We start from the raw sequence: 230,686 nt of genomic DNA on the forward strand, positions 1-230,686 counted from the left end.
TCTGCGCTACTGTTATACTCTCGTTTTTCAGTGGGGCAAAGATAACAACTTATTGCAACGCAAAACAACTTTATTTAACATAAATATTACATTTCATTCATATTTAATCATAATCACCTGGAACGCAGTGAGAAAAATTTTAAACATTTGTTTGGAGTATTAATTCCTCTTAACCCAAACCCAGTAATAATCCTGTTATAATCTATTTCTTAAGGATTGCTTTCTTTATAGATAACGCTCAAAAATTCGGCATAGGACTTTTCCAGACCAATAATATCACCGGATTTAAGATTCAACCCTCCAACTCCTGAGTTGTCTGGTTTTACTTTTAAAGATGAAACCTGAAAGTATAAGTTATCATCATTCGCTTTTGGCTGAACTTTGACAGTAGATCCCAAAAGTTTCTTGGTTGAAATTGTATAAATTTCTCCTGGAACAACTTTTAATTTTAAAAATGATCTGGGAGAGATCATATAGTCTTTACGATTGATGCTTATTTTCTGATCTTTCTCAGAGGATGCAAATATATACATCTCGCCATGCTGGGCTGGCAGCTTTTCTTTTGGTGTATAATATAACGCAATCTTATAATTGGCTGCATTGAACGACTGAGCAGTTCCATCCACGTTTTCAAAAGGCCTTAATTCAAAAGTATTGGCACCTATCTCTTTTGCTTTTTTATAGACCAAGGAAAATATAAGTGCATCATCTTTTGAAAAGCCCTGAACTTCTACTTCTCCTAAATAAACGGCATCAGCAGCGGCAACTTCTTTTTTATAAAAGAATTTATCCGGGTTATCATTTGTTTTTTCAACTTTAGTGAGATAAACATTCTGTGCATTCCACAGCTGGATACACAATACGGAAAAGATGATTGCAATATTCTTCATATATATTATTGTTGTGAAAGTGTATCAACACATTCTTCAAGACTATTTTCCCAATGTTTGGGTTCTATTTTGTAAGTCTCTTCTATTTTATCCAGAGACATTGTACTTCTTACGGGTCTTTTGGCAGGCGTTGGGTACTGTTCAGTTGTTAATGGATTCAATTTAACTGAAGATTTTGAAAATTCAGCAATTTTTTTTGCAAATTCAAACCATGTTGTCTCCGGGTAGTTTGAAAAGTGGAAGACTCCATAGGTTTTATGGTGAGCTTCGATGATCTCCATTATAGCTTCTGCCAGATCATTTGCATTGGTTGGCTGCCCAAACTGATCCGCAACAATTCCCAATTCTTTTTTCTGAGAGAAAAGGTTCAGCATCGTTTTCACAAAGTTCTTATTGAACTCTGAATACAGCCATGAGGTTCTCAGTATAATTGTTTTAGGATTAATTTCCAGTGCAAGTTCTTCTCCTTTCCTTTTAGATTCTCCATATACTCCTATCGGATTTGTAAAATCGTCTTCAGAGTATGGAAGATTTGTGGTTCCATCAAAAACATAGTCTGTAGAAACATGAATCAGGGTAGTTTTATAATCTACACACGCCTGGGCAAGATGAGCTACCCCATCTGCATTTACTGCAAAAGCTTTTTCTTTTTCGGTTTCAGCCAAATCTACCGCTGTGTATGCTGAAGCATTAATGCAGTAATCAGGTTTGTTATCATAAAAGAAGTTATTCATCTGATCTTCATTAGTAACATCAAGGGTGGATGAGTCTGTAAATAAGAATTCATATTGATGTTCAAAATCTGGCGCTATTTTTCTAATGCAGTTACCCAATTGTCCGTTGCTTCCTATTACTGCTATTTTTTTCATTTATATATTATTAATTTTTAAATTGGAATCTTCAATAAGAGTTACTGATTAAGAATTTTTTGCATTTTGGCTTCTTAAAAACTTCACTCTGGACTGGAAGTCTTTCTGAATCAAATCTACATAAAACTTGTCGAAAATTTCTTTGACGTCTTCGGGATGAACTTCAGATTTTCTTGTTTTAACATTGAAATAAATAACAGTTACCCACAGTACAGCATGAATTGTCTTTTCATCTAAGCTTTTCATCAGGATTTCTACTTTTGCAGTTCTATCCTGCACATCGATGGTTTTGCTGCTGATTACAACCTGAGTGTTATATCTTACTTCTTTTAAATAGGCTATTTCATTTTGAATGGCAATCCAGGTACAGCCGGTTTTCTTGGTATATTCTTCATAGGTAAATCCGTAAAATGTTTCTACATGATCTTCTCTGGCATTGAACATATAATCAAGATATTTTACATTATTCAAATGTCCGATCGGATCGCAGTCACTAAACCTAACTTTTACCGTAGTTGATACTTCTTTTTCCATTCCGCAAAAATAAAAAAACCACCTCTAATAGAGATGGTTAGTTTTATAAATCTTTGTTAATTTGCTGAAATTATTGAACTCCAAGTTCTTTCTTTACAGCTGGAGTAGCATCTGGTCCTGCTTTATAAAGGAATGCAGTTGAGTTAGCATCCATAATATAATCATATCCGTTAGCTTTAGCTACTTTTTCTACTGCATCGTTCAGTTTTTTCTCAACTGGTCCGAAAGCCAAATCCTGCTTAGCTTGTAGATCTTTTTGAGCTTTGTCCTGCATTTGCTGGATTTCTTCAGCTAATTTTTTCATTTCAGCTTCTCTTGCTGCGTTTTCGTCAGCTGTTTTTTTCGGAGCTTCTGTTTGATATTGCTGATATTTAGTTTGAGCTGCGTCAGCTTTTTTCTTAATCTCAGCTTGTTTAGTATCTAAGAATGTTTTAAGATCAGCATCTGCTTTCTTTTTCTCCGGCATAGCGTTAAGAACTCCCATTACATCTAAAGTAGCAATTTTTTGAGCTTTTGCCATACCTACAGATACAACCATCATTACTGCTGCAAATAATACACTTAATTTTTTCATAACTGGTAAATAAATAATTTAATTTGTTTTTAGATTTTAAAATATAGCAAAAGTTAATTTTTAAAACTTATTTTTTGCCTTTGCTATTTGTTTTTTCCTTCTTGTCTGTTCCTTTCAGCAAAACAGACAATACTTTCTCGGTGTAATCATATTTTGACTGAAGGAAAATAACACTAATGTTATTGCTTTTATCAAGAACTATGCCCAATCCATTTTTTTCGGACATTGTTTTGATGGCTCCCCATATCTGATCCTGAAAAGGCAAAACAAGGTTTGTTCTCAGTTTTGTGATCTCACCGTTAGCTCCAAAACGTAAGCTAGTAGTAGTTTTAATATTTTTATCAAGGTCTACAACTTCTTTTTCTCTCAATTTAAGCTGATCTCCTATCAATAATACTTTTTCACTTTCAAAAGCAGCTTTTTTTCTTTCATATTCAGATTGAAGACTTTGAAGTTCTGACTCCCAGGTATCGATCTGAGAATTCAGTCTTGCTTCAGCTTCTTTATACTGAGGTAATTTATTTAAAATTTCATTAGTATCCACTACTCCTATTTTCTGGGCATTGCTGAATCCAAAAAGCAATAGTAATGCGAACGTGAAAGTTATTTTAAAGTGCTTCATATCTGTAATTATAATGTTTGGTTCATCAAGAAGTGGTTTCTCCATCCTGACTTATCACCTGATAATGTCTTATCAAGACCAAGTGCAAAGTCAAATCCGATCAATCCAAATGCTCCCATATAAACTCTTACTCCTATACCTACTGATCTTTTCAACTGGAATGGGCTGTAAGAACTCCATGAGTTCCATACGTTACCTCCTTCAGCAAATGTCAATGCATAGATTTTTGCAGTCTGGCTCATTGAGATCGGGTATCTTAATTCTAACGTAAATCTGTTATAGATTGTACCACCACCTGTCTGAGTAATATCATCTGCCTGACCTCCTTCTGTGCTGGCATTTTCATACCCTCTCAAAGGAATCAATTCTCTACCGTCATATCTACCTCCGAAAAGACCTGTACCTCCCATATAGAATCTTTCAAATGGCGGAGCTCCCAGTTTGCTGTTATATCCGTCCATGAATCCCATTTCTGCTGAAGATCTTAAGACAAGTTTTCCAATGATTTCATTGTATACGTCTGCCTTGAATTTAATCTTATAGAATTCCATCCACTTATATTTGTCGATAGCTGACATTGTGGAGTAATCTTTCTTTTTAAACAATGAGTATGGAGGTGTCAGTTTTGCTGAAAGCTCAATATTGGATCCCATTGTCGGGAAGATTGGATCGATACCTGCAGAGTTTCTGCTCAAACCTAAGTTGACACTGAAGTTATTAGCAGAACCATAACTCTCTGTAGTATTTCCAAACTGGAATGGATAGTTATTGAAGTCATACTTCTGGAACTGTAATCCTGTATAAAGCGAGAAATAATCATCCGGCCAGTTTAATAGTCTGTTTAAACCAGCTGAAGCGGAGAAAATGTTAAGCTTTTGAGCAGCTCCGTATTGATCCGTATATCTTACTCTGGAGTTGTTCAAACTTACAGAAAGAGCCGTTGCTCTTGTACCAAATAACCAAGGTTCTGTAAATGATACACCGTAGTTTTGGAAGTACTGTCCTGCCTGCACCTGAATAGAGAACGTTTGTCCGTCTCCTTGAGGTACCGGTTTGAAGTCCTTAAACTTAAGGAAGTTCTTTAATGAGAAGTTATTAAAAGTTAATCCTAAAGTACCGATGAAGCTGTTACCACCGTAACCCGCCTGCAGCTGCACCTGAGAAGATCCTTTTTCTACAAGCTTCCAGTTAATATCAACGGTATTATCTACCTGATTTGGCTGGATATCCTGACCGATCTGCTGAGGGTCAAAGAATGACATCCCTGCTAAATCGAAATATGTTCTTTTAATTTCCGTTTTCTTGAATAGCTCTCCCGGTTTTGTTCTCAGTGCTCTAAGGATAACGTGGTCATGGGTTGTAGTGTTCCCCTGCCATGTCACTTTATTCCATGTAGCCTGTTCTCCTTCATTAATTCTAACTTCAAGGTTTACAGCGTCTCCTGATACTGATTTTTCAACAGGTGTAACATTAGAGAAAAGGTAACCGTTGTTCATATAAACAGATTTGATATCTGAATCATCTTCTTTACCTCCGTCTTCTCCAACTTTTTTGTTGAATCCTACTGCATCGTAAATATCTCCTTTTTTATATCCTAATAATCTCTGTAAATATTCTGTAGCGTATACTGTATTCCCCGTGAACGTAACGTCCCCGATGTAATATTTTTTACCCTCATTAAGTTTTACATTGATTTCGTAGTTATTTCTTTTGTTTCTCCAAACTGAATCTGAAACGATTTTCGCATCTCTATATCCCAGGGAGTTATAATAACTGATAAGACCTTGCTTATCTTCCTGATATTTATCTTCAATGAATTTTGAGGATTTCAAAATACCACCAATACCGAAACGTTTTTGTTTTGTTTCTTTGAAAGCTTTGTTTCTAAGCTTTCTATCGGTTACATTTTCATTTCCTTCAAATTCAATATGATCAATCTTAATTCTTTTTCCCTTCTCTACATTAATAGTCCAGTCTACTAAAGCAGGGTCTCCTGCATTTACTTTATCCTGAATACTGATTTTGGCATCTGCAAAACCTTTTTTAATGTAATCTTTAGGAACATTTGTTTTAAGACTAGAAACTAAGTTTTGGGTAATCTTAGTTCCTGGTTTAAGGTTGTTATCCTTTGCCAGCTTTTCGCTCTTAGATTTACCAATTCCCTTTCCTGCGAATTTCACTTCTCCAAGTTCTTTCAGATCCTGCAGGTGAAATTTCAGAACGATTGTCTGTCCTTCAATGCTTTGAACATAAACTTCCACTTCAGAAAAAGATTGGGTATCCCAAAGTTTTTTAACAGCATTGCTGATTTTCTGCCCTGGAATGTCTACGCTTTCTCCTTTAGTAAGACCTGTAAATCTTAAGATCTGAGCTGGTGTATATTTTTTTACCCCATCTACAACGATGTCTTTCAGTGTATAAGTGCCTGCCTCATTTTCTGCGTGAACAGCATTATTTACTTTTGTGCTGTCTTGTGGAGTTACTTGTCCATAAAAATGCGCTGAAGCAGCAAACATAATGATGGGTAATAGTCTAAACTTCATTTTATCGAGTCTTTCTTTTCTTAAAATTTTATTGGCCTTTTACTTGTTCACCGGTTAAACCGTATCTTCTTTCTTTGTTTTGATAATCTACAATACATTGGAAGAAAATATCTTTGGTAAAATCCGGCCACAGAACATTTAAAAACTGTAGTTCTGCATAAGCGATCTGCCAAAGCAGGAAATTACTTATTCTTATTTCACCGCTGGTTCTGATCAGTAAATCTACAGGAGGAAAATCTTTTGTGTAAAGGTAGCTTTCAAATAAACTTTCGTTAATATTTTCTATCTCTACTTTTCCTTCTTTTACATCAGAACTTATATTTTTAACGGCTTCAAGTATTTCATTTTGTGAGCCATAGCTTATAGCCAATACAAGGTTTCCTTTTGTGTTTTCTTTTGTGAGTTCTACCACACGTTCTAACTGCTCTTTTACTAAAGGAGGCAGTTTTTCAAGGTTCCCTATCACATGCATTCTTAATCCTTTGCTGAAGATTTCCTCTGCCTCAAGCAGTAAGGTCTCTACCAACAGGTTCATAAGAGTATTCACTTCTTCAGTTGGACGGCTCCAATTTTCTGAAGAGAATGTATAAAGTGTTAGGTAAGGGATATTAATCTCATTACAGGCATTAATGGCATTTCTTACTGCATTAATGGCATTTTTGTGACCGAAAGTTCTTTCCTCGCCACGAGATTTTGCCCATCTTCCATTACCATCCATAATGATGGCTACGTGTTTTGGTAAATTCTCAGAATTTATTTTATCTTTAATCAACGACATATTATTCACAATAACATGGAGGTCTTCCGAACGAATACGTGAGTCCTAAACTGAAAGTATTCATCCAGTCGTTCGATCTTCCATCTCCAATATTTCTCTTTTTAATAAACTCTGCTTCTCTTTCCTTAGAAACTGCATAATAATTTCCTGACTGCAATAATGAACCTCCTGTTGCTGGGTCCAAAATATCTGAATTAAAAGAAGTTTTTACATCTTTGTCAAGGATCTTACTGTGATCCAACTGATCCGTCAATGTATATCTGAATGTAGCTTCTGCAAATATAGCCCAAGAATGGTTGAATTTATACTTCAAGCCCACCCCAAAAGGAATATGCATCGTTACTTTTTTCCCTAATGAATACTCTGTTTTGGTAGTGAAATCCAATTCATTGATTGGAGCCTGCGCCACACCATCCGCATCTCTTCTGAAATCATTCACAAGATTTGCTTTAGGAGCATCAAACATCAAAGCACCAACACCTCCGAAGATATAAGGGCTCAGCATGCTGATCTGCTCATTATTTACCGGGAAAAAGTTATATTCAAACATTAAACTCGCCTCATACACATTATTTTTTCCGTATGAGTTTCTATTTCTTCTATAATCTTCTTTCGCAGCTTTATCACTAAACTGAATCTGGTTGTATCCTAAATCCAATCTAACGGTCTGATGCGGGTTAAAATTAAATCTATATAACAAACCTCCATAAAATGGGATGCCCCAATCTGACACTCTGTTTAAATCCAACGGCTTCTGTAAAATATAATTTGTCCTTCCTACATCTCCCACTAGGTTACTCATACCTAGACGAACTCCCAATTCGTTTCTTTGTGCTTTAACACTTACCACTCCAAGGAAGGCAAGGAAGCTAAACAATAATTTTTTATTCATAAAAGAATATGGATTTATGGTTATTTTAAAATTTAATTTTTGCAAATATAAAACATTTTTATATTAATGATAATCTTAATGTTTAGTTAAAAATAAACAAAAAAACATAATTTGTTATAAAGTAAACGGCAAAGTGGCAAAAATATTCTTTTTTTCATAGAATGAAAATACATTAAATATGAAAAAACCCCCATTAAATGAGGGTTTAATGCTTTATTTTTTATTAAATAATACCTGTACTTTATTTCTGATCCTTATCAACAATGGCTCTTTATAATTTTTATCCTCATCAAAATATCCGTAACCATAGCCATATCCGTAGCCATAACCGTAACCGTAGCCTTGTTTTGTATTATAATCATTATAAACAAGCCCCAAGTTATCTATCTCATCATTATGATATTTATCCGTAATCATTTTCAGCATGTACTTTTCTGTGTATTCATGACGCACAACATAAATATTGGCATCAGAATGCTTCATCAGCTCATATGAATCTGCCACTAATCCTACCGGTGGTGAATCTATAATAATGAAATCATATTTTTCTTTCAGTTCTTCTATAAATTTGATATTTCTCTGGCTCATTAAAAGCTCAGAAGGGTTTGGCGGTATAGGACCAGAAGTGGCAACATCCAGATTTGGGATTTTTGTTTTGTTGACAATCTGATCAATTCCTACTTCCCCTGTCAGATAATTTGAAATACCATATTTATTATCAATCTTGAAGTCTCCGAAGATTTTTGGTTTTCTAAGGTCCATTCCCAATAAGATTGTTTTTTTATCACCCAATCCAATTACAGATGCCAGATTAATGGAAATATAGGTCTTCCCTTCTCCTCCGATGGATGATGTGATTAATATGACTTTACCTTTCTGATCTTCATTATCCATCAAAAATCTCATATTAGCCCTTATCCCTCTGAAAGCTTCTGATACGGATGATTTTGGCTGCTCCAGAACAGTAAGCATGTTTTCATTGTTGTTATTTCCGATAACTCCAAGAAGCGGAATTTTTGTAGCACTTAAAAGTTCTTTGATATTTCTGATCTTGTTGTCAAACACTTCACCAATCAGGATAAATAATAATGGAAGCAGCAACATTCCTGAAATAATAGCTGTTTTTGCCAGTTTAACATTAGGTCCAATTGGTCTTTGTCCTAAATTTTTAGCCGGGTCAATGACTGTTATATCGGATTGATTGGTAGCCATTCTCATCTTCGTATCACTCTGTCTTCCCAAAAGGCTGTTATAAGTAGCTTCAATCATATTATAACCTCTTTCTGCATCCAGATATCTTCTTTCTTTTTCAGGATAAGTTGCTAAATCAGAATTGGCGCCAGCCATTTCACGATCTATTTTATTGATTTCTTCATAATATCTGTTATAATAGTTTCTCAAACTATTGGATGACCCCATTCTTGCTTCATCAATAAGCCTGTTGATTTCTCTCATAGGCTCTGATGACGGTTTATAAATAGTAGCCATTTCTGCTTTTTTGGTATATAAAGCTCTAAGTTCAGAAACCGTTGCCGTGAAAACACCATCTTCAAAACCAGCTGCATTTGTTCCGATCATTTTATCAAAATTCTGAGACTGAAGGGTGTTCTTGATATTGTTCAGAGAACTGATTTTGCTTATGATATCGGCTTTTTTAGCTTCAAGTTCTTTTATTTTTTCAAGAGATTTTTCATCTCTGTCTTTAATGTTATAAAGTTTTTCAGAAGTCTTTAAATAATTAAGCACATTTGCGCTTGAATCAAGTTTTTTGCGGATGTTTGTAAGGTTGTCTTTTAAGAAAATATCTGTATTCTTATTAACGATATTTTTATCAGCAAGTCTCTTTTTCTGTAGTTCTGCAACGGATTTGTTCAGAAAGTTAACTGTACTATTAAGGTTGTAGCCTTTTTTAGTAATGATCATAATAGACCTGATTTCTTTATCAAAGTCTACGCCTGTGGTGGAAACAATTTCATCTACACTCTGGTTTACAGAGTTTAAATTAATAATAATATTGTCCAGCTTAATTTTGGTAGCAACAGGATTTTGAAGCAGTCTGAATCTCAGGTTAGGAGAAGTATACCACTCATTAATTTTGATGGTTTTATCTGCCGGTCTGCTATAATGGTTAATATCCTGGAACCCTTCTACTTCATAGTTATATAAATTTGTAGACTCTCCTTCTTCAGGCAAAATCACCTGATAAGTACCATTTCCTTTCGGTATCAGCGTAATAGGATAATTGATCTGCTGAAGATGACTTTTATCAATCTGAAGGAAAACGGGTGAATCATCTTTGTCCAGGTAAGTAGATTTTATAAGCCCTTTAGTAGAATAGTTCACAAAAAGATCTAATTCTTTCACCAAAAATTCATTGTGAGATCTGGATAGAAGCATTTTCTTCAAATAAAGCCCATCCTGATTTCCAGTATCTCCCCAAATGAAGTTGATAGATTGGTTAGACTGTGTTGGCAAAAATTCTGAACCTTTACTGGAGGTACTTAATGATAAGTCTGATGCATAAATATTTTGTGCATAATATTTACTGTATACCCACGCCATGGCATATCCAATGATAAACATCAATACAAACCAGTACCAGTTTTTAAGAATCCTTCTTAAAAAGTGTTCTAGATCAAATAACGCAAATGTCCCGGATTTATCTTTCTGAGAATTATTCTTCTCTGCAGTGTTTACTCTTTCTGGAATCATGGCTAAAGATTTTTAAGGAGTAAATAAATAGATAATGCAGTAGTAATTACAGAAACTCCTGTAGTTAAAGTCTGGATAGGGTCTTTTCCGAATCCATTTAAGCTTTTCGCTCTTGTATTCAGATAGATTTCATCTCCATTCTGCACATAATAATACGGAGAGTTCATAAGGTCTTCACGGGTAAGATCTATTTTGGCAATTTTGATTCCTTCCGGAAGTTTTCTGTGGATAACGACTTCTCTTTTATCAATAGTTCTGTTCAACCCACCATTAATAGCCAGTGCCTCAGTAATGGTAAGAGTATTTTTGTGGACTACTTTCTCGCCAGAAAGTCCTGTAGTTTCCACGTCACCAAGAATATAATAGGTAATACCGTCTGTATTCAGTCTTACTTCAGATTTACCTTCCTGGAAATTTTCATTTACTTTATCCTGAATTTCTTTTGTAATATCGTCTAAAGTTCTCCCTTCAGCTTTTACATATCCGATCCCGAACACATTGATATCACCATTGGAATCAACCTTCAGTCCGTTAAAATAAAAATTCATATTTCCGCCTCTGCCTCCTCCGGCATTAGCGCTAACCACACCTCCTATACTACCACCTCCTGATATTGCAGAACTAGTTACCCCTCCGCCGGCAACTCCGCCTGAAGTATTGTAAGAGGAATAAAACTGTGCTGCATCACCTTTGGGAGTGGTCACAATATTAAGATTGAGGATGTCATTTTTGGTAATCCTGTACACGGGAATATTGTATGGGATAAGACCTTCTTCGTTAATGACAAGGCTTTCGCTTGGCTGCAAGTACCTCACATCCTTTGTTGTGATACATGAGGTAACTAAAAAAGGGAATATTAAAAATAAATATTTAAAATTCTTCATCATATTTGAATATTGTTTACAAAAGTAATATTTAATTGTTAATTTTTGTTATTTCTTAATCGATATAGCAAATCTGGCAGATAAGCTCCGAAAAAGCCCAGTGAAATAATCACCAATAATAACAGATTGACATCAATATGTCTTAAATAATAAGCAACTCCCACAATCATCAAGTAGTAAAGAATGATATAAAAAGTGGATCTTCTGTGGGTAAGATTTAGCTTCAACAGCTTATGGTGAATGTGGTTTTTATCAGCGTCAAAGGGTGATTTCTTATTGTAAAGCCTTATAAATATTACATTTAAAGTATCTACAATCGGAAGAATCAGGATTGCTACAGCTACTACAGGAGCAGACTGAAGGTGATACCTTGGCACATCTACCAGGTTTTTATCAATAAAAATATCTATGAAACAAATGGAGGTAAAAGCCAGTAAAAAGCCAAGCAGCATGGATCCGGTATCTCCCATAAATATTTTATGGGTACGATAGTTGGACAGGTTATAATACAGGAAAGCCAATACAGTCCCAATAATAACAACAGACAATACTACCAGGGGATAATTATATTCTCCCAACCGGTAATAGCTTATTCCAAATAAAGCACTGCAGATTACAGAATAACCGCCCGCCAACCCGTCAATCCCATCGATCAGGTTGAAAGCATTGATCAGAATAATAAAGGTAATAATACTGAATATTACACTTACAAAATACTCCAGTTCATAGACTCCAAATATTCCAAATAGGCTTCTTATTCTAATATCTGAACCAATAACCACCAGTGAAGACACTACAATTTGTGCAACAAGTTTCTTATAAGCTCTCATCACAACAATATCATCCATTACCCCTACATAAAGCAGGATAATCAATGAAGCAAATAAAAATTTGTAGAGGTCAAACAGCTCATAGGCAAAAATAGAAGCACAGATTCCAATTGAATAGAAAATGGCAATCCCTCCAAGGTTAGGAATTTCTCTAAGATGCGAACTTCTTATCCCAGGCTCATCCATCAGGTTCTTCCTTCTTGAGATCTTGACGATAGTAGGAATAGAGAAAAAGGTAATTAAAAAAGCGAATACGAAACCAAGTCCTATTTTTACATAGAAAATAGGTATTCCCGATCCGCTTAAGAACAATTCAAAATTTTTCATTCTTTCTTATTCAGCACTTGCATCTCTCAATAAAAACTCATAATGTAGAACTTATAAAGAACTTCATCATCACTTTTCTATTGCTCGAAACAATAGCACGTACATTTGTGTTTATTAAATCAACTTTCTTATCAATCTTTTCTGTCCTCCAAAAAACAACAGATAAAAAATTTTTTTCTTCAAAGGCAAAGATAAAAGATAATTCTTACCAAAACGACTATACTTCAATATATCTTGAATTTTTATTTGTCTTTCCTTCATAAAAAGAACCAACTGATCAGACATACTATAAAATATTTCTTCTTTTTTCACAAAGGCCAGATAGGCCAGAAATGAGTAAACTCCTTCAAAAATCTGGAAGTTTTTTAACTCCTCTTTTTTATGAGAATATTGAGATTCATTAAATATGTTTTCCACATCAGCTACTGCTTTCAGCATATCAAGCCCTTTTTCCGTATGGGTTTTCGTAATAGAATCAGTACGTTCAAGATACTGATAATGGAATTTTTGGGTCTGAGCAATGGTATCACATTCCAGTAAAAGTTGTGGGATCAACTGAATATCTTCAAAATGAACTCCTTTTTTAAATCTTCTTTGATGAAAAAGTTCTTTTTTGAACAGTTTATTGCATGCAAAATAGCTGATATCCGAGAACACTGAAAAATTATTTTCAAGGACTATTTTCTCGGGCATATTGGGAAGCTGAGTCAGTTTTTGGGAAACCTTCCCGGTTTCGTCAACTTTCTGAATATTGCAGATCACCATTTTTGCCTGATGCTTTTCTGCTAAAAGAAGCATTTCTTCAAACATTGTTTCGGAAACATAGTCATCACTGTCTACAAAACCTATATAATCTCCGGCAGCTCTGTCAAGCCCAAAATTACGGGCATCACTTAAACCTCCGTTTTCTTTGGTAAAAGCTTTTATTTTTTCCGGATATCTTTGTGCATACCCTTCAATGATTTTTTCAGAATTATCTTTACTCCCATCATTTATTACGAGAATCTCAATATTAGAAAAACTCTGGTTTACAAGGGAATCAAGGCATTTTGTCAGATAATTTTCGACATTATAAACAGGAACAATAATGGATATTTTTGAGGGAACATTTGTCATACATTAAATTTTCGTCAGTCTTGCATTCAGCCATCCTTTTTTGGCTTCATCAAAATCCTTTCTAGAACACGGAATGCAATTGTCTATATTTTCATCATCACCAAAATACCACAAATTACTGAAAGTATCACGCTTGAATGCATATTGTCTGTCATCTATCAAAACATAGAACAGCTCATAATGTCTTTCCTTTGGGTGGGAATGCTGGATATTGATTCCTTCGATCAGATACCATAACATTTGTGCTAAAAGCTGGTGGTTCAACTGGTTTTCTGAATAAATATTATAATTAAAAATTCCTACAGATTTCAGATTTTCACTCAATCCGATTTCTTTCATGTAGGCACAAATCTCTCTTCTGTTTAATCCATTTACCTGTGGATTCATGGAAAAAGGTTCGCTGAAACTTTCCACAGCATCACAATTTACGGTCACCAGATCTGCTTTTCTGAAGAAAGGTTCTGTTTTTTCTGTAGAATTCATCATTTCAGCAAGGCGGATAATATCAAACTCAACTTCTTTGATTAATCTCACTGAATCCATTTCATTCAAATGCTTCTGGTAACCTAAATGATGGTAATTTTTAATAGAGAAATTCTTGGCTCCGAAAATTTTACCCAAGAAAGTATGTTCATTGATTGTTTCACCCTGTTGAAGTGAGATAATATTACTGATCTGCGTATAATTGATATTTTTCTGATGAAAATTCAAAGCAGAAAATAATGAGAAAGCAAAATCATTGGATCCGCCCACAATTACCGGAATTGCTCTTTTGTAATGACATGCCGACAGGACTTCCTGCAAAATATAATGGGTATCCTGAACAGACTTCCCAGACACAAGGTCTCCAAGATCCACAACCGGAATTTCAAAATCCATCTGAGAAAGTTTATAAAACTCGTTCCTCACCGCTGTAAAATCCTGTACTTCTGCATCTCCGCCCACTCCTCTGTAATCCGACACAAACAAAAGAACAATACTGTCTTCTTTGATATCTTTTGTAATCCGATTTCCTATCTGCCAGCTTTCTGTTTTGAAATTTCTTGGTGAAATGATAAAGTCTTCGAAATCCATATTTTAATTTGAAATGTAATAATTGATTAATTGCTTGATGTAACAAACATACAAAAAACATAGGAACTGAGTAAAGCGTGGATAATTTTGTTCATAAAAAAACCTTCAATAATCATAAACGGTTTTACCCAGCACCTTGTCAAAGTTTAAAACCTTGATAAGGGAGCTCAGGTTTTATTTCAATTTTTATATTTTTAGAAGCTTTATAAAACAAATCCGTCTCACATAGTATATGAGACGGATATTTTATTCTAATTTGTGCACTAGCTCATTAGCACTTTCCAAATGACTGACTGATAATTGTTATTCCAGCAATAATAATGTTAACTCTGATTCCTGTTGGAATTCCCCAGGTAGTACAGATAGATAAACAAGCCTGACCAGCCGTTCCATTAGGAATACTTAATGGGATACTGAAACAGTATTTCCCAAAACCTAAAGGTAAGTTGATACAAACTTTGTTGTTCTCAACAGTAATTGATATACACTCTGCTGTTACGAGAAGATAACCTGCGCTGGCGTTGGCAAGGCTTAAGTCTAAGTCTGCCCCTGATGAACGACGATTTGCCTGACTGTCTTCGTGTGATCTTTTTGCCGCTTCTAATGCGTGCGAGATAGCTTCTTTGCTAAAATTAAATTCTGACATGATTTTATAGTTTTGTTTTTTCTTACTCGTTTGGCTTTTCAGAATCCGCCTCGTTTTTAAAGTGGTTTCTGAACTCCACTGTCTGTAATATTACGATGTAAATCTATAGAATTAAAATACTGAATATCACAGTCTTAGTACTGAATTTTCCATTTGCGTATTTATACTTAGAGCTAAGTAACAAGCGTGTGTAAAGATTAATTCTCTACTTTGAGATATTTATTTAATAATTATCATTCTTTAATTTTTATATTTTTTGAAATGATTCTCAATGAAAAAGCACAAGTTAAAAACTCATGCTATCACTTAATACCAGACTTAATAAAAGCAAAAAAGCACAGAACAAAATCTGTGCTTTCTTATCTTATTAAATTAAAGACTATTTATTTCTTAGCTGCAGGTTTCTTAGCCGCAGGCTTTTTTGCTGTTGTAGTTGTCTTCTTAGCAGTGGCTGCTTTTTTAGCTGCTGGTTTTTTCTTTTCTGCAAAAGCTTTAGGATCCTGATCTGTGATCCATTTTTTAACCTCATCTAAAGAAAGCTCTTTCAACTCATCTGCTTCGTATTTTGTATCGTCAGCTTTCTTCGGGATTTTAAACATTGCTTTTCCGAATTTGATGAAAGGTCCCCATCTTCCGTTTTCAATGGAAATTTTTTCTTTTTCCCACTGCTGGATATATCGGTTGGCTTCTTTTTCAAGTTTCGCATCAATCAGTTCATTGATATCGCTTTGAGAAAGATTTTCAAAGTCATATTTCTTTGGGACATTTACGAAAATAGCTTTGTATTTAATAAATGGTCCGAATCTTCCTGTTCCTTTCGTTACCGGTTCCCCTTTATAAGTAGCAATTGGAGCATCCGCAATTTTCTTTTCATTGATAATTTCTTCTGCACGTTTCTGATCTACAGAAAGAGGGTCTTCTCCTTTCGGAATGCTGATATAGGTTTCTCCCCATTTCACATAAGGTCCAAATCTACCAACACCTACAGAAACTGGCTGTCCGTCAACTTCACTTAAATCGAAAGGCAGTTTGAATAGTTCTAATGCCTCTTCAAAAGTAATGGTTGCAATATTTTGTCCTGTCATTAATGAAGCAAAAACCGGTTTCTCTTCATCATCAGTTTCTCCAATCTGGATCATTGCCCCAAATCTTCCGATTCTTGCATGAACATTTTTACCCGTCTTCGGATCTACCCCTAATAGCCTGTCTCCGGTTGCACGGTCTGCATTTTCTTCTACGTCTTCAATTCTTGGGTGGAATTTTGAGTAGAAATTCGTCATCATTTCCTTCCATTTCTGGTCACCACTTGCAATTTCGTCAAAACTTTCTTCTACTCTTGCTGTGAAGCCATAATCAAGGATCTCTCTGAAGTTATCCGTCAGGAAATCATTTACCACTTCACCTATATCTGTAGGAATAAATTTATTTTTATCACCTCCGAATTTCTCTTCAAGAACTACTTTTTTGATCTTATCTTTGGCTAAAGACATTTTGATCACTTCACGCGTATGCGGCTCAATTTCTCTCTTATCCACATATTCTCTGTTCTGAATCGTCTGAATCGTTGGAGCATAAGTAGAAGGTCTACCAATCCCTAATTCTTCAAGTTTTCTCACCAATCCTGCTTCGGTATATCTTGCACTTGGTCTTGTGAATTTTTCAGTAGCGGTAATGGTTTTATAGTTCAATACCTCTCCTACACTTACTTTAGGCAGCAATTTATCATTGTTCTCCTCATCTTCATCTTCTGTCTTCACAATACCGTAAGCTTTCAGGAAACCGTCAAAAATGATCACCTCTCCCTGCGCTTCAAAATGGTGGGGTAATGATGCATTCCCGATTTCGATCACAGTCTTTTCAATTTTGGCATTGGCCATCTGAGAAGCCAGTGTTCTTCTGTATATGAGTTGGTATAACTTATTCAGTTGTGCATCTCCTATACTTTTCACTCCAAAATCCGTAGGACGGATCGCTTCGTGAGCTTCCTGTGCTGAAGCAGATTTTGTAGTATAATTTCTTGGAGAAGAATATTCTGCTCCGTATTCTGATGTAATTTGTTTTTTAGCTCCTTCAATTGCTTCCTGAGAAAGGTTTACGGAGTCTGTTCTCATATAGGTAATGTACCCTTCTTCATACAGTCTTTGTGCCAGACGCATGGTGTTGGTTACATTATATCCAAGTCTTGAGGAAGCTTCCTGCTGTAGTGTAGAAGTTGTAAATGGAGCTGAAGCGGAACGTGTACCCGGCTTGGTTTCAACATTCAGAACTTTAAATTCTGTAGTTTTTGCCTGCTCAAGGAATTTTTCTGCATCTTCTTCTTTTTCAAAGTCTTTTTTCAATTTAGCAGCTATTTCCTGCTCTGTTTTATTTAAAAAGATTCCGTCAAGTTTAAAACTTGCTTTTGGTGTAAACTCACGAATCTCTTTTTCTCTTTCAACAATTAATCGTACTGCTACAGACTGTACTCTTCCTGCAGATAATCCCGGCTTTACTTTCTTCCATAACACAGGTGACATTTCAAAACCTACAATTCTGTCCAGCACTCTTCTTGCCTGCTGGGCATTGACTAAGTTCTGATCTATATCTCTCGGATTGTCGATTGCTTTTAGAATGGCGTTTTTAGTAATCTCGTGGAAAACAATTCTTTTTCTGTTTTCAGGCTTCAATTTCAACTCATCCGCCAGGTGCCATGCAATAGCCTCCCCTTCGCGGTCCTCATCGGAAGCGAGCCATACCATATCTGCTTTCTTTACTGCAGCCTTTAATTCGGTTACCAATTTCTTCTTGTCTGCGGAAACTTCGTAATCGGGACTGAATGTAGTAAGGTCTATCCCCATTCCTTTTTTAGGTAGGTCCCGGATATGTCCAAAACTGGATTTCACTTCAAAATCCTTTCCTAAATATTTCTGAATAGTTTTTGCTTTTGCCGGGGACTCTACGATTACTAAATTTTTCGACATTCTAACTAAAAATTTTTGCAAAAGTAAAGCTTTTTTATTATATACTTTTTGTAAAACGGGTTTAATTTAACAATCCAGATGGTTTATACCCCTTTTCAGCACCCATTTTTTAAAGATTCAAGTCCTTTGTAGTGTAGGTTTTAGAGCGTTATATAGTTATCAACATTTCATGATATAGAATTTTTCATCAACCGTCATAGACGTAAAAGATATGTTTAGATGTAAAAAAGCAGAACAAGACACCTCATTCTGCTTTTTAAATCCTCATTTTCAGAATTTATCGTTTGATAATTTTCACAACCGCTTCCGAATTATTTATTCTTATCAAATACACTCCTGCACTCAAAGATGACAGGTCAGTCTGATTATTTATAAACTGGCCGGACTTCACCATTTGTCCCAAAGCATTAAAAATCTGAAAATGATATTCTTTATTCTCCGAAGCCCTGATATACAAAATATTGTAAACCGGACTTGGATATAAAGTAATCTTGTTCTCTGACATTTTAAATTCTGCATTCGCAGTACTCAATGTCGGACTATTGGCAATTATTGTTATTCCGGAAGCAGGTCCTTCTTCATTACCGTTTGTATCATATTCTATTTTTACACATCGACATCCCGCACCAAAATACGGATCGTTATTATCATGAAAAACCATAATTCTGTTGCTGGTAGAAGCAGCATCAAAAAGCACATTAATCGGTCTTCCCAAATAATTTGAATTCAAAGCTGCCGTCCACACAGCCGGATATTGAAAATTGAGAACATTGAAGGTTCCCTGTGCTGTCTGATTCGCAATCACGCTTCTGAAACCTCTTGATCCGGAATCAGGGTAATTTCCTAAAGAATATACAGAATTATTAAAGATATATCCTACTGTAGCATTGGTAGAATTTCTCACCCTGGTTCCTAAGTAATCAGTGGCAATATTATATGATGTAGCTACATTTTTATCTTTTTTATACCAGGGAGTCTGCCCGAAATCACTTCCTGAAACCAAAGCGACATTCATCAGATCTGGAATTCGCCATCCTTCCGGACAAGGATCGAAAGGAGATTTCTTGCCGCCTCGTCCCCATCTGTCTGGAGCCAGATTGGGTTCTGTTGCCAGCCAGTCAGTTCCGTTGGTATAGTTGGGTGTTGCACTATTATAAGGAGCAAACGTACTTGGAATCATATATACCAAAGGGTTTTTAACCGAATAAGACAGTATCTTGGAAACCCGATCTACCGGCTTATCTGTGCTCTGCACATTAGCTGCTGCAGCGTAGGTATTGTAAGGAACTATATAACTACCGGAAAGATTATTATAATCAGCCGAAGTAAGCACAGTATAGGAAACATTTCCATTGGCTGCAGCAGTTCCTAAAGAAATATTGTAGAAACTTCTGTTGTCTGCATTTTGGAATGCAGGAATAGGATCTTTTCTTCCCCATTGATAGTGCAATCCTGTAGAAGCGCGTATTTTCAGAAGCTCATCGGCAGTGGGCGCAAGAGGATTTGCAACATTAGGAAAAGCATCTGTTGCCCCAAGATTACGATCCATGAAAGTTGTCTGGAATATCACATCCGCTTTGTTTACATAATTCACATAATTTGTCACTGCCGCAGGAGGCTCTGTAGTATAGGTATAAGACTGTATAGGAGAATCTGTAACCCAGATGTGCCAACTCCAATATACCGGAGCTGATATACTGCCGTTATGCAAGGTTATTACAGCATTTCCACTCTGGTCAGGAGCTATTTCTACAGCTATCTTTGAATTAGCAATACCCTGTAATGAAGAAGGTGACGGATTTACTATTGAAATTTTACTGATAAGACCAGCATTCGTAGTCCAGAGAACATTTCCTTTTAAATTATTAAAATTGGAAGGATTTAATATCTCTGCATTATTCAACAATTGACTTTGTACTGAAAATGCCTTACTTACCGGAATTTCAATGACAGCAGCTGTTCCGCTTTTAACCATCTGGTAGGTATTCGGATTATCTATCCCTTCTTTATATTCTGTGGCTGCAGGCAGATATTCTGTAGGAAAATCATAATCATTGACAAGATATAAAGGATCTTTTATACATCGGCATCCATTGGCGTCTGAAGTATACATTACTGACATAGGAAAGTAATAATAACGTCCTTTGATATTGGGATAATTAGCATCCGGGATATCAGGCTGCGTCTTATCCGGAATCATAGAAAGTCCTCTAACGGTAACTGCCGGAGAAGCATCGAACTGCCGTGCCATAGTAGCCGTCCACAATGCAATATGGTGCTGATCACTATACTGTCCCAAATGAGCTGCCCTGATAAGCTGTCCGTTTCCCGGGAAGACTCCCATATTGTATCCTCCAACTGCAGAAAGATCAAAACCAAGATTAGGATACACTTTAAATCCTGCCATAAATACGGGAAGTCCTGCATTAGTAGGTTTTATAATATGATAATTATTGGTTTCAAAAACATTCTTCGCCATATTGGTTTTTACACCAAAAGGAGAAAAGTCTATTCTGATATCGTCCACATAGGATCCGGAGGCAAGATTCGCTACCAGCATAGAAGGTATACGCCATCCGTTGGGACAAGGGTCATAAGAAGATTTATCCCTGTAAGGTTTTGCTTTGTCATCGGTATTATAAACAGCTTCTATTTTCCCCTGTGCATTATCAGACCAAAGGTTAAGCTCTGAAAGCCTGTTAGTAGGTAAAGTTGTAGATTTTCCAAACCAATTAACAGGAAGATTGATATTATTGTTGTAATAAGCCTGACCGGAATTATCCTCTTTATTGACATAGATAAGACTCAAGGGATTTTTTACAGAAAGCCTTAAGTTATTGGTAACTTCTGCACCGGAGAGTAAAACGAATTTGCTAAGATCATCAATACTTACAGCATTGGTCATATTTTTCGCGGCTCTATGTCTGACTCTCCCTATGGATCCTGAAGCTTCATAGAAATCATTTCCTCTGGTAACCAATGGCGGAATTGGATCTTTTCGTCCCCACTGGTAAAGAAGCCCCATACTTTTGTTCCAGTCTGACGCGGTGATAGAGCTTGTAAGTGCTCCCAAATTCCTGTCCATCCATTTCCAGTCTGTATCCGGAATCACTTCAGTGGTACCATCAGACTTCATCCTTTTAACGTTATTGAAACTTCGATAAGCACTCCCATTTGTAGGGTCATCAGTAACCCAGATATGCCAGCTCCAATAGATTTCTCCATTCACCTTAAAAGCCACCACTGCATTACCTTTTTTTGTTTTGTTGATGGGGACTTTGATTTTAGCATCCTGCCCCGTCCCTATTATTTCGAGAGCATAATTTACCCCTGATTTTATCAGACCATGAACATCTTCCCACAGTACGTCTGCAGTCACTGTTCCTACCGGAATCCCATTTCCGTTGAGATAACCGCCTCCTTCCCACATCGCATATGCTTTCTTTACCGGGACCAGCAAACCTTCACTATTCTGACTGGGATCAAAGATGTAACTGTTTGGTGCTTTTTTCCAATCCGGGAGCAACAGTTTTGCCCATTCACCCACCGGCCTGGTGAGTGAGTCTATATGACGAGTAATCAATACATCATGCTCAACTGAGGGAAGATGTCCTCTGACATTACCTTTAGAACAAATTCCCAACGATATCAGGCAGATAGCTGCCGCTAATTTTCCAACTAACCTTTTCATATCTTATGGATTTGAGTGTCATTACCGAAATACAATTTTTAAGCCCTCATCAACAAAAATAGATTTATTTTATAAATAAAAATAAGATATTTATATTATGTTATTAATAATATAATCAAAACCCTTATCAGCAATACAAATCCAAACAACATTTTTGCATAAAAAAAGACAGCTAAAAAGCTGTCTTCATATTTTTTACCTCCAAAATACTATGGAAGAATATGGTTTTTGTAACGTTCTATTGAGAATCGTCCCGCCTTGATATTATTAAAGAGTGAGAAAACAACAAAGTTGAAGACGACAAGTGAAATGATAAACGCATAAATCATGTTCTTGGTTCTCGCAGAAACAACATACATGGCATTTGGAATAATAATATACGAGAACCCAATGAAAGCTCCTGCAAGTCTCGAGGAGAAAATAGGGTTATTTCTAAAGATAAAGTACAGGCAAATACCGATGACAGCATAGTTTCTATGGTATTCATAATAAGGATAAAGCTCTTTCATCTTAGTATCAAAAACAAAAAGAAAGAAGGTCAAAATCGCCATCATCACCTCCGGAATCCCGATACCACCATTCAATCGCTGTACCGTTTCATCCATATATCCGTTGAAACCTTCTACAAGCGTACTATTCGAGGCCATTCCATCCAGGAAGCCTCCAAAACTCCTGTATATTTCAAACGGAGAGAGAAAGACCGAGCCTATAATCATAATCAGCATTACCGTTTTGTTCAGGGGAACACGGGCCAGCCAGTACATTGGCAGGAATAAATAACAGACACTGTGTATACCTGATCCTATAAATATGAAAAATAAGTAATGCCAGAATTTCCGTTCTTTGATGTATCGTATTGCAAAGTAAACGATAAAGGTCCCGAGGTTTTGTCTGATCTGCCCACTTTCTCCGATAAAAAAGTTGGGAATAAACATAAAAAGAGTGAAGGTAAACGGATAAAATGTATTGTCTTCTGTATATTCTACTTTAAAGATCATCGCGAAAATAGCAATGACCAGCGTCAGCATATAAAAAGGGGCATTAAAAAAATTGAGAAGTATTTTATTAATCAATGTATACAGCCACTCTACATCCAGGTTTTCAGATCCTTCCATGTGGAGCATCTTCATAAAGATACTGTAATAGCTTTTGGTATCAGAATAAATATAAATTCCTTTGTAACTTCCGTAGTCAGGACCTACCTCATTTCTAAGCCCGGCAATAAGAATAAAATAAACAGCAAGAAACCAGAACCATTTTTTATCAACCTTTTTTCCATACACTTCCTGAATACTGAAGAACAGCATATAGACGATGGCAATAATATAATATGGATGTAGTAAACTCATGCTAAATCTCTGATGTTTTTTTAAACTGATGATATGCCGTAATAATTCCGGTCAGAATTAAGGGCAGAAAAAGTCTCACCTCCCAAAAAAGACCTACTAATGTGATCATGATAAGGTAAGGGATTGAAAAGAAAAAATATTTTCCAAAAACGTTTCTGTTTTCTTCGTCAGTACAAAGCCTGTATATAAAGTAAATCACAATAATGGCAAAAATCAATCCTGCAAGATTAAAAGGACTGGAAAAGTTCCTGTTGATATAAAAGCCTTCTACAAAAGTAGTTTCATCCTGAACAAGCACAGCTCTTAATCCCAGATAAGGAACAAGAAAGGCAATAACCAGAGGTATTATTTTCAAGATCATCTGATAATTTCCTTTTTTCAATTCAGCAATATTGAAAAATACCGCGGCAAAGAAAGCAATATTCAGACAGGCTGTTTCTCTTACCAATGTGGAGATTGCGATAAGCCCAATGAGGATAAAAAAGAAGATATTTTTCCTGGTATCCAGAAATTTCAGTGTTAAAAACACACCTGTCAGATAGCAGAAAAGGGCAATAGTATCACAGTTTGTTGGTGCATACTGAGTTATTACGATAAAAAAAACAGATAAAAGGTGGATAATTCTTCTTGCATTAAGGTTTAGCAGAAGTCCTGTGGATTTCAGTTTAAATACAGCATTTAAGATCAGGGAGCATCCAATGAAAAACACACTATTCATCAGGAAAAGCCCATGGTAGAACGGCGTTCCGTTTTTGGACAAAAAATCTTTAAAGAAAGAAAAGGGACCATTGATCAGATCATACATTAAATCTGTCATCTGCACACTCAGGTAATTGGGAATCACTCTGTAGGCGTATACCGAGGAAAATAAAAAGTCAGGCGTTGTTTCTGATGTTTTCAGTCTTGTATACGAAGATTCAAATCCATAATAAGACATGGCAAACAACAGAAGCGGAAGTACTATTACAAATAGAAATCCGTTTATTTTTTCATCATTTCTTTTCAACATATCTAAAACAGATTCTTATTTTTTAATAATAATTGTTATTTAAAATACATTTTTTTAAAGGGGAACTTTTGCAAAAGTAGAATATTTTTTCATTCTTCCTAGAATATTTTATTGATTTTCAGTCAAAACTTATCTCTAACTATTTTGAACTAATGCTTAAAAAATTAAATTTGCAGACTTGATTTACATGCAATGCATCGTTTTTTTATATTTTTATATTATCTGATTTCCAGAAATAAAATCCTATCTGTACTTACAGCCTTAGGAATTGCTGTTTTATGCCTGTTTTTTGCATCAAAGATCAATTTTGAGGAAGACATCAATCAGATCATTCCTAAAAATGAAAAATCTGATCTTACGGCAAAGGTTCTTAAGCAGCTTAATTTTTCGGATAAGATCATCGTTATTATTGAGAATAAATCCGGTGAAGACAGTTTTCAGCTTTCTGAAACGGCAGACACTTTTTTGCAGAAAATAGAGCCTCTACAAAAGTATATAGGTTCCGTTCAGGGTAAAGTGAATGATAATGAGATTTCGGAAACATTTGATTTCGTCAGCCAAAACTTACCTTTATTCCTTAATGAAAATGATTATAAGGAAATTGACCGCAAACTTCAGAAAGACAGTATTGCCAAACAGGTAGAGAATAATTATATTTCACTGGTTTCTCCAACTAGTCTTGTTACCAAGGAGTTTATCAAAAAAGATCCTCTGGGGCTTACTTTTTTGGGAATTAAAAAACTGAATGCATTAAACATCAGCAAAGATTTCAAGCTTGAAGACAGCTATATTGTAACCAAAGACGGAAAGAACCTGTTACTTTTTATTGATCCAAAGAATAAAAGTAATGACACGAAAGCCAATGAGGTTTTTGTAGATCAGCTCAACTTAATAAAAGACGGCATTAATAAACAGTTTAAGGGAAAAACAGAGATCAGCTATTTCGGTTCTCCGGTGATTGCTGTAGCCAATGCCAAACAGATCAAAAAAGATATTCAGAATACGGTAGTGATTTCTATGACAGTTCTTCTGATTCTTCTGATCTATTATTTCAGGAATTTCTTTACACCCATCATCGTCTTTTTACCAACAGTATTTTCTGTACTGCTTGCTCTACTCGTCCTTTATTTTATTAAAGATAAAATTTCAGCAATTTCATTAAGTGTAGGAGCCATTCTGATTGGAATTACAATAGATTACGCCCTGCATATTCTTACCCATTATAAGCATAACAATAATATTGAAGAGCTTTATAAAGAAATCACCCAGCCTATTATACTGAGCAGCGCAACAACAGCTGTTTCCTTCCTGTGTCTGGTTTTTGTACGTTCTGAAGCGTTGAAAGATCTGGGACTTTTTGCTGCTATCACCGTTATTCTTTCTTCAATTTCAGCATTGATTATTGTTCCTCAGCTCTATAAGCCTAAAGAAAAAGGAGAACACCTCAATACGAATTTCATCGACAGAATAGGGTCTTATCCTTACGAGAAAAACAAGCCTCTGATTATAGGATGTTCTATTATCATTCTTGCCTGTCTGTTCGGATTCAGGCATGTAGGTTTTAATGAGGACATTGGTGATCTTAATTATATTCCAAAAGACTTGAAAATCAGTGAAGCCAAACTGCAGAAGCTTTCTGATATAACTTCAAAATCTATTTACACCATCTCTTATGGAAATTCCGAAGAGCAGGCATTAACCAGAAATTCTGAACTGAGCAGCTTCCTTGAAAAAGAGAAAAAAGAAGGTAAAATATTAAGCTACAATTCTATTGGAAGCGTCGTCCTTTCAGAAAAGGATCAGCAAAAAAAGATTGAACAATGGAACAGCTTCTGGAATGATTCTAAGAAGAACCAGACTATTTCCGAGCTGATCAGTAATGGAAACAAATTTGGATTCAATGGTTCAGCTTTTGACAACTTCAATGAAGTTTTGCATAAAAATTACACTGCATTAAACCTGAAAGATTACGAAAAGATAAAGGCTCTACAGATCTCAGAATTCATGAGTAGCGAAAATGGTTTTTATACGGTTTCCAATGTGGTAAAAGTAGATGAAAATAAAAGAGATGCTTTCATCAAAGATATTGAGAAGAAGCATGATGCCATTGCTATTGACCGCCAGCAGATGAACGAAAATTTCCTCGGCTTGCTGAAGAGGGACTTCAATACGCTGATCAATTATTCTCTTTTAGCAATTGTCCTGACAATTATTGTGTTTTTCAGAAATCTTGAACTCACAATTCTTACCATGTTCCCGATTGTTTTAACGGGAATTGTAACAGCGGGGATACTTTATTTCTTAGGATTAGAGTTAAATATTTTCAGTACTGTAGTATGTACATTGGTATTTGGAGTGGGAGATGATTTCAGTATCTTTCTCACACAGGCTATGCAAAAAGAACACACAACAGGCAAAAATGAACTACCCACCTATAGAACATCCATTATTCTTGCGGTTTTCACTACTATTCTTTCCATTGGGTCTCTGATTTTCGCCAAGCATCCGGCCCTGCATTCTTTAGCATTAGTGGCCCTTATCGGAATGTTTTCTGTTATTATTATTACTTCTACCTTATATCCCTTTTGGTTCAGATTATTCATTACCAATCGTGCAAAAAAAGGTCTTTCTCCCATTACTTTCAGGCTGTTTTTACGGGCTGTATTTTCGTTTTTATATTACGGCTTGGGAGGATTGGTGTTCTCAGCTTTCGGAAGTTTGTTTATTAAAAATGCCAAAGGAAAAACCTTGGACATCATCAAACTGATTCTGGCTAAGTTCTTAACATCGGTACTTTATTTAACACCTTTTGTAAAGAAAAGGGTTATCAGAAATACCGCTGAAGATTTCAGCAAACCGGCTGTTATTATTGCCAATCACACTTCTTTCTTAGATACCCTGGCCATTGCCATGGCTACCCACAAAATCATCTATCTGGTGAATGACTGGGTATATGAATCTCCTGTTTTCGGAAAACTGGTAAAAGCACTGGGTTTCTATCCGGTTTCACAGGGAATTGAGAATGGAATGGATAAGCTGAAAGAAAAAATTGCACAGGGATATTCCCTAGTTGTTTTCCCTGAAGCAGAACGCTCGTATACCAATGATGTGAAAAGATTCCATAAAGGAGCGTTTTATCTTGCAGAGCAATTTGGGCTGGACGTCCTTCCGCTTTACATTCATGGCAATTCTGAGGTATTACCAAAGGGAGACTTTATTATTTATGATGGAAGCATTACTGTAAAAGTAGGCAGCAGGATCAGCAAAGACGATATGAGTTTTGGCAAGAACTATTCTGAAAGAACAAAGAAGATCAATGCGTATTTCAGAGAAGAGTTTGCTAAACTGAGAGAAGAGATCGAGGATGAAAATTATTTCAAAAAGAAACTGTTCCTGAGCTATCTTTATAAAGACAGCGAAGTGGTAAAAGAAGTAAAAGAAGACTTCAACACCAAAAAATCAGTATATTTCGAACTGAATAAGCATATTTCCAATGAAGCCAACATCCTTCATATGGCCGATGATTTCGGACAGAAAGATGCTTTATTGACTTTATATCAGGCTAGCCGAAGAATTTTTTCTCTGATAAAAGATGATGAAAAAAGAGCAATAGCAGCACATGGCTATCTGGTAAAAAGAAGAAAGATACAGTATATAAAAGACCTTTCAGAAGTGACTAAAAAGATTGATGTTCTTTTGATCTCACATGATCATTTTAGCTTCAAGGATATTCAGGTTCTTCCTGAGACCATCATTTTTGTCAATACAAAGAATGCTTCGTTTGAAAATGAGAATTATACGCTGAAATTTAGTTCTGAATCATTAAAAGTATTTAAAACTAAATAATAAATATGAAAAACATATTTTTGTAAACGCTAAAGAAAACTAATGAAGAAAAATATACTTGTCATATATTATTCACAAACCGGACAACTCGAAGATATCGTGAGAAATATAGCCCAACCTTTTGAAGCTAAAAAGGAGGCTTACGATATTACGTATTACAACATTCAGCTAAAGGAAGATTTTCCTTTTCCCTGGCCAGGTGATGTTTTTTTCAACACCTTTCCAGAGTCTTATTTACAGATTCCAAAAGAAATTCTGCCTCCTTCGGAAGAAATTCTGAGCAAAAAGTATGACCTTATCCTTTTCGGGTATCAGGTATGGTATCTCACACCATCCATTCCTATCATTTCATTTTTAAAGAGTGGTTACGCAGAACGCATCCTTAAAGATACACCTGTAGTCACCATCTCCGGAACCAGAAATATGTGGATGCTCTCCCAGGAAAAATTAAAGGTATACTTAAGAGATTTACATGCAAAACTTGTGGGGAATATTGCATTGGTAGACAGACACGACAATTATACCAGTGTATTAACCATTCTTCGATGGCTTACAACAGGCCAGAAAGAAAAATCAGGAATGCTTCCCGCTGCAGGGGTTTCCAATGAAGAAATCACAGGCTCAGTAAAGTATGGCGAGATTATTGAAAGACATTTTAATAATAACGACCTTAATAATTTGCAGCCGGAGCTTGTGAAAAACGGAGCCATTGAAATCCGCCCGTTTTTAGTACGGGTAGAAAAGGTAGGTAATAAAATTTTCACAGTATGGTCTAATCTGATTATAAAGAAAAAAGAGAAACGTCCATTGCTGATAAAATTCTTTAAGGTATATTTGATGGCAGCGATATGGATTATCTCACCTGTCGTTTTGGTTTTACACCTGCTTACAACCCCTATATTTTGGTTTAAAAGACAAAAACAAAAAAGATATTTACAAGGAATTAATTTAAAATAGAATGTACGACGTATTTATAACAAAAGCATCAAAATACTTACCCAATGAGCCGGTAGCGAATGATGAAATGGAGACTTATCTTGGGCTTATCAATGATGCGCCATCCAAAGCAAAATCACTTATCCTAAGAAATAATAAAATCACGACAAGATACTACGCTTTAGACAAAGAAGGAAACCCCACACACTCTAATGCGCAGCTTACAGCCAAAGCAATTGAAGGACTTTTTGACGAAAATTTCAAAAAGGAAGACATGAAATTATTATCTGTAGGAACTACTTCACCAGACCAGATACAGCCTTCTCACGCTTCTATGGTACATGGTGAGCTGAACATCGGAAAATCTATTGAAATTAATACTTCAACCGGTCTTTGCAACTCAGGAATGAATGCTCTTAATTACGGATTCCTTTCTGTAAAAGCCGGGGTACAGGAAAGTGCAGTATGTGCTGGTTCCGAAAGAATGTCTGCATGGATGACTGCTGATAAATTCAACCATGAAGCTGAAAATTTAAAATTACTGGAAGAAAGACCTATTATTGCTTTCAAAAGAGAATTCCTGAGATGGATGCTTTCTGACGGTGCAGGAGCTTTCCTTTTGCAAAACAAACCGAGAGAAACCGGTATTTCTTTAAAAGTAGAATTCATTGATTTCTATTCTTACGCACACGAAATCGAAGCTTGTATGTATGCCGGATGTGATAAGCTGGAAGACGGAAGCCTAAAATCATGGGCAGATTACCCATCTGATGACTGGTTGAAGCAATCTATTTTTGCCATCAAACAGGATACTAAAATCCTTGATAAATATATCCTTGTAAAAGGAGCAGAAAGTTTAAGATCTTCTTTTGATAAACATAATTTAGATCCGGAAAAAATTGATCACGTATTAGCTCACATTTCTTCAGGATACTTTAAAGACGGACTGAAGGAAGAGTTTGCAAAAAAAGGAATGGATTTCCCTGCAGAAAAATGGTTCTATAACCTTTCTGAGGTTGGAAACATCGGAGCAGGATCTATATTTATTGCCCTGGAAGAACTTATGAATTCCGGGACCTTAAAAAAAGGAGAAAAAGTACTTCTTTGTGTTCCTGAAAGTGGAAGATTCGCTTACTCTTGTGCTTTATTAACCGTTTGCTAATGGAAAACAAACTGCCTACATCCGATAAAGATTTTGTAGAAAGTCTTATTCCACAACGGTTTCCTTTTGTGATGGTACATGAGTTGTCAGAATATTCTGAAAGCCATCTTTTATCCGGTTTTGAGATCAAAGAAGATAATCTTTTCATCCAGGACGGATTATTTCAGGCTTCAGGGCTTATTGAGCACCAGGCACAGAGCGTTGCCCTGCATACAGGATATAAATACTATCTGCTGGGAAAAGATGCGCCTACCGGATATATCGGAGCCATCAAATCTTTTGAAGCTGAAATTCTGCCTAAAGTAGGAGATCATCTGAAATCTGAAGTAACAATCCTCAATGAAGTAATGGGAGTAACCCTTGTGGATATTGTTACAAAACTGAACGGTGAGGTGATTGCAAAATCTCAAATGAAAACCGCTGTAAAATAAACTGGAAATGGAAATAAAGGAAGAGAATATCATCAATATACACAACTTTTTACCGCATCGTGAACCGATGCTTATGGCAGACTACATTCTTGAGCTGACCAAAGAAAAAGTAGTGACTTCCTTTGAAATAAAAGAAGATAACATATTTGTTCACAACAATGAGTTTGCTGAAGCCGGATTAATTGAAAATCTGGCACAAACCTGCTCTTCTATCCTTGGACAAAGCTTCTTTGAAAATCCTGAAGCAGATACAAAAGTAATCGGGTTTATTACCAATATCAAGAAAATTGAAATTTTTGCCCTTCCAAAAGTAAATGACAAAATCATTTCTAAAGCATCACTTATTTCACAATTTGAGAACATCTGCCACATCTTCTGTGAAACATTTAATAATGATGAATTATTGATCAGAGCGGAAATCAACCTGTTTATTCAGGAAATAAAGTCGTAAAGATCAATTCAACATAAAATAGAAAAGCTGTACGTTTTGTACAGCTTTTCTATTTTAAATTACCTAATCCTTATTGTTTGTGAACATTTGTGCAATCCATTTGTGCTATTTGTGTTTAAAAAACAGGTTTTGACTAAAGCCATTTGATTTTTTGTTTTTGCAAGTAGGCTAAAGCCCACTCCTATTGAATTGATTACAATACTTTTACGGAAAAACGTTCATTTTTTGTTTATTCCCACATTTATCACACCCTCATAAAACAACTGATAAACAACATATTACAGACTCCAAAACATCATCATTAAATGAATTATTTCACGTGAAACATTTTATAAATCCGTGAAACTCTGATGATCAGGGAGAAACAGTTTTCAGCATCAAAAAAAGCGGAACATTTCTGTCCCGCTTTTATCATTATTTTTAACAAAAGGATTAATACCCGAAGATCTCTTCAAGAGATACTTCGTTGAATTCTCCCATTTTGTTGATAGATTCCATATTCAGGTTTTCTTTCTTCCCGATGATGGCTGTATTATATTTTACAGGTTTCACCTCAGTATTGTAGAATCCTGTAAGCTGCGGCAATGTCAGTCCCTGGATTTCAGCATAGACATCTTTTCTCAAATCATAATCAACCCCTAGTTTTTTCAACGCTAACTGATTGAAGAAGATATTCGTTCTGTTGATTCTGTTGGATGCAATCTGTTTTAATGCAGAACCTCTTGCATTTTCAAACTGAGCCGGAATTTGTGGTAAAGACACCATTAAATCATTCATGGCGTTTACTGCTAAAGGAAGCTTGTTTGCCTGTGTTCCGATATAATTCATCACATAGTTTGCTTTACCTTTTTCCGAAGCAGCTGCATAAGAAACGTAAGCTGTATAAGCCAATGATTTGCTTTCTCTGATTTCCTGGAAAACGATAGAAGATAGCCCTCTTCCGAAGTATTCATTGAAAACATTTGCTTTCCCAAAATTGCCAAGGTTTACGGTATTGGCCTTTGCCACTTTAGACATTTCCATTTGTACCATGTCATAGTTCGTGAAGTAAACTTTTCCTTCTGTAGCCGGTTCAGTATATTCTTTTGCCTGTGCTGGCTGAAGGCTTGTATTCGTGATAAAAGGCTTCACTGCTTTTTCCAAACCAGCCTGATCCTGTCCGTAAAGAAACACCTGATAAGGATATTGGTTCAGCGTTTTCACTTTCTTCATCAATTCTACAGCGTCAATGCTCTCAAGACGTTCTTTGGAAACGATATCTGTCATTCTTGAGTTTTTACCATATTTAGCATAGTTGGAAAGAGCAGCCATAATTCTCACTTTATCTTTCTTACCTGCAGCTCTTGATTCAAGAATTGTTTTTACCGTTTGAGCATAAATAGCTTTATCAGCTTTTACATTCGTCATCCAGTGGTTCATCAGCTCTACCCCTTTCTTCATATTACTTTCAAGACCGCTTAATGTAACGATCATCTGATCATTGGAAGTTCTCAGGCTGTAACTGATTCCCAACTTATAAAATTCTTCTTTCAGCTGCTCCGGAGTATATTTATCCGTTCCAAGATATTCAAAAAGAGTTCCTGCGATGGAAAGTTCTTTATCATTATCTGTTCCGAAAGGGAAAACATAACTTATCTGAGCAATCTCATTATATTTGTTCTTCACAAAGCTTACCGTCTTATCTTTGATTTTTGAAGTCTGAATAGCTGTTTTAAAATCAATAAATTCAGGTTTAATTTCCGGTACTTTTGTATTCAGAATATCTTTAAGGAAAGGAGACTGAGCTTCTCTGTTCAGTTTAATAGGCGTAATTCCCGGATTCTGTACACGGACAAGCTTATCATTCACTCCTTTTTCTTTATAAATAACAACATAATTGTCCTTATAGAAATCGTTGGCAAACTTCACAACATCAGCTTTCGTGATCTTGTCATACTGGTTGATCTCATCCAGCTCCTGTTCCCATGTTCTTACGTTGATATAAGAATCATAAAGCTCAGTAGCTAATCCGTCAGCAGTTTCCCAGCTTTTCATACGCTGAACTTTTTTATCATTTACGATAGCTTTCAGCATCCAGTCCGGAAACTGTCCTTTTTTCACAAGATCCAGCTGATCCATCAGAAGTTTTTTAGCTTCATCAAAGCTTTGTCCTTCTTTAGGAGTTACTACCAATCCAAATGTACCATACATTTTGTAAGGAGATTCATAAGCTCCTGCTCCAAGCGTTTTTTGCTTTTGGTTGATATTAAGGTCAATTAATCCCGCATCTCCTCTGTTGCTTAAAATTTCAGATACTACATCTGCCAGTCTTGCTTCCTGCGTTCCGTAAGAATCTGTTCTCCATGCAATCGTCATTCTTGGTGTTGTAGGGCTTTTTACAGTTCTTGTAACAATACTGGTCATCGACTCTTCCGTAACCATTTTTTTCATTGGAAGCTCTTTGTATTTGAATGCACCGAAATACTGATCAACTAATTTTATAGTTTTATCATAATCCAAATCTCCAACCAATACTACAGCCATATTATTAGGCACATAATAGGTATCAAAATACTTATGGATAGCTTCCATAGAAGGACTCTTCAAGTGCTCCGAAGTACCTATTGTCGTTTGCTGTCCGTTCGGGTGTTTTGGAAAAAGAGCCTGCATTAATGAATAGAATACAAGGCGGCTGTCATTATCCTGTGCTCTGTTGTACTCCTCATATACCGCTTCAAGTTCTGTATGGAAAAGACGTAATACCAGTTCTGAAAAACGCTCTTTCTCTACTCTTAACCATTTTTCCAATTCGTTGGAAGGGATATTGTTTTTATAAACCGTTTCATCCAAGGATGTATGGGCATTCGTTCCTGTAGCTCCCAGAGAAGAAATGGCTTTATCATATTCATTAGCAATGGCATATCTAGAGGCTTCCTGAGAAACTTCATCAATTTTTTTATAAAGTTCTTTCTTTTTTTCAGGATCTTTTTCCGCTTTATGCTGTTCATAAAGATCAGATATCTGCTTTAGTAAAATTTTTTCTTTTTCCCAGTCCTGAGTTCCCAGATGTGAAGTTCCTTTAAAAACCATGTGCTCAAGGTAGTGAGCCAATCCTGTATTATCACTTGGATCGTTATTTGATCCAGTTCTTACCGGAATATAAGTTTGAATTCTTGGGGCATCATCATTTTTTGCCAGATAAACCTTTAATCCGTTTTTCAGTGTATATACACGTACACCGGCCTGGTCGTTCTTTACAGTTTCATAAGTGTACCCTTGAGCATCTGTGAGCTTTTGGGTCTCAAATTTCTGTGCCATTGCGCTGATCATACAGAAAAGCGAAACAGAAATAAAAAACTTTTTCATAGTTGTTATTTAATAATTATTTTTCAATCCAAATTTCTAAACATTAGTCTTATTTATACAGACACTTGTTACAAGAGAACCGTTACAAGTGGGAATAATAAATCTTATGGGATTATTTTAAGATTATTTTACATTTGATTAGTTAAAGACTTCTGCCCAAATGGGGAAAAATAAAAATCTTGTTGTTATGATTTCGGAGATTTATTGATCATACAGCCCCTATTTCATTACAATAACTCCTCCAGATTTAATATGATTTACATATAATGTATTTTCACTATTTTAGCCACCTGATTAAAAGAATCAAAAAAACAGGTGAATAATTTTTCATCTGGAATCTAAAAAAATGAATATTATTTAGATGAAAAAACAAGACCTACCTCAAGACGAAAGTAACCTGAAATCCGCCAACATGACTGAAGTTCTGTATGTGACGGATGAGAACGACAATTACACGACAGCAAACAGTACAGGCTGGGATGCCAAGAAAGCTGCTCTGGATGAATCTATGGAACTTATTTATGAAAGAATTGAGGAAGCAAAACAAAATGTTGCCAATAATACAGCCAGCCCTATTGCTTACTTTATGGAATTGAACAAAATGGATCTGGGTGTCCTTGCTTCTTATGTAGGAATCTGGCAATGGAGGGTAAAAAGACATTTTAAACCCAAAATATTCAAAACACTAAGCGAAAATGCACTGAAAAAATATGCCGATGCATTCGGAATTTCAGTGGATGAATTAAAAAACTTCAACGGAAAATAAATGAAATGGGCCAGAAATAACGCCCGTTACATTTAACCAATGAAAAGATACGATCAGCAAATGAAATTAAACTTTGAACACCATCAGACTGCGCATTGCGAAAACGGTGTTGCTTCTAATCTACTGCTTAATAAAGGCCTGAAACTAAGCGAACCTATGATTTTCGGAATCGGTTCCGGACTGTTTTTTGTCTATCTTCCTTTTTTAAAGGTGAATTTTGCTCCGGGCTTCAGCTATCGTCCGATGCCGGGTGCTATTTTCAGCAAAGCAGCTAAAAGATTAGGAATTAAAATTAAAAGAGAAAAGTTCTCAAATCCTAAAGATGCCCAAAAAGCTCTTGAAAGAAATCTGGAACAAAATATACCTACCGGTCTTCAGGTGGGGGTTTTCAACCTTACTTATTTTCCCGAAGAATACAAATTCCACTTCAATGCCCATAACCTTGTGGTGTACGGAAAAGAAGACGGAAAATTTCTGATCAGTGATCCGGTAATGGATTATACGACTTCCCTTTCTGAAGCAGAACTGGAAAAAGTGAGATATGCCAAAGGAGCACTTCCTCCAAAAGGACATATGTATTATCCTATTTATGTTCCTGAAAATGTGAATCTTGAAGAAGCTATCAGAAAAGGAATCAAGGATACTTGCAAAAATATGCTGGCGCCCGTACCTCTTATTGGTGTAAAAGCTATGAGATGGGTAGCGAAAAGCATCCCGAAATGGGCAGAAAAAAAGGGAACAAAAGTGACCAACCATTATTTGGGACAACTGATCAGAATGCAGGAAGAAATTGGTACCGGAGGCGGAGGATTCAGATTTATTTATGGTGCATTTCTTCAGGAAGCGGCCGTCATCCTTAAAAAGGATGAGCTTAAGGAATTATCAAAAGAAATTACTTCTATTGGTGATCTTTGGAGAGATTTTGCTGTAGATATTGCCCGTGTTTATAAAAACAGAAACTCAAAAAGCAATATCTATAATGAACTTTCAAAAACGATGCTGCACATTGCAGATCTGGAAGAAGCTTTCTATAAAAAACTAAGAAAAGCGATCTGATATGGCTGAAAATATGATTGAGATCAAAAACTTATATAAGAAATACAAAAATTCTGATGAGTTTTCTGTGAATGATATTTCTTTGAGTATCAGTAAAAATGAAATCTATGGAATTCTCGGACCGAACGGAGCAGGGAAAACTACATTGATTTCAATGCTTTCAGGACTGATAAAGCCTACTTCAGGACAATTTACGATCAATGGTCTATCTCCACATTCAGATGGATTCAAAATAAGACAGATTATCGGAATTGTTCCACAGGAATATGCATTATACCCAACGCTTACCGCTAAAGAAAACCTAATGTTTTTCGGAAGCCTGTATGGTTTAAAACACAATCATCTCAAAAAAGCTATTGATGAATCCCTGGAAATCATGGGACTTTCAAAATTTGCCAACAAGCAGGTAGGACAATTTTCAGGAGGAATGAAACGCAGATGTAACCTCATCGCCGGAACCCTTCACAATCCTAAAGTTTTATTTCTGGATGAACCAACTGTAGGTGTGGATGTTCAGTCTAAAAAAGCAATTATTGATTATCTTTTAGATTTAAATAAACAGGGAACATGCATTATTTATACTTCCCATCACCTTTCGGAAGCTGAAGAATTCTGTACAAAAATTGCCATCATCGACCATGGAAAAATTCATGCTGTAGGAACACCTGAGGAACTGGTGAACAGAGTAGCAAGCGCTGAAAACCTTGAAGATGTTTTCATTTCATTAACCGGAAAAGAATTAAGAGATGTTGTTGTATAAACTGTGGAGAAGTTTTATTAAGGAGATTCTTCTGCTGAAAAGAGATATTGGGGGAATTGTCATCATCTTTGTGATGCCTTTGCTTTTGATTGTAACCATTACCCTTATTCAGGATTCTACCTTTAAAAATCTTGAAGGATCAAAGATTCCGATCATTTTTATTGATCAGGACAAATCTGAAGTTTCAAAAAATATAAAAGCGGAACTGGAAAACAGCAAAACATTCCAGCTGCTGACCAATTTCAGTGAAAAATCTGCTCAGGATGCTGTTTTTTCAGGAGATTATCAGATGGCAATTGTCATTCCGGAAAATTTAACGAAAGATTTAAATTCCAATATTGATTCTAAAGTTCAGACCATTGTAAGTTCATTCGGACTGGAAGGAGACTCCGCAAAAGTAAAAACAACAGCTCCTAAAGCGAAAGAAATTCATTTATACTTTGACCCTGCTACCAATGCAGGATTCAAGAATTCTGTGATGAATTCTGTGAATAAAATGGTTTTTGAAATAGAAAATAAAAAGATCTACAAAGCATTTCAGGATCAGCTGGGAACTACGGAAAATCTTGATGAAAATAAAAACCTGATCAGCTTTAAAGAAATCACTCCCAAGAAAGGAGAAATGGATGTTATGCCGAATTCTGTTCAGCACAACGTTCCTGCATGGACTCTTTTTGCGATCTTCTTTATTGTAGTCCCTTTATCCATCAATCTGGTAAAAGAAAAAAGCCAGGGAACGAGCGTAAGAGCCAGAATAAGCCCTACACCCTATTTTGTACATATTTTAGGAAAAACATTTACCTACCTTATCATCTGTATTATTCAGTTTTTACTGATGGTTGCTGTAGGAATTTATCTTTTCCCTTATATGGACCTTCCTGCATTTGATGTTTCCGGAAAAATGTTCCAGCTTGTAACGGTAACGCTGTTTGCGGGATTAGCGGCTATTGGATTTGGTGTCTTATTAGGAACTATTGCCGATACCCAGGAACAGTCTGCCCCATTCGGAGCAACCTCTGTAGTTGTTTTGGCAGCTATCGGCGGAATCTGGGTTCCTGTATTTTTAATGCCGGAATTCATGCAGACCGTAGCCAAATTCTCTCCTATGAACTGGGGATTGAATGCCTATTATGATATTATTTTAAGAAACAGCGGAATCGGCGGAATTGCCAAAGAATTGGTTTTCCTTTTCTTATTCTATATTGCCACCGTAGCCATTTCCATTTTTTACGAAAGAAAACAAAATGCAGTCTAAAGAAAATATATTAACCTGTACTGAAGAAGTAAGAGTACGATTCAATGAAACAGATCCGCTGGGAATTGTCTGGCATGGGCATTATATCGTATATTTTGAAGACGGAAGAGAAGCTTTCGGGCGTCTGCACGGTCTTACTTATCTTGATATTCAGAATGCGGGATTTGTAACACCTATCGTAAAAAGTACCTGTGAGCATTTTCTCCCTTTAAAATATGGGGAAACTTTCAGGATTGTTACGACTTATGTAAATTCAATATCTGCCAAGCTGATATATAAATATGAAATCTTCAACAATGAAGATCAATTGGTATGCAGCGGAGAAACGATTCAGGTTTTTCTGGACAGTAACGGAAGCTTATGCCTATACAATCCGGAGTTTTTTCAAAACTGGAAAGATAAAATGGGATTATCATGAGGAAGGAAATTTACATCACAGACTACAATTGTGTAACTCCGTTGGGCTTCAATGTTGATTCCAACTGGAATGCTCTTTTGGAAGGAAAATCGGGAGTTGCTTTACATACAATCATAGACAATCAGGCTGCTTTTTATGCTTCTATGATTGATTCTGACAAACTGAATGAAGAATTCAATAGATTCTTCACTCAAAATGATAACGATAATTTCACAAGACTGGAAAAAATGCTTCTTTTAAGCTTACAACCTCTTGTTGAAAAACATCCCCTATCAGAAGACACCGCTTTAATCCTTTCCACAACAAAAGGAAATATCAGTCTGCTAAAAAACCAGTCTGAATTACCAGAAGGCGTTTATTTATCAAAATTAGCAGAAAAAGTTGCAGTTTTTTTTGGATTTAAAACAAAACCAATCATCGTTTCCAATGCCTGTGTTTCGGGGGTAATGGCAATTTCTGTTGCCAAGAATATGATTCAGGCAGGAAGATATAAAGATGCCTTTGTGGTAGCAGGTGATGAACTTTCTGAATTTGTTATTTCAGGATTCAACTCATTTCAGGCTATAGGATCAGGCCCCTGCAAGCCTTATGATAAAAACAGAGACGGAATCAATATTGGTGAAGCAGCAGCAGCAGTTTATGTGACTGGTTGTCATTCTGACGAAGGAAAAATCTCACAAAACGAAAAATTCAAATTTAAAGTATTGGGAGACTCTGCGATAAATGATGCCAATCACATTTCCGGGCCTTCAAGAACAGGTGACGGTTTATATGCAAGTATCAGAAATGCAATGGCAGAAGCCCGTGTTTCTCCGGAACAAATCGATTTTATTTCTGCCCACGGAACAGCCACTTTATATAATGATGAAATGGAAGCCATTGCCTTCAACAGAATGGATCTTCAACATATTCCTCTCAACAGTATGAAAGGATATTACGGACATTGTTTGGGTGCATCCGGACTTCTGGAAAGTATTATTTCTATGGAAAGTGCTCTTCACAGCACTTTGATTCCTTCAAAGAATTTTGAAGAAACGGGAGTAACCCAGCCTTTGAACATCATCAGAGAAAACCAAACTACAGATATTACGTATATCCTGAAAACAGCTTCAGGCTTTGGAGGTTGTAATGCAGCTGTTGTGCTTGAAAAATGTTAAATTGAAAGTGATGAAGAAAACAAACACCTGTACCATAGAACATTCAAAGATAACCGTTGACGGAAATATAGTTTTTGAAAGTCAGAGCGAAACTTTCCAGGAATTTGCCAAAGAAGCTTATAAAAGTTTAGATCTCAGCTATCCTAAATTTCATAAAATGGATAATCTGAGCAAACTCGCTTTTCTTTCCGCTGAAACCATTTTGAAAGACGAAGATCACAGCAGAACAGCCATTGTTTTTGCCAACAGATCATCCAGCCTGGATACGGATTTCAAATATCAGGAAAGCATCAACGATCAGGATAATTTCTATCCAAGTCCCGCAATATTTGTCTATACTTTACCCAACATATGTGTAGGAGAAATCAGTATTAAGCACAAAATGCAGACAGAAAATGCTTTTTTTGTTTTGGATGAATTTGATGAAAATTTTTTAAATGGCTATTCTGAACAGATTCTCCACTCCGGAAAAGCCAACAAAGTACTATGCGGCTGGGTAGAATTGTATCAGGAAAATTATAAAGCTTTTGTATATTTGCTAACCTTATAGAAATGTAACAATATAACAGTGTAATGATGTAATGATCTTCATGATATACTGAAACACTGATAAACAACTTAATTATGGAAAACTTAAAAACAGAATTGAAACACAAAATTATCGAAGTTCTTAATCTTGAAGATGTATCTGTAGAAGAAATTAAAGATACTGATCCGTTGTTCGGAGGAGGATTAGGATTAGATTCTATCGACGCTTTGGAGCTGATCGTTCTTCTTGATAAAGACTACGGGATAAAATTAGCTGATCCTAAGAAAGGAAAGGAAATTTTCCAATCTATCGATACAATGGCAAAATTCATCGAAGACAACAGAACAAAATAAATTAATACAACAGTCTAACAGTATAACGATGTGGTAATTATTTGTGAATTATCAGATTGCTGCATTGTTATATTATTTAAAACCATGAGTCAAAAAATTGCCATAACAGGAATGGGCATCATTTCCTCCATTGGAAACAATGCGGAAGAAAATTTTATTTCATTACAATCCGGAAAACATGGAATTTCAGATATTGAAATGTTTGAAACCCGACATGCCGGAATCATTAAAACAGGTGAAATAAAATTATCCAATGAAGAATTTGTACAGAAACTTCAGTTAGATGAAGACAATAATGTTACAAGAACTTCTTTACTGGGAATGATGGCTGCGAAAGAAGCTGTAGAAAGTGCAGGAATTTCAGATATCAACAGCTGCAGAACCGGGCTGATCTCTTCTACCAGTGTAGGAGGAATGGATATTACTGAAAAATATTTCTACTCTTACGAAGACTTTCCTGAAAAGCAAAAATACATTGATGCTCATGATGCCGGAAATTCCTCATTGGTTATTGCTGATTATCTGGGATTAAAAGGTATGGTTTCTACCATCAGTACAGCATGTTCATCAGCTGCCAATGCTATTATGATGGGTGCCAAACTGATTAAAAACGGAGTTTTGGACCGTGTCATTGTCGGGGGAACAGATTCTCTTTCAAAATTTACTTTGAATGGCTTCAATACCCTGATGATTCTTACAGATTCTTACAATACTCCTTTTGACAACGACAGAAAAGGACTGAATCTTGGAGAAGCAGCAGCTTTCCTTGTCCTTGAATCTGAAGAGGTTGTCAAAAAAGAAAATAAAAAAGTTCTTGCTTATCTTTCCGGATACGGAAATGCCAATGATGCACACCATCAGACCGCTTCTTCAGAAAACGGACAAGGTGCATTTTTAGCCATGCATCAGGCTTTGAAAATCTCCGGATTGGAAAAAGAAAATATAGATTACATCAACGTTCACGGCACAGCGACTCCCAACAACGATTTATCTGAGGGAATTGCTATGATAAGAATCTTCGGAGAAAATAATGTTCCTGAATTCAGCTCTACAAAAGCATTTACAGGACATACTCTGGCCGCTGCGGCAGGAATTGAAGCTGTATTTTCAATTTTAGCTATGCAAAACAGCGTTATCTTCCCGAACCTGAATTTTAAAACAAAAATGGAAGAGTTTGACCTTACTCCTGTTACCGAATTGAAAGAGAAAAACATCAATCATGTGCTATCCAACTCTTTCGGATTTGGAGGAAACTGTTCGACCTTAATTTTCTCTAAATCATGAGTGCAGTATACATCAACAGTGCATCCTGTATCTCCGTTCAGGACACTTTAAACGAAAATATTCTTCAGAATCTTACCCTTGAGAATTCTTCCAACATCATTAAGGCCATAGAACCTAATTACAAAGAGTTCATTCCGCCTGCGATGATCAGAAGAATGTCTAAAACAGTAAAAATGAGTTCTGTAGCATCACATTATGCATTGAAGGAAGCTGGAATTGAAAAGCCGGATGCCATCATTGTAGGAACCGGAATGGGCTGTTCTCAGGATTCTGAAAAGTTTCTGAAAAACGTGATTGATAATCATGAAGAGTTCCTTACCCCTACCTTTTTTATCCAGTCTACCCACAACACGGTAGCAGGACAGATTGCTCTTGGATTACAATGCCATGCTTATAATTTTACCTATGTAAATACTTCTTCTTCACTGGAGTTTTCATTACTGGATGCTCAGCTTCAGATCAATGACGGAGAAGCAGAAAATGTTCTTGTAGGTTCTACAGACGAGCAGACTGGCAGAACAATGGAACTATATTGTTTAAATAATACTATCAAAAAGGAAACTGAACTTCCTGCCGATTATTTGAAATCTACCACCAACGGAGTAATCTGGGGTGAAGGCGCCAGCTTTTTTGTTGTTGGAAAAGATAAGACCGAAAACTCTTACGCTAGGCTTAAAAACATTAGTATAAGTAATAAAGTAGAGTTGGATGAAGTAAAGGATTTTATCCGGAATTTTTTAACTCAAAACAATCTCTCAGCTCATGATATTGATGCCGTCATTTTAGGATTCAGTGGAGATGCAGATTCTGATGTTTATTATACCAAAGCGATGGACCTGTTTTCGGACTCATCTTTGCTTTATTACAAGCATTTGAGTGGCGAATTTAATACAGCCAGTGGTTTTTCAACATTTATTGCCTGCCATATCCTTAAGGAACAGCAGATCCCGGAAATTATGATGACCAATGCAAAGAAAAAGGAAAGTGTGAAAAATGTGCTTCTTTATAATCATCTGATGGGTAATGATCACAGCCTGGTATTATTGGAAAAGGCATAATTGTTGAAATTGAAAATTATACGGCCTATTTTTCATTCAGAGCGAAACGCAGTGAAGCGTGGAATCTAAATTAGAAATTAGTCTGAACTCCTACGGAGTGAAAAAAGAACAACATAGATTCCAATTAATCAACAAAAAAAGTAATCAGCAATGAAACACTATCCCTTCATCCTGTTCTACCTTTTCTGTAACGTTTTTATTTATGCGTTCCATGGAGGCTTTTGGGTGTATCTGTTTTGTTTTTTTGCTTTTTCTGCAGTGGTAGTTTGGGGCTCATTTGATATCGAACTGGGATATTTTGTCAACAGTATTACTCATAAGCGGACCAAAGCTAAAGAAGTTGCCCTTACGTTTGATGACGGACCTACTGAATTTACACCTAAATTTTTAGACCTGCTTAAAGAGCATCAGGTAAAAGCCACCTTTTTCTGTATTGGAAAACAGATTGAAAAGTATCCTGAAACATTTCAGAGAATCATTGCAGAAGGCCATACGATTGGGAATCATACCTTATCACATTCCAATTCCACAGGGTTTTTATCTACTTCAAAAATGATTGAGGAAATTGAAAGATGTGATGAAGTCATTAAGAATATTGGAAATATTAAAACCAATCTCTACAGGCCGCCTTTCGGAGTGACTAACCCCAATATTGCGAAGGCAATCAAACAAACTCATAAAGCAAGCATCGGATGGAATGTACGGTCTTTAGACACCATCATTGATGATGAGAAGAAAATCTACGGCAGAGTGACCAAAGGCTTGAAAAAAGGGAGCATTATCCTTCTGCATGACACTTCGGAAAAGACTTTTCGCGTGCTGGCCAATTTATTAGTATTTTTGGAGGACAAAAAATATTCAACCTTTACTGTTGATACAGTGATAAATTCAAATAGAAATGATTAAAAACATTGCTTTCGGAGCATTCTTACTGGTTTCCGGTTTCTTTTTTGCACAAAACACTGCAATGTCGGGAGCTGAAGCCAAAGCATTTGTATCGAAGGTTTCTTCAGATACGAAAGAGATTAAAACCTTGCAGAGTGATTTTACCCAGACCAAAAAAATGGACTTCCTGGATAAAAGCATCGTTACCTATGGGAAGATGTCATTACAAACTCCTAATATGCTGAGCTGGAAATACACAAAACCTTATCAATACAACATTGTTTTTAAAAGCAATAAGATCTTCATCAATGACCAGGGGAAAAAATCATCTGTAGATGCCAAGAGCAAAACATTTGAAAAAATTAACAAACTGATTGTGGGAAGCTCAAACGGAACGATGTTTAATGATCCTGAATTTACAGTAACGTATTTTAAGAATGGAAATTACAATGTGGCGAAATTTATTCCCAAGACATCACAGCTCTTAAAATACATCAAACAGATCGAGCTGTTTTTCCCAAAGAACCAGTCAACGGTTTCTCAGGTGAATATGACTGAGGCTTCCGGAGATACTACGAATATTGTTTTCAAAAATACAAGAATCAATGCTTCAATTCCTGCGTCAGAGTTTACTTTATAGCCTGATTCTGATACTGGCTGTTTCCTGTAAAACATACAAGTTAACAGAAGCAAAACCAGTTTCCTCTTCTGAAAAAATGGTGGAAAACTTATACTTCTCTTCCGGTGAAGATTATGTATACAAATGCCAGATGGATATTTATAAAAACCATGTGAGCGGAATTCTGATCATTAAAAAACTGAATGAAACAACGCACCGTGTCGCTTTAACATCAGATTTCGGAAATAAACTGATTGATTTTGAGATTTCTGACAATAATTTTAAACTGAATTATGTACTTCCTGATCTGGATAAAAAAATAGTGATTAATTTTCTGAAGAATGACTTTCAGCAGCTTTTGAAAAGAGAGTATCCTGTAAGCGAGAGCTTTGAGAATGACAATAATAAAATTTATCTTTCAAAAATTGAGAATAAAAGCTATTATTTATTTTTCAACAAGGAAAATGGTTTACTGAAACAGATCATTTACACGAAAAATAATAAGGAAAAAATCGATTTTACTTTTGATGCAAAAAAAACTATCTTCGCGGACAGCTTAAATCTACAGCACAAAGATTTTAAGATCAATATAAAACTATTTCAAATAACCGAAACCGAATAACTTCCAACATGAAAAAAATATTTTTCTTACTTTTTGCACTTTTCACTTGTTTATCTTTTGCCCAGGTAACGTTCAATCCGGGAATCAGAGTGGGTGCAAATATTTCACATATATCTGACGGACCTGCCTATGAGTCCTTTTATTATAATGATAATCAGGGATATCACTATGGAGCCAATGCCTATGATATTAAATCAAAAGTAGATTTCTACATAGGTTTCCAGGCCAATATTCGGTTTGCAAAGTTCTACGCTCTTCAGCCGGAAATTTATTATACCCGTCAGGGAGCAAGATTTGAAAGCCAAAATCCTGCTGTTTCTTCAAAAACAGTAACTCTTTCTTATGTGGGAGGAGCAGTAGTGAATAAATTCTATTTTGAAAAATTTAATATTCATTTTGGTCCGACTTTGGAACTTCTGACAGATCATAAAAATATCGACTCTCCTATTGGTGGAGATTTGGGGTTGTTATTTGGAGCCGGTTATGACATTACAAAAAATATAGGCGTTGAGGCCCGAATTAAAAAAGGTTTTGTACATATTAATAATGACAATACCAACGTAACATTCCAGACGGGAGTGTATTATACATTTAATCTTAAAAAATAAGATCATGCAAACCATTCTTACAGATTTTTATACTTTAACATCGTATGAGAAGGCAGAAGACGGAAAGTTTATTGCTCATATTCATCTTAATAAAGACCACGATATTTTCAAAGGACACTTCCCTGGAAATCCGGTAACTCCCGGTGTTTGTATGATGCAGATCATTAAAGAACTGACTGAGGAATTTACAGGTTCAAAATTATTCTTAAAAACAGCATCCAATGTAAAATTCATGGCCATTATCAATCCTTTTGAGACCCCTGACTTACAACTTCAACTGGATATTAACGAAAGTGAAGATGAGGTGAAAGTAAAAAATACAACATCTTTTGGCGAGACTATTGCATTAAAACTGTCTGTAAGCTATAAAAAATTATCGTCATGAAATTAATCTTATCTTTCTTCACGGCATTTATTTTTTTCTTTCAGTCTGATCTTGAAACACTGAGAAACAGCTATGCTAAGGCCAATGAGTCTAACAGCAATACACAAAACTTCATTGAAACCGCTGAAAAACAATCCGGTTCTGATGCTGTGAGCGTTGGATATAAAGCTGCTGCAAAGATCATGGAAGCAAAAATTACCAAAAACAATAGAAAATCACTGGTAAAAACAGGAGCAACAAGTCTTGAAGCTGTTATCAAAAGTAACCCTAACAATGCAGAGCTTCGCCTGATCAGAATGAGTGTTCAGGAAAACATCCCGAAAATTGTTGGATACCGCGGAAGCCTGAAGGATGATAAAACATTTCTTCTGAACAATTACAGCAAACAGAATGCAGCATTAAAAGGCTATATCAAAAGGTTTGCAATGCAGTCTAAAACCATTACAGAGGCGGAAAGAGCCACTTTAAAATAAAAAAATGTTCCTTGCTGAAGTACAAAATGCAATTTCTGAAAAGAAGATATGCGTTTTAATACCTACCTACAATAATGAAAAGACCCTGAATAGGGTTATTGACGGTGTTCTCAACTACACCGGAAGTATTATTGTGATCAATGATGGCTCCACGGATTCCACTCTTCAGATACTTGCCCAATATCCTCAGATTACGGTAATCTCCTTACCGGAGAACAAGGGAAAAGGAAATGGACTAAAAACAGGTTTTAGAGCAGCAAAGAAATCAGGGTATGATTATGCCATTACTATTGATTCAGACGGACAGCATTATCCGGATGATATTCCTGTATTTGTAGAGGCCCTTCTTCAGGAAAAAGAAGAAGTTCTTCTGATCGGAAACAGAAATATGTCTCAGGATGGTATTCCTAAGAAAAGCAGTTTTGGAAACCGTTTTTCCAATTTCTGGTTCTGGTTTGAAACCGGTATAAAACTGGAAGATACGCAGTCCGGTTACAGGCTTTATCCTTTACATAAAATTCCAAAGAAATATTTTACCCCTAAGTTTGAATTTGAAATCGAAATCATTGTAAGAACTGCATGGAAAAATGTTCCGGTAAAAAATGTTCCGATCAAGGTTTTGTATGATCCGGCAGAACGGGTTTCACACTTCAGGCCTTTCAAAGATTTTACGAGAATCAGTATTTTGAATACAATTCTGGTAACCATTACGTTGTTTTATATTATTCCGAGAAATTTTCTGAATAATTTCAAAAAAAAAAGCTTTAAAAAATTCATACAGGAAGACGTCTTAGAAAGTGACGGAAGCAACCGTACAAAAGCATTTTCTATAGCACTGGGAGTCTTTATAGGACTTTCTCCTTTCTGGGGATTTCAGACACTTCTGGTCATCAGTTTATCTGTACTTTTCAAACTTAATAAAGTACTTGCATTTGTAGCTTCCAATGTGAGCCTTCCTCCTTTTATTCCTTTTATTATTGCAGCTTCTCTTTTTCTTGGAGCACCATTTGTAAGTGGTGACAGCGATATTTTAAGCCAGGATTTAAATTTTGAACTGATTAAAAACAACCTTCTTCAATATATCATTGGCAGTTTTATCTTAAGCACTACGCTTTCTGCTATTGCAGGGGCAACTGTTTTTTTCTTTCTGAATAAAGTAAGTCCGGAAAATAATTAAAAAAGCCCGGGACAAAGTTCCAGGCTCATTATAATTTAGTTATTGCTTTCTATTTTACACTGAATAAATTATTTCAGAATAAACTGTGTCAGATCTTTTAAAAACTGTTCATCCACTTTTCCTTTTGTTTCATAATCTTTTGGAGATGGTTTGCCGGTGCCGGAAATAAATAAGTGACTTAATGTAGGATAAAACTTAAAAACTGTTGTTTTATCATTTTTCAATGTTTCTTTCCAAAGGCTGAAATCTTTCTCCGTTACCTGATAATCTCTTCCCCCTTGTGCAAAAAACATGGGAGCTTTTACTTTTTTAACCTCATTAAGCTGATTATATTTTTTTAAATAGTTCCAATAGGCCGCAGACTGTCCTAAAGGAAGATCCGATGACGGAGAATCCAGAGTAAATTTGGACGAGTTTAAAAATGCTACCTGCTTTTTTACTTCCTGTACAGCCTCAGCTGGAACTTTAGCTGGATCTATAGCATGAAGATAATCATACTGTTCCACTAATAAATCCTGTAATGGTCTCGTATTCCCGGCCATAAAAACATATTTTGAAACCTGAGCTTTTTCTGCAATTTTTGGCATCATATACGCTCCCTGGCTATGCCCAAGAATGATAATCTGATATCCTTTATAATCAACATTATTTTTAAAATAAAGAGCTGCGTTTACGGCATCATTGACCGTCTCCTCTTCTACAGTAGATTTTTCATTAAATGTCTCAGGGTAGGAATAGGTTCTTTTATCATATCGGTAAGAAGCAATTCCGTTGTTGAGAAGATATTCCGCAATATCTTTAAACGGTTTGTTTTCTCCAATGGTTTCGTCTCTGTCATGAGCTCCTGAGCCATGAACAAAAATAACTAATCTCTTTTTATCATTGGAAGAAGGAATTAATAGTGTTCCATTCAGTTCAATTGCATCACTTTTTATTTTCAATGTGGTCTTCTCATCCGGCTTTTCAAATGGTTTATGAGGGACTAAAAAGAAGCCGAGTATTTTATTATTCTCTCCAAAGGTAAGCTGAACATCCAGTTTAGTCTTTTCAAATTCTGAATAATAATAGTAAATATTTCCCTCATTGTTCACTTCAAGAATTATTTTCAAACTCCCAATCTGCCCCTGAAGCTGTTCTGTAATAGCTTTAAGCTGATCCACCGGAATTTGTCCTGCTACGGAAGGGTCGAAATAAGAATGTGCTTTTTCTGCATTTTTATCTACAAGCAAAGCTTTAATGAAAGTATTTCCGATCTCTTTTCTATCCTGAGAAAAGAATAAAAGAGCAGATGCGGTAAAGAATAAGGTTAAAAGTTTTTTCATAATCAATTATTTAAAGACCACATCAGCAAATGATAGTGGCGTCATCATTATGGTAACAAATATCGAAATAATAACCAGAGCTAATTGGGTGATATGGTATATTTTTTCTCTTTCCTCCTCATTGACTTCAAAAGTAAATTTTATTTTATCAGGCCTTCTGATGATCAGCCAAATAAACACAAGAACAGCCAGATTCATCAATACGGGAAACACAAGAAAGATTTTACTTCCATAATTGTCTTTCATACTTCCGTACCCGTGAATAGTTATGGTGTCAGGTATTGAGCTGTAAACAGTGCACAAATACACAGAATAACAGATGATAATAACAAAAGGAATACAGAACAGCAGTTTTATATATTTGGGGATCATTTCAGTTTCTTTAAAGTTTTCTTCAGGTATTTTTCCACATTTTTTCTGTCCGGAACAGTCGTAATCTCTTTCGTCAAAGCTTTTTCAAATTCAGTTTTTGCCTTTGAATATTCTTTTTTGTTAAAATAATACTTTCCAGATTGATAATAGACCATCCAAAAATCCGGGTTCATAGATTGATAAGAAGGGATAACACCATCTGTCAACAGGGTATTTTTATCGTTAGCAGCCTCATTGATTTCTTTACCATACATTTTAGACAATTCATAGTTTTGGAATTCTTCAGAATCTGCGAAAGGATCACGTGGAATATTCAGATTTGATTTTGAAAAATTATCCGGCTGTAATCCTTTATCTGAAAAAATTTCGTTCAGGTCATAACAAACAAATTCTCCCAACTGATAAGGATTTGAAGAAACCCAGACCAGTTTTTTCTGAGGCGAAAATATGACCGCATGATGAGCCAGAAGCTGATTAAGCGCTTTTTCATTACCATAACCAATACTTTCATCTTTTAAGCCGGATCTGTTTCTTAAAATGGAAGCCATTTTTTTCGGGGTTATTTTCTTTTCTTCCTGCAAAAGCTCCTGAAGTTTTTCATAACGATATTCCGAATGGCTTTCTTCAATATGTTTATGATTTCTTTTGTCGTCTTTATAAGCTTCAGACTGGAAATGATTGGTGCAAAGAACTCTGCTGGTATTCTTTACGCTGTACACTCCGAAATTTTTAGGTGAAACTTCGATGATTACGGCACTCTTATCTGCTGCACTTCCCACAAGGATGGATTCTGAAACGAAAACTTTTCTTTTTTTAGCAATAGCAATTGCTTCCTCAATATTTTTAGCATACTGCAGAATTTCTCTTGTAACAAGAGAAATAGGTGTTTTTGCTGTCAAAGGAATTTTTGATTTCCCGGCATTAATTGTCACTGAGATTCCTTCTTTATTCATCCCGGAAACAACACCTATCATTCCCGGCCAGCTTACTGACATGTATGGAATTCCTTCTTCGGGCTGAACAAATTCTACCAGTTTATTTTTTGCAAAGTCATCTCCTACATAAAAATCAAAATTTCTTCCGATCAACAAGTCTTCGTCTTCCGTATTTTCGTTCCATACAGCGAGTGAAGTACAGCCTACCATGGCCAGATCCTGCATGGCATGTCCGATATCGTGGGCTCCGTGCAGGTAAAGATTTCTTAAATATTTGGGAGCAATAAAATCATACTGATCCGATGAATATTGTGACAAACCATATAATTCTGCCTGATAATCTTCTCTTACATTGAGATACATTTTTCTATTATACCATTTTAAAAAACCTCTTAGCAGCCTTTGTCGGAATTTTGAAGGCACAAATCCTTCCACTTTTGAAAAGAAAATGCTTTCCTGCTTCTGCATCAAACTTTGTGTCAATGCTCCGTTGTTATATCCCAGCTGCAAAGGATTTCCTTTAATATAAAGTTCCCAGAGCTGCTGCTTATTTTTGGTAAGATAATTCTGATTGTAGCTGAAAGTGCTGTCATTAATCTTGTTTACTTTTGGAACTTCCAGAGCATATTGTTTTACATTGGGAATGTGATGGATAGATTTTGATATTCCGCAGGAAATGAGGAAAAAACAAAAAGTAAGGTAAAGAAGAGTTCTTTTATAGGGTGAATAAATGGTTTTCGTTTTTTTCACTTTAGTTTTTATTAATCATTTGTCTCAACCGCGTGTCAATCGTTTTTTTTCCCAGAATTTCTGCACAGGTATTAAAAGCACCGATGGTCACTCCTAAAATCCCATGCATATTCACAGATTGCCCTGTCAAAAACAGATTGTCGATTTTCGTGCGGGGAGAAACCATTGTTTTAAGAGGATTCTCAGAGCTTTTCATGTATCCATACATATTTCCTTCAAAATTCCCGATATAGTCCCGGTAAGACAAGGGAGAAGAAGTATATATTGTTTTGATGGCACGCCTTAGATTGGGAATTTTCTTTTCCAGAGCGTCCAGCATTTTTTCTGTTTTTTCAAGCTTAAATATTTCATAAGCAGTTCCTCTTTCATGCTCATCCGCTACAGTATTGAATGTATTTTCCCATTCTTTAACCTCATCAAAATCCATATAGGAAATTGCGGTAAGACTTTCTGCAAATTCGGGATAATGCTTCGAAGGTGTGGAAGAAAGCATATAGGTTTCCGGCCATGATTCTTTTTGATAACGGAATGCGTTCCAGACTTGTTCTTCTGATGAATAGTGATACCTGTTGTAATTGAAATTCGGAAGACTTTGAGGTTTTAAAACCAGATAAATACTAAAACACGATGAAACCGGCTTCCAGCTTAAAACCCTGTTCAGAAAGGATTTTTTTAGTCTTTCTTCTCCTATCAGATTAATGGTGGAACGAATCTCTATATTTGAGATAAACTGTTTTGCAGAGTATTCTTTTCCTTCTTTCGTTTTTACGGATGCTAATACATTATTTTCATTAAAAACAAATTCGGAAACTTCCGAATGCTTGTGAACTTCTGCTCCATATTCCCGAAGTTTTCTGATCAGAAGTTTAGAGATCTGGCTTCCTCCTTTTACACACTTGTAAGCGCTTTGGATATAGGAATTTACCGTTAAAGCATGTACGTAGAAAGGTACATTTTCAGAGTCTCCGGCATATAAAAAATTGGAGCCCAGTAAAACAGCCTGAAGTCTTTTGTTCTGGGTAACGGATTCAATAAATCGTTTGGTATTAAGATGCAGAATTTCCTCGTTGTAATTATCTTTTCCTACCACATGATATCTTGGAAACTGGCTGCAGACATACTGAATCTCTTCGCAGTAGTTTTCAAGGTTTCCTCTTTCTTCAGGAAAATACTTGGAAAGCTGCTCAACGAAATTCTGATAGCCCTGTGCATGTGGATATTCTATTTCATCATCCCCAAAACTGATCCTGTCATATCCGTCCTCATCCATCAGGTGAAGTTCTAGATCATCCAGAATTTCCAGATAGGAAAAGAATTGATGCAGGTTTTGCCCTTTGGATAAACCTCCAAGATAATGAACTCCCGTGTCAAAAATCAGTTTGTCCCTTGAAAAAGTCTGCAGATTTCCCCCGTATTGGTTATTTTTCTCAAGCACACACACTTTCAGACCTTCTTTCGCCAAAATAAGAGCTGAAACAAGACCTCCCAATCCGCTGCCGATTACAAGTATGTCGTATGCTTTCTTCAAAAGAGAATGTGCTTTTAATAATTAAGAAACAGGGAATTTAAGATATTTAAAGTTTACTTTGGTACAGTAAGCAAAGAAATTCTATTTGGAAATACTATTTAATGATCTTAATTCTTAGTAAATCTTAATGGTTGTTAGTTTTTCGTTAGTTTTTACGGGATAAAAATAGAAAAATTAATCTATATCGTCCCAAAAATCAAAATAATTAAACCATTGAAGCGGATATTTTTTCACCATGGTTTCAAGATTATCAACATAAGACTGTAAAAGTCCTTGTGAATCACGATTTTTGATATTCTGGGCCACTCTTGCATACAGGTGGTAATGAAGATTGTTCTCTTTCATCACATAGACGTATACTACGGGAACGCCCAATCTTGAGGCAATCAAAAACGGACCAGCCGGAAATTTTGCGCTTTTCCCAAGCAGTTCTGCTTCCAGATATTTAGATCCTTCAAAATAACGGTCTCCTGTAAAGCAGATCAGTTCATTATTAGACAAAGCCTGATTGATCTCAAAGATATGAGACATATCTTCTTTTACATAGATGAACTTGATATTACTTTCTTTTACGGCAACGCTCTCCAGATATTCTTTAATCACGGTAACTTCCTGATCTGTAGTCACCAGATTGATCTGGCAATCAAAGTCGATATCTGCAAAAAAATGTTCAGCAATTTCAAAATTACCGATATGAGCACTGATGAGAACGCCTCCTTTTTTAGCGGCTAAAAGATTTCTAAGATTTTCAATGCCGTCAAACTCATAAGTATATTTTTCTCTGAGCCCGGCAGAAATAGCAGTTTTATCAATCAGAACTTTTCCGAAGGTAAAATAGCTTTTAAAGATAGAGGCTTTGGATTTCCAGTATCCGTAATTCAGTCTTTTTTGAAAATAATAAAGAATATACTGGTTACTTTTCTTCTGAAACAGTGAGTAATAAGCTGCTACAAAATACAGCACACCATATGAACTTCTGATCCCGATATTTCTAATACACCAGACGAATATTCTGTATCCGAGTACTGTTCCTTTAGATTTACCTTTCCACTTGTTCATATATAGAATTTAATATAACAGAGAACCAATGTAATAATACCCTTTTTAAAAGTAACCGTTACCGGATCACCCTGATATTATTACATTGGCACATTTTATAGAATAAAGATTTACTCAATAACTACGCGTTTTTTTCAGCAATCTTATTTTCAATCGTTGTATAGAAATCATCAAATGTTACCATTTTTTTGAAATCTGCTTCTCCTAATTTCACCCCGAAATTGGATTCGATCACGACTACCATGTCGATATAGTCCAGGCTGTCTAAGCCTAGTGTATTTTTAAGGTTGGCATCATTACTGATTTCGTCTCCGTCTACCTCGAATTCGTTTACCAGAAAATCATTAACGATAGCAACAATTTTTTCCCTTTCCATGTTTTTAATCAAATTTTTTAACTATTAATGCAGAATTGGTTCCCCCAAACCCAAAAGAATTCGACAAAAATACATCAATTTTTTGATTTTTTGTTTTTGCGACTAAATTTATCTTTTGTGCTTCATTATCAGGGTTTTCCAGATTAATATTCGGGGCTACAAAATCGTTCTGCATCATCAGAATAGAGTAGATCACTTCACTTGCACCTGCCATCCAGCACTCATGCCCGGTCATAGATTTGGTAGAACTTACCGGAACTTCACTTCCGAAAATTTCATAGATTGCTTTGGCCTCATTGGCATCACCAATTGGGGTAGAAGTTGCGTGAGCATTGATATAATCGATGTCTGAAGCTTTTAACCCTGATTGTTTTAATGCTCTGTCCATTGCCAAAGCTGGCCCATCCACATTGGGTGTTGAAATATGACCTCCGTTTGAAGAGAAACCATATCCGATAATTTCTGCAATGATAGGAGCACCTCTTCTTTGAGCAGATTCTAAGCTTTCAACAATCAGACTGGCTGCACCACCACTCGGAATCAATCCGTCTCTTTCTGCATCGAAAGGTCTTGATGCCTTCGTAGGCTCATCTTCTCTGGCTGAGAACACTCCCAGCCCATCAAAGCTCGCCATGGAATATTTGTTGGTTTCCTGAGCTCCGCCACAGATGATCATATCCTGAAAACCATTCTTGATCATCATATAAGCCAGTCCCAATGAGTGTGAACCGCTTGCACATGCCGCGCTTATGGTAAGATTGATTCCTTTCAGTTTAAAAATAGTTGAAAGGTTCATTGTCACTGTTGAGTTCATTGATTTGAAAATCGCTCCCGACCCCATCAATGTTGTATCTTTCTTTTCCCTTGCAATATCAATAGATTCTACGACTGCCTGGGAAACACTGTCATTTCCATATAAAATTCCCACTTCATGAGAATCTAAGAATTCTTCATCCAGATTTGCCTGTTTTAAAGCATCAATGGTAGCCAGATAAGCATATTCGCTTTCTTCTCCCATACTGATACGCTGGCGTCTGTTTAAGAGATTTTTCAGATCGGGTTTCGGAACAACTCCTGTAAGGCCAGACCTGAAACCAAATTCTTTTCTGTCCTGATCTAAAACAATACCGGATTTTCCTTGATATAGGGATTCCCTGACCTCTTCTAAAGACGTCCCGATGCAGGAATAAATTCCCATTCCGGTAATTACAACCCTATTTTCCATGTTATGAATAAATTCCTCCGTTAATATTAATCACTTCTCCTGTAATGTAAGAAGATTTTTTAGATGCTAAAAATGCTACCAGATCCGCCACTTCTTCTGCTTCTCCGAATCTGTTGGCAGGAATCATCGCTTTCAGTTCTTCTTCATTAAAATCCTGAGTCATATCTGTTTTGATGAAACCAGGAGCTACAGCATTTACGGTAACGTTTCTTTTGGCAACTTCCTGAGCCAGAGCTTTTGTAGCACCTACTACAGCGCCTTTTGCAGCAGAGTAATTTGTCTGGCCGGCTGTTCCTTTTACTCCGGATACCGAAACCATATTGATGATTCTTCCGTATTTGTTACGAAGCAGCTTTTGGATAAAGAAATTGGTTACATTGAAAAACCCGTCAAGACTTGTATTGATCACACTGTTCCAGTCTTCTTTCTGCATCCACATAAAAAGACCGTCTCTTGTGATTCCGGCATTATTGACGATAACTTCTACCACCGCGTCAGGATTTCTCTCCTGCCATTCTGTCAAAACAGTCTTTGTCTCTTCGGTGTTTCCTACATCAAATTTAAGGATTTCTCCGGTAGCACCTAATTCTTCCACTTTAGCCAACGTTTCGTTTGCTGCGGTTTCGTTTGAAGCGTAGTTGATCAGAATGTGATAGTTTTTTTCTTCAGCCAGTTTTATACAGATTGCTCTCCCGATGCCTCTGGAGCCTCCTGTTACAATTGCACATTTCATGCGTTAGTGTTTATATCGTTTTTAGTTTTTTTAAGTTGATGCAGGATGCCTTTATTGAATGGACAATACATGACAGCTAATAGTTACATTCCTTTCAGATATTTCTTCACTTCTTCCAGATACGGATACATGACCATATCGTCCGAAAAAGCAGGAATAATTTTTCTGATTTCGTCATACAGTTCTTTTGTAGACGATGAAACTTTATCCTGGAATCCAAGATATTCAACAGCCTGGATGATCGTAATAGCTTCGATCGCTAATACTTCAAAAGCATTTTCAATCACTTTTCTGCAGATTACCGCAGCATTGGTACCCATGCTAACGATGTCCTGATTATCATTATTGTTTGGAATACTGTGAACATACATAGAATTTGACAACATCTGACTTTCTGCCGTGGTAGAAGTTGCCGTAAACTGTACTCCCTGCATCCCAAAATTGAAACCTAATTTACCTAAATTTACAAAAGGAGGCAAAATTTCATTGATTTTAGCATTCAGAAGATAGTTTAATTGTCTTTCCGCAAGCATTGTTAGTTTGGTTACCACAATCTTAAGTTTGTCCATTTCCAGAGAAATGTAATCTCCATGGAAGTTTCCTCCGTGATAAACATGTTGGTCCTCAACGTTGATAATCGGGTTATCATTGGCTGAGTTGATCTCATTTTCAAGTACTTTCTCTGTATATCCCAACGTATCCAATACCGGACCTAAAATCTGAGGAACACATCGTAAAGAATAATATTCCTGAACTTTTTCCTTGAATACTTTTTCCTGTTCTTCAAAGTGGGTATAAAGGTGTTCTTCTCTTTTTCTGATCAGTTTACTGTCTGCCAGATGAGCACGCATTCTTTCTGCCACTTTCTGCTGACCGTAATGTTTTTTCGTTCCGTTCAGTGCTTCTGATAAGTGATCATCATAAGCCTGTACAATCTCATTGATCGCACAAGAAAGTCTAAGAGAAATATCTGTAAGCTGATTCGCTTTATAAGCATTCACAATACCTATTCCTGACATTACGGAAGTTCCGTTCATCAAAGCAAGACCTTCACGGATCTCTACTTTTATCGGTTCCAGTCCTTCTTTTTCAAAAACCTGTTTTGTAGATTTTCTTTCCCCTTTATAAAAGACTTCTCCTTCTCCTATCAATACCAAAGCCAGGTGAGCCAGCTGAACAAGATCACCGCTTGCTCCTACTCCTCCATGTTCAAATATCAATGGGGTAATATCTCTGTTAATAAGCTCCTGAAGAAGATGAATAACAGACTGATGTACTCCTGAATTCCCTAATGACAAAGTATTCAGTCTTGCCAGCATACATGCTTTCACCTCATCTGCAGGTAAAGGATTTCCGATTCCTGAAGAGTGACTTCTGATCAGGTTATACTGAAGCTGGTGTGTATCTTCATCACTGATTTTAAACTGAGCCATCGGCCCAAAACCGGTGTTTACGCCATATATTACTTTATTTTTTGAAAACTCCTTTAAAAACTGAAAACTCTTATCCACTCTTGATAAAAGTGATTCATCCAGTTCTATTTTTTCATTCTCAATGATAATTTTTTGAAAGTCTTTCAGTTCTAAAAAGTTATTTATTTTCATCAATTAAAAGTAATAGTTGATAATTTTGTAAAATATTAATTATTTGTCACTAATTTTGCGGCAAAGATAAAAGTTATTATTAAAATAAAAAATCAAAGATGAGCAAAGAATTTGTTGACGTTCTTGTAATCGGAGCCGGACCTTCCGGATGCGTGTCTTCTTCATACCTGAAGAACCATAACGTCAGCGTAAAAGTAGTCGAAAAGACAAAATTCCCCAGACTGGTAGTGGGTGAAAGCTTAATTCCGAGGGTAATGGATCACTTTGAGGAGGCCGGACTTTTCCCTGCATTAGACAAAATGGGCTTTGAAAAAAAGCTTGGAGCACGTTTCCTTCGTGGTGAAGAAGTCTGCATTTTTGATTTCAGCAACAAATTCGGGGAAGGCTGGGACTGGACCTGGCAGGTTCCGAGAGCTGATTTTGATAATACGCTTGCTCAGGAGGTCATTAATAAAGGAGTTGATCTTGAATTTGAAACTGAAGTTATTGACATCAAATTTGAAGGAACAGATTCTGTAACTACGGTAAGAACTAAAGATGGAGAAACGAAGGAAATCCATGCTAAGTTTGTGATTGATTCCAGCGGCTACGGAAGAGTACTGCCTCGTCTGCTTGATTTAGAAAAACCTTCAAAATTGTCTCCCCACTCTGCCATTTTCTCTCATGTAAATGATATCAACAGAGAACCAGGAGAGGAAGGTACTTTAATTTCTTTTGACATTATTGAAACAGAAGTATGGCTTTGGGTAATTCCTTTTTCTAACGGAAACACAAGTTTAGGAATTGTAGGCCCTACTGAATATATCGACAAATTATCTGAGAACGGAGATACCACTGAAGCTTTGAGAAAAGCCATTTCTCTTTCTGATTATTATGTAAAACGTTTTGGGAATGTAGATTTCCTTTTTGAACCTAAACATCTGAAAGATTATTCATGTTCCGTTAAAAGTTTATTCGGAGATGGATTTGCTTTAACCGGGAATGCTTCAGAATTCCTTGATCCTGTTTTCTCTTCGGGAATGGCTTTTGCCACAGAATCCGGAATGCTTGCTGCAAAACTGGCTTTAAGACAGTTAAACGGAGAAAAAATTGACTGGCAGAAGGAATACACAGACTACATTCTATACGGTGTGGACGTTTTCACCACCTATGTGAAAGAATGGTATACCGGAAATCTTCAGGAATTATTTTTCCACCAACCGGAAAATCCGGATGTAAAGAAAAAAATATGTGCTGTTTTAGCAGGTTATGTCTGGAACAAAGACAATCCTTTTGTGAAAAAGCACGATACAGTTATTAAAAACCTTGCGAACCTGATTAAGTTAGAAAAGCAGGAACAGCAAAATCAAGCATAAAAAAACGGTCTGAATTTTCAGACCGTTTTTTGTTTTATTTTAAAGACTTTTTAATTTCTTTTCCTAAATATCTTCCAACGGATTCGTAAGCCGCAGCTATTCTCCCATACTCCATTACAAATTCTTCATTTTGAACAAATTTGTCAAATTTTTTAAGCTCTACTTCAGCTAAGACTGTAGAAGGATTATTGGTTTCTATAAGTTTTATCTTACCTGTTATCTCAGCAGTCATAGCAGTTAATCCGGCATGCCAGCCCGGGAAAATCCAGTTTGTTTCCACCAGCAGGGTATATTTTGCGGAAGGATCTTTTTTAAATGAAATGTTTTTATACGTCTTATTAAGCCCTTTTGCAAAATAATCTGCATACTCATTTTTATATTTTCCCCACTCTCCAATCCATTCATTCCATGCCGTTTGTCCTCTTTTAGGATTGTCAAGAACTTGTTTTTTTCTGTTTTCAAGGTATTGAGCTTCTGTAATATTTTCTTTCATAAACAGTACGTTCTCAAATTCAACCTCAACATTTACTTCGGTCTGATCTTTTAAGACATTCAGATTTCCTGCAACAATTTTCATTTTTTCCTGACTGAAAGCCATTGTCATTGTCACCATGAATACCAGCAATAATAATTTTCTCATATGCTATTAGTTTTTTTAATTAAGAGCCCAAAGATATTATAAAAGCAAGTATTTATATGACTCTTTATTTTTAATTTTATCTTAAATCAATAAAAGTGATTGGCTTTCTGCTGTTTGGATTAAAAACGGTTTTAGACAAAATATCAAAATCTATGATTTCAATTTTTGGGCTTACTCTCAGTTTTGCACGGAAGTGGTCTCTGACTTCATTTACAAAACCATCATGTTCTTCTTTTGTGCTTATTTTAATGATAATTTCGTCAAGCCCTATTTCGTTAGCCTGAATAACGATCTGATAGCATAAGATATTGTTGAAATCATTCAAAATATCATTCATAGCAGGCGGATACAAAGTTGTTCCTTTGTATTTGATCATCTGCTGCTTTCTTCCTACAACAGGTCCTAACCTCATCGTGTTTCTTCCGCACTGACATGGTTCATAATGAGCTTTTACAATATCACCGGTTTTAAATCTTAAGAGAGGAATGGCTTCTACTCCTAAAGTAGTGATGGTCAATTCTCCATTTTCTCCTTCATTTACCGGATTTCCGTTATCATCCAGGATTTCTGTAATGATCAGTTCCGGATGATGATGTCCTCCGATCTGGAATTCGCACTCTGTAAAAGCGGTACTCATTTCTGTAGAGGCATAGGTTGAAAAAAGTTTTATATCCCATTTTTCTTTGATTTTCTGAGAAAGAATATTATCCGTAAAATCCTGATTTTTGATACTTTCTCCGATACACACAGCCCCGTAAACACTGGAATTTTTATAATCCAAACCGTGTTTTTCGGCATAATCAATCATTTTCAGCAGAAAAGAAGGTACTGTAATCAAATATTTAGGTTTATATCTGAAAATAGAATCCCACTGAAGTTCAGGAATTCCAGGTCCCATTCTCACCACACTAGCTCCCATTTTTCTTAGACCTAAAAAATAGGCAAGACCAGCCATAAACCGCTTGTCAATGGTCGTAATCATCTGAACCACATATCCTTTCTGAATTCCTGCACACGCAAATGATATCGCTTCATTGTAAGCAAGCCTCTCAAGATCGTTGTCGGACAATCCGAAGGTTACAGGATCTCCCAATGTTCCGGAAGTGGTACTGTAATCGACAATTTTATCCGGCGTTATACAGAAAAAATCATGGTTATACTGCTGTAGATCATTCTTTGTAGTAGTAGGAATCTTCTGAAGATCTTCCAAAGTGCAGATATCGGCAATATTGATATTATTTTCTTTGAACAGTTTCTGATAAAAAGGTGAATAAGTTTCAAGATAAGTCAAAAGCTCATGAAGTTTTTCTTCCTGAAATATTTTGATTTCCTGAATCCCTGCTTTCTCGATTAACGGATGAAATTCCAATGATTTTAATTTTTAAAAGGCAAATTTATTTAAAATTACATGATTGTAAGATGTATTCATGTAAAATGTATTCATGAATTCTGCCACAGCTTTTATCTCTGGAAGGTAAAAGTCTGTGTATTGGTATTGCCAGCAGTATTGATGGTGGTTACCTTCAGCGTATGCGCGCCTGATCCTTTCGGGCATTTTTCATCAAAAATGTAGACAAAATTATCTTTTACGCGGGCAAAGCGAAGCCACTTTCCATCCAGTTCGGCCCGGAATGAAATAATATCTCCCACTCTTGCCGTCCCTTTTAACAGTAATGAATTACTATTAACCATTGCTCCTTCTGTCCAATTTGATGAAACAGATGGCAGATTATTATCAATCAATAATTTTGCAATACCCAATCTGTTGAATTGTCCTTCTGCCCGATCACCATTCCATTTTACTTTTACAACATTTTTGTCGCTGCCATAATCAAGGAGAATAACAGCTTTCTCTTTTTCTGCATTAGTTAGCTTTCTATTCGGTTTTATTTTCAAAGTATATTCATCCTGAACAGGAATATATGGGCTATGCAAAACAATGGTATTTGAAACAGCATTTGGATCTGTATCCGGTTTTTCATAGGCCTTAAAATTTACAGCATCGTAGACTGCATTTTTACTGAAGCTAATCTCTGCATTTTCGGTAGCAATGATTTTTCCTTCATTTGGCATTACGGTTTTCCCTGTAGAAGATACTTTTTCTAAAGTTGTATTGAGCTGAAGCTTTGTTGTTAAGCGGCTCGTATTTCCTTTGACATCTCTCAGAACAATTTCAATGGTATGAACATTTTCATCCTTAAGGTTGATAATCCCTGTTGAGTTGGGAAGACTATAATTCTGAAGCTTCATTCCCGGCAAATCAGATAAATGCTGAATTCCTATTTTATCCCTGATGAATTTAGTATAATCTATGCAGCCGTTGATATATCGGGTATCATCATAGTGTATTTTATCAATTTTAAAACTGTAAATCAGCTTGCCATCCATCAATAGTTCTGCATTATAAATGCCCAGATTAAAACCTTGATTAGCTTTATCTACTGCCTTAATCGCAAAACTTATTTCTGGAGAATTAACCTGAACGAGATTAGAAGTATAAACATTTCCCGCCTTTTTTACTGCAATTCCATTCGCTCCTGGTTCATAAGTACTGAAACGTCTGTCATACCAATACAATCCGCTAATAATTGGGGCTATACTATCTGGAATGGCAAAGCCAAAAAGTAACGGGTTAAGACATTCTTCTGTTTTGGTATCTCTTATTTCAAAATGCAGATGCGGACCGGCAGATCCTCCGGTATTTCCACTCAATGCAATTTGCTGTCCTTTATCCACCGGAAATTGTCCGGGCTGGAAAGTGATATCCTGTTCCCATTTTTCGTCTTTATATTGTCTTTCTTTTACATATTCATCAAGTTTACTGAAATATTTGTTCAGGTGTGCATATACTGTGGTAAAACCGTTGGGATGAGTAATATAGACAGCATTTCCAAAGCCATATCTTTCCACTTTTATTCTGCTTACATAACCTTCTGCAGCTGCAAGAACCGGAAGATTTTCCTGGCTGTTGGTTCTCAGATCCAGCCCCATATGAAAATGATTGGTCCTGATTGCACCAAAGTTAGCCGCAAGCTGCATGGGAATATTGAGAGGATTTCTGAAATAATTCTGTGGATAATTATTTTGAGCTTGTACAATGCTTGTGTTGATAAAACAAACAAAAAGCATCAGATGATAAAAGATTTTCATACAGCATTTGGGTTTATAGGTCTACTTAAATGTACAAAATTCCGGCCAATAAGCACTTGTTAGGATATTCATTTTTAGAATCACCTTTGTTTTCTTAACCACAGATTTCCTTTGCTGAGTGAAACGCCTTTGCAAACAATTTCAACCCATTTATAAGTTCTTTGTGAACTTTGCGTGACTATTAGGTTTTGGCTAAAGCCATTGGATATGTTTTTATTATTTAAGTGGGCTAAAGCCCGCTCCTAGTGAATAAACGGCATTAAATTTCATACCCAAAACAGTCAGAAAAATTCACTTATTGACCATTCACCATTCACTTTTTCTCACTTTCTCCATTTATATTTCTGAAATTGAACTTTTTAATAGAAATTACCTAAATAAAACATATATTATAAACCGACAAATTTTAGTAAATTTGCAGACTTAATTAATCAACGATATTGAGATATTTACAATGAGCCAATTTAAAGAATACAAAAACCTCAACCTTATTGACGTAGCAGAGAATGTAGCGGAATTTTGGAAACAAAATAAAACCTTCAATAAGAGTGTTGAGATTCGTCAGGGAAATCCTGAGTTTGTTTTTTATGAAGGTCCGCCTTCAGCAAACGGTATGCCTGGAATTCACCACGTAATGGCAAGAGCATTGAAAGATATTTTCTGCCGTTACCAGACTCAAAACGGAAAGCAGGTTTTCCGTAAAGCTGGCTGGGATACGCATGGTCTTCCTGTGGAACTGGGTGTAGAAAAAGAATTAGGAATCACGAAAGAAGATATTGGCAAAAAAATCTCTATTGAAGACTATAACAAAGCTTGTCGTGAAGCAGTAATGCGTTATACTGATGTATGGAATAACCTTACAGAGAAAATCGGATATTGGGTAGACCTTGATGATCCGTACATCACGTACAAATCAAAATATATGGAAACCGTTTGGTGGTTATTGAAGCAATTGTATAGCAAAGAACTGTTGTACAAAGGCTACACCATCCAGCCTTACTCACCGAAAGCAGGAACAGGACTTTCTTCTCACGAGCTTAACCAGCCAGGAACATATCGCGATGTTTCGGATACAACGGTTGTAGCTCAGTTTAAAGTGAAGAAAGACTCTTCAGCATTGTTTAATGATGTTGATGGAGATGTACATATCCTTGCATGGACGACAACTCCATGGACGCTTCCATCCAATACTGCTCTTACTGTAGGTAGAGATATTGAATATGTTGTAGTTAAAACCTTCAATCAATATACATTTGAACCTGTAACGGTTGTGTTATCAAGCGTTCTTTTACCTAAAGTTTTCGGTAAAAAATATACAGAAGGTACAGATGAGGATTTTGCCAACTATACGCCGGAAACGAAAGTAATTCCATTCAGAATATTAAAAGAGTTTACAGGAGAAAAGCTTGTTGATACAAGATATGAGCAATTAGTCCCTTGGTTTACGCCAAATGATAATCCTGAGAATGCATTCAGAGTAATCTTAGGAGATTTCGTAACAACTGAGGACGGTACAGGTATCGTTCATACAGCTCCTACTTTTGGTGCTGATGATGCAAGAGTGGCTAAAATGGCTCAGCCTGAGATTCCGCCAATGTTGGTAAAAGATGAAAATGACAATCTTGTACCATTGGTAGACTTACAAGGGAAATTCATCAAAGGAGAAAATGTTCCTGAGGTATTCTCCGGAACTTATATCAAAAATGAATACTACGATGAAGGAACTGCTCCTGAGAAATCATGGGATGTGGAACTTGCGATCCTGCTGAAAACAGAGAACAAGGCTTTCAAAGTAGAAAAATATGTCCACTCTTATCCACACTGCTGGAGAACAGATAAACCGGTATTGTACTATCCGCTTGATTCATGGTTTGTGAAAATGACGGCTGTAAAAGACAGACTGGTTAATTTGAACAAAGAAATCAACTGGAAGCCAAAAGCTACCGGAGAAGGACGTTTTGCCAACTGGTTAGAAAATGTGAACGACTGGAACCTTTCCCGTTCAAGATATTGGGGAATTCCGTTGCCGATCTGGAGAACAGATGATCTGAAAGAAGAAAAGATCATGGGTTCTGTAGAGGAATTATACAACGAAATCGAGAAATCAATTGCAGCTGGATTGATGACTGAAAACCCGTTCAAAGGTTTCATTATCGGAAATATGGCTGAGTCTAACTATGATCTTGTGGATCTTCACAAAAATGTAGTGGACAAAGTAGTATTGGTTTCTGATTCAGGAAAAGCAATGAAGCGTGAGAGTGACCTGATTGATGTTTGGTTTGATTCAGGTTCTATGCCTTATGCACAGTTGCATTATCCTTTTGAAAACAAAGAATTAATAGACAATAATAAAGCATTCCCTGCTGATTTCATCGCAGAAGGTGTTGACCAGACCCGTGGATGGTTCTATACGCTTCACGCTATCGGAACTGCTGTTTTTGATTCTGTTGCTTATAAAAATGTAATGAGTAACGGTCTTGTTCTGGACAAGAACGGACAGAAAATGTCAAAACGTTTAGGAAATGCCGTAGATCCGTTCGAAACTCTTTCTGTATATGGGCCGGATGCTACCCGTTGGTACATGATTTCCAATGCCAACCCATGGGAAAACCTGAAGTTTGACATTGAAGGAATTGACGAAGTAAGAAGAAAGTTCTTCGGAACGCTTTACAATACGTATTCATTCTTTGCTTTATATGCGAATGTTGACGGCTTCAACTATTCAGAAAAAGAAGTAGAAAACCGTCCCGAAATTGACAGATGGGTCCTTTCTGAACTGAACCTTCTGATCAAAGAAGTAAAGGCTTTCTATGAAGACTATGAACCAACAAGAGTAGCAAGAGCAATCAGCACTTTTGTGAACGATAACCTGAGTAACTGGTATGTAAGATTATGCAGAAGACGTTTCTGGAAAGGAGACTATTCTGACGATAAAATCTCTGCTTACCAGACACTATATACATGTCTTGAAGTAGTTGCTAAACTATCTGCTCCGATTGCTCCGTTCTTTATGGATCAATTGTATCAGGACCTGAATAAAGTAACAGGTAAAGAGAACTGTGAATCTGTACATTTGACAGACTTCCCGGTAGCTGATGAAAGCTTAATTGATCAGGATCTGGTTGAGAAAACGCATTTGGCTCAGAACATTACAAGTATGGTCTTCTCTCTGAGAAAGAAAGAAAATGTAAAAGTCCGCCAGCCGCTACAAAAAGTATTGGTTCCTGTATTGGATTCTAAAACAGAAGAGCAAATCCTTGCTGTTGCAGATCTGATCAAGCAGGAAGTAAACGTTAAAGAATTACAGTTAATCAATGCTGAAGAAGCATCTCACTTAATTGTAAAACAGATAAAACCCAACTTCAAAGCTCTTGGTCCTAAATTAGGAAAAGACATGAAGGTGGTAGGTGCCGAGATTGCAAATCTTACTACAGAACAGATTGCCGGTCTTGAAAAAGAAGGAAAAATAGACGTTCAGGGATATGAGATCACACTTGATGATGTGGAAATCTCTACAAAAGATATCCCGGGATGGACTGTTACTTCAGACGGTAAAACAACTGTGGCATTAGATTTGACGTTAACCGATGAGCTAAAATCTGAAGGTATCGCAAGAGAATTCATCAACAGAATTCAAAACCTGCGAAAAGATAAAGACTTTGAACTGACAGACAGGATTAATATCTCCATTGAAGAGAACTCACCTTTCCTTGATGATATTAAGAAAAATGAAGAATATATTTCTTCTGAAGTCTTGTCAAATAAAATAGAAATTGTATCTTCACTTTCAAATTTTAACGAAATCGAAATAGATGAGGTTAATTTTAAGATAAATGTTGAAAAAAATTAACATGTAGTTATTATATTTCAAATTCCATTTCATAATTTTATTAAAAAAGAGAAAGAATATGTCAGACGAAAGAGTTAGATACAGCGATGCTGATTTACAGGAATTTAAAGCGATCATTAAAGAAAAAATAGAAAAAGCAGAAAAAGATCTTCAGCTTATCAGAGAAAGTTTCATCAACGACCAGAATAATGGGACTGATGATACTTCTCCTACTTTCAAAGCTTTTGAGGAAGGAGCAGAAACATTAAGCAAAGAACAGAATTCTATTTTGGCAGGAAGACAGGAAAAATTCGTGCGTGACCTTAAAAACGCTTTGATCAGAATCGAAAACAAAACGTATGGTGTTTGCAGAGTAACAGGAAAACTGATTCCTAAGGAAAGACTTTTAGCCGTTCCTCATGCTACGCTGAGCATCGAAGCGAAAAATATGCAAAAATAACCGTAAGGTTTGTAAAATACTATTGGGTTTATATCGTATTCACGGATACTTTATAAACCTAATTTTTAATGTATACTCATGAGCGAATTATTAATTTTAGGATTTATTATCGCAATAATTCTGCTGTTTTTCAACAGAGAATGGATCAAAAACAGATTTTTCCCTGATCAGCAGAAAAACTATACTATTGATGATCAATTCAATTCTGATAAACGCGAATGGGAAAAAGAGATTGACAGACTTTTGAGTAAGATGGGCAAAAACGGAATCAATGATCTGTCTGAAAAAGACAGGAAAAGACTTGATGAGTTGTCTAAAATGTAAAAATTAAATATAAGAAATGGAATCTATCATAGTACATCCTAAAAATTCTATGGAGCTTAGTGCACTGAAAAGTGTACTGAAAGAAATGAACATTAAATTTGAAAAAGCTCATGTTAAAAGTTCATATAACGGGCAGAAAGTGGTTAAGAAAGCAAGCGATAATAAAAATATAAAACCTGCTGCAAAACCTTCAAAACCTAAAGGACAGTAATGAAAAAGATATTAGCGATAACATTTTTAGTGTTGTTGATTGACCAGGCTTCAAAAATTTACATCAAAACTCATTTCGAGCTGAATGAAAGCATTCCTGTGATAAACGGTTTCTTCAACAAAACTTTTGTTGAAAATCCGGGAATGGCTTATGGATTTCATTTTGGCGGAATCATCGGAAAATACTTTCTGGTAATCCTAAGAGTTTTCCTGATTGGAGGAATGGTATATATGTTTAAAAAATGGTTAAAAGATGGAGCTTCCAATTATCTTTTGATTCCTATGGCTATCATTTTCGCCGGAGCCATCGGAAATCTTATTGACGGAATGTTTTACGGGATGATCTTCGATACCGGAACAGTGTATGATGCCAGTACCGACCGATGGATTGGATATGGAGGTATCTCTAAGCTTGTTCCTTTCGGACATGGATATTCTACCTTTATGAAAGGTTGTGTGGTAGATATGCTTCACTTTCCTGTAGTAGACTGGTATGTGCCCGAAAGCTGGCCTTTAATAGGTGGAAAACATCTTGAATTCTTCAAATATATTTTCAATGTTGCCGATTCTGCTATCACAGTAGGAGCAGCTTTCCTTCTAATCTTCAGAAAAAAAGCATTCCCAAATGGGCTTGAGTTTTAAAAGATGTATTTTCGGATGAAAAAAATAATCAAAAATATTTTTAAAATTTTCCTGCTTCTTTTCGTTGCAGGAATTATTTTTATTGCCTGGGCGAACTACAGCATAAAAAAGGACAGCGAATCATTTGTTTCCTATAATATTGCTGATGTACCGGAAGCCAAAACAGGTCTTTTATTAGGAACCGGGAAAACCTTAAACAATGGATCACCCAATGCTTATTTTTACAACAGAATTAAAGCTGCGGCCGATTTATACAAAAGCAGAAAAATACAATACATCATCGTTAGTGGTGATAACAGCACCAAAGATTATAACGAACCTGAAGATATGCAGCTTGCATTGATGCAGGAAGGAGTTCCACAAGATAAAATCATTCTGGATCATGCCGGATTCCGAACTTTGGATTCTGTGGTAAGGGCAAAAGATATTTTCAGTCAGACAAAACTGGTCATTATCTCTCAGAAATTCCATAATGAAAGAGCCGTTTTCCTGGCCAGAAAAAATGGAATGGAAGCCTTTGGATATAATGCTGCTGATGTAAATAAATATGCGGGGTTAAAGACCAATATGAGAGAGTATGCTGCCAAAGCTAAAGCATGTTGGGACCTCCTTTTTGGAGTGGAACCGAAATTCGGAGGAGAGAAGATTGTGATTCCTTAGTTTTTTCAACCACGAATTGCACGGATTTTCACAGATGATTGTGTAGAAGGATATTGAGATTTTGCTGATTGATAGGTTTTGGCTAAAGCCAATAGATCTTTTTATTTCAAAGCTGGCTGGGCTAAAGCCCACCTCTATTGAATTTTAAATGACAACATCTTTTAATCTTTTAATCTTTTAATCTTTTAATCTTTTAATCTTTTAATCTTTTAATCTTTTAATCTTTTAATCTTTTAATCTTTTAATCTTTTAATCTTTTAATCTTTTAATCTTTTAATCTTTTTAATTCTATATTCCCGGCAAACCTCGTAAATTTGCTATTCATTAATTTTTAAATATAAATTTTAAACAAATGTCAAGAATTCTTACCGGCATACAAGCCACCGGAACACCCCATCTTGGAAATTTATTGGGGGCAATTATTCCTGCTATCGAACTATCCAAGCAGGAAGGAAATGAATCATTTTTATTTATTGCGAATCTTCACACGCTTACACAGATTAAAGATGCGCAGACGTTGAGACAAAATACCTACGAGATTGCTGCGGCTTGGCTTGCTTGTGGATTAGATACTGAAAAAACATATTTCTACAGACAAAGTGATATCGCTGAAACCTGTGAACTTTCTTGGCATTTATCATGTTTTTTTCCTTATCAAAGATTAACATTGGCTCATTCATTTAAGGATAAGGCAGACAGACTTCAGGATGTGAATGCCGGACTGTTTACTTACCCTATTCTGATGGCTGCAGATATTTTACTGTATGATGCTGAAATTGTACCTGTAGGTAAAGATCAGCTTCAGCACCTGGAATTTGCAAGAGATGTGGCTTCAAGATTCAACAATCAGATGGGTGATATTCTTGTTCTTCCACAATCTGAACTTCAGGAAGACACCAAATATGTTCCTGGAACAGATGGTCAGAAAATGTCTAAATCAAGAGGAAATATTATCAATATTTTCTTACCTGAAAAGGAGCTTAAAAAACAGGTAATGAGCATTGAATCAGATTCAAAATCTTTAGAAGAACCTAAGGATCCTGAAACGGATAAAACATTCCAGATTTATCAACTTGTTGCTACGCCTGAACAAACTGAAGAATTGAGAGCAAAATATCTTGCCGGAAATTTCGGATACGGACACGCTAAGAAAGAGTTACTAGACCTTATTCTTGTTCGTTTTGAGAAGGAAAGAGAAACGTTCACTTATTACATGAACAACCTTGATGAACTTGAAGCAAAACTTCAGCAAGGAGCTGAGAAAACCAGACCTATTGCGCTGGAAACTCTTAAAAGAGTAAGAACAAGCTTAGGATTTTAATTCTGAGCTTTAAGCATAAGAAAGAGGCTGTCTCAAAAGTCAAATAATTTGGCTTTTGTCATTCTGACGAAGGAAGAATCTTAGATTCTTCCTTCGTCAGAATGACACTTTTGAGTTAGCCTCTTTTTCTATTGATGTAAAGCATTTAATGAGCATTGTTCTTTGTCAGGATAAAGTAATGCATCTGATCTCCAAATTCATAATTAATATCCCAGCCTGGATATTGTTTTACAATGGTCTTAATTATAGACAACCCCAGTCCTGTGGATGTATGATCTGATCCCTGTTTATAGAAACGGTTAAAAATTCTTGATTTATCCAAAGGTACAGATGTTCCGCTGTTCTGGAATGTTATCCGGTTGTTTTCAACTATAATATTTAGGGTTCCTTCTTCATTGTTGTACTTAACAGCATTTTTAAGAAGATTGGACAAAAGAATATCTGCAAGATCCTGATTAAAATCTGCAACGAATTTCCCCTTTTCAATGACATTAACCTCTACTTTTTTAAATGTAATGAAATCTTCGTAATTCTGAACTAATTGAGCAATCATTCCATTAAAGTCAACATCTGAAGTCTTATTAAACTGGCTGTTTTCAATTTTGGAAAGCATTAATAAAGATTTGTTTAAGCCTACCATTCTTCGCAGATCATTTTTAACTTCGGTAATAAAGGTCATACTTTTTTTATCAAGGTCATCATTCTGAATCAGAAGATCAATTTTATTAATAACAATAGCCAAAGGAGTCTGAAGTTCATGGGAAGCATTTTCAATAAACTGTTTCTGCTGATAAAAAACAAGTTCATTACGCTCAATCATTTCATTGATTTCCACATTCAATTCTTCAAACTCAGAGATCTTATAAGTTTGCTTTTCCTGGGAAAAAGGAATTCCAAACTGGTATTTTTTTAGTTTATCCAAAATCCGGTAAAACGGTCTCATCGCCTTATTAAGAAGATATCCGTTGACTGCCACAATACTTATGACCAAAAGGATATAGAGTACAATCAAGGCAGTCGTAAGATCGTATATCAATTCATCTTCTTCTACGGTGGAAGTTCTTATGACAAGCCGTTGATTCTTTTTGAACTGATCAATAAAGTCTGCCTCAAGAACCCTGTAAGGCTGATCTTTATCATCATATTCCATGTAGTACATCTTGTTGTAAAGCCTGCTTTTGTTTTGATATTCTTCAGCTTTGATCGGGTTTATTTTAAATTCATTGAATCCAAAATCATTATTATTCAAAAGCTGAGGATTAAGATAAACAGCTTTGATGATTTGTATTTTTCGATTCCTCAATCCATCATCTACATTATCATGCACTTCATCCAGAATATAGGCATAAAATAGCCCTGCCCAAACTGCAATAATGAACAGCAGGATCATGATCAGGTACTTTATGGTGTAATATTTTAATGAAACTTTCATCAGATGAATTTATATCCTATTCCGTATACAGCCTGAAAATCAGCTTCTGCATTGAGTGTTTTTAATTTTTTTCGAAGATTTTTAATTTGGGAATAAATAAAATCAAGGCTGTCTGCCTGATCTATATAATCTCCCCAAATAGCTTCTGCCAGTGTTGTCTTTTGCAATGTTTTTTCCGGATGGATCACAAAATAATACAAAAGATCATACTCTTTACGATTGAGAGCTAACTCCTCTTCTCCTATTTTCACCGTTCTGTTCTCCGGATCAATGCTTATATTTTTGTACCGGATTATATTTTCGCCATCCTGGTTTTTCCTTCTGATCACAGATTTGATTCTCGCCATCAGCTCAGCAAGGTGGAAAGGTTTTGCAAGATAATCATCAGCCCCAATTTCCAGCCCGGTTACCTTATCATCTACTGAATCTTTAGCAGAAAGAATGATCACAGGATCTTTTTTATGCATTTTTTTTATTTCTTTCAGCAGATCTATTCCATTTCCGTCAGGCAGCATAATATCCAGCAAAATACAGTCATATTCGTAAGAAATAATTTTGTCCAGTCCGCTGCTGTAATTTTCTGCATACTCTACAATGAAATGTTCTGCTTCCAGAAATTTCTGTACCGTATCTTTCAGTTCGGGTTCATCTTCTACTATTAAAATCTTCATATTTTCTGGATCTGTATATTCTGCTGCTTCATTAATGTATATCAAATATATGAAATTATAAACGGGAAGGACTGAAGCGGGAAGCTGGACGTTATTTATCTCAACCTATGCAACTTTTTTCACTTCCTTCTTCCCGCCTCCAGCTTCCCTACTTAACAAAGCGTCCATCTGCATCAAAAACGAGACATAAACCGTTCATTAAATTGATTTTATAAGCATTATATTTTCTTTCAATGGAATCAATTACGCTGCAAGGATGATTCCTTGTCATAAATGAAACCATATTTTTTCTAATCTGTGCAGAAGAAATTTTTCTTCCGCTGCTGTTTATTAAATTCCAGTTGATCATATTATTACTATTTAGTGTTGATTTTTACTTTTGAATTAATCATCAATTTTTTTAAAATTTCCGTTTCTGTCGAATTCAAGCTCCAATCCGTTAGAAAGTTCTGCTTTGTAAGACCATCTTTTCTTTTCTATCTTAATGATGTAGGTATTGGGGAAATTTTTGGTGCTGTAATTTCTTATTGATACAGGAATGAAACCATAAGGAACTTTCTGATGTTTACCATCTACTTCTTTCCAGTTTCCGCTGCTGTCGAACTCCATTTTCATTCCATTGGTCAGATATACTTTATATTCGTCTATTCCATAGATTTCTCTGTCTTCTATGGCCGAGTTTACGGGTATTCCTTTAAAATGGGCTGCAAGAAAGTTTTTAGCTGTTTTGGGTAACTGATTAGCATTGATTGCTCTGTCCTGTGCAGAAACAAAGCTTCCCATTAATAAAAACATGAACATCAATACTCCTGTGATTTTCTTTACATTTTTCATAACATTTAATTTTTCTGTCATTATTATGGAGCAAAGTTCCAAATCAATTTGGGAAAGAATTGGGAAAAGTTATTTCTGTAAAAAATAAATAGGATAAAGTTTAAGTTTTACTGCAGATTTTAGCAGATAAGTTATTAATGTTGATTTTCGAAAAGTATTAAAAACGGAAAAAGCCACTAAGTACAACTTAATGGCTTTTTTATTAGATTATATGGTCTATTTATAGATATTCTTTAATCTGCTGAAGATGGGTAATAGCTTTTAATCCTTCCCTCTGCTTATCTTCCTTATAGACATTGAAGAAAATAGTATCCATTCCGAAATCTGTTGCTCCCATGGCATCAGCAATCCAGTCATCCCCAATCAGGATGCTTTCTTCTTTTCTGGCTTCAGAAAGCCCTAAGGAGTACTCAAAAATCCTGGGATTAGGTTTTCTTACTCCCACAGAATCTGCACTGGTAATCGTCTTAAAATAGGGTGCAATTCCGGACAGGGTACATTTTCTTTCCGTTACTTCCTGAAATCCATTAGAAATAATGTGTAATGTATAGTTCTTAGCTTTCAGATATTCCAGAACATCTTCGGCTCCTTCTACCAATTCATTATGACTCACAATATTATCAAGGAAGTTTTCTTCAAAATAAAGGGCAAGCTCTTTATTTTCTACTCCAAAATGTTTAAAGGAATCATAAAAACGGTGCTCTCTCAAATACTCTTTGCCGATAATCCCGTCTCTGATCTTTTCCCACAACTCTTCGTTGATATCATGATAAACAGAGTGAAACTCTTCAAAGTCAATATGATACTTTGAAGTAATTTCCTGTTTTTCAAAAAGCTCTTTGATGGTAAGATAGGCATTTCTGCGGTGATCCCAGAGTGTATTATCCAGGTCAAAAAAAACATGCTGCATTTTCATACAGCACAAAGTTAATAATTTTAATTTTTCGAGATAGGATAATTTTTGCTCTTGCTTTTCACAATTTCAAGGCTTTTAGAAAAATTCAGCAAAAAATCAATGGTTTGTTTCTTAGGTTTCAAAGTTTTCACTTTTAAGGAGTCATTTTTTTTCATAAGCGAAGTATGTTTTCCTTAAAACGTGAAATTTTCCAAAATATTATTTATCTGGTTAATATTATATTATTTTCATCCATGATTTTTCTCAGGTTTATCAGCGCATACCGTACTCTTCCAAGAGTTGTATTAATGCTCATATCCGTATGATCTGCAATTTCCTTGAAACTCAGCCCGTCAAAAAATCTCAGTTTGATTACTTCTTGCTGATTTTGTGGTAAAAACTGCAGCATCCTTAGAAGATCTTCCTGTATCTGATTCGTCACAAGCTGATCTTCAATGTTTTCAGAAGGTTCTCTGATCAAATCAAAAATAGAATATTCATCGGTTTCAAAAGTAGTTTCTGAAACTTTTATATTCTTTGCTTTTGACCTGAAATGATCGATGATTAAATTGTGGGAAATTCTTTTTGCCCAAAGGATAAATTTACCTTCTTCGTTATAGCGCCCTTCTTTGAGCATAACAATTATCTTCATGAATGTATCCTGAAAGATATCATTAGCTAAATCTTCATCATTAATTTTGTAAAAAATGAATGTAAACAGTTCTCTCTGATGTCGATGAATAAGGGTTGACAACGCACCCTCGTCTCCTTTCTGGTAAAGGGAAATTAGTAAACTATCCGATTTTGATTTCATAACTCTTCTCAATATAAATATTTGCAGACAAGCATTCTACCAGATATTTCTTCTGGCCTTTGCTGTATAAACAAAACAGTTCTAGAGTAGAGTCTCTTCTATAGGCGGTAGTACAATTATTATGATGTAAATATAATAATTTTTTAATAACTGTTAACCTATTATTAAATTTTATAGAGAAAAATCTAAAAAAAATCATTTAAACATGTCATGAATAAAGACTGTAGGGATATTTAATGTAAAATTAATATTCAGACCCTTCATCTCTTTTCCGTTCAATCGGGTGTCTCCGATAGGAAAAGCATAGCCTCCAGTAAGGTCCAGCATCCCAAATAAGGTGACTCCTATTTTAGGAGCAATGTATTTATTGGTTCCTTCTACTCCTGCTAAAAAGTAATAAGAGTGATAGAAGTCTACATTTTTTTCAAAATTAAGAAGAACATCTGCCTGCAGCTTTGGCATAATAGCGAATTTGGAGTCCGTAACTCCCATCAGCGCAGATCCTCCCAATCTGTAAATCACATCATCATTTTTAAGAAAAAGCAATTTCCCTCCTATTTCACCAAAACTTTGATTCTGATAAGTATACCCCACAGTAATCATTTTATGCATGGTATATTGTGCCTTTGCTAATGTACTTAGCAAAAACAGGGACAGGACAGCAACTACAGTTCGAAAATTCATCATCTTTCTATATTATTAAGGTGTAAAATTAAAAAAAACTGCCTTATCCAAAGATAAAGCAGCTCATTTATTATTCTTTAAAGGGAAAATTAAATTCCGAAAGCGGTTTTAATTTCCTCTACTTTGTCTAGTTTTTCCCAGGTAAAAAACTCAAGGTCTTTTAACGTAAGCTCATTTTTATGCCCTTTGTTGAAGGTTTTATCAGCTACATAATGCTCTTTACCCATGTGTCCGTAAGAAGCTGTTTCCTGATAAATAGGATTTCTTAATTTTAAGTTCTGCTCAATAGCGTAAGGCCTTAAATCGAAGATCGTAGAAACTTTTTTTGCGATCTCTCCATCATGAAGATCTACTTTTGCAGTTCCGTATGTGTTGATATATAAACCACAAGGTTCAGCTACCCCGATTGCATAAGAAACCTGTACCAAAACTTCATCAGCAACTCCTGCAGCTACTAAGTTTTTAGCAATATGTCTTGTTGCATAAGCAGCACTTCTGTCTACTTTAGACGGATCTTTTCCTGAGAAGGCACCTCCTCCGTGAGCTCCCTTACCACCGTAAGTATCTACGATGATTTTTCTTCCTGTAAGACCTGTATCTCCGTGAGGTCCTCCGATTACGAATTTCCCTGTAGGATTGATATGATATTTAATCTGATCGTTAAATAAAGCCTTAATTTCTTCTGTCTGTTGTGCAACTACTCTAGGAACCAGAATATTTTTAATATCCTCACGGATCTTATTCAGCATTTCTTCTTCACTTCCGAAATCATCATGCTGAGTAGAAACAACGATAGAATCAATTCTGATTGGCTTATGATCATCTGAATACTCAATTGTTACCTGGCTTTTTGCATCCGGACGAAGATAAGTGATATCTTTATTTTCTCTTCTGATTGCAGAAAGCTCCTTAAGAATAGTGTGGGCAAGATCCAGTGCAAGAGGCATATAGTTAGCCGTTTCATTGGTAGCATACCCGAACATCATTCCTTGATCTCCTGCTCCTTGTGCATTTGCTTTTGCTTCAAAAGACTCATCATTTACAGCTCTGTCAACTCCCTGGTTGATATCAGGTGACTGCTCATGGATAGCAGAGATCACTCCACAAGAATCTCCATTGAACATATATTCACCTTTTGTATACCCAATTCCGTTGATTACTTCTCTGGCAATGGTCTGTACATCAAGATAAGCATCTGATTTTACTTCTCCTGCCAATACCACCTGTCCGGTAGTTACAAGAGTTTCACATGCTACTTTTGAATCTTTATCGTATGCTAAAAAATGGTCGATTAATGCATCTGAGATTTGATCGGCAATTTTATCCGGATGTCCTTCTGAAACTGATTCAGATGTAAATAAATAAGACATATAATTCTTTTGTTTTTAAAGATTTAAAAAAATTGTATTGAAGAAAATATGAAATAAAATTGCCCAGAAAAAAAGAATACTGTTTTAGCATATTTTTATAGAGGTTGCAATCAGGTCAAATTTTTCCTCGTAATAAACGTCAGCAAATTTAAGCACTATTTTCGTAATACTCAAAATTTTTGTTTATTAATTATTATTTTATTTAAATTGATGATTTCTATCACTTTAAAGCATTTCCATTACTGAGGCTTAATGCTTACAAATTCTTTTGGACTTTCGTGATAATTCAGCTTAAGTTCTAAAGAAGTTTTGATAGAATGTGACAATTCATCAATAATTTTCTGCTTAAATGTCGGCTTATAATAAATAATACTGATCTCTCGGTAAGGGAAAGGTTTTTTGAATCTGAAAACATTTTTCTTCTGCTCTTCTGAAAGCTGACTCAACGCAAGCTCCGGCAAAATACTGATCCCTCCTACTTTATCTACCATGTGTACCAAAGTCTGGATATTGGAAGCCAGGAAGTCTAAGTTTTTAGGCTTGAGGGTATTTTCTTTCAGATGACAAATGTTTTCAAACTGATTTCTCAGGCAGTTTCCTTCTTCAAGCAGCCAAACTTTTTCTACATTCAGGTCTTCCGGAATGATGTAAGAATTCTTTTTGTTGGCCTCTGTATTGGAACTGTAAATCATCAGCTCTTCATTGAATAAGAAATCCTGATAAAACTCGTCAGCTGTATCATAAGGAGTTGAGATAATTCCCGCATCAAGCTCTCCGGCTTTTAAAGCTTTAATAATATTATCCGTTGTCATTTCTTTTACATTCATCTGAATCTTTGGATTATCTTCAAGGAACTTGAAGATTTCCGTAGGCAGAATGAAAGAAGAAACAGTAGGAATAATTCCGAGATTGAGAGTTCCTCCTAAAATATTATTCAAAAGATTCGCTTTATTTTTCAACTCATTGACAGACTCTATAATAACTTTTGCCTGATCAATAATCTGAAGACCTACATCCGTGGTACGAATCGGGTGAGTAGTTCGGTCGAAAACCTTCACATCCAGTTCATCCTCAAATTTCTGTATCATGGCACTTAACGTAGGTTGTGTAATAAAACATGCCTGAGCTGCTTTACCAAAATGTTTATACTTATCAACAGCGATAAGATACTCCAGTTGCTGAATGTTCATTTGATTAATATTATCTATTACAAAGATATAACGTTTTTGTTATTAGCAATTAAAAATTCAAGTAAATTTGATATTCACTACCTTTACACTTCGATTTAGAAAAAGGAAAAAGAATTATTCAAATCATCAATTATATGGATTCTAAAAAATTAACGTTAAGCAACGGAGCACCTTACTTTGAGCATCAGGATTCACAGACGGTAGGACCAAGAGGCCCGGTATTGCTGCAAGACTTTATTCTTCAGGAAAATCTTGCCCATTTCGTTAGGGAAAGAATTCCTGAAAGAATAGTGCATGCTAAAGGAAGCGGAGCATACGGAATCTTTACCGTAACCCATGATATCAGCCAGTACACAAAAGCAAAGCTATTTTCAAAAGTAGGAAATTCATGCAGAATGTTTGCCCGGTTCTCTACCGTGGGAGGAGAAAAAGGAAGTGCGGATACTGCAAGAGATCCTAGAGGTTTTGCTTTAAAATTTTATACTGAAGACGGAAACTGGGATCTTGTAGGAAATAACACTCCGGTATTCTTTATTAAGGATGCAAAAAAATTTCCGGACTTTATCCATACTCAAAAAAGAGTTCCGAAGACAAACTTAAAAAGTGCTACAATGATGTGGGATTTCTGGAGCTTAAATCCAGAATCACTTCATCAGGTTCTCATATTAATGTCAGACAGAGGAACACCCTACGGATACAGACATATGCATGGATTTGGGTCTCATACTTTCTCCATGATCAATGATAAAAATGAAAGAGTATGGGTAAAATTCCACTTCAAAACCAAACAGGGAGTGAAAAACTTCACTGATGAAGAAGCTGTAAAAATGGCCGGCAAAAATCCGGATTTCGCTCAGGAAGACCTGTGCAATGCTATTGAAAATGGGGACTTTCCGAAATGGACCCTGTACATTCAGGTAATGACTGAAGAGCAGGCAAAAGATTTCAGATGGAATCCTTTTGATGTAACAAAAGTATGGTTCCATGATGATTTTCCTTTGATTGAGGTAGGAGAAATGGAGCTCAATGAAGTTCCTGTTAATTATTTTGCTCATGTTGAACAATCTACTTTTTCACCAAGCAGCCTGATTAACGGAATTAGTTTCTCACCCGACAAAATGCTTCAGGGAAGACTATTCTCTTATCCTGATGCACACCGCTACAGAGTGGGTGTCAATGCACATCAACTGGAGGTGAACCGATGTCCTTTTGCTGTCAATAACTACCAGAGAGATGGCTATATGGCAGATTCAAGCTACTATCAGGATAAACCAAATTACCATCCGAACAGCTTTGATGATATCAAGGCAGATTCTGATTATAAAAACTTTGAGTATGAATTAGACAGTGCTCATGTAGCCAGTTATAACAGAAATGATAACGACAGTGATCATTATACTCAGCCGGGGCTGCTTTATTCAAAAGCAATGAATGCAGAAGACCGAGATCATTTGATCAAAAATATTGTAGGCAGCATGAATGGTATCACCGGACCGAAAAAAGATGAGATTATCAACCGACAGCTATGTCACTTTTTCCGTGCCAACATTGAGCTTGGCATGAAAGTGGCTTCTCAACTAAACGTCAATATTGATGCAAATATGATGAATCATTCCAAATAATCATATTGAATGATAAATTAAAAAAAAGGAAAAAAAAATAATATTTTTTCCTTTTTTTTGTAAAAAATTCATAATTTGCAAAGGATGATATTTTAAAGTGGAAAAATGAGTTACGAGAACATATTATTAAAAAAAGAAGATAAATTATCTATCATTACCATAAACAGACCTGAAAGTTTAAATGCTTTAAATGCAAAAACAATTCAGGAAATCAGTACCGCACTGGATGAGCTTAATGCTGATACTTCCTGCAGGGTAATTATCCTTACTGGAAGTGGAGAAAAATCTTTTGTAGCGGGAGCTGACATCAAGGAATTCAGCGACTTCGGACAGGAAAAGGCTGAAGAACTTGCAAGAAACGGACAAAATACATTGTTCAATAAAATTGAAAATATGTCTAAACCTGTCATTGCAGCCGTAAACGGTTTTGCATTAGGCGGAGGTTTAGAGCTTGCCATGGCATGCCATATCAGATACGCATCGGAAAACGCCAGATTAGGGCTTCCTGAAGTAACTCTTGGATTAATCCCGGGATACGGTGGAACTCAAAGGCTTCCAAAGCTTGTAGGAAAAGGTATTGCCAACGAAATGATCTTCTCTGCCAAAATGATCCCTGCCCAAAAAGCAAAAGAGATCGGCCTGGTCAATGAAGTATATCCTATTGAAGAATTATTAACCAAAACGAAAGAATTAGCAAATACTATTGCCTACAATTCACCAATGGCAATATCCAAGGCTATAAACGCCGTGAATTTATCTGACACGGAGAAAGGTTTTGAAACTGAAATTAAATATTTTGGGGAACTTTTTGAAATGGAAGATAAGAAAGAGGGAGTTACTGCGTTTCTAGAGAAGAGAAAGCCGAACTTCTAAACTTTCTAAAAGATTTTAATCCAAATTATTTCGAAAAAAACAATGCTGTGGTATGAATAAGTTTGATAAAGCTTATCTAAAAATGGCTCAGGAATGGGCAAAACTCTCCTACTGTAAGAGAAAACAGGTGGGAGCTCTTATCGTAAAAGATAGGATGATTATTTCAGATGGTTACAACGGGACTCCTTCGGGATTCGAAAACTGCTGTGAAGATGGAGAGGGAAAAACACACTGGTACGTATTGCATGCGGAAGCCAATGCTATTTTAAAGCTGGCTGCTTCTACTCAATCTGCAAAAGGAGCAACGTTATATCTGACGCTTTCTCCCTGTAAAGAATGCAGTAAGCTGATTCTGCAGGCAGGAATTACGAGACTGGTGTATATTAATGAGTATTCGGATGACGATGGAATATCGTTCCTGAGAAACCATAACATTGAAATAGAACAAATATCGGACTGTGAACTAAAAAAATAAGCACAAATGACTTGGGATGAAAAGATCAAAGATTTTGAAATATTTCTTCGTTTCGAAAGAAATTTTTCAGAAAACACTCTCGACGCCTACGTTCGGGACATTAAGAAATTAAAAGATTATGCAAAAGAAGATCTGGCAAACGTCGGTCCAGATTCTATCGGTTATGAAAACCTGCAGGAATACATTTTCAATCTTTCTAAACAGAAATTCAGTGAGAGATCACAAGCAAGATGGATATCCTCCATCAAAGCCTTTTTCAAATTTCTACTTGAGGATGAATACCGTGAAGACAATCCTGCTGCGTTACTTGAAGGCCCTAAACTGGGATTATATCTTCCTGATACCTTAAGCCTGCCTGATATCAACAAAATTATCGCTGCTATTGAAGTCAATACAGATCTTGGAAAAAGAAACCACTGCATCATAGAGGTACTATATGGGTGCGGACTTCGTGTTTCTGAACTGATTGATCTGAAGATCTCCAATATCAACTTTAAAGAGCAATACATCAAGGTAAACGGAAAAGGAAACAAAACCCGTTTTGTTCCTTTGGCTGATTATACTGCTGATTTGCTGGAAAGTTATATCAAAGAGGTACGTTCTAAAGGTAAGATCAATAAGAAATATGAAGACACTCTGTTTTTAAACAGCCGTGGGACCTCTATGTCCAGAGTGATTGTATTTCTTATTATTAAAGAACTTACAGATAAAGCAGGGGTTAACAAAAAAATATCTCCACACACCTTCAGACATTCATTTGCTACGCATTTACTGCAGAATGGAGCAGATCTCCGTTATATTCAGGAAATGCTGGGACATTCCAGTATTACAACAACGGAAATCTATACGCATCTGAAGACGGAAGAATTAAGGGATGTTATTTTGAGTTATCACCCGAGAAATATTAATATTGCTCAATGAAACTATTGAAATATTGCCCAAGCTGTGGCAAAGAGTCCTTACAATGGGATGGCGAAAAGAAATGGAGCTGTCCGGAATGTGGTTTTACTTTGTACAATAATGTGGCAGGCGCCGTGGCGGTTGTCATCAGATGTGGTAACGAAATTTACCTTACCCGAAGAAACAGAGATCCTAAAAAAGGAAAACTTGATCTTGCCGGAGGATTCGTTGACCCTAAAGAAAGTGCAGAGGAAACCTGTAAAAGAGAACTTTTTGAAGAACTTCAGCTTGACATCGATATTTCTAACCTGAAATACCTTACCAGTCTCCCTAACATCTATCAATACAAGGAAATCGATTATAATACCATCGATCTCTTCTATGAGTATAGTGTTTCGGAAAAATTTGAGGTAAACCTTGAGATCTCGGAGATTTCAGAAGCAGTCTGGATTCCTTTACAGGATTTAAATTTAGAAGATATTGCTTTTGATTCTCAGAAGAGGTTTTTCGAGAATTATTTAAAGAAATAATTTTTGTAATATATATTCTCTCGCAGATTTTGCAGATTCAGCAGATGATTGTGATTTTACAATCTTGCTCAGTTGGCAAAATCTGCGAGAGTTTTTTTGCTATAAATTTAATAGGTTTTAGCCTTAAGCATTTCTTCAAAGTACTGAATCAGCAATGCTCTTTCTGCTTCTGAAAGATTGGCTTCTTTATGATAAACAATATAACCCGGCATTGGCATTGCTTTGCTTTGGATAGTCTGAATAGATTTAGTAATCATATTCTTCTTCAAATCCTTATTATAAGTTTCCCAGGTAGAAAAATTAAGGTGCTCCCGGCCTTCATTTACATGGCTTTTTACAGACCATGATACAGGAGCGATAAAAGCATATTTCGGATAAACTGTTTCATTGGAATGGCAGTCATAACATGCATTTTTAAGCAGCGTTCTGATCTTTTCCGGTGTTTTCCTTGCATCAACGAAGTTTGTGGCAGAATCAACCGGCTTATTGGTCCTGTCAATAGGAAAAAACTGAATCAGGGCAAAACCCACTAATATCCAAAATATGATTTTCTTAGCCATTTTTATCTGCTTATTTTGCCGGAGTTAAAACAGCGTTACCGGATTTAAATTCTTTTTTCAGCGGTTCCTTCGTTGTTGCAGGCGTTTCAGGCTGCGGAGTTTCTGGTACCGGAATAGAGGTTGAAGCTGGCGCTGGAGCAGCAGAAGTTGATTTAGGGCTATCGAGTGTTCTGGTATCCTTCAGGTCCCAATCTTCTCTTGTTTCCCACAATCCTCTTACGATCACTTTTTTATGGAAGATATAGGCATCTTCGGCAAATACATCGTTAGCGAAATCTGCTTCATCCCAGTATTTATTTCCGTTATTATCTACCAGAATTCTTACAATATATTCTGCAGGTCTTAATATATCAAACTTTACCTTATCTCCTTTTATATATTTCTGATAAGCAATTTTGTCCGAAGAATCTATCAGCTGAATCCAGTAATTTGCTTCCGGAGCATTTGAAATAGAGAACTCAACACTTCCAAACTGATCTACTTTAGCAACATCAAAATCAAATCGTTTTGACTGGCTGTTTTTTGCGTAGAATGAAGAGACCGTTTCCTTAGGAACAGTAAGCTCATAGCTTTTTCCCATCACAAAATCCGATTGCACATGGATCTGATAAGGGTTTGTTTCTGAAATTTTAGCTGTAAATGGTATAGTTGTTAAACTGTCACCTTTGATCTTTAACGTCCATTTTGAAGGATCAATTTTATCTACAATATAGTTTGATGCAAGCTTTAAATCTGCTTTTGGTGCGATTGAAGTTCCGTCATTATCGCTCACGACATCCATCGAATTCTTCTTATTATATCTGTAAAATAAAGAAACGTTGTAGACACTATCTTTTTTCATGCCTTTATTATGGGTAAACGTGAGTTTTTCATTTGCTGTCTGCCCTACATCATCTTTTACCGCATCAAACCAGATTCTGACAGAGTCGGATTTTGGGTTATGCGTTATTTTGATATCTTTTATTTTCTCATTCAGTGACTGAACCTTTACTTCATCAGGATTACCTTCAAATGTCATTAAAGCTCCTCCTGCGATTTCTTTCATTTCCACATATTTCACTGCTTTTTTGGAAGGATATACTTTTAAATTCAATCCTGAAATAGATTTCTCTACATTTATTGGATCTTTCTGGAACCCAACCTTTTCTTTTCCGGGGTCATACATAGAATTTCCATTCTCGTCGTCAAAAGCAATAATTTTATATTTTCCAGGGGTCAGATAATTCAATTCATAATATCCATCTTCATCTACCTTTGTAATATAGTAAGGTTTTTTCTTATAATCCATGGTATCTTTTACCTGATACAAACCAACCACAAGCTTATTTTCCGTTGTTGTTCCTGTCTTCTTTTTAATATCCATTGCATCTTTTACCTCGCCACTGATGTAAAGATCATCCAGTTTATCTCCCGTAGAAAAAGCAAAATTAAAATACCTCAGTATATTCGATTCGTTATTGTCTACAATAGAGTTTCCGAAATTGAAATTATAAGTTGTATTGGCCTGAAGTGTATCCGTCCATTGGATCAGCACAAATTTGTTGGCAATATTTGAAGGAAGAATCCTTGTTATCCCTTTAATAGGAGGTGAAATAATCAGGTTCTTATTGATGTCCTTCAATGTCACATATTCATCAAAATCCAGACGGAGCTCGTGAATATCTTTTTTGACATTAATTCTTGTAGTATCAATATTTGAACTTAAAAACCTTGGTGCTAGAGTATCTTTAGGCCCCCCAACAGGAGATCCCACTCTTGCACAAGAATGTACAAGAAAACAGATAATAAATAATAAAAGAAACCTTTTCATGAAAATGTTTAAGCAAAAATAAACATTATTCTCCAAAAACTTCCTGTCCGGAATTTAAAGTATCTTTATTGTCATGCATAACGGTGTGCAGCTTCTCCTTCTGTAAAGGAAAATCCTCGAATAATCCGGATAACGCAAGGGCTGTGTATACTTTGTTTGAATATTTGTTTCCAATAGCTACGATGGTCACTTTAGATTTTAAAAGGTGGGCGAATACAGAGTTTGTACCATGCCACCAGCCATTGTGATACGTCAGTTTTTCACCGTTATCAAAGATTTTCATCCTGAATCCTAATCCATAATTATTCATTCCTGCCTTTTCATTGCTGTAAGGGGCGAAAACCATCTCCATCAGTTCCGGTTTCAGAAAGTTTTTTGAAAACATTGCTTTTGAGAAATTGTACAAATCTCTTGGAGTAGTGTATACATTTTTGTCACCATAAATAAGATCCAGCCTGTCTAAAGGATACAATTTATTTCCTCCATAATAGAAAGACTGTGAAGCTGTAGGAATATCTTTTTCCTGAAAGATATACGTGTGGTTCATTTTCAACGGAGTGAAAATCATTTCTTTCATCGCCTGTGGGAAGGGAGTTTTTGTAACTTTTTCAACCAATAAAGCCAATAGAGCAAAATTGGTATTACAGTACATAAACCCAGTATCGGTATCTCTTGCCAGATCAGGTTTGTATTTGATAATCATATTCAATACATCCTGATTCGTAATAAACGGTTTGGAAAGTTCTGCCGGAGCAGGCTGTATTTTGGTAATAAAATATTCGTATTTCGGAAGACCGCTTCTTTGATCCAATAAAGTCTGAACGGTAACATTCGGATATGGAAACCCCGGAAAAAATTGGGTAAGATGATCTGTAAGTTTTATTTTTCCCGCCTCAATAAGTTTCATCATTGCCATTGCTGTTAATGTTTTTGAAACCGAAGCTACATGCAAAGGTGTATTTTTATCAATCGGCATCTGATTGCCTTCTCTTCCAAAACCTCTGTAGTTTTCGTAAAGAATTTCATCTCCTTTAGCAACCAGAATTCCGCCGCTAAGATCTCCTCCGTCCCATATTTTTTTGTAGTACTGGTCTATATAGCTTACTGTTGTCTGCCTGTTCAGAAGCTGTCCATCACCTTTAGTGAAAACATCTCCAAGATCTACGTTTCCATAGTTAGGAAGATTGGTCGTATTTTCCGCTGAAGTCTCTTTGGCTTCAGTCTTTTTTTTACAAGAAAATATTGATAAAAGAACAGTTAGGATAAGTACAAAATTACGCTTCGTCATGAGATTCAAAATGAGCGGCAATTTAATAAAACTCAAAAATAAATAATAAATAAGAGAGGGATATTATGAATTATTTAACATAAATGAGAGAAAAAATCGCGAATAGGCAAAATGACCACGATTACCAGAAACGCAAATTTGTTTTCTAAATAGGAGGACCTGCCTGCCCTATAACTCTTCCTCCAAATGTGATGATACTATAAAGATTCAAAATTGCTATCCGGAGTTCATCCTGATTACAATAATAATGATCAATTGTACCGTATTCTGTATACTCTGAAATATTAAATCCTTCTTCAATATCATTATAATAGATAACTCTTCTTCCCATTAATCCTACTACCCAAAAGCCGCCGCCTTCCTGCCCGTAATCTTCTTCATACCATTTCTCAGGATCTATTTTGATTAAATCCCAGAAGTTTAAAAGATTACCATTTAACTCTTTTTCTGTTGAGAAAATAATTTCTAAGATTTCTTCAATAGGTATTGGTGTCCAGATCATGATTACATCGTTTTACTTGTTTGAAAATCTATGAAAAAGCGAGTTCACTTTTTTGCAAACCCGCCTTTTTAGCTTTTTATTTTCTTCGTTTATTAGCCTAACAATGTGAAGCTATAATTTTATCTACAATAAACTGGGCCAGTTTTTCTTTACTCTGATGGGTCCATCCGGCAATATGCGGTGTAACAATTGCTTTTTCAGATTCAAGAAGGTATTTTAAATCTTCATTTTCTGTTTCAATATGCTCAAAAGAAGACTTTTCATACTCCAATACATCCAGACAGGCACCTTTTACCTTTCCTGACTTCAATGCTTCTACTAAACTTTTAGTTTTTACATTTTTCCCTCTTGCCGTATTAACAAAATAGAAGTTGTTTTTCATCTTTGCGATGAAATTTTCGTCAATAAGATAATGCGTTTCCGAAGTCAAAGGAATATGTAAGCTTAAAACCTCTGCAGACTGTTTCAATTCTTCCAGTGAAACCTGCGTTGCATATTCATCCGAAAGATCAGGGAGTATATCATGGAAAATCACCTTACATCCGAATCCTGAAAGCCTTTTAGCAGTAGCCTTCCCCATATTTCCATATCCGATAAGCCCCACAGTTTTTCCCAGCAATTCATCTCCTCTGTTTTCTTCACGTTTCCAGATCCCGTTTTTTACTTCCTGAGAAGCAATAAAAAGTCTGTTCATAATCACAAGCAGCATTCCTACCACATGCTCTGCTACAGAGTCTCTGTTTCCTTCCGGAGAATTGATCAGCTGGATTCCCAGCTTTTCAGCAACAGGAATATCTATATTTTCCATTCCAGCTCCTACTCTTGCAATAAATTTCAGATTCTTACCTTTTTCCAGAAAGCTTTTGTCTAACGGAATACGACTTCTGATAATAATCCCGTCGTAATTTCCAATTTTATCACAAACCTCATCATAAGACGATGTAAAATCCTCTTCCAATATAAAATTCTGAGCCAAAAGCTGTTCAGTGATAAGAGGATGATTTTTATCTAAAAGAAGTATTTTCATAGTTTAAACACAAATGACACTAATTTATTTCACAAATAGCACAAATTACAAAGCACCGTTAATCACTCTCTTAACTCCATTTTTAAACTGAAGTGTATTGAAATTGATTAACATACCAAGCTTACAATTACTTAAACGAAGGTAAGTGAGTATCTGTGCCAGATGAATATCATGCAATGATTCTACAGATTTTATTTCCAGTACAAATTTTCTCTCAATCAAAAAGTCAAGTCTATAGCCAACATCCATTTTAATTTCATCATAAACTAATGGCATCGGTTTTTGTCTCTCTACAAGAATATCATGTTTATTTAATTCATAAAACAGGCATTCTTCATAAGCACTTTCCAAAAGTCCTGGTCCCAGAGACTTATGAACTATATACCCTGCTTCATAAACAATTTTTGATATATCATTTTCTGAAATATCCATTTTGATTATTTTTTTTCATCTGGCTGAGCACAAACCATTTGTGAAAATTTGTGCCAACCATTTGTGTTTTTTGTGTTTTATTTCTTGTCTTTCTTAGGCTCCTGTGGTTCCTGGAATAACTTTTTAAGTTCTACAGATTCCAGAGGTTTCATTCTTCCGGAAAGAATTAATGAAAGTTCTTTTCTACGGAATGCTGCAGCAAATCTTTCTTTCTCTTCTTCTGTTTCAGGAATCATTTCCGGAATAGGAATCGGACGGTTGAATTCATCTACAGCAACAAAGGTATAAATACCGGCATTGGTGTGAATTTTCTTCTGATTGATAGGGTCATCCAACCATACATCCACATATACTTCCATAGAAGTAGAGAATGCTCTGGAAACTTTAGATTCCAATACCACTACTCCGCCTTCCGGAATCGGATGATTGAAAGATACGTGGTTTACAGAAGCTGTTACTACTCTTCTTTCGCAGTGTCTTGCTGCAGAAATAGACGCACAACGGTCCATTTTCGCTAAAAGTTCACCTCCAAAAAGATTTCTTAAAGAATTGGTTTCGTTCGGAAGAACGATATTGGTCATAATGGTCAGAGATTCTGACGCTTTTTTTATTTTTGCCATCTAGTCTTAGTGTTGTTTGGAACGGCCGGAGCTTGTTTTACTCCTTTTCCGACAGGTTTTAATGAATCTTTTTTCAAAGAATCTGAAACGGATGTTTCCGGGGTGTGTACCATCACCTTAATTGTATCTTTTACAATTCTGTGGGTAGAGGTCTGTACAGAAACCTTATTGAAAGACTTCTTACCAAAAAGAAGTTCCTGCTGGGTAAATGCAAGGTATAAAATCCCCAAAACCGGAATAATCAAAAGAAAGGCCCAGAGAATAGTCTTTCTGAATTTAAAATCTTTTTCGCGATTAACTGAAGGGTTAACCTTTTCTCCATTATTGATATCTGAAAATCTGATCTCTTCCAGTCCATAAAAGTCCGGACGTCCTGATTCTATTCTTTTGCCTTTGAAGTGGGTATGTCCTTCTTCAATGAAGACTGTTCCAAGGTTTTGAATTTCAAGAACCTGTTCGGCCTGAAGTTTCTTCTTCCAAAAATCTGTCTGGATCTTCAGATCACTTCTTGAAGCTTCTAAGGACATCTGCTTCTGTCCTGCAATAAAAGCAGTAAGATCTTCAGCCTGCACCTCGTAGTCTATTGTAAATTCAATCTGACTGGCTGGAGGTAAGATGCTCCCGTTTTCGGAATTGATAATTGCCTTAGAATTTTTCAGTGAAAACACCCCAAAGCCTGGAACCGTGGCAGTTCCAAATTGTTTTAAGTATTCTAAAATGTATGCTGAAATATTCATTTGGCAGCAAATTTATAACTTTTTCATGACTTTTTAAGATATTTAACCTATATAAAAAAAGACTGCCAAAACAGTCTTTTGCTTATTCTGTATCAAAACAGGAATACGGGTATTTAAACTTCTTTTTTTAAGCTTAACAATTATAATGAAATGAGTAAAAGGGCAGAATTACAAATTCACTTATTTGCTTCCCTAACCTTCTCATTATTGAATCTTCCAGCTCACTCCAAACATAAAGTTGGTTCCTGCCTGTGAAAAATAATACGGCTGTCCTTCATAAACAGATCCGTTGTTGACATATTTTTTGTTGAACAGGTTATTCACCAATAGTTTTAATGCAACTTCATTATTAGCAATTTTAAACTGATACTGAGCATTGAAATCTGTCAGGAAATAATCTTTAAGCTGCAGGTTCGCATCTTCCGTATTGTCCAGGTATTGTTTTCCTACATATTGATTCATTAAAGCAAACTGAAAGTTCTTTGTAGGATTAAATTTCAGTCCTAAATTGGCAATCACGTTCGGGGAGAATGAAATCTGTGTATTTCCAAGGCTTTTGGGAACATCTCCATTCTGAATATTGAAATCCTGGTTTCTGCTCTGGCTTAAGGTTACATTTCCTGAAACTTCCCATTGTTTGGATAATTTTGCCAAAGCACCAAGTTCCACTCCTCTTCTGTAGCTCTTCCCGGAATTGGTTCTGATGAATGCTCCTACATTATTAAGTTCTCCATTCAAAACCAATTGGTTCACATAATACATATAATAAACATTGGCAGTAAATGATACGATCCCGAACTGTTTTTCAAAACCAGCTTCAATATCGTGAAGTTTTTCAGCTTTCACATCGTTATTTGCCATCAGATCATCTCTGTTCGGTTCACGGTGGGCATGAGCATATGACAGGAATACTTTACCACCTTCAATTCTGTAATTTACTCCGGCTTTTGGATTAAAAAATAGCCAGTTTTTGCTTAAATCTGCACCTTCGCCATCACCAGCCATCAGGATTTTGGTATTGTAATTTATTTTTCTGAGCTGTAAATCACCAAAAAACTCAAAGTTATCTACCCTGAACAAAGCTTTTGCAAAGCCCGATACTTCATTCTTTATCGAGCGGCTTCTGTAGTACTCACTTTCATCAATCTGAGGAAAAAATACACCAGTAACATTTCCGTAGTGTCTGCCGTAATATTGGTTGGCTACTACCCCAACGTTCAAATCTAAGTTTTCAAACTTCCCATAAAGCGTTGAAACCATTCCATAGAAATCATTATTCAGCCATTTTTTTCTGATGAAATCTGAAGATTTTATAATTTGTCCACCTTCTGTTATATCCGGCAGATTATATCTTGAAAAAGGATCTCCCTGCTTATAGTTTTCATAATATCCTTTTCCTTTGGTATAGTGAAAAGTAGTTTCAAGATTCCATCGGTCACTGAATTTCTGCTCCCAAAGCAGCTGATAGTGGTTCTGTCTGTAATTGTCTGTTTCGTTGTTATAGAAACTTACGATATTCTCCCAATTGGCATCATAAATTGCTCCTGAAACATTAAACTTAGGATCCGTTTCCCACGTTTTACGATCAATACCGTTCCATGCCTGATACGTTTTCTCTTTTCCACCAAAAGCCATTAAGCGTAACTTGGTATTCCCTTCTTCAAATAAGGCCGTAAAATTATAGGAATGTAAGTTTGATGAAGCCCTGTCAATATATCCGTCAGAGTGAATATGAGTATATCTTCCCATTACGGAAAGACGGTTTTTCCAGAACTTACCGGAACCTATCTCAGCAGAATATTTATAGGTATTAAATGAGCCATAGCTGTCATCTGTTTTAAAATAAAATTTGTCTTCAGGATCTTTAGAAATCACATTGATACTTGCTCCGAAGGCTGAAACACCATTATTGGAAGTTCCCACCCCTCTTTGAATGACAATCTGTGAAGCAGAACTTGTTAAATCCGGAACATTGACAAAAAATGTTCCCTGGCTTTCAGAATCATTGTATGGAACCCCATTCATCATTACATTAATCCCGCTTCCTGAAACTCCACGGATTCTAAAGCCGGTGTATCCTACCCCATTTCCCGCATCTGAAGTAGAAATAATAGAGGTTTGATTTTTTAAAAGAATAGGAAGATCCTGTCCTAAATTTTTCCCGTCTAAATCTTTCTGTACATTGATGATTTCCTTCGCTACCGGAAGTCTTTTGGTAAAATTGACCGCTTCAATTTCTCTGATTTTCAGAGAATCTTTATTTTGGGCCTGCATAAAAGCCACAGAGGCTACACTAAGCCCTAAAAAAAATAATCCTTTCATTCTATAAATCTTTGACATTTAATGAATAAAAGGGGATCGATAAGATATTATACAATTCAGCGCCTGATGAAGACGCATCCCTAAACAGCATTACCTGTTCCAGGTTCATTGGGTATAATCTCAGCCTGTTAAAGCACCCCTTTATTTCAGCCGCAAAATTACAAAAAATATATGAATTGAGATTCGGGGTGCGAGGTGCGGGGTTTTGAGTTATGGGATAGAAAAAAGTAGAATGGAAAATAGGAGTTATCGGATGAATCATTCATCATTCATAATTTATAATTCTTTAGTAGGTTTTATTATCCGCATCAACATAATAGTAACTTTTTCCATCTTTGGAGACTTCAAACATCTTCCCCAGCTTCCAGCTGAAGTTTCTTTTAATATTAGCGTACTCAAAGGGAATAATAATCTTATTGTTAACATCAATAACTCCAAATTTATCATTATTGGAAGCAACAATCATTGGATTGGCTACATCATCTCCTTCCATAATGTACAAATACTGATATTGAGGATAAATCTGGAACTGCCTGTAATCTGCGGCATTGACAAATTTTGATTTTTCTATGATTCCGTAAAAGCCGTTCATAGTATAAGCCTGAAACAGCTGCTGCTTGTACTCTTCAAATTTACATTTTCCAAAATCTGCATCTTTGAATTGGTATACCCTCTTCCCAGACTGGTCTATCCTGTAAGAAATCATATCTTTTTCTACTGTAGCATAGTTTTTTGTTCCAAATTTCCTGACTTTTTCATTAGGCGAATTCAAAAGATTACAGTCTTCATAAAAAAATACGGCAATATGATATTCCGGCTGAATTATAAATTTTCCATTCTGGTTGACATACCCGAAATGATCTCCTTTCTTCTTAGGAATCAAAACCGGAAGATCTTTATTGATTACTACTAAATCAGGATTAGGCTTATTGGCTGCAGGCCCTTTATTAACTGTAGTTTTCACACCTTTCTTCGTCGTTATTTTCTTCACAGATTTAGTCTGTGAAAAAACAAAAACCGAAGTAAAAATACATAAAACGTTAAGGATATTTTTCATATTCGCCATATGTCTACAAAAATATGACCAAAAATAGATATTATAAAATTCATATTTATAAAGAATCTAAATAATTTCGTTTCTATAAAATATTAAAAATTCGTAATTTTGGGAACATTTTGAATTGTTTGATAATTTTAAAAAACTTTTAAAAAAGTGTAGATTATGCTGACTTTATTCGGTTAATGTTGCATCAAAATGCGAGAACTCAAAATGTCATTAACTGTATTTGTACAGACCGGTAAAGAAGAAGCAGGCCTACCTTTAATGTTGAAAGACCTTCTATTATGAATATTTATAAGGATTACATCAAAGAGATTGAAGAAAGAAAAACCCAGGGGCTTCATCCAAAGCCAATTGACAGTGCTGAATTACTAAGCGAAATCATTACACAGATTAAAGATTCAGGTAATGCAGACCGATCGGATTCTCTTAAATTTTTCATTTATAACACGCTACCCGGAACTACAAGTGCAGCGGGAGTGAAAGCAAAATTTTTAAAAGAAATTATTCTGGGTGAATCCATAGTAGAAGAAATTTCTCAGGCATATGCTTTTGAACTATTATCTCACATGAAAGGTGGACCTTCTATTGAAGTATTGCTTGATCTTGCTTTAGGTAATGACACTGCTATTGCTAAAGAAGCTGCTGCTGTTCTTAAAACACAGGTTTTTCTTTATGAGGCGGATACTAACCGTCTGAAAGAAGCTTTCAACAGCGGTAACGAAATTGCACAAGAAATCATCGAAAGCTATGCAAAAGCTGAATTCTTTACGAAGCTGCCGGAAGTTGCTGAAGAAATTAAAGTAGTAACATTCATTGCTGGTGAAGGAGATATCTCTACAGATTTACTTTCTCCGGGTAATCAGGCACACTCAAGATCAGACCGTGAACTTCATGGTAAATGTATGATCACTCCTCAGGCTCAGGAAGAAATTAAAGCTTTGCAGGCACAACATCCTGATGCAAGCGTTATGCTTATCGCTGAAAAAGGGACAATGGGTGTAGGTTCATCAAGAATGTCAGGAGTAAATAACGTTGCTCTTTGGACAGGAAAACAAGCCAGCCCATATGTACCATTCGTAAACATCGCTCCAATTGTAGGGGGAACAAACGGTATTTCTCCTATCTTCCTTACAACAGTTGACGTTACCGGAGGTATTGGTGTTGACCTTAAAAACTGGGTAAAGAAAGTTGACGAAAACGGTAACCCAATTCGTAACGCAAATGGAGACATCGTTCTTGAAGAGGCATATTCAGTAGCAACAGGAACTGTTCTAACAATCAATACAAAAGAAAAGAAATTATATAACGGCGATAAAGAACTTATCGACCTTACCAAATCTTTCACTCCGCAAAAGATGGAATTCATCAAAGCGGGCGGATCTTACGCTATCGTATTTGGTAAAAAACTACAGACATTTGCAGCTCAGCTTTTAGGAGTTGAAGCACCTGCTGTTTTTGCTCCGTCAAAAGAAATCTCTCACGAAGGACAAGGACTTACTGCTGTAGAAAAGATTTTCAACAGAAATGCTGTTGGAACTACTCCTGGAAAAGTATTACACGCTGGTTCAGACGTTCGTGTACAGGTAAATATTGTTGGATCTCAGGATACGACAGGTCTTATGACTTCTCAGGAACTTGAATCCATGGCAGCAACGGTGATTTCTCCAATTGTTGATGGTGCTTACCAGTCAGGATGTCATACCGCTTCAGTTTGGGACAAAAAAGCTCAGGCTAACATTCCGAAGCTAATGAAATTCATGAACGAGTTCGGTCTTATTACAGCCCGTGACCCGAAAGGTGAATACCACGCAATGACTGACGTTATCCACAAGGTTCTTAACGACATCACTGTAGATGAGTGGGCAATCATCATTGGAGGTGACTCTCACACAAGAATGTCTAAAGGAGTAGCTTTCGGAGCTGACTCAGGAACTGTTGCTCTTGCATTAGCTACAGGTGAAGCATCAATGCCAATCCCGGAATCTGTAAAAGTAACATTCAAAGGAAACATGAAAGAACACATGGATTTCCGTGATGTGGTTCATGCAACTCAGGCTCAGATGCTGAAGCAGTTTGGAGGAGAAAACGTATTCCAGGGTAGAATCATTGAGGTTCACATCGGAACACTTCCTGCTGACCAGGCCTTTACCTTTACAGACTGGACTGCTGAAATGAAAGCAAAAGCTTCTATCAACATTTCTGAAGACAATACCTTGATTGAATCACTGGAAATTGCAAAAGGCAGAATCCAGATCATGATTGACAAGGGTATGGATAACCATAATAAAGTTCTTCAGGGCCTAATTGACAAAGCAAACAAGAGAATTGCAGAGATCAGATCAGGAGAAAAGCCTGCTTTAACTCCGGATTCAAACGCTAAATATTACGCTGAAGTAGTAGTAGATCTTGACGTAATTGTTGAACCAATGATTGCTGACCCGGATGTAAACAACGACGATGTATCTAAAAGATATACTCACGACACCATCAGAGATCTTTCTTATTATGGAGGTGAGAAAAAAGTAGACCTTGGTTTCGTAGGATCTTGTATGGTTCACAAAGGAGACCTTAAGATTGTTTCTCAGATGCTTAGAAACATTGAAAAACAACAAGGAAAGGTAGAATTTAGTGCTCCTCTTGTAGTAGCAGCTCCTACTTACAACATTATTGATGAATTAAAGGCAGAAGGAGACTGGGAATTACTAGAAAAATATTCAGCTTTTGAATTTGATGATAATGCTCCAAAAGGAGAAGCTCGTGTTGAATATAAAAACGTAATGTATCTGGAGCGTCCTGGATGTAACCTTTGTATGGGTAACCAGGAAAAAGCAGCTAAAGGAGATACTGTTTTAGCTACTTCTACCCGTCTTTTCCAGGGAAGAGTAGTGGAAGATTCTGAACGTAAAAAAGGAGAATCTCTTCTTGCTTCAACTCCGGTTGTTGTTCTTTCTGCGATTATCGGAAGAATTCCTAGCATTGATGAGTATAAAGCTGCAGTTGAAGGGATTGACCTTACCACTTTTGTACCTTCTATTAAAGAATTGACTAGCACAAGTGCTCACTAAGAGATTAATGAATTAGTCGTAAGACTATTAGAAATTATATAATTGGAAGATTTTGATCCTTAAAGATTTAAAATCTTCCAATTTTTTGTTTAGAACGCTTCTATTTTAAGATAGTTACGTTTTTTTTTCGATAAAATCCGGAAAATAAATTCTAATTTTTCTTAAATTGAAAGTTATAAAATCTATTGATTTTGGAATCAAAAACACCCCTGTTTATGGATTATAGGAACGTTTTTTGATATATAAAAAAGTGATTTTTCTTTTTCAGACAGTAGAAAAAGAAGCATTAACGGAAAAAGAACAAAACTAAATTAAGATATGACTTTTGATATTGATATGATCAAAAAGGTGTATGAGCGTTACCCGGAAAGAATTGCTGCGGCAAGACAAACTGTAGGAAAACCTCTTACCCTTTCAGAAAAAATCCTTTACACCCACCTTTGGGAAGGAAATGCTACACAGGCTTATGAAAGAGGAAACTCTTATGTAGACTTTGCACCAGACCGAGTAGCAATGCAGGATGCCACTGCACAGATGGCCCTTTTACAGTTCATGCAGGCAGGAAAAACTAAAGTAGCTGTTCCTTCCACTGCCCATGCTGATCACTTGATCCAGGCGAAAGTAGGTGCTGACAAAGACTTACAGGAAGGGATCAACAAAAATTCTGAGGTATTCAACTTCCTTAGTTCTGTATGTGATAAATACGGAATCGGATTCTGGAAACCGGGAGCAGGTATCATTCACCAGGTTGTACTGGAAAATTATGCCTTCCCTGGAGGAATGATGATCGGTACCGACTCTCACACGGTAAATGCAGGAGGACTGGGAATGGTAGCAATCGGTGTAGGAGGTGCTGATGCAGTAGATGTAATGGCAGGAATGGCATGGGAACTTAAAATGCCTAAACTTATCGGAGTAAAATTAACCGGTAAAATGAGCGGATGGACTTCTGCAAAAGATGTTATCTTAAAAGTAGCAGGAATCCTTACTGTAAAAGGAGGAACAGGATGCATCGTAGAATATTTCGGTGAAGGTGCTGAATCCCTTTCCGCTACAGGTAAAGGAACTATCTGCAACATGGGTGCTGAAATCGGAGCTACAACTTCTACTTTCGGATATGATGATTCTATGAGAAGATATCTTTCCGCTACAGGAAGACAGGATGTAGTAGATGCTGCTGATAAAATCGCTGAACACTTAACAGGTGATGCTGAAGTATATGCTAACCCTGAACAATATTTCGACCAATTAATAGAAATTAACCTTTCTGAACTGACTCCACACTTAAACGGACCTTTCACTCCGGACTTGGCGACTCCGGTTGCTGAATTCAGATCTAAAGCTGAAGCTAACGGATGGCCTTTAGAAGTTGAGTGGGCTCTTATCGGTTCTTGTACCAACTCTTCTTATGAAGATTTATCAAGAGCTGCTTCTATCGTAGAAGATGCAGTATCAAAAGGAGTAAAACCTAAAGCTATATTAGGAATCAACCCTGGTTCTGAGCAGGTAAAATTCACAGCAGAAAGAGATGGTTTCTTAGATTCTTTCAGAAAATTTGAAAACGCAAGAATCTTTACTAATGCTTGTGGACCATGTATCGGACAATGGGATAGAGAAGGCGCTGAAAAAGGAGAGAAAAACTCTATTATTCACTCTTTCAACAGAAACTTCGCCAAAAGAGCTGACGGTAACCCAAATACCCACGCATTCGTAGCTTCTCCTGAAATGGTAGCTGCTGTGGCGATCTCAGGTAGACTAGACTTCAACCCGATTACAGATACATTAACTAACGAAGCAGGTGAACAGGTAAAACTTGACGAGCCTAAAGGTTATGAACTTCCTTCAAAAGGATTCGCGGTAGACGATAACGGATATCAGGCTCCATCTGAAGATGGTTCAAGCGTTGTTGTGAACGTAAGCCCTACTTCAGACAGACTTCAGTTATTAGAAGAATTCCCGGCTTGGGATGGTAAAAACATTGAAGGAGCTAAAGTATTGATCAAAGCTTTCGGGAAATGTACTACTGACCACATTTCTATGGCTGGACCATGGTTGAAATACAGAGGTCACTTAGACAATATTTCAAACAACATGTTGATTGGGGCTGTAAATGCTTACAACATGGAAACCAATAAAGTTAAAAATGAATTAACCGGTGAATACGGTGAAGTTCCGGCTGTGCAAAGAGCTTACAAAGCGGCAGGCGTTCCAACAATCGTTGTGGGAGACCAGAACTATGGTGAGGGTTCTTCAAGAGAGCACGCTGCCATGGAGCCTAGACATCTGGGTGTAAAAGCAGTATTGGTAAAATCATTTGCGAGAATCCATGAAACCAACCTTAAAAAACAAGGAATGCTTGGAATCACTTTCGCTAATGAAGCTGATTATGATAAAATCCAGGAAGATGACACTGTTAACTTCTTAGATCTTGATCAGTTTGCTCCAGGAAAACAGTTGACTTTAGAATTCGTTCATGCTGACGGAACTAAAGACATCATCATGGCCAACCACACTTACAACGATCAGCAGATTGATTGGTTTAAGGCTGGTTCTGCTCTGAACCTGATCAAACAACAGGAAAAATAAGATTAATTGTTAGATTAATTAATATAAAGACGGCTTCAATTGAAGCCGTCTTTTTTTATTTTAACCGTATTAAAATTTTCTTTGCTGAACTTTGGTAAATGTTCCAAACCTTACAGGTTTTAGAAACCTGTAAGGTTTAACTCTCAAATTAATATCATGATATTCTATCACTTTAATCTATCAAGAAGACCTGCTCTATAACTTTCTCCTATAGGAATCTCATATTCAGGAAGAATCACTTTTTTAGCTCCAATACTTTTGACTTTATCCAGGTTGACAATGAAAGATTTATGAATCCGTACAAACCTTTCAGAAAGCTGATTTTCCATTGATTTAAGAGTATCCAGAACAATAAACTCATCGTTTTCCGTCCGGATATTAACATAATCTTTGATACTTTCCACGTAAAGGATCTCGTGAAAGCCGATACGATGCCTCTGCCCGGAGGATTTCACAAAGAAATGGGTATTTTCCTCCTGTGGAAAAGAAAACCGCTCCTGAACCTTTAATACACTCTTTTGAAATCTTTCAAAGGAAATAGGTTTTAAAAGGTAATCCACAACATTATGTTCATATCCTTCCAGAGCATATTCTGAATAGGCTGTTGTCAGAATATACTTTTGATCAGGCCCAACAATCTTCATAAAATTGATTCCTGTAAGCTCAGGCATCTGAATATCCAGAAAGATGAGGTCGGAATCATTTTTCTGAAGATATTCTAAAGCAAGAATCGGGTTTTCTGTAGAAAAAACCAGTTCAAGAAAAGAGATTTTTTCTACATAATGTTCAAGAAGAGAGATTGCCAGTGGCTCATCATCCACAATGATGCATTTGATCTTATTCATCCCGTAATTCAATTTTTAAATCTACAATAAATTCTGTTTCTGAATCACGGATCTCAAGCTGATGTTTAGGATATAATATTTCCAGCCTTTTTTTTACATTCTGGATTCCTATTCCTGAAACGGTATCTTTCATTTTATGTGTTTTAAAATTTAAAAGATAAAAATGCAGCACCTTATCATGATCTGAAATTTTCATTTCAAAACCTTTATCCCGGAAATCACCATGTTTGAAAGCATTCTCAACAAAAGGAACCAACAGCATCGGTGAAATTTTAAGCTGTGGGTGCTGAATATCTTTTTCGATACTCAACAGTTCAGGATTTCTGATTCTAAGCTTTTCCAGCGCAATTAAACTGTCAATATATCCAATTTCTTTATCCAGAGAAATTGAGTCTTTTTCAAGATCTTTTGTGCTGTACCTCAGCAATTGCCCAAGTTCTTCAATGGCAGGAAGTGCTTTATCCGATTTTTGATACACTAGGGAATAGATATTATTTAATGAATTAAAAATAAAATGAGGATTGATCTGGGTTTTCAACGCCTGAAGTTCTGCCTGTTTTTTTTCAATCAGAAGTTGCTTTTTATCATTTTCAGCAACACCATATTTCTCTACAATCCACAAAATTCCTGCAATGAAAACGGTCAATGATGCATTGTAGATATTATCTGTCAAATAATATAAAAGTCCGGTATCTTTATTATAATTTCTGAATCCAAGAGTAATAGGAAGCAGCACTTCTTCAATTCCATACCGAATGACACCAAAACTTAAAATAGAGATCAAAAAAACTAAAACAGCAGAATAAAGTTTCTCCAGATTTAATACTTTCGGAATAATAACCAGATACAAAAGATAAAAAGTAGAAATTTCAGTAATAAAATAAGTAAAATTCAGCACATACGTTTCAAATCCTCTTCGCTCAGGAAAAAAGAAATAAGGGGTGATATTGTTTCCTATAAAATTGAAACTCCAATAAAAAATCTGAAGCCAGATAATTTGCTTTTTATTCATATTCAAATATAAATCTCTGTGGGGATAATTCATCAACCCTTTTCGATAAAAACCTATTTTTTTCCGACGAAACTATTTTTACATGCATAATCCTGGGCTTCGTCTAAACGCTATTTCCAATCAAAGGCTCTCCCTATACTTTTGTCAGAGAAATTCAACATAAAGATCAATTAATCTGACATTGATAACCTATGAAAAAGCACCTTTTATTAATAACTACCCTTGTTTGTTCTTTTATAACAGCACAAACAAAAGACACTGCTAACGTCAACAAAATTGAGGCAGTAACGATGAATGGCAAAAAAGTTCTTGTAGAGCGTAAAGTGGACCGCCTGGTTTATAATGTTCAGAATTCTATGCTTTCACAGGGTAGTTCCGGAACTGAGGTGTTGGCTGGCACTCCATTATTACAAGTGGATGAAAATAAAGGTCTTCTTTCTATTGCCGGAAAAAACGGTGTTTCTGTGATGGTGAATGACCGGATGCTGAATCTTTCCGGATCTGAACTGATTAATTATCTGAGAAACCTCCGTTCTGAAAACATATTGAAAATTGAAGTTATTACTACTCCACCTGCCAAATATGAAGCTCAGGGAAACAGTGGAATTATCAATATCGTTCTTAAAAAGAATCAGAATCTTGGATGGAGCGGCTATCTGAATACCAATTACACACAGAGAACATATGCTGGTTTCAGCAGTGTAGCAGGAGTAAATTATCAGAATGAAAAAGTAAAAGCCTCCGTAAAAGTAATGGGCTATGACGGAGATAAAAGATCAGTGGAAAAATATAATATTATCGGCCAAAATTCTTCTGTCAGCAAGGATGAAAGAAGGGATATGAATGACGGACTCGGTCTGAATGCAAATTTTGACTATTCTCTTTCTAAAAATTCCAATATCGGATTGGTATACGATATTACAAAGGGACATACCAATATGGATATCCATTCAACACAAAGTTACTTTACAGATGGTATGCCTACTTTACAAACAGAGACGGATTCAAAGCATCGTTCTCCTTTTACAACCCAAATGCTTAATCTCTATTTTGATCAAAAGTTGGGGGAGCATAAACTTAGTTTTGGAGCCAACTATTATGGAAATTCACCTGATACGGAAGTTAATTTTACGACAAGAAATGTCACCAGCAATGCAATAGAGGTTGTGAGAAACCTTTCTTCCGTAGATTATAAAATCTACTCCGGACAGGGTGATTTGACTTTAAACTTCAAAAAAATTCAGGTAGAAACAGGTGCAAAATACAGCCAGTTTTCTAATAATTCAGACATCGCATATTTTAATTTTAACAATGGAAATTATATCATAGATCCGGCAAAGAGTAATCTTTTTGATTATAATGAAAAGAATTATGCAGCTTATATCAGTGCCAGTAAAGACCTTGGCGAAAAATGGTCAGTAAAAGCCGGACTCCGTTATGAATATTCACAAACCAGCGGTTTCTCTCCTACTACACAATCTAAATCTGAGAATAATTACGGAAAATTTTTCCCAACAGCCTATTTGTCTTATAAAGTCAATCAGGATAATCAGTTCAGCATTAATTATTCCCGAAGAATCAATCGCCCTTATTTCCGGGCTTTAGATCCGTTCCGATGGTATTCTAATCCTAATACGTATTATACCGGAAACCCAAGCCTGCAGCCCTCTTTTAATCATAATATCGAATTCAATTATATTTTTAAAAGTAAACTCTCTGCCAACCTTTACTACCAGAGAACCACGAATAATTTTGACCAGATTTCATTCCTGAACGGAATTAACCTTGTCAGTACTTATGAAAACTATTACAATCAGAATGTTTATGGGATCAATTTCAATTATACAGATACCTATTTCAAAATCTGGGAAAGTAATATCTCAACTTCGTTCAGTGTTAATAAGACCCAGATTACAAAATTCAATCTGGTTCCTAAAAACGGACAGTCATTTTATTTTTCTTTGAACAATACTTTCCAACTGAATAAAGCTAAGACATTCATGCTATTTGTCAATTACTGGAATAATCTTCCTTCCAGAGACGGATATTTTTCTATGAAAAACACAGCAAGTCTGGATGCAGGAGTAAAAATGAGTTTTGCGGAAAAAGCCCTTCAGGTCAATCTTTCTGTAAGCGATATTTTCAGACAGTCCGGATTGAGAGCTGATATGTATTTTACTGATAATACACAATCTTTCAACAACTATTGGGATGCCAGAAGAATGAACCTCAGCATCACCTATAATTTTGGAAATCAGAAAGTAAAGTCAAATAACAGAGCGGTTAATTTTGAAGAAAAAAACCGTGCCCAATAACTGCAAAAAACTAAGCTCAGGGAATTTTTCCTGAGATAACCATCATCATATATAAAAAAAACAGAGTGCATAGCTCTGTTTTTTGTTTAAATAATTCATCCCAACATTTAGAACCTGAATTCAATTCTTGCAAATAAGAACCTTCCTCCTATTCCATACTGAGAAACCTGTCTGGAATATACAAACTGGTTATCAGCCGTTAATGAACTTATATTCGGGCTTTTGGAAGGCAGTATATTCAGGATGTTATTGCTTCCGATAGTTGCTGAAATATTTTTATTAAAATCATATCCTACGGATAAATCTGTCACAAAGCGGTTATTAAGAACAAAATGCTCTGTACTTCCTGTTACTCCGTCAAAATTAGCATCTAAAACATCTGCATCCGTCACTTTACCGAAGAAAGAATTACGCAGCAGGAAAGTAAATCCGGAAACTCTTAAAGTATTAGATAAAGTAGCTTTTACGCGGGGTACAGCTTCTTCAAAATACACTCTATTCGGTTCTGAGAAATAATTATCAATCTGGCTTACCAGTTTAGGCGACGCATGAATATCTCCGATTCTTTTGGTCTGATTAAAGTTAATTCCCAGATTATTCTCTAAGGAAACTCCCGATGAAATTTTTGAATTTTGAGAAATGGTAATATCCAACCCCTTTGTCTGAGAATCTACTGCATTGGCAAAGAAGTTGGCAGCGCTAGCTCTTGCCAGATCAAAGGCACTTTGCAATACCTGATCATCATCATTTTTAATTTTATCCGGACGGAAAAACAGATCCGTAAGCACTACCCTATCCTTAATCTTTATTAAATAAGCATCTGCTGTAAAAGTCAGACTTAATGACGGAATTTTCCATGTAATTCCTGTGCTGTAGGATTGTGAAGTTTCTTGTTTTAATTTCGGAATACCCAGTGCCTGTGCTGCTTCAGAATTATTTCTAAAAGTACCGACCTGCGTGGTTTTTCCCTGCTGAATCAGTGTAGAAGTAGAGCTATAATAAATTTGCGCTAATGAAGGTGCTCTAAATCCTGTAGAAACAGCTCCTCTCCAGTTTAGATTGGGAGCCAGTTTTACATTGGTTGCCAGCTTATAATTGAATGTAGACCCGAAGTCTGAATAATTCTCATATCGTAAAGCTCCTTCCAACAGCCATCCGTCGGTAACTTCCAGTTCTGCATCTGCATAAGCTGCAATACTGTTTCTATTTCCTGAAACGGCATTTTCCGGACTAAACCCTGGGAACACCTGTGCTCCGGCTGGTCTTATACTTCCGAAGAAATCGGTTACTTTTTCATTTTCAGGGGTTTTGGCTGTTACCACACGTCCATAAATATCGTACGAAGCATAAGAATTTTCTTTTCCTGCATTTACTTTATAATTTTCATGTCGGTATTCAGCGCCAAATGCTAGATTTAATCCTTTCAGGACATCATACTTTTTGGAGAAATCCAGATTGACGGTATTTTGTGAAAACTCAGACCCTCCAGCATCAAAAGTTCGTGGAGAACTATCTGTAAGCGATGCATTAAAGGTATTGACAACTCCAAAACCGAAAACGTTTTTGCCAAATGTATTACTGAAATCTACATTCCAGCCATTCCATTTTCCTTTAATTCCGGCAGCAAGAGAATAATCATTTACAGCTGCTTCAATCTGAGGGAGATATCCATTAGGAGTAACTGCATTGATGTTTCTCTCCGTATTTGGGAGTCTGTAAAATCCTCCGGCATTTCCAAGACGGTAGCTATAGCCTCCAAAAGAGTACACTTTCCAATCCTCATTCACAGGAATTTCAGAATTAAAGAAGAGCTGCCCCGATTGTAGCTTAGACTGTCCGGCTCTCAGGCTAAAATCTTTTCTTTCCAATCCTCTGTAATTAAGTTCCTGGGAAGTAAAATCTTTACCTAATATTTTTTGAAGGTCAGCAATACTGTTTGCCCCTGAGATCTGAGACTGGAAATCAGTTCCAAAATAACCAACCTTAGTCGCATATTGTTTTACCGTATTGATAATCTGCTGAGTATTGGAGGTGTTGGTAATATTTTTATACAAACCATCAATATTAACTCCGTCCTGTAATGCTCTGTAATTAATAGCATTATACGCATTGAAAATATTTCCTTCCCTTACTCCGGCTCTGGAATAAGGATCACGGTATTGCGCAGAACCTGTCACGTTAATAAATCCGGATTTTCCAATTTTCGCTCCATAATTAAGATCTACAGAAATGGTTTGTCCGTCCACTCCTCCTGAGAAATTATTAGCAACAGGCGAAGCATATCCACCGAGAAATACCTGTCCGGAAAGTCCTAATCTTTTTTTCAATCCCAGGTTAACTACTCCTGCAATGGCATCAGAACCATATTGAGCAGAAGCTCCGTCTCTTAAAACCTCAATTTTTTCCAAAGCAAAAGCGGGAATAGCATTAAGATCAGTTCCTACAGAGCCTCTTCCCGGTGTAAGCGTTACATTAATCAATGAAGACTGATATCGTCTTTTTCCATTGAGTAACACTAAAACCTGATCCGGTCCTAATCCTCTTAAAAGAGCAGGATCTACAAAGTCAGTTCCATCGTTCACCGTGTGTGAAGTGGATGAAAATGAAGGGACAATATAATTTAAAGCCTGGCTGATATTGTTCGTCGGGCTTTGCTTTAAAATTTTTGATATGTTAATGATATCTACCGGAACAGGGGTATCCGTCAATGATCTTCCGGAACCTCTTGACCCAAGGATAACCACATCATCTATTTTTTTAGATTGTAAAGTGTCCGTCTGTGCGTAATAAAATGTAGAGATAAGCGCGAAAGAAGGAATAAATATTTTTGTTTTGAAATTATGCATGTTGTTGGTTGTTTACTTTTTGTTGTTAAAAATTGTTTTTTGAGCAATACAAATCCTGTAACCCTAAAATGTAAGGTTACCATTGATGTTCGGAATGTTTGTATTATTTTTTTAAATAGAAAATGCTAGAAGCAACAACACATGCGCATATAGAAATGGCATGAAAACATATCAGAATAATGAAGACTCACTTCATGATCTGAAGAATAAAAAATTACTGATGGAATGTGATTTCCCTTGTCTTTAAACATTTGACTTTACCTTTAAAACAAAAATTCAAGATGGAAGTAATGATAGAATGATAAACATTTTTTCCGGAAGATCCGGCTTATCGATTGCAGCACCTTGCTTGTTTTTGCAGGTTGCTATCCCATCTAGAGATTCTTGATAATTACCTGGCAAAGATATAATTATTTCGGAAATAAAAAAAATTTAAGCTTAGTTTTTCGATTTTCACAATTTTAGCGTAACAAATTATCTTTTTCAGCGTCTAACCGGATATCAGTAAAAACATTATGAAAAAAACGATTTTCGCTTTATCTTTATTAGGCTCTATTTTTGTTTTCTCGCAGGAGAAAAGTAATAAACCTCAGGAAAAACAAATTGAAGGGGTAGTGATCACCAAAACTAAAAAAGCCGTTGAACAAAAAGCAGACCGTACTATTTTTGACTTTTCCGAACAGCCTCAGCTGAACAACGGAAACGTTTTGGAGGGAATTAAAAAACTTCCGGGACTTGTATCTACCGACATCGCAGGAATGATGTATCAGGGAAAAATGCTTGAAGTGTATCTGAATGGGAGACCCTTGAACATCACTTCCAATGAATTAAACTCCTTCCTTGAAGGAATGCCCGCCAACTCTGTAGAAAGAATTGAGGTAATCACCCAGCCCGGCGCTGAATTTCCGGCTACTTCCGGAGGTGCGATCATGAATATTATCACTAATAAAAACGCCAATAAATATTTAACAGCAACTTATTCCGGGAATTATTCTTTCACGAATTATGATAAATACAGAAACAGAACAACCAATTCTGTTAATTTAAATGCAAGAAATAAATATTTCGGATGGCAGCTGAACGTAGGTCAAAATTACCGTGAAAGTATGCTGAATGGCCAGCAGGATGAGCTTTTAACAAGTCATACCGATAGATACGGACGTGGATATTTTGCAAAATCAGGCTTAACTTTTGATTTGGGGCAGGACAGATTATTATTAAACTACGATATTTATCACAATAATAATGACAATTATACTTTAAGTAATGGTCATGGAGATTTGCCTTTCCAGAATAATCCAAAAGATTTAAGAGAAGCTTTTTATACATCTTCGGATGTTGCTCATACCAATAGCCTGAGACAGGAAGCTGTTGTAACGTATCAAAAACGTTTTGCTGACAAATCTCAAAAACTGGACTTTCAGTTTGGGTATACAAGATCAGACAGTAAATTTTCTCAGGATAATTTCTTTCAGGATGGGACATTTGTAATGCCTGCAAACCCGCCAATCAATAGTCCTACCAATGGTTTGAAAGATATTCTGAACAATAAATCTGTGATGAATATTGCCAACTTCAAAGTAGATTATGCCCAGCCTATCAAGCTTCTTGATGGCGGAAAAGTAAGCTTTGGAGGTTTATACGAGAAACAGGATTATGATACGGAAAGTTTTGGTTTAACCAATCTTGAATATCAGAGACAAACGGCATCTACCTATTTGGAGTTTCAGGCAAAATTGAAAAAATTTGACTTCACATTAGGTTCCCGTGCTGAGAACTATGATATTTCAGGAGTAACAAGATATTTTGATAAAGATGCGAAATTGGTAGAGGCTAATTTGATTCCTTTCAATAAGTTTAAGTTTTTCCCGAATGCGAGTGTACAGTATAACATGATGAATCAGGTTTATATTGCCGCAAATTATAACAGAAAAATCAGTTTACCTAGTATTTCTGCCCTGAACCCGAATAACGTGACGTTCTCCGGACCAAGTACAGAAGTAAATGGTAACCCCAATCTACAGCCTACTATTTTTGATAACTATGAATTGAAAATTTCGGCTTTTGATTATGCATTTATCGGATACAGCGTAAGTTCGGCAAGCAATCAGGTAGCACAGATCATCCGAAAAGATGGAAGAAAACTTTTCAACGAGCAGGTGAACATTTCAAATATGAAAATTCACAACTTCAACGTGGGATTACCGGTTCCTTTTATGATTTTCAGCAAGCCTTTAAGCGAAATTATGAAGTTTAATTTCAATCCTGATAAAATTAATTTCATGTACTTATATGCAGGATATCAGAAGCATGAAATCAACAATCTGAATAATAAAGGGTTCTGGATTTTTAATATCATGACTCAGATTATTTTGCCGAAAGACATCAAACTGACAGCCAATTACAGTTATCTGACTCCAAAGGCAGGATATTTCTACTTCACGGCAGAGAAACCGTTCAACAACTCTCTTGATATTACGTTGACGAAGAAGTTTATGAACAACCGTCTGACACTTTCTGTTTTTGCGAATGATATTTTCAATGGACAGATGATGCAGGTACGTTCTAACCCGCCATCAGGAACTCCGGTAATGATCAGCAGTAAATATGACACGAGGAATTTCGGATTTTCCATCAACTATAAAATTCCGACAAGAAATAAACTGGCGAAAGAGGACCCGAATATCCTGAACCAAACTAAAAAAGAAGATAACGGAGGTGTAATGCAGCAGGCACAATAATCCTTTTTTGTAATAGAATAAAAATAGGCGGTAAATAATTATCGTCTATTTTTTTGTAGGTAAGTTTTTGGCTAAAGCCAATGGACGGTTTTATAAAAGTAAAACGGGCTAAAGCCCGTTTCTATTGATATTAAAATGGTGTTATTTGTGAAAGATTCGTGATATTAGTGTTTATACTAACATCAGAAATCTATCGTCTGAAATCTCCAACTCAGCGTATCTACCAAAGTCAGCTGATTAACACTCACAGGAAGATTAGTAATAATTTTTAACGTCTGAAGAGCCATCATGCTTCCTATCATCCCGGGAAGAGCTCCCAATACGCCAAGGCTGTCACAATCCGGCACATCTTCATCAAAAGGTGGTTCAGGGAAAATATCCCGCAAGTTTTTGCTTCCATTATGATTAAATACAGCAACTTGTCCTGAAAATCCTAAGATACTTCCGTAAACCAAAGTTTTATGCAATTTTATACAGGTATCATTCACCAGATATCTTGTTGAAAAATTGTCTGAGCCGTCAACAATAACATCGTATTGAGAAATGATTTCTTCGGCATTCTCTTTATTGATTTTCTCTTCAATTCCTATCAATTTCACCTGATGATTGAGTTCTTTTACAAATGTTTCTGCGCTCTTCACTTTGGATAATCCTACTCTGTTTTCGGTATGTATAATCTGCCTATTCAGATTATGAAGTTCAACTTCATCAAAATCGATAACGCCTAGAGTTCCTACTCCTGCGGCGGCAAGATATTGTATAACCGGACTTCCTAAACCTCCGGCTCCAACGACAAGAACTTTGGAAATTATTATTTTCTTTTGTCCCTCAAGTCCTATCTCTTCGATAAATATCTGCCGGCTGTATCGTGAAAAATGATCTTCTTTCATAATTATAACTGAACCATTAAGATTCTTTAAAATCCACTGTACACGGAATCCCAGTCTTTCATCACAGGATCATAGCCTGCTTTTTTGATCATGAGTCTGATTTCATCCATACTTCGTTCATCACTGGTTTCAAACTGTTCCAGAGATTCTTTATCTACAGCATAACCTCCAGGGTTGGTTTTTGATCCAGCACTCATGGCTGTTGCTCCCAGAGACACTATATTATTCCTGAATACTTCATTTTCTCTGGTAGAAATGGAAATTTCAAGGTCTTCATTCCAGATTCTGTAAGCACAAATGAGCTGAAGAAGATCTCTGTCTTCCATAATAAAATTAGGTTCAATGATTCCTTCTGCCGGTCTGAGCCTTGGAAAGGAAACAGAAAACTTACTTTTCCAATATTGTTTCTGAAGATAATCTATGTGTAATGCATTAAAAAAACTATCAACTCTCCAATCTTCAAGTCCAAGGAGAACTCCGAGTCCTATTTTATGAATTCCTGCTCGTCCAATTCTGTCCGGAGTTTCCAGTCGAAAATGAAAGTTTGATTTCTTACCTTTCGGATGGTATTCTCTGTAGACATCCTGGTGGTAGGTTTCCTGATACACCAAAACAGAATGTACTCCTTCTTCATGAAGCAGTTTGTATTCTTCTTCCATTAATGGCTGTACTTCAATGGATATATTGGAAAAATGAGGTTTTAGCTTACGGACAGCATTCTGAAAATAAGGGACTCCCACTATTTTATTGGCTTCACCACTTACCAATAACACATGATTCACGCCCATGGATTTCAGTACTGAGGCTTCAATCATCAATTCCATATCGGAAAGTGTTTTTCTTTTCAGGCTATTATCGAGGCTGAATCCGCAATAGGTACAGATATTCTGGCATTCATTACTGAGATACAGCGGTGCATACAACTGAATGGTTTTTCCAAATCTTTTTTGGGTAAGCATCTGCGTCATTCTTGCCATCAGTTCCAGTTCATGAGAAGCGGCTGGTGACAGGAGATTCAGAAAATCATCAAGAGTTTTATTCTTTTTCTGAAGACTGTATCTTACCTCAGCCAGATTTACTTTTTCAAGCTTATCCTTTACCTCATCCCACTGGTAGTTTTCAAAAACATCTTTAAAGCTTTTCATGAGTATGATTTATTCAAATAAAAACGAAGTAAGCGGACTTGAAGCTTCAGCATGGTTGGCAATCGCTCCCAATCCAGATTCGAAGGCTCTTCTTCCGGCAATCACACCTTCTTTAAAAGCTAAAGCCATATTCAGTGGATTTCCGGCAACGGCAATGGCGGTATTCACCAAAACGGCATCTGCTCCCATCTCCATTGCTTTTGCAGCATCTGATGGTGCTCCAATTCCAGCATCTACCACTACAGGAACATTACTCTGGTTAATGATTATTTCCAAAAAGTCCTGAGTTCTTAATCCTTTATTGGTTCCAATTGGTGCACCCAAAGGCATTACTACAGCTGTTCCGGCATCTTCAAGACGTTTGCACAAAACAGGATCTGCATGAATGTAAGGCATTACAACAAATCCTAATTTGGCCAATTCTTCAGTGGCATATAAAGTTTCAATAGGATCCGGCAGTAAATATTTCGGGTCCGGATGAATTTCCAGTTTTACCCAGTTGGTTTCCAATGCTTCTCTGGCTAATTGTGCTGCCAATACCGCTTCTTTGGCAGTTCTTGCCCCGGAGGTGTTCGGCAGAAGATGAACGTTGGTTTCTTTTAATGAATCAAGCAGATCATCTTCATTAGATTGGGCATCAATTCTTTTGAGAGCCATCGTTACCATATCGGTTTCTGATGCGATGACAGATTGTACCATATCTCTCATACTCCCGAATTTTCCTGTTCCTAAAAACAGTCTTGATTCAAAAATTCTTCCTGCTATTTCTAATTTCTGATTGTTCATATCATTACTTTTTTTAGTTCATTAATAATAGTCGGCTGCTTTGTAATGAGCCCGGATACGGCAACACCATAAATCCCGATTCCCTGTAACGGCAAAATATCTTCAAGGGTAACGCTTCCGATGGCAAATATTCTAGGGATATCTATTGATTTTTCTCTTAATCCATCAATGATCGCCTGATAGCCTTCAAATCCAAGAACAGGGCTTAGTTTTTCTTTGGTTGTGGTAAATCTCAATGGTCCTAAACCGATATAATCACAAGATTCTTTGATTCTCTGAATGACATCTGAAAGGGTATTAGCCGTTCCTCCAATAATTTTATTTTCGCCTAAAATCAATCTTGCTTCTTCAATGGCGCTGTCGTTTAATCCTAAATGAACACCATCTGCATCTATTTCTTTGGCTATTTGTACATGATCATTGATGATACAAACCGACTGATATTCTGAACAAAGTTGTTTTGAAATTTCACAAAGGTTGATTAGTTCATTTTCAGGTGCATTTTTCCATCGAACCTGCACCCATTTGATCCCGTTGTCTAAGACTTTTCGGATACAAAGTTCCTGTTCGTGAAGGGTATTTCCTTGTGATATGTATTGTAATTTTTCCATTTTTCTATGAATGCGTTCCCAGTAAAGAGGGATTGCTTTTTAAAAATTTTTCGATGTATAATTTCCCATTTCTACAGGCAGTTTCCCTATTTTCACCTTTCGCAAGTTCTGCAGTTATGGCTGATGATAACACACAGCCGGAGCCATGTTTAGGAAAATAGGCTGCACTGCTTTCGGTTGGAACTAAAAGAGTTTCTTTTCCGTTTTCAACTAAAATATCCGTTCCTAAATGATCTTCCCGATGTCCTCCTTTGATCAGCAATGAGCACTGATTTGTATCTGACAAAAGATTATTTTCCTTTAAAACACTGTATTCATTATAATTGGGGGTTATTAAACTGAGTTGATTAACCGTATTTTTCAATTGAGGAAGTGTTTCAAGATCAAAAAATGTAAATTCGGAAGTGCTTTTCAGAATAGGATCCCACACGATTTTCACTTCAGGATTTCCTTTTTGAACTGTTTCTACAATCTTACCCAGAAATTCAGCATCCTTCACTATTCCAATTTTCACGGCTGAAACGGGGTAATTTTCCATCAACACTTGAATGGCTTCCGTTACTTCATCTATAGGGCGCCATTCTAAGCTCAGGCATTTGGCAGCGGTTTGCAATGTCAGTGCAGTACATACTCCCAGTCCTATAACTTTCGACTGTTCAAAGGTTTTACTATCTGATAACAAGCCTGCTCCACCACTGGGATCAAAACCTGCGATACTTATGACATAAGGCCGTTCCTGCATTTTCTGAATACTTTTAAAGGGTCTTCATTTTCCCAGATGGCACCTAATAACGCGGCTCCATCTGTTTCTGCTTCGAAAACTTCATTAATATTATCCTGATTAATTCCTCCAAGGGCAATCAATTTTACATCCGGATTGTTCCGGTGTTTTATTTCTTCTTTAATAGTGGAATCCATTCCATATCCTTTTTTGGAGATACTTGGAAAGAACGGGCTTATGAAAGCATATTCCCATTCTTTATCCAAAGTATTATAGGTTGTGATATCATGTACCGAAGTTGAAATGATATTTTCTTCTGCAAAAGGTTTATATACTTCTTCCTTTCGATCAATCTCCCTGAAATGAAATCTTGAAATATTAAATTCCTTCCCAAGATCATAATGCGTATGTAAAACCAATTGTGAATGAAAGGGTTCATCAATCTGGGTGATGAATTCAATCATTTCATTGCGGCTGAGCCATGGTTTACGGATATGAAGCAAGCCAAGTCCTTCCTGAAACATTTGATTAATTGTATCTGTTTCGTTCGGGGCAATCAATTCAGGAGTGATAACGAGGATCATATATAAATTTCTTTCCCTTTTTCAATGAATTCCTGTGATTTATCCAGCATTCCCTGTTCTGCAGATTCACGAATTTCCTGAGTAATTTTCATTGAACAGAATTTTGGTCCGCACATGGAACAGAAATGGGCAATTTTTGCACCTTCTGCAGGAAGTGTTTCATCATGATAGGCTCTTGCTGTCTCTGGATCTAATGAAAGGTTGAACTGATCTTCCCATCTGAACTCAAACCTTGCCTTGCTTAATGCATTGTCTCTATATTGTGCTCCCGGATGACCTTTTGCTAAATCTGCAGCGTGAGCCGCCAACTTATAGGTAATCACTCCTACTTTTACATCATCTTTATTCGGAAGACCTAAATGTTCCTTTGGCGTTACATAGCAAAGCATGGCACATCCAAACCATCCGATCATGGCAGCCCCGATTCCGGAAGTAATGTGATCATAACCTGGTGCAATATCCGTTGTTAAAGGGCCTAAGGTATAAAACGGAGCTTCATGACATTCTTCCAGCTGCTTTTCCATATTTTCTTTGATCATATGCATCGGAACGTGCCCGGGGCCTTCAATCATAACCTGTACATTGTGTTTCCATGCAATTTTGGTCAGTTCACCTAAAGTTTCAAGTTCTGCAAACTGAGCGGCATCATTGGCATCTGCAATAGATCCGGGACGAAGACCGTCTCCCAGAGAGAATGCAACATCGTATTTCTTCATGATTTCACAAATCTCCTCAAAATGGGTATACAGGAAGCTTTCTTTATGATGAAATAAGCACCATTTTGCCATGATAGATCCTCCTCTGGAAACAATTCCGGTGACTCTTTTTGCTGTTAAATGAATGTATCTCAACAAAACTCCTGCGTGAATAGTGAAGTAGGAAACTCCCTGCTCTGCCTGTTCAATAAGGGTATCTCTGAAGATTTCCCACGTCAGGTCTTCCGGAACTCCTTTTACTTTTTCCAATGCCTGATAGATAGGAACAGTACCAATAGGAACCGGACTGTTTCTGATGATCCATTCTCTTGTTTCGTGAATATTCTTCCCGGTGGAAAGATCCATAATGGTATCAGCTCCCCATCGGCAGGCCCATACTGCTTTTTCTACTTCCTCTTCAATACTGGATGAAACGGCACTGTTTCCGATATTGGCATTGATTTTCACCAGGAAATTTCTTCCAATGATCATCGGCTCACTTTCCGGGTGGTTGATGTTATTGGGAATAATAGCTCTTCCGGCAGCAATTTCGTCTCTTACAAATTCCGGTGTGATTTTACTTTTCGGAGTATTGGCTCCAAAACTATGTCCGGGATGTTGAAAAGCCATTTCTTTGGATACAGAGTCAAGCTGTTCTATTCTTTGATTTTCTCTGATCGCCACATATTCCATTTCCGGAGTGATGATTCCCTGTTTTGCATAGTAAAGCTGAGTAAGCTCTTTTCCTTCCTGTGCTACTTTAGGTTTATGATCATAGGAGAATCTCAGTTCATCAAGACGCTGATCTGCTAAACGGGCTTTTCCGTATTCAGATGTTATTCCGTCCAGAATATTCACATCATTTCTGTCCAGAATCCATTGTTCTCTGATTCTTGGAAGTCCTTTCTGAATATCAATAACTGCATTTTCATCGGTATAAGGACCTGAAGTGTCATAAATGGTAACCGGGGCATTATGTTCAAAGCCGCCATTGGTCAATTTGGTCGGGCTAAGCTGTATTTCACGCATTGCTACATTGATAGGGTGTAATGTTCCTTCAATATAGATTTTCTTTGAGTTCGGAAATGGCGAACATGTAATGGAGTGAGCCATAAGTATTGGTATTAAATATGAGAATTAACCGCCTTGAGTGGCAGTAATGATTAAAACTGAATCGTTATTGTTAAGGATGGTTTCCGCCCAGACTGACAGGGGAATAATGCGATTGTTGAGGGCTACAGCAATACCTTTCTTCTTTCCGGGTAGCTCAATAGCCAATAATGCTTCCAGGTTGGCAGGAAGTACATCAAATGTTTTTCGGGTGTGGTTGATAATAAGTTCCATTCCTAATAATTTAAATATACTTTAGGAATGGCTATTATTGTACAATAGAATGTACAGCAAAAGTCATCTACTTTTCCCTACGCTGGTATGATCCAGATCAGGTTCAAAGGGTAAAGTCTCAGTCTGTTGGTAACAGACACCCCTAAAGTTTGGGACGAAGTTAGACATTTTTTTAGAATGGGCAAAATTTTTTGAAGGGCAGAACAGAAAGCTAAATAATGAGAACAGGAAATTATTTAATCAAAAAAAATAGGCTGAAAGTGTAACACTCCCAGCCTATCTATTATTTTTCTCTTATTATTCTTCACAAGCCCTCCAGATCGCATCATTCTGCGGAACAGGAGCTATGATTTCAATGTTTTCTTTGGTTACCGGATGAATAAATTCCAGTTTTCTTGCATGAAGATTGATTCCTCCATCAGGATTGGAACGCGGTGCTCCATATTTCAGATCTCCTTTGATTGGAATTCCTGTTTTGGACAATTGTGCTCTGATCTGGTGATGTCTACCGGTTTCAAGATCAATTTCAAGAAGTAGGTAATTATCCAGAGTCTTAATAACATTATAAGTCAAAATCGCTTCTTTTGCTCCTTCCGTAGCTTTTGGAAAAACAATAGCTTTATTATTCTTCTCGTTTTTCTTTAGGTAATGAACCAGCTTTTGACTTTGCGGGATCATTTCTTTTCCTACAACGGCCCAATACGTTTTTTTCACTTCACGGTTTTTTACCATCTGTGTAAGACGGGAAAGTGCTTTAGAAGTTTTTGCATAGATCACCAGTCCGGATGTAGGACGGTCTATACGATGAACCAAGCCGAGAAAAACATTTCCCGGCTTAGCATCTCTTATTTTTATAAAATTCTTGATGGATTCTAATAGTGATTCATCTCCGGTTTTGTCACCCTGTACAAGCTGACCAACCTTTTTATTAATCACCAGAAGATGGTTGTCTTCATATATAATCTGCTCCTTCATATTTCTTTCATCTATCTTCTTCTATTGGATAAAGACAGGATAATCCCTGCCAAAAGACCTACAGTTTTAACAGCAGAAAGTTTTGAATCTTCCGGAATAAATGCTCCCAGTACACAGATCGCTGCAGCAGCGTACATTGCATACACAAAGTTCTTATTCGTAAGCAGCGGAGCCTGAATAAAGAAGCTTGCTCCTATCAGCACATAAAAAACTTTTCTTGAAAGTAAATGATTGATTTCCGGAGAAAATAGATTAAACCATCCTACAGCAAGACAAATCAAAGCTGCGATAGATAATATTCCCTGGATTGATTGTTGATTCTGCATGGATTAATAGCTTTCGTTTTCATTTGGAAACTCTACACTTTTCACATCTTTTACGTATTGAGCAACAGCTCCTGTAATTTCTGTGTAAAGGTCAAGATATCTTCTTAAGAATTTCGGGCTGAAACCTTTGTTCATTCCTACCATATCGTGATACACTAAAACCTGTCCGTCACAATCTGAACCTGCTCCGATTCCGATGGTAGGGATAGAAATACTTTCAGTTACTTTCTTCGCTAATTCTGCCGGAATTTTTTCCAATACAATTGAAAAACATCCTAATTCTTCCAAAAGCTGTGCATCAGCGATCAGTTTTTCGGCTTCTGCCTCTTCTTTAGCTCTTACTTTATAAGTTCCGAATTTATAGATGGATTGCGGTGTTAATCCCAAATGTCCCATTACCGGAATTCCGGCATTGATGATCTTTTTGATAGACTTGGAGATTTCTTTTCCGCCTTCAATTTTCACAGCATGCGCTCCACCTTCCTTCATCATTCTTACCGCAGACTCCAGTGCTTTTTCAGGGTTACTCTGATAAGTTCCGAAAGGTAAATCTGCTACCACCAAAGCTCTGTCGGTTCCTCTTACCACACTTTGAGCATGATAAATCATTTGATCCAGCGTAATAGGCAATGTAGTTTCAAAACCAGCCATTACATTCGCTGCAGAGTCTCCAATTAAAATAGCATCTACTCCACCTGCATCTACCATCTTTGCAGTGGTAAAATCATAGGCTGTAAGCATTGTTATTTTTTCCTTGTCGAATTTCATTTTACGCAAGGTTTCAGTTGTAACTTTTTTAATTTCAGAGTGAACAGACATAATTTATCTATTTTTAAAAGTTAAAAAGTCGGCCTTGGGCCGACTTAAGTTTTTGTATGATTTATAAAACTACGTGACCGAGTTTCATGAGTTTGTCGTGATTTAAGATCTTGATATTTCTTCCGTCTACTTCAATGAGACTATCCTGTTTGAATTCTGATATCAGACGGATGGCACTTTCTGTAGCGGTACCGATAATATTGGCAATTTCTTCTCTCGTTAATGAGATCTTGATAAAACCTTCAGGATCTACTCCCAGTTTCTGTTCCAGAAGCAACAGAATTTCTGCAAGCCTTTCTCTTACCGTTTTCTGAGCAAGGAAAGTGATGGTATTGGAAGATTCTCCTAATTCGTATGAGATTTTCTGAAGCATTACGAAAGACAGCTGTGGATCTACCTCCAGAAGATACATAAAGATATCTGCGGGTAAGAAAACACATTCAATATCTGTCATTGCTTCTGCTTTGGCCTGGAAATTTTCCCCGCAAAGCAAAGAACGATAGCCGATGATATCCCCTTCTTTGATAAATCTTAAAATTTGATCTTTCCCGAACGCTCCTGATTTTGAAAGTTTGGCAGCCCCTTTTTCCAGAACAAACACTCCTTTTGGAGTTTCGCCATCCTCGAAAATGGTATCGTGTTTCTGAAAACTCAGTTTCTTTTTGCCATTAATGTATTTCTCAAAATCTGCGCTAGAAAGTCTTTCTTTAAATGATTTATCATTAAAAACTCTGGCGAACCTCTCTTCAATTGCTATCTGTTGTTCCTGCGGCATTTTATATGATATTTATCACAAAAATAGAACTTTTTAACGCGATAAACAAAAAAATTTGTTATAATTTTGTAGTTCAATATTTTATGGGGTGAGCGAGAACTGTTTTCATTGTGGTCAAGGGATAGAAAAAGAGAGAATTTTATTTGATGAAAAGACTTTCTGTTGTAATGGATGTAAGTCTGTTTACGAAATTCTAAATTTAAATAATTTAAGCAATTTCTATGAGCTTAATAAAGGAGCGGGAATTCGTCCGAATGATGAAAATTCTTCTCAATTTGACTACTTGGACACACCGGAAATTTTTGAAAAAGTGACTGATTTTTCTGAAGGAAACACCAGTCTCGTTACATTCAAAATCCCTGTTATTCACTGTTCTTCTTGTATCTGGCTATTAGAAAGCCTTCACACGTTAAATAAGCATATTAAATATTCGCAGGTTAATTTCACAAGAAAGACCTTACAGATTTCATTCAATCATAATGATATGAAATTAAGCGAACTAGCTAAATTTTTAACCAATCTAGGATATAAACCGGTTATCAGCCTTGAAACCGCTGATAAAAATGAAGATCATCTTGACAAATCTTTATTAGTAAAATTTGCCATTGCTGCCTTTGCTTTTGGTAATGGAATGTTCCTTGCCTTTCCTGAATATATCGGAGGGGAAGATTATTGGATGGAACATTACAGAGGCTTATTCAGAACCCTGATATTCCTTTTGGCAACACCTGTCGTATTTTACTCCGCTTCAGATTATTATAAATCTGCATGGTACGGTTTAAAAAATAAGATTGTTAACATTGATGTTCCGATTGTCTTAGGAATTTTTGTTCTATACGGAAGAAGCATCTACGAAGTGGTAACAGATTATGGTCCAGGATATTTCGATACTCTTTGTGGACTATTATTCTTCATGCTTCTCGGAAAAATTTTCCAAAAAAGAACATACAGTGCTCTTTCTTATGACAGAGATTACAAATCTTTCTATCCTATTGCTGTAACGAAAGTTGATTTCGAAGGAAAACAGGATAATATTTTATTGTCTGAAATAAAAGTGGGTGACAGAATTCTGGTTAGAAACCAGGAAATCATCCCGGTAGATGCTATTCTGATCAACGGAGAAGGAAATATTGACAACAGTTTTATTACCGGAGAAAGCGAAAGTATCAGCAAACAACCTGGTGATAAGATTTTTGCCGGAGGTAAGCAGATAGGATCATCCCTGGAACTGGAAGTGATTAAAAACGTAGATCAAAGTTATCTTACCCAGTTGTGGAACAAGGAGGCCTTTAAGAAACACGAGACCGGACTTGACACGCTGACAAACAACATCAGTAAATACTTCACATTCATAATTTTAGGCATTGCTCTCGTTGCGGGAACCTATTGGGCATTTATTGATCTGGAGAAGATGTTCCAGGTTATTTCTGCCATTCTGATTATTGCATGTCCTTGTGCGCTTGCGTTGTCTGCACCGTTCACTTTTGGACACATTATGAGGATTTTAGGTCGAAATAAGTTCTATGTAAAAGATACTTTAACGATTGAAAAAATCGCGAAGCTTGATACCATTGTTTTTGATAAAACCGGAACGATTACCCACAGAAAAAAATCAAATATCAAATACGAAGGGCCCGAAATCAGCGAATTTGACTCCTTGAATATTAAAACATTATTAAAGAATTCCAACCATCCGCTTTCAAAATCTCTGTATGAATTCATCGAAGTAAATGATGAATATTTCCCGGTAGAGAAATTTGTTGAAATCTCAGGAAAAGGATATGAAGCCAGCATAAGAGGAAATCTTTATAAAATCGGTTCGGCACGCTATAACAACCAGGAACCCAAAAACCTTGAAACAGCAGTTTACATCAGTAAAAATGATGAATACTTAGGGAAATTTATCTTTAAGAATGAATACCGCCCGAAACTGAGAGAACTTTTCACAAAACTTACCAACTACAAAATATTTATCCTGAGTGGAGATAATTCCTCAGAAGAAAGCCAACTTAAAGAGCTTATTCCAAATTATAAAGGAATGGCCTTTAATCAGAATCCGGAAGATAAACTGAATTATATTAAAGCCCTTCAGGATCAGCACATGAAAGTAGCAATGCTTGGAGATGGCCTTAATGATGCGGGAGCTTTAAAACAAAGTAATGTAGGAATTGCAATTGCTGATGACACCAACAGTTTTACACCATCTTCTGATGTAATTATGAACGGTGATAAAGTGGTTACATTAGACAATTACCTGAACGTTTGTAAGGGCTCTATCACCATTGTGAAAATGACATTTATAATCAGTTTTCTATACAATATCGTTGGTTTAAGTTACGCTGTTACAGGACATATGCATCCGCTCTTCGCAGCAATCATCATGCCAATCAGTTCCATCACGGTGGTTACCTTTACTACACTTTCAACCTGGATATTAGGACGTAAACATTTCAAAAAACAGGCGTAGAAGCCCTTATTTAGACTGATTTTAAATTAGCTGAAATCGGCATTTCGTGATGAATGTCATTATTTTTCACTAAATTTGAACCCCGAAAATAGGTTAATTTTGTTGTCCAATGGATATTCTATATTTAATGATCCTCTGCAGTGTTTCTTTGGCTGCGATTTTCTTGGTCGTATTTATAGTGTATGCCCGAAAAGGACAGTTTGAAGATGATGAATCTCCGGCTGTCAGAATCCTTTTTGATGATGAAAAAATCAAAGAAAATGATGAAGCAGGCAACAAAGATAAAGACGAGAAAGAAATAGGAGAAAATAATAAAAATTGAGAAAAATAGTGAATAGTTGATATGGAAACACAGAAGTTTAGTTATGACAATAGTATTGTCCGTGCGTTCCTTTATGCGACCTTAGTTTTCGGTCTTATAGGGTTTACGTTCGGGCTTACGGCGGCATTAATGCTTTTCTACCCTGAATTACCTGAATTCTTTTTCGGGACAGATGACACAACCATCAAAAGTTTGGCATCGGGAAATATTCAAGGTTTAATAAACACTCATGGTGCATTTGGTTTTGGTAGAATCAGAATGCTGCACACCAACACCGTAATCTTTGCATTCGTTTGTAACATTGTTTACACGGGTATTTATTACTCATTACAGAGATTATTAAAAACAAGAATGTACAGTGACACATTGTCTTGGTTACATTTCTGGACTTGGCAGTTTATGATCGTTGCTACGTTCGTTACGTTCTTTATGGGAATCAATACCTCTAAGGAATATGCTGAACATGAGTGGCCGATCGACATATTGATCGCATTCTCATGGATCATTTTCGGTATCAATATGTTCCTGACTATTTCAAAGAGAAGAGTGAGACACCTTTATGTAGCGATCTGGTTCTACATTGGTACATGGATTGCGGTAGCAATGCTTCACATCTTCAATAACCTTGAAGTACCTTTATCTTTCACAGGCTGGAAATCTTATTCAGCATATGCAGGGGTAAAAGATGCTATTGTACAGTGGTGGTATGGACACAATGCGGTTGCATTCGTATTGACGACTCCGGTTCTAGGTTTAATGTATTACTTCCTTCCGAAGGCTGCAGACAGACCGGTATTCTCTTATAAACTGTCTATTATTCACTTCTGGTCATTAATTTTCGTATATATCTGGGCTGGTCCTCACCACCTTCAGTATACAGCTCTTCCGGCTTGGGCTCAGGCGGTAGGAACAGGGTTCTCTATCATGCTTATTGCACCATCTTGGGGAGGAATGTTAAATGGTCTTCTTACGCTAAGAGGAGCTTGGGATAAAGTAAGAGAAAATCCTATCCTTAAGTTCTTTGTAGTAGCTGTTACTTGTTATGGTATGGCAACGTTTGAAGGACCGCTTTTGGCAACTAAAAACATCAACAAAATTGGTCACTTTACAGACTGGGTTATCGGTCACGTACACTTAGGAGCTCTTGGATGGAATGGTTTCATGGCATTCGGAGTTATCTATTATTTGGTACCAATTATGTGGAGAACAAAACTTTGGTCTGTAAAATTAGCTAACTGGCATTTCTGGTTAGGTACTTTAGGAATCATTTTCTATGCAGTTCCAATGTATATTTCAGGATTTACACAAGGATTAATGTGGAAGCAATTCAACCCGGACGGAACATTATTATGGAAAAACTGGTTGGATACGGTAACTGCTATTATCCCTTACTTTAAAATGAGATTTGTAGGAGGTTTATTCTATATCTCAGGATCTATCTTAATGATCGTAAACGTAATTGCTACGGTAAGAAAAGGATCATTCCAGAAAGAGGTTCCTGCTGAAGCGCCTGCATTGGCAAACATCAGTAAGAACAGAAAAGAAGGAGAAGGTACTCACCTTTGGTTGGAAAGAACTCCGGTATTATTAGGTATTTTATCTTTCATCACAATATCTATTGGTAGTTCAATTGAAATCATTCCTACGCTATCTCTTAAGAAAAGTGTACCTACGATTTCTGCAGTGAAGCCTTATTCACCACTAGAACTTGAAGGTAGAGATATCTATATCCGTGAAGGATGTAACGCTTGTCACTCTCAGATGATCAGACCGTTCAGAGATGAGATTACAAGATTCAACGGTAAAAACGGACAATACTCCAAAGCTGGAGAATTCGTATACGACAGACCATTCCTATGGGGTTCTAAGAGAACAGGACCGGATTTACATAGAGAAGGTGGTAAAAACCCAAGTTCTTGGCACTACAAGCACATGTATAACCCAAGATCAACTTCTGCAGGTTCCATCATGCCTCGTTACCCTTGGTTAATTGCTACTGACTTAGACAGAACTAAGATGGTAGACAAAATGAAGCTGATGAAGAATGTATTCGATGTTCCTTATTCTAAGGCTGAAATCGATTCTGCAGATAAATGGGCTAACAACCAATCAGCAAAAATTGTAAAAGATATCTTCTCTGAAGCAAATGACCTTAAGCAGGCTTATGCTAAGAGACCTCAGGGAGAACTAGAGAAAAAAGAAATTGTAGCTCTTATTTCTTATCTTCAGAGATTAGGTACAGATATCAAAACAACTGAAATCAAAACAGCAAGTAATAACTAAACATTAAAAGGTTCATATGATTCCTCAGAACTTTAAAGATATATTATCCAATACAGAAAACGCTGGTTTCTACCAGACGCTGGCTCTGATTTTCTTTATGCTGTTCTTCATAGCTTTAGTAATCTATGTTTTTAGCAGACCTAAGAAATATTACAAAGAAGAAGAAGAAGCACCACTTGGGGATGATGAGGATGACGATTTTAATTTAAAAAATTAAACTATTTTTTATGAAACAAAGAACACCTGTTGTCGTAAACATCTTAATAATAATCGGGCTTTTAATAGTTTTTTATTATTTATTTGTACAGAGCTACGCGTTCCTAGCTTCGCCTTACTTCTGGGGAACTGTTGTGATCGCTGGTATCCTTGCCTATATCCATGGTGCAATTGGAGATCTGATTGAAAACAACAAATTCAAAAAATTATCTCCGGAGGAAAAAGCAGCTTATTTAGCTGAAAAGAAAGTTCCTTTCTTAAAAAGAATGTATTTGGCTGCATTCAAAAAGCAATCTGAAACTGAAGAAAAAGATATCCTTATCGACCATGGTTTCGATGGAATTATGGAGTTGGATAACCAGTTACCAAAATGGTGGGTAGGTTTATTCTATTTTGGGACCGCATTTTGTATTGTATATATTGCTGCATACTCTTTCACAGACTTCGCTCACCCATTAAGCGAATATGAAAAAGAATATAAAGAACAGTTGGCAAGTATTGAAGAATACCAAAAAACTCAACCTCCTGTAACGATAGAAACAGCAAAATACTCTGCTGATAATATTGCAGAAGGTAAAGAATTATTTAAAACAAACTGTGCATCTTGTCACAAAGAAGACGGTAGTGGTGGTATCGGACCAAACCTTACTGATAACTACTGGATCAACCAGCCTGAGAAAACGTTATTCAAAAATGTATTCCATATGGACTGGAATGGTTCTCCTACTAACCCTGCGATGAGAGCTTTCGGTAAAAACGGAGAAGTTTCAGGTGCAGAGATTGAAAAGATTGCAGCGTATGTATATCACATCAATCAGGAACAACCACCAGTGACTCAGGCTCAAGGAGGAGCAGCTCCTCAAGGAACTGAAGCACATTGGGAAAAAGAATAATTTAAAAAATTAGAAACATATGAAAAAAACATAATTTGTTATTAGATAAAAATAGTAACGAATTATGTTTTTTCTTTTTTAAAACCTATTACATATGTCAGACATAGAAGAAATAGAAGTACGCGGCGGACAGGGACAGGTTCTGGACCCTGAGACTTACAGAGATTCTATAGGGACAATGGAGCAATCCGGAAAAAGAAGATGGGTATTTCCTAGAAAACCTAAAGGGAAATATACCAACTATAGAAACATTGTAAGCTATTTATTATTAATTATTTATTTTACATTACCGTTTATCAAAATCAATGGTAATCCATTATTGTTGTTCAATGTTATAGACAGAGAGTTTTTCATCTTTGGACAGCCTTTCTATCCACAGGACTTTTTTATCCTCACTTTAGGTGCTATTGCATCTTTAATCTTCATTATTGTTTTTACGATTGCGTTCGGAAGAATTTTCTGCGGGTGGATTTGCCCTCAGACAATTTTTATGGAATCGATCTTCCGTAAAATAGAATATCTGATTGAAGGTGACCGAAATAAGCAGATGAAGCTGGACAGACAGGAGTGGAACAGTGAAAAGATCTGGAAAAGAAGTTTAAAATGGTCTGTTTATATCATTATTTCATTAATCATCACCCACTTTATGTTCATGTACATTGTAGGATATGAAGAGGTATTTAAGATCATTGGTGAAGGACCATTTGCACATCCTACCAATTTTATTGTAATGATTCTTCTCACCGCTGCATTTTATTTTGTATTTGCATGGTTCAGAGAGCAGGTTTGTACATTGGTATGCCCATACGGAAGACTTCAGGGGGTATTGATTGATAAAGACACCATCAATGTTTTCTATGATTTCAAAAGAGGGGAAAACAGATCAAAATGGAGAAAAGGTGAAGACCGTCAGGCTGCCGGCAAAGGAGATTGTATAGACTGTCACCAGTGTGTAGTAGTGTGTCCTACGGGAATTGACATCAGAGACGGACAACAGCTGGAATGTATAAACTGTACAGCCTGTATTGACGCCTGTGATGAAGTGATGGAAAAAGTAGGGCTTCCAAAAGGACTGATCCGGTATGCTTCTGAAAACGAAATTGAAAAACAAACTCAATTTAAGTTTACAGGCAGAATGAAAGGATTTACAGTATTCTTATTCCTTTTGGTAGGATTCTTAGGATATCTTCTGTACAGCCGTGGTGAGATGGAAGCTAAATTCATCAAGCCGGCAGGGAGTACATTCTTTGTAAGAGATGGTAAAATTACCAATACCTATAATTATACTTTCCTTAATAAAACGAACGACAAAAAAATCGTTACCATCAAAGTAATTGATCCGGCACATGGTGAAATTACTTATAGTGCATCAAGCAAAATTCAGGTAGACAGAGATAAAATTTCGAAAGGAACGATTAATATCAGCTTCCCGGAAGATGAAATGAAACTCTCTAAACAGAATATCACAATTGGTGTTTATGATATGAAAGGAAAACTGATTGATTCATATCAGACATATTTTGAAGGACCATTTAAACTGCAATTTTAATTAGAAAAAAATGAAGAACTTTAGTTGGGGACACGGTGTTGTAATTGCATTACTTGCATTCATAGTTTTTATATTATCCATGATGTTTCTTTTCCCAAATGGGCAGAAAAACTCTGAAATGGTAACAGATAATTATTACGAAGAGGAGTTGAAGTACCAGGATGTGATTGATGCGAAGAAAAAAGCAGATGAATTACAGGAAAAACCTGTATACAGCCAGGATGCCAAAGGAATTAAAATTACTTTTCCAAAAGAATATAACAACTCAAATACTACGGTAAAATTTGTTTTAAACAGAACCGACGACCAGAATTTAGATATCAAAAAATCTGTACAGCTTGATGCCAGCCAGTCTTTCACAATACCAGCACAGGTATTGAAAGTAGGAAACTACACATTAAGATTAAGTTGGACAAAAGATAAAGCAGACTACCGAATGGATTATGATGTGATATGGAAATAGGACTTATTGTATCGGCTATTGCTTTAGGCTTTGCTTCCGGTTTTCACTGTATCGGAATGTGCGGTCCTATTGCCCTGTCGATGGGATTAACCAAAAAGCAGGCAGCTAACTTCTATCTTCAGAACCTTACCTATCAATTCGGAAGAATTTTCACCTACTCCTTATTGGGTGCACTTCTGGGAATTATCGGGCAGGGATTTGAAATGGCAGGTTTTCAGAAATATCTTACCATTACTGCCGGAGTTCTTCTGATCATTATGGCTGTATTTTCATTTGGCGGAAAAGATTTTGCTTCAAAAATTCCTTTTCTCTCTAAATTTCTGTACAGCGTAAAAATGAATCTGGGAAAATTACTTCAGAAAGCGGATTACCGTTCAAGATTTACAACAGGTCTGTTAAATGGCTTTTTACCGTGTGGAATGGTTTATATGGCGCTTACTGCCAGCCTTGCAGGAGGAGGAATATGGCAGGGAGCTTTATATATGGCTTTATTTGGCCTTGGAACCCTTCCGTTTATGTTTGCTATCGTTTTAGCCGGAAATCTCATGAATCAGGCCTTCAGGGTAAAAGTTTTAAAAGCAGTTCCGGTGATCATGATCATTTTGGGAGGATTATTCATTCTAAGAGGTCTTGAGCTGGGAATTCCCTATGTTTCTCCGAAAGCTGAAGCTATGACCATCATTAAAGATCCAAACGGGGCTGTTAACTGCCATTAATTTGTATTTAAATACACCATGAAGAAAACCATTGCCTTATTTCTGATAAGCTTTTTTATGCTGCAATCCTGCAGTGTGAATTCTGAAATTGTCTATCACAAGGACGCCGCTTCTACTTCCGTAATGGATATTGATACAAGAGAGTTTATGGCAGAGATGATGGCTATGACACCAGATTCATTAAAGCAAAAGGAATTTGGAGAAATGGACAGACTTCCAACTACCTGGATAAGTATGTATGATGTTGCCAGAAAAGAAGGAAAATTAAAAACAGAAAATCCCGATTCCATCAAAATCATGAAAAAAATCTTCATGAAGTCTACGAAAGAAAATAACACACTTGCAGGATTTTCTTTTAAGATGGATCATTTTTCACCGGAAGATTATCTGATTCTGAAAAGTTTTACAAAAACTGAAAAAATCCCGCTGGATCAGAATATTTATAATAATTGGGACGGAAAAACCCTGACGATTGATACCGAAAACTTTAATCTTAAAAGTATTGAAGAGGCTATTCGCTCCAAAAGCTCAAAGGAAGAAGCTGAGAAAATGGCCGGAATGATGATTATGTTTTTCAAAAAGATCGGCACTACTTTAAAGTTTGAGAGTCCCATAAAATCAATTACAGGCAAACATGACTGGATAAAGCAGATTGATGATCATTCCATAAGAATAGAATATGATCTGAAAGCCATTTATGATAAAGATTCAAAATTCAAAAAAGAAGATAAAAAGATTATCATTGTTACAGAATAAAACAAAACCCACCGGAATCCGGTGGGTTTTTATTTGTATGCTAAACAAACTGATCGCTGTTTAGTTAATTACATCAAATCTAGCATATTCTGCAATCTTCTTAGGCAGCTTGATACCTTCCGCTGTCTGGTTGTTTTCAAGCAATGCAGCCATAATTCTTGGTAACGCCATTGCTGACCCGTTTAAGGTGTGAACCAGCTGAGATTTACCATCTCCTTTGTAACGGCATTTCAATCTGTTTGCCTGGAATGTTTCAAAGTTAGAAACAGAACTTACTTCCAGCCACATTTCCTGAGCAGCACTCCATACTTCAAAATCGTATGTCATCGCAGAAGCAAAACCAGTATCACCACCACAAAGTCTTAGTACTCTGAATGGAAGCTCAAGATCTGTAAGAATTTCTTTGATGTGCTCTACCATCTCTTCCAAAACAGCATAAGAGTTTTCAGGCTTTTCAATTCTTACGATTTCAACTTTTTCAAACTGATGAAGACGGTTTAACCCTCTTACGTGAGCTCCATAGCTTCCTGCTTCTCTTCTGTAACACTGAGAGAATGCTGTATTTTTAATCGGAAGATCTTTTTCATCCAGCAATACATCACGGTAAAGATTCGTTACGGGAACTTCAGCCGTAGGAATAAGATATAATTTATCTTCGTTGATATAATACATCTGTCCTTCCTTATCAGGCAGCTGCCCGGTTCCAAAACCTGACGCTTCATTTACAACGTGAGGAGGATTCACTTCTGTATATCCTTTTTCTACATTTTTATCTAAGAAATACTGAACCAAAGCTCTTTGCAATCTTGCCCCTTTCCCTAAATAAACAGGAAAACCTGCTCCTGCAATTTTCACCCCTAATTCAAAATCAATAAGATTATATTTTTTGGCCAGTTCCCAGTGAGGAATAGCGCCTTCACCAAGCCCTTCTACCGGATGAGACTGGAAAATCATTTCATTATCATCAGCAGATGCTCCGCTTTTTACCAATTCGTTTGGAATGTTCGGAAGCTGGTACAGAATATTCAGTAAGTCGTTTTCTTTAACTTCTAACTGGGATTTCAATTCTGAGCTCGACTCTTTGTATTGTGCTGTTTTAGATTTTGCTGATTCCGCTTCTTCTTTTTTCCCTTCTTTCATCAAAAGCCCAATTTCTTTCGAAATTTTGTTGATTTCGGAAAGCTGGGAATCTAGTTCAAACTGGATTCTTTTTCTTTCGTCGTCGGCAGCGATAGCCTCGTCTACCAACTCAAGATTTTTGAATTGTCTCTTCTTAAGACCTTCTAAAACGCGTTCTTTATTGTCGCGCAAAAAATTGACTTGTAACATTTTATTTAGATGTTAAATATTAGATGTTTAGCTTATAATAAGCTAACAATTGTACAAATTTAAAAATTATTTTGTGATCGTAACTGTATTTATCGAAGTTGGTGCATCAGCATCTTTTGAAAATACCGGAACCCTGTTATACAAAACTTTTGAAACCTGGAATACAGTTGGTGTATTACGATACTGAATTTCCAAAGTATCAATCACATTATCAGCCACATTAGTACTTTTTGTATAGGTAATCTGCATTTTGGAAAAGTAAGAATTTCCTGTCCCCGGATTATCAGGACTGATAGAATCCAGCCTTCTTCTTTTTGCTCCTGCCAGATACTCCATATAAAATAATGAATCCGTTGTCATTCTTAATGAAACACTTACCGGAGCAATATCCTTAGTTCCAAAAATATCATTTACCGAAAATCCTGTATAAGACCCGGCTTTTTTACTGTTCAGAAGATCCTGTCCAGCGCTGTTTTTCACATAGATATTCATTAACTGATCTATTCTCTGCAAAGAATCATCATCACTTTTACAACTTACCAATGCAAAAACCGCAACAAGTATGCCCCAAAAATATTTCATCATAAATACAAAGGTAAAATATTAATCTTTAGACTGCTTCTTTATTTTTCAAAATATTTCTGATACCACAGTTCAAAAGTAACCAGCTGCCATATTTTCACCCAGTCGTATTCATGTTCCTGATGATTCCACCACTCGTCAATCACTACACTATTGAAGAAGTTTCTCTTTTTTAAACTTTCAAGGTTTTCAACAATAAAATCCCTTACTCGCTTTTCGTTTTTAATGAAATAATGAACCGGAAAAGAAAACCCTTTTTTAGGCATATTCAAAACAGATTCAGGGAGATATTTTTCAGCTGTTTTACGAAGTAATGGTTTATTCTGAGTTCCATTAAATCTAATCTTTTCAGGTAATGAAGCCACATAATTAATCAGGCTGTTGCTCAGGTAAGGATAACGAAATTCCACACTGTATTTCATTGCACTCAGATCATCCCGGAATACATGATGGGAAGACAGCGAATATTTCATATCATATTCAAAATACCCGGAATAGTTTTTTGATTCCGAAATATGGTACTTTGAAAAATTTGAATCAATCTTACTGTAAATATCTGACGCTATAAGACTTTTAGCTTCCAAAGGTCTCATACTGATCTGGCTCTGTCTGAAAAAATCAAACATATCATCCTGAGAGAAATAATTTTTTACCCGCTGAGAAAATTTATCTTTTGTAAAAATAAAAGGGCTTACAAAATTGAAATTCCGCATCAACAGCCATCTATTCAGTTTCAGCGTATGGGAATAGCCGGCAAAAAGTTCATCGGCACCATTTCCGCTTAATACTACTTTAAAATCTCTGTCATGTGCATATTTTGCGGCATTGATCAAAACTTCAAAGCCGCTGTAAGGTTCTTCAAAATGCTGAATATTTTCCTTAAGCTGCTCCAACGCTTCATGATCACTCACCTCTTTTATATCATGCGAAACGCCAAAATGCCTGGCAGCCAGAGATGCATTTTTCACTTCTTCCTCAGAAAACGGGTAAGAAATGGTGTATGTGTTGATATCAGAGTTAAAAGATTTTGATTTTGAAGCAATTAAGGTAGAATCTATCCCTCCGCTCATCATTACTGCCACAGGAACATCTGCATATAATTGCTCTGATATACTTTCAGAAAGCAGTTCATCTATTTTCCTTACAGCTTCTTCTTCCGAAACATTTTTCACAGATGATGAAGGCAGTACCCAGAATTTTTCTTTGGTAATTTTATGATCTGCTAAATCAATAGTCATAAAAGAAGCAGGTTCCAGAGAAAAAATATCCTGAAAACAAGTTTGCGGAGCCAATGTTGTTTGAAAAAGAAAATTGGTATACACTCCATTCCAGTTGATTTCAGGCTTTACAAATTCATTTTTCAACAATGCTTTTATTTCTGAAGCCCAAACCAATCCTTCTTCACTTTGATGATAAAAGAGAGGTTTCATCCCTATTCTATCTCTTGCCAGTATAAGCTGTTGGCTGACAAGATTAACAATACAGATCGCAAACATCCCATCCAGCATTACAAAAACTGAATTTCCCCATTCCTGATAAGCTTTGAGAATAACTTCAGTATCGGAATTACTTCGGAAAACATGTCCTAAAATCTCAAGTTCTTTCCTTATTTTTTTAAAATTATAAATCTCTCCGTTAAAAGTGATAATAATCTGCTCATTCTCTGAGAGCATGGGCTGATGGCCTTTTTCAGACAGGTCAACAATAGATAATCTGCGGAAGCCCAGGGCAATCTCAGAACTCCTTTCCTGTAAAACCGGAAACTGTTCTTTAATTTTTGTGGTAGAATCATTTCCTGAAAAAGAAATCCCCTGACCATGATTATACAGCCAGAATCCTTCATCATCCGGTCCGCGATGTTTGATCGCCTGATTCATTTCCAGAATATTTGTTGAGGAAATACTTTTATGAAATGAATAATAACCACTGATTCCGCACATAGTATGACTTAATAGATTTGTAAAAATAGGAAAATGACTTTGTTTTCTGTACCTGAACAGAATAAATTATTTCTTCAAAAACTTTTCTTTTAAAAGCTGAATTTCCTCTTTTGATACTGTATAATCTTTCAAACTGAACGGAGTAGAACTATAAAATTTCCGGAACAGCAAGAACGCTGAAACCAAATAAGATGATGTGGTAGCAAGGCAGGCTCCCAAAATTCCCCATCTGGGTATTGCAATGAAAGAAAATACCACCGTAACAACAAGTCCAATTATTGATTTTACATTGAGAATCCTGAGCTCTCTCATTCCTGAGAAGTAATGTCCTACCATATCACTTACAGCAATAGCAAAAATTCCCGGGGATAAGAGGAGCATGATTTCTTTTGTATTCCTGAATTCTTTTCCGAAAATCAGTTCATAAACCTGAGACGGGATAATGATTATTCCCAGTATAAAACCTATCATCAGAATAAAGGTCAGCTTTAAAGATTCTTTGGTTTTTTCTACAGACTCTTCCCTGCTTTTACTATTCACCACATCTGAATATAAAACTACAGCAATACTTCTGGTAATTGTCCATATAGCTTCAGAAAAAGTTACTCCTATCGAAAAGATCCCTACACTGGAGATCCCTTCAAAATATTCCAGGAAATAAAAGGAAAGTCTATAGTTCAGAAACTGAACAAAAGCACTTAACTGGGTTTTCCAGCCATATTCAAACATATTTCTGGCAACCTCTTTACTGAATGATATTTCAGAAATATTGCATTTTTTGATGATCTGAAAAAAGCTGGTAAGAAAGAGAAGCCCCAGGCATCCAATCTGTGCAAGAAAGTATACTGAAACATCTTTTTTACCAAACAGATATACCAATATTCCGATAAAGATAATATGTACCAGCTGTTGTAAGACAGTATACACATTAAACTTCCTAATATCCTGTGTTCCAATAAACAAACTGATATTGGTAGATAGAAGTGAAGAAAAAACGGAAATTCCGATAAGATAAAATAGATATTCGCCCTGAATAGAGGCTAGACCAAATAAAAACGGGATTAAAAGTCCTGTGAAAAGTGACCACAAATAGGCATACAATAAAACTTTTTCTATTTTAAACCTTGAAGCGAAATAAGAAGCACTGCTTCCGGAAAAGATACTGCTGAAAAAACTTACTGCTGCAGCATTGGCAACCACAATTGAAATGGTTCCTTTACCTTCACTTCCCCACATATTCGTAGAATAGATCACAAGCCCGAAACTTAGGATCAGAATAAGAAAACGTGAGACAAATGTTTTAATAATAGTAAGCTGCATAGCGGTTATTTATCAATAGATCTTTTTACAAAATCAACAAAAGACTCTTTTATCATACTCCAGTTATATTTTCCTTCAAATTCTTTCCGGGCATTGAGAGCATGCAAACGATACAGCTCCGGATTTCTTACATAATTGAGGATAACTTCTGAAATGGCATCAGCATTCTGTGGATCTACCAGACTACCAAATGAAAGCGAACCCAAATGTTTTCGGATTCCCTTCAGGTTTGAATAGATCACGGGCTTTCCTGCTCCCATAAAGTAAAACAATTTTATTGGCAGTGAATGATCGTTTTCAAAATTAATTTCCCGAAGATCAAAACATATATCAGCATCTGCAAATGCTTCTGTAAACCGCTCAAAAGCCGTAGATTTTCTGATCTCGATATTATCAAAAGAATATTTCTTTAGTAATGTTGAAAAATAGAGTTCATCATTTCTCTGTACTGTCGATCCGATAATCAGAATACTGATATCAAGAGCAGGAGCTTTTTGGCGAAGCTGATCTATAGCATTAAAGAAGTTTTCAATTCCTTTATCTTTAGAAATCTGACCTGTATAGCATAAAGTGATAGTATTAGGCTCAAGACTTTTGATATTTTCACTGATATAAACAGGGTCCGGATAATAAGGAAGAATCATCTGTTTTTTAAAGTAAAAAAAATATGCTAAAGGAAACTTTTTGGTAGTTTCACCAAAAATAAGATGAGTGCTTAAAAATCCTGCATACCACTGAATAAGAGAAAACTTAACTGCCTGGAAGATTTTTGCCGGAAATCGGTACCTGCCAAGCATTGACATAGAAGGATACCATTCCGTAACATCATAGATACAGCCTGCATGATATTCTTTTACAAATTTCTTTGATGCCGCCACAGCAAGAGGTTCGGAACAAATAATAGTCTGGGGTTTAAAATGATCACAAACCTTACGGAACGTTTCTATTTTCTTTTCTATACTTTCTTCCAGAATGGCATAGGACTCTATTTCAACTCCGTCAATAACACCTTTATATTCTGCATATAAACTGCATATTTTTACTTCATACCCATTATCTCTAAGAGCTTTTGCCTGATGATAAAAAATACGGTCATCATTATAGCTGTGGGATGTCGTTAAAAAAAGTACTTTAGGCATTAGTCTTACTCGAATCTATGCAAAGATACATTAAAACAAAAAAGTGAGAAACAGGTTCCCACTTTATGATTATTCGCCTAAATTAGCTTAATAGCGATTATTTTACAGAAGCCGCCCAGCTTTTCTCCAAAGGAAGAAGGAAGTGGCTCAAAAAGTCAAGGTAAGTGTTTTTTGAGAAGTCAAAAACCTGAATATCGTCTGAAAGTTCTCCGTTTCTCAACTTCGTTTTAAAATCAATCAGCTTTAAAGTTTTCACTTCACCATTTTCTACAAAACTAGCTTTCATTCTGTCAAAAAGCCCCAACTGATATTCTTCATCAATTTCTCTCATGATCTTTCCTAAAGCATCAATGCTGCATCCTGAAGCCATTTCTTTTTCTTCATCTACACATACTACAATAAACTGATTCTTTTCAATTTTAAATGAAGAAGAAAGCGGCTTTCCGTGAGCTGCCCATGTAGCAAGGAAATCAAACAGTTTTTCGGTAATCGCTTTTGCTTCTTTCGTTTCAAAAGGTCTTGAAGCCGGATATATAATGACTCTGTAGTCGTTGGTTTCTACAATATTAGATTCTTCGATTTTCATAATGTAAGTATTTATTTTTCAAGGAACTGTGCAATCACTTTCAATTCTGATTCTTGAACAGAATGTTACTGTAATCGTGATTTCAAACCCTTATCATTTTAAAGACAAAATTACGCAATTTTCTCGAGTTTGAGATCATTGTATTTTTTACTCAGCACATAGAGCATCATAATGAAAAGCGGAAAAATAAACGGAAAGAAGAACCTTAATGCAGCCGGTTGTGGAAAGAAAAAGAATTTGATGTACACATTCGCCAGAAAAAGTACTGAAATCATCCTTACCCATGCATCTTTGGAACGCCAAAATACTACTGCAATCATGATGCTTACAGACAAGGTCACTTTTTTGAAGTAGATAATTTTGATATAAATAATGCTTAGATAATCTTTTAAGCTGACTTCGATGGGATGTGTTGAAATAATAGCCCTTCTCTCGATAAAAGTATCATAAAAGACGTCTTTCCAACCGGGATAATGATAAAATTTAATGATCGCCAGATACATCACTAAAAGTACTGTGCCTTGTGCAATAAGGGAAGCATCAATTTTCTTTTCTCTGAAGTAGTAAAATAAGAAAACAGCAATAATATAAGTGAGGGTAAATGTAATATAGTCCGGACGTATAAAAGTGATTGCAAACAAAAGCACAAACATGCCCCATTTGCTCCATTTTTTGATCAACCCAATAATAAAGATCAGGATAAACTGAAAAATAAACATATCCGGGGTGGGAGTTCTGGACATATGCGCCATTGGTGGCAAAAGCATGGCGGCAACCGTTAGTCCTATTGCAACCCAGTATTTCTTCGGAAACAGGAGCTTTAGAATATAAAATAATAATAATCCTGAAAAGAAGTAAGAAATAAGACTTGTAAACAGAACGGCCATTGGGGATGAAAGTCCAAGCTTATAAAAAATAGTGATTACAAAAATATACCCTACTTTGATTTGAAAATAGGGTAATTGTTCTGTAAAAGATTGTGTATTTTTTACGAAATACTGCCTTGGAATATCCCACTGCTTTATTCCGATTATGTCTGTATAATGGTCTGCAGGAGCCTCTTTCTTTATTTCATCATAGGTGATGATTCGAACTTTATCCGGTGAATTCGGAAATTCAGAAGTATACATACACCCTAAATAACCCGGCATATCCCAGTCATATACTCTATTTTGGTAATTCCAGAATGTAAGAGCAGCAAGTATTGAAATTATAAACAAAAAGGAGAGTCTCCATTCTACCTTCATAAACCTGTATAAGATTACAATTATAAATCTTCTGCTTCAGCAAGAAGTTCAACGATATCTTTTACGGCAACTTCGGTATTTTTGTTAAAATGTTTTACACCATCTGTCATCATGGTATTACAGAAAGGGCATCCTGTAGCAATTACCTTTGGTTCAAAAGATAAAGCTTCCTCTGTTCTTTCGATATTGATGTCTTTATTTCCTTTTTCAGGCTCTTTAAACATCTGTGCTCCTCCTGCTCCACAGCATAGACCGTTGGTCTTGCAACGTTTCATTTCTACAAGCTCTGCATCCAGCTTCTCAAGCAAAATTCTCGGAGCTTCATATTCGTCATTGGCACGTCCGAGGTAACAAGGATCATGGAAAGTGATTTTTTTCCCTTTGAATGCTCCTCCTTCTATTTTCAGTCTTCCTTCTTCCATTAAGGTTTTAAGGAATTGAGTATGGTGTACTACATCAAAGTGACCACCTAAGCTTGGATATTCATTTTTCAGGGTATTGAAACAGTGTGGACAAGCTGTTACGATTTTCTTTACTTCGTAAGCGTTCAGCACTTCAATATTCGTAAGGGCCATCATCTGGAAAACGAATTCGTTTCCTGCTCTTTTTGCAGGGTCTCCGGTACAGCTTTCTTCCTGTCCCAAAACGGCAAACTCTACCCCTATTTTATTTAATATCTTGCAAAATGCTTTTGTAATTTTTTTAGCACGGTCATCAAAGCTTCCCGCACATCCAACCCAAAATAAAACTTCCGGGGCTTTTCCTTCGGCAGCATATTCTGCCATTGTTTTTATATTGAAATCCATTTCTTTTCAATTTGAAAATGTGAGAATTTGGAAATTTGAAATGATGCAGATCTGTATCAATTTCAAATTTTCAAATTGATTAATTATCTAGTTTTCCGATGCCCAGTTCAGACGGTCAGCCTGATTATACTGCCAAGGGGCTGCATTGTTTTCCACATTGGTCATCATCAGATTCAGTTCCTGTGGAGCAGCAGACTGTTCCATCACCAGGAATCTTCTCATTTCAAAAATAATGGAAAGTGGATCAAGCAATACCGGACAAGCATCTGTACATGCATTACATGTTGTACAAGCCCAAAGTTCTTCTTTTGTAATATAATCGTTTAGTAGTTTTTTACCATCATCAACGAATTTTCCGTTTTTATCAATGTTTCTTCCTACTTCTTCAAGCCTGTCTCTTGTCTTCATCAGGATGAGTCTCGGAGAAAGTTTTTTACCGGTAATATTTGCCGGACAAACGGAAGTGCAACGTCCGCATTCTGTACATGAATAAGCGTTAAGCAGCTGTACCTGATTCAGGTCAAAGATATCCTCAGCACCAAATTTAGAAGGTACATCAGCATCAGCTCCTTCAGCCGGTGCAGCATAAGGATCTGCATTAGGATCCATCATTAATTTGATCTCCTTCGTTACAGACTCAAGATTATTGAATTTTCCTTTTTTATCAAGGTTTGCATACCATGTACTTGGAAATGCAAGGATAATATGCAAGTGTTTTGAGTAATAAAGATAGTTCATGAAGAAAAGGATTCCTACAAAATGAAACCACCAGGCTCCCTTCTCTGTAAAAATCAAAAATCCGCTATCAAAATTGAAGATTTCCAAAAAGGGAACCAATGTCATTTCACTAATCGGGAAGCTTCCATGTTCAGGAAAAACACCTCTTGATTGTAAAATAAAATCTGAAGCATTCATCATAAAGAAAGCCATCATCAGAGCGAATTCAATGATCAGAATCCAGTTTGCATCATTTTTCGGCCATCCGAAAAGTTCTTTCATTGTCAGCCTTTTCACTCCGTAAAAATTTCTACGAATAAAGAAAATGACAACACCAATCACTACCAAAAGTGCTAAAACTTCTAGTGTTGCAGTGAAGAAACTATAAAATGTATGTCCTAAAATGCTTGATAAGAAACGATGTGTCCCAAATATTCCATCAACAACAATTTCTATTAATTCGATATTAATAATCACAAAACCTACATATACAAAAAGGTGTAAAACTCCTGCAACAGGGCGTGCTGTCATTTTACTCTGTCCCATTGCTACACGAGCCATGGTTCCCCAACGTTCTCCTTTTCTGTCATTTCTGTTGATTTCGTGACCCAACCTGATATTTCTATAGATCTTTAGAAGGCTTTTGGCAAACAAACCAAATCCGGCCACTAATAAAATCAGGAAAATAATGTTACCGATGTACTGCATAAAGTGAATTAGTCTTTATTATTTTTACCGAAAACCGAGAAATTGATATATCTCTTCGGATTCGCTTTCATATCTTCAATTAATGTATTCAGATTGGAAGAAGCTGAGTTCAGATTATTGTAAAGCTGATCATCTTTCATCAGTTTGCCTAAACTTCCTTCTCCTTTATCTATTCCACCAATCACCTGATTCAATTTCCCTACCGTAGCATCCAAATTGGCGATAGTTGCATTCAACTGTTTAGTATCAATGCTCTGAGCCAGGTTTCCGTATTTATCCAGGGTAACTTTTCCGCTCTGCATCGTAAGGCTTGCATCATCCAATACTTTCTGCAATTTAGGGTCATTGTGTCCTACCAGGCTGTTTACACTTCCGGCAGTAGTCTGTAATGCTCCTACTGTTTTATTAAGATTGGATAATAAAGCTTTTATTTCAGCTCTGTTTTGAGCATCAACAAGCAGATTGGCATTAGCCATTAAAGAGTCTACTCTGTGCAGAACTACCTGCAGCTGATCTTTTACCGGACCTACCTGAGAAGAAAGACTTCCAAGCGTTCCCAGTTTGAAAGCACCTTTCAGAGTATCTCCGTCTTTAGCCGTCTGGCCTCCGTAGGCAAGGTTCACTCTCATTTCTTTACCGGACATTAATCCCGGTTCAAAGATTTCTAATGATGAATTTTTTGAGAATTCGAATTTGTTATCTACTGTAATTTTTACAACAAAATTAATTTTTCCGTCTTTTGAGGTCAGCGGAATAATTTTATCCACCTGCCCTACTTTCAACCCGTTGATAGAAACAGCCGAAGACTGCGCCAGGCCTTCTACGTTATCATATTTTGCGTAAAATATATTATCGGTAGTAAAAAGGCTTTTCCCTTTCATAAACTGAAACAACACCACAAAGCCTACAATAGCCAGAAGTGTGATCACACCAGCTTTTAATTCTTTACTGAACTTCACTTGCTAATTTTTTTCTAATAAGCAAATATAACACATTTTAAATAAATCTTTTCCAATATTGTTCTGCGTTAAATACAAAAAAAAGCGACAAAAAAATTTGTCGCTTTTTATATCATTGAAATGAATTTCTTATTGTTGCTGATTTCCAAGTTTACCCCAGATTTCAATTCTAAAATCTTCAATATCTGCATTGTCCTGAAGACTTTTCATCCAAGCCTGTCCGAACATTCCAGAACTTCTCTGAGTAAGAGACTCTGTAAATTGCTTAAGATCTCCAGGTTGTTTGTTTACCGTTTCTGATTTTTTGATCAAAACATAAACTCCTGTTCCTCCTTCAACCGGGTTAGAAAGCTTACCTTTTGCAACACCGAATGCCGCACCGGCAACTTTAGGTTCCATAGCACCCGCTACTGAAGGATTCAATAGATTTACCTGAGCAGACTGTTTTGGAGCTGCAAATAATTTAGCAACCTGATCCAGACTAGAAGCTTTCGCCGCTGTAATCTTATCAGAAATTTGTTTTGCCGCCAATTTATTTTTAACTACAACTTCGATCTGATCTCTTACAGATTCCGGATCAGCAAGACCTGCATCTTGTTTTCCGTTCAGATAAACTACAATTTTATCGCCTGTTCCATCTACAGTAAATAGTTCAGTATCTCCTTTAGTTCTTTTCTTATCGAAAGCCCAAGTAAGAATCTCTGCATCTTTTTCAGTACCTAAGCCCTGAATCTGACCTTCAAATCTTTTTGCCGCTTTTGGATTAGAGAACTGGTAATTTCCTTTTTTAGCAATATTCACGAAATCGTTGAAAGATTTCCCTTGAACCTGCTGAATGAATTTTCTTGATTTCTTGTCTGATTCAGCCTCAGTAGCATCTGAAGGTTTGATTGCTTTCACAAGGTTAGCAACTTTATACCCCATTGATCCTGATTTTTTATCTTCAATATTGATGATATGGTAACCGAACTGTGTTTCTACTACACCTGTAGCTCCTTTAGGATTGCTTGCAAGGTAAGCAAGGAATTCAGGAACGAAAGGTGTTTCAGGAGTTGTCCATCCTAAGCTTCCTCCTTGTGCTGCAGAATTCGGATCGCTTGAAAGCTTAAGGAATTCTGTAAATTTAGCAGGAGTAGCTTTTACAATAGCACCAATAGAGTCTGCCAATTTCTTAGCCTGCTCCTTAGTTCTTGTTACCCCTTCACCTGCAGGACTTCCTTTGAATGCAATAAGGATGTGTCTTGATAAAGTAGAATCTGAAGCTCTTTTACCTACAAGTTTAGAAACTACATAAACGTCTTGCTCTTTATAAGGACCAAAAGTCTGACCTATAGCTGCAGCTGTAATCTGATCTTTGATCGTTGGCGGCAATTGAGCAGGATTCATATACTGAGGATTGAATGGCGCATCAGAATTTGCCATTACAAACATAGAATCATTTTTCGTATTCTGGAAGTTTTCAGTACCTCCGCTTGCATCTGTACCTCCTGAATATAATTTTGTAATTTCTTTCAAGGTTGCTGCATCATCTGCGGCACTAGGTTTTGACGGAAAATATACAACACCGATATTTCTGCTTGGTTCAGCTTTGAACATTACAGGGTGCTGCTTGATATAATCTGCCAGATCCTGTGTTGTAACATTGATTTTTGTTTTCTGAAGATACGCTGCATAATCCACTTTCACAAAGTCGATATCAGCAAGCTGATCTCTCTGCTTCATCAATTCTTCTGCTTCTTTCTTACCGGTAGTGATACCTGCTGAAATATTGGTAAACACCTGTCTTGCCATCAGTCTGTACTCAATCGTCTTTTTAGTTTTCAACCATTGATTATACCCTTCAGGATTGGTGTTTTTTAATGTTTCAATTTCTTTTTTAAGCTCTTGAGTTTTAAAATTACCTTTCTCATCAAAGAACTGTTGATTTTGAGCAAACATCTGATCGTACTGGATTTGGTTCCAGAAATAATCATCAGTCATTTCAAAGCCTAGTTTCTCAAACTGTTGTTTGATAAGTTTAGATTGTACAAGTAACTGCCAAGCCTGCTCTTCAAGACCGCTTTTCGAACGTCCTTGCTGATCAGCCTGCTGCTGCAACACGAAAAGCTGATCATTGAACTCTTCGCGGGTGATTTTCTCACCATTTACTTTTCCTAAAACGTCAGGATTCTTACCAAAAACCTTGTCGATACTATCGGGGTTCACCAGGAACGCCAAAAGCGCTAAGGCTATTACTCCCATTAAAAGCCAAGGCTTACTCCTAATCTGTCCTAAAATTGCCATTTTATAAATTATAGTTTTTTATCAGTTTGCGAAAATACACATTTTTAAGAAATTACAGAAACAGAACTGCTTTATTTTGATTTTTAATGCAAAGTTTATCTAAAAAAGGAAATTTTGACCGTATTTTTAAGTAAAAAACAAATGGCATAAGTATTGTGCATTTTTAGAATATTATAATATGCCACACGTTTTCAGCGCATATTATAAAAAATCCCTTTAACGATAAAAAACGAAAATGACAATTTGTCATTCGATTGACTATGACAGAATTTGAAGATATTAGTTTAGAAGAAATGATCAGCGATGGATTTGATATCGTAGCTGAAGAAATCAATCTTTCCGACTTCGCAGAGACTGATAAAAATTCCGAACAGAAAATATTCCCGATACTTCCCGTAAGAAATATGGTTATGTTCCCTAATGTAGTAATTCCTATTACAGCAGGGAGAAAAAACTCTATACAGCTTCTTGAGGAAGCACAGAAGAACGGAGATTTCATTGGAATTGTAAGCCAGAAAAATTCGGATATGGAACAACCTTCCGAAAAAGATATTTATTCTACCGGTACATTGGCTAAGATCATTAAGATCATCAAGCTTCCGGAAGGCAATATTACAGCTATAACCAAAGGTTTCCACCGATTCAAGATTAAAAAAATCATTGAAAACCAACCTTATTTCCGGGCAGAAATATCAAAATTAAAAGATACACGTCCTAAAAATCAAGACGAATACGAGGCATTACTGGAAAACATCAAAGATCTTGCTTTAAAAATCATTGAACTGGATCCGAATATCCCTAATGCCGCAAATTTTGCGATCAAAAATATTACTAATAATGACGATCTTCTGAATTTCATCTGCACCAATGCTAATTTTTCTTCGATAGCAAAGCAAAAGCTTCTTGAAGAGAAAAATCTGATGACGAGAGCGAATCAATGCTACGAAATGATGCATGAAGATTTCAGAAAACTGGAACTGAGAAGTCAGATTCATCAGAAAACCTCCAAGGATCTTGACAAACAGCAGAGAGAATATTTTCTGAATCAACAGATCAGAACCATCCAGGAAGAATTGGGTGGTGGCCCCGAAAGTGATGTTGAAGATCTTATTGCTAAGGCTAAGACCAAAAAATGGAGTAAGGAAGTAGAGGAACATTTCCAGAAGGAAATCAGCAGACTGCAACGTCAGAATCCTAATTCTCCGGACTATAATGTACAGAGAAATTATCTGGATTTCTTTACGGATCTCCCTTGGGAAACTTATACAAAAGACGTTTTTGATATTGCAAAAGCAGAAAAAGTGCTTGACAAAGCTCACTTTGGGCTGGAAGATATCAAAAAAAGAATCCTGGAGCACATGGCTGTTTTAAAATTAAAAAACAACATGAAGTCTCCGATTCTACTGTTGGTAGGGCCTCCGGGGGTTGGTAAAACATCTTTAGGAAAGTCTATTGCAGATGCTCTAGGAAGAAAATACGTAAGATTATCATTAGGCGGCCTTCATGATGAGAGTGAAATCCGCGGACATAGAAAAACCTATATCGGTGCTATGGCGGGAAGAATTTTACAGTCTATCAAAAAATCCGGCACTTCAAACCCGGTAATTGTTCTTGATGAGATAGATAAAATCGGACAGGGTCTTCATGGGGATCCAAGTTCAGCATTGCTGGAGGTTCTTGATCCTGAACAAAATAAGTCTTTCTATGACAATTTCCTTGAGATGGGTTATGACCTGTCAAAAGTAATGTTTATTGCTACGGCCAATTCTCTTTCAACAATACAGACTCCTCTTTTAGACAGAACGGAGATCATTCAGATTGCCGGTTATACTTTGGAGGAAAAGATTGAGATTGCAAAAAGACACTTAATCAAGAAACAGCAGGAGGAAAATGGTCTGGATGCAAAATCATTCAAACTTGGAAATGCAGAACTTAAGCATATTATAGAAGCCCACACTTCGGAAAGCGGTGTAAGAACTCTGGAGAAAAGAATTGCTGCCGTTGGAAGATGGGTCGCTCTTCAGACGGCTTTGGTAAAAGAATATGATCCAAAAATTTCACTTGAAAAAGTAGATGAAATTCTGGGGGTTCCAAGACCAAAAAGCTTATCTGAAATCACTGGAGTTCCAGGGGTTGTAACAGGTCTTGCCTGGACAAGTGTAGGTGGAGATATTCTTTATATTGAAAGTATTCTAAGCAATGGAAAAGGTTCTTTGACAATGACCGGAAATCTTGGAACAGTGATGAAAGAATCTGCTACTATTGCTCTTGAATATATTAAGGCTAAGCATGACGAACTGGGAATTCCTCAGGAGGAACTGGACAAGAAAAATGTTCACGTACACGTTCCTGAAGGAGCAACTCCTAAGGATGGGCCATCTGCAGGTATTGCAATGCTTACTTCAATGGTTTCTTCTTTTAAAAATAAGAAGGTAAAACCTCACCTTGCGATGACCGGAGAAATCACCTTAAGAGGAAAAGTACTTCCTGTAGGAGGAATCAAAGAAAAACTTCTTGCCGCTACAAGAGCCGGAATTAAAGATGTTATCCTTTGTGAAGCCAACAGAAAAGATGTGGAAGAGATCAAAAAAGATTATTTAAAAGGTCTTAATGTACATTATGTAAGCAGAATGGAAGAAGTCATTGATATCGCCATTGAAGAATAAACAACTTTAACATATTAACTTCTCAATAAGGAAACACGTTCTGAGTATCAGAGCGTGTTTCTGTTTTATAAACAAATACATACTTTTCTTCATTACGTGGAATAAAATTTGATGCAATAGAATAAAATTCTGAGGATTGAATAAAAAAATTTTTCAATTCAGAGGGGTTTTCTTACTTTTATTCCACACTGCAGATTTTTAGATTATGAATTTTCTTCGACTTCCTTTCCTTGTCAAGCTTACGCTCGTTGTGATCTCCATCATTGGCCTTGGCTATCTTCTGGCATTAGGACAGAGTATTTTAGCTCCGTTTTTCCTTGCATTCCTTATGGCCATGCTGTTTTTGCCAGCGGCAACTTTCATGGAAAGAAAGTTAAGATTTCCAAGATCAATGTCCACAATGACCTCAGTGTTCATCATGTTGATCATTTTAGGTGGAATCATTTACTTTTTCACCAATCAGTTATCTGACTTCAGTAAGGATCTTCCTCATCTCAGTGAGCAGTTTACAACTGTTTTTAATGGTCTGCAGCATTGGGTTTCCAAAACATTCAATGTGAAAGTAGATGAGCAGGTAGATTATATCAACCAAGGACTGAATAAACTCCTGTCTTCTTCAGGGGCTATTTTAGGATTTACTTTTGGGATTTTCTCCACGGGATTCGGCTTTATTATATTTTTCACCCTGTTTTTTATCTTTATTTTAAATTACAGAAGGCTTTTAAATAACTTTATCGTTACCGTTTTCAACGAAAGACATAAATCAAGTGTACAGGAAGCTGTAAATGAGATTCGTATCATGACCAAGAAATACATCTTCGGGCTTTTTCTTCAGGTAATTATCGTATCCGTTCTTACTTCCACTCTTCTTACAATTCTGGGAGTGAAATACGCTATTCTTTTAGGGGTTCTTACTGGGTTATTAAACGTTATTCCATACCTTGGAATTTTTATTTCACTTTTAATTTCCTGTTTTATAGCTTTTGCAACTTCTACTCCTTCAACGTGTATTTATGTTGCTTTGGGATATATTGCCATTCACGCAGTAGACGGAAATATTGTTCTTCCATTTGTGGTCGGCTCCAAAGTAAAAATTAATGCTTTATTTTCTTTTATTGGTATTCTTTTAGGAGAGCATCTTTGGGGAATTGCAGGTATGTTCCTGTGTATTCCGGCGATTGCCATTATTAAGATTATTTGTGAAAGAGTAGACGATCTTAAACCTTGGGGAAGATTGCTTGGGGAAGAACCGGGACCTCATAAGAAGAAGAAAACTTATAAGATTTCCAAGAATATTACGCTGAAGGAGATGGACTGATCATGAATAATGAGTGATAAGTAATAGACAAAGGACAATAACTAATATAGTCCACCTTTGAATGCTTAAACTTTGGACTTTAAATAACAAAGACTGCCTTTTTCAAGACAGTCTTTTTATTTTTGTTATGAAAGAGGACACAAAGGACTTGTTCCATTTGGACAAGCATCTGTACATAGGATATAGTTCTGACTGTCCGGACAGTAACCATAAGTCGGGCCTCCGGGTTCTCCTCCAGGACCACCTAAACAAGGATCTCCCGGTGGAATTTTACATGGACATCCTATTGGGCCAATATCACATTTTCCAATACCTACTCCTCCCTGGATTTCTCTTAAATCCGTGCGGCTTAATTTTTTAAGATTTTTTTGCATGAGTTATTAGTTTTAATTTGCATTTCGAAGATATACAATAAAAATTACACAAAAGCACTAATTAACGTACATTAACAATTGATTTCATATTTTATGTTAAATCAAACTCAACATATCCTATTTTTATTTTACATTTGATATTAAATCATCAATCATGAAAATAATAAAATTCATTTTATGCTTACTTTTCGGGCTTATGTTTATTAATGCCGGATTAAACAAGTTTTTTAATTATATGCCCATGGAGAAACCCACTCCGGAGCAGATGAAACTTTTCGCAGCTTTTGGAGAAATCAGCTGGCTGATGCCATTAGTGGGTGTTGTAGAAATCATTGGTGGCTTATTATTCATTTTTCCAAAAACAAGAGCACTGGGAGCTATTGTTATTCTACCTGTCATGGTAGGAATTGTCACCCATGTGTTCACTATGGATAAATCTCCAATGGGAATGGGGATTGCCGGTGTGATGTTCCTGATCAATCTTTGGATGATTATTGACAACAAGGAAAAATATAAACATTTAGTTTCTTAAGGTTGCAGATAATAGGTTATAGGTTGCAGTTTTTATGGTGTTCAATTAAAATTTACTGTTGTTAATCAGTTTGAAAGACGCACTAAAAACTACAACCTATCATCTGCTCCCTATACGAAAGCACTGAAGCCTGTAATGGAGCGTCCTACAATTAATGAATTGATTTCTTTCGTTCCTTCATAGGAATAAATAGCTTCAGCATCGGCAACAAATCTGGCTACATCGTACTCCAGCAGAATTCCGTTTCCTCCCATCACCTCTCTTGCCCTGGAAACAATATCTCTTGTTCTGAGTGTACAGAAAACTTTAGCTAAAGAAGCATGTTCATCTTTTAAAATCCCTTCATCCTGCATTTCGGACAACCTGAAAACCATAGTTTGCATCGCAGTAAGATTTGACAGCATTTCTACCAGATGCCCCTGAATCATTTGAAACGAAGCAATAGGTCTTCCAAACTGCTCTCTTTTTCGGGTATAATCCAAAGCACTTTCATAAGCTCCGCGTGCGCAGCCTGTAGCCATCCAAGCTACTCCCGCCCTGGTCATTCTCAGTACTTTTCCGGTATCTTTAAAGGAATTGGCATTCTGCAAACGGTTTTCTTCAGTTACAAGGCAGTCTTTTAAAGTAATCAATCCATTCTGAACAATCCTTAAAGCCATTTTCCCCTTGATTTTTTCTACAGAATATCCAGGATTATCTTTTTCTACAATAAACCCCTTCACTTCACCACTGTCCAGATCTCTTGCCCAGATAATGATAAGATCTGCAAAAGTGGCATTCCCAATCCATTTTTTCTGACCATTCAAAACCCAGCCTTCCGGTGTTTTTTTACAGGTTACCGTAAGTCCGCCCGCAGCACCGGAACCCACTTCCGGCTCCGTAAGCCCAAAGGCTCCTATTTTTTCAAATTTCTGCATCTGTGGAAGCCATTTCTGCTTCTGCTCTTCAGATCCGCAGATATAGATAGAACCCATTGCCAGCCCGGATTGTACTCCGAAAAATGTAGCTATAGAGGCATCCACTCTTGCCATTTCCATCGCGATAACACCTTCCATCAGGAAAGGCATTCCGGGGCAGCCATAGCCCTCATAAGTAACACCGCAGATATCAAGCTTCTGGAATTTCGGAATCAATTCAAAAGGGAATTCGTCTCTGAGCCAATAATGATTCACCAGAGGTTTTACTTCTTTTTCCATAAAAGCTCTTACTTTAAGCTGAATTTCACGCTGTTCAGGAGTAAGGGTATGGTAGATATCATAAAAATCTCCATCAATAGGAGGTAGTTCTTTCTTTTTCTTTTCCGGATCAAGCATTTTCATGAGCCCGGAAAGCTGTTTATCATCCAGTTTTGAAAAATTATGCATCAGTTTTGAAAGATCCACCTTCTGAGAAATGGCACTCAACTGATCAAAATCTATGGATGTGAATAGTCCTATTACGTTTCTGATTTTGGAAAAGGTATTTGACATAGTGATAGATTGTAGTTTTGGTTTGTAAAAGATAAGCAAAAATTGCTCCGAAAGCAAAGCACCAGGTCCTGCTCTATTTTACAAAACACTTAATTTCAATCAATTAAAACATCATACTTTATTTACAAGCTTTTTACTTTTGATTTTCAAGCGTTACAAAAGATCCTGACTGAACTTTGACTTCAGGAAAACAATAAAAATCAACGCTATGAAAACGACTTACATTAAATTATCTCTATCTGCTGTTATTTTACTAGGTATTTATTCATGTAAAAAAGGCGAAGTTTCTTCAACAGATCTTGATGCCTATGCTACAACAGATTCAGCATCTGCTATTGTTTCAGACAGTATTTCATCTGTTGCAGATATGAAGGTAAAGGACAAACAGTTCATTAAGACCGCAGATGTGAATATGGAAGTAAAAGATGTGTATAATGCAACTGTTGCCATTGAAAAATCAGTACAGGAGCTTGGAGGATTTGTTACAAATAGCAATCTTCAGAGTAATGTGCTTTCTGAAAACACCTACAACACATCTAATGAAGAAGCTATGCTGATCAAGAAATATCAGACAGAGAACAGGATGCAAGTGCGTATTCCTACGGAAAAGCTCGGTGAACTTTTAACAGCAATCAATACAAATAAATTATTTCTTAATTCAAGATCCATCAATGCTGAGGATGTGACGGCCAACATCAAATATTCTGAACTGGAAGGAAAAAGAAATCAAAAAACTTCTGAAAATATCAGCAAACTGAAAACAAATAAAGATAAAATAACACTGGACAATGAAAATATGTCTGAAGGAAATCTTCAAAAACTGCAGAGTATGAATATGACAGACGATTTGAAATACAGCACGATTGACATCTACATCAAAGAACCTCAATTGCGCATTGCTGAAATTGCTGTTACCAACACAACAAGTATTGACAATAAGTATAAATACAATTTCATCTATGATGCTAAAGATGGTTTTGTATACGGATTCTATCTGATTCAGAGAATCATAGTAGCTCTTATCAATGTATGGCCACTTTTATTAATTGCTGCTGCAATCCTCTATTTTTTAAGAAAAAGAAAAATTTCAAAACCTGAACATTCAAAAATACAGGAATAAAAAACCATCCTAACCAATTGGTTATCATCATAATTTTAGATTTTACAGCCTCCTGTTTTCGGGAGGTTTTTATTTTTTTTTGAAAAAAAAACTGTAACGATTGTAATGCCTGCTTTACCTACTATTTAAAAGAAAAAAAAATCAAAAAAAATAATACTATGAAAAATTTAATAAAACTCGGAGCTGCAGTGTTATTATCACTGAATTCAATGACAACAAATGCTCAAAGTAAAAGTTCTGAAAAAGACAACAGCCTGCTTTGGGAAGTCTCAGGGAACGGTCTCTCTAAGCCTTCCTACATTACCGGAACTTTTCATATCTTATGCAGTAAAGATTTTGAAATAAAACCTAAAGTATTGAAAGCTCTTGAGAAATCTGAAAACTTTGTCATGGAAATCAATTATACAGATCCCGCTGAAATGATGTCACTGCAAAAAATGTTTACTGCAGATAAAAAAATATCTGATCAGCTTTCTTCTGATGAAGCTAAAGAATTGAATACTATTCTTGCCAATTATGGAACTGATCTGAAAAGCATAGATTCTTCAAGCCCTCAGGCGCTGTATGCTCTGCTTTCCACAAAGGCTATTCCATGTCCAAAGACTGAAATAAAACTTTACGAAATGGAACTTCTGCAGAAAGCAATAAAAGACAAGAAGAGCATCAGAGGATTGGAGAAAGTAGAGGACCAGATGAAGTCTATTAACAAAGCTTATGATCTGAAAAGCACCATCACCCAACTGAAAATGGATAAGGAATATGAAATATTATTCAGGCAGATGATCGAAGCTTTTAAAAATGAAAATGTACAATCTCTTTACAATCTTTTTAAGGATGAAAGATTTATGAATTCCCAACAGGAAAAAGCAATGCTGACTGACAGAAATCAAAACTGGGTAAAAATAATGCCGGAAATGATGAAAAAAGAAGGTTCCTTCTTTGCTGTCGGGGGATCTCATCTTATGGGTAAAAACGGAATTATTCCTCTTCTTCAGGCAAAAGGCTACACCGTAAAACCTGTATCAGGTTTATAACCATAACCAAACCACGAAAAGACTGTGAGCAATCCCACTGAAACTGCTTTTTTAAAGCTTGTCAACCAGCACAAAGGTATTTTATATAAAGCCTCGCGGATCTATGCAGATTCTATAGAAGACCGCGAAGACCTGCAGCAGGAGATTCTTATCCAGCTTTGGAAATCCTATCAGAATTTCAAAGGAAACAGTGAGTTTTCCACCTGGATGTATCGGGTTGCCATCAATACTGCGATTACGTATTTAAAAAAGGAAAAAAAGAGATCCAATAACCATACAGATGCTCCTTCCCATTTTGAAGTACAGCAGGAAGATTATAATCCCACAAAAGACAGACAACTGGAAATCTTCTATACTGCCGTTCAGGAACTAAACTCTTTAGAAAAAGCCGTCATATTTTATTTCATGGAAGGGATGTCACATAAAGAAATAGGAAATAATTTAGGTCTCAGCGAAGGCAATGCCCGCGTAAAACTCAACAGAACAAAAGAAAAAATACAGCAAATCATAAAAAAATCAGGCTATGAATTTTGATCAATTAAAAGAACGATGGAATAAAGAAGACAGCGACGTCCATATTCCTGATACCATAGAACAGTTAAAGGAAAGCAAACACCCTATAGAAAAGATTCAAAAGAATATGAAGAGAGAGTTTCCTATGCAGATTCTTGCTATTATTCTGATTGCTTTTTTTCCTCTTCAGTTTAAATTTCCATCTTCACAGTACATTATTTATTATGTGTCTTATACAATGATGGTAGTTATTTCATCTTACTACCTGTTAGGATTTTATAAATTCTATAAGCAGACGGAACTTTACACCGGAAACACCAAAAACAGCCTTTGGAAGATATACCATGAACTGCGCCTGAACATGGAACGATACCAGTCTTTCGGATTTTTATTACTCCCTCATTTTCTGGTAACAATAGGACTTGTCATTTATAACACAATGGAAGAGCAGGGAAAATCTTTGACAGAACTTACGGCTTCTCATCAGCAGGGATTAATCATCGCTGTACTGCTAGGGACTTTGGGAGTCATTACAAGTATCGTTCTATGGACAAAATATATCTATGGAGGAAGCGCCAAAAAACTGGAAAATATCCTGAACGAAATAGATGAATAAGATCTTAAATTCTTATCATAAAACACTTTTTATACAACCTCAGATGAACTCTGAGGTTTTGTTTTTTAAAAAAATGTTATTTATCGTCTTCAAATTTATCTGAGGTTTTATTTTTCCGTAAATTTGCAAATCAGAAATAAATCATTATGGATTATGAGCTATTTTCATCCAATACATGATTTTCTGAATGATAAAAATTCTGTAATATGCTATCAAAAATAAATCCAACACAAACTAACAGCTGGAAAGCACTTGATGAACACTTCGGTGGAAATGACTTTGACCTTAGAACCCTTTTTCATTACAATCCGAACCGTTTTAATGAGTTTTCCCTGCAAAAGGACAACTATCTTTTTGATTATTCTAAAAATTTAATTGATTCCAGAACAAAGGATCTTTTATTACAATTGGCTGAAGAAAGCCAGTTAAAAGATGCCATTTCAAGAATGTTCTCCGGCGATAAAATCAATGAAACAGAAGGAAGAGCTGTACTGCATACGGCATTAAGAGATTTCTCAGACCGTGAAATTCTTGTGGACGGAGAAAATATCAAACCACAGATCAAAAGAGTTCTTGATCACATGAAATCTTTTTCTGAAAAAATCATTTCAGGAGAGCATAAAGGCTTCAGTGGAAAAGAAATTACGGATGTAGTAAACATCGGTATCGGGGGATCAGATTTAGGTCCTGTAATGGTTTGTTCTGCTTTAAAGCATTTTAAAACAAGATTAAACGCTCACTTTGTTTCCAATGTGGACGGAAATCATATTGCAGAAGTGGTAAAAGATTTAAATCCTGAAACCACTTTATTCATCATTGCTTCCAAGACCTTTACGACTCAGGAAACAATGACCAATGCAAACTCAGCAAAGGACTGGTTCCTGAAGGCCGGAAAACAGGAAGATGTAGCGAAACATTTTGTTGCTCTATCTACTAATATTGAAGAAGTTAAGAAGTTCGGAATTGCTGAGGAAAATATTTTTGAGTTCTGGGACTGGGTAGGTGGAAGATATTCTCTATGGAGTGCGATCGGATTAAGCATCGTGCTTTCTGTAGGATATGAAAACTTTGAGCAGCTTCTAAGAGGTGCTTTTGATACTGACCAGCACTTCCAGACTGCAGATTTCTCGGAAAACATTCCTGTTTTAATGGGACTTCTGGGGATCTGGTATCGTAATTTCTATGCAGCAACCACGTATGCAATCTTACCTTATTCACAATATCTGGACAGGTTTGCAGCATATCTTCAACAGGGAGATATGGAAAGTAACGGAAAATGTGTAGACAGAAACGGAGAATTTGTAGAATATGAAACGGGGCCTATTATCTGGGGAGAGCCAGGTACAAATGGTCAGCACGCATTCTATCAATTGATCCATCAGGGAACTGAACTGATTCCGGCAGACTTTATTGCCTATACAAAAAGTCCGAACAAAGTTTCAGATCACCAGGATAAATTATTAGCTAACTTTTTCGCTCAGACTGAAGCACTTGCCTTCGGAAAGCTGGAAGAAGAGGTTGAAGAAGAGCTTAGAAATTCAGGAAAATCCGATGAAGAAATAGATAGACTAGTCAATTTCAAAGTCTTCCACGGAAACACACCTACTAATTCCATATTATTCAAAGAGTTAACTCCTTTTTCATTAGGTCAATTGATAGCTTTATATGAACACAAAATTTTTGTTCAGGGAGTAATCTGGAATATTTTCAGTTTTGACCAGTTTGGAGTGGAATTAGGAAAAGTATTAGCCAATAAGATTCTTCCAGAGCTTGAAAATAATGAAGCAATAAGCTCTCATGACAGCTCAACCAATGGATTGATTAATTACTATAAAGAAAACAAATAGTAAGTAAAAAGAAAGTAAAAGTAAATCTATAAAGTAAAAAAGTAAAAATGGCAGAAATTCTTGACGGACTTAAAGTATCCAAGGAAATTAAAGCAGAGATCAAGGTTGAAGTAGAAAAGATTCTCGCAAGCAAAAGAAGAGCACCGCATTTGGTAGCAATTCTTGTAGGAAATAATGGAGCAAGCAAAGCCTATGTAAACTCTAAAGTAAAAGACTGTGAGGAAGTAGGATTTCAATCCAGCTTAATCAAATTTCCAAGTACAGTTTCAGAATCTGAACTATTGGAAAAAATTGACGAGCTTAACAAATCTAAAGCAGTTGACGGATTTATCGTTCAGTTGCCTTTACCAGATCAAATTGATCAGGAAAAAATCATCAACGCTATTGATCCAAGAAAAGATGTGGATGGTTTCCACCCTGAAAACTTCGGAAAAATGGCTCTTGAAATGGATACTTTCTTACCGGCGACTCCTTTTGGTATTTTAACATTATTAGAAAGATATAATATTGAAACTAAAGGGAAAGACTGTGTCATTATCGGAAGAAGTAAAATTGTAGGAAGACCAATGAGTATTCTGATGGGAAGAAAAGATTTCCCTGGAAACTCTACCGTTACCCTTACACACTCATATACGAAAGACATTGAAGAATATACGAGAAAAGCAGACATCGTAATTACCGCTTTGGGAGATCCTCATTTCTTAAAAGGAGATATGATTAAAGAAGGAGCCGTAATTGTTGACGTGGGCATTACCAGAGTAGATAATGACTCTCCAAAAGGATATTACCTTGCAGGTGACGTAGATTTTGACAGCTGCGCAGAAAAAGCGAGCTGGATTACACCGGTACCTGGAGGAGTAGGCCCAATGACAAGAGCGATGTTAATGAAAAACACCATCATTGCTTACAAAACTTCGGTCTATAACGACTAATTTTAAGATGAATAAAGAAGAAGATATTTTATTAAAAGAAGGTAAAATGCTCCCTGTAATGGAGCATTTTTACACTTTACAGGGAGAAGGAGCGCACACAGGAAAAGCCGCTTATTTTATCAGACTGGGAGGTTGTGACGTAGGATGTCACTGGTGTGATGTAAAAGAAAGCTGGGATCCGGAACTCCATCCTCTGATGAATACAGTAGAAATTGCAGAAATGGCTGCAAAACATTGTAAAACAATTGTCCTAACGGGTGGTGAACCTCTAATGTGGAACTTAGAAGTACTGACTTCCAGATTGAAAGAACTGGGATGTACAGTACATATCGAAACTTCAGGAGCTTATCCTATGAGCGGACAGCTGGACTGGATCACCCTTTCGCCAAAGAAAACAGGACTGCCTAAAGAAGAAATCTATCAAAAAGCCCATGAGCTTAAAGTCATTATCTTCAACCAGCATGACTTTACGTTTGCACAGGAACAGGCTGCAAAAGTTTCTGAAAACTGTAAGCTTTATCTTCAGAGTGAATGGAGCAAAAGAGATGATATGTATCCTAAGATCACAGATTTTATCCTGGAACACCCGGAATGGCAGGCTTCAGTTCAGACTCATAAATATCTGAATATCCCGTAAAAAAGCTTAAATTAGCTGGGCTTATCCGCTATAATACCGATAGATGCAGAGAATTCGATACTCTAGATACCTGAAATCGATCATTATGTTGCTTGACCTCATGGTTATTGCATCTATCTTCATATTCTTTTTTATAAGCAGAAACGAAAGTTTAAAATACAATAAAGAAACCTGGTATCAGAATATTTTTTCTCTGATTCTGTTGTTTTTGTTCTGGGTGCTGTTGAGCGGTAGGACAAAAATATACAATATTCCGAGGAACCTTACTTATACTTTATTTCTTGAACGCCTTTTAATCCACTTCCTCTTTTTTATACTTGGCGTACTGCTTATAGGAAAGGTAAGTAAAAATGTATTTTTCAGTTCGGATATATACTGGCTCTCACTTTATCTTTTCATTTTCATCTTTCTTGTAAAATCACTAATTTATTTCGCGATCAAGTACTTACGATCACTTGGAGCTAATTACAGGAATGTCATGTTTTTAGGAGATAGCCACTCCACAGAGATCCTGAAAAACATTTTCACAGACCGTAAAGACTACGGATACAGAATATTTGAGTATGAAAACTCTGAGATCAATATTGATGAACTGGTTACTTTCTGGAAAAAAAACGGGATACACACTCTGTTTTTATCGATGGAAAATTCCTATGATGAATGGATTCAGAATGAGCTTTTCAAATTGGCAGAGGATAATAAGATTCATATTTCATTGATTCCCAGCATCACACAAAGCGATTTTTTCCTGTATGATCTTGGATATATACAAACCCAGCCGGTCCTTAATCAGGCAAGATATCCTTTGGATTATTATTCTAATTTCCTGATGAAAAGGACGTTTGATATTTTGTTTTCTGTTATAATACTGGTTTTTATCTGCTCCTGGGTATTTCCCATCATTGCGGTTTTAATCAAAGCAACCTCCAAAGGCCCGGTATTTTTCCTTCAGAAAAGATATGGTTTCCATGAAGAGGTATTCAATTGCTTTAAATTCAGAACAATGGTTGTGAATGATGAATCCACAACCAAAACCACATCGGTAAATGATGCAAGGATTACCAGAGTAGGTAAGTTTTTAAGAAAAACCAGTCTTGATGAACTTCCACAATTTATCAATGTACTGAAAGGAGAAATGTCTGTGGTAGGTCCGCGCCCTCATATGCTTTCCGTTGACAATTATTATAAACCAAAAATCGGAAGATACAGCTTAAGAAGTATGGTAAGCCCAGGTATCACAGGATTAGCACAGGTAAATGGACTGCGTGGTGACTTCGGGGATGTGGAAGTAGAAATGAAAAAACGAGTCCTGGCTGATGCTTTTTATGTAAGAAACTGGAGTTTTGTACTCGATCTGGTGATTATTTTAAAAACCGTTTTCCTGGTTATAGGTGGAGATAAAAACGCAAAATAAAGAACAGGACCAGACCAATATTGAAATAATTTTAACACAAAACCAGGCTTTAGTCTTGTTCTCGACTCTAGCCTAATTAAATAAAAAAGTCTAATTTAGCAGTATGTTAAAAAAGTTTTTCACAGCAGTAGGGGAATACATGATCCTCTTGGGAAAATCCCTTCGGAAACCTCAGAAAATGAGGGTTTTCTGGAAGCTGTTCATGAGAGAAATTAATGATTTGGGAGTAAATTCTTTCGGACTTGTCATCTTCACATCCATATTCGTTGGAGCTGTAGTGGCTATTCAGATGTTCAATAACTTTGATGCTTCTTCTTTTCCTATTCCACCTTCATTTGTGGGATATGCTACGAAGGCGGTTTTGGTATTGGAATTTGCCCCTACTATTATCAGTCTGATTCTGGCGGGTAAAGTAGGTTCATATATTGCTTCCAGTATTGGAACTATGAGAGTTTCTGAACAGATTGATGCATTGGACATCATGGGAGTAAACTCACCCAATTTTCTGATACTTCCTAAAATTATCGCCTGTATGCTGTTTAACCCTCTTCTTATTGCTATCAGTATCGTATTTGGTATTGGTGGAGGCTATATTGCCGGGATTTTAACAGGGAACTGGACAGAAAACGACTATATCGTTGGTATTCAAATGTATATGCCTAATTTATTTATTTACTATGCATTTAGCAAAACTATCGTTTTCGCTTTTATCATTGCAACAGTTCCTTCCTATTTCGGATATTTTGTGAAAGGAGGATCTCTGGAAGTGGGAAGAGCCAGTACGCAGGCAGTGGTATGGACAATGGTATTTATTATCATTTCTGAATTAATTTTAACCCAATTAATATTAAGCTGATGATTGAGGTAAAAGATCTTAAAAAAAGTTTTGGTGATGTTGAAGTACTTAAGGGAATTTCAACTTCATTTGATAAAGGAAAAGTAAACTTAATTATTGGGCAGAGTGGTTCCGGGAAAACCGTTTTTTTAAAAAGTTTATTGAATGTCTATATGCCATCTTCAGGAGAAATCCTGTTTGACGGCCGGGATGTCAATACCATGAACAGGGATGAAAAACAACATCTCCGTTCAGAAATCGGAACCCTGTTTCAGGGAAGTGCATTATTTGACTCCTTAACTGTGGAAGAGAATATTATGTTTCCTCTTGATATGTTTACCAATCTTACCTACAGAGAAAAAAAGAAAAGGGTTTTTGAAGTTATAGGAAGAGTACATCTTGATAAGGCAGATAAAAAATACCCTTCAGAAATCTCAGGAGGAATGCAGAAAAGAGTTGCTATTGCCCGGGCGATTGTCAACAATCCCAAGTACCTGTTCTGTGATGAACCTAATTCCGGGCTCGATCCTTATACCTCTAAGGTAATTGATGATCTTCTTTACGAAATCACAAAAGAATATAATACCACAACCATCATCAATACTCACGACATGAACTCTGTAATGACGATTGGCGAGAAAATTGTATACCTAAGACTGGGAATCAAAGAATGGGAAGGGAATAAAGACATCCTGATTACCGCAGGCAATAAAAATCTGATTGATTTCGTTTATTCTTCAGAACTATTTAAAGAGCTGAGAGAATATTTACTTGAGAATAATAAAACGATTGAAACTACAACTACAAAAATAGACGATAATGAAAAAGGTACTTAGTATAGCGTTAATAGGATTTTCAATGTGGGCTTCTGCACAGATTTCACTGGCAGGTAAAGCTAACTTAATTTTTCCTACCGGCTCTCCTTCGTGGTCCAATATTAAAGGAACAGTGAATGATGCCATTGACGGAACAGGTAAAAATAATGTAGGTTTCAATGTCGGCCTTTCATTAAAAGTAGGTCTTCCTACTTCATTGTTTGTGATGCCGGAAATCTATTATACTCACTTCAAAAATGAGTTTACTACAGAGAACACTACTTTTGATGTTAAAAGCAACCGTATAGATGTTCCGGTTCTTTTAGGATATAACCTTTTGGGGAATATGTTAGGTGTTTTTGTAGGACCTGTTGGAAGTTTTAATTTAAACAAAGACAATACTTACAATGATTTCAAAGAAAATGCTAAAAATGACTTTACAGTAGGTTACCAGTTTGGGGCACAGCTTGAAATCAAAAAACTTATTGTAAATGCAAGATATGAAGGAGCTTTCAGTAAAGACGAAAGAAACTTTATCAACAGAGTTTCCGGTTCGGAAATCAGATATGATAACAGACCTAACCTGTTTATGGTAGGTTTAGGATATAAATTCTAATCAGATATTGAAATAACAACTTTAAACCCTCAAATTAAATTTGAGGGTTTTTATTTTGTTCTTCAAGTTCAGCCTGGCGTTTTGCAATGTCTGCAGCCTGTTTTTCAAGCTCTTCTTTGTCTTTCTGCAGCTGTTTGAATTCTTTTTTCTTCTGTTCCGCTTTTATAGCGCTTCCTTTGCTTACATAACCTACCATTCCTCCAATGATAAGCCCTATTCCTACTCCTGCCATTATTCCCATAATGTGGGAAATTTTTATTTGTTCTACGGCAAAATCAGTAGTTAAATAGAAAAGTAATGCAGAAACAGCCAAAAGTATAAGTCCGGTAATTGATAAACTCTTCATAATATTGTGTTTAGGTGGTTATATAAAAAAGCCTTACCAAATTTACTAAAAATTTAATAAGGCCTTATTCAAGATTAAAATTCTAATTATATTTTTCCTCCCGCAGCCTTATAATATTCTAAAGCTTTCGGAAGATCCTTATTGATATCTGAAATTCTTGTTTCCGGATTCGGGTGGGTAGACAAGAATTCCGGTTGTCTTGAACCTGTAGATGCGGCTTCCATTCTGTTCCAGAAAGGGATTGCCGCTCTTGGATCATATCCTGCCATAGACATCAGGTAAAGCCCCATTTCATCAGCTTCTGATTCCTGGCCTCTTCCGTATTTCAATAATGCCACCTGTGAACCGATAGGATATACCTTCTGGAAAACACTGGCCCATTGTGAATTTGAGATTGTTCCTCCCAGAATAGCACCTCCGTACTGGGCTACCATTGCCTGAGAAATTCTTTCGTTTCCGTGGCCTGCCAATGCGTGGGAAACCTCATGTCCCATTACTACGGCAAGTCCGTTATCGTCTTTGGTAACCGGTAATATTCCGGTATAGACAGCTACTTTACCACCAGGCATACACCAGGCATTCAGTTCGCTGCTTTGCAGAAGATTAAATTCCCAGCTGTAGCTCGCAAGATCTGCTGATCTTCCTATACTCTGATAATATCTTTCTGCAGCGCTTTTAATTCTGTTTCCTACATTTACCACTCTCTTTGCATCTGCCGTACCGGTAATCACCTTACCTTTAGACAATGTCGTCTTGTATTCCTGCGAAGACATTGTTAAAATTTCCGAGTTGTTGGCCAGTTGTAAAGACGATCTTCCAGTAATCGGGTTTGTAGTACAGGCAACAGCCGACAGAGCAATAGCTCCCATTCCTAATAGATGTGTAACTTTCATAGTTTGAGTGTTAATAATTCAACCTTAACAATTTTTATTCCAAAATAATTCAGAAAGAATATATTTGCATACATTTTGCTATTTAAATGTAATAATTATATCATTATGAAAAAGTATATTTCTTTACTGATGATTTTTGGATTTCTGTTCTTTTTTCAGAGCTGTGCTTCACAGGGTTCATTAGATTCGAAAACAGTGGATACACTAATCAATTCTCAGGAGTTTACGTTCCATGCAGAAAGAGCCAATCCTACGAATTATGACGTTATCAATGTCATGAATTCAATGCCTAATGCTACTGCCACGAGAATATTGAATCTGAATGGCGATTATACTATTGACGTAAGTAAAAATACACTGGATGTAGTGCTGCCATATTTCGGAAGGGTATTCAATCCTTCTTATGGAAATACCAGCGATAACAGCTACAGATTTACCTCAAAAGATTTTACTGTAAGTAAAATTCAGAATAAAAAAGGAAAATGGACTTTAAAGTTCAAGCCTAATGATGTAAGAACTGTAGATGAAGTGAATATTGAAATTTTCAAAAATGGTAAGGCTTTCGTTTCTATGAGAAGTAACGACAGACAACCAATTAGTTATGACGGATATATTTCTAAAACTGAGGTAAAACAGGAAAAAGAGAAACCTTAATCTCTGTTTTTATTAGATAGAAATTTTTCAACAAATAATTTTGCTTCAGTACTTGGATTGGAAACCATGGCTGAAGCATTTTTTTTGTGCATATGATAAGCTTCTTCCACTGCATTGCTCTTTTTCATCAGGGATAAAATATATTCCTGAACCCAATATTCAAAGCGTTTTTCAGCTTGCTGAACACGGATTTCTTCAAAACGGCCGCTTTTCTTTTTCAGATCAATAAATTCGAAGATTCCATCATAAACCTCCTGTAATCCTTCGTTATGAAGGGCAGAGCCTAATAAAACAGGGATCTTCCAGCCTTTTTCTTTAGGCGGAATAAAATCCAGCGCTCTTTTTAATTCCAGTCTTGTATTCTTTGCTTTCTGAAGATTGTCCTGATCTACTTTATTGATGAAAATAAGGTCTACCATTTCCATGATGCCGCGCTTTATTCCCTGAAGTTCGTCTCCGCCTCCAATGATTTTAAGGAATAAGAAAACATCGGTAATATCAGCAACAAGGACTTCTGACTGCCCTACTCCAACTGTTTCGATCAAAATATAATCGTATCCTGCTGCTTCACAGATCATCATGGTTTCAAAAGTAGTATTGGCTACTCCACCCAGAAAACCTGAGCTTGGGGAAGGACGTATGAATGCATTCTCTTCCTTCGCAAGTTCTTCCATCCTGGTTTTATCCCCTAAAATACTTCCTTTATTGATTGCAGAACTTGGATCAATAGCCAAGACTGCCACTTTTTTGCCTTGTGTGATAACCAACCGGCCGAAGTTTTCTATAAAAGTGGATTTTCCGGCTCCTGGAACTCCTGTTACTCCTACTCTCACAGAGTTTCCGGTAAAAGGCATAATCTTCTTCAGAAGGTCTTCTGCCTGTATTCTGTGCTCTGCTTTTTTACTTTCAACCAATGTAATAGCTTTTGCAATCAGGCGTTTGTTTCCTGACTGTATTCCTTCTATTAGCTCTTCTGTAGAAAATTTCATTGATTCAAAATTAATAATTAAAATGGGAATGGTCAATACCCCAACCTTAATGATGAAACAAAAGACTTAAAATTTTATTCATTCTGAATTACAGATTTTTCATGAATTTAATTTTTATTTCTTCTAAATTAAAACTATAACGCCCTGTATCAAAGGCTTAAGGAATTTATTACATTTGTTATATCTCAAAAAGAAGAAACATGAAAAAACTCATCGCTGCGGCTTCGTTTACTGCTATTTTGGTGGTTTCCTGTACGCCGAAAGCTGCTACATCCACCGCCACTGCAGGAACATCTACATCTACTGCAGAACAGATTGCTCAAGGAAAAACAATTTTTGAAAACTCTTGTGGAAGATGCCATAAATTACCTGATCCTGCTTCACACAATCCTGTACAATGGGTAGGAATCATGAATTCTATGGCTCCAAAGGCAAAATTAACGGATGAACAGCACCAATGGGTTTATGATTATATTGTTTCTGTAAAGAAGTAATCATCAAACAAAAATAGGATATGAAAAAATTCATTTTAACAGGTATTGCAGCATCAGCATTTCTGGTGTCCTGCGGACCAAAAAGTGTGGCTGTTACAGGGCCAAAGTATACCTCATCTGAGCAATTGGCACAAGGGAAAACTATTTTTGAAAATTCCTGTGCAAAATGCCATAAGCTGCCAGAACCAACCAAGCATGACAACCAGGGATGGATCAATACATTAAGCAGAATGGCTCCAAAAGCTAAACTTACTGATGACCAGCATCAAATGGTGTATGATTACCTGATTTCTGTTAATAAAAAATAAGACTGCCTCAAAATTGTCATTCTGAACGAAATGGAACGGAGTGAAGAATCTCACGCTTATGGTTATCAATGAGATTCTTCCTTCGTCAGAATGACAGAAGTCAAATGATTTGACTTTTGAGGTAGTCATACTATTTTTATTATAAGTTAAAAAGCAGATTATTCCGTCTTTTTTATAGTTCTGTTTCTGGTTACCTTTCCTTTGACAAGTTTCTCTCTATCTTCAAGTATTTCTAGGGCTGCACGGTTGTAAGCAAATTTTTTGGCTTCTTTAAGGGTTCCTAAAGCTTGCTTATACTCAAAGTTTCTTTCCTGCAGAAGGGAGAGACAGTTCAAAATTTCCGATTTGTCAATTCCCTTTAATTTTAAAGCAAATTCAATTAATTTTTCTGCTTCTTTATAATCTTCGTTATTCAAAAGACACTCAATGTAATATTTGGGAGTATTGATATTTCCGATGTTACTCTGCATAGCTTCATCGAAGTATTTTTTAGCTGTTTCATAATCCTTCAATTCTTCTGAATATACTCTTCCCATCAGACAAAGGCTGTCGGCATCTTCAGGTTCATAAGACAGAGCATAGTTCAGAGCATCCATACATTCGGAAAGATTGAATGGAAAATAGTCTAATGCTTCAAAATAGTATTTACTTTTAGTTAAGGTCATGTCTGTAGTTTTTAAGTTCATTTTTTAGGACGTTCCTTTGTTTTTTAAATGTCCTGTCTTCATAATTCTTTTTAAAATCTGTTCCTGAAAATGTACGAACCGGATTTCCCCGTTCCACCTGCATCTGAAGAGACCAGGTTTCTTTTAGTTTTCTTTCCAGCTGCTGAACATAAACAGCCATTACTTTTTCTTTAAGTCTGATAACAGATAGTTTTTTATTTTCCAGCTGCGAACGAGAGTCCTGTACAAAAACAGTTTCATTGGTAGGAATATAAGTAGCACGCACAGCGGTATTCACCTTGTTTACGTTTTGTCCTCCGCTGCCCTGACTTCTCGCTGTCTGAAACCGGATATCTTTTTCATTGAAATCAATCATTTTTACATCGTCCAATTCAAAAATTCCGATAAACCAATTGCTTCTTTTGTGCAGTTTCCTGAATGTACTTTTTCCAATCCAGCAAACACTTCCCAGCCAGTTTTTTAAAAACAGGCTTAAGTCTTTTCCTCTTAAAAGTATGGTCACAGACTTTAGGGTTAGGTTTTCATCACCGTTTTCACGATGAATGATTTCGTATTCTATTGTATTTTGTTTTGCCTCTTCAAGAAAGGTCTTCAGAACCTTGGCTGCTACCCACTGGCATTCTAAAGGACCTCTTCCCGAAGTGATCTGTATTAATTTTTCCATTTTTTATGTTGGCATTTTGCTTAATAAAGGGTTTCCTACCGGATCTATTCCCCTTTGTAATAAATCTTTTGCAGCCATCACTGCCCAGCATTTGTCACTGGAATGAATATTTCTGTAAAACGAAAGTAAAATATCAGGTTTCACAACGGTAAAACCATTAGCTTCAATGGTTTCAAGACCATCCTTTTCAAAGAAGTCTATGGTAATTCTATGAAATTTTTCATTTTCCATCTCAACTGTTTTCTCATACCTGCGAAAGTTTTCTTCACTCGGCAGATGGTCATATCGGGTCCAGACTTTCTGGAACCCTTCCTGCTGAAGAATGATAACTACTTCTGCTACATTTTCTTTTTTTACAAAAACATCAATATCCTTGTGATCATGGGCATGTTTGTATTCTGTATGTCCTGTTTCAGACATGAAATGCCATGTCCAGCCACCTGATATAATGATTTTATCTTTTAATATATTTAAAATTTCGAGCCCTAACCGGATTCTGAATTCCGGCCAGATTTCACCGTATCTTTTTATGTTATGTGGTGCTCCCATTTTTTTGTTTTTTAATTGAACATTTTAAACCTTGTAGATTTTAAAATATTTCCTTGTTAAACCTTATAGGTTTTTGAAACCTATAAGGTTGTAAAGTATTAGACAAATTACCTATCCATTCTCACAATTCTCGGTTGGAATGTTCCCAGAATATCTACCAGCTCACTCTGTGCATTCATCACTTCATTGATATCTTTATAAGCCATAGGTGCTTCTTCTGCATTTCCACCCATCAGGGTAACATTTTTCAATTTCAGTTCTTTTTTGATGTCATGCTGAGTAAAAAGGCTTCTGCATTCCCCTCTTGAATGGGCTCTTCCCGCACCATGAGATGCTGAGTTCAGTGATTCCGGGTTTCCTTTTCCGCGAACAATGAATCCTTTTGCCGTCATAGATCCCGGGATCATTCCCAGTTCATTTTCATTGGCAGGTGTTGCTCCTTTACGGTGAACAATCAATTCTTTACCGTTATGGATTTCTTTCCACGCAAAGTTGTGATGGTTTTCAATTCTGGCTTTTACTCTTCCACCGACTGCTTTTACCAGCCTTCTATGGATATCGTCATGGCATGCTGAAGCATAATCTCCGGCAAGATTCATTGCTGTCCAGTATTCCAGTCCAAGGTGGGTACTAAGATCCAGCCATGCGAAATTTTGAGCTTCTTTTGGTAACGGACATTGTTCTGTTGCCACTCTTGAATAATACTGTGCGATTTCTGCTCCGAGGCCTCTTGAACCGCTATGAGAAAGGATTCCCAGATATTTTCCTTTCGGCAGGCCAATCTGTTTATCTTCTTCGGTGATTTCTACTTCTCCGAATTCAACAAAGTGATTTCCTCCGCCTGAGGATCCCATCTGTTTGATTGCTTTTCCTTTTAATCTTCTTAAGATCGGGATCATATCGAATGTCTCTCTGTCGAAAATCTCATGATCTATGTGAGATTTATGCGTTTCATACATTCCGAATTTTGTATGTTCGGCAAGCGCTTTTTCATATTTATCTCTTGCTCCTTCAAGATATGAAATAGGTGTATCCAAAATGCTAAGGCTCATTCTGCAGCCAATATCCATTCCTACTCCGTAGGGGATTACCGCATTTTCCACTGCCAGAACACCTCCTATCGGAAGTCCATACCCGCTGTGGGCATCTGGCATTAATGCTCCTTGAGTAGAAATAGGCAGTTTCAAAGCAGTATATAACTGATTTTTTGCCTCTTCTGAAATATTGTTTCCAAAAATCTGAAATGAAGCACGTTGTGAATTCAGCATTCTTTTTTCAGTTTTTTTGGATGAAAGCAGGGTTTCTGCAATTTGTCCGAAGGTGAGATCTTTTTCAAAATTCTCCGGATTCAGCAGGATTTCCTTTAAAAGAGATTTTACGTGATGAATATTTTTCGTTGCAAAATTTCTTTTCATGACTTCCAATGCTACGTTTACGCTTTGGTTATTTGGATAGCCCAGTTTTAATATATCTTTTCCTTTTAGTTTTAAATTTCCCATTGTTTTTGTTTTAAATAACAGTTGGACCTATAAGTCCTGTAAGCTTTCTGCAATCTCTGTTGCAGACATTGTGCAGGTTGCATATTTCCTGCCTTTGATAAGTGGAATATCTTCTCTTTTCCTTTTCCATGGATATGATCTGCCATAAATTGTTTTGTGGATAATTCCTACAATTTTATATTGCCCCAAATAATCGTCCAGTTCTGCACATTCTTTTTCTAATTCAAAATTTACAGGTTTATAATGGGTAATCATATTAGGTCTTGTACGCAGGGTAAATCTCCAGGATTCGGTAAATTCGTAGTAAGGCACATAAGTCTTCCGGGCAGAACAGTATTCTTCCTGTTTCAAAAAATACTGTCTCTCCCTTGGAGTAAGCTCCAATTTTGGATCATTCCATGAATATGAAGAGATATGTTTGAGCTTCTGTACTCTTTCTACATATATTCTTCGTCTGAATTTTCTTTTCTTTTTCAAAAACTGACGACTTTCCGAATACATGTAGGTGTTAATCTTCTTCAATATTCCTTCAAAGAAATCTCCGTCTTTAGATCTCAATACATCTTCCCTTACTGCAAAGAATCTTACAAATCCTCTTTGATAAGGTTTATCCAAAGGAATCCATGGGGTATTTCGTCTTATGTCCCAAAGTTCATCACTACGTTGATATTTTTTTCTTATCTGCTTTTCTACATCTTTTCTAATTGTTCTTTTTCTGCTTCTCACGCTTCTCAGCCGGTAAAACAGAAGGTTATCATTTTCCATTGTTTACAGAAGTATGATGCAAGATTGTAGAAACTGAATTCTTTTATCTCACACAACTTTTAATCAACTAAAACACTAGTTGAATGGATTAATAATAGACGGTACAGTGTGAGGATATAATTCACCTGCTTCGTCTGTAATGACACTAAAAAAGATTTCGGGTAAGCCTGGGAGTTTGAAATATTGCGCAATAAAAAACCCGAAATCTCTACGACTTCGGGTTCTGATATTTCATTGTACTGTTATTCTAAGAATGTACCAAACCGCGAAGCCTTACCACCATAAGTGGCAATCCAACTGTAGAATTCTGTTTTGTTCTGAACATTGCTTCGTTGTTTTTTTATTGGTTAAACTTGATTTTCAGGTGCAAATATATAAATTTTTCTGAGAATCAAAATTATTTTTTTCACTTAAGGTGAATAATACTGAGAAAAATAGCATCAATAACTTTTGTCATTCTCTTTGTATCGAGGGTTTCCAGAGTGTCTGTAGGTTTGTGATAATTTTTATTTCTGAAAAAAGATGAATCCGTGATCATGAGTGCCGGAAAATCAAAATTCCAATAGTTGAGATGATCGGAAAAGTCTATTCCAGCCACAAATTTAGGTGCTGAAAAAGTTTCTGCCTTGATCTGCTTTGAACCTTTAAAATTGCTAATAAAGTTTTTTACAAACGGACCTGCCCCACTGAACTTTTTAGCTAAAGTAATAAAGTCTCCTTTATCACCGTAAAACCATGAAAGGATCCCTAAAGGAAAGCTCTGTGATCCTTTTTCATCTCTGAAATATCCAATCATTTCCACGCTGGCCATTCCATACACATCAATATTATTGTCTTTTAAGTATTTCGCATGGACATAACTTCCCATGTTTTCGGTTCTGAAATAAGGAGGTTCTTCCAAGGTATAAGCCACAAGATCTATTCTATAGTTCAGCTTTTGTCCTTTAAGCATTCTTGCCAGTTCCAGGAGGGCTGTAACTCCGGTTGCATTATCATCTGCACCCTGCTGATCTCCGCAAACATCGTAATGAGCGCCTATGATAATCCGTTTTTTGTTTTCTGTTCCAAAAGAGGTAATTACGTTCTTATATATTTTCCCATCCACTTTATATTCCTGGTAAGCGGTGCTGTCGCCATAGGTATTGAAAGTCTGATGAATATAGTCTGCAATGGTATTCAGCTGATCAATATTTTTATGATTACGGAATTGTGGAGTTTGGGTAAGTGCCGTCAAATGCTTTTTAACCATAGCGGTGTCTGCTACAACCCGCGAACTTTGTATCAGTATATTTTCCTTACCTGAACCTAACAGGAAAACCCCGGTAATAATAAATAAGCCTACGAGAAGAAACAGTTTTTTCCTCGTAGGCTTTATTATATTTTTCAGATTCATAGGGTATGCTTTTAATTTCTGTGCTGAAATTAAAGCTTTTCTGTTTATTTTTCTAAAAATCTTTCCAGAATTTCCACTGCACATTTCGGAAGATTGGTCCCAGGTCCGAAAATGAAGTCCGCGCCGTTGGCATACAGGAATTCGTAATCCTGCTGAGGAATTACACCTCCTACCACAATGGTGATATCATCTGCACCCAGTTTGGATAATTCTTCCACAACCTGCGGAACTAATGTTTTGTGTCCGGCGGCCAATGATGATACTCCTAAAATGTGAATATCATTTTCTACGGCCTGTTTAGCTACTTCTTCCGGTGTCTGGAACAATGGAGCAACATCCACATCAAATCCCATATCTGCAAATGCGGTTGCTACTACTTTTGCTCCTCTGTCATGTCCGTCCTGTCCCATTTTAGCGACCATTAGTCTTGGGCGGCGTCCTTCTTCTTCTTCAAATTTCTGAGTCAGATGAAGGGCTTTTTCAAAGTATTCGTTTTTACCGGCATTCATTGCGTATACACCAGAGATTGTTTTAATATTTGCTTTATATCTTCCGAAGGTTTCTTCCATGGCATCACTCATTTCGCCAAGGGTAACTCTTCTTCTTGCTGCTTCGATACATAATGCCAGAAGGTTTCCTTTTCCTGTTTTGGCACTTTCACGGATTTCATTGAGGATTTGTTCTACAGCTTCAGTATTTCTTTCAGCTTTAATGGTGTTCAGCCTTTCGATCTGCTTTCTGCGGACTTCTGTATTGTCAATGTCTAAGATTTCTATTTGATCTTGTTTTAATGAGGATTTGAATGAATTGACTCCGATAATGAATTCTTCTCCACTGTCTATTTTAGCTTGTTTCTTAGCTGCAGCTTCTTCAATTCTCATTTTTGGAATTCCGGCTTCAATAGCCTTGGTCATTCCTCCTTCCTGTTCTACCTCATCAATATACCTCATCGCTTCTTCGATCATTTGCTGGGTAAGGCTTTCTACAAGATTACTTCCTCCCATCGGATCTACAACATCGCATATTCCGCTTTCCTGCTGAAGAATGATCTGTGTATTTCTTGCAATTTTTGCTGAATAGTCTGTAGGAAGGGCAATAGCTTCATCCAATGCATTGGTGTGGAGAGACTGTGTTCCTCCTAATGCTGAAGACAACGCTTCTATTGCTGTTCTTGTAATATTATTGAAAGGCTCCTGCTCTGTTAAAGACCATCCGGATGTTTGGGAATGGGTTCTTAATGCGAGAGATTTTGGATTCTGAGGATTAAACTGTTTTAAAAGGGTTGCCCAAATGTATCTTGCGGCACGCATTTTAGCAATTTCCATGAAATGATTCATCCCGATTGCCCAGAAGAAAGATAGTCTTGGAGCGAAATCGTCTACGTTCATTCCTGCTTTGATTCCTGTTCTCACATATTCAAGGCCGTCTGCCAGTGTGTATGCCATTTCAAGTACCGGTGTAGCACCAGCTTCCTGCATATGGTATCCGGAAATAGAAATAGAATTGAATTTTGGAATGTTTTGCGAAGTATATTCAAAAATATCTGCGATAATCTTCATGGAAGGTGCCGGCGGATAGATATAGGTATTTCTTACCATGAACTCTTTCAAAATATCATTCTGAATGGTTCCTGAAAGCAGATCCTGTTTTACACCCTGCTCTTCTGCAGCTACGATATAGAAAGACAAAATGGGAAGTACAGCTCCATTCATTGTCATGGATACTGAAATCTGATCCAATGGGATTTCATTGAAAAGTATTTTCATGTCTTCCACAGAATCGATGGCAACTCCTGCTTTTCCTACATCTCCTACTACTCTTGAGTGGTCAGAATCATATCCCCTGTGTGTTGCTAAGTCAAATGCTACTGAAAGTCCTTTCTGTCCTGCAGCAAGATTTCTTCTGTAAAAAGCGTTGGATTCTTCGGCAGTAGAAAACCCTGCATATTGACGAACCGTCCATGGTTTTTGAACATACATGGTAGAATACGGTCCTCTCAGATAGGGAGCAATTCCTGGAGAAGTCTGCGTTAATGATTCATCTTTTACATCATTTTTTTCATAGGATGATTTGAGTTCAAGCCCGTCTTTTTCAAAATTGTAAATCTCTCTTTCCTGAGGTGATACACTAAAATCCGGTTTTTTCACAGAAATTGTCTTTCGCATTCCAATTATTTTTGTCCCCGTAAAGTTAATTTTTTTGAACGAAACATGAAACTTCTGTTAACGTTCTGTTTTTCTATTTTTTAGGGAAAGAAAAAGGCCGGACAAATGCCCGGCCTTTCTTATTGGTATATCGTCTGCTTATTTTTTGATAAGCTTCGTATTGTAAGTATTTTTGTCATCTTTTATCGTGATTACATACATACCTTTGATTAATGAAGCAACATTAATTCTTTGTCCATCAATCTGCCCTTCCTGAGCTAATCTTCCGTCAGCAGTATAGATTTTATAATCTGCTTTTCCTTTAAGATTTTTCACTTCTACGAAAGTATCTGCAGGGTTCGGATAAATTGAAATTTCGGTTGATTTAACATCTTTTGTTTCGTTTACAGCAAGAGTACCTGTAATTTTCACAGGCAGATCCATTACTGAACCTCCTCCAGTTGAGATGTCTCCACATGCACTTGCTAAAGCAGCAGTATTATACTTTGTAACAATTCTCATTCTTAAAAGCTTATCTCCAGCATATGTTGTTGAAGGCACTGTAAAGTTTTGTGCTCCAAAACTTACACTACCCGGAGGAACTCCTCCTGAAACAGTAATTACTCTTTCAGATATCTCAAACACTCCATTTCTGTTATAATCAATCCAAACAGAAAGATTTAAAGGAACATTCGAGTTACTAAATGCTTGTCTCACTACGGGTGTAATAGCGTATGCTGTTCCCTGAACCAAATTAACAATCTTGCTAGGATCCTCAGATAAATCTTTATATGATCTTAATGAAGGATCATCATAAACAAGGTTTGATATTGTTACTTTTCTGATTGCTCCGACATACGATGTCCCTGAATTCATTATACAGTAATCTATTCCAGTCTTTAAGCCATTTGTTTTAAATACATAATTATTAGAGAATGCACCAGGAACACTATTTACAACAGTTGCTACCTGTACTTCATAATTTGTTTCATCTTCAAGACCTGTTAATACAACTGAATTCGTTGTACTTGTTGTATTTGACCAGCTTGAAACGCCTTGTTTTCTATAGTTAACAGAATAAGTTGCTCCAGGTACGCTATTCCAAGATGCTCTGGCTGTTGTCTTAAACACCTCTGTGCTTATTGTTGTAAGCCCTGTTGGAGCAGCAGTTGTAGAAGTAGGTGCATCTGCAACAGTAACCTGAGGAGAAACGGCATAGAAAACGTTACCAATTGATGATACTCTCAACTTAATTGGTGTCGTAATTGTATTTGGCATCTGCACTGTGAAGCTACCTGTATTAGGTGTAGAAGCTACTAAGTCTGTCCAGGTTGCTCCATTATCTGAAGTATAATCAATCTTTACGTTAGGTGAGTTATAAGGAGCTGTATTTGTATTGGCTACTTCCCACTGAATAACGTTATTAGCATTTTTATATAATACTGATGATGCAGTAAGTCCGTTAAACTTAAAAGGACCATCATTTCCAATGACTGTATTAACTTCTGAAGAAGATAGCATTGGTCTTTGTGCGTTTTGATCTCTAACAGTTACGGCATAACTTACCGTTCTAGGAACATAAGATACAGTTTCCCAATTTGGATTAGGATTATTTGCAGCATCAGTTTTATTAGTCAGAATTCCATTCATCACTAGAGGAAGGCTTGGGAAATATCTTCTTCCACTAGCTGTTCCAAAACGTGATCTTGTTAAAGCCCCCTGTGTATTGTATCCCCATCCTGTATCTCCGGAAATTGAAGCTAGGGCGGTAACACTATTTGTCTGCTCCCATGTGTAATTAATAGCATCTCCTTCTGCATCTGTTGCGGATGCATCAAGATAATAGGCGGTTCCTTTAGGAACTGTATATGACGTAAGTGCCGCTATTACAGGTGGTGTATTATTAGTAATATTTTCTGACGTACCACATGTTGCAGGCTTACCTTCTAAATTCGTTAAAATCTGATCCACGGATTTATAGTGGAAATAGGCATCTGAAGACATTTGAACATTATCACTTGTAATCCCCGCATATCCCATAATAGTAGTTCCTCCTCCTGGTTCTACATTAACATTACTTCCTTCCGATTTATTTGAAAATGTATGATTCCCTCCTAACTGATGCCCCATTTCATGAGCTACATAATCAATATCAAAAGAATCTCCACTTGGAACATTATTAGATGGTGAAGTAAACCCTGATCCTTTACCCGCAGGTACACTAGTGGTAGGGTCGACACATATACAACCTATACATCCGGCATTTCCACCTCCTCCTGAAGCACCGAATAAGTGTCCGATATCATAGTTTGCATTAGTTACCCCAGCTGTCATAGCATTCTGAAGTTCAAGATTCCAAGCTCCAGCTACACCATCATCAGCAATTGAATAAGGGTCTGTATTTGGATCTGTATAGATAACATTCGGGAAGTTCTGAACCAATAATTTTATTCCAAAGTCTTTTTGAAATACTCCATTCACACGGCTCATCGTGTTGTTGATTGCAACCAATGCCGGGGCTCTCTTTTGATCATCAGTAGCTGTAGCAGGTACACCAGCCAAATTCATAAAGTATTGGGTATATTCTCCTGTAACAGAAACTGCTAACCTGTAAGTTCTGAATTTTGTACTTGATGGTCTGTTAGTGATTCCTACGTTAGAAAGAGTCTTTTTTCCATTAGCTTCTAATGCTTTAATGTCTTTAAAATTCTTTTCATCTGTAGCACATTCAAATCCGTGTTCGCTTTCTGTTCTGTTTGTTTTATAGAAAACACCATAAACCTGTTTATCTGTAGTAATAGGTTCTATGAACTGAAACTTTCCGTCTTTGATAATCATTGACTGCATTTCAGTAGGTGCAGTACTGAATCTTACGTATTTCCCTGGATCATCAACTCCTACTCCTACATAAGACCCTAACTGATATCTGTCTGCCATAGATTTTTCCATAACAGGGTCGCTATATACTGCAAACTTTTCAATCTTTCCTTCTGCAGTAGGCAGAGATACAATAACAGCCTGAGCTCCTTTTCCTGTCTCTACAGCATCTTTTAAAATATTCCTAAGCGACTGAAGATCAAACCTGTAAGAGTATTGAACTTCTACTTCTTTTCTGATCTGAGATGTTCTTTGTGAGGCCGGTTCCCACCTCTGTGCATTAAAACTGGACAATCCAGCAGCCAATGCACAAACCAGTAAAATTCTTTTTTTCATAATTATTGAATTAATTTAGAATTAATAAACTTTAAATATCCGCCATAAAAATACTAATTATAAACACAACAACATAGAAAAAACGGCTTATTTTAAATTAAATAAGCCGTTTTTTTGAAATATTTCTATTTCATAAACTATTTCTTTATTCCCATCTCAAACAAAGCAAATGATATAAGATCTGCATTTTCACTAATTACCTGATCTGTTGCTCTTCCTGCTCCATGACCTGCATTTTTTTCAATTCTCAAAAGAATAGGGTTTTTACATGCCTGTTTTTCCTGAAGTTCAGCTCCAAACTTGAATGAGTGTGCCGGAACTACTCTGTCATCATGATCACTGGTGATAATCATTGTTGATGGATAGCAAGTTCCTGCTTTTACATTGTGTACAGGAGAATATGACTTAAGATATTCGAACATTTCTTTACTGTCTTCTGCTGTACCATAGTCATAAGACCATCCTGCTCCGGCTGTAAATTTATTATATCTCAACATATCCAAAACACCTACTCCCGGGAAGGCTACTCTTGCCAGATCCGGTCTCATCGTCATTGTAGCACCTACCAGTAATCCCCCATTCGACCTCCCTGAAAGAGCCATATATTGTTTTGAAGTATAACCTTTGCTTTGAAGATATTCCCCAGCAGCAATAAAGTCTTCAAAAACATTTTTCTTTTGTTGCTTTGTTCCGGCATCGTGCCATTTTTTACCATACTCGCCTCCACCACGGATGTTTGGAACAGCATAAATACCGCCATTTTCCATCCAGATAGCATTTACTACAGAGAATGATGGCTGCAGACTGATGTTGAAACCTCCGTAAGAGTATAGAATAGTAGGGTTTTTACCGTCAAGCTTAGTTCCTTTTTTATAATTGATCATCATAGGAACTTTTGTACCGTCTTTTGAAGTATAGAATACCTGTTCTGAAACATAGTCGTCCGGATTAAACTTCACTTTAGGTTTTTGGTACACTTCAGATTTCCCTGAGTCTACATTGAATTTATAAGTGGTTCCCGGTGTAATATAATTGCTGAAAGAAAAGTAAACATCTTTCTCTTTTTCTTTTCCTCCGAATCCTGAAATATTTCCTTTACCCGGAAGTGCAATTTCTCTGATCAGTTTTCCAGTCTTATCAAACTGTTTTACCTGATCTATGGCATCAATCATATAGGTTGCAAAGAAATATCCACCGCCTGAAGAAATTCCTACCACATTTTCAGTTTGTGGAATTACATCCTTCCATGTTGCCGGAGCAGGATTGTTTATTGTTGTTTTTACAAGACGCATATTCGGAGCATCTTTGTCTGTAAAAATGAAAAGATCATCACCTTGCGTATCTACTATGCTGGCATTGATATCAAATCCGCTCATAATTTGTACAAAGTCTCCCCCTTTTTGAAGATCTTTGATATACAGTTCATTACCATTGGTAGCATTAGCCGCAGAAATAATAAGATATCTCTGGTCTTCAGAAACTCCTGCACTTAAATATCTTCTTGGTGTTTTATCACCTCCGAAAATCAATTTATCAGCAGACTGCTTTGTTCCCAGCTTATGAAAGTATACTTTATGCTTGTCCGTCATTCCGGAAAGTACAGTTCCTTCTTTTGGCTTATCGTAGCTTGAATAATAGAATCCTTCGTCACCCTGCCAAGAAATTCCACTGAATTTTACATCCAGTAATGTTTCATCAATCTGTTTTTTGGTAACTGCATCGATGATGATAATCTTATTCCAGTCGCTTCCTCCTTCAGAAATAGAGTAAGCAGCAAGGTTTCCTTTTTTATTGAACGAAAGATTGGAAAGGGAAGTCGTTCCTTTTTCCGAAAATTTATTAGGATCTAAAAATACTTCTGTAGCATTGGTTTTGTTGTTTGTTCTGTACAAAACAGATTGCGCCTGCAGACCATCGTTTTTATAATAATAGGTATAATCTCCCTCTTTGAAAGGAGCTGAAATTTTTTCATAATTCCAGATTTCCTTCAACTGATTTTTAATTTTATCCCTGAATGGAATTTTAGAAAGATAATTTTGGCTGTAAGCAACTTCTTCATCTACCCATTTTTTTGTAGGCTCCGAATCGTTTTCCAGATCTCTGAAAGGATCAGAAACAGCGTTTCCGAAATAGGTATCTGTCTGGCTTCCTTTTAATGCTTTAGGATAAATCATTTTCTGAGAATAAAAAGATGCTGAAAATAAAACTCCAGCAGTTAACAATATAGGTTTAAAATTCATACTGATCGGTTTTTCTCAAAAATACGCAAAGTATGTGAAATAAAAAAAGTCCCTTTGTATTGGGACTTTTTATTCTTTATAGTAGTTTTTTTAACTATTCATTGGCTCCGAAGCTTTCAAAATAGAAATCAGTAAGATTGGAAACAATCTCATCGGGACTTCCATTCCAATAGTATATTTTATCACCTTCTTTAAGTTCGTATAAACTAAAGTTTTGATCTGTTGTTACGGTCTTATCCGCATTTTTGAAGTCCTGAGCTGCCTGAATCAAATATTTTTTCAGATCCTCAGCTTTTACTTTATTAAGCTCCCCCTTTGGTCCTGAAGTCAGTTTTGATGGAACCAGGAAACTCACAGAATAACTTATTTCTGCAATTTTTTGCCCTTTAACATATTCATTAGGAACTACTTTTACATTTTTAACTGTTAATTTTCCTGTTTTAAAATTCCCAAACATTGCGGTGAAATACTCTTCCGCCTCTTTTTTACAAGCTGCAGCCGTAGCTTTAGGGAAAGCAGACAGGAAATTCTCTACACTGCCGTTCATCATTTCTTTTGAAGTTTCTTTAAAATCTACCTGATAAGCATTCTGCCCTTCTACTGTTGGTTTCAAATAATCATTCAGCTTATTCAATGCAGCGTCGTCATTATTCACAAAAGTTCCGAAGAATAACTCAAATGCTTCTTTAGGTTTCTTTACTTCAGTTTGAGCCATAAGGTGTTGCCCCATCATAGTAAGCAGCAACAGCAAAATAATTTTGTAATTTTTCATAGTATATATTTTATGTTTAGTTATTTGAAAAAGCAAAGCCCCTGAAGGATCAGAGGCTTTGTTTTTATTTTTTCTAATTTTAATAATTTTCTTCTTCCCCCTTCATCTTTTCTGCATTTTCTGCCATAATTACGGCATCAATCATTTCAGAAATATCTCCATTCATGTAAGCATCCAGGTTGTACATAGACTTGTTGATTCTATGATCCGTAACTCTTCCCTGAGGATAGTTGTATGTTTTAATTTTTGCAGAACGGTCACCGGTAGAAACCATAGATTTACGCTGTGCAGCAATATCTCCCTGTACTTTCTGCAATTCGATATCGTATAATTTTGTTCTTAGCATTTCCATCGCCAACTCACGGTTAGCTAACTGAGAACGAGCCTGTTGACATACTACAACAAGTCCCGAAGGTTTGTGGGTAAGCTGAACTTTCGTTTCAACTTTGTTTACGTTCTGACCTCCGGCACCTCCTGAACGTGAAGTCTGCATTTCAATATCAGCTGGATTCAATTCAAAATCTACTTCTTCAGCTTCCGGAAGAACAGCAATTGTGATGGCAGAAGTGTGTACTCTTCCCTGAGATTCTGTTTCAGGTACACGCTGTACACGGTGAACTCCGGATTCAAATTTCATGATTCCGTAAACACCTTCTCCTTCCACTTTCATGATCAATTCTTTGTATCCTTTTGCTGCTTCATTAGAATCTGTTACTTCATGTCTCCATCCTTTTGTTTTGAAATACATGGTATACATTCTGTAGATATCTTCCACAAAGATCGCTGCTTCATCGCCACCTGTTCCGGCACGTAATTCCACAATAACGTTTTTGTCATCGGCAGGATCTTTAGGGATCAATAATACTTTCAGTTCTTCTTCCAATCCTGGAATTTTAGCCTGAGCTTCAAGCTTTTCTTCTTTAGCAAGATCTACCAGATCTCTGTCTGAACCATCTGCAATAATTTCTTCAGATTCTGCAATACTGTCCAGTGCCCCTTTGTACTGATCATAAACTCTTACAATTTTTCCCAAATCACTATATTCTTTGTTCAAAGAAGAATATCTTTTTTGGTCTGAAATGACATCAGGCTGTATAATAAGGTCTGCAACCTCATTATATCTTTGTTTTATAGCTTCTAATTTTGGAATTAATGATTTAGACATTGTAGAAATTTTGTGGGTGCAAAGATAAGGATTATTAATTCAAAATTAAAATTCCGAATCATCATAAATTTTTGAGCATTAGGGATAAAGGGAGCTCAACTGTAAAAAGGTGGATTTACCAATTTGCATATTAGCCTTTCTATGCTATTAATACTTGTTTTGATGTTGCCCGGAAAGTCTTCTGTCAACTAAATATAAAATAATTCCCACGGCTATAATTCCTACTCCAATAAGGCTTTCTTTAGGGTTATGAATAAATGTAAAATAGAGAATATAGATACTGAATAATAGAAAAACAGCCGGAAAAATATGAAAAGCATTCGACTTAAAAATTTTCCTGTCTTTTTTCTTAAGGAAGAAGACAGTAGAAATCGCCAGGCTTGCAAAAAGTTGTAAAATAAAAGCTGTGTATACAAAAATCTCTTTAAAACTTCCTGTGAGAATAATAACTGTGGCAATGACTGCATGGGCAAAAATAGCTCTTACAGGAATGCCTTTTGTATTGCCCGTTGATAATGGTTTCCAAATGTAGGTATGTTTTGCAAAAGCCTGGGTCAACCTCGAACCAACCCATAAATATCCGCTAATTGTTGCAATCAGCTGCAGGGCAATAAAAATATTGACGATCTTTCCGAAAGCAGGTCCCAACATATTGACTGCTGCTTCTCCCATCACGTCTTCTTTTCCTGCCAGCTGGCTCACAGGAGCGTGTTTCAGCATAATATAATTCACCAGAATATAACTTACCGTCACAAAAACAGTCCCAATAATCAAAGATTTTGGAAGGTTTTTCTGAACATCTTTTATTTCTCCTGCGATATAAGAAGCGGAGTTCCAGCCTGTGTAGGAATAGGTGACAAATACCAGAGACGTAGCAAATGCCGGAAGCATGATTTCATTTTTCCAGCTGTCACTGAAGTTTAAACTATTACCAATCTGTGGTGAATCTGAAAGTCCGACTCCCAAAATAACCAACACAATAATAAAAGCTATTTTAATAAATGTAAAAAAATTATGAAATCTGCTGGATGTTTTTAAACTAAATGATAAAGCAATTGCAACCAGGAAAATGGCAGCAATCGCAAAACCGTTTCCAAAGGAATAATCAAATACGGAAAGGTATTTTGACATTGCCAGTGCTGCCAGCGCTACCGGAGAGGAAAATCCAATGATGAGTGAAACCCAGCTTATCAGATATCCGAATACCGGATGATAAGTTTCTTTGAGATAAATAAAATCGCCTCCGTTTCCTTTAAAATGTGAGCCTAATTCCGCGTAGCAAAAAGCCCCGAACAAAGCGAGAATTCCTCCTATACTCCATAGCAGGAAAATACTGTAGGTATTGGTAATATCGGATAGCTGAAATCCCAGGGTTGTAAAAATCCCTGTCCCAATCATATTTGAAACAACAATGGCTGCAGCTGTTTTCCAGCCAATCTGATGTGAGGTAGTACTCATTTAATGATTAAAAATTAAAATTAAGCCTTCCAAAGAAATAATTCCCTAGTGTTCCCATCTGAACCGGTGCATATTTGAATACTCCATAATATGAATTTTCATAAATCTGGCGATCCGGGAAGACATCAAATACATTATTGGCACCTACCGTAAAATTGATGCTTTTTGTGATATCATATCCAACACTGATGTCAGTAACCACCTTTGGAGAGAACTCCTGCACCCCTCCAAACGGATAACCATCTCTTATTACTTTGCCAAAATAGGTATTTCTTACGAGAAAATTGAATTTCCCGATTCCATAATTTAATCCTAATGAGGCTTTTGTTTTTGGAGACAGGGTTTCAATAATGTTGATCTGATCAGGACCGAAAAACTGATCCTGAGGAGTTTCTAAATTTTCCGGAAAATGGAAATCTGTAATTTTTGTTTCTGTGTAATTTCCGGCAAGGTTCATATTTAATTTTCCATTCCCAAGAATCCAGTCATAAGAAACCACTACATCTACTCCTTTTGTCTCTGTATCAATAGCATTGGCGAAGAATCTTCCGCTTTCTACCTTAAACTGGTCTAACCTTGAGTCTGTAATATTGCTGGTAATCACAATTCTGTCTTTCACTTTAATCCAGTATCCATCTATAGTGATCATCAAGTTGTTTAATGGTTTCAGCGTAAATCCAGCACTCGCGTTGATAGAAGTTTCCTGTTTGAGTTTATCAAATCCAAGAATTCTGGCGGCTTCGCTATCATTACTGAATATTCCTTTAGTAACAATTTTTGACCCGGAAGTAGAGATATCAGCATAAGAATTATTAAAATACTGCTGCTGAAGTGAAGGTGCTCTGAATCCTGTCCCAACAGCGGCTCTTACTGCATAATTTTTCACAAATTCATATCGTATGGCCAGCTTTCCGTTCAAGGTATTCCCGAAATCTGAATAATTTTCAAATCTGGCAGCGGCATCAATATTTAATTTTTTATCTAAATCATACGAAACATCAGCATACACCGCAGTGGAATGTCTGTCTTTCTTCAATGCATTGTTGGGAGAAAAACCGATAAAGGATTGAGATCCTCCTGCTCCAAGTACTGTGGATCCTTCAGTGGCAACGTTTCCATTGATGTCATATTGGGTATAAGATGCTTCATCGCCGGCTTTGATCTCATATTGTTCAAATCTGAATTCTCCACCGAATGCGATATTGAAACGGTTTATATTTTTGGAAACATCAAGATTCACAGTATTCTGAAGGAAACTATGAGCACCTGCGTAAAAACGGGTTGGTGATTTTGACCCGAGAGAAGCATTGTTGGTATTGCTCACATTATAATTGAAGGTATTGCTCCCGAAGGTATTGCTTAAGTCAAATAGCCAGTTATTAACATTATATTTTGCCCCTACAGCATAAGAAACATCATATACCTGAGATCCAAGAACTGCCTGAAATCCGTTTGGATAAATGGATGAAACAACATTGGATGTTTCGCTCGGCAATCTTCTGAAACCAAATCCTTTTCCTTCTTTGATACTGAAACCTCCGAAAGAATATACTTTAAAATTATCATTAAAAGGATATTCTGCATTGAAAAACAACTGTCCCTGTCTGATCTGGGCATCTCCGATCTGAAAATTGAAATCATCACGGGTCAATCCTCGTTCCTTTATCTTCTCATCATCCGCCGCTCTTGCTGCAGCGGGATCATCAGCAAATGCATACGCAAAATTATTCCCGAAAATATCGAGGTCATGGTTTTGAGTTCTTGTGGTTTTGCCCCTGTGGCTTAACTGCAGGGAAAGGTTGATATACCCGTCTTTTTTTCCTAATGAAGTTCCGTAATTGACTCCCGCCTGATAAGTATCCCCATCATTTCTTCCGGTCAATCCGTAAGTAAGACTTGCTGAAGCACCTGGATTTTTTTTAAGAATAATATTGATTACTCCTGCAATGGCATCAGAACCGTATTGTGCTGCTGCACCATCCCTTAAAACTTCTATTCTATCAATAGCAATCACAGGAATTGTGCTCAGGTCTGTTCCTACAGAGCCATTTCCCACTGTATTCTGATAGTTGACCAAAGAGGTTGTATGTCTTCTTTTTCCATTCAGCAATACAAGAACCTGATCTGGTCCCATTCCTCTTAAGGTTACGGGGTCAATATGTTCGGTTCCATCAGAAGCTGACTGTCTCACTGCATTAAACGATGGGATCACATAGTTCAGAAGATCCTGAGCCGTCATTTGCGGAGAACTTCTTTGGATTTTGTCAATACTGATAACATCTACAGGAACCGGTGTTTCCAGTTTTGTTCTTTTGACATTACGGTTTCCAACGATGATAATATCTTCGATTTGTTTCCCTTTTTCCTCATTCTCCTGAGCAGCAACCCAAATTGCTCCAAGCAATAATACAGCTGTACTTAATTTTTTCATTTTTGTTCTTGCCAATTAAATAATAACGGTCTGGCGGATATTTCCGCAGCGATACAAGACTTCAAGAAATGGAATTCATATAAGAATATTGACTTCACTTATCTCCCCCTCAGGGTTGGAATTAGCACCTTTACACTTCTCGAATTGTGCAGGTTGCTAAGGTTTCTTTGGGCCAAATCCCTCCACCTTTCTTGATAAATCTACTGCAAAAGTAGACTAATTTTCTTAATATACAAAAAAGGCAAATCTGCAATACTGCAAATCTGCCTTTTCGTTTATTTAACAATCATCTTTTGAATGGCGGTTCCTGTTTCCGATTTCAACTGTATCAGATAAGTTCCTGCCGGATAATTGACTTTGACTTCATAAGTTCCGTTTTCTTTATTTAGCTTGAATGAATCCAGTTTCTTACCGGTCATATCAAAAATCAAAATTTCTCCGTTTTTCGCTTTACTGAAAATTAATTTTGCAGTTCCGTTTTGTATCGGATTATCAGCAATCTGAAGGGATAATTTATTTACAGCGATTGTATCAATTGCCGACAAGGTACCAGCATAATTCCCGAAGATTCTGAATTCTCCCGGCTGTAAATTGATTGGGGTTATTGTGGAAGCTACATTCGAAATAGTATCATCCATTAGGTTTTGCCATTGACCTGTGTAAGGAAAGAAAGGAACAACGTTTTGTGCTGATGTGGTGTAATTGGCCAGTACTACCACATTTTTTATTCCAGTTGTAATAGCCGGATCATAGAGATAAATTCTCGTAATCAATCCATCCGGATCATTAGTCAGATTATTGGATTCTATACTGTATGTTTTAGTTTTAAAAATCTGATGGGTATTTCTGATCGTGATTATTTTAGCCCACGTTTCATATATTGATTTTCTGTTTACATTGGTATCGTATCCCAGAGTAAATGCAACAGGTTTTTCATCGGTTCTGCATCCATTATTGATGGTACCGTCAGCACATCTGTTGATGCTGAACTCATATCCTAATTCCCCAAACTGCCAGATCATTTTCGGACCGGGAATGGTAAAGAAAGTTGCTCCGAAAGTTTTCATTCTTTCAAGAGCAGTATTAAGATTTTTAACATCGTAACTTCCATTAACAGCTCCGTAAGCAAGGTTTTTAAACATAAGTCTTTCTTCATCATGACTTTCTCCGTACCCTACAGCACGCATATTGGTAAAACCATGCAGACTATGGTTCATTCTGTCATAATTACTGTTGTCTTTATATCCCATGGTATTCTGGTTATAAGGATCTGTCTGTTTATTCCAAAGCATTACTCCTTTTCCTTCTGCTACTCTATAGTTGGCCCATTGCTGTTCTTCTGCATCCGTTCCCAGATGCTCAAAGATCATGTAAGAATTGGGATCAATGGCCCATTGTCTGTCTGCATAATGTTTCATGATATCCACTCTGTCCTGTTGATAGGCATTGGTGCATGCTTCGTCATTTTCGGAACAGCTTTGGGTAAATCCTTTTGTTAAATCCCAGCGGAATCCATCTATTCTATATTCTGTCAGCCATTGCTGAAGACATCTTTCAACGTAATATTGAGTTGAAGGACTTGTATGATTAAAATCGTTAAATACATTATATGAATGTTTCGGAACCTGATTAAAATAAGGGTTGTTTGCCGCTACATTTCCGTAACCATCTCCATCCGGATCTATATTCCAGAGTCTTACTAAAGGTGAGCGCCCTGTAGCGTGATTAAATGCTACATCTAGAATCACAGCAATTCCGTTCTGGTGGCAGAGATCTACAAATTCTTTGAATTTTTCAGGGGTTCCATACGCTTTATCCAATGCATAATGAAACGAAGTATTGTATCCCCATGAAAGGTTTCCATCAAATTCCATGATAGGAAGTAGTTCTATAGCATTGATCTTTAAGTTCTTTAAATAAGAAATTTTATTGATCAGAGACTGCCAGTTCTTTTCCTGTGTGAAATCTCTCAATAATAATTCATAGACCATCAGATCTTCTTTCGCTGGTCTTTGAAAATTGGTAACCTGCCAGTTATAAGCTGTCTGCCCTGTTTTAAATGTTGAAGCTTCAAACCCTTGTCCGGCTGGGAATAAAGGTAAATTCGGGTAAGTAGAAGCCGAAATCCATGGATCATCGTAAGAAGATAAAATTTGTGGGGAATATGGGTCTGCCACTTTTCTCAAATCGTTTGTTCTGTATTGGAAAGTATAGAGCTGCTGAGGGGTCAATCCAATCAATTCTATCCAGTACAGATCCGGATTTGTGGTATCTTTTTTCATTAAATAGGTATCATTCACCACCCAGTTATTGAAACTTCCGATGACATGTACAAAACTTTTCCCCGGTGCATATAACGCAAGTCCTACTTTGGTAGGATCTGTAGGGTGATAATTGATTCCCTGCTTGATCCAGGCTGGAATGGCTTCAGAAACTACATTTCTCGGAACCTGTAAAATAAACGTTGCCGTTTTAGAATTAGCTCCTTCTGTAGCAACAAGTTCCATGCTGGCATCCTGAGTGACGGTATAACTGTAAGAATAGGATTGTGAGGGTGTGGCTGTAGAGTTGACAACAATTCCATTTGCTTTTAACTGAAATGTTGCGTTGGCATTGGTGGCAGCAGTAATATTGATAGAGTTTCCTGCCGGAACAGAAGTCAGGCTATTGGCTAATGGATTGGTAAGATTTAAACTTAAAGTACCCACATTTACAAAAATGTCCGGTGTAGTCTGATGAGATCCTGTTTTATCTTTTAATAAAAATCCGAACCTTCCTATTCCTGTTCTTCCGAAAAAAGAGGTCGGAGTAAAAGTGAGTGAATAGCTATCTGTAACAGCATTATAATTGAGCTTATTCAGATCATTGGAGTTATCCCAACTGCCATTGGTAGGACAATTCTGGCTGTTCTGGTAATTAGTGTCAAAAGACCATGACCAGATATAAATGCTGTTATTGGAAACTCCCCAGGCAGATTCATCAATCTGGTCTCCCGGAACCGTAAGTGTGATAGCATCTGTTTCATTGAATGGATTGGGAGAAATCGTATAACTGATCTGCCCAAAAACAAACATGGTAACAAGCACAAAAACAACGGAATAAAACTTTTTCATTTATTATTTTTTATCGAATATAGTATAAATTTTTCTTCATAACGACTATTCTCATCCCGTTTTCACCAAATATTTCAATTTTCCGGGAAAAAATAAATTTAAAAAAGGCTCATGAAAATTTCATGAGCCTCCCAATAAAAGTAATTGTAATGAACTATTTTGTGAACGAAAATCTCTGTTGTTGAAATCCGATTAGTCTTTTATAATTTTTTTAGAAACGGATTGTCCATTCTTTAATTTTAAATCTACGATATATAACCCTGATGGAAGTTCAGCCATATTGATCTGATGATCTGAGAACTGTACATTCATACTTTGTCCTACTGCATTGATAACAGTTGCTTTTTCAATTGCGGAATCTGATTTAACAGTAAGAATTCCTTTTGTAGGATTTGGATATATTCCTATAACAGATTTATTCAGTTTAGTTTCTGAAGTACTTAAAGAAGATGTAGGTTTAATACATCTTACTGATGAACCCTGTCCTCTCATTGCTCCTGCTGATGGATTGGCAATAGTTGATCCGATATACAGATATTTCGCTCCTAAGCTTGATGTATCTGAACTCCAGAAATATCCTCTTTGACCAACGAAAGTAAAGTCCCCATTACTTGAGCTTCTGTATCCTCCTGCCGGTAATTTAAGATTGCTGCTGTAAGCCGTTGCCGGATTACCAATACCTTCAGCTCCTACTAAGGCAGTCCAATCTGCCTGAGAAGGCATTTTCCAGTCTGCTCCTATCGCTTTACAAGGATCTACCCCTACTGATGCATTAACATCCGCAACTGATGCACCAGTCCATGTATCTGAACCTGCAAAACCTGCCCACCATGCCGGAGATCCTGCAATATATAATCCTCCTGCAGCACCAATTCCTTCCGGAGTATTAGGTGAAGGAGCTTGTGCTGTCTGAGAATTTCTAAGCTGGTGTCCGTCATCCCATCTTCCCCATTGGAAAAGATCTCCATATGAATTGGCATCAGCCACTGATGAAGCAACCTGTGTACTTCCCAGATTCTGCTGAAGCCATATTTTTCCGTCAGCACCTCTTACCGTGGAATAAGCTACCTGCTGGCCACGATACATAAAGCTCACACAGCCTGTATCACCCACATTGGTTCCGGGGTCTGTATTGCTGCATGTTTGAGGATTTACAGTCAGAGAAATTCTTTTAACTTTTGTGGCATTATCAGAATAAGCAAGAACAAGATAATTGTGTGCTTTATCTATAGCAAGGTCATTGTATTTTGCTTCACCATCCGAAACAAAATCTCCTCCAAAAGCAACCCAGTTTTGGGAATCATCTAATTTATAAACTGTATTTCTCAGGAAATTATCAGTTTCAAAACGGCTGGCAACTACATATGGTTTCCCGGATTCTGTCACCGCTAAAGCAACGTGCTGAACTTTCCCTTCTGAAAAATTAGCATTTCCAACCTGTACCCAAGAGTTTCCGTCAAATTTTTTAACATTCACTTTTCTGCCTCCTCCTGAGTTTGAAACATAGGCTACATAAATCGTATTAGATCCATCCAAAGCGATATCGGCATTGTATTGTTCTCCTGAAGAAGAAGCATCTGCAGCAGCTCCGCCTACCAAACTCCAGTTTTGCATTGAGCTTGCGCCAGTGCTGTTTTGATACACTTTTAAGCCTCCGGAAACATTACACGTATAGACCATATTATTAGTTCCGATGACCATTTCAGCAAATTCGGCACCTCCTGAAAACCCGGCATTTCCTACCTGCTCCCAGGCTCCTCCAAAATATCTTTTTACCGTTCCAGAGCCATAAGATCCATAAGTGAATATAATATTATCAGAAGAAACTGCTGATGCCTGATAATTTACAGAACTGTCTGTAGCATTCGGAAGTTGCGACCATAAGGATCCGGTAAATAAACGAACTTCCATTCCTGACTCCGGATAACCAAGTTGATTGGTATAATAAAGACTGTCTCCATTTGGACTTATTGACAGGGAATTGTAAGTTGCCGTTCCAGTTGTAACCCCCGCGCTTCCTCCTAAATATGACCAAGAATTTCCATCATATTTCTGAACAGACCCCCTGGCTACGGAAACATCATAATATGACAGATAATAATTTCCTGAGTTGTCAATAACTAAATTATTAAAACTGCTTCCGCCTGCTGATACATCCTGAATGCCTCCAACATTTTCCCACTGCTGCGCATACAAGCAGCTTCCAGCAATGGTCAGCAATGTTAATCCCGTTCTGATTTTCTGTATTGCAAAATGTAAATCTTTAAACATATAAAATATTATTTTTAATTATTCTAAATTTAATTTAATTTTGCGCAAAAGTACTTCACATTATTAACCTCAAGTTATCATTTTCAAACTTTTTGTTATCCTGAGAAGCACTTTTACCTTAAGTAGTTGTACCATGGCCGTAAAAATGTGTTGTATGAGGAATCAATATAAAAGTGGACTTTTGTTCAGATCCGAAGACATCAAAATCATCATGCAGGAAGATCTGAGTCCTGATCAATCCTTCAAGTCTCATATACTGGAAGGGAAGTCCAGCTTTAATCTTCTTTTTCTGCTGAGTGATGGTATTAATTTGGAAGCTCATGACTGCGGAACCCAATTTTCATTCAAGAAAAATCAATATATTCTCCATTACTCACCCAAAGAAAGTGTCGCAGAACTGTGGACGGAAAACCAGGAAATTCTGAAATATCTTCAGATTCAGATTAATTATCAGTATGTTTTTAACCTCATCAATCCGGAACTTAATGGTGAGAATGCAGAAATTCTGGAAAATATGACCCATAATAATTTCATATTCCTTCATAAAGAGACACCGCCGGACATGACGGTTGAAATGCATATGATTGTAAAGGAAATTCTGGGGTACACCAAAAAGGGAATCATGCAGAAGCTATTTATAGAAGCCAAGATTATTAAGCTCCTGATTCTGATTTTTGAACAGTTTAATGAGAAAAACATTTTGGAATCTACCCCAAAGACTCCTGAAATGATCAGGAAATTCATTGATGAAAACTACCACAGAAATATAAAAGCAGAAGAGATCGGAAAGTATATCGGCATGAATCAGAATATTATCCGAAAGGAATTCAAGGCCCAGTATCATACAACGATTGCCCATTATATCTCAGAACTCAGAATGCTGAAAGCAAAGAAACTGATCACCAACAAAGAGATTATGATCAAAGAAATTGCTATTGAATGTGGTTATGAATATATCCAGAACTTTACACGGGCTTTTAAAAAGAAATTTGGAGTATCTCCGGAAAGCCTTAGGAATAATAAATAGAAAAACCGCCTAACGAATTAAGCGGTTTTATATATGTTGTTTTGCTTTGATATTACTTTTTCAGAATTCAGGTGAAAAAGCAATGACAATCAATTAATGATGATGTCCGTGATCGTGAAGGAAAGGTCCATTTCCTTTAGGCTCGCTATAGATAACCTCTACACCTTCCTGCTCAGTAATAAGCTTTCTTCTGATATCTTCAGGGTCGAAAGGCTTTACTTTTCCGAAATACTCTTTCAAACCTTCAGTTAGCCACATTGGGATTACTAATCCGAAGAACATAAAAATGCACCAGAATCCTACTAAGAACATAGTAATGAAGAATATAGTCCAAAGGAACTGGTAGAAGGGCCAAAATGCTGATAATATCGTTATCATTCTCTTAAAGATTTTAGGCAAAAATAAAGCTTTTTTCTTTTTTACACAAAAGATCAGTGCTCTATTTTATTATTTATTTTAATTTTAAACTAATTAGTGGGCAAGATTTGCGAAGAAATCATTGCCTTTATCATCGGAAATAATGAATGCAGGGAAGTCTTTTACTTCAATTTTTCTTACGGCTTCCATTCCTAATTCCGGGAAGTCTACTACATCTACAGACACAATATTGTCTTTGGCAAGAATAGCAGCAGGCCCTCCGATAGATCCTAGATAAAAGCCTCCGTATTTATGACAAGCATTAGTAACATCTTTACTTCTGTTTCCTTTTGCCAGCATAATCATACTTCCGCCGTGGCTTTGGAATTCATCCACATAAACGTCCATTCTACCTGCTGTAGTAGGCCCGAAGCTCCCTGAAGCCATTCCTTCCGGAGTTTTTGCTGGTCCTGCATAATAGATCGGGTGGTTTTTGAAATATTCAGGCATTGGTTTCCCGCTGTCGATAATTTCTTTGATTTTTGCGTGAGCGATATCTCTTGCTACGATTAACGTACCGTTCAGTTTCAATCTTGTTTTGATCGGATATTTGGATAGCTCAGCAAGAATTTCCGGCATTGGTTTATTCAGGTTAATCTCAACAGCTTCTTCTAAGTGTGGAGGGGTATCAGGTAAGAATCTTTTTGGATCCTGTTCCAACTGCTCAAGGAAGATCCCTTCTTTTGTGATTTTTCCTTTGATATTTCTGTCTGCAGAACATGAAACACCCATTCCTACCGGACAAGATGCAGCGTGTCTTGGAAGTCTGATTACTCTTACGTCATGGGTAAGGTATTTTCCTCCGAACTGAGCTCCGATGGCACTTTCCTGGCAGATTTTCTGAACTTTTGCTTCCCATTCAAGGTCTCTGAATGCCTGGCCGGCTTCATTTCCTTCTGTAGGAAGATGGTCGTAATATTTTGCTGAAGCTTTTTTCACTGCAGCAAGATTAGCTTCTGCTGAAGTTCCTCCAATTACCAATGCTAAGTGGTAAGGCGGGCAGGCAGCTGTTCCAAGGTCTGAAATTCTTTCTTTAACGAACTCTTCAAGAGATTTTTCGTTCAATAAAGATTTCGTCTTTTGGTATAAAAATGTTTTATTAGCTGAACCTCCTCCTTTTGTTAAGAATAAGAATTCGTAGTAATCTCCTTTTTTAGCATAGATATCAATCTGTGCAGGAAGGTTAGACCCTGAATTTTTCTCATCAAACATTGTCAAAGGCACAACCTGAGAATATCTTAAGTTTCTTTTCTGATAGGTATTGAAAATTCCTTTGCTCAGGTATTCCCCATCCTCTACTCCTGTGTATACATTTTCTCCTTTCTTTCCCATTACGATAGCTGTTCCCGTATCCTGGCATGAAGGAAGAGCTCCCTCAACGGCTACTGCAGCGTTTTGCAAAAGGTTATAAGCAACGAATCTGTCATTATCTGTAGCTTCAGGATCATCAATGATTCTTCTAAGGCTTTCCAGGTGTGAAGAACGAAGCATGAAAGACACATCTGCCATAGCTTCTTCAGCTAATAATTCCAGTCCTTTCGGATCAATCGTTAAAATTTCTCTGTCACCCAGTTTTTCAACCTTTACATAATCTGATGTAAGCTTCTTATACACCGTATCATCTTTCTGAATTGGATACGGATCCTGATATCTAAAGTCCATTCAATTTTTGTTTGTGCAAAAATACGGCTCATTAAAAAAATATGAGTAAAATCAGTCATTTAAATTGATATTTATAATGATTATAAATTGGAGGTTTCTGAGTTTATAAGTACCTTTATAGAAGCTAAATAAATAAAGCCACAGCATTATTTTTTCATCAAAGTTGAATAATGTTTAAAATTTTTATGGCTTTAAAATCAACAGATCATACAAATTTCAACCACTATGAATTACAGAATAGAAAAAGACACCATGGGAGAAGTGCAGGTACCTGCAGATAAGCTTTGGGGTGCACAAACCGAACGTTCCAGAAACAATTTCAAAATAGGGCCTGAGGGTTCAATGCCGCATGAAATCATTGAAGCTTTTGCCTATCTGAAAAAGGCAGCAGCTTATACCAATACTGAGCTGGGCGTACTTCCTGCAGAAAAAAGAGATATGATTGCCAAGGTATGTGATGAAATTCTGGAAGGAAAACTTAACGACCAGTTTCCTTTGGTGATCTGGCAGACGGGGTCCGGAACACAGTCGAACATGAATGTCAATGAAGTAATTTCAAACAGAGCTCATGTTAATAATGGAGGAACATTGGGTGAAAAATCTGAAATCCACCCGAATGACGATGTCAACAAATCCCAGTCATCCAATGATACCTACCCTACAGCAATGCACATCGCTGCCTATACAAAAGTTGTGGAAGTAACAATTCCGGCTGTGGAAAAACTAAAAAATACATTGGCTGAGAAATCAAAAGCCTTCAAAGATGTTGTAAAAATCGGCAGAACCCACCTGATGGATGCCACTCCGCTTACTCTTGGACAGGAATTTTCCGGGTATGTGGCTCAGTTGGAATTCGGATTGAGAGCTTTAAAAAATACTTTACCTCATCTTTCTGAACTGGCACTGGGAGGAACAGCTGTAGGAACCGGTTTGAATACTCCTAACGGCTATGATGTAAAAGTGGCTGAATATATTGCTCAATTTACCAATCATCCTTTTGTTACTGCAGAAAATAAATTTGAAGCTCTTGCTGCCCATGATGCTATTGTTGAAAGCCATGGTGCTTTGAAGCAGCTTGCTGTTTCTTTATATAAAATTGCTCAGGATGTGAGACTTCTGGCGTCTGGACCTCGTTCAGGAATTGGAGAAATTCATATTCCTGAAAATGAACCGGGATCATCTATTATGCCGGGGAAAGTAAATCCTACTCAGAATGAAGCCTTAACAATGGTTTGTGCTCAGGTTTTAGGAAATGATACTACAATTTCATTTGCAGGAACTCAAGGGAATTATGAACTGAATGTTTTCAAACCGGTAATGGCTTACAATTTCCTTCAGTCTGCCCAATTGATCGCTGATGCATGTATTTCCTTCAATGATCACTGTGCGGTAGGTATCGAACCGAATCATGAGAGAATTAAAGAGCTTGTAGACAAATCTTTAATGCTTGTTACAGCTTTAAATACTCATATCGGATATGAAAATGCGGCTAAAATTGCGAAAACAGCCCATAAAAATGGTACAACTTTAAAAGAAGAAGCCATCAATCTTGGTTTACTCACTGCTGAGCAGTTTGACGAGTGGGTAAAGCCTGAAGATATGGTAGGGAGTTTAAAATAATGATTCTATAACTGATACAATGCAAAAACTCCGGGAGCTTTTTCCGGAGTTTTCGTTTTGCTGTCAAAATGTATTTAATCTAATCCGATGGCCAACCCAAATATCAGCGCTTTATCATTTTTGAAGTAACTGTCTTTAAAGAAATTACTGAAATCTTTTTTAACAAACAGACTGAAACTGTTATATGAGAATGTAATCTGTGCCCCATATACAAAAGGATTCACCTGATAATTTCCACGGTCTCTGGTTTCACCATCAATTCCTTTTACAATATTGTTGGTAGACATTTTTACCCCGCCATATACATTGGCTCCAATTTTAAATCCTGTATAATAACTTCTGTACTGGATATCCATTCCGGCATTTTTAAGCTTGGAGAAATTATACTGTACCCCAAGAGGAACCATAATATACCCGGTTCTCAGCTTACTTTTCTCAAGGTTTTCGCTGTACTGAGCCAGAGCAACCCCCTGATTTGCATTTCTTATAAACATCATATTATTATCCGCTCTTACTGTTCTCCAAGAGAATCCTAACCCTGAAGTAATTGCCCAAGGGCTTGTTCTGCTAAGCTGGTAATTCAGTTTCAGACCAAATTCCAGATTATTGGCATATCCTATGTTTTTATCCAGTTCATTATCGGGAGAGCTATTTGTCAATGTCATAATTCCGTAAGAGAAATATCCTGTAAAGCTTCTGCTGGGACGGAATTTTTTCAACAGTTTCTCTTTAAGCTCTTCTTTAGAGGTAACATCTGTATTCAGAAGGGAATATCTTACCTGTTTCTGAATAACGTCATCCAGATCAAACCCAAGCTCCTCAATTCTTTTGTCCATTTTCTCAGAATAGCGATCTGCAATCTGAGCTTTTTCTCTGTCAAAATCTGCTTTATCAAGGTTTCTTGCCTGCAAAACTACCAGTTCTTCTTCCATCAGTTTCTTTTCCTCCTGAATAATGGTATTGATTTTTGTGGCATATTCTTCCACTTTCTCTTTTACAATAGGACTTACCTCAGTATCTTTTTTAGAAGACAGGTTAATATTCAAAGCCTTTTGTGCATGGAATGATGCTGAAATAGAGCATAGCAGTCCCATTACGATTAATTTCTTGATCATATTATTAATTTTTAATTTTTTACGGACAAATTATCTGGCATTTAAATCAATAGTGGTAGCCACATTACTTCCATCCTTTGTTTTTTCGATAACATCTTTATGTTCTACTGAAAAAAGGAGTGTAGAAGGATCTACATATTTTTTCTTTTTAACCGGAGCTTTTAAAGAATCAGCTTTTGCCAGAAGTTTTGGATTAGAAATCTGAGGAATTTCTATTTTTTTTACTGCGGTTTCTCTGGGAATAAGTTTACTCTGATCTATTGCTACTGCGGAAATCATTTCTTCTTTATCTTGGGAAGGTATCTTCTTTACCTCCTCTTTATCATTATTCTGAGCAGCCAGAGCTGTATTATCTTGAGCCTCATTTTTTATAATTTGACCTGCCTTATTTTCTTCTGTTTTCTTTACTATTTCAGGTTGAATTTCTGAAGGTTGATTGAGAAAAAACAGAACGGTTCCTAAACTCAATGTCAAGATCAGACAGGCAGCCACTAAAACCCAGTTCATTTGTGATTTGGGACGGTTATTGCTGCTGTTTTGAACCTCTATTTCAGACCACAGATCACGGGATGGAGCAATCTCTCTTTCTTCGATCTGTTTTTTGATCTGACATTCAATATTATCCTTAGACGTTTTCATTTTTTACTTTTTTTTGTTGTTGAAAGTAAATCTTTCTTAATTTTTCTTTTGCTCTGAACAGCTGTGTTTTACTGACAGCCATTGAAATCTGCAAAGTATCAGCAATTTCCTGATGAGAATATCCTTCCAGGACATAGAGGTTAAAAACCATCCTATAGGCATCGGGAAGCTGATCCAAAAGGTCTTGTGCATTAAAGTCACAATCAATCTCCAGTTCGTGAATGTCTTCATGAAAAGATTGGTTGATCTCATCCAGATAGAATACCGTTTTATGGCTTTTGATAAAATTCAGGCATTCGTTAACGACAATTCTTCTTGCCCAGCTATCCAGGTTCGACTCTCCTCTGAAGCTTTCTATGTGCTTAAAAATTTTACAGAATGCTTTAATGAGACAATCTTCCGCCTGGTACAAATCGCTCACATAGCTTTTGCTTACACTCAGGAATCTCTTGACATTCTGTTCATAGAAAATCTTCTGTGCAGCCGGATCCTGTTTCTTCAGGAGGCTCAACAAATCATTCTTTTTATTTCCGAACAAAAGTTTCATGCTTATGCTGTTTCTATATTAAAGACAATGAAAACAAAAAAAGGTTACAACTTTTTTAAAAAAATTTCCTGTTTAATACAATGAGTTGATTTTTTTTATTCAGAGTTACAAATTCTATCATCTTTTTTATTCAAAAAAACAGAAGAGCGGTTCTATATAAAAAACTGAAATACAATTTTTTAAACACAAGTAACTTATATTTATTTTTTCCTATATTAGGGATATAATTAACTTAAAACTAAACCCATGAAAAATTTAAAAAAATTAGACAGAGAAAATTTAAAAGCTGTATTAGGAGGAGACTTTACGTGTCTTGGTAATCTTTACTTAGTAGAAGCTAACGGTTATTATGCCTGCTGTACAAAACCTAATGTAGATCCGTGCAATACGTCTGCAATGTGTCTGACTCCTGTTGGTATGTGTGACTCTGGTATTCCAGCTTAACAATATTAAAGCAATACCATGAAGCATTTAAAAAAATTAAAAAGAGAGAATCTGAAAACAATTAAGGGAGGAAATACACCATTTTGCGATATGTATCTGGTACAATTCAACGGATATTATGCATGCTGCAGTGTACCTACAACCAATCCCTGTGAACTGAAAAAAAGAGAGTGTCTGGTGGAAAACGGAATGTGTGATTCATACAATCCGGGAAATCCGGTATAATTTCTGTAAAAGTAATTGATAAAAGGCTGCCTTACTTATGAGACAGCCTTTTTTATTGTTTTATCCTGAGAATTCATCAAGCATATTTCTGGTAGGAACAAAAAAAAGTGTTCCGGTAACTGCTGTGCTGAAATCTAAAATTCTGTCATAATTTCCTGGAGGATCGCCTATAAACATATGGGTCAACATCTTTTTTGTTGTTGTAAATGTACTTGAGTAGGCAATAAAATAGGTTCCGAATTCATTAGTAGAAGGATTTCCAAAAGGCATATTATCTCTGACAATTTTCAGTTCTTCTCCATTTTCTCCTTCGATATTGGCTAAAGCAATGTGTGAGTTGGAAGGTTTTACATCATCAGACATTTCAATATCGTTTTCTTTTGATCTCCCGATGACCTTCTCCTGACCCTCTGTTGACAAACCTTTCCATGCATCCATATTATGCAGGTATTTCTGAACGAAAAGGTAACTTCCACCTTTATACTGAAGATCCTCATCTCCGATCTTTGCAAAATAATCACGGTCGTCTCCATGCGGATTTTCTGTTCCGTCTACAAATCCAAGAATAGAACGTGCATCCCAATATTTAAAGCCATGAATTTCCAGAATACTTTCCGCCGCAGAACTTAATAGTTTGGATATTTCCACAGCCATATCGAAAATCAGGCTTTTATTGTCTGCTCTTAAGTGGAAATGAAGGTCTCCGGGAGTAGAAACCGCGGTATGCTTCATCCCCTTTATTTCTTCAAAATTGATTAATTCTTTTGGCAGTGGTGTCGGAAGCTCCAGTTTTCTCCATGCTTCTGCACCAATTCCCATTACACAGCTTGCTCTACTGTCCGGGAAACGGTTAAACACTGAATTATTAAGATTTAAAACCAATGCGCATAGTTCCTGAAAAATATCTTTAAGCTCTGGGCTGTCATGAAGTTTCCAGACCATGAAAATAGTATTGCTGTTTGGATAATCTGTTACATTCTGTGACTCTATCGTATTCATACCTCTATTTTTGTGGTATTAAATATCCGAAACAGAAACCTGATCTGCAAAATATTGTTCCAAATCTTTCAATGTTTCCGGGTTGGTCTGAATATCTTTTACCAAAAGACCTTTATTCACCACCACAATTCTGTTACATACTTCTGTGGTATGGGAAAGATCATGACTGGAAATAAGAAAAGTAACGCCATCCTGTTTTGATAATTCTTTGATCAGGTTTTTCAGCTTGATCTGTGTAGAAGGATCCAGGTTGGCAAAAGGCTCATCAAGGATAATAATTTCAGGATTTCCAATAATAGCCCCTACAATTCCTACCTTTTTCTGATTTCCTTTTGAAAGGTCTCTGACGTATTTCCCGGATTTAAGGATTTCCCCATTGAAAAAATCATGAAAAGGCTTCAGAAATTCGTCTACTGATGCTTTGTTCTGCCCTCTCAACTCTCCAATGAAGTAAAAATATTCCTCAGGAGTAAGATAACCGATAAGAAATGTATCATCTACAAAGGCTGAAACTTTATTTTTCCATGCTTCAGATTCATCGACTTTAATTCCATCGATGCTTACAAATCCTGTAGTAGCCTGAATTAAATCCAGCATCAGGCTGAAAAGGGTTGTTTTTCCTGCTCCGTTATTTCCAACGAGACCAAATGTTTCCCCGTTTGGAATTTCAAGATGTTCAATATTAAGAACTGTTGCTGTTCCGTATGTTTTAGATAAATTTTGTATGTTGATCATGGCTTAACTTATATTTTTAAATGCATCCAGTGTGCTGTATTTTTCTTTTTTATAAAGTTTCACAATAATATCGAAGATTTTCTCTCTCAGGAAAAACCCTACAATTCCGATAACTGCAATACTTATGACTCCTCCGGTAATTCCCCACAAAAATTTTGTTAAGGCAAATACTCCCATTGGAAGAAGCATTTTGGGAATGAGCAAAAGCATAGCGATCATATTGAAGCTCCCTTTCTGCCCCAATCTTTTTTCTTTTGTATTAAGGTCAATCTGAGTTTTATTGAACGCTCCGGACCACAAGGTAAATTGAGAATTCACACCAATATTATATAATCCTGCTGCAAAAAATGTAACATAGACTTCCCAGCCGAAGTATGCATAGCAAAGTGCTATAATGATAGAAATTCCTGTCACAATATTCATCAGCCACCATTTCGCTTTTAAATATTCTTTATAAGGAACATTCAGGGTCATCATCAACGGATAATATGAGCTGTCAAAAGCGGGAACTCTCTGCCCGAACAGAAACTGAAAACCTCCTGTTACAAAAAGTCCCATAACCATCATCATTGCGGGTGTTTTGTACATTGAAGAAGTAAACATCAGCAGTCCGTAGAACAGAAACATAAAGCTGCCCAGCAAAATCCCTTTAGGTACTTTATTACGTCTCAGCATTTTAATATCATTATTGATAAATGTTCCGATAACTCCATATTTATTCAGGAAAGCAATATTCTCTGTTTTTCCAACTGTTTTCTTTGCCTCAAGCCCCTGATCAAGATAAAATTCATTACGAAGATAACGGAAACAGATCCACCACAACATTACGAACAAAGCAACAGGTATCAGTGCAAAGTAAGGTTTCTCATAGAAACTGAAGAAAATTGATTCGGAATAAGACAGAACCGGAATTATTTTATAATATCCCAGCATTCCTATGCCCAAAAAGCATATTCCAATAATCACCGCCAGGGTTTCTTTACCATTGAAAAAAATATTGATGAAATTATTAAGATAAAGTAACGAAATCACACCTATAAGCCACACCAACACCCCTAAGATACTATATCCGTTGAATAAGGCAATCAATGAAAATGTGATAAAGAATAAAGAACTCAGCCAGCTGAATGCTGAAAGAAAAGTTTTGGCCAGCATATAATTGACCAGCGTATTCTTTCTGATGTTCATGGTAAGGAAGGGTTTAATATTCTGAGTAGGAATTTCCTGCCAGAGATACTTAAGAACAAGATCAATAATCCAGGCAACAATCATGAATTTTGAAACTACCTTTACAGGATTCTGGTGCATCTCCTCCTGTATGTAGAAAAAGGCAATAAAAGCCCCACCTACAAGACAGCCCACGAAATAGAGTATTCCAATAAAACGGAGAATTTTCATGGTCAGATTGATCCCTAAAGATGTACCACGGAAGAAGCTTTTTATTTCAAGCCTAAGGAACTTTAGAAACATATGTTAGTTTTTTACATTAGTAAATATAATGTAAAATATGTTACAAAGTTTTAAAGAAAAGTGTGATTTTATGATTATCCTATAAGCTCTTTTGCCTGTGCCAGAGCAGCTTCTGTAATTTTGCTTCCGGAGAGCAGCTGGGCAATTTCATTCAGCTTTTCTTCGTTACTCAAAGGAATTATAGTAGATTGTGTTCTGCCGGAAACATCCTGTTTTACCACTTTATAGTTATCATTTCCTTTTGCTGCAACCTGCGCCAGGTGTGAAATAACGATCAGCTGCATGTCTTCAGACATTTCTCTCATAAGGTTTCCGATCTCTTCAGCTACTTTTCCTGAAACTCCGGTGTCAATTTCATCCAGAATTAAAGTTGGCAATTCATCACTTTCAGCGATAATCTTCTTTACAGCCAGCATTACTCTTGATCTTTCTCCTCCGGAAATAGCAGTCTGGATAGGTTTTAAAGGGAAACCGGAATTGGCCTGGAATAGCAGCTGGATATTTTCTTTTCCAAACTGATTGAATTCCTGAGCATCCTGCAGTTCTATATCTACTTTTGCTTTTTCAAGACCTAATTTTTTCAGCAGGCTTTCTGCTTTTTTGATGAAAACAGAAACATTTTTATGTCTGTTCTTGGAAAGCTTTCCAGCAAGAGTTTGAAGTGTTTTTTCTTTTTGAGAAATATTTTCTTCTGTTTCTTCAATCTGTGCTTCCAGCTCTGAGGCTCCTTTCTGGTCTCCTGCCAGCTGGTTTCTGATTTCAATCAGTTCATTAAGATCTGATACATTATGTTTAAGAAACAGGGCGTTTATTTTATTATTCAAATCGGTAAGATATACCAAATTTTCAGGATTGATTTCAACTTTTTCTGCCGCATGCTCAAGTTCAGAAATGATATCCTTCAGCTCTACAAAAGAGGTTTCCAGCCTTTCATCAAGCTCTGCGAAACTGGTAGAAACTTCAGAAATTTTTGAAAGCTTGTTGGTAGCTTCATTAAAGAATGACAGAATTCCTATTTCTTCCTGATGGAACCTGGATAGGATCTGGCCTACGTTTTCGGAAATCATCCCTGCATTTTCCTGAATAGAAAGCTGGTTCTGAACATCTTCATAGTCTACATCATCAAGCTTGAGTTCCTCCAATTCGTTAAGGAGAAATTCTTTATAATCACTTTCTTTATTGGATTCTGAGAGTTGGATTTTCAGTTTTTTCAAAACCAATTTAAGGTTCTGAAAGTCAGAAAATTCCTGCTGATACTCTTCAATGATATTTTTATTACCGGAAAGTCCGTCTATGATTTTAAACTGATATTCTGATGTAAAAAGATTGGATGTTTCAAACTGGGAATGAATATCGATCAGCTGCGAAGAAAGCTCTCTAAGAATATCCAGCGTTACCGGCACATCATTGATGAACGCACGGGATTTTCCTGATGGAAGAATTTCTCTCCTGATAATGGTCTGTAGTTCATAGTCCAGGTCATTTTCGATAAAGAATTTCTTAAACTGGTTGTTCAGGGAAAATTCAGTTTCCACCACGCTTTTCTCTTCAGCTTTGGCAATAGATTTTACATCTGCTCTTTCTCCTAAAATAAGTCGGAGCGCTCCTAAAATAATAGATTTACCTGCTCCCGTTTCACCGGTAATAACCTGTAAACCATTATTCAGAGATACTTCAAGGGTATCAATCAGGGCAAAATTTTTAATGTAAATTCTCGAAAGCATTGATAATCCGGGTTATAATCCAATTTGAGTTTGAACTGTAAAAATAAGTTTTTTTTTAATGAATTGAGAAAATGTTTAAGTGCTTTCTGCTTCTCAAAATTTTTTATCGCTTATTAAATGGATTTCGAACTTACACCTTCCACTTATTCCACTTATTATCAATATTTTTTGGTGAAAGAATAATCATTGTCTGTTTAAGATCATTCAGAATCAAACCTCCATTATTTCCGGAATTGAATATATTGAAGATTTCATCACTTTTTGTATCCATAAACAGGTTAAAGAAAAATGCCTGCTGAAACGTGTTTTCGTACATTTTCAATTGCATCAGGGCATCAAAGATCACTTTTTTCCCGGCAGTCTGGTCCTGATTAAAAAGGTTATCCATTCCGGCTCTGTGGTAAGTATAAATTGTAGAACGCAACTGGTTCCAGTTAGGATTCATAATTTCATTAATCAAGATAGAACGGCTTCTTGGTTCATTGATAGTATTCCAGCCTTCATAGTTTCTGTTCTGGGAATTCTGAGCAATCTGCTGTGCTTTTGCGTACCATTGAGATCCTCCCATAGACTGGAAACTATCTGCATCTATCCCCAAAATAAGATAAATATAGAAGCTGACCACATCAGTAAGATTTTTCCCCGAAAACTGCCTTTCATTAAAAATAAGACTTTCATTCTCAATATATTCAAAACCAAATCTCTGATCCTGAAGGTTAATCAAAGGGGATTCGTAAGTTGTATTATAAACAGGGCGCATAGCCTGAACTACAATGGATCCTTTGAATCTATTTCCATCTCTTTCTCCAATAACAACGGAAAAACCACATTTTATTTTTTCAAAATTCTGAAGCTTTTTCCCTGTCCAGCTGGTATTATTGATAAAATCCCTGAGACTTTTCTCCAATGCTTTAAACGCCTGCTGATTACTCCCTCCTACCTGTTGGGAATTTACCTGAACGGTTGCCAACAGCTCCTGGGAAAAACTTTGGGTATATATGAGAAACAGAAAAAATAAGCTTATAATTTTTTTCATTGTCTATTAAAAATTGAGAACGGAAATTTATTAAAATTATTTTAAAAGTTGAGATTCAACAAAATTGAGAATATCTTTCGCTACGTCATCTTTGGATTTCAGGTCGAATTCTTTTTTCTCCGTTTTGGTAAATATCCTTATTTTATTGGTATCATTCTTAAACCCGGCACCTTCGTCACGCAAAGAGTTTAAAACAATCATATCCAGATTCTTCTTCTCCAGTTTTCCTTTTGCATTTTCTTCTTCATTTTGGGTTTCCAGTGCAAAACCTACCAAAAACTGGTGCGTTTTCTTTTCTCCCATCGTTTTAAGGATATCCGGATTCTTAACCAGCTCAATCGTCAGGTTATCATCATTTTTCTTGATCTTTTCTTTCGCAACTTCTTTGGGTGCGTAATCAGCTACCGCAGCACTTGCAATACCGATATCTATTTTATCATAGAATTCAAATACTTTTGCCAGCATTTCTTTTGCTGAAGTTACTTTATGCAGCTCAACCTTTGGATCATTAATGGTTTGGAAACTGGGTCCCGAAATAAGAATAACTTTTGCCCCTCTTTTTGAAGCTTCTTCGGCCAGGGAAAACCCCATTTTTCCAGAGGAATGATTTCCGATGAATCTTACAGGATCTATAGCTTCATAAGTAGGGCCAGCTGTAATTAAAACAGTTTTCCCTTCAAGGCTCTTGGAATGGCTGTTTGCTGTAAAATAATGTTCAACAGTATTAAAAATTGTTGACGGTTCTGCCATCCTTCCCTGCCCGACCAACCCGCTGGCCAGCTCTCCGTTTTCCGCAGGAATTATAATATGTCCAAAACTTTCTGCGAGTTCCAGATTCTTTTTTGTAGAAGGATGTGCATACATATCAAGATCCATTGCAGGAGCAATAAAAACAGGGCACTTTGCAGACATATAAGTTGCAATAACCAGATTATCACACATCCCGTGAACCATCTTAGACAGTGTATTGGCTGTACAGGGAGCTACGATCATAACATCCGCCCACAGTGCCATTTCCACATGGCTGTTCCATGTTCCGTTATCGCTGTAAAATTCTGAATACACCGCTTTTTTGGATAGCGTAGACAGGCTTAGTTTTGTCACAAAATGTTCTGCATCAGGAGTCATAATAATTTGTACTTCTGCTCCTTTTTTCACAAAATCCCTTATCAAAAAATGAATTTTGTAGGCTGCAATTCCACCAGAGACGGCGATAAGAATCTTTTTACCGGAAACACTCATTGAGTTTTAATTTTTGAAGTACTAAAATACTTATTTTTTCCCACACAATCTGGCTTTAAAACGATAAAGGTCATAAAAGAACTGATTTCCTTTATGACCTTCATTTATAAAAACACAGAAGATTTATTTTCTCTCTTCTGTTTTTCTGAAATAAACATCTTCGTTTAACCACTCTTCAATAGCGATTGAAGTTGGCTTTGGAAGCTTTTCGTAATGTTTAGAGATCTCAATTTGTTCTCTGTTTTCGAAAACCTCTTCTAATGTAGAATTGTGAACCGCAAATTCATCTAATTTGTTGTGAAGTTCCGTACGGATCTCCGCATTGATTTGCTCTGCTCTCTTTCCCATGATAACAATAGCTTCATAGATTGAACCTACTTTATCTTCAATCTTATCTTTATCGTAAGTAATTGTATTTACTTCTGCTTTTGTATCTTTTACACTCATTTTGAGAAAATTATTTTTATTTTAAGACGACAAATTTACGAATTATCTTTGAATTTTGAAAGTCGCTGCTGGAGGAGGGGTCTTAAGTGCTGCACTGTCCCTCTGTAACTGCATTGCTTTCTTTTCATTGCTAATCTGATCTTTAACTTGCTGCTCAGTTTTACCTTGATCAGCCAATTTTTCAGCTTCTTTTTTCTGTCTTGCTGTCAAAGCTGCAATTCTTGCATCTGTTTCTTTTTTAACGACAGCAAAATGTTCTTTTTCCTTTTCCAGTTTTTCCCTAAGATCTGTAGCTATTTTAGAATATTCTGTATTAGGAAGTTCTTTCTCTACAAATCTTGTATAAGTTAATGCACTTTCAATACGTTCTGCTTTAAGATTATAGATTGACTTCATCGCCAGTTCATAGCGGGATTTCATGATATAATCATAAATTTTTGAGCGAAGTTTTGTACTTGGGAAATCTTCCAGAACGTTTTCCAATGCTACGTTTGCGGCTTTATACTCTCCCATTTTGAAGTACTGTCTTCCATTTTCATATGCTTTAAACTCAAGCTTATAAGACAATTCATCAATTAGCTGGCTGATATTCTTAGATCTTTCAGAGTTTGGATAATTGTTAAGGAAATCCTGAAGCTCATTGATCGCCAATTCTGTACTAGACTGATCTAAGTTGTAATCCATAGACCCTTCATAATAGCACAATGCAGACATATAAGCTGCTTCTTCAGCTCTCGGATCTTTTGGAAAACTAACTGCAAAATTTTTGAACTGGTGCCCCGCCAGCTTATAGCTCTTATCATAATAGTTGGCATAAGCAGTGTTGAAACCTACATTCGGGAAATCATCTGTTCCTGCCACAAGATTTGCAAGTCTGTCATAAAGAGCCAATGCGTTTTTCCACTTTTTCTTAGCAAAGTTTTCATTAGCTGCCTTCAAGATAAATTCTTTATCAGCACTCCTCATTGCTCTTTCCTGCTGGCTTACACAAGATGAAATCACCGCTACAGCAAAAAGACCTAAAATATATTTTTTCATATAAAAAGTTCAACAGTTTTCGGATTATACAGCCGATTTACTAATTTGCAAAAATATAACTTTTTTGTCAATAGATTTTTTTTTATGAATATTTAACGTAATTTTAGTCTGCAGCGTATCCCAAAATTGCAAAAACACTTAATAAAAGATTCATTCGTACCTTTTTTTCAGCTTCTTTGGTATATGTTTCTTCATTTTTACTCGGAACATATAGCTCATAGAAGTTTTTATTCCTGATTACAAATAAAGTGGATCCAATAATCATGGTAAGGATATCTTCAGGCTTGGGAGTAAAAGTAAAAACACTGGAAGCTACTCCTTTTTTAATGACTTCATCCAGTTTTTTTACAAATAACTGGTAGAAATCAAGCAATTCGTCTTTCAGGTTTTCTGTATGGCGAAGTTCCTGAGTAACAAACCCATGGAAATAGTTATACTTAAACAGCTGAGAAACAATATATTTGATCATTTCCCGCATTTGCATTTCCGGTTTTCCATCTTTAATGGTATCTGCAAATTCTGAAAAATTCTCTCTGGTCTTCAGTACTCTGTACTGGTAGAGATAAGACATCATTTTCTCTTTAGAACCGAAGTAATAAGAGATCATGGCGACATTAATATTTGCTTTGGAACAGATATCTCTTACAGAAGTACCCTCATATCCTTTTTTTGCAATGAGTTCTTCTGCAATATCCAGTATGTGAATCTGTTTTTCCGTAAATTTTTTTTTCATGAAGTGTACTTTGAGTAAAGTTAAGAAATTTTTAACACATTTATAAACGATCGTTTAATAATTTTAGATTAAATCTTAAAAATTCTTATTTTTGAATATGGAATTTTTTGATTTTCACCATCATAAAAAATATATCAGAAACGGAATTTACAATCTGTCGAAAGAAATTCCGCCTGATTTCCCTTATTCCGTAGGTATTCACCCAAAAGATATTGATGTTAATACTATAGAACAGCAATTTTCATGGATGCGAAACATGATTTCTGAAAACTGTTTTGCCATTGGTGAATGTGGTTTGGATTCTTTGGTTTCCATAGATCAGAAAATTCAGGAGGAGATTTTTTTAAGACAAATAAAAATCGCAAATGAGGTAAAAAAACCTTTGATTATTCATTGTGTAAGAAAATTTTATGAGGTCATTTCTTTTAAAAAGAAGGCCGAACAGCCAATGGTTATCCATGGTTTCAATAAAAAACGCACAATTGCCGAAGACCTTCTGAGTAATAATTTTTACCTGAGTTTTGGAAAAGCTATTTTGTATAATTTATCTTTGCAGGATATTATAAAAACCACTCCATTAGACAGAATCTTTTTAGAAACTGACAATGAAGATTTTAACATCGAAGAATTGTATGAGAAAGTTTCAGAAATAAAAGGTATTTCTTTGGAACAGCTTAATGAACAAATTTTAGAAAATTTAGAGACGATAAAAAATGGATAAGTACTGGTTGGAAAGAACAGAACTTCTGGTAAAAGAGGAAGGTTTGGAAAAATTGAATAAAGCCACAGTTTTGGTTGTTGGTTTAGGCGGAGTAGGTTCTTTTGCGGCTGAATTTTTGGCTAGAGCCGGAGTAGGAAATATGACGATTGTAGATGGTGATACTGTGGACATTACCAATATCAACAGACAGTTACCGGCTTTACGTTCTACAGTTGGAAAACATAAAGTAGAGGTTGTTGCCGAAAGACTTTTAGATATAAATCCTGATCTTAACTTAACCAAAATCAATGAGTTTCTAAATCCTGAAAGAATGGATGAAGTGTTGGATTCTGCGAAATTTGATTATGTTTTGGATTGTATTGACAGTGTTACCCCAAAACTTTGTCTGATTATCGCAGCCAAGAGAAGAAGGATAAAAATTGTAAGTTCAATGGGAGCCGGCGGAAAAACCGACCCAAGTAAAGTATTGGTAAGAGACATCAGCAAAACCGAACATTGCCACCTTGCAAGACAAGTAAGAAAAAGGCTGAAAAAAGTAAAAATTGATAAAGGAGTTCGTTGTGTTTTTGCCAATGATATTCAGGATGAAGAAAGTTTGAAAATGACTGACGGAACCAATTATAAAAGATCTTTTTACGGAACAATAAGCTATATGCCTGCTATTTTCGGACTATACACCGCTTCAGAAGTGATTAATCATTTATTAAATCAGGATTAAATTTTACACTCTGTAAATGACAAATTCCAAGTATCCCAGAGCGGAAAAGCTCAAAAAAAATACTGAAATCAGTTTGCTTTTTGATAAGGGCAAATGGAGAACCAGCGGAAATCTGAGAATTATTATTCTGAAAGATAAGCCCAATCTTCCTGTAGAAGCCCCCAGATTTGGAGTCTCTGTTTCTAAAAGATATTTTAAAAGAGCTGTACACAGGAACCGCATCAAAAGATTGCTTAGAGAATGCTACCGTTTGAATAAGGATTTATTTAAACAAGCCTTCGGAGAAAAAACGATGGCTATGTTATTTTGGGCATCCCCTGAAATACCTCCGAGATTTCAGGATGTGGAGGCTCAATTTATAAAGCTTTGTGAAGCACAAAAAAAATAATTTTTCATTAGAATAAGAGATCTGTGAGGTATTTTATCTCGCAGATTATGCGAATCAGGCAGGTTTTTTATTTTCCCACAGATCATACAGATTTACACGGATGATTGCGTAGATACTTTGTTTTTTATTCTATAATAAATCACGAATAGCGAAGCTTAAAACTCGTATCCCGTATCTCGTATCCGAAACTCTGAAATTAATAGCACTCCAAATATCATATTCTTTTTGTAATTTAGGGAAAACATTAAATCTGAAAATTAATATGTTAGATAATATTCCCTATTTTTCTTATATCATCAGTGCATTTATTGGAATTGGATTGGCCGCTGCTACGGGATTTAGGGTATTTCTCCCGATGTTTATCGTAAGCCTTGCGTCTTATTTCAACTGGATTCCTATGAATGAGCATTTTGAGTGGCTTGCAGGTCTTCCTGCATTGATTACAACAGGAATTGCTACAGTAGCCGAGATCCTGGCCTATTATATCCCTTTTATTGATCATTTGCTGGATGCGGTCTCTATTCCGATGGCGACGGTAGCAGGTTCTATATTATTTGCCAGTCAGTTTGCTGAACTGGGAACGTTTCCACAATGGGCACTGGCGTTAATTGCGGGTGGAGGTACAGCAGCCACAATCAGCTCCGGATTTGCAGGAATACGGGCCGCTTCTACGGCAACAACCGGAGGATTGGGAAATTCTGTGGTAGGAACCACGGAAACAGCCGGAGCAGGTCTTATGTCTGTTCTTGCTATGGCAGCACCGGTTATCGCAGCAATTTTTGCAATAATTATATTAATTCTTGTTATTGTTTTTGGGCGAAGAGCCTGGAAAAAATTAAGAGGAAATAAAAATAGCCCACAGAATTTATAAATAAAAAAGGTACTGCTCTAAACAGTACCTTTTTTATTTAATTTTTACTTCTGAAGTCCTTAATATCCTGAATTTTAGATTCAAAATATTCTTTTTTCTCAGGATTCTTTTTGATTAGTATTTCAAACGCTTTTATCGCTTTTGTATATAATTTCTGTTCAAAATAAAGATTCGCCAGCGTCTCTGTCATCAAGTGCGAGATATCGTCGTTCTTTTCTTTAACAACATAGGAACTTTCTTCTTTTAGCTGGCTGATTCTAGGATTGTTCTCAATAAAGGCTTCAATAGCCTTTTCTATGATTTCAGTTTTTTCCTCCTTTACGATTTCTTCCGTTCTGTCAATCTTAAGCCAGCTTTGCCAGGTGTTGATAAAACCGGGAACATTACTGTCTAATTTCGGCTGTGTTGTTTCCTTCATAGTAACTTCCTGCATTTGCTCTACAGGTTCTTTTTTACCTTCCTTCTGCGTTTCTTCAACCTTGAGGGTAGAAATATCGGTTCCAAAGAAAGAAACATTCATCACAGGTACTTCTTCTTTTGAAATTTCTGCAGCTATTTTTTCTTCCTCAGATGATTCAACAGCGCCTGTCTCTTCTTCTACAGGCAGAGTTTCCTCCTGAGCCGTTTCTATAACAGTTTTTACGGTTTCTGAAGGCTGTATCTCTTCGATTATTATTTCCGGCTTTGCTGCAGTGATTATTTCTGATGCTGGAGTTTTTACTTCAGGAGCCGGTACTTCTTTAGATTTGCTGATTAATGAATCAGGCATATTGGATTCTAAACTCATTGGCTTCCATACAGACTGAACTTCGAAAGTTTCTTCTTGTTCTTCTTCTTTTTCCTCAGCAATTTCAACTTTAGGTTCCTCTTCTAAAGGTAATTGATTCTCAGCAGTTTCTTCCTGAGCCTTCTCTTTTCTGATTTCCTCAGGTTTATCTTCATTTGTTGACCAGAAATGGAAATTTTGGGTTTCAGCAAAGCTAATTTCATGGTCTTCAACCACTTCATGCTCTGCCTTTTCTTCCTGAGGAACAGGTTTAGCCTCCTTCATCTTTTTCTCAACTTCTTCAATCAGACGTCTCATCTCCTCTTCATGCTTATTCACATGAGACTGGGAAACTTCAGCTGTTTCAAAAATTTCTTCGTTGTTGGCCTGGATTTTAACATCAGGCATGAATGAATCTGTTCCATGGAAACTTACTTCGGCATCGGATACTTCTAATGATGATTCTTCTTCATTATTATTTCCTTCTTCAGCAGAAATCGGACCTTCATCAACAATGGTTTCTGACGTAAAGTTTTCTCCTGCATTCTCTTCTACTTCTGCTTGTATTTCTTGCGGAGCAGGTTCTTCACCAGAAACAGATATAGTTTCATTATCGGCTGATCCTACATCTACAAGCTCTCCTGCTGCTGCTTCAATATTTTCCTCTGGTACTAAAGGAGAAACCTCATGGAAGCTGGTATTTTCTTCTTCATCAATTTTTTCTTCTTCTTTTTCTGAAGAAATATGATCTTCCTGAATAATAGTTTCCGGTGTAAAGTCTTCTTCTGATTTCTCTTCTTCAGCTGATTTCTCTTCTTTTTGTTTGGAAACAGACTCTCCAACAAGTTCGGTTTTTTGGGTTACCAAAATTCCTGATTCCAGAGTAGACTCAATATCTATTGTTTCAGAATTTTGCTCATCAAGGAAGTTTTCTTCTCCTTCAAATAAAATTCTGTTTCGTTCACCATTTACATAAATATGCTTAACCTCCTGTGCAGTGGGTAAAATACATGCCGCTTCCTGCTCTTCTGTTGGTTTCCCAAGAGAAATTTCCTCTTCTCTTTTGATAGGGAAGGATTTGGTTTTCGGGATTAATTGAGCGGGTTTTTCAATTATTTTAGAAGGTTTCTTCTCTTCAACAATCTCTGATTTAGACTCTTGTTTGATCTTTCCGTTGATCAACTGATATAAAATCTTTTTATCAGTAGTATATGCTGCTGTTGTAGAAAGCTCTTTCTGATAATTTTCTTTTTCGTACAGATGGACTCCATACAAGTGAAGTGCCCTGATATTTTGAATATAAGGAAAAGTATGAATCTCTTCTTTCAAAAGACCAAGGTCTTCTAACTGAATATTTTTCGGATTTTTTATTAATTCTAAAACTCTCGGATTCATCTTACCAATTCGCTACAATGTCGTTAAATATCTTATTAATAATTCTATCTGTTACCAGCTTTACCTGCTGGTCTTCGATTTGACTTAGTGATACATCGCTGTTGAAAGCTGCTTCATCGGAATAGGTTCTGTCGAAACTTGCATCCGGATGAATTTTATTTTCATAGTGTACCTTTACTGTAATCGTAAGTTTATTCTGTGCCTGCTGAATCACCCCGCCAGAAGGGTTTGTCTGGGTATTGGAACTGATTGTGGTAGGAGTAATGGAATAGTCTGTAATTTCTCCTTCTATCAGGATATCAGGATTTTCTTTTGTGCCTTTCAGGGTTGTTCTCTGAAGGAATCTGTTTTGTATTGCTGTAGAAAACTGTTGGGATAACGCAGGGTTTACAAGGGGTGCATTATTGGGAAATTCATTGATCTGAACCGTCTTTTCATCTGTAAGAGACGATCCTGTAAAACTGTAGCAAGAATTTAAAACTCCCAGCAATGCAAAAAGCATTACCGTACGCAGTGATTGTTTCAGGCCGATATTTTTAATTTTAAAATTCATTTTTAGATCCAATTTCAATAATTTCATCGTACTCAATTTGTTGAATAGCATCTTCATAAGCAAAATAGTTTGCCGTGTATAAAAATGGCAGGGTAAGAAAAATTCCTATCCCGCAGGCAATAATACCAATCTGTGCTAAAATACTTACTACTAATGAGAAAAGAAAAATTGACAGCAGATTTCCTTTGGTCATTACTTTTGAAATATTCCAGGCTTCTTTTATTTCTTTGATTCCTTTAAGACTTATTAATGGGATGATATAAAACCCCTTTAATACAAAGTAATATATCGCTGCTATTAATAAAAACATATAAGGGAATACAAAAAGCATTACCATTGGATTGGGTTCATTACCTTCTGACATTGCCCCTGATACACCCAGCACAGCAAATAAAGGAATGTAAAGCAATAAAGCACCTCCAAAAACAATTAACTGCAACATAAAGTAGGGCATGAAATCTTTAAAATCAAAGATATCTCCGGGACTTGCCGGCTGATTTCTGCTCAGCCTTTGAAGGTATTTGTATAAATTACCCATCGCTAACAGCCCGCAGAACGGAATAATCGACATGATAAAGCACACTAAAAATGCTACAAATATATTTCCGAAATCTTTCTTTAAAAGTTCAAAACCTTTATTAATATATTCTCCGAGTTTAAAGTTGATCGGTTTAGGTGTTAAATTTACTTTCATTATTTATGTGCTAATCTTCCAGGTTATATTGTTTTATCTTTCTGTATAAAGTTCTTTGTGAGATTCCCAATTCATCTGCAGCTCTGTTTCTACGCCCCTTATGTTTCTCCAATGCTTTGATAATTAAATCCTTTTCATTGTTCTGAAGAGAAAGTGACTCCGGTCTGTTTTCTTCAACCTCGATATCTTCAATATCTTCATAGCTGTCATCAGGTGTCGAGATAATCGTGGGCGTCTGAACTACCGGTGCATCATTATTATTATTTTCAAAATACACCAAAGACCCTGAGTTGACCTGCGGCTGAGTTTCAGGGGTATAAATCCTGTTGATCAGATTTTTCTCATGATTACTCAGATCTGCCGTTCCTCTGTTCTTAATCAATTCCGAAGTTAAGGATTTTAAATCATTAATATCATTCCTCATATCGAATAGAATTTTATACATGATTTCTCTTTCACTTCCAAAATCATTCTGCTTAGGGGTATTCTGATTGTTCACCACCATTGGAAGGTGTGTTTCCATAGGAATATACTCGGCAAGTTTTTCAGCAGTGATATTTCTGTTTCTTTCCACAACGGTCATCTGCTCTACCAAGTTTCTTAATTGGCGGACGTTACCAGGGAAAGAGTAACTTTCTATGTAATGAACAGCACTCTGCTCCAGCTCCAGTTCCGGCATTCTGTACTTTTCTGCAAAGTCTATGGCAAACTTTCTGAACAGCAAATGAATATCTCCTTTTCGTTCTCTCAAAGGCGGCATATCAATCTGAACGGTATTCAAACGGTAATATAAATCCTCACGGAATCTTCCGTCATGGATTGCTTTCATCATATTAACGTTGGTAGCAGCCACAATTCTCACATTGGTTTTCTGCACCTGTGAAGAACCCACTTTCATAAATTCACCGCTTTCCAGAACTCTTAAAAGACGAACCTGCGTCTGTAATGGCAGTTCTCCTACCTCATCCAAAAAGATCGTTCCACCATCTGCAACTTCAAAGTACCCTTTCCTTGTAGCAGTAGCTCCTGTAAAAGCTCCTTTTTCGTGTCCGAACAGTTCAGAATCTATGGTTCCTTCCGGAATTGCTCCACAGTTGACCACGATATAAGGCTGATGCTTTCTTTTGGATTCTGAATGGATAATTTTCGGAATAAACTCTTTTCCCACACCACTTTCTCCTATTACCAGCACAGAGATATCTGTAGGTGCTACCTGAATAGATTTTTCCAGTGCCCGGTTGAGTGCCGGAAAATTCCCAATAATTCCGAAACGGTTTTTTATGTTTTGTAACTCGTTGCTCATAAGTAAATTTTTGATTATTGATTTAATGTTAATCTTCTACAGCTCTTCAATCTCTTTTCTGTAGACTTTGTTAAAGTGATGAGTGTAGACATCTTTCATCGTCTGTCCTTCATCATACGTTTGCAGGGCTAACATTTTTAAATCTAAATAATCTTTGTTTCTGATCTTAGAAACTTTACTTTTAAAGTATATATTCTCGGCAAAGTTGTATTCTTTGCTTTGTTTTTCAAAATTTTCCAGGGCTTTGTCATACCTTCCCAGCTCGAAATAAGTCACTCCTAACTGGTAATGATCAAACATTCCCTTCACATAACCTCTGGTTGCCAGAAGCCTTTCTATAATCCCTGCAGCCTTTTCTTTCTGACTTAATGCACTGTAGGACATAGCTCTCACTACATCCAGATTATAGTCCCCGTTTTGAGACCTTCCTAAGTCTCCGGGATAATATTTTTTTAATTCATCTAAATCCTGAATAGCACCTTTATAGTCTCGTAAAAACTGAAACTTGGTCCACCCTCTATAACCAAGATGCATTTGGGGGGTTAAAGCAACTGCTTTATCAATTAAAATTTTCCAGGTCACAAAATCCCCGTTTTTAAGATATGGAACGGCTTTTTCCATATAAGCGTGGGAGAAATCAGGACACAGCTTAATCGCTTTATCAAAGCCTTCCTGAGATTCTGCGAAACCTTGTAAATCTGAAGCCCAGTTGTATAACTCACACGCTTTTTTGCAGTTCTCACCCTCTACTGCACTACAGTTGACCTGTGCAATAGTATTGGTGTAAACGATAAGTAACAAAAAGCTAAGGTAATACCTCTGAAACTTTTCCATTTTCAATTTTATAGGTTAGATATTGATAATAATCTACTTTTAAACCTTTTATCTCTTTCGGCATCCAGCCATCGAGTGATTTGTAAACTGCAGCAGCTTATTTTCTAATTCTTCATCCAGTACAGTATCTTTCAGATCTGAGCTCATGTGCTGTAATCTGAAAAGCCTGTCTTTCCTTCACAATTTACTAAAAATCTTACGGTAATATAACCGCTGATCTTCTTTTCAGAATATATATTTTCTTTTTTAAGTTTTTCGCTGACCGCAATTTTTTCGCCTTTGTAGCTAAATTCTTTTGAACCCTGATAATACTGAAAGCTGAAATGTCCGCATTTTTCTGAGCCGCATTTTTTTAAATCAGCATCATCCCGTGCTTTATCAAATTCGATATCACCTACAGTAGCAGGGTATTTTTTACGTTTTTCTCTGTCTGGCAAGATACCAGAACAAAGGAAAGTATTGCAAAAAGATAAACAGCTTTGATCAACACTTAATTTTATTCCGCTGTTCTCCCTAAAAGCGTGCCTTGTGTATTATCATAAACAAAAACGTTCACAATGTCACCTATTTTCTGCCCTTCAAGCTGATCGAAGACACATACGGCATTCTGAGAGTTTCTTCCTTTCCATTGGTTTTTGTTCTTCTTGGAAATTCCTTCAATCAGAATCTGATGCATTCTTCCAACATAAGATTTCATTCTTTGTTTTGAAAGCTCACCCTGAAGTGCAATAACCTCAGCAAGGCGTCTCTGCTTCACATCAGCAGGAATATTGTCTTCCATCTTCTTGTGAGCCGGAGTTCCAGGTCTTTCTGAGTAGGCAAACATATAACCATAGTCATATTCTACTTCTCTCATCAGGCTTAAAGTATCCTGGTGGTCTTCTTCTGATTCATTACAGAATCCAACAATCATATCCTGAGAAAAGGCTACTTCAGGAACAATCTCCTTCGCTTTTCTGATCAGATCAAGGTATTCTTCACGGGTATGCTGTCTGTTCATCGCTTCAAGCATATTATTGCTTCCACTTTGTACAGGAAGGTGAACATATTTACAGATGTTATCATGCTTTGCCATCATTTTGAATACATCCAGACTCATATCCTGTGGATTTGATGTAGAGAATCTGATTCTCAGTTCCGGAACGGCTTTAGCCACTAAATCAAGAAGCTGAGCAAAGTTTACAGCCGTTGCTTTCTGAATTTCAGAAGCTTTGGCAAAATCTTTTTTAGGCCCTCCTCCATACCAAAGGTAAGAGTCTACATTTTGTCCTAAAAGGGTAATTTCTTTATATCCGTTGTTAGCAAGATCTTTACATTCATCTATAATAGAGTGCGGATCACGGCTTCTTTCTCTTCCTCTGGTAAAAGGAACTACACAGAATGTACACATGTTATCACAACCTCTGGTAATGGTAACAAATGCGGTAACTCCGTTTCCTCCTAAACGAACAGGATTAATATCTGCATAGGTTTCTTCTTTGGAAAGAATTACGTTAATCGCATCTCTTCCATCATCGGTTTCTTTTAAAAGATTGGGTAAGTCTCTATAAGCATCCGGGCCTACAACAAGATCAACCAGTTGTTCTTCTTCTAAGAATTTGGTTTTCAGTCTTTCAGCCATACACCCTAAAACCCCCACCGTCATATTCGGTTTTTCTTTTTTCAGGTTTTTAAACTGGGAAAGACGCATTCTTACGGTCTGTTCTGCTTTTTCTCGAATGGAACATGTATTTAAAAGAATCAGGTCTGCTTCTTCTACCTTCATTGTTGTATTGTATCCCTGTTCATTAAGAATGGATGCAACAATTTCAGAGTCAGAGAAATTCATCTGACAACCGTAGCTTTCTAAAAACAGTTTTTTAGAATTTTCCGGTCTTTCAGCAATGGCAAAAGCTTCGCCCTGTTTCGTTTCGTCTATATATTTTTCCTGCACGATAATCAATTTAAGGTCCGCAATTTTAAATTACGAATAAATAAGTCTGCAAAGATACAAAATATTGTGACAGAATGTCAGGATTATCTTTCAGTAAATGCTATTGAAAACTGTACCGGAAATGAAATTCTCTCAACAATAGGAATATCTTTATAAAATGCTGGTATCCAAACCTTTTTTATCCTTGCAAGAGTCCTCATAAAATCATTATTGAAATTTTTATTATCTACCTCAGGATAAATTCTAGGTTTAATAATATTCCCGTCTTTACTGATATAAAATTCAAGATTTACTTTCCCGTTAAGCTGGTAATCCTCGAAAATCATCATAAAATTATCATGAAATATTGTATGAAAAGCTTTTGCACCTTCCGGGTATTTGGTGTGTGCTACAAATTTGTTGGCATCATAACCCGGCTGATAATTGCTCATCAGATCCTTGGGATATAAAATAAATTCAGCAATAGCCCCAATTTTCCAGCCTTTTGTTTCAGCCGGTTTCCACTTTTTAAGATTTTTAAGAAGCTCCCTGGACAGATCATACGCACATTTGTTTCTTGCAATATTAGCTGTATCCGAATCTTTGATGAATTTAACTTCAGCTTTTTCTGTTACAATAATTCTTGGCTGATAAATCTCTTTTTCATCACACTCCTTAAATTTATTATTAACAAAGTATTCATGGGCGTCTTTATAGAAGTTAACAATCCCTCCTTCATAAAAACTTTGTTTTTCCGGGTATTCATCAAGTATCTGCGCTTTAGACATAGATACAAAAGCCAGAAAAAACATAAGAAAAATATTTTTCATTACTGTGTTGAAATTATTTAATCAATATCTGTTGAAATTGAAGAGAAGTTCATTTTAACTTTAATCTGTGAGGCTACAGGCTGTCCGCTACAAGACGCTGGCGTCCAGTTTTTCTTTATTCTTCTTACTACATACTGCATATCATCAAAAAAAACTTCGCTGTTCTGCACTTTGGGCATTCCTTTCACATCTACTACTTTTCCTTTAGCATCAAGTACCAAAGTAAATGTAAAGTCTCCTGTAAGCGCATAGAAATCTGAATTAAGATAGGCATACATGTATTTGTTCAGAATATCTTTGTAAGCAGCAACCCCTCCTTCATAAGCAGCCGGTTTAAAATCATTACATTTCACGGCAATCTGCATAAAAGGTTCTTTAATATCTATTTTTAAAATATTTTTATTGCTATCTCTTATGAAAGCATCATCCCGTTCTTCCTGATCCTGTGCAAATGAAAAATTCACTGCACACAAAGCCAAAAATAAAAGTATTGTTCTCATAATTTTGTTTAATAATAATGAGCAAAGGTAAATATTTAGCACATTTATAAAAAAGAAAAACTTCACGCAAAGCATGAAGTTTTATATATAGATTCTGAATTTCAGATAACTTTCCGATTATTTATTTCTTCTTACAGCAGTCCTTTGATGTGTTTATAATTGGTCTTTACCGTTTCAAAAACCTCATCCATTTTACCACCAAGCATAAGTTGCGCCATGGATTTTGTCATTCCCATGATCTGATCAAATTCAATTTTAGGAGGGAGAGCAAGTGCATTGGGGTTGGTAAAGATATTCAGAAGATAAGGGCCATTATGATCTAAACATTCTTTGATTGCACTTTCCACTTCTTCGGGAAGATGTACATTTTTCCCGGGATAGCCCATTGCATGAGCCACCATAGCAAAGTCCGGATTAATCATATCGGTTTCATTATCCGGCATTCCGCCAACTTCCATTTCCAGCTTAACCATTCCAAGGGTTCTGTTGTTGAAAACAATCAGTTTTATTGGTAATTTATACTGAAAAATAGTTGCCATATCTCCCAATAGCATAGACAATCCTCCGTCTCCACACATGGCAATAACCTGTTTTTCGGGATGAGATAAAGCAGCTCCGATTGCCATCGGCATAGCGTTGGCCATTGATCCATGATTAAAAGAGCCGAGCATCTTCCTTTCACCTGTTCCTGTAATAAACCGGGCTCCCCATACACAGCACATTCCGGTGTCAACAGTAAAAATAGCATCTTTTTTAGCAAGCCTGTCTAAAGTATAGGCCACATATTCCGGCTGGATAGCATTCTCTTTTCCAAAATCCTTTACATACTCCAACTGATTTTCTTTTACTTTATCATAAAATGCCAGCTGCTCATTCAGAAAATGAACATCTGTTTTTTCTTCCAGTAAAGGAAGCAATGCCTTTATCGTTTCTTTGATATCCCCCGCAAGGCCTAATTCAAGTTTTGCTCTTCTTCCTAATCTTTCCGGGCTTTCGTCTATCTGTACAATTTTATTTTTTACCGGCATGAACTTCTGGTACGGAAAATCAGTCCCCAAAAGAAGAACCAGATCTGCTTCGTGCATGGCATGATATGCTGAAGGAAATCCCAACAGTCCGGTAAGCCCCACTTCATTAGAATTATTAGGCTGAATGGCCATTTTCCCCCGGAATGAATACCCTACGGGTGCTTTTAAAAGTTTAGACAATTCTATAACTTCGGCACTCGCCTCCCCTGCTCCAACTCCACAGTATAAAGTTATTTTTTTGCTGCCATTCACTAATGTCGCCAGCTGCTTCAGTTCATCATCGGAAGGTCTTATAACAGGATTGGTTTTAAAGATTTGGGTAGAAGTAGATCCTTCTTCAGCATCCAGTTCGGAAACGTCTCCCGGAAGACCTATCACAGCAACGCCTTTTTTGGAAATTGCATGTTGAATGGCAGTCTGAAGAGTTCTTTGTACCTGCTCCGGGCGGGTAATCATCTGATTATAATAACTGCAGTCATCAAACAGTTTTATTGTATTGGTCTCCTGAAAGTAATCCATTCCCATTTCATCACTGGGAATCGTGGAAGCAATCACCAGCATAGGAACATGAGATCTGTGCGCTTCATACACTCCATTGATCAAATGAACGTGACCCGGTCCACAACTTCCTGCACACACTGCCAAACCATCAAGTTCAGCCTCTGCGGCAGCGGCATAAGCTCCTACTTCTTCGTGCCTTACATGAATCCACTGGATACTGCTTTTTTTGACAGCAATATTCAGATGGTTGAGACTGTCGCCGGTTACTGCATAAATTCTTTTCACATTGGCATTTTCGAGCATTTCAACAATCTGCTCTGCTATGTTTTTGGCCATAATTATTCTGTTTTGGTGGTTGTTTTGGTGAAAAATAGTACTTGACAGGAATACTAGCGTCCCTGGCTCTATCAAATTTAGCTAATAAAGTTGGAACTCTCATCCGGTCTCAATGTTAAAACTTTGTAATTTAACTTTGATTTTTTTAATATTTAAACCTCACAGGTTTTGAAAACCTGTGAGGTTTAGCATTAGCCATCAACAAACGGCAAATGAATTGATTTAAAACAAAACAGCCACCCAAAAAGGCGGCTGTTTATATAATATGCTTCAGATTTACATTACGATTTCGATCTGATTTCTCAGTAGATCTTCAAACTCATCTCTTTTACGGATCAAATGTGCTTTTCCGTCTAAGAATAGTACCTCAGCAGGTTTTAGTCTTGAGTTGAAGTTTGAACTCATTTCAAAACCATAAGCTCCGGCATTGTGGAAAGCAAGAATATCTCCTTCTCTTACCTCATTCAGTTTTCTGTCCCAGGCGAAGGTATCCGTTTCGCAGATGTTTCCTACTACTGTATAAATTCTTTCTGCTCCTTTTGGATTGGATAGGTTTTCGATCATGTGGTAAGAATCATAGAACATTGGACGGATAAGGTGGTTGAATCCAGAATTCACCCCCACAAAAACAGTAGCCGTTGTCTGTTTGATCACATTAGCTTTCACCAATAAATATCCGCTTTTCCCAACTAAGAATTTTCCAGGTTCAAACCATAATTCGAATTTTTTTCCTGTAGATTTTGAGAACTCAGAAATTACTTTTTCTACTTTTTTACCTAATGTTCTCACATCAGTTTCTTCTTCACTATCCTGATAAGGGATTTTGAAACCGCTTCCCATATCCAGATATTTCAGATTTGGGAAATGTTCAGAAAGTTCCAGCATAATCTCCAAAGCCTGCAGGAATACATCCGGGTCTTTGATCTCACTTCCTGTATGCATGTGAAGTCCTTCCACATTCAGGTTTGTACTTTTCATCACTCTTTCGATGTGACGAACCTGGTGAATAGAAATACCGAATTTACTGTCGATATGCCCCGTTGAAATTTTATAGTTTCCTCCAGCAAAAATATGTGGGTTGATTCTTACCAAAATAGGATACGAATTTCCGTATTTATTCCCGAACTGCTCAAGAATAGAAATGTTATCAATGTTTATATGAACTCCAAAGGTCATTGCTTCTTCTATTTCAGCAAGATCAACACAGTTGGGAGTAAACAATATCTTTTCTTTTGAAAATCCTGCCTTTAATCCAAGTTTTACTTCATTAATGGATACACAATCCAAAGAAGCGCCCAGATTCTTGACATACTTAAGGATATTGATGTTTGTCAACGCCTTCGCTGCGTAGAAGAACTTTGTATGTTTTAAAAAAGAAGATGTAAGTTTTTCGTATTGAACTTTGATAGATTCCGCGTCATAAACATACACCGGGGTGCCAAACTCATTGGCAATCTTTAATAATTCTTTTGAATTCATAATTTCATTTTAACATAAAAAAAGGCAGATTCTTATAAAAAGAGCCTGCCGCATTGATTATTTTTTATGCAAGACAACTCTTTTAAATATTCCAAACCTTAGAGAACCTTACAGCTCCCTTTTTTCCAGTTTTAATTTGTTTAAAATTTTGCATTGCTTCTATTTATTTTTTGCAAAAATACTATTTATTTTTTATTATACGAAAATTGATTTGAAAAGCATCTTCTTTCAGATCAACTTGTAAAGTACTAATTCCTATATCATTTCGGCAAAGGCAGGGTTTCAAAATCGCTGCGAAGCAGTGCCAGCTGCAGTTCATTATTCAGATCGGTGGAAGATAGCGGAAGGTCAATTTTTAACTTAGTCAGCTTGCTCAACGTCTGAATCTGGGTAAACAGCTCATAAAAACCAAATGAAACCACTTTCCCGTTTTCAATGATTAAAAATAATTTCTCTCCCAGTTTTCTTCCCTGTCCCAGCCATAGTTCATTCCTCTTTCTGAATTCAACTCTCTGTTTCAGTACTGAAAAATCTTTAAATTCTTCCTGAGTCCCAATAAACTGAACGGCTTTTGTTCCTTGCGTAAATGATCTGAATTTTAAAACTGGTTTTTCGGTTTTATTGAGTGTATTTTTCTCAACTACATATTTATTATTTCTAAAATAAAGCCCGAAAGGCAGAACTTCTTTCTTTTTAATATTCTTGGAATTAAGAATCAGCTTGGCAATAATGTCTGTTCCGGTAAGCTCAAAATTAATCTGTTCAACATCTTTCTGAATCTGTTCCCATTTTTTCGATTTGGAATTGAAAACTTTTTTGGAAAATTTGTTGATATCCTGAACATAATCTGAGAACATAATCCGTCCCGCTTCATCCTGAAAATAAACAAAGCCTTTATCATTCGGAAGGTCCTGAGTAAGCTCTTTGATCTTGTTGATGTAGGTTTTTGCATTAGACTCATCATGTTGTTTCTGAATGATTTCGTTTTCGATATCTTTTGAAATCAGAAGTTTGAAAAGTTCTAATGTAGCTCTTGCATCACCTTCAGCCCTGTGGTGATTGGTTAAAGGAATTCCCAGAGATTTCACCAGTTTTCCCAGCGAATAACTTACCTCATCAGGAATCAGTTTCTTTGCCAAAGGAATTGTATCTAAAGTGCTGGTTTTGAAGTCATACCCAAGCCTTTTGAATGACTGACGGAGCATTCTGTAATCAAAATCAATATTATGACCTACCAATGTTGTATTTTGAGTTATCTCGATAACTCTTTTGGCAATTTCATGAAATTTTGGAGCAGTTTTGACCATTTTTGGGGTAATACTGGTCAGTTTCTGCACAAAAGGAGTAATATCACTTTCAGGGTTTACCAGAGATATAAACTGGTCAGTAATTTTCTGACCATCATATCTGTAGATGGCGATATCGATAATGCATTCATTTCTATAACCTGCACCATTACTTTCTATATCTATAATTGAATACATTGAATGTGTGTTAACTGCTGTTTTGTCATTTATATTTAAAACCGAAGCTTTATTCCCCGATAAAATCCGGTTCTATTTTTTACTGTTATGTAAAGATAACCTGCTAAAATAACAAAAAATATATCAAAATATAGCAGGTTATCCTTCAAAATTATCTTCTTCTGCCTCCCAGGCCAAACATTCCGAGAATAGCTTTTGCTCCTTCTCTCATTAATGTAGAGGTAAAAGTACGGCCGGCTTTACTCTGCAATACCTGCTCAAACATTCCGGGTTCTTCTTTTACCGGTCTTGTCTTTTGAGTCGGTGCTGGATTTTGTGCAGCCTGTTCCATTCTATTGGTTAGCATTTCATAAGCAGATTCTCTGTCAACAGGCTGCTCATATTTTGCAACAAGTGCCGATTTTGAGGTCAGATCTGAGATTTCTGATCCACTCAAAACATCCATTCTTGATTCCGGAGAGATCAGATAAGTATGTACTAATGGTGTAGGTATTCCTTTTTCATCAAGAGCTGTAACAAATGCTTCACCAATTCCCAAATTCTGGATCAGGCTGGAAGCATTGTAATATTCTGTGGTAGGATAGTTTTCAACGGCTTTGGAAATCTCTTTTTTATCTTTTGCTGTAAACCCTCTTAAGGCATGCTGTATCTTCAATCCCAATTGAGAAAGCACATTTTCAGGGACATCACCAGGAATCTGAGTAATAAAATAGATCCCCACTCCTTTGGAGCGGATCAGTTTTACCATTGTTTCAATCTGTGAGAGAAGAGCTTTAGACGCTTCATCAAAAATCAGGTGAGCTTCATCTATAAATAATACCAGCTTTGGTTTGCCACTATCCCCTTCTTCAGGAAACGTCATATAAATTTCTGCAAAAAGCGAAAGCATGAACGTAGAGAAAAGCTGCGGTTTATTCTGAATGTCAGATACTCTTAAAATATTAACGACTCCTTTTCCGTCTCTTGTTTCCAGTAAATCATGAACATCAAAGCTTAATTCACCAAAGAATCCTGCCGCTCCCTGCTGCTCCAAAGCCACAATAGATCTTAAAATTGTTCCAAGAGATGCTGGCGCAATGGATCCGTAATTGGCTGCAAGCTCAGCTTTTCCTTGTGCATTATCTGTAACATACTGCAGTACTTTCTTCAAATCATTAAGATCAATCAATGGAAGCCCTTTATCATCACAGTATTTGAAAACAATAGACATGATACTTTGCTGAGTATCGTTAAGTTCAAGAATTTTACTTAGTAAAACAGGTCCGAATTCTGTAACGGTAGCTCTCAGTTTCACTCCTTCCCCTCCTGAAATACTCATCAGTTCTACCGGAAAGCTTTGTGGATTATAAGGGAGCTGTGTTTTGGCATACCTTTCTTCAATAACAGGATTCATCTGGCCTGCTTCTGCAATCCCTGAGAAATCTCCTTTGATATCAAGAACCAAAGAGGGAATTCCTGCATGAGAAAGCTGTTCTGCAAACACCTGTAATGTTTTCGTCTTACCGGTTCCCGTAGCTCCGGCGATAAGACCATGGCGGTTAATTGTTTTCAGGGGAATGGTTACGTTTACTTCTGTAACCACTTCACCATCCAGCATTCCCTTTCCTAATATAATATGCTCGCCTTTTGGAGTGTATCTAGCGTTGAGTTCTTCAATAAATTGTGTTTTGTCTGCCATTTGATCGCTTTTTTAAACTTATAAATATAGAATTTTTGAAGAATATTTAAAGATATTTTCTAATGAACTTATCTTTATTTCTTCGAAAAATAAATTTGTATCTGCATAAACAAATTTTAAACCATATGCATTAAATCCTCCACTAATATATGATTTCTGCAGAGGACATGATAAAAAACAGCATTTGCAGATTCATACTATCTAAGGCATTCTTTTTGCTGAAAAAACAACACATACTAAACATATGTTTAACAAAGTATTGAAAGAAACTATCAATGGGATTTAACATTTCATTTAGAATTTATCTAATACTTTGTATCTTTAACTCATTAAAAAAAGACCCCAATGAAAATTGAACAAATATATACGGGCTGTCTGGCTCAGGGTGCCTATTATATTGTATCAGAGAATGAAGCAGTCATTATAGATCCTTTAAGAGAAGTAAAACCTTATCTGGATCGTCTGGAAAAAGACAATGTCATTTTAAAATATATTTTTGAAACTCACTTCCATGCAGATTTTGTATCAGGGCATTTGGATTTAAGCAAGAAAACAGGTGCTCCGATTGTATATGGACCTACTGCTGCTCCTGAATTTGAAGCCATCATCGCTGAAGACAATCAGATTTTTGAGATCGGAAAAGTAAAAATAAAGGTAATGCATACTCCGGGACACACCATGGAAAGCAGTACTTACCTTTTAATAGATGAGAATGGTGTTGAAACAGCAATTTTTACGGGTGACACTTTGTTTTTAGGAGATGTCGGCAGACCAGATCTTGCGCAAAAAGCAACTAATCTTACTCAAGAAGACCTTGCGGGGATTCTATATGACAGTCTTCAGAACAAAATCATGCCATTGAATGACAGCATCACCGTTTATCCTGCTCATGGTGCAGGTTCTGCTTGCGGAAAAAATATGCAGAAGGAAACGGTAGATATTTTAGGAAACCAAAAGAAAACGAATTATGCGCTTAATCAACCCGATAAAGCCTCTTTTATCAGAGAAGTTCTTGATGGTTTAACGGCACCACCGAAATATTTCGGAATGAATGTGGCTTTAAATAAAGGAGGATATGAAAGTCTGGATGTTGTGATGGACAAAGGGCTGCAACCTGTAGCACCGGAAGATTTTGAAGCACTGGCTGAAGAAACCGGGGCATTAATTCTGGATACAAGAGGAGCTGCAGACTTCCATAAAGGATTTGTTCCCAACTCTATCAATATAGGATTGAAGGGTGATTTTGCCCCTTGGGTAGGAAACCTAATCGTGGATGTAAAGCATCCTTTATTACTGATAACAGATGAAGGAACTGAGGAGGAAGTAATTACCAGATTAAGCAGAGTAGGTTTTGATAATGTAGTGGGATATCTGAAAGGAAGTTTTGAAGCCTGGAAAAATGCAGGTAAGGAAATTGATGAGATCAAAAGAATTACCCCTGCTGAATTTGCTGAACAGTTTACAGAAGATGCAAAAGTAATTGATGTAAGAAAACTGACTGAATATTCTGCAGAGCACATTGACAATGCTTACAATAAGCCACTGGACACTATCAGTGACTGGGCCCGCACAATAGATGATTCGGAACACTTCTTCCTTCACTGTGCAGGCGGATATAGAAGCATGATCGCAGCAAGCATTCTTAACTCACACGGAATCAGAAATTTCACTGAAATAGAAGGTGGTTTTAACGGCATTAAAAAAACGGAAAAATTCCCAACTACAGACTTTGTATGCCAATCCAAAACGTTGTAAGATCATGAAAAATAAGTTTTTTGGACTTGTTTTAGCATCAGTTTTTACGCTAAGCGCCTGTAAAACAGCTCATATCGCAGAAACACCCAAAGCCAGCATCACACAAGTTGTCAACAGTTCTGATGTAACATTGGTGGATGTCAGAATTCCGGAACAATATGCTGCAGGAACGGCAAAAAATGCCATCAACATTCCATTGGCAGAGATTCAAAACAATATAGAAAGCCTTAAGGGTAAAAAAGTTGTTGTATTCTGCAATAAAGGAGTTCAGGCAGATCAGGCTATGGAAATTCTGAAGAAAAACGGAGTGGAAGCGTATGATGGTACTAGCTGGAAGAACGTAAAAGCTATCCAGGACGAAACAAACAAAAAAGCAAACTAATAAAACCAAAATATGTCACAAAAATTTCAGGAAATCATTGATTCCGACAGGCCTGTACTGATCGATTTTTTTGCAACATGGTGCCAGCCTTGCAAAGTACAATCTTCAGTATTAAATACCGTAAAGGAAAATATCGGCGAAGGAGCCAGAATCATAAAGGTAGATGTAGATCAATATCCCGCACTGGCAGCTCAATACGGGGTGCGCGGAGTACCTACACTGGCGATTTTCAAAAAAGGAGAAATCCTATGGAAAGAAAGTGGTGTGCATGATGTGAATACCCTCACCCAACTTTTACAAGAATATGCTTAAAACTGTGATTTTTCACAGTTTTTTTTATAACTCCCACAGATCGCACGGATTTTCACAGATGTTTCTCCTTATTTTTCTTTATATAGAAATTAAAAACCTGTGAAGATCTGCGAAATCAGTGGGAAAAATCTAAAATTCAATCGAAAAAGAATCTCTGTCATTTAAAAACTGGAAATGGGTTCTGAAATCTTTCAAATCATTCATATTCAGTTCTGCAGAGACAAGATTACCCAGTTTCTGAGAAATTTCTTTTCCGTCAGCAAAGAAACAGTGGGAGCTTTCCTGATAAAACAGGTCATTTCCATCTATCCCGATTCTGTTTAAGCCAAAGACAAAAGACAAATTTTCAATAGCCCGGGCTTTCAGTAGATGTTCCCATGCTCCTACCCTTTTCTCAGGCCAGTTGGCCACATACAAAATAGCATCATAGTCATCGTTATTTCTTGCAAAAACAGGAAAACGCAGATCATAACAAACCTGAAGCAAAAAGCGTATTCCTTTATACTCAACGATTACCCTGTCTTTTCCGGGTGTATACACTTTATCTTCTCCGGAAAAGGAAAACAAATGCCTTTTATCATAAAAAGATGTTGTCCCGTCCGGCTGTACAAAATACATTCTGTTGTAAAAATTTCCGTTCTGTTCTACCGGAGCACTTCCGCAGAATGCTGTATTTTTCTCTTTTGAGATCTTTTTCAAAAACTCCAGTGATTCATTATTTCTATCCGAAACCTCAGAAACATCCATACAGAAGCCTGTTGAAAACATTTCAGGAAGAAGAAACAGATCTGCTTCCACATTCTGAAGTTCTTTTTCTATGAGTTTAAAATTTTCAGCTTTATTTTTCCAGATGATATCTAAATTAAGCCCTACAACTTTCATCTTTTATTCTTTTTAAATTATTCTAAATGTGATGTATAAAAATACAGCTTTTATCTTTACAAATAAAGAATTAAACGGCCGAAAAAAAAGTTTCACGCTCCAAAATGAGGTTATATTTCATAATAATTTATTAAAGTCTTTCATTTTTATAATAAGGGCTCTCTTTCGGTTTCATTTTTGATAGAGATATTTTTTATACTATCCTTAAAAATTTAAAATTTATGAAGAAATTGTTTTTTATGGTGATGATTTTCTTTTTTGGGGCTATGGCTAACGCTCAGGCCTGGACAGGAAAAGGAGATCAGAAAGTACAACTGGGGCTGAGTGCCTGGGGATATGGAACCGGAGTAACAGGAACTTATGACTATGGGCTCAACAAACTTATTTCAGTGGGAGCCGGAATCAATGGCTATTTTGACAATTATAAAAACAACGATAAGGATAATCGTGTTTTTGTTTTCGGGAGATTGAACTTCCATTTACAGGAAGCACTGAACCTGCCTTCAAAATGGGATATCTACCCTGGGGTAGACCTTGGAGTGCTCGGAAGAGACTTCGGAGTTGGTGCTCATATTGGAGCCAGATATTTCTTCACAGAGAAAATAGGAGTCTTTGCAGAGGTAGGTAATAACGGCAGCCTTGGGGTTTCTTTCAATTTATAATCAAATCGTCTTTAAATATGACAAAGCTTCTCGTTTCGGGGAGCTTTTTTATTTGGCATAGTTTTGATAATTGTTACCTTTGCAAATTAAAATCTAAAATTTATTAATGGAAATAGCAATCAAACTTTTTCAGTTCATTCTGAGCATCTCTATACTTGTGCTTCTTCATGAGCTTGGGCATTTTTTACCGGCAATATGGTTCAAGACCAGAGCAGAGAAGTTTTTCCTGTTTTTTGATCCTTACTTCTCCATATTCTCCATGAAGAAAATCAACGGAAAATGGCAGTACAAATTTTTATCAAAGAACCTGCCGGATTCTGAAGTAATAGAGGTGAACGGAAAGAAGGAAGAAGTTCCTATCGATATATCAAAATTACCGGAAAACGACTGGAGAAAACACCCTGAACAAACCAAATACGGAATCGGATGGCTTCCTTTCGGAGGATATGTGAAAATTGCCGGAATGGTAGACGAAAGTATGGATACTGCCCAAATGAAAAAACCGGCAGAACCATGGGAATTCAGATCGAAACCAGCTTGGCAGAGACTTATTATTATGTTGGGAGGGGTTACTGTTAACTTTTTCCTTGCGTGGTTAATCTACAGCTGTTTATCTTTCTTCAATGGAGAAACGTATACGGATATTACAAAATTCAACAATGGTATTGAAGCTTCTTCTGCAGGAAAGAAAATGGGGTTCCAGAATGGTGACAAAATCATCAGCGTAGACGGAAAACCTGCGGAGAGACTTGAAAATACATCAATCAATATTCTTTTAGGAGATCATGTTACCGTAAACAGAAACGGCCAGGAAGTTACTTTCCCGGTAAATGCTGACGGTGTTGCAGATGTTCTTAAGCAGCGAGAAGCGAAATTATACATTACTCCAAGGGTTTCTATGGTCATTGATTCATTGGCAACTCCTTCTTCACAGGCATCTGGTCTTGCAAAAGGAGATAAAATTGTAGGAATCAATGGTAAGAAAGCCGCATTCTTTGATGAAGTAAGCACTCTTTTAAGTGAAAATAAAGGAAAAACGATTACCGTGGATGTTGAAAGAAACGGAGCTTTACAGACATTACCGGCGGTTTCTGTTGATAAAAACGGAAAACTGGGTGTAGCAATTGATACAAAAAGCATTGCAAAAGCTATCGTTACGAATAAAAAATATTCTTTTGGAGAGGCTATTCCAAGAGGATTTACAAGAACTATTGAAGCATTAACTACTCAGGTTAAGCAGTTCAAAATCATGTTCAACTCTAAAGTTCAGGGATATAAAAATGTAGGAGGGCCTATTGCGATTGTAAAGAATATGCCTGTAGATAAAGATGCAGACGGAAGCTTTAAGATCAACTGGGTTGCTTTCTGGAGCTTTACAGCGATGTTCTCCGTATGGTTGGCATTCCTGAATCTTATTCCTATTCCGGGACTTGATGGCGGACACGTTTTATTTACATTATATGAAATTATTGTAGGAAAACCGGTTCCTCAGAAAGTATTGGAAAATGCACAGATGATCGGAGTTATCTTCCTGTTAGGATTGATGTTACTGATCTTCGGAAGCGACATCTTCAAGGTATTTACTGGGAAATTATAATTTTTTTTAATTTTTTCATAAAAATATTTGTAGGGTATAAATATTCGTCCTATATTTGCACCACTTAAAACAAAGGACATTCCTCCTTAGCTCAGTTGGTTAGAGCATCTGACTGTTAATCAGAGGGTCGCTGGTTCGAGCCCAGCAGGAGGAGCAAAAAGACTTACAGAAATGTAAGTCTTTTTTATGCCTTACTATGAACAATTTTGCATTAATGTCCTATAACACACAAATTAGTGTGAAGATTAGAATATATTCGCCTCTATAATTTAAATTTAACGCAAAGGCTTAATATCCGATGTTTAATTTTTAAGGGAGCAAAGATGAAAATCAACTTTGTTGATTCTTTCTAAGCATGCGAATGTTCACTCAACTTTATCAGCGACATTGTCGCCATCTTAGCCTCCTTAACAATGAGATGAATGAATATAATCTTTGCGTTTTACTACTATTAAGACCTACACTTAAAAAAAATATTTTCAAATTACCTTCAGTTTTTATGAAATATTCATCTGTTTCATTGAATTTTATCAGTCTTTAAAGCATTTTTCCTGTAACTATTTTGTTAATAATCCGACTATTCTTTTTCAGAGTAATACAGATTGAGAAATTTTCAGCAAATGAATACTTCTCTACAATGACAAAGAAGAATAAAACCAACATATAGTATTGTATAAATACCCAATTGTACCATGAAGAAAACTATTATTTCGTTATTAACAGCATTTTCTATTATCGGGATTTCAGCACAGGAAAAGTCATATTTCTTATCAAGTCCCTCACTGAGCCCGGATGGCAAGACGGCTTATTTCTCTTATGACGGCGATATCTGGAAAGTAGGTTCCAATGGCGGCAATGCTTCAAGAATTACAGCCCTGGACGGAGAAGAAATCAATCCACGTCTTTCGCCGGATGGTAAATGGCTTGCATTCAGCTCTAACCAATATGGAAATTATGATGTATATGTGATGCCTGCTGAAGGAGGAACTATCAAGCAGTTGACGTTCCACACCGGAAGAGACGAAATGGAAAGCTGGGCATGGGACAGTAAAACCATTTACTTTACTTCCAGCAGAAATAATAATTTTGGCAGTTTTAAAACTACAATTGAAGGAAAAACACCACAAAAGCTTTTCAACAATTATTTCAACAACACCAATGGACTTGTAGAAACACCGGCGGGAGAATATCTTTTCACCAGTTCTTCAGAAAGCGCCCATCAGGTGCAGCGTAAGCGTTATAAAGGAGAAAATAATCCTGATATTTTAGGATACAATCCCAAAAGCAATTCTTTCAAACAATACACCAACTATGAAGGAAAAGATTTCAACCCAAGTGTAGATAAAAATGGTATTATTTACTTTATTTCTGACGAGAATAATGGAGAATATAATCTTTATAAACTAGAAAATGGTAAAAAGACTTCTTTAACCCAATTTGATACTTCTATTAAAAAGCCTTTTGTTTCAGCAGACGGATCCAAAGTCATTTTTGAAAAGGATTATCAGCTTTATATTTATGATATCGCTTCAAAAAACACAAAACCCCTGAACATCAGTCTGAATACCAACAAAACGCTGGAAAAAGAACAAAACTTCAATGTGGAAAATAATATTTCTTATTATGATGTATCTCCGGATGGTAAGAAAATGGCCTTTATAAGCCGTGGTGTTCTGTTTGTTTCGGATATTGAAGGAAAATTTGCACAACAGGTTTCTGACGGAAAAGAGCGCGCCATGGAAGTAAAATGGCTGAAAGACAACCGTACTCTGCTTTACAGCCAGACTTACAATGGATACCAAAACTGGTTTACTATTCCTGCGGACGGAAAAGGCCAGATCAAACAATTAACGGAAGATTTACGCAATAACCGCAATATAACACTCAACAGCGATCTTTCAAAAGCGGTTTACTTAAGCGGCCGTGATGAAGTAAGATTGCTGGATTTAAAAAGTTTTAAGTCTACAACCATCGTAAAAGACGAAATCTGGGCATTCCAAAACTCAAGACCTTCTTTTTCGCCAAACAATGAATACGTCCTGTTCTCTGCAAAAAGAAACTTTGAACTGGATATTTTCATCTATAACATTAAAAAAGGACAGACGCTCAATCTTACCAATACAGGTGTTTCAGAGGAAGATCCTGTATGGTCTCCAAACGGCAGGTATATTTATTTCGCGAGCGACAGAACCAATCCGTCTTATCCTTTAGGTATGCAGAAATCTAACATTTACCGTATGGCTTTAGACTGGTTTGATGAACCTTTTAAATCTGAAAAATTCGATAAACTCTTCACAGAAGAAAAGAAGGAAACAAAATCTTCTGATAAAGCGAAAGATAAAGACAAGAAGGACAAAAAAGAAGACGACAAGGATAAAGAGAAAAAGGAAGAACAAGAACCGGTAATCAAAGAACTGAAAGTAAATCCTGAAGATACTCTGGACAGAATCGAGCTGGTTACCGACCGATATGGATATCAGGATGATCCAGCCGTTTTCTCTGATGACAAAAAAGAAATTCTATTATTCAACTCTAATCAGGACAATGGAAAAAGACAGCTGTACAAAAAGGTGTTCACAGATTTTGAGCCTGCCAAATCCGAAAAAGTTTTCGATAAAGCAGCTTATTACCTTACTAAAAATGAGAAAACCCTATTTGCACTGATAGAAGGTAATATTTATAAAACAACTGTTGCAGCATTAAAACCTGAGAAAATAAATATTCAATATAGTTTTGATAAAGACCTGGCATCAGAATTCACTCAGATGTTTGCTGAAGCATGGACTGGTGTGGAAGAAAACTTCTATGATGAAAAGTTCCATGGGATTGACTGGAAAGCAAAAAAGGAACAGTATGCCAAATATCTTCCGTATGTACACAACAGAAATGACCTGAGAATTTTATTAAATGATCTTTTAGGCGAGCTTAATTCTTCACACACCGGATTTTCTTCTACCGGAAAAGAAGAAACAATGTACCTGAACTATTTTACCAATGAAACAGGAATTATTTTCAAAAAAGATCAGCCTTACACCGTAGAAAGTATTGTAAGAAAATCTCCGGCCTTCCGTTCCGGAGTTGATATTAAATCTGGAGATCAATTGATTTCTGTAAACGGAAAAAAAATTGATCTAAACGAAAATATTGAAACGTATTTTACAAGCCCCAAAAAACAGGATGAACTTGTTCTTACGTTCGATCGTGATGGTAAAAATGTAACCACCAAAGTACACCCTATTTCAAACGGAGAATTAAAAGGATTGCTTTATGATGATTGGATCTACAACAATCATCAGCGTGTTGATAAGCTTAGTAACAACCGTATCGCTTATTCATGCATGAAAAATATGTCAACTGATGAACTGGACCGCTTCCTACTGGATATGGTAGAACAGGAAAACAGAAAAGACGCTGTAATTCTTGACCTGCGGTATAATACAGGCGGAAATGTTCATGATAAGGTATTAAATTTCCTTTCTCAGAAGCCTTATTTACAATGGAAATATCGTGAAGGAAAAATGACAACACAGCCTAACTTTGCTCCTTCCGGAAAACCTATTGTTCTTCTGATTAATGAAGCTTCACTAAGTGATGCAGAGATGACTGCTGCCGGATTTAAAGCACTGAAACTGGGTAAAATTATTGGCCAGGATACCTATCGCTGGATTATTTTCACTTCAGCCAAAGGTTTGGTAGACGGATCTTCTTATAGATTACCTTCATGGGGAACGTATACTCTGGATGGGCAAAATCTTGAAAAAACAGGTGTGAAACCTGACATTTATGTTAAAAACACCTTTATGGACCGTCTTCAAG

Annotated in this window: 203 protein-coding genes, 1 tRNA gene and 3 riboswitches (1 of these 207 cut by a window edge); of the genes, 80 read left to right on the plus strand and 124 right to left on the minus strand. The window is 36.5% G+C overall.

Annotated features, from left to right (window positions below; translation table 11 throughout):
* Positions 1-209 precede the first annotated feature (209 nt).
* The 18 genes from OL225_RS18670 to OL225_RS18755 form a co-directional block, all read right to left on the minus strand.
* The gene (locus OL225_RS18670; protein WP_264519206.1) at positions 210-890 is read right to left on the minus strand and encodes a hypothetical protein; all 681 of its coding nucleotides are present in this window, start codon (positions 888-890) and stop codon (positions 210-212) included.
* A 5-nt stretch (positions 891-895) separates the two neighbouring features.
* The gene (rfbD, locus tag OL225_RS18675; protein ID WP_264519207.1) at positions 896-1,759 is read right to left on the minus strand and encodes a dTDP-4-dehydrorhamnose reductase; all 864 of its coding nucleotides are present in this window, start codon (positions 1,757-1,759) and stop codon (positions 896-898) included.
* Between the two features lie 48 nt (positions 1,760-1,807).
* On the minus strand, positions 1,808-2,293 hold the full coding sequence (locus OL225_RS18680; RefSeq protein ID WP_047377420.1) for an acyl-CoA thioesterase: 486 nt from the start codon (positions 2,291-2,293) through the stop codon (positions 1,808-1,810).
* A 70-nt stretch (positions 2,294-2,363) separates the two neighbouring features.
* Positions 2,364-2,867, minus strand: a complete 504-nt coding sequence (locus tag OL225_RS18685; RefSeq protein ID WP_047377419.1) for an OmpH family outer membrane protein — start codon at positions 2,865-2,867, stop codon at positions 2,364-2,366.
* A gap of 67 nt (positions 2,868-2,934) precedes the next feature.
* Positions 2,935-3,489, minus strand: coding sequence for an OmpH family outer membrane protein (locus OL225_RS18690; RefSeq protein ID WP_047377451.1), 555 nt, complete (start codon positions 3,487-3,489; stop codon positions 2,935-2,937).
* An 8-nt stretch (positions 3,490-3,497) separates the two neighbouring features.
* On the minus strand, positions 3,498-6,032 hold the full coding sequence (locus tag OL225_RS18695) for an outer membrane protein assembly factor (RefSeq protein WP_047377418.1): 2,535 nt from the start codon (positions 6,030-6,032) through the stop codon (positions 3,498-3,500).
* Positions 6,033-6,060: 28 nt separating this feature from the next.
* Complete coding sequence (locus tag OL225_RS18700; RefSeq protein ID WP_047377417.1) at positions 6,061-6,810, minus strand: isoprenyl transferase; 750 nt, start codon at positions 6,808-6,810, stop codon at positions 6,061-6,063.
* Between the two features lies 1 nt (position 6,811).
* On the minus strand, positions 6,812-7,702 hold the full coding sequence (locus tag OL225_RS18705) for a DUF6089 family protein (RefSeq protein WP_264519208.1): 891 nt from the start codon (positions 7,700-7,702) through the stop codon (positions 6,812-6,814).
* Positions 7,703-7,915: 213 nt separating this feature from the next.
* A complete protein-coding gene (locus OL225_RS18710; RefSeq protein WP_264519209.1) occupies positions 7,916-10,414 on the minus strand; it encodes a polysaccharide biosynthesis tyrosine autokinase in 2,499 nt (832 codons plus the stop codon).
* Positions 10,415-10,416: 2 nt separating this feature from the next.
* A complete protein-coding gene (locus OL225_RS18715; RefSeq protein WP_047377414.1) occupies positions 10,417-11,298 on the minus strand; it encodes a polysaccharide biosynthesis/export family protein in 882 nt (293 codons plus the stop codon).
* Between the two features lie 38 nt (positions 11,299-11,336).
* The gene (locus OL225_RS18720; RefSeq protein WP_047377413.1) at positions 11,337-12,455 is read right to left on the minus strand and encodes a glycosyltransferase family 4 protein; all 1,119 of its coding nucleotides are present in this window, start codon (positions 12,453-12,455) and stop codon (positions 11,337-11,339) included.
* A 114-nt stretch (positions 12,456-12,569) separates the two neighbouring features.
* Complete coding sequence (locus OL225_RS18725; protein WP_264519210.1) at positions 12,570-13,571, minus strand: glycosyltransferase family 2 protein; 1,002 nt, start codon at positions 13,569-13,571, stop codon at positions 12,570-12,572.
* Positions 13,572-13,574: 3 nt separating this feature from the next.
* Positions 13,575-14,645, minus strand: a complete 1,071-nt coding sequence (locus OL225_RS18730; RefSeq protein WP_052184720.1) for a formimidoylglutamase — start codon at positions 14,643-14,645, stop codon at positions 13,575-13,577.
* Positions 14,646-14,916: 271 nt separating this feature from the next.
* Positions 14,917-15,291, minus strand: coding sequence for a hypothetical protein (locus OL225_RS18735; RefSeq protein WP_264519211.1), 375 nt, complete (start codon positions 15,289-15,291; stop codon positions 14,917-14,919).
* Between the two features lie 383 nt (positions 15,292-15,674).
* Entirely contained in the window at positions 15,675-18,251 is a 2,577-nt protein-coding gene (gene topA / locus OL225_RS18740; protein WP_047377410.1) for a type I DNA topoisomerase, read from the minus strand.
* 277 nt (positions 18,252-18,528) lie between these two features.
* Positions 18,529-21,942, minus strand: coding sequence for a T9SS type A sorting domain-containing protein (locus OL225_RS18745; protein ID WP_264519212.1), 3,414 nt, complete (start codon positions 21,940-21,942; stop codon positions 18,529-18,531).
* A gap of 209 nt (positions 21,943-22,151) precedes the next feature.
* Positions 22,152-23,291 (minus strand): EpsG family protein, encoded by a 1,140-nt coding sequence (locus tag OL225_RS18750; protein WP_264519213.1) that lies wholly within the window; start codon positions 23,289-23,291, stop codon positions 22,152-22,154.
* A 1-nt stretch (position 23,292) separates the two neighbouring features.
* On the minus strand, positions 23,293-24,300 hold the full coding sequence (locus tag OL225_RS18755) for a hypothetical protein (protein ID WP_047377408.1): 1,008 nt from the start codon (positions 24,298-24,300) through the stop codon (positions 23,293-23,295).
* Between the two features lie 192 nt (positions 24,301-24,492).
* Here OL225_RS18755 and OL225_RS18760 point away from each other — a divergent pair, with 192 nt between their 5' ends.
* The 5 genes from OL225_RS18760 to OL225_RS18780 are packed head-to-tail and all read left to right on the plus strand — an operon-like array spanning position 24,493 to position 31,126.
* A complete protein-coding gene (locus tag OL225_RS18760) occupies positions 24,493-28,146 on the plus strand; it encodes an MMPL family transporter (protein ID WP_264519214.1) in 3,654 nt (1,217 codons plus the stop codon).
* A gap of 42 nt (positions 28,147-28,188) precedes the next feature.
* On the plus strand, positions 28,189-29,103 hold the full coding sequence (locus OL225_RS18765; RefSeq protein ID WP_264519215.1) for a dialkylrecorsinol condensing enzyme DarA: 915 nt from the start codon (positions 28,189-28,191) through the stop codon (positions 29,101-29,103).
* 1 nt (position 29,104) lies between these two features.
* Complete coding sequence (locus OL225_RS18770) at positions 29,105-30,244, plus strand: beta-ketoacyl-ACP synthase III (protein WP_047377405.1); 1,140 nt, start codon at positions 29,105-29,107, stop codon at positions 30,242-30,244.
* Positions 30,244-30,675, plus strand: a complete 432-nt coding sequence (locus OL225_RS18775; protein ID WP_264519216.1) for a hypothetical protein — start codon at positions 30,244-30,246, stop codon at positions 30,673-30,675. Before OL225_RS18770 ends, OL225_RS18775 begins: the two co-directional genes overlap by 1 nt.
* Before the next feature lie 7 nt (positions 30,676-30,682).
* Positions 30,683-31,126 (plus strand): ABC transporter permease, encoded by a 444-nt coding sequence (locus OL225_RS18780; RefSeq protein WP_264519217.1) that lies wholly within the window; start codon positions 30,683-30,685, stop codon positions 31,124-31,126.
* 432 nt (positions 31,127-31,558) lie between these two features.
* Here OL225_RS18780 and OL225_RS18785 read toward each other — a convergent pair whose 3' ends face one another.
* Positions 31,559-34,471: a M16 family metallopeptidase gene (locus OL225_RS18785; protein ID WP_264519218.1), complete on the minus strand. Its 2,913-nt coding sequence runs from the start codon at positions 34,469-34,471 to the stop codon at positions 31,559-31,561.
* A 361-nt stretch (positions 34,472-34,832) separates the two neighbouring features.
* On the opposite strand from OL225_RS18785, the gene OL225_RS18790 reads away from it, so the two are divergent.
* From OL225_RS18790 to OL225_RS18870, 17 genes are all read left to right on the plus strand, one after another.
* Entirely contained in the window at positions 34,833-35,237 is a 405-nt protein-coding gene (locus OL225_RS18790; RefSeq protein ID WP_047377402.1) for a hypothetical protein, read from the plus strand.
* A gap of 60 nt (positions 35,238-35,297) precedes the next feature.
* Complete coding sequence (locus OL225_RS18795; RefSeq protein WP_047377447.1) at positions 35,298-36,293, plus strand: BtrH N-terminal domain-containing protein; 996 nt, start codon at positions 35,298-35,300, stop codon at positions 36,291-36,293.
* 1 nt (position 36,294) lies between these two features.
* The gene (locus tag OL225_RS18800) at positions 36,295-37,053 is read left to right on the plus strand and encodes an ABC transporter ATP-binding protein (protein WP_264519219.1); all 759 of its coding nucleotides are present in this window, start codon (positions 36,295-36,297) and stop codon (positions 37,051-37,053) included.
* Positions 37,040-38,308, plus strand: a complete 1,269-nt coding sequence (locus OL225_RS18805; protein WP_264519220.1) for an ABC transporter permease — start codon at positions 37,040-37,042, stop codon at positions 38,306-38,308. Before OL225_RS18800 ends, OL225_RS18805 begins: the two co-directional genes overlap by 14 nt.
* Positions 38,298-38,726 (plus strand): acyl-CoA thioesterase, encoded by a 429-nt coding sequence (locus OL225_RS18810; RefSeq protein ID WP_047377399.1) that lies wholly within the window; start codon positions 38,298-38,300, stop codon positions 38,724-38,726. The genes OL225_RS18805 and OL225_RS18810 overlap by 11 nt, the downstream gene beginning before the upstream one ends.
* Entirely contained in the window at positions 38,723-39,883 is a 1,161-nt protein-coding gene (locus tag OL225_RS18815; protein WP_264519221.1) for a beta-ketoacyl synthase N-terminal-like domain-containing protein, read from the plus strand. The genes OL225_RS18810 and OL225_RS18815 overlap by 4 nt, the downstream gene beginning before the upstream one ends.
* A gap of 10 nt (positions 39,884-39,893) precedes the next feature.
* Complete coding sequence (locus OL225_RS18820; protein WP_264519222.1) at positions 39,894-40,433, plus strand: 3-oxoacyl-ACP synthase; 540 nt, start codon at positions 39,894-39,896, stop codon at positions 40,431-40,433.
* Between the two features lie 74 nt (positions 40,434-40,507).
* The gene (locus OL225_RS18825) at positions 40,508-40,765 is read left to right on the plus strand and encodes a phosphopantetheine-binding protein (RefSeq protein WP_034692439.1); all 258 of its coding nucleotides are present in this window, start codon (positions 40,508-40,510) and stop codon (positions 40,763-40,765) included.
* Positions 40,766-40,849: 84 nt separating this feature from the next.
* Entirely contained in the window at positions 40,850-42,049 is a 1,200-nt protein-coding gene (locus OL225_RS18830) for a beta-ketoacyl-[acyl-carrier-protein] synthase family protein (RefSeq protein ID WP_264519223.1), read from the plus strand.
* Positions 42,046-43,107, plus strand: a complete 1,062-nt coding sequence (locus tag OL225_RS18835) for a beta-ketoacyl synthase N-terminal-like domain-containing protein (protein WP_264519224.1) — start codon at positions 42,046-42,048, stop codon at positions 43,105-43,107. The genes OL225_RS18830 and OL225_RS18835 overlap by 4 nt, the downstream gene beginning before the upstream one ends.
* 150 nt (positions 43,108-43,257) lie before the next feature.
* Positions 43,258-44,013 (plus strand): polysaccharide deacetylase family protein, encoded by a 756-nt coding sequence (locus OL225_RS18840; protein ID WP_264519225.1) that lies wholly within the window; start codon positions 43,258-43,260, stop codon positions 44,011-44,013.
* On the plus strand, positions 44,006-44,632 hold the full coding sequence (locus tag OL225_RS18845; protein ID WP_264519226.1) for a LolA family protein: 627 nt from the start codon (positions 44,006-44,008) through the stop codon (positions 44,630-44,632). Before OL225_RS18840 ends, OL225_RS18845 begins: the two co-directional genes overlap by 8 nt.
* Positions 44,598-45,233: a hypothetical protein gene (locus tag OL225_RS18850; protein WP_264519227.1), complete on the plus strand. Its 636-nt coding sequence runs from the start codon at positions 44,598-44,600 to the stop codon at positions 45,231-45,233. Before OL225_RS18845 ends, OL225_RS18850 begins: the two co-directional genes overlap by 35 nt.
* 8 nt (positions 45,234-45,241) lie before the next feature.
* Positions 45,242-45,841 (plus strand): PorT family protein, encoded by a 600-nt coding sequence (locus OL225_RS18855; RefSeq protein ID WP_264519228.1) that lies wholly within the window; start codon positions 45,242-45,244, stop codon positions 45,839-45,841.
* Positions 45,842-45,845: 4 nt separating this feature from the next.
* The gene (locus tag OL225_RS18860; protein WP_081995489.1) at positions 45,846-46,226 is read left to right on the plus strand and encodes a 3-hydroxyacyl-ACP dehydratase; all 381 of its coding nucleotides are present in this window, start codon (positions 45,846-45,848) and stop codon (positions 46,224-46,226) included.
* Positions 46,223-46,699, plus strand: a complete 477-nt coding sequence (locus OL225_RS18865; RefSeq protein WP_264519229.1) for a hypothetical protein — start codon at positions 46,223-46,225, stop codon at positions 46,697-46,699. Before OL225_RS18860 ends, OL225_RS18865 begins: the two co-directional genes overlap by 4 nt.
* Positions 46,700-46,703: 4 nt before the next feature.
* Positions 46,704-47,876, plus strand: a complete 1,173-nt coding sequence (locus tag OL225_RS18870) for a DUF2062 domain-containing protein (RefSeq protein WP_264519230.1) — start codon at positions 46,704-46,706, stop codon at positions 47,874-47,876.
* A 68-nt stretch (positions 47,877-47,944) separates the two neighbouring features.
* Here OL225_RS18870 and OL225_RS18875 read toward each other — a convergent pair whose 3' ends face one another.
* The 9 genes from OL225_RS18875 to OL225_RS18915 form a co-directional block, all read right to left on the minus strand.
* A complete protein-coding gene (locus tag OL225_RS18875; RefSeq protein ID WP_264519231.1) occupies positions 47,945-49,198 on the minus strand; it encodes a DUF3887 domain-containing protein in 1,254 nt (417 codons plus the stop codon).
* A 6-nt stretch (positions 49,199-49,204) separates the two neighbouring features.
* Positions 49,205-49,570, minus strand: coding sequence for a hypothetical protein (locus tag OL225_RS18880; protein WP_264519232.1), 366 nt, complete (start codon positions 49,568-49,570; stop codon positions 49,205-49,207).
* Complete coding sequence (locus tag OL225_RS18885) at positions 49,567-51,255, minus strand: C45 family autoproteolytic acyltransferase/hydolase (RefSeq protein ID WP_413541861.1); 1,689 nt, start codon at positions 51,253-51,255, stop codon at positions 49,567-49,569. The genes OL225_RS18880 and OL225_RS18885 overlap by 4 nt, the downstream gene beginning before the upstream one ends.
* Position 51,256: 1 nt before the next feature.
* A complete protein-coding gene (locus OL225_RS18890; protein WP_264519233.1) occupies positions 51,257-52,783 on the minus strand; it encodes a phytoene desaturase family protein in 1,527 nt (508 codons plus the stop codon).
* Positions 52,784-52,957: 174 nt separating this feature from the next.
* Positions 52,958-53,842: a lipid A biosynthesis acyltransferase gene (locus OL225_RS18895; protein WP_264519234.1), complete on the minus strand. Its 885-nt coding sequence runs from the start codon at positions 53,840-53,842 to the stop codon at positions 52,958-52,960.
* Positions 53,843-53,963: 121 nt separating this feature from the next.
* The gene (locus OL225_RS18900; protein ID WP_047377388.1) at positions 53,964-54,218 is read right to left on the minus strand and encodes an acyl carrier protein; all 255 of its coding nucleotides are present in this window, start codon (positions 54,216-54,218) and stop codon (positions 53,964-53,966) included.
* Positions 54,219-54,222: 4 nt separating this feature from the next.
* The gene (locus OL225_RS18905; RefSeq protein WP_264519235.1) at positions 54,223-55,443 is read right to left on the minus strand and encodes a beta-ketoacyl-[acyl-carrier-protein] synthase family protein; all 1,221 of its coding nucleotides are present in this window, start codon (positions 55,441-55,443) and stop codon (positions 54,223-54,225) included.
* 1 nt (position 55,444) lies between these two features.
* Complete coding sequence (fabG, locus tag OL225_RS18910) at positions 55,445-56,176, minus strand: 3-oxoacyl-ACP reductase FabG (RefSeq protein WP_264519236.1); 732 nt, start codon at positions 56,174-56,176, stop codon at positions 55,445-55,447.
* Positions 56,177-56,259: 83 nt separating this feature from the next.
* Positions 56,260-57,780: an HAL/PAL/TAL family ammonia-lyase gene (locus tag OL225_RS18915; protein ID WP_264519237.1), complete on the minus strand. Its 1,521-nt coding sequence runs from the start codon at positions 57,778-57,780 to the stop codon at positions 56,260-56,262.
* Between the two features lie 98 nt (positions 57,781-57,878).
* Between OL225_RS18915 and OL225_RS18920 the strand changes: the two genes are divergently transcribed.
* The gene (locus OL225_RS18920; protein ID WP_047377382.1) at positions 57,879-59,135 is read left to right on the plus strand and encodes an NAD(P)/FAD-dependent oxidoreductase; all 1,257 of its coding nucleotides are present in this window, start codon (positions 57,879-57,881) and stop codon (positions 59,133-59,135) included.
* Positions 59,136-59,169: 34 nt separating this feature from the next.
* Here the strand turns inward: OL225_RS18920 and OL225_RS18925 are convergent, their stop codons facing one another.
* The 3 genes from OL225_RS18925 to OL225_RS18935 form a co-directional block, all read right to left on the minus strand.
* Positions 59,170-59,775, minus strand: coding sequence for a hypothetical protein (locus tag OL225_RS18925; RefSeq protein WP_264519238.1), 606 nt, complete (start codon positions 59,773-59,775; stop codon positions 59,170-59,172).
* 76 nt (positions 59,776-59,851) lie between these two features.
* Complete coding sequence (locus OL225_RS18930) at positions 59,852-61,144, minus strand: phenylacetate--CoA ligase family protein (RefSeq protein WP_264519239.1); 1,293 nt, start codon at positions 61,142-61,144, stop codon at positions 59,852-59,854.
* A gap of 92 nt (positions 61,145-61,236) precedes the next feature.
* Positions 61,237-62,925 carry a M23 family metallopeptidase gene (locus tag OL225_RS18935; RefSeq protein ID WP_264519240.1) on the minus strand — a complete coding sequence of 563 codons (1,689 nt, stop codon included), beginning with the start codon at positions 62,923-62,925 and terminating at the stop codon, positions 61,237-61,239.
* A gap of 454 nt (positions 62,926-63,379) precedes the next feature.
* Here OL225_RS18935 and ileS point away from each other — a divergent pair, with 454 nt between their 5' ends.
* From ileS to trpS, 7 genes are all read left to right on the plus strand, one after another.
* Positions 63,380-66,775, plus strand: a complete 3,396-nt coding sequence (gene ileS, locus OL225_RS18940; RefSeq protein ID WP_264519241.1) for an isoleucine--tRNA ligase — start codon at positions 63,380-63,382, stop codon at positions 66,773-66,775.
* A gap of 58 nt (positions 66,776-66,833) precedes the next feature.
* Complete coding sequence (locus tag OL225_RS18945; protein ID WP_002983772.1) at positions 66,834-67,214, plus strand: TraR/DksA family transcriptional regulator; 381 nt, start codon at positions 66,834-66,836, stop codon at positions 67,212-67,214.
* Positions 67,215-67,292: 78 nt separating this feature from the next.
* Entirely contained in the window at positions 67,293-67,538 is a 246-nt protein-coding gene (locus OL225_RS18950; RefSeq protein ID WP_264519242.1) for a DUF6576 domain-containing protein, read from the plus strand.
* 16 nt (positions 67,539-67,554) lie between these two features.
* Complete coding sequence (locus tag OL225_RS18955) at positions 67,555-67,749, plus strand: DUF2683 family protein (protein ID WP_047377375.1); 195 nt, start codon at positions 67,555-67,557, stop codon at positions 67,747-67,749.
* On the plus strand, positions 67,749-68,390 hold the full coding sequence (locus tag OL225_RS18960) for a lipoprotein signal peptidase (RefSeq protein ID WP_264519243.1): 642 nt from the start codon (positions 67,749-67,751) through the stop codon (positions 68,388-68,390). The genes OL225_RS18955 and OL225_RS18960 overlap by 1 nt, the downstream gene beginning before the upstream one ends.
* A gap of 15 nt (positions 68,391-68,405) precedes the next feature.
* A complete protein-coding gene (locus tag OL225_RS18965; protein WP_264519244.1) occupies positions 68,406-69,050 on the plus strand; it encodes a vancomycin high temperature exclusion protein in 645 nt (214 codons plus the stop codon).
* Between the two features lie 352 nt (positions 69,051-69,402).
* Complete coding sequence (gene trpS / locus OL225_RS18970; protein WP_264519245.1) at positions 69,403-70,371, plus strand: tryptophan--tRNA ligase; 969 nt, start codon at positions 69,403-69,405, stop codon at positions 70,369-70,371.
* Positions 70,372-70,516: 145 nt separating this feature from the next.
* Here trpS and OL225_RS18975 read toward each other — a convergent pair whose 3' ends face one another.
* From OL225_RS18975 to OL225_RS19010, 9 genes are all read right to left on the minus strand, one after another.
* Positions 70,517-71,803: a sensor histidine kinase gene (locus tag OL225_RS18975; RefSeq protein ID WP_264519246.1), complete on the minus strand. Its 1,287-nt coding sequence runs from the start codon at positions 71,801-71,803 to the stop codon at positions 70,517-70,519.
* Positions 71,803-72,474: a response regulator transcription factor gene (locus OL225_RS18980; RefSeq protein WP_047377438.1), complete on the minus strand. Its 672-nt coding sequence runs from the start codon at positions 72,472-72,474 to the stop codon at positions 71,803-71,805. The genes OL225_RS18975 and OL225_RS18980 overlap by 1 nt, the downstream gene beginning before the upstream one ends.
* A 148-nt stretch (positions 72,475-72,622) precedes the next feature.
* Complete coding sequence (locus OL225_RS22080) at positions 72,623-72,823, minus strand: PepSY-like domain-containing protein (RefSeq protein WP_407295699.1); 201 nt, start codon at positions 72,821-72,823, stop codon at positions 72,623-72,625.
* A 35-nt stretch (positions 72,824-72,858) separates the two neighbouring features.
* On the minus strand, positions 72,859-73,308 hold the full coding sequence (locus OL225_RS18985; RefSeq protein WP_047377437.1) for a PepSY-like domain-containing protein: 450 nt from the start codon (positions 73,306-73,308) through the stop codon (positions 72,859-72,861).
* Positions 73,309-73,528: 220 nt separating this feature from the next.
* Complete coding sequence (locus tag OL225_RS18990; protein ID WP_047377369.1) at positions 73,529-74,224, minus strand: YjjG family noncanonical pyrimidine nucleotidase; 696 nt, start codon at positions 74,222-74,224, stop codon at positions 73,529-73,531.
* A 202-nt stretch (positions 74,225-74,426) separates the two neighbouring features.
* On the minus strand, positions 74,427-75,017 hold the full coding sequence (locus tag OL225_RS18995; RefSeq protein WP_047377368.1) for an RNA polymerase sigma factor: 591 nt from the start codon (positions 75,015-75,017) through the stop codon (positions 74,427-74,429).
* 195 nt (positions 75,018-75,212) lie between these two features.
* On the minus strand, positions 75,213-75,704 hold the full coding sequence (locus OL225_RS19000) for a hypothetical protein (protein ID WP_264519247.1): 492 nt from the start codon (positions 75,702-75,704) through the stop codon (positions 75,213-75,215).
* 86 nt (positions 75,705-75,790) lie between these two features.
* Positions 75,791-77,071, minus strand: coding sequence for a methionine adenosyltransferase (metK, locus tag OL225_RS19005; protein WP_047377366.1), 1,281 nt, complete (start codon positions 77,069-77,071; stop codon positions 75,791-75,793).
* Positions 77,072-77,310: 239 nt separating this feature from the next.
* Positions 77,311-78,261 carry a LysR substrate-binding domain-containing protein gene (locus OL225_RS19010; RefSeq protein WP_047377365.1) on the minus strand — a complete coding sequence of 317 codons (951 nt, stop codon included), beginning with the start codon at positions 78,259-78,261 and terminating at the stop codon, positions 77,311-77,313.
* A gap of 134 nt (positions 78,262-78,395) precedes the next feature.
* Here OL225_RS19010 and OL225_RS19015 point away from each other — a divergent pair, with 134 nt between their 5' ends.
* The 5 genes from OL225_RS19015 (at position 78,396) to OL225_RS19035 (ending at position 82,661) form a co-directional block, all read left to right on the plus strand.
* On the plus strand, positions 78,396-79,883 hold the full coding sequence (locus tag OL225_RS19015; protein ID WP_047377363.1) for a catalase: 1,488 nt from the start codon (positions 78,396-78,398) through the stop codon (positions 79,881-79,883).
* A gap of 105 nt (positions 79,884-79,988) precedes the next feature.
* The gene (locus OL225_RS19020; protein ID WP_034692518.1) at positions 79,989-80,756 is read left to right on the plus strand and encodes an enoyl-CoA hydratase/isomerase family protein; all 768 of its coding nucleotides are present in this window, start codon (positions 79,989-79,991) and stop codon (positions 80,754-80,756) included.
* 52 nt (positions 80,757-80,808) lie between these two features.
* Complete coding sequence (locus OL225_RS19025) at positions 80,809-81,231, plus strand: deoxycytidylate deaminase (protein ID WP_034692520.1); 423 nt, start codon at positions 80,809-80,811, stop codon at positions 81,229-81,231.
* A 6-nt stretch (positions 81,232-81,237) separates the two neighbouring features.
* Positions 81,238-82,152, plus strand: coding sequence for a site-specific tyrosine recombinase XerD (xerD, locus tag OL225_RS19030; protein WP_047377362.1), 915 nt, complete (start codon positions 81,238-81,240; stop codon positions 82,150-82,152).
* Entirely contained in the window at positions 82,149-82,661 is a 513-nt protein-coding gene (locus OL225_RS19035) for an NUDIX hydrolase (RefSeq protein ID WP_047377361.1), read from the plus strand. The genes xerD and OL225_RS19035 overlap by 4 nt, the downstream gene beginning before the upstream one ends.
* Before the next feature lie 107 nt (positions 82,662-82,768).
* Here the strand turns inward: OL225_RS19035 and OL225_RS19040 are convergent, their stop codons facing one another.
* The 10 genes from OL225_RS19040 to OL225_RS19085 form a co-directional block, all read right to left on the minus strand.
* Positions 82,769-83,227, minus strand: a complete 459-nt coding sequence (locus OL225_RS19040; RefSeq protein WP_185097836.1) for a heme-binding domain-containing protein — start codon at positions 83,225-83,227, stop codon at positions 82,769-82,771.
* Positions 83,228-83,231: 4 nt separating this feature from the next.
* Positions 83,232-85,031 carry an Ig-like domain-containing protein gene (locus OL225_RS19045; RefSeq protein WP_264519248.1) on the minus strand — a complete coding sequence of 600 codons (1,800 nt, stop codon included), beginning with the start codon at positions 85,029-85,031 and terminating at the stop codon, positions 83,232-83,234.
* Positions 85,032-85,056: 25 nt separating this feature from the next.
* On the minus strand, positions 85,057-86,319 hold the full coding sequence (locus tag OL225_RS19050) for a serine hydrolase domain-containing protein (RefSeq protein ID WP_264519249.1): 1,263 nt from the start codon (positions 86,317-86,319) through the stop codon (positions 85,057-85,059).
* A gap of 145 nt (positions 86,320-86,464) precedes the next feature.
* The gene (locus tag OL225_RS19055; protein ID WP_264519250.1) at positions 86,465-86,821 is read right to left on the minus strand and encodes a hypothetical protein; all 357 of its coding nucleotides are present in this window, start codon (positions 86,819-86,821) and stop codon (positions 86,465-86,467) included.
* A 97-nt stretch (positions 86,822-86,918) separates the two neighbouring features.
* A complete protein-coding gene (locus tag OL225_RS19060) occupies positions 86,919-87,848 on the minus strand; it encodes a 2-hydroxyacid dehydrogenase (RefSeq protein ID WP_264519251.1) in 930 nt (309 codons plus the stop codon).
* 45 nt (positions 87,849-87,893) lie between these two features.
* A complete protein-coding gene (locus OL225_RS19065; protein WP_319800599.1) occupies positions 87,894-88,280 on the minus strand; it encodes a GxxExxY protein in 387 nt (128 codons plus the stop codon).
* A gap of 77 nt (positions 88,281-88,357) precedes the next feature.
* Entirely contained in the window at positions 88,358-88,900 is a 543-nt protein-coding gene (locus OL225_RS19070) for an acyl-CoA thioesterase (protein ID WP_047377356.1), read from the minus strand.
* Positions 88,888-89,637: a hypothetical protein gene (locus tag OL225_RS19075; RefSeq protein WP_047377355.1), complete on the minus strand. Its 750-nt coding sequence runs from the start codon at positions 89,635-89,637 to the stop codon at positions 88,888-88,890. Before OL225_RS19075 ends, OL225_RS19070 begins: the two co-directional genes overlap by 13 nt.
* A gap of 204 nt (positions 89,638-89,841) precedes the next feature.
* Positions 89,842-91,959 (minus strand): TonB-dependent receptor, encoded by a 2,118-nt coding sequence (locus OL225_RS19080; protein ID WP_264519252.1) that lies wholly within the window; start codon positions 91,957-91,959, stop codon positions 89,842-89,844.
* Positions 91,960-92,245: 286 nt separating this feature from the next.
* On the minus strand, positions 92,246-93,016 hold the full coding sequence (locus OL225_RS19085) for a WG repeat-containing protein (RefSeq protein ID WP_047377353.1): 771 nt from the start codon (positions 93,014-93,016) through the stop codon (positions 92,246-92,248).
* A 287-nt stretch (positions 93,017-93,303) separates the two neighbouring features.
* On the opposite strand from OL225_RS19085, the gene OL225_RS19090 reads away from it, so the two are divergent.
* The gene (locus OL225_RS19090; protein WP_047377352.1) at positions 93,304-96,087 is read left to right on the plus strand and encodes a bifunctional aconitate hydratase 2/2-methylisocitrate dehydratase; all 2,784 of its coding nucleotides are present in this window, start codon (positions 93,304-93,306) and stop codon (positions 96,085-96,087) included.
* Between the two features lie 318 nt (positions 96,088-96,405).
* A complete protein-coding gene (locus tag OL225_RS19095; RefSeq protein ID WP_264519253.1) occupies positions 96,406-98,673 on the plus strand; it encodes an aconitate hydratase in 2,268 nt (755 codons plus the stop codon).
* Positions 98,674-98,840: 167 nt separating this feature from the next.
* Here the strand turns inward: OL225_RS19095 and OL225_RS19100 are convergent, their stop codons facing one another.
* Together OL225_RS19100 and OL225_RS19105 are read right to left on the minus strand one after the other, a co-directional pair.
* A complete protein-coding gene (locus OL225_RS19100) occupies positions 98,841-99,518 on the minus strand; it encodes a LytR/AlgR family response regulator transcription factor (protein ID WP_264519254.1) in 678 nt (225 codons plus the stop codon).
* A complete protein-coding gene (locus OL225_RS19105; RefSeq protein ID WP_264519255.1) occupies positions 99,511-100,530 on the minus strand; it encodes a sensor histidine kinase in 1,020 nt (339 codons plus the stop codon). Before OL225_RS19105 ends, OL225_RS19100 begins: the two co-directional genes overlap by 8 nt.
* 191 nt (positions 100,531-100,721) lie before the next feature.
* Here OL225_RS19105 and OL225_RS19110 point away from each other — a divergent pair, with 191 nt between their 5' ends.
* On the plus strand, positions 100,722-102,845 hold the full coding sequence (locus tag OL225_RS19110; RefSeq protein ID WP_264519256.1) for an outer membrane beta-barrel family protein: 2,124 nt from the start codon (positions 100,722-100,724) through the stop codon (positions 102,843-102,845).
* 107 nt (positions 102,846-102,952) lie between these two features.
* Here OL225_RS19110 and OL225_RS19115 read toward each other — a convergent pair whose 3' ends face one another.
* A complete protein-coding gene (locus OL225_RS19115; protein ID WP_264519257.1) occupies positions 102,953-105,691 on the minus strand; it encodes a TonB-dependent receptor plug domain-containing protein in 2,739 nt (912 codons plus the stop codon).
* Positions 105,692-105,989: 298 nt separating this feature from the next.
* Positions 105,990-106,087, minus strand: a riboswitch (SAM-I-IV-variant riboswitch).
* Between the two features lie 119 nt (positions 106,088-106,206).
* Here OL225_RS19115 and OL225_RS19120 point away from each other — a divergent pair.
* Complete coding sequence (locus OL225_RS19120; RefSeq protein ID WP_264519258.1) at positions 106,207-108,432, plus strand: outer membrane beta-barrel protein; 2,226 nt, start codon at positions 106,207-106,209, stop codon at positions 108,430-108,432.
* A gap of 182 nt (positions 108,433-108,614) precedes the next feature.
* Here OL225_RS19120 and OL225_RS19125 read toward each other — a convergent pair whose 3' ends face one another.
* The 12 genes from OL225_RS19125 to OL225_RS19180 form a co-directional block, all read right to left on the minus strand.
* Positions 108,615-109,322, minus strand: a complete 708-nt coding sequence (locus OL225_RS19125; protein ID WP_047377346.1) for a HesA/MoeB/ThiF family protein — start codon at positions 109,320-109,322, stop codon at positions 108,615-108,617.
* A 26-nt stretch (positions 109,323-109,348) separates the two neighbouring features.
* On the minus strand, positions 109,349-110,467 hold the full coding sequence (gene thiH, locus OL225_RS19130) for a 2-iminoacetate synthase ThiH (RefSeq protein WP_264519259.1): 1,119 nt from the start codon (positions 110,465-110,467) through the stop codon (positions 109,349-109,351).
* 9 nt (positions 110,468-110,476) lie between these two features.
* On the minus strand, positions 110,477-111,253 hold the full coding sequence (locus tag OL225_RS19135) for a thiazole synthase (protein WP_264519260.1): 777 nt from the start codon (positions 111,251-111,253) through the stop codon (positions 110,477-110,479).
* Positions 111,250-111,864 (minus strand): thiamine phosphate synthase, encoded by a 615-nt coding sequence (locus OL225_RS19140; protein ID WP_264519261.1) that lies wholly within the window; start codon positions 111,862-111,864, stop codon positions 111,250-111,252. Before OL225_RS19140 ends, OL225_RS19135 begins: the two co-directional genes overlap by 4 nt.
* 4 nt (positions 111,865-111,868) lie before the next feature.
* Entirely contained in the window at positions 111,869-112,606 is a 738-nt protein-coding gene (locus tag OL225_RS19145) for a hydroxymethylpyrimidine/phosphomethylpyrimidine kinase (RefSeq protein WP_264519262.1), read from the minus strand.
* The gene (locus tag OL225_RS19150; protein ID WP_264519263.1) at positions 112,582-113,169 is read right to left on the minus strand and encodes a thiamine phosphate synthase; all 588 of its coding nucleotides are present in this window, start codon (positions 113,167-113,169) and stop codon (positions 112,582-112,584) included. The genes OL225_RS19145 and OL225_RS19150 overlap by 25 nt, the downstream gene beginning before the upstream one ends.
* Complete coding sequence (gene thiC / locus OL225_RS19155; RefSeq protein WP_264519264.1) at positions 113,166-114,977, minus strand: phosphomethylpyrimidine synthase ThiC; 1,812 nt, start codon at positions 114,975-114,977, stop codon at positions 113,166-113,168. Before thiC ends, OL225_RS19150 begins: the two co-directional genes overlap by 4 nt.
* Before the next feature lie 24 nt (positions 114,978-115,001).
* A complete protein-coding gene (thiS, locus tag OL225_RS19160) occupies positions 115,002-115,208 on the minus strand; it encodes a sulfur carrier protein ThiS (protein WP_047377339.1) in 207 nt (68 codons plus the stop codon).
* 57 nt (positions 115,209-115,265) lie between these two features.
* A riboswitch (TPP riboswitch) is annotated at positions 115,266-115,362 on the minus strand.
* 143 nt (positions 115,363-115,505) lie between these two features.
* Positions 115,506-116,183, minus strand: a complete 678-nt coding sequence (locus OL225_RS19165) for an RluA family pseudouridine synthase (protein ID WP_264519265.1) — start codon at positions 116,181-116,183, stop codon at positions 115,506-115,508.
* An 11-nt stretch (positions 116,184-116,194) separates the two neighbouring features.
* Positions 116,195-116,509, minus strand: a complete 315-nt coding sequence (locus OL225_RS19170; protein ID WP_126652688.1) for a hypothetical protein — start codon at positions 116,507-116,509, stop codon at positions 116,195-116,197.
* A gap of 3 nt (positions 116,510-116,512) precedes the next feature.
* Entirely contained in the window at positions 116,513-117,328 is an 816-nt protein-coding gene (gene panB, locus OL225_RS19175; protein ID WP_047377336.1) for a 3-methyl-2-oxobutanoate hydroxymethyltransferase, read from the minus strand.
* A gap of 61 nt (positions 117,329-117,389) precedes the next feature.
* Positions 117,390-118,103 carry a Crp/Fnr family transcriptional regulator gene (locus OL225_RS19180; RefSeq protein WP_034692595.1) on the minus strand — a complete coding sequence of 238 codons (714 nt, stop codon included), beginning with the start codon at positions 118,101-118,103 and terminating at the stop codon, positions 117,390-117,392.
* 88 nt (positions 118,104-118,191) lie between these two features.
* On the opposite strand from OL225_RS19180, the gene OL225_RS19185 reads away from it, so the two are divergent.
* The 9 genes from OL225_RS19185 to OL225_RS19225 all read left to right on the plus strand — a co-directional run bounded on the left by OL225_RS19185 (position 118,192) and on the right by OL225_RS19225 (position 127,768).
* A complete protein-coding gene (locus OL225_RS19185; RefSeq protein WP_047377335.1) occupies positions 118,192-120,570 on the plus strand; it encodes a heavy metal translocating P-type ATPase in 2,379 nt (792 codons plus the stop codon).
* 109 nt (positions 120,571-120,679) lie between these two features.
* On the plus strand, positions 120,680-120,892 hold the full coding sequence (gene ccoS, locus OL225_RS19190; protein WP_047377334.1) for a cbb3-type cytochrome oxidase assembly protein CcoS: 213 nt from the start codon (positions 120,680-120,682) through the stop codon (positions 120,890-120,892).
* Positions 120,893-120,913: 21 nt separating this feature from the next.
* Positions 120,914-123,175: a cytochrome-c oxidase, cbb3-type subunit I gene (gene ccoN / locus OL225_RS19195; RefSeq protein ID WP_047377333.1), complete on the plus strand. Its 2,262-nt coding sequence runs from the start codon at positions 120,914-120,916 to the stop codon at positions 123,173-123,175.
* A 16-nt stretch (positions 123,176-123,191) separates the two neighbouring features.
* A complete protein-coding gene (locus tag OL225_RS19200) occupies positions 123,192-123,392 on the plus strand; it encodes a cbb3-type cytochrome oxidase subunit 3 (RefSeq protein WP_002983870.1) in 201 nt (66 codons plus the stop codon).
* A gap of 10 nt (positions 123,393-123,402) precedes the next feature.
* A complete protein-coding gene (locus OL225_RS19205) occupies positions 123,403-124,284 on the plus strand; it encodes a cbb3-type cytochrome c oxidase N-terminal domain-containing protein (RefSeq protein WP_047377332.1) in 882 nt (293 codons plus the stop codon).
* A gap of 94 nt (positions 124,285-124,378) precedes the next feature.
* Entirely contained in the window at positions 124,379-125,833 is a 1,455-nt protein-coding gene (ccoG, locus tag OL225_RS19210) for a cytochrome c oxidase accessory protein CcoG (protein WP_047377331.1), read from the plus strand.
* Positions 125,834-125,843: 10 nt separating this feature from the next.
* Positions 125,844-126,296 (plus strand): FixH family protein, encoded by a 453-nt coding sequence (locus OL225_RS19215; RefSeq protein ID WP_047377330.1) that lies wholly within the window; start codon positions 125,844-125,846, stop codon positions 126,294-126,296.
* A complete protein-coding gene (locus OL225_RS19220) occupies positions 126,287-127,012 on the plus strand; it encodes a sulfite exporter TauE/SafE family protein (RefSeq protein ID WP_034692613.1) in 726 nt (241 codons plus the stop codon). Before OL225_RS19215 ends, OL225_RS19220 begins: the two co-directional genes overlap by 10 nt.
* A gap of 18 nt (positions 127,013-127,030) precedes the next feature.
* The gene (locus OL225_RS19225; RefSeq protein ID WP_264519266.1) at positions 127,031-127,768 is read left to right on the plus strand and encodes a hypothetical protein; all 738 of its coding nucleotides are present in this window, start codon (positions 127,031-127,033) and stop codon (positions 127,766-127,768) included.
* Between the two features lie 60 nt (positions 127,769-127,828).
* Here OL225_RS19225 and serS read toward each other — a convergent pair whose 3' ends face one another.
* From serS to OL225_RS19280, 11 genes are all read right to left on the minus strand, one after another.
* Positions 127,829-129,097, minus strand: coding sequence for a serine--tRNA ligase (serS, locus tag OL225_RS19230; protein ID WP_047428874.1), 1,269 nt, complete (start codon positions 129,095-129,097; stop codon positions 127,829-127,831).
* Between the two features lie 66 nt (positions 129,098-129,163).
* Positions 129,164-129,682 carry a hypothetical protein gene (locus OL225_RS19235; protein WP_047377326.1) on the minus strand — a complete coding sequence of 173 codons (519 nt, stop codon included), beginning with the start codon at positions 129,680-129,682 and terminating at the stop codon, positions 129,164-129,166.
* Positions 129,683-129,720: 38 nt separating this feature from the next.
* On the minus strand, positions 129,721-131,619 hold the full coding sequence (gene asnB, locus OL225_RS19240; protein ID WP_264519267.1) for an asparagine synthase (glutamine-hydrolyzing): 1,899 nt from the start codon (positions 131,617-131,619) through the stop codon (positions 129,721-129,723).
* Between the two features lie 66 nt (positions 131,620-131,685).
* A complete protein-coding gene (locus OL225_RS19245) occupies positions 131,686-132,939 on the minus strand; it encodes a polysaccharide biosynthesis C-terminal domain-containing protein (RefSeq protein WP_047377324.1) in 1,254 nt (417 codons plus the stop codon).
* A gap of 5 nt (positions 132,940-132,944) precedes the next feature.
* The gene (locus OL225_RS19250; RefSeq protein ID WP_264519268.1) at positions 132,945-134,078 is read right to left on the minus strand and encodes a glycosyltransferase; all 1,134 of its coding nucleotides are present in this window, start codon (positions 134,076-134,078) and stop codon (positions 132,945-132,947) included.
* A 97-nt stretch (positions 134,079-134,175) separates the two neighbouring features.
* The gene (locus OL225_RS19255; RefSeq protein WP_047377322.1) at positions 134,176-134,664 is read right to left on the minus strand and encodes a hypothetical protein; all 489 of its coding nucleotides are present in this window, start codon (positions 134,662-134,664) and stop codon (positions 134,176-134,178) included.
* A 110-nt stretch (positions 134,665-134,774) separates the two neighbouring features.
* A complete protein-coding gene (locus tag OL225_RS19260) occupies positions 134,775-135,911 on the minus strand; it encodes a hypothetical protein (protein ID WP_264519269.1) in 1,137 nt (378 codons plus the stop codon).
* Positions 135,912-135,931: 20 nt separating this feature from the next.
* Entirely contained in the window at positions 135,932-136,717 is a 786-nt protein-coding gene (locus tag OL225_RS19265) for a (Fe-S)-binding protein (RefSeq protein WP_264519270.1), read from the minus strand.
* A gap of 87 nt (positions 136,718-136,804) precedes the next feature.
* Complete coding sequence (locus OL225_RS19270; RefSeq protein ID WP_264519271.1) at positions 136,805-138,142, minus strand: (Fe-S)-binding protein; 1,338 nt, start codon at positions 138,140-138,142, stop codon at positions 136,805-136,807.
* Positions 138,143-138,150: 8 nt separating this feature from the next.
* Positions 138,151-139,101: an MlaD family protein gene (locus OL225_RS19275; protein WP_047377318.1), complete on the minus strand. Its 951-nt coding sequence runs from the start codon at positions 139,099-139,101 to the stop codon at positions 138,151-138,153.
* 129 nt (positions 139,102-139,230) lie between these two features.
* Complete coding sequence (locus tag OL225_RS19280; protein WP_264519272.1) at positions 139,231-141,384, minus strand: peptidylprolyl isomerase; 2,154 nt, start codon at positions 141,382-141,384, stop codon at positions 139,231-139,233.
* A 260-nt stretch (positions 141,385-141,644) separates the two neighbouring features.
* Between OL225_RS19280 and lon the strand changes: the two genes are divergently transcribed.
* Both lon and OL225_RS19290 read left to right on the plus strand, forming a co-directional pair.
* A complete protein-coding gene (lon, locus tag OL225_RS19285; RefSeq protein WP_047377316.1) occupies positions 141,645-144,050 on the plus strand; it encodes an endopeptidase La in 2,406 nt (801 codons plus the stop codon).
* 205 nt (positions 144,051-144,255) lie between these two features.
* Complete coding sequence (locus OL225_RS19290) at positions 144,256-145,368, plus strand: AI-2E family transporter (RefSeq protein WP_047377315.1); 1,113 nt, start codon at positions 144,256-144,258, stop codon at positions 145,366-145,368.
* 125 nt (positions 145,369-145,493) lie between these two features.
* On the opposite strand, the gene OL225_RS19295 is transcribed toward OL225_RS19290, so the two are convergent.
* A complete protein-coding gene (locus OL225_RS19295; RefSeq protein WP_264519273.1) occupies positions 145,494-145,742 on the minus strand; it encodes a bacteriocin-like protein in 249 nt (82 codons plus the stop codon).
* Between the two features lie 154 nt (positions 145,743-145,896).
* On the opposite strand from OL225_RS19295, the gene OL225_RS19300 reads away from it, so the two are divergent.
* Positions 145,897-146,274, plus strand: a complete 378-nt coding sequence (locus OL225_RS19300) for a DoxX family protein (RefSeq protein WP_047377312.1) — start codon at positions 145,897-145,899, stop codon at positions 146,272-146,274.
* A gap of 110 nt (positions 146,275-146,384) precedes the next feature.
* Here the strand turns inward: OL225_RS19300 and OL225_RS19305 are convergent, their stop codons facing one another.
* The gene (locus OL225_RS19305) at positions 146,385-147,743 is read right to left on the minus strand and encodes an acyl-CoA dehydrogenase family protein (protein ID WP_047377311.1); all 1,359 of its coding nucleotides are present in this window, start codon (positions 147,741-147,743) and stop codon (positions 146,385-146,387) included.
* Positions 147,744-147,951: 208 nt separating this feature from the next.
* Between OL225_RS19305 and OL225_RS19310 the strand changes: the two genes are divergently transcribed.
* The 11 genes from OL225_RS19310 to OL225_RS19360 all read left to right on the plus strand — a co-directional run bounded on the left by OL225_RS19310 (position 147,952) and on the right by OL225_RS19360 (position 158,122).
* Complete coding sequence (locus OL225_RS19310) at positions 147,952-148,863, plus strand: DUF4349 domain-containing protein (RefSeq protein ID WP_047377310.1); 912 nt, start codon at positions 147,952-147,954, stop codon at positions 148,861-148,863.
* Positions 148,864-149,021: 158 nt separating this feature from the next.
* On the plus strand, positions 149,022-149,897 hold the full coding sequence (locus tag OL225_RS19315; protein ID WP_264519274.1) for a TraB/GumN family protein: 876 nt from the start codon (positions 149,022-149,024) through the stop codon (positions 149,895-149,897).
* Between the two features lie 24 nt (positions 149,898-149,921).
* Positions 149,922-150,431 (plus strand): RNA polymerase sigma factor, encoded by a 510-nt coding sequence (locus OL225_RS19320; protein WP_047377309.1) that lies wholly within the window; start codon positions 149,922-149,924, stop codon positions 150,429-150,431.
* Positions 150,421-151,026: a hypothetical protein gene (locus tag OL225_RS19325; protein WP_264519275.1), complete on the plus strand. Its 606-nt coding sequence runs from the start codon at positions 150,421-150,423 to the stop codon at positions 151,024-151,026. The genes OL225_RS19320 and OL225_RS19325 overlap by 11 nt, the downstream gene beginning before the upstream one ends.
* A 206-nt stretch (positions 151,027-151,232) precedes the next feature.
* Positions 151,233-152,873: a glucose-6-phosphate isomerase gene (gene pgi, locus OL225_RS19330; protein WP_047377307.1), complete on the plus strand. Its 1,641-nt coding sequence runs from the start codon at positions 151,233-151,235 to the stop codon at positions 152,871-152,873.
* A 47-nt stretch (positions 152,874-152,920) separates the two neighbouring features.
* Positions 152,921-153,805 (plus strand): bifunctional 5,10-methylenetetrahydrofolate dehydrogenase/5,10-methenyltetrahydrofolate cyclohydrolase, encoded by an 885-nt coding sequence (locus OL225_RS19335; protein WP_047377306.1) that lies wholly within the window; start codon positions 152,921-152,923, stop codon positions 153,803-153,805.
* A 7-nt stretch (positions 153,806-153,812) separates the two neighbouring features.
* Entirely contained in the window at positions 153,813-154,442 is a 630-nt protein-coding gene (locus OL225_RS19340) for a 7-carboxy-7-deazaguanine synthase QueE (protein ID WP_047377305.1), read from the plus strand.
* Positions 154,443-154,542: 100 nt separating this feature from the next.
* Positions 154,543-155,856, plus strand: a complete 1,314-nt coding sequence (locus OL225_RS19345; RefSeq protein WP_264519336.1) for an exopolysaccharide biosynthesis polyprenyl glycosylphosphotransferase — start codon at positions 154,543-154,545, stop codon at positions 155,854-155,856.
* 103 nt (positions 155,857-155,959) lie between these two features.
* Positions 155,960-156,712, plus strand: coding sequence for an MlaE family ABC transporter permease (locus OL225_RS19350; RefSeq protein ID WP_047377303.1), 753 nt, complete (start codon positions 155,960-155,962; stop codon positions 156,710-156,712).
* On the plus strand, positions 156,712-157,527 hold the full coding sequence (locus tag OL225_RS19355) for an ABC transporter ATP-binding protein (RefSeq protein WP_047377302.1): 816 nt from the start codon (positions 156,712-156,714) through the stop codon (positions 157,525-157,527). Before OL225_RS19350 ends, OL225_RS19355 begins: the two co-directional genes overlap by 1 nt.
* Positions 157,511-158,122 carry an outer membrane beta-barrel protein gene (locus OL225_RS19360; RefSeq protein WP_047377301.1) on the plus strand — a complete coding sequence of 204 codons (612 nt, stop codon included), beginning with the start codon at positions 157,511-157,513 and terminating at the stop codon, positions 158,120-158,122. The genes OL225_RS19355 and OL225_RS19360 overlap by 17 nt, the downstream gene beginning before the upstream one ends.
* A 34-nt stretch (positions 158,123-158,156) precedes the next feature.
* Here OL225_RS19360 and OL225_RS19365 read toward each other — a convergent pair whose 3' ends face one another.
* Together OL225_RS19365 and OL225_RS19370 are read right to left on the minus strand one after the other, a co-directional pair.
* Positions 158,157-158,468 carry a hypothetical protein gene (locus OL225_RS19365; protein WP_149835431.1) on the minus strand — a complete coding sequence of 104 codons (312 nt, stop codon included), beginning with the start codon at positions 158,466-158,468 and terminating at the stop codon, positions 158,157-158,159.
* 86 nt (positions 158,469-158,554) lie between these two features.
* The gene (locus tag OL225_RS19370; protein ID WP_264519276.1) at positions 158,555-159,361 is read right to left on the minus strand and encodes a M48 family metallopeptidase; all 807 of its coding nucleotides are present in this window, start codon (positions 159,359-159,361) and stop codon (positions 158,555-158,557) included.
* Between the two features lie 105 nt (positions 159,362-159,466).
* Here OL225_RS19370 and OL225_RS19375 point away from each other — a divergent pair, with 105 nt between their 5' ends.
* Complete coding sequence (locus OL225_RS19375) at positions 159,467-160,015, plus strand: DUF4251 domain-containing protein (protein WP_264519277.1); 549 nt, start codon at positions 159,467-159,469, stop codon at positions 160,013-160,015.
* Here OL225_RS19375 and meaB read toward each other — a convergent pair.
* Positions 160,012-161,004, minus strand: a complete 993-nt coding sequence (gene meaB / locus OL225_RS19380) for a methylmalonyl Co-A mutase-associated GTPase MeaB (protein ID WP_264519278.1) — start codon at positions 161,002-161,004, stop codon at positions 160,012-160,014. The genes OL225_RS19375 and meaB overlap by 4 nt on opposite strands.
* Positions 161,005-161,204: 200 nt before the next feature.
* Between meaB and OL225_RS19385 the strand changes: the two genes are divergently transcribed.
* A complete protein-coding gene (locus tag OL225_RS19385; protein WP_264519279.1) occupies positions 161,205-161,498 on the plus strand; it encodes a c-type cytochrome in 294 nt (97 codons plus the stop codon).
* A 20-nt stretch (positions 161,499-161,518) separates the two neighbouring features.
* Entirely contained in the window at positions 161,519-161,806 is a 288-nt protein-coding gene (locus tag OL225_RS19390; protein ID WP_034692685.1) for a c-type cytochrome, read from the plus strand.
* Positions 161,807-161,964: 158 nt separating this feature from the next.
* On the opposite strand, the gene OL225_RS19395 is transcribed toward OL225_RS19390, so the two are convergent.
* The 15 genes from OL225_RS19395 to OL225_RS19465 form a co-directional block, all read right to left on the minus strand.
* A complete protein-coding gene (locus OL225_RS19395; protein ID WP_047377295.1) occupies positions 161,965-162,471 on the minus strand; it encodes a tetratricopeptide repeat protein in 507 nt (168 codons plus the stop codon).
* Positions 162,458-163,156, minus strand: coding sequence for a peptide chain release factor H (gene prfH, locus OL225_RS19400; RefSeq protein WP_264519280.1), 699 nt, complete (start codon positions 163,154-163,156; stop codon positions 162,458-162,460). The genes OL225_RS19395 and prfH overlap by 14 nt, the downstream gene beginning before the upstream one ends.
* 3 nt (positions 163,157-163,159) lie before the next feature.
* On the minus strand, positions 163,160-163,705 hold the full coding sequence (locus tag OL225_RS19405) for a hypothetical protein (protein ID WP_264519281.1): 546 nt from the start codon (positions 163,703-163,705) through the stop codon (positions 163,160-163,162).
* 107 nt (positions 163,706-163,812) lie between these two features.
* Positions 163,813-165,204 (minus strand): RtcB family protein, encoded by a 1,392-nt coding sequence (locus OL225_RS19410; protein ID WP_264519282.1) that lies wholly within the window; start codon positions 165,202-165,204, stop codon positions 163,813-163,815.
* Positions 165,205-165,231: 27 nt separating this feature from the next.
* Positions 165,232-165,969: a hypothetical protein gene (locus tag OL225_RS19415; RefSeq protein WP_264519283.1), complete on the minus strand. Its 738-nt coding sequence runs from the start codon at positions 165,967-165,969 to the stop codon at positions 165,232-165,234.
* Positions 165,970-166,375: 406 nt separating this feature from the next.
* Positions 166,376-167,362 carry a M28 family peptidase gene (locus tag OL225_RS19420; protein WP_052184711.1) on the minus strand — a complete coding sequence of 329 codons (987 nt, stop codon included), beginning with the start codon at positions 167,360-167,362 and terminating at the stop codon, positions 166,376-166,378.
* Positions 167,363-167,406: 44 nt separating this feature from the next.
* Positions 167,407-169,527, minus strand: a complete 2,121-nt coding sequence (scpA, locus tag OL225_RS19425; RefSeq protein WP_264519284.1) for a methylmalonyl-CoA mutase — start codon at positions 169,525-169,527, stop codon at positions 167,407-167,409.
* Between the two features lie 138 nt (positions 169,528-169,665).
* Positions 169,666-172,719, minus strand: coding sequence for a zinc-dependent metalloprotease (locus OL225_RS19430; protein WP_264519285.1), 3,054 nt, complete (start codon positions 172,717-172,719; stop codon positions 169,666-169,668).
* Between the two features lie 137 nt (positions 172,720-172,856).
* Positions 172,857-174,959: a prolyl oligopeptidase family serine peptidase gene (locus OL225_RS19435; RefSeq protein ID WP_264519286.1), complete on the minus strand. Its 2,103-nt coding sequence runs from the start codon at positions 174,957-174,959 to the stop codon at positions 172,857-172,859.
* A 94-nt stretch (positions 174,960-175,053) separates the two neighbouring features.
* Positions 175,054-175,731 (minus strand): hypothetical protein, encoded by a 678-nt coding sequence (locus OL225_RS19440; protein WP_264519287.1) that lies wholly within the window; start codon positions 175,729-175,731, stop codon positions 175,054-175,056.
* 79 nt (positions 175,732-175,810) lie between these two features.
* On the minus strand, positions 175,811-176,896 hold the full coding sequence (prfA, locus tag OL225_RS19445) for a peptide chain release factor 1 (RefSeq protein WP_047377286.1): 1,086 nt from the start codon (positions 176,894-176,896) through the stop codon (positions 175,811-175,813).
* Positions 176,897-177,043: 147 nt separating this feature from the next.
* On the minus strand, positions 177,044-178,354 hold the full coding sequence (locus OL225_RS19450) for an APC family permease (protein WP_264519288.1): 1,311 nt from the start codon (positions 178,352-178,354) through the stop codon (positions 177,044-177,046).
* Positions 178,355-178,361: 7 nt separating this feature from the next.
* Complete coding sequence (locus tag OL225_RS19455) at positions 178,362-180,785, minus strand: TonB-dependent receptor plug domain-containing protein (RefSeq protein ID WP_264519289.1); 2,424 nt, start codon at positions 180,783-180,785, stop codon at positions 178,362-178,364.
* A gap of 95 nt (positions 180,786-180,880) precedes the next feature.
* Positions 180,881-180,986: riboswitch (SAM riboswitch) on the minus strand.
* Positions 180,987-181,060: 74 nt separating this feature from the next.
* Positions 181,061-183,898 carry an alpha-amylase family glycosyl hydrolase gene (locus OL225_RS19460; RefSeq protein WP_264519290.1) on the minus strand — a complete coding sequence of 946 codons (2,838 nt, stop codon included), beginning with the start codon at positions 183,896-183,898 and terminating at the stop codon, positions 181,061-181,063.
* Positions 183,899-184,090: 192 nt separating this feature from the next.
* A complete protein-coding gene (locus OL225_RS19465; protein WP_264519291.1) occupies positions 184,091-186,169 on the minus strand; it encodes a T9SS type A sorting domain-containing protein in 2,079 nt (692 codons plus the stop codon).
* 154 nt (positions 186,170-186,323) lie between these two features.
* On the opposite strand from OL225_RS19465, the gene OL225_RS19470 reads away from it, so the two are divergent.
* On the plus strand, positions 186,324-187,196 hold the full coding sequence (locus tag OL225_RS19470; protein WP_264519292.1) for an AraC family transcriptional regulator: 873 nt from the start codon (positions 186,324-186,326) through the stop codon (positions 187,194-187,196).
* A 93-nt stretch (positions 187,197-187,289) separates the two neighbouring features.
* On the opposite strand, the gene OL225_RS19475 is transcribed toward OL225_RS19470, so the two are convergent.
* Both OL225_RS19475 and OL225_RS19480 read right to left on the minus strand, forming a co-directional pair.
* Positions 187,290-187,574, minus strand: coding sequence for a hypothetical protein (locus OL225_RS19475; RefSeq protein WP_185097834.1), 285 nt, complete (start codon positions 187,572-187,574; stop codon positions 187,290-187,292).
* 93 nt (positions 187,575-187,667) lie between these two features.
* The gene (locus OL225_RS19480; protein ID WP_047377280.1) at positions 187,668-189,275 is read right to left on the minus strand and encodes a fumarate hydratase; all 1,608 of its coding nucleotides are present in this window, start codon (positions 189,273-189,275) and stop codon (positions 187,668-187,670) included.
* 225 nt (positions 189,276-189,500) lie between these two features.
* Here OL225_RS19480 and fumC point away from each other — a divergent pair, with 225 nt between their 5' ends.
* Entirely contained in the window at positions 189,501-190,895 is a 1,395-nt protein-coding gene (fumC, locus tag OL225_RS19485) for a class II fumarate hydratase (protein WP_264519293.1), read from the plus strand.
* A 74-nt stretch (positions 190,896-190,969) separates the two neighbouring features.
* Here the strand turns inward: fumC and OL225_RS19490 are convergent, their stop codons facing one another.
* The 3 genes from OL225_RS19490 to OL225_RS19500 are packed head-to-tail and all read right to left on the minus strand — an operon-like array spanning position 190,970 to position 193,196.
* Positions 190,970-192,010: a porin family protein gene (locus OL225_RS19490; protein WP_264519294.1), complete on the minus strand. Its 1,041-nt coding sequence runs from the start codon at positions 192,008-192,010 to the stop codon at positions 190,970-190,972.
* Positions 192,011-192,040: 30 nt separating this feature from the next.
* Complete coding sequence (locus OL225_RS19495; RefSeq protein WP_264519295.1) at positions 192,041-192,649, minus strand: hypothetical protein; 609 nt, start codon at positions 192,647-192,649, stop codon at positions 192,041-192,043.
* The gene (locus OL225_RS19500) at positions 192,636-193,196 is read right to left on the minus strand and encodes an RNA polymerase sigma factor (RefSeq protein WP_264519296.1); all 561 of its coding nucleotides are present in this window, start codon (positions 193,194-193,196) and stop codon (positions 192,636-192,638) included. The genes OL225_RS19495 and OL225_RS19500 overlap by 14 nt, the downstream gene beginning before the upstream one ends.
* Positions 193,197-193,442: 246 nt before the next feature.
* Here OL225_RS19500 and OL225_RS19505 point away from each other — a divergent pair, with 246 nt between their 5' ends.
* Both OL225_RS19505 and OL225_RS19510 read left to right on the plus strand, forming a co-directional pair.
* A complete protein-coding gene (locus OL225_RS19505; RefSeq protein WP_047377275.1) occupies positions 193,443-193,640 on the plus strand; it encodes a bacteriocin-like protein in 198 nt (65 codons plus the stop codon).
* Between the two features lie 18 nt (positions 193,641-193,658).
* Entirely contained in the window at positions 193,659-193,865 is a 207-nt protein-coding gene (locus tag OL225_RS19510; protein WP_047377274.1) for a bacteriocin-like protein, read from the plus strand.
* Positions 193,866-193,925: 60 nt separating this feature from the next.
* Here OL225_RS19510 and OL225_RS19515 read toward each other — a convergent pair whose 3' ends face one another.
* The 9 genes from OL225_RS19515 to OL225_RS19555 form a co-directional block, all read right to left on the minus strand.
* A complete protein-coding gene (locus OL225_RS19515) occupies positions 193,926-194,864 on the minus strand; it encodes a Dyp-type peroxidase (RefSeq protein WP_264519297.1) in 939 nt (312 codons plus the stop codon).
* Positions 194,865-194,882: 18 nt separating this feature from the next.
* Positions 194,883-195,599, minus strand: a complete 717-nt coding sequence (locus OL225_RS19520) for an ABC transporter ATP-binding protein (protein WP_047377271.1) — start codon at positions 195,597-195,599, stop codon at positions 194,883-194,885.
* A 3-nt stretch (positions 195,600-195,602) separates the two neighbouring features.
* Positions 195,603-197,069 (minus strand): DUF5687 family protein, encoded by a 1,467-nt coding sequence (locus tag OL225_RS19525; protein WP_264519298.1) that lies wholly within the window; start codon positions 197,067-197,069, stop codon positions 195,603-195,605.
* Between the two features lie 74 nt (positions 197,070-197,143).
* Positions 197,144-198,793 (minus strand): DNA repair protein RecN, encoded by a 1,650-nt coding sequence (locus OL225_RS19530; RefSeq protein ID WP_264519299.1) that lies wholly within the window; start codon positions 198,791-198,793, stop codon positions 197,144-197,146.
* A 130-nt stretch (positions 198,794-198,923) separates the two neighbouring features.
* A complete protein-coding gene (locus tag OL225_RS19535; RefSeq protein ID WP_047377268.1) occupies positions 198,924-199,829 on the minus strand; it encodes a DUF4835 family protein in 906 nt (301 codons plus the stop codon).
* A gap of 36 nt (positions 199,830-199,865) precedes the next feature.
* Positions 199,866-201,071, minus strand: coding sequence for a bifunctional phosphopantothenoylcysteine decarboxylase/phosphopantothenate--cysteine ligase CoaBC (coaBC, locus tag OL225_RS19540; protein WP_047377267.1), 1,206 nt, complete (start codon positions 201,069-201,071; stop codon positions 199,866-199,868).
* Positions 201,072-201,194: 123 nt separating this feature from the next.
* The gene (locus OL225_RS19545; protein ID WP_034681463.1) at positions 201,195-201,518 is read right to left on the minus strand and encodes a DNA-directed RNA polymerase subunit omega; all 324 of its coding nucleotides are present in this window, start codon (positions 201,516-201,518) and stop codon (positions 201,195-201,197) included.
* Positions 201,519-201,560: 42 nt separating this feature from the next.
* On the minus strand, positions 201,561-202,556 hold the full coding sequence (locus OL225_RS19550) for an outer membrane protein assembly factor BamD (RefSeq protein ID WP_047377266.1): 996 nt from the start codon (positions 202,554-202,556) through the stop codon (positions 201,561-201,563).
* 103 nt (positions 202,557-202,659) lie between these two features.
* Positions 202,660-203,289 (minus strand): TetR/AcrR family transcriptional regulator, encoded by a 630-nt coding sequence (locus tag OL225_RS19555; protein WP_047377265.1) that lies wholly within the window; start codon positions 203,287-203,289, stop codon positions 202,660-202,662.
* Positions 203,290-203,386: 97 nt separating this feature from the next.
* On the opposite strand from OL225_RS19555, the gene OL225_RS19560 reads away from it, so the two are divergent.
* From OL225_RS19560 to OL225_RS19575, 4 genes are all read left to right on the plus strand, one after another.
* Entirely contained in the window at positions 203,387-204,010 is a 624-nt protein-coding gene (locus tag OL225_RS19560) for a TatD family hydrolase (RefSeq protein WP_264519300.1), read from the plus strand.
* Positions 204,003-204,728 (plus strand): tRNA threonylcarbamoyladenosine dehydratase, encoded by a 726-nt coding sequence (locus tag OL225_RS19565; protein WP_264519301.1) that lies wholly within the window; start codon positions 204,003-204,005, stop codon positions 204,726-204,728. Before OL225_RS19560 ends, OL225_RS19565 begins: the two co-directional genes overlap by 8 nt.
* Positions 204,729-204,744: 16 nt before the next feature.
* Positions 204,745-205,116 (plus strand): ribonuclease P protein component, encoded by a 372-nt coding sequence (rnpA, locus tag OL225_RS19570; RefSeq protein WP_047377263.1) that lies wholly within the window; start codon positions 204,745-204,747, stop codon positions 205,114-205,116.
* Between the two features lie 262 nt (positions 205,117-205,378).
* The gene (locus tag OL225_RS19575) at positions 205,379-205,987 is read left to right on the plus strand and encodes a DUF4126 domain-containing protein (RefSeq protein WP_047377262.1); all 609 of its coding nucleotides are present in this window, start codon (positions 205,379-205,381) and stop codon (positions 205,985-205,987) included.
* Positions 205,988-206,024: 37 nt separating this feature from the next.
* On the opposite strand, the gene OL225_RS19580 is transcribed toward OL225_RS19575, so the two are convergent.
* The 13 genes from OL225_RS19580 to OL225_RS19640 form a co-directional block, all read right to left on the minus strand.
* Positions 206,025-208,148 (minus strand): hypothetical protein, encoded by a 2,124-nt coding sequence (locus OL225_RS19580; RefSeq protein ID WP_264519302.1) that lies wholly within the window; start codon positions 208,146-208,148, stop codon positions 206,025-206,027.
* 1 nt (position 208,149) lies between these two features.
* Positions 208,150-208,701, minus strand: a complete 552-nt coding sequence (locus OL225_RS19585) for an LptE family protein (protein ID WP_052184721.1) — start codon at positions 208,699-208,701, stop codon at positions 208,150-208,152.
* Entirely contained in the window at positions 208,691-209,395 is a 705-nt protein-coding gene (locus OL225_RS19590; RefSeq protein WP_047377261.1) for a DUF4013 domain-containing protein, read from the minus strand. The genes OL225_RS19585 and OL225_RS19590 overlap by 11 nt, the downstream gene beginning before the upstream one ends.
* A gap of 10 nt (positions 209,396-209,405) precedes the next feature.
* On the minus strand, positions 209,406-210,698 hold the full coding sequence (locus tag OL225_RS19595; protein WP_047377260.1) for a sigma-54 interaction domain-containing protein: 1,293 nt from the start codon (positions 210,696-210,698) through the stop codon (positions 209,406-209,408).
* Positions 210,699-210,734: 36 nt separating this feature from the next.
* Complete coding sequence (locus OL225_RS19600) at positions 210,735-211,532, minus strand: tetratricopeptide repeat protein (protein ID WP_264519303.1); 798 nt, start codon at positions 211,530-211,532, stop codon at positions 210,735-210,737.
* Positions 211,533-211,675: 143 nt separating this feature from the next.
* Positions 211,676-211,969, minus strand: coding sequence for a hypothetical protein (locus OL225_RS19605; protein WP_264519304.1), 294 nt, complete (start codon positions 211,967-211,969; stop codon positions 211,676-211,678).
* A gap of 59 nt (positions 211,970-212,028) precedes the next feature.
* Positions 212,029-213,465, minus strand: coding sequence for a tRNA (N6-isopentenyl adenosine(37)-C2)-methylthiotransferase MiaB (gene miaB / locus OL225_RS19610; protein WP_264519305.1), 1,437 nt, complete (start codon positions 213,463-213,465; stop codon positions 212,029-212,031).
* Positions 213,466-213,548: 83 nt separating this feature from the next.
* Positions 213,549-214,274 carry an energy transducer TonB gene (locus OL225_RS19615; RefSeq protein ID WP_264519306.1) on the minus strand — a complete coding sequence of 242 codons (726 nt, stop codon included), beginning with the start codon at positions 214,272-214,274 and terminating at the stop codon, positions 213,549-213,551.
* A gap of 17 nt (positions 214,275-214,291) precedes the next feature.
* On the minus strand, positions 214,292-214,774 hold the full coding sequence (locus tag OL225_RS19620) for a hypothetical protein (RefSeq protein WP_264519307.1): 483 nt from the start codon (positions 214,772-214,774) through the stop codon (positions 214,292-214,294).
* Positions 214,775-214,905: 131 nt separating this feature from the next.
* The gene (locus tag OL225_RS19625) at positions 214,906-216,639 is read right to left on the minus strand and encodes a thiamine pyrophosphate-dependent enzyme (RefSeq protein ID WP_264519308.1); all 1,734 of its coding nucleotides are present in this window, start codon (positions 216,637-216,639) and stop codon (positions 214,906-214,908) included.
* Between the two features lie 276 nt (positions 216,640-216,915).
* Positions 216,916-218,118: a diaminopimelate decarboxylase gene (gene lysA / locus OL225_RS19630; protein ID WP_175627301.1), complete on the minus strand. Its 1,203-nt coding sequence runs from the start codon at positions 218,116-218,118 to the stop codon at positions 216,916-216,918.
* 260 nt (positions 218,119-218,378) lie between these two features.
* Positions 218,379-219,602, minus strand: coding sequence for a PolC-type DNA polymerase III (locus OL225_RS19635; RefSeq protein ID WP_264519309.1), 1,224 nt, complete (start codon positions 219,600-219,602; stop codon positions 218,379-218,381).
* Between the two features lie 151 nt (positions 219,603-219,753).
* Complete coding sequence (locus tag OL225_RS19640) at positions 219,754-221,280, minus strand: helicase HerA-like domain-containing protein (RefSeq protein ID WP_047377253.1); 1,527 nt, start codon at positions 221,278-221,280, stop codon at positions 219,754-219,756.
* Positions 221,281-221,625: 345 nt separating this feature from the next.
* Between OL225_RS19640 and OL225_RS19645 the strand changes: the two genes are divergently transcribed.
* The 3 genes from OL225_RS19645 to OL225_RS19655 are packed head-to-tail and all read left to right on the plus strand — an operon-like array spanning position 221,626 to position 223,729.
* Positions 221,626-223,035 carry an MBL fold metallo-hydrolase gene (locus tag OL225_RS19645; RefSeq protein ID WP_047377252.1) on the plus strand — a complete coding sequence of 470 codons (1,410 nt, stop codon included), beginning with the start codon at positions 221,626-221,628 and terminating at the stop codon, positions 223,033-223,035.
* 4 nt (positions 223,036-223,039) lie between these two features.
* Positions 223,040-223,417 carry a rhodanese-like domain-containing protein gene (locus tag OL225_RS19650; protein ID WP_052184708.1) on the plus strand — a complete coding sequence of 126 codons (378 nt, stop codon included), beginning with the start codon at positions 223,040-223,042 and terminating at the stop codon, positions 223,415-223,417.
* A 12-nt stretch (positions 223,418-223,429) separates the two neighbouring features.
* Positions 223,430-223,729 (plus strand): thioredoxin family protein, encoded by a 300-nt coding sequence (locus OL225_RS19655; protein ID WP_264519310.1) that lies wholly within the window; start codon positions 223,430-223,432, stop codon positions 223,727-223,729.
* Positions 223,730-223,858: 129 nt separating this feature from the next.
* On the opposite strand, the gene OL225_RS19660 is transcribed toward OL225_RS19655, so the two are convergent.
* Positions 223,859-224,611, minus strand: coding sequence for a nitrilase-related carbon-nitrogen hydrolase (locus tag OL225_RS19660; protein ID WP_264519311.1), 753 nt, complete (start codon positions 224,609-224,611; stop codon positions 223,859-223,861).
* Positions 224,612-224,832: 221 nt separating this feature from the next.
* Here OL225_RS19660 and OL225_RS19665 point away from each other — a divergent pair, with 221 nt between their 5' ends.
* The 4 genes from OL225_RS19665 to OL225_RS19680 all read left to right on the plus strand — a co-directional run.
* A complete protein-coding gene (locus tag OL225_RS19665; protein WP_264519312.1) occupies positions 224,833-225,273 on the plus strand; it encodes a DUF6646 family protein in 441 nt (146 codons plus the stop codon).
* Between the two features lie 106 nt (positions 225,274-225,379).
* Positions 225,380-226,870, plus strand: a complete 1,491-nt coding sequence (rseP, locus tag OL225_RS19670; RefSeq protein WP_047377247.1) for an RIP metalloprotease RseP — start codon at positions 225,380-225,382, stop codon at positions 226,868-226,870.
* Between the two features lie 80 nt (positions 226,871-226,950).
* Positions 226,951-227,024: transfer RNA gene (locus OL225_RS19675), tRNA-Asn, on the plus strand.
* Positions 227,025-227,562: 538 nt separating this feature from the next.
* Positions 227,563-230,686, plus strand: partial view of a S41 family peptidase gene (locus tag OL225_RS19680; RefSeq protein ID WP_264519313.1) — the 5' portion only. It continues 59 nt past the right edge of the window; only the first 3,124 of its 3,183 coding nucleotides appear in the window; it begins with the start codon at positions 227,563-227,565; the stop codon falls past the right edge of the window.

Source organism: Chryseobacterium viscerum, assembly GCF_025949665.1.
In the GTDB taxonomy this organism is placed as follows: Bacteria; Bacteroidota; Bacteroidia; order Flavobacteriales; family Weeksellaceae; genus Chryseobacterium; species Chryseobacterium viscerum_A.

Excerpts from the sequence above, each read along its gene's own strand:
- OL225_RS18855 (WP_264519228.1), top strand. The coding sequence starts at position 45,242 with ATGAAAAAAATATTTTTCTTACTTTTTGCACTTTTCACTTGTTTATCT.
- OL225_RS18725 (WP_264519210.1), bottom strand. The coding sequence starts at position 13,571 with ATGACAAATGTTCCCTCAAAAATATCCATTATTGTTCCTGTTTATAAT.
- OL225_RS18830 (WP_264519223.1), top strand. The coding sequence starts at position 40,850 with ATGAGTCAAAAAATTGCCATAACAGGAATGGGCATCATTTCCTCCATT.
- OL225_RS19170 (WP_126652688.1), bottom strand. The coding sequence starts at position 116,509 with ATGCAGAATCAACAATCAATCCAGGGAATATTATCTATCGCAGCTTTG.
- thiS (WP_047377339.1), bottom strand. The coding sequence starts at position 115,208 with ATGGAACTTATTATCAACCACACCCGAAAAACATTTGATGTACTTCCT.
- OL225_RS18950 (WP_264519242.1), top strand. The coding sequence starts at position 67,293 with ATGAGCGAATTATTAATTTTAGGATTTATTATCGCAATAATTCTGCTG.
- OL225_RS18780 (WP_264519217.1), top strand. The coding sequence starts at position 30,683 with ATGGAAATAAAGGAAGAGAATATCATCAATATACACAACTTTTTACCG.
- OL225_RS19660 (WP_264519311.1), bottom strand. The coding sequence starts at position 224,611 with ATGAAAGTTGTAGGGCTTAATTTAGATATCATCTGGAAAAATAAAGCT.
- lysA (WP_175627301.1), bottom strand. The coding sequence starts at position 218,118 with ATGAATTCAAAAGAATTATTAAAGATTGCCAATGAGTTTGGCACCCCG.
- OL225_RS19250 (WP_264519268.1), bottom strand. The coding sequence starts at position 134,078 with ATGCCTAAAGTACTTTTTTTAACGACATCCCACAGCTATAATGATGAC.
- OL225_RS19105 (WP_264519255.1), bottom strand. The coding sequence starts at position 100,530 with ATGAATAAAAAGCAAATTATCTGGCTTCAGATTTTTTATTGGAGTTTC.
- OL225_RS18860 (WP_081995489.1), top strand. The coding sequence starts at position 45,846 with ATGCAAACCATTCTTACAGATTTTTATACTTTAACATCGTATGAGAAG.
- OL225_RS18965 (WP_264519244.1), top strand. The coding sequence starts at position 68,406 with ATGAAAAAAATAATCAAAAATATTTTTAAAATTTTCCTGCTTCTTTTC.
- OL225_RS18980 (WP_047377438.1), bottom strand. The coding sequence starts at position 72,474 with ATGAAGATTTTAATAGTAGAAGATGAACCCGAACTGAAAGATACGGTA.
- OL225_RS19405 (WP_264519281.1), bottom strand. The coding sequence starts at position 163,705 with ATGGGAGCACCACATAACATAAAAAGATACGGTGAAATCTGGCCGGAA.
- OL225_RS19575 (WP_047377262.1), top strand. The coding sequence starts at position 205,379 with ATGTTAGATAATATTCCCTATTTTTCTTATATCATCAGTGCATTTATT.
- OL225_RS18700 (WP_047377417.1), bottom strand. The coding sequence starts at position 6,810 with ATGTCGTTGATTAAAGATAAAATAAATTCTGAGAATTTACCAAAACAC.
- OL225_RS19345 (WP_264519336.1), top strand. The coding sequence starts at position 154,543 with ATGGTTATTGCATCTATCTTCATATTCTTTTTTATAAGCAGAAACGAA.
- OL225_RS18900 (WP_047377388.1), bottom strand. The coding sequence starts at position 54,218 with ATGGAAAGGGAAAAAATTGTTGCTATCGTTAATGATTTTCTGGTAAAC.
- prfH (WP_264519280.1), bottom strand. The coding sequence starts at position 163,156 with ATGGAAAAATTAATACAGATCACTTCGGGAAGAGGTCCTTTAGAATGC.
- OL225_RS19065 (WP_319800599.1), bottom strand. The coding sequence starts at position 88,280 with ATGGATATTTCAGAAAATGATATATCAAAAATTGTTTATGAAGCAGGG.
- OL225_RS19300 (WP_047377312.1), top strand. The coding sequence starts at position 145,897 with ATGAAAATAATAAAATTCATTTTATGCTTACTTTTCGGGCTTATGTTT.
- OL225_RS18795 (WP_047377447.1), top strand. The coding sequence starts at position 35,298 with ATGAAATTAAACTTTGAACACCATCAGACTGCGCATTGCGAAAACGGT.
- scpA (WP_264519284.1), bottom strand. The coding sequence starts at position 169,527 with ATGCGAAAGACAATTTCTGTGAAAAAACCGGATTTTAGTGTATCACCT.
- OL225_RS19325 (WP_264519275.1), top strand. The coding sequence starts at position 150,421 with ATGAATTTTGATCAATTAAAAGAACGATGGAATAAAGAAGACAGCGAC.
- OL225_RS19615 (WP_264519306.1), bottom strand. The coding sequence starts at position 214,274 with ATGAAAAATATTTTTCTTATGTTTTTTCTGGCTTTTGTATCTATGTCT.
- OL225_RS19015 (WP_047377363.1), top strand. The coding sequence starts at position 78,396 with ATGGATTCTAAAAAATTAACGTTAAGCAACGGAGCACCTTACTTTGAG.
- OL225_RS19535 (WP_047377268.1), bottom strand. The coding sequence starts at position 199,829 with ATGAAAAAAATTATAAGCTTATTTTTTCTGTTTCTCATATATACCCAA.
- OL225_RS19495 (WP_264519295.1), bottom strand. The coding sequence starts at position 192,649 with ATGAAAACGTCTAAGGATAATATTGAATGTCAGATCAAAAAACAGATC.
- pgi (WP_047377307.1), top strand. The coding sequence starts at position 151,233 with ATGCTATCAAAAATAAATCCAACACAAACTAACAGCTGGAAAGCACTT.
- ccoN (WP_047377333.1), top strand. The coding sequence starts at position 120,914 with ATGGAAACACAGAAGTTTAGTTATGACAATAGTATTGTCCGTGCGTTC.
- OL225_RS19205 (WP_047377332.1), top strand. The coding sequence starts at position 123,403 with ATGAAACAAAGAACACCTGTTGTCGTAAACATCTTAATAATAATCGGG.
- OL225_RS18800 (WP_264519219.1), top strand. The coding sequence starts at position 36,295 with ATGGCTGAAAATATGATTGAGATCAAAAACTTATATAAGAAATACAAA.
- OL225_RS19385 (WP_264519279.1), top strand. The coding sequence starts at position 161,205 with ATGAAAAAACTCATCGCTGCGGCTTCGTTTACTGCTATTTTGGTGGTT.
- OL225_RS18915 (WP_264519237.1), bottom strand. The coding sequence starts at position 57,780 with ATGAAAATAAATAACTTTTTAGAACTGAAAGACTTTCAAAAAATTATC.
- OL225_RS19225 (WP_264519266.1), top strand. The coding sequence starts at position 127,031 with ATGAAGAAAACCATTGCCTTATTTCTGATAAGCTTTTTTATGCTGCAA.
- OL225_RS19375 (WP_264519277.1), top strand. The coding sequence starts at position 159,467 with ATGAAAAAGTATATTTCTTTACTGATGATTTTTGGATTTCTGTTCTTT.
- OL225_RS19395 (WP_047377295.1), bottom strand. The coding sequence starts at position 162,471 with ATGACCTTAACTAAAAGTAAATACTATTTTGAAGCATTAGACTATTTT.
- OL225_RS19545 (WP_034681463.1), bottom strand. The coding sequence starts at position 201,518 with ATGAGTGTAAAAGATACAAAAGCAGAAGTAAATACAATTACTTACGAT.
- OL225_RS19600 (WP_264519303.1), bottom strand. The coding sequence starts at position 211,532 with ATGGAAAAGTTTCAGAGGTATTACCTTAGCTTTTTGTTACTTATCGTT.
- OL225_RS19070 (WP_047377356.1), bottom strand. The coding sequence starts at position 88,900 with ATGGCAAAAATAAAAAAAGCGTCAGAATCTCTGACCATTATGACCAAT.
- OL225_RS18685 (WP_047377419.1), bottom strand. The coding sequence starts at position 2,867 with ATGAAAAAATTAAGTGTATTATTTGCAGCAGTAATGATGGTTGTATCT.
- OL225_RS19585 (WP_052184721.1), bottom strand. The coding sequence starts at position 208,701 with ATGAATTTTAAAATTAAAAATATCGGCCTGAAACAATCACTGCGTACG.
- OL225_RS19515 (WP_264519297.1), bottom strand. The coding sequence starts at position 194,864 with ATGAATACGATAGAGTCACAGAATGTAACAGATTATCCAAACAGCAAT.
- OL225_RS18760 (WP_264519214.1), top strand. The coding sequence starts at position 24,493 with ATGCATCGTTTTTTTATATTTTTATATTATCTGATTTCCAGAAATAAA.
- OL225_RS19235 (WP_047377326.1), bottom strand. The coding sequence starts at position 129,682 with ATGATGAAATATTTTTGGGGCATACTTGTTGCGGTTTTTGCATTGGTA.
- lon (WP_047377316.1), top strand. The coding sequence starts at position 141,645 with ATGACAGAATTTGAAGATATTAGTTTAGAAGAAATGATCAGCGATGGA.
- OL225_RS19595 (WP_047377260.1), bottom strand. The coding sequence starts at position 210,698 with ATGAGCAACGAGTTACAAAACATAAAAAACCGTTTCGGAATTATTGGG.
- OL225_RS18730 (WP_052184720.1), bottom strand. The coding sequence starts at position 14,645 with ATGGATTTCGAAGACTTTATCATTTCACCAAGAAATTTCAAAACAGAA.
- OL225_RS19360 (WP_047377301.1), top strand. The coding sequence starts at position 157,511 with ATGAAAAAGGTACTTAGTATAGCGTTAATAGGATTTTCAATGTGGGCT.
- fumC (WP_264519293.1), top strand. The coding sequence starts at position 189,501 with ATGAATTACAGAATAGAAAAAGACACCATGGGAGAAGTGCAGGTACCT.
- OL225_RS18690 (WP_047377451.1), bottom strand. The coding sequence starts at position 3,489 with ATGAAGCACTTTAAAATAACTTTCACGTTCGCATTACTATTGCTTTTT.
- OL225_RS18880 (WP_264519232.1), bottom strand. The coding sequence starts at position 49,570 with ATGATCCCCAAATATATAAAACTGCTGTTCTGTATTCCTTTTGTTATT.
- OL225_RS19430 (WP_264519285.1), bottom strand. The coding sequence starts at position 172,719 with ATGAAAAAAAGAATTTTACTGGTTTGTGCATTGGCTGCTGGATTGTCC.
- OL225_RS18820 (WP_264519222.1), top strand. The coding sequence starts at position 39,894 with ATGAAGAAAACAAACACCTGTACCATAGAACATTCAAAGATAACCGTT.
- OL225_RS18770 (WP_047377405.1), top strand. The coding sequence starts at position 29,105 with ATGTACGACGTATTTATAACAAAAGCATCAAAATACTTACCCAATGAG.
- OL225_RS18945 (WP_002983772.1), top strand. The coding sequence starts at position 66,834 with ATGTCAGACGAAAGAGTTAGATACAGCGATGCTGATTTACAGGAATTT.
- OL225_RS19490 (WP_264519294.1), bottom strand. The coding sequence starts at position 192,010 with ATGATCAAGAAATTAATCGTAATGGGACTGCTATGCTCTATTTCAGCA.
- OL225_RS19590 (WP_047377261.1), bottom strand. The coding sequence starts at position 209,395 with ATGAAAGTAAATTTAACACCTAAACCGATCAACTTTAAACTCGGAGAA.
- OL225_RS19580 (WP_264519302.1), bottom strand. The coding sequence starts at position 208,148 with ATGAATCCGAGAGTTTTAGAATTAATAAAAAATCCGAAAAATATTCAG.
- OL225_RS18750 (WP_264519213.1), bottom strand. The coding sequence starts at position 23,291 with ATGAGTTTACTACATCCATATTATATTATTGCCATCGTCTATATGCTG.
- OL225_RS18680 (WP_047377420.1), bottom strand. The coding sequence starts at position 2,293 with ATGGAAAAAGAAGTATCAACTACGGTAAAAGTTAGGTTTAGTGACTGC.
- OL225_RS18735 (WP_264519211.1), bottom strand. The coding sequence starts at position 15,291 with ATGTCAGAATTTAATTTTAGCAAAGAAGCTATCTCGCACGCATTAGAA.
- metK (WP_047377366.1), bottom strand. The coding sequence starts at position 77,071 with ATGTCTTATTTATTTACATCTGAATCAGTTTCAGAAGGACATCCGGAT.
- OL225_RS19000 (WP_264519247.1), bottom strand. The coding sequence starts at position 75,704 with ATGATGAATTTTCGAACTGTAGTTGCTGTCCTGTCCCTGTTTTTGCTA.
- OL225_RS19120 (WP_264519258.1), top strand. The coding sequence starts at position 106,207 with ATGAAAAAAACGATTTTCGCTTTATCTTTATTAGGCTCTATTTTTGTT.
- OL225_RS19390 (WP_034692685.1), top strand. The coding sequence starts at position 161,519 with ATGAAAAAATTCATTTTAACAGGTATTGCAGCATCAGCATTTCTGGTG.
- meaB (WP_264519278.1), bottom strand. The coding sequence starts at position 161,004 with ATGAAATTTTCTACAGAAGAGCTAATAGAAGGAATACAGTCAGGAAAC.
- OL225_RS19510 (WP_047377274.1), top strand. The coding sequence starts at position 193,659 with ATGAAGCATTTAAAAAAATTAAAAAGAGAGAATCTGAAAACAATTAAG.
- OL225_RS19310 (WP_047377310.1), top strand. The coding sequence starts at position 147,952 with ATGAAAACGACTTACATTAAATTATCTCTATCTGCTGTTATTTTACTA.
- OL225_RS19350 (WP_047377303.1), top strand. The coding sequence starts at position 155,960 with ATGTTAAAAAAGTTTTTCACAGCAGTAGGGGAATACATGATCCTCTTG.
- OL225_RS19625 (WP_264519308.1), bottom strand. The coding sequence starts at position 216,639 with ATGGCCAAAAACATAGCAGAGCAGATTGTTGAAATGCTCGAAAATGCC.
- OL225_RS19165 (WP_264519265.1), bottom strand. The coding sequence starts at position 116,183 with ATGAAGGAGCAGATTATATATGAAGACAACCATCTTCTGGTGATTAAT.
- OL225_RS19215 (WP_047377330.1), top strand. The coding sequence starts at position 125,844 with ATGAAGAACTTTAGTTGGGGACACGGTGTTGTAATTGCATTACTTGCA.
- ccoG (WP_047377331.1), top strand. The coding sequence starts at position 124,379 with ATGTCAGACATAGAAGAAATAGAAGTACGCGGCGGACAGGGACAGGTT.
- OL225_RS19085 (WP_047377353.1), bottom strand. The coding sequence starts at position 93,016 with ATGAAAAATATCCTTAACGTTTTATGTATTTTTACTTCGGTTTTTGTT.
- OL225_RS18745 (WP_264519212.1), bottom strand. The coding sequence starts at position 21,942 with ATGAAAAGGTTAGTTGGAAAATTAGCGGCAGCTATCTGCCTGATATCG.
- OL225_RS18810 (WP_047377399.1), top strand. The coding sequence starts at position 38,298 with ATGCAGTCTAAAGAAAATATATTAACCTGTACTGAAGAAGTAAGAGTA.
- OL225_RS19370 (WP_264519276.1), bottom strand. The coding sequence starts at position 159,361 with ATGAAAGTTACACATCTATTAGGAATGGGAGCTATTGCTCTGTCGGCT.
- trpS (WP_264519245.1), top strand. The coding sequence starts at position 69,403 with ATGTCAAGAATTCTTACCGGCATACAAGCCACCGGAACACCCCATCTT.
- OL225_RS19555 (WP_047377265.1), bottom strand. The coding sequence starts at position 203,289 with ATGAAAAAAAAATTTACGGAAAAACAGATTCACATACTGGATATTGCA.
- OL225_RS19280 (WP_264519272.1), bottom strand. The coding sequence starts at position 141,384 with ATGGCAATTTTAGGACAGATTAGGAGTAAGCCTTGGCTTTTAATGGGA.
- OL225_RS19050 (WP_264519249.1), bottom strand. The coding sequence starts at position 86,319 with ATGACGAAGCGTAATTTTGTACTTATCCTAACTGTTCTTTTATCAATA.
- OL225_RS19410 (WP_264519282.1), bottom strand. The coding sequence starts at position 165,204 with ATGGGAAATTTAAAACTAAAAGGAAAAGATATATTAAAACTGGGCTAT.
- OL225_RS19180 (WP_034692595.1), bottom strand. The coding sequence starts at position 118,103 with ATGCCGCAGGAACAACAGATAGCAATTGAAGAGAGGTTCGCCAGAGTT.
- OL225_RS18710 (WP_264519209.1), bottom strand. The coding sequence starts at position 10,414 with ATGATTCCAGAAAGAGTAAACACTGCAGAGAAGAATAATTCTCAGAAA.
- OL225_RS19650 (WP_052184708.1), top strand. The coding sequence starts at position 223,040 with ATGAAAAATAAGTTTTTTGGACTTGTTTTAGCATCAGTTTTTACGCTA.
- OL225_RS18840 (WP_264519225.1), top strand. The coding sequence starts at position 43,258 with ATGAAACACTATCCCTTCATCCTGTTCTACCTTTTCTGTAACGTTTTT.
- OL225_RS19480 (WP_047377280.1), bottom strand. The coding sequence starts at position 189,275 with ATGGACTTTAGATATCAGGATCCGTATCCAATTCAGAAAGATGATACG.
- rnpA (WP_047377263.1), top strand. The coding sequence starts at position 204,745 with ATGACAAATTCCAAGTATCCCAGAGCGGAAAAGCTCAAAAAAAATACT.
- OL225_RS19640 (WP_047377253.1), bottom strand. The coding sequence starts at position 221,280 with ATGGCAGACAAAACACAATTTATTGAAGAACTCAACGCTAGATACACT.
- OL225_RS19200 (WP_002983870.1), top strand. The coding sequence starts at position 123,192 with ATGATTCCTCAGAACTTTAAAGATATATTATCCAATACAGAAAACGCT.
- OL225_RS19455 (WP_264519289.1), bottom strand. The coding sequence starts at position 180,785 with ATGAAAAAATTAAGTACAGCTGTATTATTGCTTGGAGCAATTTGGGTT.
- OL225_RS18805 (WP_264519220.1), top strand. The coding sequence starts at position 37,040 with ATGTTGTTGTATAAACTGTGGAGAAGTTTTATTAAGGAGATTCTTCTG.
- OL225_RS19530 (WP_264519299.1), bottom strand. The coding sequence starts at position 198,793 with ATGCTTTCGAGAATTTACATTAAAAATTTTGCCCTGATTGATACCCTT.
- OL225_RS18695 (WP_047377418.1), bottom strand. The coding sequence starts at position 6,032 with ATGAAGTTTAGACTATTACCCATCATTATGTTTGCTGCTTCAGCGCAT.
- OL225_RS19025 (WP_034692520.1), top strand. The coding sequence starts at position 80,809 with ATGAATAAGTTTGATAAAGCTTATCTAAAAATGGCTCAGGAATGGGCA.
- OL225_RS18835 (WP_264519224.1), top strand. The coding sequence starts at position 42,046 with ATGAGTGCAGTATACATCAACAGTGCATCCTGTATCTCCGTTCAGGAC.
- OL225_RS18985 (WP_047377437.1), bottom strand. The coding sequence starts at position 73,308 with ATGAAAAATGTAAAGAAAATCACAGGAGTATTGATGTTCATGTTTTTA.
- OL225_RS18990 (WP_047377369.1), bottom strand. The coding sequence starts at position 74,224 with ATGAAAATGCAGCATGTTTTTTTTGACCTGGATAATACACTCTGGGAT.
- OL225_RS19095 (WP_264519253.1), top strand. The coding sequence starts at position 96,406 with ATGACTTTTGATATTGATATGATCAAAAAGGTGTATGAGCGTTACCCG.
- OL225_RS18845 (WP_264519226.1), top strand. The coding sequence starts at position 44,006 with ATGATTAAAAACATTGCTTTCGGAGCATTCTTACTGGTTTCCGGTTTC.
- OL225_RS18895 (WP_264519234.1), bottom strand. The coding sequence starts at position 53,842 with ATGAACAAGTGGAAAGGTAAATCTAAAGGAACAGTACTCGGATACAGA.
- OL225_RS18715 (WP_047377414.1), bottom strand. The coding sequence starts at position 11,298 with ATGAAGAATTTTAAATATTTATTTTTAATATTCCCTTTTTTAGTTACC.
- OL225_RS19245 (WP_047377324.1), bottom strand. The coding sequence starts at position 132,939 with ATGCAGCTTACTATTATTAAAACATTTGTCTCACGTTTTCTTATTCTG.
- OL225_RS18765 (WP_264519215.1), top strand. The coding sequence starts at position 28,189 with ATGAAGAAAAATATACTTGTCATATATTATTCACAAACCGGACAACTC.
- OL225_RS19075 (WP_047377355.1), bottom strand. The coding sequence starts at position 89,637 with ATGAATATTTCAGCATACATTTTAGAATACTTAAAACAATTTGGAACT.
- OL225_RS19115 (WP_264519257.1), bottom strand. The coding sequence starts at position 105,691 with ATGCATAATTTCAAAACAAAAATATTTATTCCTTCTTTCGCGCTTATC.
- OL225_RS19645 (WP_047377252.1), top strand. The coding sequence starts at position 221,626 with ATGAAAATTGAACAAATATATACGGGCTGTCTGGCTCAGGGTGCCTAT.
- OL225_RS19270 (WP_264519271.1), bottom strand. The coding sequence starts at position 138,142 with ATGCAGTACATCGGTAACATTATTTTCCTGATTTTATTAGTGGCCGGA.
- OL225_RS19255 (WP_047377322.1), bottom strand. The coding sequence starts at position 134,664 with ATGAAAATCGAAGAATCTAATATTGTAGAAACCAACGACTACAGAGTC.
- OL225_RS19220 (WP_034692613.1), top strand. The coding sequence starts at position 126,287 with ATGGAAATAGGACTTATTGTATCGGCTATTGCTTTAGGCTTTGCTTCC.
- OL225_RS18785 (WP_264519218.1), bottom strand. The coding sequence starts at position 34,471 with ATGAAAAAGTTTTTTATTTCTGTTTCGCTTTTCTGTATGATCAGCGCA.
- ccoS (WP_047377334.1), top strand. The coding sequence starts at position 120,680 with ATGGATATTCTATATTTAATGATCCTCTGCAGTGTTTCTTTGGCTGCG.
- OL225_RS19335 (WP_047377306.1), top strand. The coding sequence starts at position 152,921 with ATGGCAGAAATTCTTGACGGACTTAAAGTATCCAAGGAAATTAAAGCA.
- thiC (WP_264519264.1), bottom strand. The coding sequence starts at position 114,977 with ATGGCTCACTCCATTACATGTTCGCCATTTCCGAACTCAAAGAAAATC.
- OL225_RS18995 (WP_047377368.1), bottom strand. The coding sequence starts at position 75,017 with ATGAAATCAAAATCGGATAGTTTACTAATTTCCCTTTACCAGAAAGGA.
- OL225_RS19150 (WP_264519263.1), bottom strand. The coding sequence starts at position 113,169 with ATGATCCTCGTTATCACTCCTGAATTGATTGCCCCGAACGAAACAGAT.
- OL225_RS19340 (WP_047377305.1), top strand. The coding sequence starts at position 153,813 with ATGAATAAAGAAGAAGATATTTTATTAAAAGAAGGTAAAATGCTCCCT.
- OL225_RS19415 (WP_264519283.1), bottom strand. The coding sequence starts at position 165,969 with ATGGAAAATGATAACCTTCTGTTTTACCGGCTGAGAAGCGTGAGAAGC.
- asnB (WP_264519267.1), bottom strand. The coding sequence starts at position 131,619 with ATGTGCGGAATCAGTGGTTATTATTCATTTCATAAAAGTATTTCCTCA.
- OL225_RS18815 (WP_264519221.1), top strand. The coding sequence starts at position 38,723 with ATGAGGAAGGAAATTTACATCACAGACTACAATTGTGTAACTCCGTTG.
- OL225_RS19505 (WP_047377275.1), top strand. The coding sequence starts at position 193,443 with ATGAAAAATTTAAAAAAATTAGACAGAGAAAATTTAAAAGCTGTATTA.
- OL225_RS19110 (WP_264519256.1), top strand. The coding sequence starts at position 100,722 with ATGAAAAAGCACCTTTTATTAATAACTACCCTTGTTTGTTCTTTTATA.
- topA (WP_047377410.1), bottom strand. The coding sequence starts at position 18,251 with ATGTCGAAAAATTTAGTAATCGTAGAGTCCCCGGCAAAAGCAAAAACT.
- OL225_RS19355 (WP_047377302.1), top strand. The coding sequence starts at position 156,712 with ATGATTGAGGTAAAAGATCTTAAAAAAAGTTTTGGTGATGTTGAAGTA.
- OL225_RS18755 (WP_047377408.1), bottom strand. The coding sequence starts at position 24,300 with ATGTTGAAAAGAAATGATGAAAAAATAAACGGATTTCTATTTGTAATA.
- OL225_RS19420 (WP_052184711.1), bottom strand. The coding sequence starts at position 167,362 with ATGAATCTGAAAAATATAATAAAGCCTACGAGGAAAAAACTGTTTCTT.
- OL225_RS19460 (WP_264519290.1), bottom strand. The coding sequence starts at position 183,898 with ATGAAAAAGTTTTATTCCGTTGTTTTTGTGCTTGTTACCATGTTTGTT.
- OL225_RS19135 (WP_264519260.1), bottom strand. The coding sequence starts at position 111,253 with ATGAACAATCAGAAATTAGAAATAGCAGGAAGAATTTTTGAATCAAGA.
- OL225_RS19290 (WP_047377315.1), top strand. The coding sequence starts at position 144,256 with ATGAATTTTCTTCGACTTCCTTTCCTTGTCAAGCTTACGCTCGTTGTG.
- OL225_RS19295 (WP_264519273.1), bottom strand. The coding sequence starts at position 145,742 with ATGCAAAAAAATCTTAAAAAATTAAGCCGCACGGATTTAAGAGAAATC.
- OL225_RS18960 (WP_264519243.1), top strand. The coding sequence starts at position 67,749 with ATGAAAAAGATATTAGCGATAACATTTTTAGTGTTGTTGATTGACCAG.
- rseP (WP_047377247.1), top strand. The coding sequence starts at position 225,380 with ATGGAAATAGCAATCAAACTTTTTCAGTTCATTCTGAGCATCTCTATA.
- OL225_RS18865 (WP_264519229.1), top strand. The coding sequence starts at position 46,223 with ATGAAATTAATCTTATCTTTCTTCACGGCATTTATTTTTTTCTTTCAG.
- OL225_RS19465 (WP_264519291.1), bottom strand. The coding sequence starts at position 186,169 with ATGTTTAAAGATTTACATTTTGCAATACAGAAAATCAGAACGGGATTA.
- OL225_RS19520 (WP_047377271.1), bottom strand. The coding sequence starts at position 195,599 with ATGATCAACATACAAAATTTATCTAAAACATACGGAACAGCAACAGTT.
- OL225_RS19100 (WP_264519254.1), bottom strand. The coding sequence starts at position 99,518 with ATGAATAAGATCAAATGCATCATTGTGGATGATGAGCCACTGGCAATC.
- OL225_RS19620 (WP_264519307.1), bottom strand. The coding sequence starts at position 214,774 with ATGAGAACAATACTTTTATTTTTGGCTTTGTGTGCAGTGAATTTTTCA.
- OL225_RS19060 (WP_264519251.1), bottom strand. The coding sequence starts at position 87,848 with ATGAAAATACTTCTTTTAGATAAAAATCATCCTCTTATCACTGAACAG.
- prfA (WP_047377286.1), bottom strand. The coding sequence starts at position 176,896 with ATGTCTAAATCATTAATTCCAAAATTAGAAGCTATAAAACAAAGATAT.
- OL225_RS18870 (WP_264519230.1), top strand. The coding sequence starts at position 46,704 with ATGTTCCTTGCTGAAGTACAAAATGCAATTTCTGAAAAGAAGATATGC.
- OL225_RS19365 (WP_149835431.1), bottom strand. The coding sequence starts at position 158,468 with ATGAAGAGTTTATCAATTACCGGACTTATACTTTTGGCTGTTTCTGCA.
- OL225_RS19045 (WP_264519248.1), bottom strand. The coding sequence starts at position 85,031 with ATGAAAAGGTTTCTTTTATTATTTATTATCTGTTTTCTTGTACATTCT.
- OL225_RS19145 (WP_264519262.1), bottom strand. The coding sequence starts at position 112,606 with ATGCAGGAACGGCCTTATGTCATAAGTATCGCAGGTTTTGATCCCAGT.
- OL225_RS19450 (WP_264519288.1), bottom strand. The coding sequence starts at position 178,354 with ATGAGTACTACCTCACATCAGATTGGCTGGAAAACAGCTGCAGCCATT.
- OL225_RS18705 (WP_264519208.1), bottom strand. The coding sequence starts at position 7,702 with ATGAATAAAAAATTATTGTTTAGCTTCCTTGCCTTCCTTGGAGTGGTA.
- OL225_RS18955 (WP_047377375.1), top strand. The coding sequence starts at position 67,555 with ATGGAATCTATCATAGTACATCCTAAAAATTCTATGGAGCTTAGTGCA.
- OL225_RS18925 (WP_264519238.1), bottom strand. The coding sequence starts at position 59,775 with ATGAGAAAATTATTATTGCTGGTATTCATGGTGACAATGACAATGGCT.
- coaBC (WP_047377267.1), bottom strand. The coding sequence starts at position 201,071 with ATGAGTGTTTCCGGTAAAAAGATTCTTATCGCCGTCTCTGGTGGAATT.
- OL225_RS19125 (WP_047377346.1), bottom strand. The coding sequence starts at position 109,322 with ATGAAAGAAGATCATTTTTCACGATACAGCCGGCAGATATTTATCGAA.
- OL225_RS19665 (WP_264519312.1), top strand. The coding sequence starts at position 224,833 with ATGAAGAAATTGTTTTTTATGGTGATGATTTTCTTTTTTGGGGCTATG.
- OL225_RS18775 (WP_264519216.1), top strand. The coding sequence starts at position 30,244 with ATGGAAAACAAACTGCCTACATCCGATAAAGATTTTGTAGAAAGTCTT.
- panB (WP_047377336.1), bottom strand. The coding sequence starts at position 117,328 with ATGTCTGTTCACTCTGAAATTAAAAAAGTTACAACTGAAACCTTGCGT.
- OL225_RS19090 (WP_047377352.1), top strand. The coding sequence starts at position 93,304 with ATGAATATTTATAAGGATTACATCAAAGAGATTGAAGAAAGAAAAACC.
- OL225_RS19140 (WP_264519261.1), bottom strand. The coding sequence starts at position 111,864 with ATGGAAAAATTACAATACATATCACAAGGAAATACCCTTCACGAACAG.
- OL225_RS19475 (WP_185097834.1), bottom strand. The coding sequence starts at position 187,574 with ATGATAACGATATTATCAGCATTTTGGCCCTTCTACCAGTTCCTTTGG.
- OL225_RS19500 (WP_264519296.1), bottom strand. The coding sequence starts at position 193,196 with ATGAAACTTTTGTTCGGAAATAAAAAGAATGATTTGTTGAGCCTCCTG.
- OL225_RS18905 (WP_264519235.1), bottom strand. The coding sequence starts at position 55,443 with ATGGAAAATAGGGTTGTAATTACCGGAATGGGAATTTATTCCTGCATC.
- OL225_RS19635 (WP_264519309.1), bottom strand. The coding sequence starts at position 219,602 with ATGTATTCAATTATAGATATAGAAAGTAATGGTGCAGGTTATAGAAAT.
- OL225_RS19055 (WP_264519250.1), bottom strand. The coding sequence starts at position 86,821 with ATGATCTGGACACCAATACCTATTGAAGAAATCTTAGAAATTATTTTC.
- OL225_RS19470 (WP_264519292.1), top strand. The coding sequence starts at position 186,324 with ATGAGGAATCAATATAAAAGTGGACTTTTGTTCAGATCCGAAGACATC.
- OL225_RS19020 (WP_034692518.1), top strand. The coding sequence starts at position 79,989 with ATGAGTTACGAGAACATATTATTAAAAAAAGAAGATAAATTATCTATC.
- OL225_RS19265 (WP_264519270.1), bottom strand. The coding sequence starts at position 136,717 with ATGGATTTCAATATAAAAACAATGGCAGAATATGCTGCCGAAGGAAAA.
- OL225_RS18790 (WP_047377402.1), top strand. The coding sequence starts at position 34,833 with ATGAAAAAACAAGACCTACCTCAAGACGAAAGTAACCTGAAATCCGCC.
- OL225_RS19305 (WP_047377311.1), bottom strand. The coding sequence starts at position 147,743 with ATGTCAAATACCTTTTCCAAAATCAGAAACGTAATAGGACTATTCACA.
- OL225_RS19440 (WP_264519287.1), bottom strand. The coding sequence starts at position 175,731 with ATGAAAAATTACAAAATTATTTTGCTGTTGCTGCTTACTATGATGGGG.
- OL225_RS19565 (WP_264519301.1), top strand. The coding sequence starts at position 204,003 with ATGGATAAGTACTGGTTGGAAAGAACAGAACTTCTGGTAAAAGAGGAA.
- OL225_RS18825 (WP_034692439.1), top strand. The coding sequence starts at position 40,508 with ATGGAAAACTTAAAAACAGAATTGAAACACAAAATTATCGAAGTTCTT.
- ileS (WP_264519241.1), top strand. The coding sequence starts at position 63,380 with ATGAGCCAATTTAAAGAATACAAAAACCTCAACCTTATTGACGTAGCA.
- OL225_RS18875 (WP_264519231.1), bottom strand. The coding sequence starts at position 49,198 with ATGAAAAAACTTTTAACCTTATTCTTTACCGCATCTGCTCTTTTATTC.
- xerD (WP_047377362.1), top strand. The coding sequence starts at position 81,238 with ATGACTTGGGATGAAAAGATCAAAGATTTTGAAATATTTCTTCGTTTC.
- OL225_RS19010 (WP_047377365.1), bottom strand. The coding sequence starts at position 78,261 with ATGAACATTCAGCAACTGGAGTATCTTATCGCTGTTGATAAGTATAAA.
- OL225_RS18670 (WP_264519206.1), bottom strand. The coding sequence starts at position 890 with ATGAAGAATATTGCAATCATCTTTTCCGTATTGTGTATCCAGCTGTGG.
- rfbD (WP_264519207.1), bottom strand. The coding sequence starts at position 1,759 with ATGAAAAAAATAGCAGTAATAGGAAGCAACGGACAATTGGGTAACTGC.
- OL225_RS18935 (WP_264519240.1), bottom strand. The coding sequence starts at position 62,925 with ATGAAAATCTTTTATCATCTGATGCTTTTTGTTTGTTTTATCAACACA.
- OL225_RS18975 (WP_264519246.1), bottom strand. The coding sequence starts at position 71,803 with ATGAAAGTTTCATTAAAATATTACACCATAAAGTACCTGATCATGATC.
- OL225_RS19315 (WP_264519274.1), top strand. The coding sequence starts at position 149,022 with ATGAAAAATTTAATAAAACTCGGAGCTGCAGTGTTATTATCACTGAAT.
- fabG (WP_264519236.1), bottom strand. The coding sequence starts at position 56,176 with ATGAAATGTGCAATTGTAACAGGAGGCTCCAGAGGCATCGGGAGAGCA.
- OL225_RS22080 (WP_407295699.1), bottom strand. The coding sequence starts at position 72,823 with ATGATCAACTGGAATTTAATAAACAGCAGCGGAAGAAAAATTTCTTCT.
- OL225_RS19525 (WP_264519298.1), bottom strand. The coding sequence starts at position 197,069 with ATGTTTCTAAAGTTCCTTAGGCTTGAAATAAAAAGCTTCTTCCGTGGT.
- OL225_RS19550 (WP_047377266.1), bottom strand. The coding sequence starts at position 202,556 with ATGAAAAAATATATTTTAGGTCTTTTTGCTGTAGCGGTGATTTCATCT.
- thiH (WP_264519259.1), bottom strand. The coding sequence starts at position 110,467 with ATGAAAAGCTTTAAAGATGTTTTTGAAAACTACCAGTGGGATGAGGTA.
- OL225_RS19560 (WP_264519300.1), top strand. The coding sequence starts at position 203,387 with ATGGAATTTTTTGATTTTCACCATCATAAAAAATATATCAGAAACGGA.
- OL225_RS19655 (WP_264519310.1), top strand. The coding sequence starts at position 223,430 with ATGTCACAAAAATTTCAGGAAATCATTGATTCCGACAGGCCTGTACTG.
- OL225_RS18850 (WP_264519227.1), top strand. The coding sequence starts at position 44,598 with ATGCTTCAATTCCTGCGTCAGAGTTTACTTTATAGCCTGATTCTGATA.
- OL225_RS18720 (WP_047377413.1), bottom strand. The coding sequence starts at position 12,455 with ATGAAAAATTTTGAATTGTTCTTAAGCGGATCGGGAATACCTATTTTC.
- serS (WP_047428874.1), bottom strand. The coding sequence starts at position 129,097 with ATGTTACAAGTCAATTTTTTGCGCGACAATAAAGAACGCGTTTTAGAA.
- OL225_RS19035 (WP_047377361.1), top strand. The coding sequence starts at position 82,149 with ATGAAACTATTGAAATATTGCCCAAGCTGTGGCAAAGAGTCCTTACAA.
- OL225_RS19260 (WP_264519269.1), bottom strand. The coding sequence starts at position 135,911 with ATGAAGGTAGAATGGAGACTCTCCTTTTTGTTTATAATTTCAATACTT.
- OL225_RS19080 (WP_264519252.1), bottom strand. The coding sequence starts at position 91,959 with ATGAAAGGATTATTTTTTTTAGGGCTTAGTGTAGCCTCTGTGGCTTTT.
- OL225_RS18920 (WP_047377382.1), top strand. The coding sequence starts at position 57,879 with ATGAGCAAAGAATTTGTTGACGTTCTTGTAATCGGAGCCGGACCTTCC.
- OL225_RS19435 (WP_264519286.1), bottom strand. The coding sequence starts at position 174,959 with ATGAATTTTAAACCTATATTGTTAACTGCTGGAGTTTTATTTTCAGCA.